The sequence below is a fragment of the Microbacterium sp. Z12_35 genome, from assembly GCF_058310475.1.
The window spans coordinates 1,520,041-1,746,198 of sequence record NZ_JBZEGJ010000001.1 but is presented as its reverse complement, the minus strand read 5'-3'; the positions used below and the strand labels follow the sequence as shown (position 1 = coordinate 1,746,198).

203 protein-coding genes, 1 tRNA gene and 2 riboswitches (2 of these 206 cut by a window edge) are annotated in these 226,158 nt (G+C 69.8%); of the genes, 107 read left to right on the top strand and 97 right to left on the bottom strand.

Annotated features, from left to right (window positions below; genetic code table 11):
- Positions 1-708: the 5' end (the start) of an Hsp70 family protein gene (locus AC4FS1_RS08540; RefSeq protein WP_491154163.1), read on the bottom strand. It extends 1,296 nt beyond the left edge of the window; the window shows 708 of its 2,004 coding nt (coding positions 1-708); its start codon is at positions 706-708; its stop codon lies off the left edge, out of view.
- 335 nt (positions 709-1,043) lie between these two features.
- Between AC4FS1_RS08540 and groES the strand changes: the two genes are divergently transcribed.
- The 3 genes from groES (at position 1,044) to AC4FS1_RS08525 (ending at position 3,868) form a co-directional block, all read left to right on the top strand.
- Complete coding sequence (gene groES / locus AC4FS1_RS08535) at positions 1,044-1,340, top strand: co-chaperone GroES (RefSeq protein ID WP_135063578.1); 297 nt, start codon at positions 1,044-1,046, stop codon at positions 1,338-1,340.
- A 121-nt stretch (positions 1,341-1,461) separates the two neighbouring features.
- Entirely contained in the window at positions 1,462-2,427 is a 966-nt protein-coding gene (gene rarD / locus AC4FS1_RS08530; RefSeq protein ID WP_491154161.1) for an EamA family transporter RarD, read from the top strand.
- A gap of 160 nt (positions 2,428-2,587) precedes the next feature.
- Positions 2,588-3,868 (top strand): ABC transporter substrate-binding protein, encoded by a 1,281-nt coding sequence (locus AC4FS1_RS08525; RefSeq protein ID WP_491154159.1) that lies wholly within the window; start codon positions 2,588-2,590, stop codon positions 3,866-3,868.
- A 311-nt stretch (positions 3,869-4,179) separates the two neighbouring features.
- On the opposite strand, the gene AC4FS1_RS08520 is transcribed toward AC4FS1_RS08525, so the two are convergent.
- The 4 genes from AC4FS1_RS08520 to AC4FS1_RS08505 all read right to left on the bottom strand — a co-directional run bounded on the left by AC4FS1_RS08520 (position 4,180) and on the right by AC4FS1_RS08505 (position 8,252).
- Complete coding sequence (locus AC4FS1_RS08520) at positions 4,180-4,917, bottom strand: ABC transporter ATP-binding protein (RefSeq protein ID WP_491154157.1); 738 nt, start codon at positions 4,915-4,917, stop codon at positions 4,180-4,182.
- Positions 4,914-5,849 carry an ABC transporter ATP-binding protein gene (locus tag AC4FS1_RS08515; RefSeq protein ID WP_491155685.1) on the bottom strand — a complete coding sequence of 312 codons (936 nt, stop codon included), beginning with the start codon at positions 5,847-5,849 and terminating at the stop codon, positions 4,914-4,916. The genes AC4FS1_RS08520 and AC4FS1_RS08515 overlap by 4 nt, the downstream gene beginning before the upstream one ends.
- 91 nt (positions 5,850-5,940) lie before the next feature.
- A complete protein-coding gene (locus AC4FS1_RS08510) occupies positions 5,941-6,921 on the bottom strand; it encodes a branched-chain amino acid ABC transporter permease (protein ID WP_491154155.1) in 981 nt (326 codons plus the stop codon).
- 8 nt (positions 6,922-6,929) lie between these two features.
- Positions 6,930-8,252 (bottom strand): branched-chain amino acid ABC transporter permease, encoded by a 1,323-nt coding sequence (locus AC4FS1_RS08505; protein ID WP_491154154.1) that lies wholly within the window; start codon positions 8,250-8,252, stop codon positions 6,930-6,932.
- Positions 8,253-8,515: 263 nt separating this feature from the next.
- Between AC4FS1_RS08505 and guaB the strand changes: the two genes are divergently transcribed.
- From guaB to AC4FS1_RS08475, 6 genes are all read left to right on the top strand, one after another.
- Complete coding sequence (gene guaB / locus AC4FS1_RS08500) at positions 8,516-10,018, top strand: IMP dehydrogenase (protein ID WP_491154152.1); 1,503 nt, start codon at positions 8,516-8,518, stop codon at positions 10,016-10,018.
- Positions 10,019-10,093: 75 nt separating this feature from the next.
- A complete protein-coding gene (locus tag AC4FS1_RS08495; protein ID WP_491155684.1) occupies positions 10,094-11,209 on the top strand; it encodes a GuaB3 family IMP dehydrogenase-related protein in 1,116 nt (371 codons plus the stop codon).
- 31 nt (positions 11,210-11,240) lie between these two features.
- Positions 11,241-12,107, top strand: coding sequence for an SURF1 family protein (locus tag AC4FS1_RS08490; protein WP_491154151.1), 867 nt, complete (start codon positions 11,241-11,243; stop codon positions 12,105-12,107).
- 9 nt (positions 12,108-12,116) lie between these two features.
- A complete protein-coding gene (locus tag AC4FS1_RS08485; protein WP_491154149.1) occupies positions 12,117-12,638 on the top strand; it encodes a DUF3817 domain-containing protein in 522 nt (173 codons plus the stop codon).
- Positions 12,635-14,263, top strand: coding sequence for a glutamine-hydrolyzing GMP synthase (gene guaA, locus AC4FS1_RS08480; RefSeq protein ID WP_491154147.1), 1,629 nt, complete (start codon positions 12,635-12,637; stop codon positions 14,261-14,263). Before AC4FS1_RS08485 ends, guaA begins: the two co-directional genes overlap by 4 nt.
- Before the next feature lie 170 nt (positions 14,264-14,433).
- The gene (locus AC4FS1_RS08475) at positions 14,434-15,825 is read left to right on the top strand and encodes a glycosyltransferase (protein WP_491154145.1); all 1,392 of its coding nucleotides are present in this window, start codon (positions 14,434-14,436) and stop codon (positions 15,823-15,825) included.
- Positions 15,826-16,212: 387 nt separating this feature from the next.
- Here AC4FS1_RS08475 and AC4FS1_RS08470 read toward each other — a convergent pair whose 3' ends face one another.
- Positions 16,213-16,926, bottom strand: a complete 714-nt coding sequence (locus tag AC4FS1_RS08470; protein WP_491154143.1) for an MBL fold metallo-hydrolase — start codon at positions 16,924-16,926, stop codon at positions 16,213-16,215.
- An 81-nt stretch (positions 16,927-17,007) separates the two neighbouring features.
- Here AC4FS1_RS08470 and AC4FS1_RS08465 point away from each other — a divergent pair, with 81 nt between their 5' ends.
- Complete coding sequence (locus AC4FS1_RS08465; RefSeq protein WP_491154141.1) at positions 17,008-17,553, top strand: TetR/AcrR family transcriptional regulator; 546 nt, start codon at positions 17,008-17,010, stop codon at positions 17,551-17,553.
- Here AC4FS1_RS08465 and ligD (AC4FS1_RS08460) read toward each other — a convergent pair.
- Both ligD (AC4FS1_RS08460) and AC4FS1_RS08455 read right to left on the bottom strand, forming a co-directional pair.
- Positions 17,533-18,747 carry a non-homologous end-joining DNA ligase gene (ligD, locus tag AC4FS1_RS08460; RefSeq protein ID WP_491154140.1) on the bottom strand — a complete coding sequence of 405 codons (1,215 nt, stop codon included), beginning with the start codon at positions 18,745-18,747 and terminating at the stop codon, positions 17,533-17,535. The two genes, AC4FS1_RS08465 and ligD (AC4FS1_RS08460), sit on opposite strands and share 21 nt — an antisense overlap.
- A 646-nt stretch (positions 18,748-19,393) precedes the next feature.
- Positions 19,394-20,272 carry a Bax inhibitor-1/YccA family protein gene (locus AC4FS1_RS08455; protein ID WP_491154138.1) on the bottom strand — a complete coding sequence of 293 codons (879 nt, stop codon included), beginning with the start codon at positions 20,270-20,272 and terminating at the stop codon, positions 19,394-19,396.
- Positions 20,273-20,430: 158 nt separating this feature from the next.
- Here AC4FS1_RS08455 and AC4FS1_RS08450 point away from each other — a divergent pair, with 158 nt between their 5' ends.
- Genes AC4FS1_RS08450 through AC4FS1_RS08440 form a run of 3 tightly spaced genes read left to right on the top strand, consistent with a single transcriptional unit; the run spans position 20,431 to position 23,476 of the window.
- Positions 20,431-21,441: a glycerophosphodiester phosphodiesterase family protein gene (locus tag AC4FS1_RS08450; protein WP_491154136.1), complete on the top strand. Its 1,011-nt coding sequence runs from the start codon at positions 20,431-20,433 to the stop codon at positions 21,439-21,441.
- Positions 21,442-21,485: 44 nt separating this feature from the next.
- Positions 21,486-22,457 carry an ABC transporter ATP-binding protein gene (locus AC4FS1_RS08445; protein ID WP_491154134.1) on the top strand — a complete coding sequence of 324 codons (972 nt, stop codon included), beginning with the start codon at positions 21,486-21,488 and terminating at the stop codon, positions 22,455-22,457.
- A complete protein-coding gene (locus AC4FS1_RS08440) occupies positions 22,454-23,476 on the top strand; it encodes an ABC transporter permease (protein ID WP_491154133.1) in 1,023 nt (340 codons plus the stop codon). The genes AC4FS1_RS08445 and AC4FS1_RS08440 overlap by 4 nt, the downstream gene beginning before the upstream one ends.
- A gap of 157 nt (positions 23,477-23,633) precedes the next feature.
- Here AC4FS1_RS08440 and AC4FS1_RS08435 read toward each other — a convergent pair whose 3' ends face one another.
- The 7 genes from AC4FS1_RS08435 to AC4FS1_RS08405 form a co-directional block, all read right to left on the bottom strand.
- Positions 23,634-23,906 carry a hypothetical protein gene (locus tag AC4FS1_RS08435; RefSeq protein WP_491154131.1) on the bottom strand — a complete coding sequence of 91 codons (273 nt, stop codon included), beginning with the start codon at positions 23,904-23,906 and terminating at the stop codon, positions 23,634-23,636.
- A gap of 76 nt (positions 23,907-23,982) precedes the next feature.
- Positions 23,983-24,924: a carbohydrate ABC transporter permease gene (locus AC4FS1_RS08430; RefSeq protein WP_491154129.1), complete on the bottom strand. Its 942-nt coding sequence runs from the start codon at positions 24,922-24,924 to the stop codon at positions 23,983-23,985.
- Positions 24,921-25,874 carry a carbohydrate ABC transporter permease gene (locus AC4FS1_RS08425; RefSeq protein ID WP_491154127.1) on the bottom strand — a complete coding sequence of 318 codons (954 nt, stop codon included), beginning with the start codon at positions 25,872-25,874 and terminating at the stop codon, positions 24,921-24,923. The genes AC4FS1_RS08430 and AC4FS1_RS08425 overlap by 4 nt, the downstream gene beginning before the upstream one ends.
- A 1-nt stretch (position 25,875) precedes the next feature.
- Positions 25,876-27,186, bottom strand: coding sequence for an ABC transporter substrate-binding protein (locus AC4FS1_RS08420; RefSeq protein ID WP_491154125.1), 1,311 nt, complete (start codon positions 27,184-27,186; stop codon positions 25,876-25,878).
- Between the two features lie 218 nt (positions 27,187-27,404).
- On the bottom strand, positions 27,405-28,856 hold the full coding sequence (locus AC4FS1_RS08415; protein ID WP_491154123.1) for a phytoene desaturase family protein: 1,452 nt from the start codon (positions 28,854-28,856) through the stop codon (positions 27,405-27,407).
- The gene (locus AC4FS1_RS08410) at positions 28,853-29,353 is read right to left on the bottom strand and encodes an SRPBCC family protein (RefSeq protein ID WP_491154122.1); all 501 of its coding nucleotides are present in this window, start codon (positions 29,351-29,353) and stop codon (positions 28,853-28,855) included. The genes AC4FS1_RS08415 and AC4FS1_RS08410 overlap by 4 nt, the downstream gene beginning before the upstream one ends.
- Before the next feature lie 78 nt (positions 29,354-29,431).
- Complete coding sequence (locus AC4FS1_RS08405) at positions 29,432-29,752, bottom strand: DUF7882 family protein (RefSeq protein WP_491154120.1); 321 nt, start codon at positions 29,750-29,752, stop codon at positions 29,432-29,434.
- Positions 29,753-29,851: 99 nt separating this feature from the next.
- Here AC4FS1_RS08405 and AC4FS1_RS08400 point away from each other — a divergent pair, with 99 nt between their 5' ends.
- From AC4FS1_RS08400 to AC4FS1_RS08380, 5 genes are all read left to right on the top strand, one after another.
- Positions 29,852-30,322 (top strand): MarR family winged helix-turn-helix transcriptional regulator, encoded by a 471-nt coding sequence (locus AC4FS1_RS08400; protein WP_491154119.1) that lies wholly within the window; start codon positions 29,852-29,854, stop codon positions 30,320-30,322.
- A gap of 140 nt (positions 30,323-30,462) precedes the next feature.
- On the top strand, positions 30,463-30,600 hold the full coding sequence (locus AC4FS1_RS08395; protein ID WP_491154117.1) for a hypothetical protein: 138 nt from the start codon (positions 30,463-30,465) through the stop codon (positions 30,598-30,600).
- 27 nt (positions 30,601-30,627) lie between these two features.
- Complete coding sequence (locus AC4FS1_RS08390; protein ID WP_491154115.1) at positions 30,628-31,776, top strand: zinc-dependent alcohol dehydrogenase; 1,149 nt, start codon at positions 30,628-30,630, stop codon at positions 31,774-31,776.
- A gap of 16 nt (positions 31,777-31,792) precedes the next feature.
- Positions 31,793-32,359, top strand: a complete 567-nt coding sequence (locus AC4FS1_RS08385) for a hypothetical protein (RefSeq protein ID WP_491154113.1) — start codon at positions 31,793-31,795, stop codon at positions 32,357-32,359.
- A gap of 155 nt (positions 32,360-32,514) precedes the next feature.
- The gene (locus AC4FS1_RS08380) at positions 32,515-32,862 is read left to right on the top strand and encodes a hypothetical protein (protein WP_491154111.1); all 348 of its coding nucleotides are present in this window, start codon (positions 32,515-32,517) and stop codon (positions 32,860-32,862) included.
- Positions 32,863-32,887: 25 nt separating this feature from the next.
- Here AC4FS1_RS08380 and AC4FS1_RS08375 read toward each other — a convergent pair whose 3' ends face one another.
- From AC4FS1_RS08375 to AC4FS1_RS08365, 3 genes are all read right to left on the bottom strand, one after another.
- Complete coding sequence (locus AC4FS1_RS08375; RefSeq protein WP_491154110.1) at positions 32,888-34,225, bottom strand: winged helix-turn-helix domain-containing protein; 1,338 nt, start codon at positions 34,223-34,225, stop codon at positions 32,888-32,890.
- A 99-nt stretch (positions 34,226-34,324) separates the two neighbouring features.
- Complete coding sequence (locus tag AC4FS1_RS08370; protein WP_491154108.1) at positions 34,325-35,005, bottom strand: esterase/lipase family protein; 681 nt, start codon at positions 35,003-35,005, stop codon at positions 34,325-34,327.
- Complete coding sequence (locus AC4FS1_RS08365; protein WP_491154106.1) at positions 35,002-35,787, bottom strand: alpha/beta fold hydrolase; 786 nt, start codon at positions 35,785-35,787, stop codon at positions 35,002-35,004. Before AC4FS1_RS08365 ends, AC4FS1_RS08370 begins: the two co-directional genes overlap by 4 nt.
- A gap of 198 nt (positions 35,788-35,985) precedes the next feature.
- On the opposite strand from AC4FS1_RS08365, the gene AC4FS1_RS08360 reads away from it, so the two are divergent.
- The 11 genes from AC4FS1_RS08360 (at position 35,986) to AC4FS1_RS08310 (ending at position 48,453) form a co-directional block, all read left to right on the top strand.
- On the top strand, positions 35,986-37,035 hold the full coding sequence (locus AC4FS1_RS08360) for a LacI family DNA-binding transcriptional regulator (RefSeq protein ID WP_491154104.1): 1,050 nt from the start codon (positions 35,986-35,988) through the stop codon (positions 37,033-37,035).
- Entirely contained in the window at positions 37,032-37,976 is a 945-nt protein-coding gene (locus AC4FS1_RS08355; protein WP_491154103.1) for a carbohydrate ABC transporter permease, read from the top strand. Before AC4FS1_RS08360 ends, AC4FS1_RS08355 begins: the two co-directional genes overlap by 4 nt.
- Positions 37,973-38,812, top strand: coding sequence for a carbohydrate ABC transporter permease (locus tag AC4FS1_RS08350; RefSeq protein WP_491154101.1), 840 nt, complete (start codon positions 37,973-37,975; stop codon positions 38,810-38,812). The genes AC4FS1_RS08355 and AC4FS1_RS08350 overlap by 4 nt, the downstream gene beginning before the upstream one ends.
- A 44-nt stretch (positions 38,813-38,856) precedes the next feature.
- Positions 38,857-40,149 (top strand): ABC transporter substrate-binding protein, encoded by a 1,293-nt coding sequence (locus tag AC4FS1_RS08345; protein ID WP_491154100.1) that lies wholly within the window; start codon positions 38,857-38,859, stop codon positions 40,147-40,149.
- A gap of 69 nt (positions 40,150-40,218) precedes the next feature.
- A complete protein-coding gene (locus AC4FS1_RS08340; RefSeq protein WP_491154098.1) occupies positions 40,219-41,388 on the top strand; it encodes an ADP-ribosylglycohydrolase family protein in 1,170 nt (389 codons plus the stop codon).
- Positions 41,385-42,752, top strand: coding sequence for an ADP-ribosylglycohydrolase family protein (locus AC4FS1_RS08335; RefSeq protein WP_491154097.1), 1,368 nt, complete (start codon positions 41,385-41,387; stop codon positions 42,750-42,752). Before AC4FS1_RS08340 ends, AC4FS1_RS08335 begins: the two co-directional genes overlap by 4 nt.
- On the top strand, positions 42,749-43,681 hold the full coding sequence (locus AC4FS1_RS08330; protein WP_491154095.1) for a ribokinase: 933 nt from the start codon (positions 42,749-42,751) through the stop codon (positions 43,679-43,681). Before AC4FS1_RS08335 ends, AC4FS1_RS08330 begins: the two co-directional genes overlap by 4 nt.
- Positions 43,678-45,618, top strand: coding sequence for an SUMF1/EgtB/PvdO family nonheme iron enzyme (locus AC4FS1_RS08325; RefSeq protein WP_491154094.1), 1,941 nt, complete (start codon positions 43,678-43,680; stop codon positions 45,616-45,618). Before AC4FS1_RS08330 ends, AC4FS1_RS08325 begins: the two co-directional genes overlap by 4 nt.
- Positions 45,615-46,802: a CaiB/BaiF CoA transferase family protein gene (locus tag AC4FS1_RS08320; protein WP_491154092.1), complete on the top strand. Its 1,188-nt coding sequence runs from the start codon at positions 45,615-45,617 to the stop codon at positions 46,800-46,802. The genes AC4FS1_RS08325 and AC4FS1_RS08320 overlap by 4 nt, the downstream gene beginning before the upstream one ends.
- The gene (locus AC4FS1_RS08315; RefSeq protein ID WP_491154090.1) at positions 46,799-47,653 is read left to right on the top strand and encodes an HpcH/HpaI aldolase/citrate lyase family protein; all 855 of its coding nucleotides are present in this window, start codon (positions 46,799-46,801) and stop codon (positions 47,651-47,653) included. Before AC4FS1_RS08320 ends, AC4FS1_RS08315 begins: the two co-directional genes overlap by 4 nt.
- Positions 47,654-47,865: 212 nt before the next feature.
- A complete protein-coding gene (locus AC4FS1_RS08310; protein ID WP_491155682.1) occupies positions 47,866-48,453 on the top strand; it encodes an N-acetyltransferase in 588 nt (195 codons plus the stop codon).
- A gap of 169 nt (positions 48,454-48,622) precedes the next feature.
- On the opposite strand, the gene AC4FS1_RS08305 is transcribed toward AC4FS1_RS08310, so the two are convergent.
- Together AC4FS1_RS08305 and AC4FS1_RS08300 are read right to left on the bottom strand one after the other, a co-directional pair.
- On the bottom strand, positions 48,623-49,267 hold the full coding sequence (locus AC4FS1_RS08305; protein WP_491154088.1) for a hypothetical protein: 645 nt from the start codon (positions 49,265-49,267) through the stop codon (positions 48,623-48,625).
- A gap of 71 nt (positions 49,268-49,338) precedes the next feature.
- On the bottom strand, positions 49,339-49,734 hold the full coding sequence (locus tag AC4FS1_RS08300) for a hypothetical protein (RefSeq protein WP_491154087.1): 396 nt from the start codon (positions 49,732-49,734) through the stop codon (positions 49,339-49,341).
- A 191-nt stretch (positions 49,735-49,925) separates the two neighbouring features.
- On the opposite strand from AC4FS1_RS08300, the gene AC4FS1_RS08295 reads away from it, so the two are divergent.
- A complete protein-coding gene (locus tag AC4FS1_RS08295; protein WP_491154085.1) occupies positions 49,926-50,585 on the top strand; it encodes a response regulator transcription factor in 660 nt (219 codons plus the stop codon).
- A gap of 41 nt (positions 50,586-50,626) precedes the next feature.
- Positions 50,627-52,612: a sensor histidine kinase gene (locus AC4FS1_RS08290; protein WP_491154084.1), complete on the top strand. Its 1,986-nt coding sequence runs from the start codon at positions 50,627-50,629 to the stop codon at positions 52,610-52,612.
- 55 nt (positions 52,613-52,667) lie between these two features.
- On the opposite strand, the gene AC4FS1_RS08285 is transcribed toward AC4FS1_RS08290, so the two are convergent.
- Positions 52,668-53,336 (bottom strand): arsenate reductase/protein-tyrosine-phosphatase family protein, encoded by a 669-nt coding sequence (locus AC4FS1_RS08285; protein ID WP_491154082.1) that lies wholly within the window; start codon positions 53,334-53,336, stop codon positions 52,668-52,670.
- 50 nt (positions 53,337-53,386) lie between these two features.
- Here AC4FS1_RS08285 and AC4FS1_RS08280 point away from each other — a divergent pair, with 50 nt between their 5' ends.
- Genes AC4FS1_RS08280 through AC4FS1_RS08270 form a run of 3 tightly spaced genes read left to right on the top strand, consistent with a single transcriptional unit; the run spans position 53,387 to position 55,911 of the window.
- Positions 53,387-54,115, top strand: coding sequence for an aquaporin (locus AC4FS1_RS08280; RefSeq protein ID WP_491154081.1), 729 nt, complete (start codon positions 53,387-53,389; stop codon positions 54,113-54,115).
- 15 nt (positions 54,116-54,130) lie between these two features.
- Positions 54,131-55,516, top strand: a complete 1,386-nt coding sequence (locus AC4FS1_RS08275) for an FAD-dependent oxidoreductase (protein ID WP_491154079.1) — start codon at positions 54,131-54,133, stop codon at positions 55,514-55,516.
- Positions 55,513-55,911, top strand: coding sequence for an arsenate-mycothiol transferase ArsC (locus tag AC4FS1_RS08270; RefSeq protein WP_491154077.1), 399 nt, complete (start codon positions 55,513-55,515; stop codon positions 55,909-55,911). The genes AC4FS1_RS08275 and AC4FS1_RS08270 overlap by 4 nt, the downstream gene beginning before the upstream one ends.
- Here the strand turns inward: AC4FS1_RS08270 and AC4FS1_RS08265 are convergent.
- The 5 genes from AC4FS1_RS08265 to AC4FS1_RS08245 all read right to left on the bottom strand — a co-directional run bounded on the left by AC4FS1_RS08265 (position 55,908) and on the right by AC4FS1_RS08245 (position 58,339).
- The gene (locus AC4FS1_RS08265) at positions 55,908-56,192 is read right to left on the bottom strand and encodes a hypothetical protein (protein WP_491154076.1); all 285 of its coding nucleotides are present in this window, start codon (positions 56,190-56,192) and stop codon (positions 55,908-55,910) included. The two genes, AC4FS1_RS08270 and AC4FS1_RS08265, sit on opposite strands and share 4 nt — an antisense overlap.
- Positions 56,193-56,223: 31 nt before the next feature.
- Positions 56,224-56,367 (bottom strand): hypothetical protein, encoded by a 144-nt coding sequence (locus AC4FS1_RS08260; protein ID WP_491154073.1) that lies wholly within the window; start codon positions 56,365-56,367, stop codon positions 56,224-56,226.
- A gap of 103 nt (positions 56,368-56,470) precedes the next feature.
- Entirely contained in the window at positions 56,471-57,094 is a 624-nt protein-coding gene (locus AC4FS1_RS08255) for a hypothetical protein (protein ID WP_491154072.1), read from the bottom strand.
- Positions 57,095-57,170: 76 nt separating this feature from the next.
- Positions 57,171-57,246: transfer RNA gene (locus tag AC4FS1_RS08250), tRNA-Met, on the bottom strand.
- A gap of 106 nt (positions 57,247-57,352) precedes the next feature.
- Positions 57,353-58,339, bottom strand: a complete 987-nt coding sequence (locus AC4FS1_RS08245; RefSeq protein WP_491154070.1) for a helix-turn-helix transcriptional regulator — start codon at positions 58,337-58,339, stop codon at positions 57,353-57,355.
- Between the two features lie 61 nt (positions 58,340-58,400).
- Between AC4FS1_RS08245 and AC4FS1_RS08240 the strand changes: the two genes are divergently transcribed.
- The 7 genes from AC4FS1_RS08240 to ligD (AC4FS1_RS08210) all read left to right on the top strand — a co-directional run bounded on the left by AC4FS1_RS08240 (position 58,401) and on the right by ligD (AC4FS1_RS08210) (position 66,758).
- Positions 58,401-59,453: an ATP-binding cassette domain-containing protein gene (locus AC4FS1_RS08240; RefSeq protein WP_491154069.1), complete on the top strand. Its 1,053-nt coding sequence runs from the start codon at positions 58,401-58,403 to the stop codon at positions 59,451-59,453.
- The gene (locus AC4FS1_RS08235) at positions 59,450-60,244 is read left to right on the top strand and encodes an ABC transporter permease (protein WP_491154067.1); all 795 of its coding nucleotides are present in this window, start codon (positions 59,450-59,452) and stop codon (positions 60,242-60,244) included. The genes AC4FS1_RS08240 and AC4FS1_RS08235 overlap by 4 nt, the downstream gene beginning before the upstream one ends.
- A gap of 89 nt (positions 60,245-60,333) precedes the next feature.
- The gene (locus AC4FS1_RS08230; protein ID WP_491154066.1) at positions 60,334-61,287 is read left to right on the top strand and encodes a hypothetical protein; all 954 of its coding nucleotides are present in this window, start codon (positions 60,334-60,336) and stop codon (positions 61,285-61,287) included.
- Positions 61,288-61,321: 34 nt separating this feature from the next.
- On the top strand, positions 61,322-61,894 hold the full coding sequence (locus tag AC4FS1_RS08225) for a YflT domain-containing protein (protein ID WP_491154064.1): 573 nt from the start codon (positions 61,322-61,324) through the stop codon (positions 61,892-61,894).
- A gap of 190 nt (positions 61,895-62,084) precedes the next feature.
- Entirely contained in the window at positions 62,085-64,523 is a 2,439-nt protein-coding gene (locus AC4FS1_RS08220; RefSeq protein WP_491155680.1) for an ATP-dependent helicase, read from the top strand.
- Between the two features lie 33 nt (positions 64,524-64,556).
- Entirely contained in the window at positions 64,557-65,672 is a 1,116-nt protein-coding gene (locus AC4FS1_RS08215; RefSeq protein WP_491154062.1) for an SseB family protein, read from the top strand.
- 57 nt (positions 65,673-65,729) lie between these two features.
- Positions 65,730-66,758, top strand: coding sequence for a non-homologous end-joining DNA ligase (ligD, locus tag AC4FS1_RS08210; protein WP_491154060.1), 1,029 nt, complete (start codon positions 65,730-65,732; stop codon positions 66,756-66,758).
- Positions 66,759-66,839: 81 nt separating this feature from the next.
- Here ligD (AC4FS1_RS08210) and AC4FS1_RS08205 read toward each other — a convergent pair whose 3' ends face one another.
- From AC4FS1_RS08205 to AC4FS1_RS08185, 5 genes are all read right to left on the bottom strand, one after another.
- Positions 66,840-67,883 (bottom strand): ATP-dependent DNA ligase, encoded by a 1,044-nt coding sequence (locus AC4FS1_RS08205; RefSeq protein ID WP_491154058.1) that lies wholly within the window; start codon positions 67,881-67,883, stop codon positions 66,840-66,842.
- Between the two features lie 65 nt (positions 67,884-67,948).
- Entirely contained in the window at positions 67,949-69,100 is a 1,152-nt protein-coding gene (locus AC4FS1_RS08200; protein WP_491154057.1) for an AI-2E family transporter, read from the bottom strand.
- A gap of 93 nt (positions 69,101-69,193) precedes the next feature.
- Entirely contained in the window at positions 69,194-70,453 is a 1,260-nt protein-coding gene (locus tag AC4FS1_RS08195) for an acyl-CoA dehydrogenase family protein (protein WP_491154055.1), read from the bottom strand.
- A 52-nt stretch (positions 70,454-70,505) separates the two neighbouring features.
- Positions 70,506-71,657, bottom strand: coding sequence for a carboxylate-amine ligase (locus AC4FS1_RS08190; RefSeq protein WP_491154054.1), 1,152 nt, complete (start codon positions 71,655-71,657; stop codon positions 70,506-70,508).
- 65 nt (positions 71,658-71,722) lie between these two features.
- Positions 71,723-72,391 carry a TetR family transcriptional regulator gene (locus AC4FS1_RS08185; RefSeq protein ID WP_491154053.1) on the bottom strand — a complete coding sequence of 223 codons (669 nt, stop codon included), beginning with the start codon at positions 72,389-72,391 and terminating at the stop codon, positions 71,723-71,725.
- Between the two features lie 89 nt (positions 72,392-72,480).
- Between AC4FS1_RS08185 and AC4FS1_RS08180 the strand changes: the two genes are divergently transcribed.
- From AC4FS1_RS08180 to sucD, 3 genes are all read left to right on the top strand, one after another.
- Complete coding sequence (locus AC4FS1_RS08180; RefSeq protein WP_491154051.1) at positions 72,481-73,989, top strand: FAD-dependent oxidoreductase; 1,509 nt, start codon at positions 72,481-72,483, stop codon at positions 73,987-73,989.
- A 145-nt stretch (positions 73,990-74,134) separates the two neighbouring features.
- Positions 74,135-75,298: an ADP-forming succinate--CoA ligase subunit beta gene (sucC, locus tag AC4FS1_RS08175; RefSeq protein WP_491154049.1), complete on the top strand. Its 1,164-nt coding sequence runs from the start codon at positions 74,135-74,137 to the stop codon at positions 75,296-75,298.
- A 25-nt stretch (positions 75,299-75,323) separates the two neighbouring features.
- On the top strand, positions 75,324-76,226 hold the full coding sequence (gene sucD, locus AC4FS1_RS08170; protein WP_491154047.1) for a succinate--CoA ligase subunit alpha: 903 nt from the start codon (positions 75,324-75,326) through the stop codon (positions 76,224-76,226).
- Positions 76,227-76,386: 160 nt separating this feature from the next.
- Here sucD and AC4FS1_RS08165 read toward each other — a convergent pair whose 3' ends face one another.
- Positions 76,387-77,841: an NCS2 family permease gene (locus tag AC4FS1_RS08165; RefSeq protein ID WP_491154045.1), complete on the bottom strand. Its 1,455-nt coding sequence runs from the start codon at positions 77,839-77,841 to the stop codon at positions 76,387-76,389.
- 55 nt (positions 77,842-77,896) lie between these two features.
- Between AC4FS1_RS08165 and AC4FS1_RS08160 the strand changes: the two genes are divergently transcribed.
- From AC4FS1_RS08160 to AC4FS1_RS08140, 5 genes are all read left to right on the top strand, one after another.
- The gene (locus AC4FS1_RS08160; protein WP_491154043.1) at positions 77,897-78,337 is read left to right on the top strand and encodes a nitroreductase family deazaflavin-dependent oxidoreductase; all 441 of its coding nucleotides are present in this window, start codon (positions 77,897-77,899) and stop codon (positions 78,335-78,337) included.
- A gap of 88 nt (positions 78,338-78,425) precedes the next feature.
- Positions 78,426-79,841 (top strand): cell division protein PerM, encoded by a 1,416-nt coding sequence (locus AC4FS1_RS08155; RefSeq protein WP_491154041.1) that lies wholly within the window; start codon positions 78,426-78,428, stop codon positions 79,839-79,841.
- Positions 79,842-79,850: 9 nt separating this feature from the next.
- Positions 79,851-80,456 carry a phosphoribosylglycinamide formyltransferase gene (purN, locus tag AC4FS1_RS08150; protein ID WP_491154040.1) on the top strand — a complete coding sequence of 202 codons (606 nt, stop codon included), beginning with the start codon at positions 79,851-79,853 and terminating at the stop codon, positions 80,454-80,456.
- Between the two features lie 10 nt (positions 80,457-80,466).
- Positions 80,467-82,071, top strand: coding sequence for a bifunctional phosphoribosylaminoimidazolecarboxamide formyltransferase/IMP cyclohydrolase (purH, locus tag AC4FS1_RS08145; protein WP_491154038.1), 1,605 nt, complete (start codon positions 80,467-80,469; stop codon positions 82,069-82,071).
- A 24-nt stretch (positions 82,072-82,095) separates the two neighbouring features.
- Positions 82,096-82,428, top strand: coding sequence for a hypothetical protein (locus AC4FS1_RS08140; RefSeq protein ID WP_491154037.1), 333 nt, complete (start codon positions 82,096-82,098; stop codon positions 82,426-82,428).
- Between the two features lie 189 nt (positions 82,429-82,617).
- On the opposite strand, the gene AC4FS1_RS08135 is transcribed toward AC4FS1_RS08140, so the two are convergent.
- Positions 82,618-83,316, bottom strand: a complete 699-nt coding sequence (locus AC4FS1_RS08135; RefSeq protein WP_491154036.1) for a hypothetical protein — start codon at positions 83,314-83,316, stop codon at positions 82,618-82,620.
- A complete protein-coding gene (locus AC4FS1_RS08130) occupies positions 83,309-84,070 on the bottom strand; it encodes a hypothetical protein (protein ID WP_491154034.1) in 762 nt (253 codons plus the stop codon). Before AC4FS1_RS08130 ends, AC4FS1_RS08135 begins: the two co-directional genes overlap by 8 nt.
- 79 nt (positions 84,071-84,149) lie before the next feature.
- Here AC4FS1_RS08130 and AC4FS1_RS08125 point away from each other — a divergent pair, with 79 nt between their 5' ends.
- The 11 genes from AC4FS1_RS08125 (at position 84,150) to AC4FS1_RS08075 (ending at position 95,953) form a co-directional block, all read left to right on the top strand.
- Positions 84,150-85,160 (top strand): hypothetical protein, encoded by a 1,011-nt coding sequence (locus AC4FS1_RS08125; protein WP_491154033.1) that lies wholly within the window; start codon positions 84,150-84,152, stop codon positions 85,158-85,160.
- Complete coding sequence (locus AC4FS1_RS08120; RefSeq protein ID WP_491154031.1) at positions 85,157-89,497, top strand: type VII secretion EssC family protein; 4,341 nt, start codon at positions 85,157-85,159, stop codon at positions 89,495-89,497. Before AC4FS1_RS08125 ends, AC4FS1_RS08120 begins: the two co-directional genes overlap by 4 nt.
- 90 nt (positions 89,498-89,587) lie before the next feature.
- A complete protein-coding gene (locus tag AC4FS1_RS08115; protein ID WP_491154030.1) occupies positions 89,588-90,196 on the top strand; it encodes an FHA domain-containing protein in 609 nt (202 codons plus the stop codon).
- 10 nt (positions 90,197-90,206) lie between these two features.
- Positions 90,207-90,935, top strand: a complete 729-nt coding sequence (locus AC4FS1_RS08110) for a hypothetical protein (protein ID WP_491154028.1) — start codon at positions 90,207-90,209, stop codon at positions 90,933-90,935.
- 129 nt (positions 90,936-91,064) lie between these two features.
- Positions 91,065-91,358: a WXG100 family type VII secretion target gene (locus AC4FS1_RS08105; RefSeq protein WP_135063853.1), complete on the top strand. Its 294-nt coding sequence runs from the start codon at positions 91,065-91,067 to the stop codon at positions 91,356-91,358.
- A gap of 80 nt (positions 91,359-91,438) precedes the next feature.
- The gene (locus tag AC4FS1_RS08100; RefSeq protein ID WP_491154026.1) at positions 91,439-91,771 is read left to right on the top strand and encodes a WXG100 family type VII secretion target; all 333 of its coding nucleotides are present in this window, start codon (positions 91,439-91,441) and stop codon (positions 91,769-91,771) included.
- The gene (locus AC4FS1_RS08095; protein ID WP_491154024.1) at positions 91,768-92,061 is read left to right on the top strand and encodes a hypothetical protein; all 294 of its coding nucleotides are present in this window, start codon (positions 91,768-91,770) and stop codon (positions 92,059-92,061) included. Before AC4FS1_RS08100 ends, AC4FS1_RS08095 begins: the two co-directional genes overlap by 4 nt.
- Complete coding sequence (locus tag AC4FS1_RS08090) at positions 92,058-94,829, top strand: WXG100-like domain-containing protein (protein WP_491154022.1); 2,772 nt, start codon at positions 92,058-92,060, stop codon at positions 94,827-94,829. Before AC4FS1_RS08095 ends, AC4FS1_RS08090 begins: the two co-directional genes overlap by 4 nt.
- Positions 94,826-95,317 (top strand): Imm61 family immunity protein, encoded by a 492-nt coding sequence (locus tag AC4FS1_RS08085; protein WP_491154020.1) that lies wholly within the window; start codon positions 94,826-94,828, stop codon positions 95,315-95,317. The genes AC4FS1_RS08090 and AC4FS1_RS08085 overlap by 4 nt, the downstream gene beginning before the upstream one ends.
- Before the next feature lie 35 nt (positions 95,318-95,352).
- Positions 95,353-95,679 carry a hypothetical protein gene (locus AC4FS1_RS08080; RefSeq protein WP_491154019.1) on the top strand — a complete coding sequence of 109 codons (327 nt, stop codon included), beginning with the start codon at positions 95,353-95,355 and terminating at the stop codon, positions 95,677-95,679.
- The gene (locus AC4FS1_RS08075; RefSeq protein ID WP_491154017.1) at positions 95,672-95,953 is read left to right on the top strand and encodes a hypothetical protein; all 282 of its coding nucleotides are present in this window, start codon (positions 95,672-95,674) and stop codon (positions 95,951-95,953) included. Before AC4FS1_RS08080 ends, AC4FS1_RS08075 begins: the two co-directional genes overlap by 8 nt.
- 95 nt (positions 95,954-96,048) lie before the next feature.
- Here AC4FS1_RS08075 and AC4FS1_RS08070 read toward each other — a convergent pair whose 3' ends face one another.
- Positions 96,049-97,482, bottom strand: coding sequence for a dihydrolipoyl dehydrogenase family protein (locus tag AC4FS1_RS08070; RefSeq protein WP_491154016.1), 1,434 nt, complete (start codon positions 97,480-97,482; stop codon positions 96,049-96,051).
- 180 nt (positions 97,483-97,662) lie between these two features.
- On the opposite strand from AC4FS1_RS08070, the gene AC4FS1_RS08065 reads away from it, so the two are divergent.
- From AC4FS1_RS08065 to AC4FS1_RS08050, 4 genes are all read left to right on the top strand, one after another.
- Positions 97,663-99,255, top strand: a complete 1,593-nt coding sequence (locus AC4FS1_RS08065) for an AlkA N-terminal domain-containing protein (RefSeq protein WP_491154015.1) — start codon at positions 97,663-97,665, stop codon at positions 99,253-99,255.
- On the top strand, positions 99,252-99,755 hold the full coding sequence (locus tag AC4FS1_RS08060) for a methylated-DNA--[protein]-cysteine S-methyltransferase (protein ID WP_491154013.1): 504 nt from the start codon (positions 99,252-99,254) through the stop codon (positions 99,753-99,755). Before AC4FS1_RS08065 ends, AC4FS1_RS08060 begins: the two co-directional genes overlap by 4 nt.
- 327 nt (positions 99,756-100,082) lie before the next feature.
- Complete coding sequence (locus AC4FS1_RS08055) at positions 100,083-101,942, top strand: ABC transporter ATP-binding protein (RefSeq protein WP_491154012.1); 1,860 nt, start codon at positions 100,083-100,085, stop codon at positions 101,940-101,942.
- Complete coding sequence (locus tag AC4FS1_RS08050) at positions 101,939-103,756, top strand: ABC transporter ATP-binding protein (protein WP_491154010.1); 1,818 nt, start codon at positions 101,939-101,941, stop codon at positions 103,754-103,756. The genes AC4FS1_RS08055 and AC4FS1_RS08050 overlap by 4 nt, the downstream gene beginning before the upstream one ends.
- Before the next feature lie 101 nt (positions 103,757-103,857).
- On the opposite strand, the gene AC4FS1_RS08045 is transcribed toward AC4FS1_RS08050, so the two are convergent.
- Together AC4FS1_RS08045 and AC4FS1_RS08040 are read right to left on the bottom strand one after the other, a co-directional pair.
- Positions 103,858-104,697, bottom strand: coding sequence for an endonuclease domain-containing protein (locus tag AC4FS1_RS08045; RefSeq protein ID WP_491154008.1), 840 nt, complete (start codon positions 104,695-104,697; stop codon positions 103,858-103,860).
- Between the two features lie 266 nt (positions 104,698-104,963).
- Positions 104,964-105,416 carry a GNAT family N-acetyltransferase gene (locus AC4FS1_RS08040; RefSeq protein ID WP_491154006.1) on the bottom strand — a complete coding sequence of 151 codons (453 nt, stop codon included), beginning with the start codon at positions 105,414-105,416 and terminating at the stop codon, positions 104,964-104,966.
- Positions 105,417-105,554: 138 nt separating this feature from the next.
- Between AC4FS1_RS08040 and AC4FS1_RS08035 the strand changes: the two genes are divergently transcribed.
- Positions 105,555-107,774, top strand: a complete 2,220-nt coding sequence (locus AC4FS1_RS08035) for an NADP-dependent isocitrate dehydrogenase (protein WP_491154004.1) — start codon at positions 105,555-105,557, stop codon at positions 107,772-107,774.
- Between the two features lie 56 nt (positions 107,775-107,830).
- Here AC4FS1_RS08035 and AC4FS1_RS08030 read toward each other — a convergent pair whose 3' ends face one another.
- The 3 genes from AC4FS1_RS08030 to AC4FS1_RS08020 form a co-directional block, all read right to left on the bottom strand.
- A complete protein-coding gene (locus AC4FS1_RS08030) occupies positions 107,831-108,799 on the bottom strand; it encodes an acetylxylan esterase (RefSeq protein WP_491154002.1) in 969 nt (322 codons plus the stop codon).
- Between the two features lie 27 nt (positions 108,800-108,826).
- Positions 108,827-110,275 (bottom strand): L,D-transpeptidase family protein, encoded by a 1,449-nt coding sequence (locus AC4FS1_RS08025; protein ID WP_491154001.1) that lies wholly within the window; start codon positions 110,273-110,275, stop codon positions 108,827-108,829.
- A 72-nt stretch (positions 110,276-110,347) separates the two neighbouring features.
- Positions 110,348-110,812: a hypothetical protein gene (locus tag AC4FS1_RS08020; protein ID WP_491154000.1), complete on the bottom strand. Its 465-nt coding sequence runs from the start codon at positions 110,810-110,812 to the stop codon at positions 110,348-110,350.
- Between the two features lie 162 nt (positions 110,813-110,974).
- Between AC4FS1_RS08020 and AC4FS1_RS08015 the strand changes: the two genes are divergently transcribed.
- From AC4FS1_RS08015 to AC4FS1_RS07995, 5 genes are all read left to right on the top strand, one after another.
- Positions 110,975-112,114, top strand: coding sequence for an ROK family transcriptional regulator (locus tag AC4FS1_RS08015; RefSeq protein WP_491153999.1), 1,140 nt, complete (start codon positions 110,975-110,977; stop codon positions 112,112-112,114).
- A gap of 62 nt (positions 112,115-112,176) precedes the next feature.
- Positions 112,177-113,415, top strand: a complete 1,239-nt coding sequence (locus AC4FS1_RS08010) for an extracellular solute-binding protein (protein ID WP_491153998.1) — start codon at positions 112,177-112,179, stop codon at positions 113,413-113,415.
- Between the two features lie 92 nt (positions 113,416-113,507).
- On the top strand, positions 113,508-114,497 hold the full coding sequence (locus AC4FS1_RS08005) for a carbohydrate ABC transporter permease (RefSeq protein ID WP_491153997.1): 990 nt from the start codon (positions 113,508-113,510) through the stop codon (positions 114,495-114,497).
- Positions 114,494-115,345: a carbohydrate ABC transporter permease gene (locus tag AC4FS1_RS08000; protein ID WP_491153996.1), complete on the top strand. Its 852-nt coding sequence runs from the start codon at positions 114,494-114,496 to the stop codon at positions 115,343-115,345. The genes AC4FS1_RS08005 and AC4FS1_RS08000 overlap by 4 nt, the downstream gene beginning before the upstream one ends.
- Positions 115,345-116,304: an ROK family protein gene (locus AC4FS1_RS07995; RefSeq protein ID WP_491153995.1), complete on the top strand. Its 960-nt coding sequence runs from the start codon at positions 115,345-115,347 to the stop codon at positions 116,302-116,304. The genes AC4FS1_RS08000 and AC4FS1_RS07995 overlap by 1 nt, the downstream gene beginning before the upstream one ends.
- Before the next feature lie 681 nt (positions 116,305-116,985).
- On the opposite strand, the gene AC4FS1_RS07990 is transcribed toward AC4FS1_RS07995, so the two are convergent.
- From AC4FS1_RS07990 to AC4FS1_RS07975, 4 genes are all read right to left on the bottom strand, one after another.
- On the bottom strand, positions 116,986-118,356 hold the full coding sequence (locus tag AC4FS1_RS07990; protein ID WP_491153994.1) for an FAD-binding oxidoreductase: 1,371 nt from the start codon (positions 118,354-118,356) through the stop codon (positions 116,986-116,988).
- A complete protein-coding gene (locus AC4FS1_RS07985; protein ID WP_491153993.1) occupies positions 118,353-118,739 on the bottom strand; it encodes a YrdB family protein in 387 nt (128 codons plus the stop codon). Before AC4FS1_RS07985 ends, AC4FS1_RS07990 begins: the two co-directional genes overlap by 4 nt.
- Positions 118,740-118,815: 76 nt before the next feature.
- Positions 118,816-119,967: an N-acetylglucosamine-6-phosphate deacetylase gene (nagA, locus tag AC4FS1_RS07980; protein WP_491153991.1), complete on the bottom strand. Its 1,152-nt coding sequence runs from the start codon at positions 119,965-119,967 to the stop codon at positions 118,816-118,818.
- Complete coding sequence (locus tag AC4FS1_RS07975; RefSeq protein ID WP_491153989.1) at positions 119,964-121,457, bottom strand: beta-N-acetylhexosaminidase; 1,494 nt, start codon at positions 121,455-121,457, stop codon at positions 119,964-119,966. Before AC4FS1_RS07975 ends, nagA begins: the two co-directional genes overlap by 4 nt.
- A 117-nt stretch (positions 121,458-121,574) precedes the next feature.
- Positions 121,575-121,660, top strand: a riboswitch (ZMP/ZTP riboswitch).
- 72 nt (positions 121,661-121,732) lie between these two features.
- Here AC4FS1_RS07975 and glyA point away from each other — a divergent pair.
- Both glyA and AC4FS1_RS07965 read left to right on the top strand, forming a co-directional pair.
- Positions 121,733-123,007 carry a serine hydroxymethyltransferase gene (gene glyA / locus AC4FS1_RS07970; RefSeq protein ID WP_491153987.1) on the top strand — a complete coding sequence of 425 codons (1,275 nt, stop codon included), beginning with the start codon at positions 121,733-121,735 and terminating at the stop codon, positions 123,005-123,007.
- Positions 123,008-123,107: 100 nt separating this feature from the next.
- Positions 123,108-123,989 carry a bifunctional methylenetetrahydrofolate dehydrogenase/methenyltetrahydrofolate cyclohydrolase gene (locus tag AC4FS1_RS07965; RefSeq protein WP_491153985.1) on the top strand — a complete coding sequence of 294 codons (882 nt, stop codon included), beginning with the start codon at positions 123,108-123,110 and terminating at the stop codon, positions 123,987-123,989.
- Between the two features lie 214 nt (positions 123,990-124,203).
- Here the strand turns inward: AC4FS1_RS07965 and AC4FS1_RS07960 are convergent, their stop codons facing one another.
- From AC4FS1_RS07960 to AC4FS1_RS07925, 8 genes are all read right to left on the bottom strand, one after another.
- Positions 124,204-124,794: a hypothetical protein gene (locus AC4FS1_RS07960; RefSeq protein WP_491153983.1), complete on the bottom strand. Its 591-nt coding sequence runs from the start codon at positions 124,792-124,794 to the stop codon at positions 124,204-124,206.
- A gap of 37 nt (positions 124,795-124,831) precedes the next feature.
- Positions 124,832-125,629, bottom strand: coding sequence for a transglutaminase-like domain-containing protein (locus tag AC4FS1_RS07955; RefSeq protein ID WP_491153981.1), 798 nt, complete (start codon positions 125,627-125,629; stop codon positions 124,832-124,834).
- Positions 125,630-125,675: 46 nt separating this feature from the next.
- Complete coding sequence (locus AC4FS1_RS07950) at positions 125,676-126,479, bottom strand: HpcH/HpaI aldolase family protein (RefSeq protein ID WP_491153979.1); 804 nt, start codon at positions 126,477-126,479, stop codon at positions 125,676-125,678.
- Positions 126,464-127,249 (bottom strand): 2-oxo-hept-4-ene-1,7-dioate hydratase, encoded by a 786-nt coding sequence (gene hpaH / locus AC4FS1_RS07945; RefSeq protein ID WP_491153977.1) that lies wholly within the window; start codon positions 127,247-127,249, stop codon positions 126,464-126,466. Before hpaH ends, AC4FS1_RS07950 begins: the two co-directional genes overlap by 16 nt.
- A gap of 126 nt (positions 127,250-127,375) precedes the next feature.
- Positions 127,376-128,542 (bottom strand): 3,4-dihydroxyphenylacetate 2,3-dioxygenase, encoded by a 1,167-nt coding sequence (gene hpaD, locus AC4FS1_RS07940; RefSeq protein ID WP_491153975.1) that lies wholly within the window; start codon positions 128,540-128,542, stop codon positions 127,376-127,378.
- A gap of 26 nt (positions 128,543-128,568) precedes the next feature.
- Positions 128,569-130,098, bottom strand: coding sequence for a 5-carboxymethyl-2-hydroxymuconate semialdehyde dehydrogenase (hpaE, locus tag AC4FS1_RS07935; RefSeq protein WP_491153973.1), 1,530 nt, complete (start codon positions 130,096-130,098; stop codon positions 128,569-128,571).
- A 13-nt stretch (positions 130,099-130,111) separates the two neighbouring features.
- Positions 130,112-130,816 carry a GntR family transcriptional regulator gene (locus AC4FS1_RS07930; protein ID WP_491153971.1) on the bottom strand — a complete coding sequence of 235 codons (705 nt, stop codon included), beginning with the start codon at positions 130,814-130,816 and terminating at the stop codon, positions 130,112-130,114.
- Entirely contained in the window at positions 130,813-132,402 is a 1,590-nt protein-coding gene (locus tag AC4FS1_RS07925; RefSeq protein ID WP_491153970.1) for a fumarylacetoacetate hydrolase family protein, read from the bottom strand. The genes AC4FS1_RS07930 and AC4FS1_RS07925 overlap by 4 nt, the downstream gene beginning before the upstream one ends.
- 124 nt (positions 132,403-132,526) lie before the next feature.
- On the opposite strand from AC4FS1_RS07925, the gene AC4FS1_RS07920 reads away from it, so the two are divergent.
- Positions 132,527-133,909: an MFS transporter gene (locus AC4FS1_RS07920; RefSeq protein ID WP_491153969.1), complete on the top strand. Its 1,383-nt coding sequence runs from the start codon at positions 132,527-132,529 to the stop codon at positions 133,907-133,909.
- An 81-nt stretch (positions 133,910-133,990) separates the two neighbouring features.
- Here AC4FS1_RS07920 and AC4FS1_RS07915 read toward each other — a convergent pair whose 3' ends face one another.
- On the bottom strand, positions 133,991-135,640 hold the full coding sequence (locus AC4FS1_RS07915; RefSeq protein WP_491153967.1) for a thiamine pyrophosphate-binding protein: 1,650 nt from the start codon (positions 135,638-135,640) through the stop codon (positions 133,991-133,993).
- 280 nt (positions 135,641-135,920) lie between these two features.
- Between AC4FS1_RS07915 and AC4FS1_RS07910 the strand changes: the two genes are divergently transcribed.
- Complete coding sequence (locus AC4FS1_RS07910; protein WP_491153966.1) at positions 135,921-137,393, top strand: NAD-dependent succinate-semialdehyde dehydrogenase; 1,473 nt, start codon at positions 135,921-135,923, stop codon at positions 137,391-137,393.
- Between the two features lie 63 nt (positions 137,394-137,456).
- On the opposite strand, the gene AC4FS1_RS07905 is transcribed toward AC4FS1_RS07910, so the two are convergent.
- The gene (locus AC4FS1_RS07905; protein ID WP_491153964.1) at positions 137,457-138,176 is read right to left on the bottom strand and encodes an IclR family transcriptional regulator; all 720 of its coding nucleotides are present in this window, start codon (positions 138,174-138,176) and stop codon (positions 137,457-137,459) included.
- Between the two features lie 146 nt (positions 138,177-138,322).
- On the opposite strand from AC4FS1_RS07905, the gene AC4FS1_RS07900 reads away from it, so the two are divergent.
- Complete coding sequence (locus AC4FS1_RS07900; RefSeq protein ID WP_491153963.1) at positions 138,323-140,242, top strand: FAD-binding monooxygenase; 1,920 nt, start codon at positions 138,323-138,325, stop codon at positions 140,240-140,242.
- 53 nt (positions 140,243-140,295) lie between these two features.
- Positions 140,296-141,366: a winged helix DNA-binding domain-containing protein gene (locus AC4FS1_RS07895; protein ID WP_491153961.1), complete on the top strand. Its 1,071-nt coding sequence runs from the start codon at positions 140,296-140,298 to the stop codon at positions 141,364-141,366.
- A gap of 54 nt (positions 141,367-141,420) precedes the next feature.
- On the opposite strand, the gene AC4FS1_RS07890 is transcribed toward AC4FS1_RS07895, so the two are convergent.
- The gene (locus AC4FS1_RS07890) at positions 141,421-142,860 is read right to left on the bottom strand and encodes a helix-turn-helix domain-containing protein (protein ID WP_491153959.1); all 1,440 of its coding nucleotides are present in this window, start codon (positions 142,858-142,860) and stop codon (positions 141,421-141,423) included.
- A gap of 113 nt (positions 142,861-142,973) precedes the next feature.
- On the opposite strand from AC4FS1_RS07890, the gene AC4FS1_RS07885 reads away from it, so the two are divergent.
- Positions 142,974-144,869 carry a phosphoenolpyruvate carboxykinase (GTP) gene (locus AC4FS1_RS07885; RefSeq protein WP_491153957.1) on the top strand — a complete coding sequence of 632 codons (1,896 nt, stop codon included), beginning with the start codon at positions 142,974-142,976 and terminating at the stop codon, positions 144,867-144,869.
- 100 nt (positions 144,870-144,969) lie between these two features.
- On the opposite strand, the gene AC4FS1_RS07880 is transcribed toward AC4FS1_RS07885, so the two are convergent.
- The 4 genes from AC4FS1_RS07880 to AC4FS1_RS07865 all read right to left on the bottom strand — a co-directional run bounded on the left by AC4FS1_RS07880 (position 144,970) and on the right by AC4FS1_RS07865 (position 148,146).
- Positions 144,970-145,434: an ester cyclase gene (locus AC4FS1_RS07880; RefSeq protein ID WP_491153955.1), complete on the bottom strand. Its 465-nt coding sequence runs from the start codon at positions 145,432-145,434 to the stop codon at positions 144,970-144,972.
- Positions 145,435-145,503: 69 nt separating this feature from the next.
- The gene (locus AC4FS1_RS07875; RefSeq protein WP_491153953.1) at positions 145,504-145,992 is read right to left on the bottom strand and encodes a MerR family transcriptional regulator; all 489 of its coding nucleotides are present in this window, start codon (positions 145,990-145,992) and stop codon (positions 145,504-145,506) included.
- Between the two features lie 31 nt (positions 145,993-146,023).
- A complete protein-coding gene (locus tag AC4FS1_RS07870) occupies positions 146,024-147,907 on the bottom strand; it encodes an ABC transporter ATP-binding protein (RefSeq protein WP_491153951.1) in 1,884 nt (627 codons plus the stop codon).
- Positions 147,908-147,930: 23 nt separating this feature from the next.
- Positions 147,931-148,146 (bottom strand): AsnC family protein, encoded by a 216-nt coding sequence (locus AC4FS1_RS07865; protein ID WP_491153949.1) that lies wholly within the window; start codon positions 148,144-148,146, stop codon positions 147,931-147,933.
- Between the two features lie 125 nt (positions 148,147-148,271).
- Between AC4FS1_RS07865 and AC4FS1_RS07860 the strand changes: the two genes are divergently transcribed.
- From AC4FS1_RS07860 to AC4FS1_RS07850, 3 genes are read left to right on the top strand one after another with little or no spacing between them, the layout of a single operon-like run.
- Entirely contained in the window at positions 148,272-149,213 is a 942-nt protein-coding gene (locus AC4FS1_RS07860) for an ABC transporter ATP-binding protein (RefSeq protein ID WP_491153947.1), read from the top strand.
- Positions 149,210-150,085 carry an ABC transporter permease gene (locus AC4FS1_RS07855; protein WP_491153946.1) on the top strand — a complete coding sequence of 292 codons (876 nt, stop codon included), beginning with the start codon at positions 149,210-149,212 and terminating at the stop codon, positions 150,083-150,085. The genes AC4FS1_RS07860 and AC4FS1_RS07855 overlap by 4 nt, the downstream gene beginning before the upstream one ends.
- Positions 150,082-150,900 carry an ABC transporter permease gene (locus AC4FS1_RS07850; RefSeq protein ID WP_491153944.1) on the top strand — a complete coding sequence of 273 codons (819 nt, stop codon included), beginning with the start codon at positions 150,082-150,084 and terminating at the stop codon, positions 150,898-150,900. Before AC4FS1_RS07855 ends, AC4FS1_RS07850 begins: the two co-directional genes overlap by 4 nt.
- Positions 150,901-150,962: 62 nt before the next feature.
- Here the strand turns inward: AC4FS1_RS07850 and AC4FS1_RS07845 are convergent, their stop codons facing one another.
- The 8 genes from AC4FS1_RS07845 to AC4FS1_RS07810 all read right to left on the bottom strand — a co-directional run bounded on the left by AC4FS1_RS07845 (position 150,963) and on the right by AC4FS1_RS07810 (position 158,441).
- Positions 150,963-152,408: an MFS transporter gene (locus AC4FS1_RS07845; RefSeq protein ID WP_491153942.1), complete on the bottom strand. Its 1,446-nt coding sequence runs from the start codon at positions 152,406-152,408 to the stop codon at positions 150,963-150,965.
- An 88-nt stretch (positions 152,409-152,496) separates the two neighbouring features.
- A complete protein-coding gene (locus AC4FS1_RS07840) occupies positions 152,497-152,847 on the bottom strand; it encodes a Fe-S protein (RefSeq protein WP_491153940.1) in 351 nt (116 codons plus the stop codon).
- A gap of 460 nt (positions 152,848-153,307) precedes the next feature.
- A complete protein-coding gene (gene ribH / locus AC4FS1_RS07835) occupies positions 153,308-153,781 on the bottom strand; it encodes a 6,7-dimethyl-8-ribityllumazine synthase (RefSeq protein ID WP_491153938.1) in 474 nt (157 codons plus the stop codon).
- A complete protein-coding gene (gene ribA / locus AC4FS1_RS07830; RefSeq protein ID WP_491153937.1) occupies positions 153,778-155,058 on the bottom strand; it encodes a GTP cyclohydrolase II in 1,281 nt (426 codons plus the stop codon). The genes ribH and ribA overlap by 4 nt, the downstream gene beginning before the upstream one ends.
- The gene (locus AC4FS1_RS07825; RefSeq protein WP_491153935.1) at positions 155,055-155,684 is read right to left on the bottom strand and encodes a riboflavin synthase; all 630 of its coding nucleotides are present in this window, start codon (positions 155,682-155,684) and stop codon (positions 155,055-155,057) included. The genes ribA and AC4FS1_RS07825 overlap by 4 nt, the downstream gene beginning before the upstream one ends.
- Complete coding sequence (ribD, locus tag AC4FS1_RS07820; RefSeq protein ID WP_491153934.1) at positions 155,684-156,706, bottom strand: bifunctional diaminohydroxyphosphoribosylaminopyrimidine deaminase/5-amino-6-(5-phosphoribosylamino)uracil reductase RibD; 1,023 nt, start codon at positions 156,704-156,706, stop codon at positions 155,684-155,686. Before ribD ends, AC4FS1_RS07825 begins: the two co-directional genes overlap by 1 nt.
- Positions 156,707-156,761: 55 nt before the next feature.
- Positions 156,762-156,920, bottom strand: a riboswitch (FMN riboswitch).
- Between the two features lie 66 nt (positions 156,921-156,986).
- Entirely contained in the window at positions 156,987-157,850 is an 864-nt protein-coding gene (locus AC4FS1_RS07815) for an Fpg/Nei family DNA glycosylase (protein ID WP_491153932.1), read from the bottom strand.
- A 27-nt stretch (positions 157,851-157,877) separates the two neighbouring features.
- Complete coding sequence (locus AC4FS1_RS07810; RefSeq protein WP_491153930.1) at positions 157,878-158,441, bottom strand: GNAT family N-acetyltransferase; 564 nt, start codon at positions 158,439-158,441, stop codon at positions 157,878-157,880.
- A gap of 264 nt (positions 158,442-158,705) precedes the next feature.
- Between AC4FS1_RS07810 and AC4FS1_RS07805 the strand changes: the two genes are divergently transcribed.
- Complete coding sequence (locus AC4FS1_RS07805; RefSeq protein WP_491153929.1) at positions 158,706-159,545, top strand: endonuclease domain-containing protein; 840 nt, start codon at positions 158,706-158,708, stop codon at positions 159,543-159,545.
- Between the two features lie 389 nt (positions 159,546-159,934).
- Here the strand turns inward: AC4FS1_RS07805 and trpS are convergent, their stop codons facing one another.
- The 7 genes from trpS to sdhC all read right to left on the bottom strand — a co-directional run bounded on the left by trpS (position 159,935) and on the right by sdhC (position 167,228).
- Entirely contained in the window at positions 159,935-160,939 is a 1,005-nt protein-coding gene (gene trpS / locus AC4FS1_RS07800) for a tryptophan--tRNA ligase (RefSeq protein WP_491153927.1), read from the bottom strand.
- 388 nt (positions 160,940-161,327) lie between these two features.
- Positions 161,328-162,176 (bottom strand): exodeoxyribonuclease III, encoded by an 849-nt coding sequence (locus AC4FS1_RS07795; protein WP_491153925.1) that lies wholly within the window; start codon positions 162,174-162,176, stop codon positions 161,328-161,330.
- A 168-nt stretch (positions 162,177-162,344) separates the two neighbouring features.
- The gene (locus AC4FS1_RS07790) at positions 162,345-163,571 is read right to left on the bottom strand and encodes a YihY/virulence factor BrkB family protein (RefSeq protein ID WP_491153923.1); all 1,227 of its coding nucleotides are present in this window, start codon (positions 163,569-163,571) and stop codon (positions 162,345-162,347) included.
- Positions 163,572-163,701: 130 nt separating this feature from the next.
- The gene (locus AC4FS1_RS07785; protein WP_491153921.1) at positions 163,702-164,487 is read right to left on the bottom strand and encodes a succinate dehydrogenase iron-sulfur subunit; all 786 of its coding nucleotides are present in this window, start codon (positions 164,485-164,487) and stop codon (positions 163,702-163,704) included.
- Between the two features lies 1 nt (position 164,488).
- Positions 164,489-166,297 carry a succinate dehydrogenase flavoprotein subunit gene (sdhA, locus tag AC4FS1_RS07780; protein ID WP_491153919.1) on the bottom strand — a complete coding sequence of 603 codons (1,809 nt, stop codon included), beginning with the start codon at positions 166,295-166,297 and terminating at the stop codon, positions 164,489-164,491.
- Positions 166,298-166,329: 32 nt separating this feature from the next.
- Positions 166,330-166,794, bottom strand: a complete 465-nt coding sequence (locus tag AC4FS1_RS07775; RefSeq protein WP_491153917.1) for a succinate dehydrogenase hydrophobic membrane anchor subunit — start codon at positions 166,792-166,794, stop codon at positions 166,330-166,332.
- On the bottom strand, positions 166,794-167,228 hold the full coding sequence (gene sdhC / locus AC4FS1_RS07770) for a succinate dehydrogenase, cytochrome b556 subunit (RefSeq protein WP_491153915.1): 435 nt from the start codon (positions 167,226-167,228) through the stop codon (positions 166,794-166,796). The genes AC4FS1_RS07775 and sdhC overlap by 1 nt, the downstream gene beginning before the upstream one ends.
- A 234-nt stretch (positions 167,229-167,462) precedes the next feature.
- Here sdhC and AC4FS1_RS07765 point away from each other — a divergent pair, with 234 nt between their 5' ends.
- The 8 genes from AC4FS1_RS07765 (at position 167,463) to AC4FS1_RS07730 (ending at position 176,819) form a co-directional block, all read left to right on the top strand.
- Positions 167,463-168,581, top strand: a complete 1,119-nt coding sequence (locus AC4FS1_RS07765; protein ID WP_491153913.1) for a mannose-1-phosphate guanylyltransferase — start codon at positions 167,463-167,465, stop codon at positions 168,579-168,581.
- Between the two features lie 150 nt (positions 168,582-168,731).
- Positions 168,732-169,808, top strand: coding sequence for a BMP family lipoprotein (locus AC4FS1_RS07760; RefSeq protein WP_491153911.1), 1,077 nt, complete (start codon positions 168,732-168,734; stop codon positions 169,806-169,808).
- A gap of 108 nt (positions 169,809-169,916) precedes the next feature.
- Positions 169,917-171,413, top strand: coding sequence for an ABC transporter ATP-binding protein (locus AC4FS1_RS07755; RefSeq protein ID WP_491153909.1), 1,497 nt, complete (start codon positions 169,917-169,919; stop codon positions 171,411-171,413).
- Positions 171,410-172,672 carry an ABC transporter permease gene (locus AC4FS1_RS07750; protein WP_491153907.1) on the top strand — a complete coding sequence of 421 codons (1,263 nt, stop codon included), beginning with the start codon at positions 171,410-171,412 and terminating at the stop codon, positions 172,670-172,672. Before AC4FS1_RS07755 ends, AC4FS1_RS07750 begins: the two co-directional genes overlap by 4 nt.
- Positions 172,672-173,949, top strand: a complete 1,278-nt coding sequence (locus tag AC4FS1_RS07745) for an ABC transporter permease (RefSeq protein WP_491153906.1) — start codon at positions 172,672-172,674, stop codon at positions 173,947-173,949. Before AC4FS1_RS07750 ends, AC4FS1_RS07745 begins: the two co-directional genes overlap by 1 nt.
- A 1-nt stretch (position 173,950) precedes the next feature.
- The gene (locus AC4FS1_RS07740) at positions 173,951-174,370 is read left to right on the top strand and encodes a cytidine deaminase (RefSeq protein ID WP_491153904.1); all 420 of its coding nucleotides are present in this window, start codon (positions 173,951-173,953) and stop codon (positions 174,368-174,370) included.
- A complete protein-coding gene (locus AC4FS1_RS07735; RefSeq protein ID WP_491153902.1) occupies positions 174,367-175,680 on the top strand; it encodes a thymidine phosphorylase in 1,314 nt (437 codons plus the stop codon). The genes AC4FS1_RS07740 and AC4FS1_RS07735 overlap by 4 nt, the downstream gene beginning before the upstream one ends.
- Positions 175,681-175,703: 23 nt before the next feature.
- Positions 175,704-176,819, top strand: a complete 1,116-nt coding sequence (locus AC4FS1_RS07730; protein WP_491153900.1) for an adenosine deaminase — start codon at positions 175,704-175,706, stop codon at positions 176,817-176,819.
- 1,164 nt (positions 176,820-177,983) lie between these two features.
- Here the strand turns inward: AC4FS1_RS07730 and AC4FS1_RS07725 are convergent.
- From AC4FS1_RS07725 to AC4FS1_RS07700, 6 genes are all read right to left on the bottom strand, one after another.
- Positions 177,984-179,138 carry a mannitol-1-phosphate 5-dehydrogenase gene (locus tag AC4FS1_RS07725; protein ID WP_491153899.1) on the bottom strand — a complete coding sequence of 385 codons (1,155 nt, stop codon included), beginning with the start codon at positions 179,136-179,138 and terminating at the stop codon, positions 177,984-177,986.
- Positions 179,135-179,572, bottom strand: coding sequence for a PTS mannitol transporter subunit IIA (locus tag AC4FS1_RS07720; RefSeq protein WP_491153897.1), 438 nt, complete (start codon positions 179,570-179,572; stop codon positions 179,135-179,137). Before AC4FS1_RS07720 ends, AC4FS1_RS07725 begins: the two co-directional genes overlap by 4 nt.
- A gap of 107 nt (positions 179,573-179,679) precedes the next feature.
- Positions 179,680-181,287 carry a PTS mannitol transporter subunit IIBC gene (locus tag AC4FS1_RS07715; RefSeq protein WP_491153895.1) on the bottom strand — a complete coding sequence of 536 codons (1,608 nt, stop codon included), beginning with the start codon at positions 181,285-181,287 and terminating at the stop codon, positions 179,680-179,682.
- Entirely contained in the window at positions 181,284-183,011 is a 1,728-nt protein-coding gene (gene ptsP / locus AC4FS1_RS07710; protein ID WP_491155678.1) for a phosphoenolpyruvate--protein phosphotransferase, read from the bottom strand. Before ptsP ends, AC4FS1_RS07715 begins: the two co-directional genes overlap by 4 nt.
- A gap of 16 nt (positions 183,012-183,027) precedes the next feature.
- Complete coding sequence (locus tag AC4FS1_RS07705; RefSeq protein ID WP_491153893.1) at positions 183,028-183,303, bottom strand: HPr family phosphocarrier protein; 276 nt, start codon at positions 183,301-183,303, stop codon at positions 183,028-183,030.
- Between the two features lie 19 nt (positions 183,304-183,322).
- Positions 183,323-183,667: a PTS sugar transporter subunit IIB gene (locus tag AC4FS1_RS07700; RefSeq protein ID WP_491153891.1), complete on the bottom strand. Its 345-nt coding sequence runs from the start codon at positions 183,665-183,667 to the stop codon at positions 183,323-183,325.
- Between the two features lie 277 nt (positions 183,668-183,944).
- Here AC4FS1_RS07700 and AC4FS1_RS07695 point away from each other — a divergent pair, with 277 nt between their 5' ends.
- Positions 183,945-185,870 (top strand): BglG family transcription antiterminator, encoded by a 1,926-nt coding sequence (locus tag AC4FS1_RS07695; RefSeq protein WP_491155677.1) that lies wholly within the window; start codon positions 183,945-183,947, stop codon positions 185,868-185,870.
- Between the two features lie 60 nt (positions 185,871-185,930).
- Here AC4FS1_RS07695 and AC4FS1_RS07690 read toward each other — a convergent pair whose 3' ends face one another.
- The 3 genes from AC4FS1_RS07690 to AC4FS1_RS07680 all read right to left on the bottom strand — a co-directional run bounded on the left by AC4FS1_RS07690 (position 185,931) and on the right by AC4FS1_RS07680 (position 189,671).
- The gene (locus AC4FS1_RS07690) at positions 185,931-186,512 is read right to left on the bottom strand and encodes a GNAT family N-acetyltransferase (RefSeq protein ID WP_491153889.1); all 582 of its coding nucleotides are present in this window, start codon (positions 186,510-186,512) and stop codon (positions 185,931-185,933) included.
- A 640-nt stretch (positions 186,513-187,152) separates the two neighbouring features.
- Positions 187,153-188,841, bottom strand: coding sequence for a phospho-sugar mutase (locus tag AC4FS1_RS07685; RefSeq protein WP_491153888.1), 1,689 nt, complete (start codon positions 188,839-188,841; stop codon positions 187,153-187,155).
- Entirely contained in the window at positions 188,838-189,671 is an 834-nt protein-coding gene (locus AC4FS1_RS07680) for a purine-nucleoside phosphorylase (protein WP_491153886.1), read from the bottom strand. The genes AC4FS1_RS07685 and AC4FS1_RS07680 overlap by 4 nt, the downstream gene beginning before the upstream one ends.
- Before the next feature lie 76 nt (positions 189,672-189,747).
- Between AC4FS1_RS07680 and AC4FS1_RS07675 the strand changes: the two genes are divergently transcribed.
- The gene (locus AC4FS1_RS07675) at positions 189,748-191,202 is read left to right on the top strand and encodes an NAD(P)H-quinone dehydrogenase (protein ID WP_491153884.1); all 1,455 of its coding nucleotides are present in this window, start codon (positions 189,748-189,750) and stop codon (positions 191,200-191,202) included.
- 374 nt (positions 191,203-191,576) lie between these two features.
- Here AC4FS1_RS07675 and AC4FS1_RS07670 read toward each other — a convergent pair whose 3' ends face one another.
- Together AC4FS1_RS07670 and AC4FS1_RS07665 are read right to left on the bottom strand one after the other, a co-directional pair.
- Positions 191,577-193,343: an acetyl-CoA carboxylase biotin carboxylase subunit gene (locus AC4FS1_RS07670; RefSeq protein WP_491153882.1), complete on the bottom strand. Its 1,767-nt coding sequence runs from the start codon at positions 193,341-193,343 to the stop codon at positions 191,577-191,579.
- Between the two features lie 78 nt (positions 193,344-193,421).
- Positions 193,422-194,078 carry a Maf family protein gene (locus AC4FS1_RS07665; RefSeq protein ID WP_491153880.1) on the bottom strand — a complete coding sequence of 219 codons (657 nt, stop codon included), beginning with the start codon at positions 194,076-194,078 and terminating at the stop codon, positions 193,422-193,424.
- Between the two features lie 36 nt (positions 194,079-194,114).
- Between AC4FS1_RS07665 and AC4FS1_RS07660 the strand changes: the two genes are divergently transcribed.
- From AC4FS1_RS07660 to AC4FS1_RS07645, 4 genes are read left to right on the top strand one after another with little or no spacing between them, the layout of a single operon-like run.
- The gene (locus AC4FS1_RS07660) at positions 194,115-195,404 is read left to right on the top strand and encodes a class I SAM-dependent RNA methyltransferase (RefSeq protein WP_491153879.1); all 1,290 of its coding nucleotides are present in this window, start codon (positions 194,115-194,117) and stop codon (positions 195,402-195,404) included.
- Between the two features lie 19 nt (positions 195,405-195,423).
- On the top strand, positions 195,424-196,086 hold the full coding sequence (locus AC4FS1_RS07655) for a response regulator (RefSeq protein WP_491153878.1): 663 nt from the start codon (positions 195,424-195,426) through the stop codon (positions 196,084-196,086).
- Positions 196,079-197,335 carry a sensor histidine kinase gene (locus tag AC4FS1_RS07650; protein WP_491153876.1) on the top strand — a complete coding sequence of 419 codons (1,257 nt, stop codon included), beginning with the start codon at positions 196,079-196,081 and terminating at the stop codon, positions 197,333-197,335. Before AC4FS1_RS07655 ends, AC4FS1_RS07650 begins: the two co-directional genes overlap by 8 nt.
- Entirely contained in the window at positions 197,332-198,369 is a 1,038-nt protein-coding gene (locus AC4FS1_RS07645; RefSeq protein ID WP_491153875.1) for an MFS transporter, read from the top strand. The genes AC4FS1_RS07650 and AC4FS1_RS07645 overlap by 4 nt, the downstream gene beginning before the upstream one ends.
- A 340-nt stretch (positions 198,370-198,709) precedes the next feature.
- Here the strand turns inward: AC4FS1_RS07645 and AC4FS1_RS07640 are convergent, their stop codons facing one another.
- On the bottom strand, positions 198,710-198,940 hold the full coding sequence (locus tag AC4FS1_RS07640) for an acyl-CoA carboxylase epsilon subunit (protein WP_491153873.1): 231 nt from the start codon (positions 198,938-198,940) through the stop codon (positions 198,710-198,712).
- On the bottom strand, positions 198,937-200,526 hold the full coding sequence (locus AC4FS1_RS07635; protein ID WP_484509895.1) for an acyl-CoA carboxylase subunit beta: 1,590 nt from the start codon (positions 200,524-200,526) through the stop codon (positions 198,937-198,939). Before AC4FS1_RS07635 ends, AC4FS1_RS07640 begins: the two co-directional genes overlap by 4 nt.
- 235 nt (positions 200,527-200,761) lie before the next feature.
- Between AC4FS1_RS07635 and AC4FS1_RS07630 the strand changes: the two genes are divergently transcribed.
- From AC4FS1_RS07630 to AC4FS1_RS07580, 11 genes are all read left to right on the top strand, one after another.
- Positions 200,762-201,556: a biotin--[acetyl-CoA-carboxylase] ligase gene (locus AC4FS1_RS07630; RefSeq protein ID WP_491153870.1), complete on the top strand. Its 795-nt coding sequence runs from the start codon at positions 200,762-200,764 to the stop codon at positions 201,554-201,556.
- Positions 201,557-201,604: 48 nt separating this feature from the next.
- Positions 201,605-202,165 carry a PH domain-containing protein gene (locus tag AC4FS1_RS07625; protein ID WP_491153868.1) on the top strand — a complete coding sequence of 187 codons (561 nt, stop codon included), beginning with the start codon at positions 201,605-201,607 and terminating at the stop codon, positions 202,163-202,165.
- A 100-nt stretch (positions 202,166-202,265) separates the two neighbouring features.
- Positions 202,266-203,402 carry a 5-(carboxyamino)imidazole ribonucleotide synthase gene (locus tag AC4FS1_RS07620; protein ID WP_491153866.1) on the top strand — a complete coding sequence of 379 codons (1,137 nt, stop codon included), beginning with the start codon at positions 202,266-202,268 and terminating at the stop codon, positions 203,400-203,402.
- Between the two features lie 98 nt (positions 203,403-203,500).
- The gene (gene purE / locus AC4FS1_RS07615; RefSeq protein ID WP_491155675.1) at positions 203,501-203,968 is read left to right on the top strand and encodes a 5-(carboxyamino)imidazole ribonucleotide mutase; all 468 of its coding nucleotides are present in this window, start codon (positions 203,501-203,503) and stop codon (positions 203,966-203,968) included.
- Positions 203,969-204,054: 86 nt separating this feature from the next.
- Positions 204,055-205,428, top strand: a complete 1,374-nt coding sequence (locus AC4FS1_RS07610) for an LCP family protein (RefSeq protein ID WP_491155673.1) — start codon at positions 204,055-204,057, stop codon at positions 205,426-205,428.
- Positions 205,425-206,516, top strand: coding sequence for a glycosyltransferase (locus tag AC4FS1_RS07605; protein WP_491153865.1), 1,092 nt, complete (start codon positions 205,425-205,427; stop codon positions 206,514-206,516). The genes AC4FS1_RS07610 and AC4FS1_RS07605 overlap by 4 nt, the downstream gene beginning before the upstream one ends.
- A gap of 110 nt (positions 206,517-206,626) precedes the next feature.
- Complete coding sequence (locus tag AC4FS1_RS07600; protein ID WP_491153863.1) at positions 206,627-209,470, top strand: hypothetical protein; 2,844 nt, start codon at positions 206,627-206,629, stop codon at positions 209,468-209,470.
- Between the two features lie 106 nt (positions 209,471-209,576).
- Positions 209,577-210,440, top strand: coding sequence for an ABC transporter permease (locus AC4FS1_RS07595; protein WP_491153861.1), 864 nt, complete (start codon positions 209,577-209,579; stop codon positions 210,438-210,440).
- On the top strand, positions 210,440-211,192 hold the full coding sequence (locus AC4FS1_RS07590) for an ABC transporter ATP-binding protein (protein WP_491153859.1): 753 nt from the start codon (positions 210,440-210,442) through the stop codon (positions 211,190-211,192). Before AC4FS1_RS07595 ends, AC4FS1_RS07590 begins: the two co-directional genes overlap by 1 nt.
- Complete coding sequence (locus AC4FS1_RS07585) at positions 211,189-212,739, top strand: LicD family protein (RefSeq protein WP_491153857.1); 1,551 nt, start codon at positions 211,189-211,191, stop codon at positions 212,737-212,739. The genes AC4FS1_RS07590 and AC4FS1_RS07585 overlap by 4 nt, the downstream gene beginning before the upstream one ends.
- The gene (locus tag AC4FS1_RS07580; RefSeq protein ID WP_491153855.1) at positions 212,739-212,981 is read left to right on the top strand and encodes a DUF6752 domain-containing protein; all 243 of its coding nucleotides are present in this window, start codon (positions 212,739-212,741) and stop codon (positions 212,979-212,981) included. Before AC4FS1_RS07585 ends, AC4FS1_RS07580 begins: the two co-directional genes overlap by 1 nt.
- A gap of 23 nt (positions 212,982-213,004) precedes the next feature.
- On the opposite strand, the gene AC4FS1_RS07575 is transcribed toward AC4FS1_RS07580, so the two are convergent.
- Genes AC4FS1_RS07575 through rfbA form a run of 7 tightly spaced genes read right to left on the bottom strand, consistent with a single transcriptional unit; the run spans position 213,005 to position 221,225 of the window.
- Positions 213,005-214,933, bottom strand: coding sequence for a glycosyltransferase family 2 protein (locus tag AC4FS1_RS07575; RefSeq protein ID WP_491153854.1), 1,929 nt, complete (start codon positions 214,931-214,933; stop codon positions 213,005-213,007).
- Entirely contained in the window at positions 214,930-215,634 is a 705-nt protein-coding gene (locus tag AC4FS1_RS07570; RefSeq protein WP_491153853.1) for an IspD/TarI family cytidylyltransferase, read from the bottom strand. The genes AC4FS1_RS07575 and AC4FS1_RS07570 overlap by 4 nt, the downstream gene beginning before the upstream one ends.
- A 22-nt stretch (positions 215,635-215,656) precedes the next feature.
- Complete coding sequence (locus AC4FS1_RS07565; protein WP_491153851.1) at positions 215,657-216,433, bottom strand: NAD-dependent epimerase/dehydratase family protein; 777 nt, start codon at positions 216,431-216,433, stop codon at positions 215,657-215,659.
- Positions 216,433-217,962 (bottom strand): DUF2142 domain-containing protein, encoded by a 1,530-nt coding sequence (locus AC4FS1_RS07560; protein WP_491153849.1) that lies wholly within the window; start codon positions 217,960-217,962, stop codon positions 216,433-216,435. The genes AC4FS1_RS07565 and AC4FS1_RS07560 overlap by 1 nt, the downstream gene beginning before the upstream one ends.
- Complete coding sequence (locus tag AC4FS1_RS07555; protein ID WP_491153847.1) at positions 217,946-219,358, bottom strand: sugar nucleotide-binding protein; 1,413 nt, start codon at positions 219,356-219,358, stop codon at positions 217,946-217,948. The genes AC4FS1_RS07560 and AC4FS1_RS07555 overlap by 17 nt, the downstream gene beginning before the upstream one ends.
- The gene (gene rfbB, locus AC4FS1_RS07550; RefSeq protein WP_491153845.1) at positions 219,358-220,356 is read right to left on the bottom strand and encodes a dTDP-glucose 4,6-dehydratase; all 999 of its coding nucleotides are present in this window, start codon (positions 220,354-220,356) and stop codon (positions 219,358-219,360) included. The genes AC4FS1_RS07555 and rfbB overlap by 1 nt, the downstream gene beginning before the upstream one ends.
- Positions 220,356-221,225: a glucose-1-phosphate thymidylyltransferase RfbA gene (rfbA, locus tag AC4FS1_RS07545; protein ID WP_491153843.1), complete on the bottom strand. Its 870-nt coding sequence runs from the start codon at positions 221,223-221,225 to the stop codon at positions 220,356-220,358. The genes rfbB and rfbA overlap by 1 nt, the downstream gene beginning before the upstream one ends.
- Positions 221,226-221,372: 147 nt before the next feature.
- Here rfbA and AC4FS1_RS07540 point away from each other — a divergent pair, with 147 nt between their 5' ends.
- Positions 221,373-223,589, top strand: a complete 2,217-nt coding sequence (locus AC4FS1_RS07540) for a hypothetical protein (RefSeq protein ID WP_491153841.1) — start codon at positions 221,373-221,375, stop codon at positions 223,587-223,589.
- On the opposite strand, the gene AC4FS1_RS07535 is transcribed toward AC4FS1_RS07540, so the two are convergent.
- The 3 genes in view from AC4FS1_RS07535 to AC4FS1_RS07525 are tightly spaced (each overlapping or abutting the next) and all read right to left on the bottom strand, a layout consistent with a single transcriptional unit that may run on beyond the window.
- On the bottom strand, positions 223,540-224,463 hold the full coding sequence (locus tag AC4FS1_RS07535) for an NAD-dependent epimerase/dehydratase family protein (protein WP_491153839.1): 924 nt from the start codon (positions 224,461-224,463) through the stop codon (positions 223,540-223,542). The two genes, AC4FS1_RS07540 and AC4FS1_RS07535, sit on opposite strands and share 50 nt — an antisense overlap.
- Complete coding sequence (locus AC4FS1_RS07530) at positions 224,460-225,515, bottom strand: glycosyltransferase (protein ID WP_491153837.1); 1,056 nt, start codon at positions 225,513-225,515, stop codon at positions 224,460-224,462. Before AC4FS1_RS07530 ends, AC4FS1_RS07535 begins: the two co-directional genes overlap by 4 nt.
- Positions 225,512-226,158 carry the 3' portion of a glycosyltransferase family 2 protein gene (locus tag AC4FS1_RS07525; protein WP_491153835.1) on the bottom strand. The gene runs 181 nt beyond the window's last position, so 647 of the gene's 828 nt are visible here — the last part of the coding sequence; the start codon falls outside the window, past its right edge; the stop codon is at positions 225,512-225,514. Before AC4FS1_RS07525 ends, AC4FS1_RS07530 begins: the two co-directional genes overlap by 4 nt.

The window sequence follows — 226,158 nt, the reverse complement described above, 5'->3', positions numbered from 1 at the left end:
GGCGGTTCCCGAGAGAGTCGTCGCGTCGACCTGTGCGGTCCGCACGACGTGGCGCACGACCGCGTCATCGAAGTCGGCACCCCCGAGGTCGGGGATCCCGGACGGTGCACCGACGATGCGAACCTCGCCGTGCGCGTCCTTCTTCAGCGCGACCGCGTCGAACGTCCCCCCGCCGAAGTCGTACACGGCGAGCACCCGTCCTGCGTCCAGCGGATTGGTCGACTCGTAGTGCCGTGCGGCAGCTTCGGGTTCGGAGATCACGACGACATCGCGCCATCCCTGGGCCGCCAGGGCCGCCCGGACGAGACCGCTGCGATAGTCGCCCCAGGCCGCCGGCACGGTGATCGCCAGCTGGGCCGGCGTATCTCCCTCGCGCTCCACGACGACCCGCGCGGCCCAGTCCACCGTGAGGGCGTACAGCTCCTCCGGCGCGAACGCGCGGTCGCCCGCGAGGATCGGCACGTCGTCGCCGATCCTGCGCTTGTACTCGCGGATCAGGCGGTCGGGCTGCGTATGACCGCGCCGTTCGGCGGCGTCGCCGAACAGCAGTTCGCCGTCGGCGGCGAAGGCCACGGTCGGTGCATTGTCACCGCTGCGCCCCAGAGGCACCGGTGTCGCCAGCAGACTGCCGTCTGGAGCAGACCTCGCGATAGCCGCCGAAGTGCGGCTCGTTCCGATGTCGATCGCCAGAAAGTACGCAGCATTCATATTGTTTTCCCCCGGACGAAGGTGCGCCGAAACACACCCGCTCGTCTCCACACCATCGGTATGGAATGCCTTGCGACATCCCCACTGATGTCCCAATTCGTCGGCCCGTGCCCCCTACGTGCCGACCTGTGATCGGGATTCTTACACACGCATCAACCGATAGGAAGAGAGGTCGGAACACGCCCGCCGTGCTCGTGCGCCCACGTCCGGAGTGCAGGGATTGGCACTCGCGTTGCATGAGTGCCAACTCTTTCCGTAGACTGGCGTTAGCACTCTCCATGGGTGGGTGCTAACGAGTCTTCCGTACCGAAGCGTCAAGAAAGAAGAGGTAGACCGTGTCGGTTTCCATCAAGCCGCTCGAGGACCGCATCGTCATCCAGCAGGTCGAGGCAGAGCAGACCACCTCCAGTGGTCTCGTCATCCCTGACACTGCCAAGGAGAAGCCCCAGGAGGGCGAGGTCGTGGCCGTCGGGCCGGGCCGCATCGACGACAACGGCAACCGCGTCCCGCTGGACGTCGCCGTCGGCGACCGCGTCATCTACAGCAAGTACGGCGGCACCGAGGTGAAGTTCGGGGCCGACGAGTACCTCGTGCTCTCGGCGCGCGACGTGCTCGCAGTCGTCGTCCGCTGACGCACACGTTCTGACGAAGGCCCCGGATGCTGCGGCATCCGGGGCCTTCTGCATCCCCGCGCGGTTCCCTCCGGCGCCTAGGGCGGCGCGCCTAGGGCGGGGCGCCCGTAGGCTTGATCGAGTGACCCGGACGACCGACCACCTCCCGTCCGCACCTCGCCGGTCCGAGGGCCGCGAAACGTTGCTCGGCGGGGGGTACGCCTTCGTGGCGTACCTCATGTGGGGGGTCCTGCCGTTGTACTTCGTCTCGCTGGCGCCGACCGGGCCGTGGGAACTCGTCGCATGGCGGATCGTGCTGTCGCTGGTGTTCTGCGTCGCCCTGCTCGCCGTCACGCGGGCGTGGCGCCCGCTCCTGGCAATCCTCCGCCAGCCGCGTCTGCTCGGCTGGACCGCCTTGGCGGGGGCGCTCATCTACGTCAACTGGCAGATCTACGTGCTCGCCACCCTCACCGGCCACGTCATCGAGACGAGCCTCGGGTACTTCATCAATCCGCTCGTGACCGTGATGCTCGGCGTTTTCCTCCTCCGCGAGCGCCTTCGCATCACGCAGTGGGTCGCGCTGGGGATCGCTGCCGTCGCGGTGATCGTGATCGTCGTCGGGTATGGCGCCTTCCCGTGGATCGCGCTCGGGCTCGCGTTCTCCTTCGGCCTGTACGGACTGGTGAAGAAGCGCATCGGCAGGGCCGTCGACGCCGTCAGCGGACTGACGCTCGAATCGGCCTGGCTCACTCCTGTCGCTCTCGTCCAGCTCGCCATCGTCGGCGCCACCTCGGGCCTCACGCTCTTCACGGCCGGCGCCGGACACGCCATCCTTCTGCTCCTCGCGGGCGTCGTGACGGCCACTCCGCTGCTGTTCTTCGCCGCCGGTGCCCGCCGCACGCCGCTGACGGTCATGGGGATGCTGCAGTTCGTGGCGCCCATCCTGCAGTTCTCGATCGGGGTGTGGGTGCTGGGCGAGCCGATGCCCCTGGAACGCTGGATCGGATTCGGGCTCGTCTGGGTGGCCCTGATCCTGCTCACCGCGGACTCGGTCCGAGGTGCACGGCGCGGGCGCGGGGCCACCGCGGATGTGGCGGAACTGGCCTGACGCGCGGCCCGAGGGCCGCAGCATCCGCGCCAGGTAACGATTGGGTCCCGTTACACATCGTTAACGAACGGCAATACTCGCGAGATGCCCCGCGCATTAGGTTTAGCTCACTGGTGGCGCCCGAGTTGGCCCGCCTTCATACACAGCAGCAAGGAGCAACATGAGCGTCTTCACACGTTCGCGCGCCGGTAAGGTCATCGGCGGCATCGCCGTGGTCGGTGCCAGCGCGCTCATTCTCGCCGGGTGCGCCGGCGGCGGCGGCGAAGCCGCCGAGAGCGGCGACTCGTCGTCCGAGGTCGGCGGCGAGCTCGACCTCAAGATCGGCACCGCGCTTCCTCAGACCGGAAACCTGGCCTTCCTCGGCCCGCCGGAAGAGGCCGGCGTCGGCTACGCCGCCTCACAGATCAACGAGATCTCCGATGAGACCGGCCTGTCCATCGAGGTGGCGTTCGGTGACTCCGGCGACACCGACAACAAAGCATACGAGACCGAGATCCCCCGCCTGCTGGGCGAGGACGTCTCCGCGATCATCGGTGCTGCCTCGTCCGGCACATCGCTTCAGTTCATCGACCAGGTCGTCGGCGCGGGCGTCATCCAGTTCTCGCCGGCCAACACGTCGGACGCCTTCACCACCTACGAGGACAACGGGCTGTACTTCCGCACCGCACCCTCCGACGTGCTGCAGGGCGAGGTGCTCGGTAACCTCATCGCCGAGGACGGCAACCAGACCCTCGGCCTGATCGTGCTGAACGACTCGTACGGTACCGGCCTGGCCAAGTACGTCTCGGAGGCCTTCGAGGCCGCCGGTGGTGAGGTCGTCGCGGAGACCACCTACAACACCGGTGACACCACGTTCGACACGCAGATCAGCGAGGTCCTCGCGGCCGACCCCGACGCGATCGCCCTGATCACGTTCGACGAGGTTGCCACGATCCTGCCGAGCCTGTTCGGTCAGTACCCCGCCGAAGACCTGTACTTCGTCGACGGTAACCTGAAGAACTTCGGTGACACGTTCCCGGCCGGCTCCCTCACGGACGCCAAGGGCACGCTGCCCGGTCTGTCGATCGACTCGATCGCCGACTTCACCTCCGAGCTCGACGCCTTCGTCGAGGCCGAGGGTGACCCGGCTCTGGAGGACTACAGCTACGCGGCCGAGTCCTACGACGCCACGGTCCTGCTCGCGCTCGCCTCGCTGGCAGCCGGTTCGACCGACCCCGCCGACATCGCCGAGAAGCTCGTCGAGGTCTCCGGTGGTTCCGGCGACGGTGAGACCTGCTCGACGTACGCGGACTGCGCCCAGATCATCCTGGACGGTGGCACCGCGGACTACGACGGCATCTCGGGTCCGATCACGTTCGACGAGGTCGGCGACCCGACCGAGGCGTCGATCGGCATCTACCAGTTCGGCGAAGACAACAACTACGCCGCATACGAGGGCTGATCACCGCATTCACGCGGAAGGCCCCGGTCGCAAGACCGGGGCCTTTCCCGTTCCCGGGGCGCGCCGCTCGGGGGGAGCGGTTCGCGAGTGCACGAGTTCTTCGCGAGTGCACGGGTTGTTTGCGTGATGAGGTCGTGCGCTCGGCAGCATCCCGTGCACTCGGGGCACCAGCACCCCGCCGCGCGGGCGCGGGGACGGCAGAGGGGGGATGCCGCGGGGCATCCCCCCTCGAAGAACCCGGGTTACCGGCCTCGAAGAGCCCGGGTTACTGGCCTCGAAGAGCCCGGGTTACTGGCCTCGAAGAATCCGGGTTACTGGCCCAGCGTGCCGAGGTACAACTCGGTGACCTTGGGGTCGTTCAGCAGCTCGCGCCCGGTGCCGGTGTAGGCGTCGCGACCCTGGTCGAGGACGTAGCCGCGGTCGCAGATCTGCAAGCACCGGCGAGCGTTCTGCTCGACCATGATGCACGTCACGCCGGCCTTGTTGATCTCCGAGACGCGGATGAACGCCTCATCCTGACGCACCGGCGACAAACCCGCTGACGGCTCGTCCAGCAGCAGCACCTTGGGGTCCATCATGAGCGCTCGGCTCATGGCGACCATCTGGCGCTCACCGCCGGAGAGCGACCCGGCGCGCTGCTTGAGGCGTTTGCCCAGTTCGGCGAAGATCCCGGTGACGAACTCGAGGCGCTCCTTGTAGATCTTGGGGTTCTGGTAGAGCCCCATCTGCAGGTTCTCTTCGATCGTGAGACTCGGGAAGACGTTGTTGGTCTGCGGGATGAAACCGACCCCGCGCCCGACCAGCTTGTTGGCCCTGAGTCCCGTGATCTCTTCACCTTCCAGGAGCACGCGGCCGCTGCGCACGTTCACCTGCCCGAAGATCGCCTTCAGCAGCGTCGACTTGCCGGCGCCGTTGGGCCCGATGATGCCGATGAGCTCACCCTGGTGGGCGGTGAGGGAGCAGCCGTTGAGGATGTTCACACCGGGCAGGTACCCGGCGTGGACGTCGTCGACGAAGACGACCGCGGTGTCGGTGGCAACGGCGCTCATGAGCGGTTCTCCTCGTCTTCGGCGACGCCCTGGTCTACGAGGAGGGCGGCGCTGGCGCTCTGGGATGCTGCGGCATCCGTCGTGGGATCGGCTGCGACCACGGGGATGCGCCCGGTGACGACGCCGAGGTCGAGCTCTTGGTGCGCGCCGAGGTACGCGTCGATGACGGCCGGGTTCTTCATGACCGAGGTCGGATCGCCCTCGGCGACGATACGGCCCTCGGCCATGACGATGACCCAGTCGGCGATGTGGCGGACCATGTGCATGTCGTGCTCGACGAACAGCACCGTCATCCCGAGATCCTTGAGGTCGAGGATGTGGTCCAGCAGTGACTGGGTCAGGGCCGGGTTCACGCCCGCCATCGGCTCGTCCAGCATCACGAGCGTGGGCTGGGTCATGAGCGACCGCGCCATCTCCAGGAGCTTTCGCTGACCGCCGGAGAGGGACGCGGCGAAGTCGTCGGCCTTCGTGTCCAGCTTGAACTTCTCCAGCAGGACCTCGGCGCGTTCTTCGATCTCCGCGTCCTGCCCGCGCCAGGCAGCGGGGATGAGGCTCGAGAAGAAGCGCTCGCCGCGCTGCCCCGTGGCGCCGAGCTTCATGTTCTCCATGACCGTGAGCAGGCCGAGGGCCTTCGTCAGCTGGAACGTGCGCACCAGCCCCAAGCGCGCGACTTTGTAGGCCGGAACGCCGGAGAGCGACTTGCCGTCGAACGTCCACGACCCCGTGTTGGGCTTGTCGAACCCGGTGAGGAGGTTGAACAGTGTCGTCTTGCCGGCGCCGTTCGGTCCGATCAAGGCGGTGATCGCGCCGCGGGGGACCTCGAGGTGCTCGACGTCGACGGCGTTCACGCCGCCGAACGAGCGGGTGATGTTGTCGGCCACGATGATCGGGTCGACCTTCTTCACACCCGGGGCCGCCTCACCCACGTGCAGGCCCGTGGCTTTCGGGCGGGGCGTGGGGGAGGTCGTCGCGGGGACGACCGACGCGTCCACACCCTCGGAATCGGCACCGCTCGGAATGCTGTTACCGGACAAAGGTCAGCTCCTTCTTGTTGCCGAGGATGCCCTGCGGCATGAAGATCACCAGCAGCATCAGCGCGATGCCGACCAGGATGAAGCGAAGCGTACCCGCCTGAATCTGTGACATGAAGGGGAGGACGCCGGCCTCCACGAGCGCGGGCAGCACGTTCGAGAGGAAGGTCTGCAGCGCCCAGAAGATGAGGGAACCCAGGAGCGGTCCGAACACCGTCGCGGCGCCGCCGAGGAGCAGAGCGGTCCACACGAAGAACGTCAGGGACGTGACGTACACGCCGGGGCTGACCGCGGAGGGCAGGGCGTACACGATCCCACCGGCCGCGGCGAGCATGCCGCCGAGCACGAGCGACTGCAGCTTGTACGAGAAGACGTTCTTCCCGAGCGAGCGCACAGCGTCCTCGTCTTCGCGGATGCCCTTCAGGACGCGCCCCCACGGGCTGCGCATCAGCATCCACACCACCAGCACCGCGATGCCGAGGGTGACCAGGCCCATGATGCGCACCCACCAGCCGTTCTCGTTATACGTCCACGGGCCGAGGCCGTAGGTGCCGTCGGGGAGTGGATTCGAGGCGCGGAAGCTCGCGTGGTAGCCGCTGAGCCCGTCGGCCGAACCCGTGAACTCGTCGAATGCGGTGGTGAGGAAGAGGAGGCGCACCACTTCGGCTGCGGCGATGGTCACGATGGCGAGGTAGTCGCCGCGCAGCCGCAGGGTCGGGATGCCCAGGATGAGGGCGAACACGGCGGCGGCGGCCAGTCCGACCAACGCCCCGGCCCACCAGGGGAGGCCGAAGGAGAGGATCGAGATCGCGTAGCCGTACGCGCCGATGGCCATGAAGCCGGCGATGCCCATGTTGATCAGGCCCGCGTAGCCGAAGTGCACGGCCAGTCCGAGGGCCGCCAGCGCGTAGCCGATCGTGGCCGGGCTCAGGATCGACGAAGCCGTGTTGGAGAGGATGGGAAGCCATTCCATTTGCGCGCCTAACCTATTCTCTCGCGGCGGCCGAGGATGCCCTGCGGTCGGAACAGCAGGATCACGATGAGGATGAACAGAGCAACGGCGTACTTGAGGTCGGACGGGATCCCGAAGAGGGTGGATACCTCGACGAGGAGCCCGACGATGATCGACCCGATGAGGGCGCCATAGGCGGTGCCGAGACCGCCGAGGGTGACCGCGGCGAACATGAGCAGGAGCACCTGCGCGCCCATGTCCCACTTGATGCCCGGGCGGTAGTAGGCGTAGAGGATGCCCGCGAGGGCGGCCATCGCGCCGGAGACGACCCAGATGATCCGGACCACGAAGTCGACATCGATACCGGATGCCGCCGCCAGCGACGGGTTGTCGGAGATCGCCCGGGTCGCCTTGCCCAGGCGCGACCGGGTCAGCCACAGCGCGAAGACCACGATCACGATGACGGAGATGCCGATCGAGACCAGGTCGATGACGCTGAGCTGAACGGAGCCGAACAGCGGGATCTTCGGTGCGGAGGAGAACGGAAGCTGGCTCGTGCCGCCGCCGATGAAGAACTGGTAGACGTACCGGAGCGTCAGCGACAGGCCGATGCTCACGATCATGAGTTGCACGACGCCGACCCGGCGCCGCCGGAGCGGGCGCCACAGCACCATGTCCATCACGAGCCCCAATGCCGCCCCCAGCAGCACGGCAAGGGGGAAGCCGAGCCACCAGGGCAACGCGAGGGTGGCGGGGCCGACGAGGAACAGCGCCGCCACCGCTCCGAAAGTGACCATCTCGCCGTGGGCGAAGTTGGAGATACCCGTCGTGCCGAAGACCAGGGAGAGTCCCACGGCCGCCAGCGCCAGCATCAGACCGAAGCTGAGGCCCTGCACGACCCGCTGGACCAGCTGATCGACGAAGCTGGTGACGTTGCGCTCACCTTCGCCGATGAAGAAGTTCACGGTGACGCGGCCGCCCGCACCCACCTCGACCTCTTTGACGTTGGGGGTGTCGTCCTCGGCCTCCACGACCGCGATGCCCTCCGGCAGGGTGTCCTCGTCGAGTTCGACGGTGTATTCCTCGCCGCGCTCGGGAACCCCGACGCGCCACTGACCCTCGGCATCCGTCTCGGCTTCCTGCTCACCGCCGGGGCCGTCGATCACGAGGACGACTCCCTCCAGCGGCTCGCCGTCGAGTTGGACGTTTCCGCTGATGCGGTACGGGTCGTCCTCGGCCGCGACGGCGGGTGCCGCCCCGGCGAAGACGCCCAGCAGCGTGAGCAGGAGCGTGAAGACAGCGGGAAGGGTTCTCGCGCGGCTTCGACGCGGCCCATTGGTCGTGGGACTCACAAATCCTCCAGTCGGCGGTGGCCGAGGTCGGGTGTCTCGCATCGGCGGTGACGCACGACGCTACGAGCGTAATGTGTCGGCAGTGTTTCACCCACTCGACGGGAGTGGTGCGTGATCGGATCGGAATACTTCGGACACCTGAGCCGTTCCTGTCCTTTGTCGGGTATTTCCCCGCCGCCCCGACCTAGAATCGAAAGAGCGCGGGCTTCCGCGCACCGGCCGTCGTCGTCCCTCGAGCAACGCGCCGCGCGCGCAGGAGAACCATGGAGAACCACGACCCCTTCGGCTTTGTCGGCCTGACGTACGACGATGTCCTGCTGCTGCCCGGACACACCGATGTCATCCCGAGCGAAGCCGACACGTCTTCGCGCGTGACGCGACGGATCACCGTGGCAACGCCGCTGTTGTCGGCGGCCATGGACACCGTCACGGAGGCGCGTCTGGCGATCGCCATCGCCCGCGAAGGGGGCCTGGGCATCCTGCACCGCAACGCCTCCATCCAGGAGCAGGCCGCGATGGTCGACCGCGTGAAGCGGAGCGAGTCCGGCATGATCACCGATCCGATCACCACCACCCCCGACGCCTCGATCGAAGAGGTCGACGGGCTGTGCGCGAAGTACCGCATCTCGGGTCTGCCGGTCATCGATGACGACGGTCGCCTGGTGGGCATCATCACCAACCGCGACATGCGGTTCGTCTCCGGATTCGAGCGCCAGACCACCAAGGTGCGCGACGTCATGACGAGCGACGGGCTCATCACGGGTCGAGTCGGCATCGGAGCGAACGAGGTCATCGCGCTGTTCGCGCAGCACCGCGTGGAGAAGCTGCCGCTTCTGGACGACGACGGCAAGCTCGCCGGCCTCATCACGATCAAAGACTTCGACAAGAGCGAGAAGTATCCGCTTGCCACGAAGGACGAGCACGGCCGGCTGCGGGTCGGTGCCGCGATCGGCTTCTTCGGGGATGCCTGGGAGAGGGCTGAAGCCCTCCGCGATGCGGGCGTGGACGTGCTCGTCGTCGACACGGCGAACGGACAGTCCGCGGGCGTCATCGACATGGTTCGCCGGCTGAAGACCGACCCGACCTTCGCGCACATCGACGTCATCGGGGGCAATGTGGCCACCCGCGAGGGCGCCCAGGCGCTCGTGGATGCCGGGGCGGATGCGGTCAAGGTCGGCGTCGGGCCGGGCTCGATCTGCACGACGCGCATCGTCGCGGGCGTGGGCGTCCCCCAGGTCACCGCGATCTGGGAGGCCTTCCAGGCGACGCGGGAGGCCGGCATCCCGGTCATCGCCGACGGCGGTCTGCAGTACTCCGGTGACATCGCCAAGGCGCTGGTCGCGGGAGCCGACACCGTCATGCTCGGGTCGCTCCTCGCCGGCACCGACGAATCGCCCGGCGAGATCGTCTTCCAGGGTGGCAAGCAGTTCAAGCAGTACCGCGGCATGGGATCGCTCGGTGCCCTGCAGACGCGTGGCAAGAAGACGTCCTACTCCAAGGACCGCTACTTCCAGGCCGACGTCCCCAGCGACGACAAGCTCATCCCGGAGGGTATCGAGGGTCAGGTCGCCTACCGCGGTCCGCTCTCCGCTGTCGCGTACCAGCTGGTCGGCGGTCTCCGGCAGTCGATGTTCTACGTCGGTGCCCGCACGATCGAGGAGCTGAAGGCCAAGGGCCGCTTCGTTCGGATCACCTCCGCGGGCCTGAAGGAGTCGCACCCGCACGACGTGCAGATCGTCGTCGAGGCCCCCAACTACAAGCGGTAACCGGTCGACGCGCCATCACGCGTCCGACCAGCCCCGACCGCCGGCGGAAGCCCCGGGTAGGCTGGACCGGTGACCATGGAGATCGACCTCGGCCGTGCCAAGCGTGCGCGCCGCGCCTATACGTTCGACGACATCGCAGTCGTGCCGTCCCGGCGCACCCGCAACCCCGAAGACGTCTCGACGGCGTGGACGATCGACGCCTTCCCGTTCCAGATCCCGGTCCTCGGCGCCCCGATGGACTCCGTCGTCAGCCCGCGTACGGCCATCATGCTCGGTCAGCTGGGCGGCCTGGGCGTGCTGGACCTCGAAGGGCTGTGGACGCGCTACGACGACCCCGAGCCGCTCCTGGATGAGATCGCGAGGCTGGATGATGCGGATGCCACGCGCCGCATGCAGGAGATGTACTCCCAGCCCATCCGGCCCGAACTCGTGCGCGATCGGCTCGCCGAGATCCGCGCCGCCGGGGTGACTGTGGCCGGTGCTCTGACGCCGCAGCGGACGCAGGAGCTGTACGAGACCGTGGTCGCCGCCGGTGTCGACCTGTTCGTCATCCGCGGCACCACGGTGTCGGCCGAGCACGTGTCGAGCGTCGCCGCGCCCCTGAACCTGAAGAAGTTCATCTACGACCTCGACGTGCCCGTCATCGTCGGTGGCGCCGGAACGTACACCGCCGCACTCCACCTCATGCGGACAGGCGCCGCCGGAGTGCTCGTCGGATTCGGCGGGGGCGCAGCATCCACGACCCGTGCCACCCTCGGCATCCATGCCCCCATGGCCACCGCCGTCGCCGACGTCGCCGGCGCCCGCCGCGATTACCTCGACGAGTCGGGCGGCCGTTACGTGCACGTCATCGCGGACGGCGGCGTGGGAACCTCCGGCGACATCGTCAAGGCGCTCGCGATGGGCGCGGATGCGGTGATGCTCGGCGTCGCGCTGGCCCGGGCCACCGACGCCCCCGGCCGGGGATTCCACTGGGGTCCGGAGGCCCACCACCCGCAGCTGCCGCGCGGACGCCGCGTGCGCGTCGATCAGACCGGCCCCCTCGAAGAAGTGCTGTACGGACCCGCACCGGTGTCCAACGGCACGGCGAACCTCATCGGAGCGCTCCGGAAGTCCCTGGCAACCACGGGGTACTCCGATCTCAAGGAGTTCCAGCGCGTCGAGGTCGTCGTTGCCCCCTACGGCAGCTGATGCAGCCCTCCCTCCCTCGCCGGGGCGGGCGATGAGCGACGCCCCCGACACACTGCCCGAGGTCTTCCCGCCTACCCTGCGGGAGGTGCTCCTCCGACCGCAGTGGCTCGCGATGCTGGCGCTCTGCCTGGTCGTGGCCGGGGTCTTCGCGTGGCTCGGCCAGTGGCAGCTCGGCCGCGCGATCGATACGTCGCCGCCCCCTCCGGGCATGACGGAAGAGCTCCGGCCGCTCGCCGACGTCGCGCAGCCGGGGGAGTACCTGCCCGAGCCGCTCGTCGGCCAGCAGGTCGAGACCGTCGGACGCTGGATCCCGGATGACTTCCTGGTGGTCTCGGCGCGGGTGAACGACGGCGTGGAGGGATTCTGGGTCACCGGACAGTTGCGCCTCGCCGACACGGACGTCCCCACCTCCCTGGCCGTGGCCGTGGGGTGGGCACCGGACCGCGCGTCGGCCGAATCCGCCGCATCCGCCCTGTCGGAGGAGGCGAGGGAGAATCCGGATGCGCTGGTGGAAGTGACCGGCCGTCTCATCTCGGACGAGGGGCCGGCGCTTCCTCCCGCCTCAGATCCGCAGGAGATCACCCGCATGTCGCCGCCCGCGCTGCTCTCGCGGTGGCACGACATCGAAGGCATCGACGTGTATCGCCCGTACCTGGTCTCCTTCGAGGCGCTCGGCGGGCTCGAGGAGATCTCGTCACCGGCCCCCGAAGAGGGGAGCAACGTCAACTGGCTGAACATCTTCTACGCCGTGGAGTGGGCCGTGTTCGCCGGCTTCGCCTTCTACCTCTGGTACCGGCTCGCGCGCGACGCGTGGGAGAGAGAACTCGAAGACCTCGAGGACGCTGCAGCGGAGGCCGCGAGCACTCCGGGGGACGGCGGCTCAGGGGCGCGCGGGTAGACTGGAGACATGCCTGCTGCCCCGAAGCTCGCCTCTTTTCCGGCGATCCGTGGAGCGCTGAAGTTCTACCAGGTCGCCTCGATCATCACCGGTGTCGGCCTGCTCCTTCTGCTGACGGAGATGATCTTCAAGTACACGCCCCTGCACCTCGAGCTGTTCGCGGGCGGGAGCGGTGGGGCGCTGTGGTTCGCGACGGTGATCGCCGGCCCCGGATGCGAGTGGTGGTCGCTGCTCCTCCCCGGGACCAACAGCTGCGAGATGATCTCCACCGGCGACGGCTTCAACATTTCGCTCTTCATCCTCGTCGCCCACGGCTGGTTCTACGTCGTGTACTTGTTCGCCTGCTTCCGCCTGTGGAGTCTCATGCGCTGGCGTCTGCCGCGCTTCCTGCTCCTCGCCCTCGGCGGCGTGGTGCCGCTGTCGTCCTTCTTCCTCGAGGCGGCCACCGCCCGGCAGGTGCGCACGTACCTCGCCGAGCGCGAAGCCGCTGAGGCACCCGCATTGGTCCCCGCTCCGGAAGGCATCCGTTGACCGAACAGCCCGACAGCGCAGCATCCGTTGCCGACGCCAGCGCCACCGACAGCGCCACCGGCACCGAGCAGCGCCCCGTCCTCGTCGTCGACTTCGGCGCGCAGTACGCCCAGCTGATCGCCCGCCGCGTCCGTGAGGCGGGGGTCTACAGCGAGATCGTGCCGCACACCGCGACGGCTGCGGAGATCGCCGCGAAGAGCCCCGTGGGCATCATCCTCTCCGGCGGCCCGTCGTCGGTGTACGAGGAGGGCGCCCCGTCGGTGGACGCGGGCGTCTTCGACCTCGGCGTGCCCACCCTCGGCATCTGCTACGGGTTCCAGGTCATGGCGCAGGCGCTCGGAGGTGAGGTCGCCCACACGGGGCTCCGCGAATACGGTGCGACCGACGCGACGATCGTGACCGAGGGGACGCTCCTGCAGGGCCAGCCCCCGGCGCAGAACGTCTGGATGAGCCACGGCGACCAGGTGTCGCGGGCTCCCGACGGATTCGAGGTGCTCGCTCGTACGGCGGCGACGCCCGTTGCCGCGTTCGGCAACGACGCACGGCGCATGTATGGGGTCCAGTGGCACCCCGAGGTCAAGCACACCGACCACGGCCAGGCCGTGCTGGAGAACTTCCTGCACCGCGCGGCAGGTCTTGCCGCCGACTGGAACAGCGGCAACGTCATCGCCGAGCAGGTGGAGAAGATCCGCGCGCAGGTGGGCGATGCCCGGGTGATCTGCGGCCTGTCGGGTGGGGTCGATTCCGCCGTCGCGGCCGCTCTCGTGCACAAGGCCGTCGGCGACCAGCTCGTCTGCGTGTTCGTGGACCATGGCCTCCTCCGCAAGGGCGAACGCGAGCAGGTCGAGAACGACTACGTCGCGTCCACGGGCGTGCGCCTGGTCACCGTCGACGCGCGGCAGCAGTTCCTCGACGCGCTCGCCGGGGTGAGCGACCCCGAGCAGAAGCGCAAGATCATCGGCCGCGAGTTCATCCGCGTCTTCGAAGCCGCCGAGGCCGAGCTCGTTGCCGAAGCCGCCGCCGACGGTGAGCCGATCCGGTTCCTCGTGCAGGGGACGCTGTACCCCGATGTGGTCGAGTCCGGCGGCGGCAGCGGAACGGCCAACATCAAGAGCCACCACAACGTCGGCGGCCTCCCGGAAGACCTCCAGTTCGAGCTCGTCGAGCCGCTGCGCACCCTCTTCAAAGACGAGGTGCGGGCGATCGGCCGCGAGCTGGGCCTGCCCGAGGTGATCGTCGGACGCCAGCCGTTTCCGGGCCCCGGCCTCGGCATCCGGATCGTCGGTGAGGTCACCGCTGACCGTCTCGAGATTCTGCGTGACGCCGACGCGATCGTCCGCGCCGAGCTGACCAAGGCGGGTCTGGACGCGGAGATCTGGCAGTGCCCCGTGGTGCTCCTCGCCGACGTGCGCTCCGTGGGGGTGCAGGGTGACGGACGCACATACGGTCACCCGATCGTGCTGCGCCCGGTCTCCAGTGAAGATGCGATGACCGCGGACTGGACGCGCCTGCCGTACGACGTTCTCTCCCGCATCTCGAACCGCATCACCAACGAGGTGCGCGAGGTCAACCGGGTCGTGCTCGATGTGACGTCGAAGCCGCCGGGGACCATCGAATGGGAGTGAGCTCCCATGTCCTCCCTCGGCTGTCTTGTGGGCGGCTCCGCGCTCCGTGACGTCCTGTCCCGACCAGGAGCGGGGGCCCCTACCCCGATTGGCCGGGACAGGACATCACTGCGCACTCCGTCGCTCGGTAGCCGGACCGAAACTGAACCCGGTGGGCAGTGGGGGACGGGATGACGGAGTTTCCGGACGCGTGGTACCTCGTGCTGTCGAGCCGGCTCATCCCTGATCTCGACGGCGGATACACGATCGCGACGCTCGCACGCGCTCGGCAGATGGCCGAAGCCGGCGTCGAGGGCGGCCGAGGTCCGCTGCTGCTCACGGTGGATCCGGGCGCCGTCGCCGACCACGCCGCGCACCGGGCGGAGTTCGCGCGGCGGGGCGCCGTCATCGCGGCCGACCGGATGCGGAACCTCTTCGACGAGGCGGCCGATCCGCGCGGCGGCGCGGCGGCGTGGCTCCAGGGCGCCGCGCATCCCGGAGAGGCCGATCCGGCGCTCGCCTACCGATCGATCGCGGATGCGGCGGGCCGGCCTGTCGTGGACCTGCCGGTGATCGCGGGTGACCCCGACTGGCACATCAGCACCGCTCCGGTCGTCGTGCGCGACCGCCACGGCGGAGCGGTAGGGATGATCGACGGGTTCGGTGCGCTCTATCGCGCGTGGCTGGCGTTCGTCGTGGCAGAGCTGCGGTCGATCGCGGACAAGCCGGTGGTCGTCGTGTGCGAGTCCCGGCAGCTCGGCGAGCTGCTCGCCGGATGGGACGACCCGGGCGTGCGCCTCGTCCACGCCATCCACACGATCCACCTCGAGCCGCCGTACACGCCGGACGCGGAGCTGAACCCCCTGTGGACCCGATGGTTCACGCTCGCTGAGCGTTTCGACGCCGTGTTGTGGCCCACCGCGACGCAGCGCATCGACGTGCAGGACCGGTTCGGAGTATCCGACGTGCACGTTCTCGCGCCGCACGGCGTCCCGGCGGCCGAAGCGGTCGTGCCGGTTGCCGACCGGGTGCCCGGGCGGGTGGTGATGCTCGGGCGGCTGGCGCCCGGCAAGCGCATCGATGCAGCGATTCGCACGTTCGCACGGGTCGTCGCGGCGGTGCCGCACGCGCGGCTCGACATCTACGGCGAGGGCTCGGAGCAGGCGCGACTGCAGGGTCTCATCGATGAGCGGGGGCTTTCCGCAATCGTCGCGCTACGCGGAGCCACCGGCGATCCCGGCCGGGTGCTGGACGAGGCGGCGGTGTATCTGCAGACTTCCGCGTTCGAGGGACAGGGTCTCGCGCTGGCCGAGGCGCTCGTCCACGGGTGCCCGGCCGTTGTCTTCGACGTCCGCTACGGCCCGCGTGATCAGCTCTCCTCCGGCGGCGGGATTCTGGTGCCCGACGGCGACGAGGAGAGCCTCGCAGCGGCGGTGGTGGACGTGCTCACCGACACCGCCCTGCGGGAGCGTCTCGCGGTCGAAGCGGTCGCCGCATCCCGGGCGCTGGACCCCGATCGCGCCATGTCGGCGCTCGCATCCGCGGTGACGGACGTGCTTGCCCGGCCCTCCCGGCGCGTCTGACCCGCGACGGCGTCTCCGGCCGGCCGGCCACCACGGCGCGGCGCGCGCGGCGACGTCTCCGGCTGGCGCCAGGCGCGCGTGATGACGTCGCCGCCCGGCGCCCGGCGCGCGTGACTCCGCGTATCGCGGGTCGTGCGGCCACCGCGGTACGGGGCCAACTCCCCGCCGGCCGCTCTCGCGCTCCGGCATCCCGCCCGCTCTCGCGCTCCGGCATCCCGCCCGCGTTCCCGGGGCCGGGGCGGTGGGCATCCTCCGCGCCTAACTCAGGCTGAGTGTGAACGCGTCTGGCCGCGCGCCGCGGAAATCCGCGGGTGTGCGGAACCGACCGCCGCATCCATCCTGAGTTGGGGCGGAGCGGGGCCGCCGCCGCACTCCGCGCCTGGGGTCTCAGGCCGCCACCGCCCGCACGGCCGCCGCCGCCTCCGCCGGCGATCCGCGGAACGGGGCGCCGTGCCCGGGGAGGACCCAGGATGCCTCGAGCGGGGCCAGGCGGTCGAGCGACGCCAGGGCCTCGGCCGGCTCGTCGGTGAAGGGTGCCGGCTGCATCCCGAGCCGGCCCGTGAGCACGTTGCGTGAGGTGAGCGCATCGCCGACGAACACCGCATCCGCGACGGGGGAGTACACCGCGATGCTGCCCGGGGAGTGACCGGGCATGCCGATGATCTGCGGGGCGCCCGGGAGATCCAGCACGTCACCGTCGTGCACCTCGACGACCTCGGTCAGATAGTGCGTCCGCATCCCGCCCTTGCGCAGGCTGTACGCGAAGAAGCCGAGGGTCGGCGCCAGCCGCAGCGCACCCATGGGCGTCTTCGGCTTCTTCCCGGTGCGTGCGCGGACGGCATCGGCCGTGTGGACGAACACCGGCACGCCGTGGTCGCGTCGCAGGCGCTCGGCGAAACCGATGTGGTCGCTGTCGCCGTGCGTGAGGATGACGCCCTTGATGTCGTCGATCGAGCGGCCGAGGGAGCGCAGTTCGGCTTGCAGATCGCGCCAGTGGCCGGGGAGTGCCGTGTCGACCACGGTGATGCCGTCGGGGGTGTCAATGAGATGGGCCGCCACGATGTCGTTCCCGAGGCGGGAGAGGTGGGGTGCGAGTCGCATGAGAGGACAATCCTGTCTGTGGTTAGTATGGCTATGGTACATAGCTATGATAGCTTATGTCAATAGCCATGAGGAGGGCGCATGCCGACACCCGAGCGCACGTCGTTGGACCAGATCGTCGCGGCTGCCCGTGAGCTGCTCGAGGCAGGCGGCCCGGCACGCGTGACAATGCAGGCGGTGGCCGAGAGAGTCGGCGTGCGCGCGCCGTCGCTGTACAAACGCGTGCGCGACCGTGAAGGTCTCCTCGCCCTCGTCGCCACCGCGATCGCGGAGGATCTGCGAGCCGACCTCGAGGCGACGGACTCGATCGAGGGCCTCGCGCGCGCGTTCCGCGCGTTCGCGCGCCAGCAGCCCGAGGGATTCCGGTTTCTGGTGGGCGGTCATGCCGATCCGGAGGTCCTCGCCCGCGTGAGCGAACCCGTCCTGAGGGCAGCTCGCGCCGCGGTCGGGGAGGAGCATGCGCTGGATGCCGCGCGACTCATCACGGCCTGGGCGCTGGGGTTCATCACGATGGAGCTCGCCGGCGCCTTCCGGCTCGGCGGCGACGTCGATGCCGCATTCGAGTACGGGCTCGCCCGCTTGTCCGCGTCCCTCCGTGTCCGGGATTCAGGCCCAGGGGTCGTATGACGCGAGCAGCTCGCCCTGCGGCGGGCGTTCCGGCTCGGGTACGTGCTGGAGGTTCACGCGCACGCGGTACCAGAGCGAGCTCGACCCGCGCATGCCGTCCACGAGGACATCGGCAGGATGCAGCATCCCCGCGACCTTCGGATGCTGCGTCTTCCACGATTCGAGAAGCTCGAGCGCCTCGGGCTTCGTCTTGGTGCGGGCGATCTCGATGAGCGGCATCGTGGATGCCCGTCGTCCGGAGCCGTCGGAGTCGCGCGGCGGCTTCTCGGCGGGTCCGAGATCTTCGGCGAGCTGGAGCAGGCCTTCGAGCGATCCGACCGCGTCGTCGATGCCGCGGTGCGGGTCACCGATGTCGGCGTAACGGTCGCGCACGCTGCGGATGGTGAACTCCTCGGGACGCCTGGTGCGGACCTCCTCCCAGGTCAGCGGCGTCGAGACGCGCGCGTCGGGGAGGGGACGGATGGAGTAGGCCGACGCGACCGTGCGGTCCTTGGCGTTCTGATTGAAGTCGACGAAGACGCTCTCGCCGCGCTCCTCCTTCCACCAGCGCGCCGTCGCCAGCCCCGGCGCCCGGTTCTCCACCTCCCGCGCGAGCGTCTCGGCGGCGAGGCGTACCTGACGAAAGTCCCAGTCCGGGGCGATGCGGACGAGGATGTGAAGGCCCCGCGAGCCGCTCGTCTTGGGCCATCCGACCAGGCCGTAATCCGTCAGAACGTCCCGTGCGATGAACGCGACATCGACGATCTGCGACCAGTCGACACCGGGCATCGGATCCAGGTCCACGCGCAGCTCGTCGGGATGGTCGAGGTCTTCGGCGCGCACGGGGTGCGGGTTCAGGTCGAGGCAGCCGAGGTTCGCGATCCACGCGAGCCCCGCAGCATCCCGCACCACCGTCTCCTCAGCCGACGTGCCGCGCGCGTAATGCAGCGTCGCGGTGTCGATGAAGTCGGGGTGGTTCTCCGGCACGCGCTTCTGGAAGAACGCCTCCTGATCGATGCCCTTCACGAACCGTTTGAGCACCATCGGCCGGCCGCCCGCACCGCGCAGCGCACCGTCGGCTACGGCGAGGTAGTACCGGACGATGTCGAGCTTCGTGATCCCCGGCTCGGGGAACACCACACGGTCGGGGCTCGTCACGCGGACCTCATGCCCGTCCACCTCGAGGATCTCGGCGGGGGTCTTTGACGGACTCATGCCGCCGAGGGTATCCGTGCAGTGGATGCGGCGGCCAGGCCTTGCGCGGTGATGCGGCCACGCCACGGTGCCGGTGGCGTGCGCTGATGCGCTTCGCTTCGTTCCGGGGGAGCGTGGTGCCGCGCCGTGGGGGGTGCGTGTGGGGAGGGGCCTGCTGCGACGCCGGGGTGCGGACGTGTGGGGAGGGGATGTGCGCTGGGGAGGGCGTTCTTGCCCGGATGGTTCCTCCGTTGTGCACTTCTCCTCCCGGGGCGGTCGCCGCTCGGCGGACGCCGCCGACGGGGTGGGTGGCTCATGGGGCTGGGGTGTGCCTCTTCGGAGGAGATGTCCGTTCGGGAGGGCGTTTTTGCCTGGATGGTTCCTCCCTTGTGCACTTCTCCTCCCGGGGCGCTCGCTCGGCGGGCTGAGTGGGGCTGGGTGGGGCTGGGGTGGGTGCGTGTGGGGAGGAGATGTCCGCTGGGGAGGGCCCTTTCGCCTGGAGGGGTCCTCCCTTGTGCACTTCTCCTCCCGCCGCGACCCCTACCGCACCGGCGCGACGACACCGAAGCGCCGCGACCGCTACCGAAGCGGCGCGACTAGGCCGAAGCGCCGCGGGGACGACGAAGGGGGCCGCCCGGATGGGCGACCCCCTTCGGGAAGCGGTGGATCAGTTGTTGCCGCGCAAGAGGGCGAGGATGCGGAGGATCTCGACGTACAGCCACACGACGGTGACCATGATGCCGAAGGCCCCGACCCACGCGAACTTGCGGGGGGCGCCGGCGCGGACGCCGCGCTGGATCTGATCGAAGTCGAGCACCAGCGAGTAGGCGGCCATCACGACCACCAGGAGGCCGATGATGACACCCAGCGGGATGCCGAAGACCTCGATCGAGCGGAGACCGAAAGCGCCTCCGGCGACCGGGACGTTGAAGAGCATCAGGCCGACGTTGACAAGGCTGAACACGAGGTAGCCGACCATCGCGATGAGGAAGATCTTCGTCGCCTTGGCGGACGCGCGGATCTTGCCGCTCGCGAACAGCGCGAGCGTCACTCCCACGACCGAAAGGGTCGCGAGGGTCGCCTGGAAGACGATGCCCGGGTAGATGAACTCGAAGTAGGCCGAGATGCCACCGACGAACAGCCCCTCGAAAGCGGCGTAGGCCACGATCAGCGGCACCGACGGCTGCTTCTTGAAGATGTTGACCAGCGCCAGCACGAAACCGCCGAGCGCACCGATCAGCCACGGAGCAACCGAGGGGTTCGGGTTCGCGGCGGTGACGCCCGACATCGTCCAGACCCAGCCGACGACCGCGGTCACCAGCAGCACGCCGAAGAGGGCGAGGGTCTTGTGGACGGTGTCTTCGACCGTCATGCGGCCGGTCTCGCGCGCGCCCGCCGGGGGCGAGGCGTACATGCCGTCCAGCTGTGCGGCTTCGGCGGCCGGCGGCGGCGCGTACTGCGTCCCGGCGGGACCGCCCCGGTACGTCGAAGAGGCACGGGAGTCCTGGAACGCCGGGTTGTTGAAGGCCGGGTTGTTGAGGGCCACTTGCTCTCACACTCCAAAGAATGTTCGGGATCACAGCACTGTGCTGTGCAATAACGATAGCGGACCGCGTGTGGACGCCGGCTGAACGGCGCTGAGGGTTCGCTATGAGCGATGCAACCCCCGGTGGCGCCCCGATGTCGCCCGGGTAGCGTGGGGCCGTGAGTCGCCCCCGCCCGCTCGTGATCGGACACCGTGGCGCCCCGGGGTACCGTCCCGAGCACAGCCGCTCGTCCTATGATCTGGCGCTGGCTATGGGGGTGGATGCGGTCGAGCCCGACATCGTCGTCTCGCGCGACGGCGTGCTCGTGGTCCGTCACGAGAACGAGATCGGCTCCACGACGGATGTGGCGCAGCATCCCGAGTTCGCCGACCGCCGCACGACGAAGACGATCGATGAGGCCCAGGTGACCGGCTGGTTCACGGAGGACTTCACCTGGGACGAGCTGGCAACGCTCCACGCCCGCGAACGGCTGCCGAAGATCCGCCCGTCCAGCGCAACGTTCGACGGGACGCAGCCTCTGCTGCGCCTCCGCGACGTGCTCGACCTCGTGCGCGAAGCCTCTTTCGAGCAGGGGCGCGAGATCGGCGTCGTCTTGGAGATCAAGCACGCCACGTACTTCGGGGGGCTCGGCTTCGACATCGCCGCGCTCATCGCGGCCGAGCTGGAGGCTGCCGGCTGGGCGCGCGGAGAACTGCCGCTCGTGCTCGAATCGTTCGAGTCGACCGTGCTCGCCCGGCTCCGGGAACGCGACATCCCCGCCACGTACATCTACCTGCTGGAGGCGGCCGGTCGTCCGTACGACCTCATGGCAGAGCACGGCGCATCCGCGCCGACCTACGCCGCGACCGCCGCACCCGCGGGGCTGGATCGGCTGGTCGGCTCCGTCGACGGCATCAGCGTCGACAAGCGCATGATCCTCGCTCCCGACCGGCGCGGCCGCACCGCAGGCGCGAGCCCGGTCGTACGGGATGCGCACGACCGCGGGCTGCAGGTCTTCACCTGGACCTGCCGGCCCGAGAATGCCTTCCTTCTTCCGCAATTCCGCGGGCGCGGGGGTGCCGGTGCCTTCGGCGACTACGCCGGTGAGTGGTCGGTGATCCGCGATTCCGGCGTGGATGGCGTGTTCGTCGACCATCCGGACCTCGGCCTGAGCTTTTTCCACAGTTGACCGCGCTGTGCTCCGCCCACGTCGGCACCCCCTAGGCTGACCGCATGCCCGCGCCCGGAATCGCCGTCGACGGCGTCCGGCGGTCGTTCGGTTCGGTGGAGGCGGTGCGCGACGTCACCCTCCGGGCGGAGACCGGACGCGTCACCGGTCTCGTCGGCCCGAACGGCTCCGGGAAGACCACCCTGCTGCTCATGCTCGCGTCGCTGCTGCAACCGGATGCGGGGGAGATCCGCCTGAACGGCGTCGATCCGGTGTCCGATCCCGCCGCGGCACGTGCGCAGCTCGGCTGGATGCCCGACACCCTGGGCGGCTGGCCGACGCTGACCGCCCGGGAGACGCTCGTGGTCACCGGCCGCCTGTACGACCTGTCCCGGGCGGACGCCGCGTACCGAGCCGACCTGCTGCTGGAAGAGGTCGGGCTGACCGAGCTGGCCGGGTCCGCCACCCGGGTGCTGTCGCGGGGGCAGAAGCAGCGACTCGCCCTGGCGCGGGCGCTCGTCCACGACCCCCGCATCCTGCTGCTGGACGAGCCCGCGTCGGGGCTCGACCCGCAGGCGCGGATCGACCTGCGCGTGCTGCTGCGCCGGCTCGCGGCCGATGGGCGCACCATCCTCCTCTCCAGCCACGTGCTGAGCGAACTCGAAGAGGTCATCGACGACGCGGTCTTCCTCGTCGCCGGAGCGACTGTTTCGGCCGACCGGGTCGCGCAGGCGGCTGGACGGACGCGGGCGTGGCGCATCCGGCTGCTCCTCGCCGCCGCGCCCGGGGATGCGCCCGGGGATGCGGCGCAGGCGGCGCCGTCCGATGCCCTCGAGCGGGTCGCCGCCGCCCTCGGCCGTCGGCCCGACGAACTCGCCGTCGACCGCCGGGATGTGCTTGCCCCGTTCGGCTCCGAGGTCGAAGCCGCCCGGGCCCTCAGCGCCCTCGTGGCCGCCGGCGTGGCGGTCACGGAGTTCGCGCCCGCCACCGGCGACCTCGAGCACACGTTCCTCGACCTTCGCGGCGGAAACGCATGAACCCCGCACGGCTCGGCACCGTCATCCGTCTCGAACTGACGCAGCGCCTGCGCTCGGTCGCCTGGTACGTGCTCTTGGGCATCTTCGCCCTGGTGCTGCTGGTCGTCACGGTGCTGGCGCTCGCCGCCTCGGCGATGACCGCCGACAGCGGCGCGTGGCTGTTCTCGCTGCTCATCTTCCTCGTGCTCCTGCTGGCGCTGCTGGTTTCGCCGACACTGAGCGGGAACAGCATCAACGGCGATCGGGATGCGGCGACCCTCGCTCCGATGCAGGTGACCCTCACGACGACCGGGGAGATCCTGATCGGGAAGTTCCTCGCGGCGTGGATCGCCGGGCTCGCGTTCCTCGTCGTCGCCCTGCCGTTCCTCGTGGTCGCGACGCTGGCCGGCCGTCTCGCGCCCGCCACGATCGTGACGTCGCTCCTCATCCTCGTCGTCGAAGTCGGGGTCGTCGCGGGGATCGGCGTGGGCCTCAGCGCGATCATCGCCCGCCCCCTCTTCTCGGTCGCGGCGACGTACCTGGTCGTCGCCGCGCTCACGGTCGGGACGGTGATCGCCTTCGGCCTCGGCGCCGCCACGGCACGCGTGGAGGTGACCAGCGTCGAGCGGAGCTACATCGACGAGGGCGAATGCAGCGAGTGGCAGGAGTACACCTACGAGGTGCCGCGGACCGACCACGTGTGGTGGGTCCTCGCCGCGAATCCGTTCGTCATCCTGGCCGATGCCACTCCGACGACGTACTCGCCGCAGGGGTATCCCGAGGATCTGTTCGGTCAGATCGCCTGGGGCGTGCGTGCAGCGCAGATCGCGCCGGAAACCGAGGTGCGCAACGACTACTGCGACACCGGGCCATGGCAGAACGGCGGCCCTGTTCCGCAGGAGCAGATCGGGGGCACGGCGCCGAGCTGGTTCGTCGGACTGGCCGTGCAGCTGATTCTCACCGCAGGGCTTCTCGTCTGGGGATGGCAGCGCACGCGCACCCCGGCGCGCCGGCTCCCACCGGGCACGCGCATCGCCTGACGCCGGAGCCCGAGGCCGGAGCCTGGGGCGGGAGCCGGCGGCCGGAGCCTGGGGCGGGAGCCGGCTCCTCCAGGTCCCGCTCAATGGAAACGCCGCATCCGGATTTCGGATGCGGCGCGGGTGGATGCTGTGCGGCCAGACGTCCCGTCAGAGTGGGCTATCCGGCGACCGCTCGCGCAGCCGCATCCAGAGCGTCCGAGAGCCGTGCGAAGTGCGCCGGCAGTCCTCGACCGCGCAGCCAGAGCACGTCGACGTGGTCGAGGCCGCGCTCGCGGACACACGCCACCACGCGGCGGGCGTCGTTGTCGGGGAAGCGGGTGTCGTGGATGAGCCAGTCCTCGGTGCCGATGGGGAGCAGGACGAGTCGGCCACCCCCGGCGAATGACACGTCGCGGTCGCCAGGGGCCATGCAGTTGTCAGCGATCGCCATACTTGGATCCTTTCGGTGGGAGCTTGTCACCGTAAGTCGAACTTCCGACAGTCCGATCGGGGCTTGACTTCCGAAGTCACCCCTTGAGACCGGAGGTGGCGATCCCCTGAATGATCTGCTTCTGGGCGAGGAAGAACACGATGATCATCGGGACGGTCGCGATGACACTCGCCGTCACGATGAGCTCCCAGTGCCACTCGCCCCCGAACCCGAACGCGTCGACGAGCGACTTGAGTCCCCGCGGGATGGTGAAGGTCGACGAGTCGCGGAGATAGATCAACGCGCGCATGAGGTCGGTCCACACCGCCTGCACCTCGAAGACGAGCGTCACCGCCAGGGCGGGCTTCAGCAGCGGCAGCGCGATCCGCCAGAACACCCCCCACTGCGTGGCGCCATCCACGCGCGCGGCGTCGAACAACTCGCGGGGCAGGCCCATCATGAACTGACGCAGCAGGAAGACGTAGAACGCGCTCGCGAACAGATTGCCCGCCCACAGCGGGACGAGCGTTCCCACGAAGCCCAGCGAGTTCCAGATGAGGAACGTGGGGATCATCGTGACGGCGCCGGGAAGCATCATCGAGGCGAGCACCAGCCCGAACAGCGCGGTCCGACCGCGGAAGCGGAAGTACGCGAAGCCCCACGCGACCATGGCGCTGGAGATCGTCACCGTTCCGGCGGCGAGGACGGTGACGATCAGCGTGTTGAGCAGCCACAGCGCCAGCGGCGCCTCCTGCCAGACCTGCACGTAATTATCGAAGGTGAAGGTCTGCGGGATGAGGCGGTTGTCGAACACCTCGCCGCGCGGCTTGAACGAGGCCGACACGAGCCACACGAAGGGGTAGGCGAACGCGACGGTCACCACCACCAGGAGCGCGATGACCACCACGCGGCCGGGAGTGAAGCGACGCTTACGATTCCGCGGGGGGTCGGCCGGGACAGGCGGCGCGACGGGGCCGTTCGGACGAACGGCGTCGTTTCCCGCCTGCTCCGCGGCACCGGGGGAGAGCAGGCCGGTCATTGCGGTGCGTCCCCTTCGTAGTAGACGACGCGGCGGGAGACGAGGAGCTGAACGGCGGTGACGGCCATGATGAGGAAGAACAGGATCCACGCCATCGCGGAGGCGTACCCCATGTGCAGGAACTGGAAGGCCTGCTGGAAGAGGTAGATGACGTAGAACAGGGCGGCGTCGTTGCTGTACGTCGTGTTCCCGGCTCCGAAGAAGGCGGTGTACGCCTCGTCGAAGGTCTGTAGACCCGCGATCGTGTTCACGACGATGATGAAGAACAGCGCCGGACTGATCAGCGGCAGCGTGACGCTGATCAGTTGCCGCCAGCGCCCGGCGCCGTCGATACGAGCCGATTCGTACAGTTCCTCGGGCACCCCCTGGAGGGCTGCGAGCAGGATGATCACCGACGACCCGATCGTCCAGAGGCTCATGATGACCAGTCCGGGCTTCACCCACGCCGGGTCGGTGGTCCAGGCCGGCCCCGTGATGCCGAGCAGCCCGAGTCCTTCGTTGATGACGCCGTTCTGGCCGTTGAACAGCAGCAGGAACAGGATGCCGATGGCCACCGGGGGCGTCATCTTGGGGAGGAACACCATGGTGCGGAAGAATCCCGACGCCCGCCCGGCCCGGGCGAGCAGCACCGCCAGGGCAAGCGCCACGACGACATAGACCGGCACCTGCACGAGCGTGTAGAAGAAGGTGTTGCCCAGGGCGAGCGCGATCTTCGGATCCTCGAACAGTCGGATGTAGTTCTCCCACCCGACGAACGAGGGGTCGTTGATCACGTCATAGTCGGTGAACGACAGGTAGGCGCTGTACAGGAGCGGCCATGCCGTGAACACCGTGAAGCCGATGAGCCACGGGGAGAGAAAGAGCAGTGCCGAGGCGGTGTTGCGCCGCCGCGCCCGCCGACGCGACCGTTGCCGGTCGACATCGGCGGGCGCTGCGGAGAGGGCGGTCATGTCAGTCGTCGCTGTCGAGCTTGGCCCACGCCTCATCCAGAGCGTCCTGCGCCGTCTCCTGAGCGGCGGCCATCGCCTCGGCCGGTTCGGCCTGTCCGTTGAGCACGCTGTTCACGGCATCCTGCATCGCCGTCGTGAACTCCGCATCGGCGGGGTTGGCCGGAAGCGTGAACGACGCGTCGTTGGCCTCGTACATCGCCGTCACGGCAGAGTCCCATGGCTCTCCGCCGGCGGTGACCATCCCGCGGAGCAGCTCATCGGCTTCGGTGTTGGCGGTGAGCAGGCCGGTGAACGGCTTTCCCTCCTCCGAACGGGCTTCCAGGCGGGCGATTCCGGCCGCCTCCCAGGCGTCGACGGAGGTCATCGCGCGCGCCCAGCGGCAGGCGGCCTCGGGATTGGGGCTTCCCGAAGGGATCGCCCACGCCGAGCCGGAGGCATACGCCAGCGGCGCACCGTCGCGCCCGCGCACCGTGTCGAAGGCCATGGGCGCATCGGGTGACACATCGCTGAGGACGTTGACGTACCACTGCTCCATCGGCATCGCGCCGAGCGCGCCGGTGGCGAACTGGTTGTCTTCGCCGAAGAAGTCCGCCGAATCGCGGAACGCCTTCACCGCGCTGAACCCGCCCTGCTGGTCGTAGATCGACACGGCCCATTCGAGCGCTTCGATGACCGCGGGGTCGTCGAGTTGCGCGGTACGGCCGTCTTCGGAGATCAGGTCGGCACCGTTGGCCTGGGCCCACAGGGGAAGGAACTCGGGCAGCTTGCTGTCGTACCCGATGACGGTGAGCTTCCCGCCCTCGGTCTTCGTGAGGGCGGCGTTGGCGGCGCTCACGGCCTCCCAGCTCGAGCCGTTGACGTCGTCGATGGTCAGGCCTGCACCGGCGAGGAGATCGGCGTTGGCCATGGTCATCTGGATCGAGTTGAACTCGGGGATCCCGTAGACGGAATCGTCGAAGGTCACCTGCTCCAGCGCCTCCGGCACGTACATGTCGGTGTCGATGTCTTCGCCCTCGATGCAGCGATCGAGGGGAAGGATCGCGCCACGTGCGGCAAGCGACCCGATCTGATTGCGGTTGGCGTAGACGACCGCGGGGGGTTCGCCCGAGGCTACGGCGGACAGGAACTGCTGAAGGTCCAGTTCGCCTTCGATGAGACTCACCTCGACATCGCCGAGCTCCTGCTCGGCCAGATCGATGCGCGCTGTCGCGATCTCGTCCACGCCGGAGAATCCCATGACCGACATCGAGCCGCTGAGATCGGTGTCGGAGTCGTAGTCCACCTCGGAGTCATCCGCGCCGCCCGTGCCCACGGCGCACCCTGCCAGAGCCACACTCGCTATTCCCAGAGCGGCGATCCCCGCCGCAACATGACGCAGTCCACGCATCTCCAACCTCCATGTCGCACCCGGTCGAGAAGTGGGCGGTGGGGAGAACGTAAGAACCGCTTCCCCCGTTCACCCAGGGGCTTGACGGAAACCGGTTCGGGATCTAGCCCGACAGGCACCTAGCGGGTGCAGTGCGACAGCGCCTAGCGAGGCGACAGATCGGGCATCGCGCGCGTGCCGAACTCGTGCCGGAGGGCGCTGAGCGCGGCGCGCCAGCCGGCCAGGCCGTGCACCCCCGGCCCCGGGCTGGTTGACGCGGAGCAGAGGTACACCCCTGCCGCCGGCGTGCGCCACGGGTCGGGCGACAGCGTGGGGCGCCGGACGAGCTGAAGCATCGTGGCGGCCCCCGCCGCGATATCGCCGCCGGGGTAGTTCGGGTTCTCCTCGGCGACGTCCACCGCGGTGCGAGAACGGGACGCGAGGATCGTGTCACGGAATCCGGGGGCGAACCGCTCGATCTGCGCGGTGATGGCCTCTTCACGGTCGGCGGCGCTGCCGGCCGGCACGTGGGTGTAGGTCCACAGCGTGTGCTGCCCGGCGGGGGCGCGGCTGGCATCGAACCGCGACGGTTGCGAGACCAGCACATACGGCCGGTCGCTCATCCTCCCGCGCCGGACGAGATTTTCGGATGCGGCGATCTCCGCCCGCGTTCCGCCGACGTGGACCGTGCCGGCCTCGCGGACCGCGGGATCCGACCACGGCACCGGCGCGGACAGCGCGAAGTCCACCTTCGCGACCGCCGCTCCGTACCGGAACGCGGCGAGGGCCGCGCGGTAGTGCGCGGGAAGCGCGTCGCCGGCGATGCGGAGCAGGGCGTCGGGGGTGACATCCAGCAGCACCGCACGCGCCCGCGGCAGTTCCGCAAGCGACCGGACATCGGTGTCGAGGATGATCTCGCCGCCGAAGGCGCGCAGATCGGCGGCCATCGCATCCACGATCGCCTGGCTGCCCCCGATCGGGATCGGCCACCCGCGCGCGTGCGCGTAGGTGCCCAGCGCCAGACCCGCGCCGGCCGCAGCAAGGCTCGGCTGAGGCAGGATCGTGTGCGCGGCGACGCCGGTGATCAGAGCGGGGGCGGCTTCTTCGGAGAACCGCGCATTCCACACGGGCGTCCCCTGCTCGAGGGCTCGCAGACCGAACGCGATCGCCGTCGCCGGATGCCGCGGCATCCGCAGCAGAGTGTCGCCGGTGAACTCGGCCACTTCGCTCGCATGCTCCACGAGCGGCCGCATCAAGCGCTGGTAGGTTGCGCCGTCGCGACCGAGGGTCTCGGCCGTCCGGTCGAGGTCCCGATAGGCCACGGCGGCGGGACGACCGTCCAGCGGGTGGGCGTACGAGGCGTCGGGCACAGCGAAATCCACGCGCCGCGAAAGCCCGAACTCGCGGAAGAAACGCGACTCGAACGCCAGCGGGTGCACGGCTGAGCAGACGTCGTGCACGAACCCCGGCAGGGTCAGCTCCGCACTGCTCGCGCCCCCGCCGATTCGCGACGACCGTTCGTACACCCGCACCGACAGGCCGGCGCGGGCGAGGGTCACCGCGGCGGCCAGGCCGTTCGGGCCCGAGCCGACGACGATCGCATCCCGTTCGGTCATCGCGTGTCGTCGGTGCCGCGGGTGGACGGGTCCTCGTCCTGTGCGGTGGTGCGCGCGGCGGTATCCGCCATACCTTCGGCCAGATACGCCAGCCGATGAAGCGTCTCGGCGTTGCGCAGCAGCAGCGGGATGTCGAGGATCGGCCCGGGAATCAGCGTGGCCGGGCCGTCGACCGCTTCCTCCTGGATGCGGACGATCGAGCCGTCGGCGTGCGGCTTGACGTGAATGGTCACCCGGGCGGCCCCGATCGGCCATCCTCGTGCCTTCAGTACGAGCCGGCGCGGGGGCTCGTAGTCGAGCACTTCTGTCGAGTCGTCGATCAGCAACGGCCAGGTGCCGAACGAGTGGTGCAGCTGAGTGCCGGTGTGCGGCCAATCCTCGGCGACGCTCCGCATCCGTGAGGCTCCGACGACCCACGAAGGGAAGAGCCAGCCGTTCTCCAGCACCCGGAACACGTCCTCGGGTGTGCAGCGCAGGACACGTGTGTTTCGCGACATCCGTCAGCCTCCTCGTGCCCACGCTAACCGGAGGAGCCGGTCACGTTCCACGGGGTTGCGCGACGGAGGTGTGCGGTGTCAGCGCCGAAGGGACGCGGGGGCGGGGGAGTCGGTCGACGTGCTGGTCAGATCGAGTGTCATTCCGGCGGCGGTCGCCGCCTCGTTCGCGAGCTGCTGCAGGAGCGCGGGGTCGAGGGTCTCGGACTCAGCGGAGGAGAACACGAATCTGAGTTCGATCGCGGGCTGCAGCCAGATGGTCGAGCGGTTCTCGTCGCGCCACGACATCGTGAAGCTCTCGCCCCGGCGCAGCTTGGTGGCGATGACGACCTTTACGTGCGCGAGAAGCCGATCGGGGACCTCGATGGGGTTCGTTGTGGCGCCGTAATAAAGATGACCCATGGCGAGCTCCTTCGTTTGTCCCCAAGAAGGGAGCCTACCAGGTATCTAGAATAGTTAAATAAATTTCTGTAGTAACGCGTCCTTGGGTAACCTGCGGGAATGGCCGAAAGCGCGGGGGACCAGCCGACGAGTTTCACGCTTCCGCACAGCTCCGTGCTCTCGATGGCGCTGCGACATTACCTGGATTCCCGTCAGGCATCGATTCTCGAGGCTCGCCGCAGCCTCGAGATCAACGAGCTCGATGCCCGTGCGCTGCTGTTGATCGCCGCCGAGCCCGGATCGCGGCCCACCTCCCTTCGTGACTTCCTCGGGATCACCTCGGCCGGCGTCACCGCCCTGGTCGACCGGCTCGAGCAGCGCGGCGCCGTACGGCGCGTCGTCGACGACCACGACCGTCGGGTGACGCGGCTGGAAGCGACCGTTGATCTCTCTGCCGACCCCTGGTCGGCGCTCACTCGATTCGATGTGGCTTTCGAGAAGGCGCTGGCGTCGGTGGATGCTGACGATCTGGCGCGCTTCGCCGCCCTCCTGCACACACTCACCGACGCCGCCACCGACCAGTCGAGCTGACGCGGCGGAGGATCCGCGCGACCGCGCATGTTGTGCATCGGAACGCCGCAGGTCAACCCCCTCCATGGATCGGCGCCGACCGGGTGAGGTGGGAGGCCGAGGACGCCGCATCCGCCGGCGCGCGACACGAGGAGTTCGAGATGAGCGATTCCCTTCCCGACAAGCCCAGCCAGGCCGAGGGCGACGTAGGCGACGACGAGGTCACGGAGGGGCAGGAGTCGGGCACGCTCGACGCGCACGACGACTCCGACGAGGGCACCCTCGACAAAGACGCCTGAGCCGACGACGCACACGGAGGAGAACCCATGAAGGCGATGGTCTACCGGGGCCCGTACAAGATGCGCGTCGAGGAGAAGCCCGATCCGAAGATCGTGCATCCCAACGATGCGATCGTGCGGGTGGAGCTGGCAGCGATCTGCGGCTCCGATCTGCACCTGTACCACGGCTTGATGCCCGACACCCGGATCGGCCACACGTTCGGCCACGAGTTCATCGGACGCGTCGAGGAGGTCGGGCCGTCGGTGCAGAACCTGAAGCGCGGTGACCGCGTCATGGTGCCGTTCAACATCTTCTGCGGCACCTGTTTCTTCTGCGCGCGCGGGCTCTACTCCAACTGCCACAACGTCAACCCGAACGCGACGGCCGTCGGCGGGATCTACGGCTACTCGCACACCACCGGCGGGTACGACGGCGGACAGGCCGAGTTGGTGCGGGTGCCGTTCGCCGACGTCGGGCCGACCATCATCCCGGAGTGGATGGATGACGACGATGCGCTCATGCTCACCGACGCGTTCACGACCGGGTACTTCGGCGCGCAACTCGGTGACATCGCCGAGGGCGACACCGTGGTTGTCTTCGGGGCAGGACCCGTCGGGCTCGCCGCGGCGCGCTCGTCATGGCTCATGGGTGCCGGCCGCGTGATCGTCATCGACCACCTCGACTACCGGTTGGAGAAGGCCCGCGAATTCGCGTTCGCCGAGACCCACAACTTCACGCACCATCGTGACGTGGTCGTGCTCCTGAAGAAGCTCACCGGCTACCTCGGCGCGGATGTCGTGATCGACGCCGTGGGTGCCGAGGCCGATGGGAACCTCACGCAACACATCACCTCCGTCAAGTTCAAGCTCCAGGGCGGCTCGCCCATCGCGCTGAACTGGGCGATCGATGCGGTGCGCAAGGGCGGCAACGTTTCCGTGGTGGGCGCCTACGGGCCGCTGTTCAGCGCGGTGAAGTTCGGCGACGCGCTCAACAAGGGTCTGACCCTCCGGATGAACCAGGCACCGGTCAAGCGCCAGTGGCCGCGGCTGTTCGAACACATCCAGGCCGGCCACATCAAGCCGGGCGACATGATCAGCCATCGCGTGCCGCTCGAGCACATCGCGGAGGCGTACCACATGTTCTCGTCCAAGCTCGATGACTGCATCAAGCCGGTCATCGTCCCCTCGGCCGCGTAATCGCAACGGAGGAGCCATGCCTTACACCCCAGACAAGCCCGTGACCCCGCCGACCGCCGAGGAGCTGCGCGCGCGCATCCCCGGGTGGGGAGTCGACCTCGACCCGGCCGACCGCCCGTCGTTTCCGAAGGAGCGCTTCGACCTCGGCGCGACCGGCGCCCACTGGGTCGAGCCCGAACGCCAGCGCGACGATCCGCGCCGGGAACGCTCGATCGAGCACGCGCACCTCACCGCGGCGTACGGGACGGCGCAGCCGTTGCACGGGGTGTCCGGCGCCATCCGTCGCTTCGCGTATGCCCGCTTCAGCGAAGGCCGAGCCGCGCACTGGTTGCTGCTGATCCTGGGTGACCGCGTCGACGCGACGGGGGCGCACGTGCGTTCCTTGTTCACCCTGCGGCCGGACAACCCGATCACCGAGACCGGCATTCTGGCCGAGCCGCGCCTGCGGCCGATCTCGTCGCGTCGCGGGCGCGTCGATCTCCGCCACATGTGGATGGACCCTCTCATCGTGGCCGGGCCGTGGCTGCTCGGCGGATGGGCCGTGCTGCGTGTCGGGCGCCGTCTGCTCCGGCGGCGCAGCTAGCGCCCAGGCCGTCCACGATCGCGCGCTCGAAACCGTCGGGGTCGTGGTGCGAAAGCTTCGACTTTGAGGTGTCAGCGGAGAGCCCTGCCGCATGAGAAAATAGGTGATCGGACTTGCCTAACGGGGTGGGCGAGCCGTCGAGAAAGGCGCATCTCATGCCCTACCGCACACAGGCCGTGCTGCAGGACTGGCTGGACGAGTTCCGCAGCGAAGGGCACGAGGTCCGCGGGCATGTGGCCCTTCAGGATGGCAGCGACGGCCGGGACACCGGGTTGGTGATCCTGCGGCTCGTCAATGCGACGACAGAGATGTTCATGCAGCCTGTCGCGCCGGGCGAACAGCACTGGGAGATCACCCTGCAGGCGCGTCCCAACGATCTGGTGATGAGCCCCGAGCAGCTCGACGACCTCAGCGGCGAGCTTCAGCGGGCCGCGGCTCTGTGCCGGTTCATGGAGGAGAAGTCGGTCCAGCACGACAGGGAAGCCCAAGAGGCTTCGGCCTGACCCACGCCCCGAGCGGCCTGCCGCTTCAGCCGGATACCCGGTGTGCGGCCGATTGGATCGCGGCCAGTAGCGCGCGGTCCTCGGGCGGGGCAGAGCGGAGCGGAGCGCGGGCTCCGTACGCGGCGAGCCCCCGATACGCCGCAGCGCGCAGCGGGTCGGCGCCGCGCGCGTCCCAGAGGATCGCCAGCAGCATGCACGGCAACGGTTGCGCGCGGAGGCTCAGCGGCGACACCGTCCGGAACAGTTCCCGCACCTCGCCGGCGTTGCGGAACAGGTCATCCCAGTGCACACGGACGACGTCGGTGACGAGATCCCAGTCGCGAGAGCGCACGGCCGACTGAAGAGCGGGAAACGCGTGTGCGCGGCTGAGGTTCCATCGCGCTATCCGCGCGTCCAACTCCCGTGTCACGCGACCGGGCAATCGCCGACGAAGGGATGCGCCGAGGATGCGGCGGAAAACGGGGGAGGGAATGAACAGCGTGCCCTGGCGATCGTCAGGCGGGGGAGATCTCCAGTACCCGAGCCCTTCCGCCTCCGCCCGCTCCAGCAGTGCGCCGGGGGCGGGGTCTCCGGTCAGCTGCCGGGCCAGCTCCGCGTCGACGGCCTCGGAAAGCGCGATGCGCTCCAGGAACGAGCGGAAGCGCTCGTCCCGCGACGAGGAGCGCAGCCGGAACAGCGACGCGACCGCCGTCTCCACCGCATCCCCGGCCGCCTCCGGCGGCGTGCGACCGGTGAGTCCGACGATGCGGGCGAGGGCGGGGCTCCCGCCGTGCTCGAGCACGTGCGTCACGGTGCCGGCAGAACCGGCACGGCCGAGCACCTCGACCGCTTCGGTCTCCGTCAGAGCCAGCTCGTCGGGGCCGACGCGCTCGAGAGCCACGCCGAGGTCGAGCCCGTGTTCGGTCAATCGGTGGGGGCCGCGGGTCGCGACACGCAAGGACAGGCCGGGGTGCTCCTCGACGGTGCGCAGAATGCCGGCGATCGTGGCGTCGTCGAGGTGCTCGGCCTCATCGAGGACGAGCGTGAACGCGCCGCGGATGCGCTGCAGACGGCCGCGCAGCAGGCTCCACGGGTCGCCCAACGGGGCGAGGCTCTCCGCAGCTGTGCGGTGCGGGTCGGCCTCATCCAGGACGCCGGCTTCGGCGAGCTCCGCCGACAGGTCATGGACGAAGGCGGCCGGTTCGCTCATCCCGTCGCGGACGCGGAACCACAGGCCCGACCGGGTGGTGCTGGTCGCCCACTGGGTCAGGGCGGTGGTCTTTCCGTAGCCTGCCGGTGCGTGCAGAACCACGACGGGCGCGTCGCTGTCGAGCCGGGCCGTGACACGAGGGCGCGCGGCGAGCCCTGGTGGGAGGCGGGGCACGGCGTGGATGCTCATCGGTGAGGGGCGGGGCGGCAGATTCGGATTCTGATCTCCCCAGCGACTTACATTAGGGCGTCGGAGGCGCAGAGCGCGGAACGCTCACGCCGACGGGCCGTCGGAGGACATCCGCTCGACCTCGGCGAGCACGCGGGGGTGGGCCAGGATCCGGAAGTGGCCGCCCGTGTCCAGCAGCACGTTGCGTGCGCCGGGCAGGGTGCTCCCCTCGGGGATGTGCGGGTCGAACAGGCCGTACACGGATGTGATCCGCGCGTTCACATCCTGCTGCTCGGCGAGGGCGAGGATGGTGCTATCGCGCGGCGAGAAGCTCCGCAGCCAGGGCGTGAGCATCATCCGGGCGTACCGCGAGCCGCCGAACGGCGTCGCGACCGCGACCATCCCCCGCACCCTGGATGCAGCCGGTCCGATCATCACCTGTTTGCCGATGAGGCCGCCCTTGCTGTGAGCGACCAGGATCACATCTCCCAAGTCCCGAGCCTCGAGGTAGCGGCTGACGACAGCGGCCATCTCGACGACCGGACGCAGATTGCGGTGCAGCAGGTCGATGACGTGGATCGGGTGACCGCGCGCGTGCAGGTGCTCGACGAGGGGCTGCAGGAATTTCCAGGTCTCGTACACGCCCGGGAGGATGATCACCGGCACTCCCGGCCCGGACCGGAACGACTCCGGCCGCGTGCGGTTCGCGAACGCACGGACTTGCCACGTGGTGGCGTAGGCGTAGTCCGCCAGCCACCACGCCGCGACCCGAAGCGCGTTCCTCATGGACGGGCGTGGACGGCCGCCGCGGTCGTGGTGTGGAAAACGATGGCGTCCGCCACCGCGCGCGGTGACGAGAACTGCGCGACGTGGTACCGACCGGGAATCGTCACGAGCGCCGCCGACGGGGCTCGGCCGCGGAGCCGCCGGCACCACTCCACGCCCGCGACGGGATCATTCTCGCCGCGGATCAGGAGCAGCGGCATCCTGAGCTCGGCGACGCGATCTTCGATCGGGTAGACGATCATGTGGCGCACCTGGGTGAGGTACCACGGGATGCCGCAGCGGATGTAGTCGGTGAAGACGATGGCGTTGATCCGCGGGGTTTCGCCGAGGGTGTCCTTCCCCAGTGCGATGGCTTGTGCGAGGACGCTGCGGTGCTCGTCGTCGGTGACCGGTCCGACGGCGACCAGGTGAGTGACGAGGTCCGGACGTTGCGCGGCGAGCTCCACCACCCACTGGGCGCCCATCGAGTGCCCGACGAGGATGACGGGGCCGACGTCGAGGGATTCGATCACCTCGCCGAGGGCCTCAGCCATGGCGGCGACGTCCACATCGAAACCGGGCTTCGGGAGCCCCGCGAATCCCGGAAGGTCGATCGAGAACACGGTGTGGTCTTCGCTGAGGACATCCTGCAGGCGCGACAGGTAGCGGTGCGACATGCCGATGCCGTGCACGAGCACGACCGGGGTGCGACCGGAGTCCTGCTGCGCCGTCGTCGCGAACACCTGGAACGCGAGCGGGCCACGGTCGAATCGGCGCACAGTGCGGTTCGGGGGCGGCGTCATGCGGCGTCGGGGAAGAAGTCGATCATGGCGCAACGCTAACCCGCGCGGCGTGCGGTACCCCAGCCCTGGACGGAAGCAGTCCTTCCCGCTAGCTCTCACCCGCCGGCGGAAAATGGTGCGCTCTTGACAACCGCAACGAACCAGTGAGAACGTTTACAGGAGGGAGCTGGAATCGTTTACACCGCTCGAAGGGGAGCCATGGCACGCGTCACGATCACGCAGGTCGCCGCCCGCGCGGGTGTCTCCGTCGCGAGCGCGTCGCGGGCCTTGAACGGGCTGATTGCCAGCGCCGAGACGGTGTCGAAGGTGCGGGGCGCCGCGCGTGAGCTCGGCTATGTCGCCGACGCGACCGCGCAGTCGCTCAAGCGGGGACGCACCCTGCAGCTGGGGTACGCCGTCGCCGACATCGGCAACCCGGTGTACGTCGAGATGATGGCCGCGATCGAGCAGGTCGTCTCGGCCTCCGGATATCGGCTCCTGCTGTCGTCGACCGGCACCGCCTCGTCGTCCGTCGACGTCGTCCGCGATCTCGGCCGCGGCTACGTCGACGGCATGATCCTCTCGCCCCTCCGCGTCACCGACGAACTGCTCGCCGCGCTCGCGGCGGCTCCTATTCCGCTCGTGGTGCTCGGGCGCATCCCCGACTCCGCCGGTTTCGACACCGTGCGGGCCGACTCCCGCACGGCGATGCGCCTTGTCGTCGACCACCTCGTCGCGCAAGGACGGCGCACGATCGCGTTCATCAACGGCCCGGCCGACACGACGCCCGGTGGCATGCGCCGGGAGGGTTTCATCGCGGCGGCGGCGAACCACCGCGACCTGCGCACCCAGCACATCGACGCATCCGACTTCACCATCGCGGCGGGGTACGACGCGGCGGTTCCGCTCCTGGACCGCTACGACCGGCCCGCGGCGGTGGTCGCTGCGAACGACCTCATCGGCGTCGGCGTCCTCCGCGCCGCCGAAGACCTCGGCCTGACCGTTCCCACCGATCTCGCCGTCACCGGGGTGGACGACACCGAACTCGCCGAGGTCGTGCGGCCGGGACTCACGAGCGTTGATCTGGGCGCGAAAGAGCGCGGGCGCGTGGCCGCCGAGATGCTGCTCGCGCGCATCGCCGAACCGGCTCGGCCGGCGCACACGGTCACCGTGCCCCCATCGCTGGTCGTCCGCGGTTCGTCGTCGGCGTCCGCACCCTCCGCGTTACGCCGACCTGAGCTCATCGATGAAGAGAAGGCCCACGGATGACCACGCTTGAGAAGACGAAGAAGTCCTCGCCGCCGCCACGCGTCCGGCAGATCGGGCCGCGCGCCCGCGCCCAGCGCAAAGAGGCCATCGCCCTGGTGGCGCCCGCACTCCTGCCGATCATCATCTTCTCCGTGATCCCGCTCGTCAGCGGTGTCGCCCTCGGATTCACGGATGCGACGCTCGCGCGCAACGCCGAGATCAACTTCATCGGCCTGGGCAACTTCATCGACCTCGCGGGCAACCGGCGCTTCTGGGAGTCCTTCGGCATCGGCATCGTGTGGGCAGGGTCCGTGGCGCTCCTCACCCTGGCCAGCGCAATGGGGCTTGCCCTGCTGCTCAACACCAACCTGCGACTGAAGGGTCTCACCCGGGTGCTCGCGCTCATCCCGTGGGCGATGCCGCCGGTGGTCATCGCGATCGTCTGGCGCATGATCTACAACCCCAATTCCGGACCCCTCAACGGCGTGCTCAGCTGGCTCGGCATCCCCGGTATCAACTGGCTCGGCGACTTCTCGACGGCGCTGCCGGCGGTCATCGTCGTGGGCGTGTGGGCCGGCATCCCGCAGACCACCGTGCTGCTCCTGGCCGGAATGCAGTCCATCGCGCCTGAGCAGCACGAGGCGGCCGCCGTCGACGGCGCCGGTGCCGTGCGCCGCTTCTGGCACGTCACGCTGCCGGCCCTGCGGCCCGTCATCATCGCGGTCACGGCGCTCGATTTCATCTGGCAGTTCAACTCGTTCGGCCTCATCTACGTGCTCACCGAGGGCGGTCCGGGCGGTCGCACGATGATCCCGCCGCTGTTCACTTACCTCGAGGCGTTCCGCAACCGCGAGATCGGGTACGCCTCCGCGATGGGCAACGTCTTGGTCGTGGCGATCCTGGTGATCCTCTCGCTCTATCTGATCAATCAGTTCCGGCAGAACAAGGCGGTCAGCAAATGACCACGAAACGCCCCCTCTACGCCACCGTGCTGATGTACCTCGCGCTGGCGGGGTACCTGATCTTCCTCGGCTTCCCGCTGCTGTGGCTGCTGTCGGCATCGTTCAAGTCGACGCAGGAGCTCAACTCCCTCGCGGTGAACCTCATCCCGCAGCAGTGGGACTTCAGCAACTACGCCTCGGCGCTGGAGCGGCAGAACCTCCTCACCGCCGCGGGCAACTCCATCATCGTCGCGGTCGTGACGATGATCATCTCGGTGCTGCTCTCGATGCCGATGGCATATGCCCTCGCGCGGCTGAAGGGAAAGCTGCGCGCCGCCGGCACGGTGTGGATCCTCGTCAGCCAGGTGTTCCCGACGATCCTCATCATCATTCCGCTCTTCCTGGTGCTCCGGAGCCTGCAGCTGAACGACACCCTGTTCGGCCTCATCCTCGTCTACGTCACCTTCACGATGCCGTTCACGCTGTGGATGCTGCAGGGCTATGTCGCCGCGATCCCGCCCGACCTCGAGGAAGCCGCCGAGATGGATGGCGCGGGGCGTTTCACGATCCTCCGCACCGTCATCCTGCCGCTGCTTGCCCCGGGCCTCGTTGCCACCGCGATGTTCACGTTCGTCTCGGCCTGGAACGAGTTCTTCCTCGCGCTCGTCCTCATCCAGAGCCCGGAGCTGTACACCCTGCCGATCGCGCTGCGCTCGTTCCTCGGCGCCGAGGGGCAGACGCAACTGGGACCCCTGGCGGCCGGCGCGATCCTCGCGACGATCCCGTCGCTCATCATCTTCGGGATCCTGCAGAAGAAACTCACCGGCGGCATGCTCGCCGGTGCCGTCAAGGGCTGACCCTCCCGAGACGAAGAACCAAGAGAAAGAGAAAGGCGATCATCATGAGAAGAATCCGGGGCATCGGCGCCGTCGCATTCGCGGGCGTCGCAGCCATCGCGCTGGCGGGCTGCCAGCAGGGCAGCGCCAACAACGACGGCGGGGGAGACGGCGACGCCGTCACGCTGCAGTTCCAGTCGCTGTCGGACCAGCCGGCGACCCAGGCGGCGATCAAGGAGATCGTCGACGCCTGGAACGCCGAGAACGACGACGTTCAGGTCAAGATCGTCCAGGCCGGGTGGGACGGCATCTACGACAAGCTCATCACCCAGTTCACCGGCGGCACGGCCCCCGACATCATCCACTTCGACGCGAGCTCGATCGTCTCGTTCGCGGCGGACGGGTACCTGGCGGACCTCAGCGACCTCATCGACCCGGAGTTGAAGTCCGATGTCTCCGAGAGCATCTGGGATTCCGTGACCCACGACGACCAGATCGTCGCGTACCCCTCGACGCTGCAGTCGTACATGGCGTTCGCGAACACCGACCTGCTCACGGCGGCGGGCGTGGAGGTCCCGACCGGCGACACGATGACGTGGGATGAGCTGCAGGAGATCGCCCAGGCGACCACCACCGGTGACCAGTACGGTCTCGGCTGGGGCCTCGGTTCCCCGACCGCCACGATCATGAGCCTGTCGCTCGGTTTCGACGGCGGGTACTTCCAGGGCGAAGGCGACGAGGCCACGATCGAGGTGGGCGACGATGAGCTCGCGGTGGCCGAACGCATCCATGAGATGGCATACACCGACAAGTCGATAGAGCCGACCTCGCTGACCCAGTCCGGCTCGGACGTGCTGCCGTCTTTCTACGGCGGCAAGGTCGCCATGACTGTGCAGGGTTCCTTCCAGGCGACGAACATCGCCAACGACGCCCCCGAGGGCTTCAACTGGGTCGCCCTGCCGCCGCTCGAGGGCTCGGCCGGTGCGCTCCAGGCCGGACCCCCGCAGACGTATTCGGTGAACGTCGACTCGGAGTACGTGGAGGAGTCGGCAGACTTCCTCAACTACTTCATGAGCGGTGAGAACCTGGGGAAGATCGCCTTCGCCGACGCGCTGATCCCGTCGTCGGGTGCGGCGCGCGCCGAGGTCGAGACGCTCGCCGGTGACGACCAGGCGTGGAAGCAGGTGCTCGCCTCCGGTGAGGGTCTGGTCGGTCCGCCGTTTCTGAAGGTGTCGAAGTACGCCGAATGGAAGGACACGATCGCGACGCCCGCCTTCCAGCAGTACCTGGCCGACCAGATCAGCAGCGAGGAGCTCGCACAGCAGCTCACCGACGGCTGGGCTGACGTCGCCGGTTGATGACCTCACGGGGGTGGATCGATCGATCCACCCCCGTGACACCGACGCTTGAACGAAATGAGGGAATGCATGGACGTGTTGCACGATCGGGTGTCGGCGGTGCTGGCGGGTGCCGCCGTGGGCGATGCGCTCGGCGGGGCGACCGAGGGCTGGACGCCCGAACAGATCGAGGAGCGGCACGGCGGACGTGTCGAGGGGATCGTCGGTCCGTTCCTGCCCGACTGGCGCACGGCGAGGCCCATCGCGCCGTACCACAAGGGCGATGGGCACGTGACGGATGACACCCTCATGACGCACGCGCTCATCGAGGTGTACGCGAAGCAGCGGCGCCACCTCGACGCCTACGACGTCGCGAGCGACCTCGTCCCCCTCATGATCGGCGAACGCCGCTGGATCCCCGAGCTGGAGGACGAGGCGCTCATCCTCCAGCGCGTCTTCCTGGCCGAGAAGTGGCTCGTCATGAAGCTGCACTACGGCCACGCCGACCCGCGCGAAGCGGGCGTCGGCAACGTCGTGAACTGCGGCGCCACGATGTACATGGCACCCGTCGGGCTCGTCCACATCGGCGACCCGCGTGGCGCTTACGCCGAGGCGATCGACATCACCGGCGCGCACCAGTGGTCGTACGGTCGCGAGGCGGCAGGCGTGTTCGCCGCCGCGGTCGCCGCGTCCGCCGCCCCCGGCGCCACCGTCGCCGACGTGCGCCGCGCGGTGCTCGATGTCGCCCACGACGGCACTGCCGCCGCCATCCGCGCCGTCTTCGACGCCGTCGACGCTTTCCTCGCAGCCGGCGGGTCGGACGACCCGCGCGAGCTCGGCCGCATCATCCGGCGGGCGGTCGCACCCTTCGACACGGTGGGGGAGCAGTACCGGTCGCCGGCGATGGACGCTCGGCTTCCGTCACGTACGAAGGCGATCGAGGAGCTTCCCGTCGCCCTCGGCTTCGTGGTGGCGCACGACGGCGACTTCCGCGCCGCGGTGCTGGATGCGGTCAACTACGGCCGCGACGCCGACTCGATCGCGACGATGGCCGGCGCCATCTGCGGTGGCCTGCGCGGCAGCGCCGCCGTCCCGAGCGAGTGGGTGAGCGGGGTCACCACCGCGAGCCGCCTCGACCTCGACGGCGTCGTCACGGCGATGGTCGACGTGGTCCGTGACGTCGCGCGCGCCGACGCGGAGCGCGCGGCCGCGCGCTCCGCGGCGCTGTCGACCCTGCTGGCGCCGGAGGCCGTGGCGTGAGGCTGACGTGGGCACAGCCGGAAGACCTCGTTCCCGCCGAGTTCGCGGCGTTGCGGGAACAGGGTGTGAGCGAGGACGAGCTCCTGCCGATCGAACGCCGGTGGGCCGCGGCCGGTGGCGCCACCCGGCTAGCCCCGTCGGGCGCAAGCGCAACGCCGGCGCCCGCGGCGCAGCGCGAACTGGCGCGGAACATCCTCGACGAACTGGAGGGGCTGCAGCGCCCGAGCGCGGATGAACCCGACGGGTGGGACGCGATCGAAGCGCTCCTGCCGCCCGCGCCGGGCGCGGCCGCCGGCGGAGCCACGTTCGAGCGCGTCCACGGGGCGTGGCTCGGGCGGGCGGCGGGGTGCCTGCTCGGCAAACCCGTCGAGAAGATCCCGCGCGAGGGGATCGAGGAGATCGCCCGCGCGACCGGTAACTGGCCGATCCACGGCTACTTCACCGCCCGGGGTCTGCCCGCCGAGGTCGCCGAGCGGTGGCCCTGGAACCGGCGCTCCGCGCCGACCTCCCTCGTCGAGAACATCGCCGGGATGCCGGAGGACGACGACCTGAACTTCCCGATCCTGGCCCTCGAACTGCTCGAGCAGCACGGCGCGGGCCTGCAGACCGACCACGTCGCCGAGGCGTGGCTCGCCGCCCTGCCCGCGGGCCGGGTCTTCACGGCCGAGCGCGCCGCGTACCGCAACATCCTCGACGCGCGCCCCGTGCCCGAGACCGCGACCCACCACAACCCCTTCCGGGAGTGGATCGGCGCGGTCATCCGCGCCGACGTGCACGGGTGGGCCCACCCCGGCGACGTGCGGGGCGCTGCCCGCTCGGCGTGGATCGACGCACGGCTGAGTCACACGCGAAACGGCCTCTACGGCGAGATGTGGGCCGCCGCCCTGTGCGCGGCATCCCTCGTCGCAGACACCCCCGACGCCGTCCTGGATGCCGCGGACGCGGTCGTCCCGCCCGCCTCGCGCCTTGCGCACGCCGTGCGGTTCGGGCGCGAGACCGGTCGTGCGCTCGCCGACGGCCGTCTGAGCACGGCGGATGCGCTCGACGCCCTGCACGCCGAATACGCCGGCATGCACTGGGTGCACACCCTCAACAACGCCGCCCTCATCGCGTGCGCGCTGCAGGCCCACGGCCGCGACTTCGGCGCCGCCGTCGCGCTCGCCGTTTCCGGGGGCTGGGACACCGACTCGGGCGGCGCGACCGTCGGCTCGGTCGTCGGCGGCCTGGTCGGCGCGAACGGCATCGGCGCCGCGTGGACGTCGCCCCTGCAGGACCGGATCGCCACCTCCCTGCCCGGCGGTGCACACCGCTCCATTCGTGAGCTCGCCGAGCGCACGCGCGGGCTGTGGGAGGTGTCGTCGTGAGCGTCGTCGTCGTCGGCAGCATCAACCAGGACGTCGTCGCCCGCGTCGCCCGCATCCCGGCGCCGGGCGAGACGCTGCTGGCCTCGTCGCTCGTGCGCACCGGCGGTGGCAAGGGGGCCAACCAGGCCGTCGGCGCCCGTCGCGCCGGTGGCGCCGCGGTCGCGTTCGTCGGAGCGGTGGGCACCGACGCCGAGGGGGAGACGCTGCGGGCTGCGCTCGTGGCCGACGGCATCGACGTCTCCGGCCTGGTCCGGGTCGAGGACGTGACCGGCACCGCGCTCATCTCCGTCGACGCCTCCGGCGAGAACGCCATCGTCGTCGCCGCCGGTGCCAACGCGGCCCGAGAGACGCTGACCGACGTGCAGCGCGAGGTCGTCGCGGGGGCCACGGTCCTCCTGACCCAGCTGGAGATCCCGGTGCCGCTCGTCCAGGATGCGGCGGCGTCCCGTGCCGCCGGTGCGTGGCACGTCCTGAACGCGGCTCCTTCGGCGCCCTTCGCGTCGGCGCGCGACGCACTGCTGGCCGCGACCGACGTGCTCGTGGTGAACGAGCACGAAGCCCTCGAGGTGGCAGGAACCCACGAACTGGACGCGGCCATCGCCGCACTCGCACCGGCCGTGCGCGCGCTCGTGATCACCCTCGGCCGCCGCGGGTGCCTCGTCGTCTGCGGCGACGAGCAGGCGGAGGTTCCCGCGCACGTGGTGACGGCCGTGGACACCACCGGCGCCGGCGACACCTTCTGCGGAGTCTTGGCCGCGGCCCTCGCCGCGTCCGGACGGCGCCCCGACACCGTCGACGTCGCTCTACTCGTCGACGCCGCGCGGGCCGGGGCCGCCGCATCCGCCCTCGCCGTCACGCGCCCCGGTGCGCAGGACGCGGTGCCGACCACCGGCGAGGTCGCCGCCTTCCTGAAGGAGAACCTGACGTGAGCGGTGGATTCGACCCCCTCGTCCCCCGCGAGATCGACCGGCCGACGCCGGTTCCGCTCGACGTCGACGTCACCGCGGGCGATGCGGCGACCCACCTCGACGACGCGAAGATCTTCATCGCCCCGACCGATCCCGCCGACCTCGACGCGTGGCGCGCGCAGCTGACCGCGTGGCGCGAGGGCGCCCGTGCCCGCCACGGCGCGCCGACCCGGTACGACGACCCCGCATCCGCATGGGCGAGCCGCTGCTTCACGGTGGCGCAGGTGTGGCTGTGGGACGAGCTCTTCTTCGACTTCGAGGCGCAGCGGTTCACACCCGAACGCTTCCTCGACGACGCGCAGCGCCGGTTCGGTGGCCTGGACGGCATCGTGCTGTGGCACGCCTATCCCGTCATCGGCATCGACGACCGCAACCAGTGGGACTTCTACGCCGTCCCGGGGCTGGCCGAAGCCGCCGACGCGCTGCACGGCGCGGGAGTCGCGGTGTTCGTGGACTACAACCCGTGGGACGTCGGCACGCGCCGGGACGGCGACGACGCCACCGAGCTCGCCGCGACCGTCCGGCGGCTCGGCGCGGACGGCGTCTTCCTCGACACGCTGAGGAAAGCCGACCCCGACCTCGTCGCCGCGCTCGACGTCGCGCGCCCGGGCATCGGGCTCGAGGGGGAATCGAAGCTCGCCACCGAGCGGATCGCCGACCACACGCTGTCGTGGGCGCAGTGGTTCGCCGATTCCGAGGTGCCGGGCGTCCTCCGGGCCCGCTGGTTCGAGCGCCGCCACATGCAGCACCACATCCGCCGCTGGCACCGCGACCACGCCGAGGAGCTGCGCTCGGCGTGGCTGAACGGCGTCGGCATCATGGTGTGGGAGGTCGTCTTCGGCGCGTGGGTCGGGTGGAACGACCGCGACGCGGCGACGCTCCGCCGCATGCTGCCCGTGCAACGGGGCATGCACCGCTGGCTCGTCGAGGGGGAGTGGACGCCTCTCGCGGTGCACGACGCGCCCGTCTTCGGGTCGGCCTTCGAGCTCGACGGTGTGACCCTGCTGTGCCTGGTCAACACCTCTGACGCCGACGTCGTGCACGAGCTTCCCGGCGACGGGCGGTACATCCCGCTGCACGAAACCGGCGACGGGGTCTCGTCGGTGACGGTGCCGGCCGGCGGCATCGGGGCCGTCATGAGGCTTCCGGCGGATGCCGCGGTCCCGGCGCTCGTCGACGAGGTGAGCGCCGCGCTCCTCGCCGAGCCTCCCGTGGCGGACGCGTCTTTCCCGCACCGCCGGGCGCGACGACTGCCCGCGCCCGCGTGGACGGCACCTGTCGGGGGCGAGGCCGAGGCGGCCCCCACCGTGACCGTCGCCGCCGGCACGCATGTGCTGACGGTGCGGTTCCGCGCCCGCGAGACCGGCATGTACGAGGGTGCGCCGTACGTCGACGAGTGGAAGCCGTTGCCCCCGCGCCTGCACGACCAGCGCACGCTTGAGCGCGTCGCCGAGCTGCCGCATCCCGTCCGGGTCGCCGCCGCCGAAGTGAGCGAGGCGGAGTACGCCCGCTTCCTCGACTCGCTCGGCGAACACACCGACGCGCGCGATCCTCAGCTCCCCGCAACCGGCATGACCTTCGCCCGCGCCCGCGAGTACGCGGCATGGGTCGGCGGTCGGCTTCCGATGGAGGACGAGTGGCAGCTCGCCGCGTCCGACCCCTCCTTCCGGCGCCGGGAACCGGAGGTGTGGAACTGGACCGAGTCGGAGCACTCCGACGGTCGCACCCGGTTCGTCATGCTCAAGGGCGGCAGCGCGCACCGCAGCGACGGATCCGACTGGTACTTCGACGGCGGCGTGCAGACGCCGGAGTTCGCCGCCAAGCTGCTGCTGCCGGGGCTGGGACAGGACGCGTCGCCCTCGATCGGATTGCGGGTCTGCTGGGAGGACCGCACATGACCCCCCTCGACGGGCTCCGCGTGATCGACGCATCCACTCTGTTCGCCGGCCCCATGGCGGCCATGCACCTCGGCGACATGGGTGCCGAGGTCATCAAGGTGGAGCATCCGACCCGCCCCGACCCGGCCCGCGGGCACGGCCCGAGCAAGAACGGTCAGAACCTCTGGTGGAAGACGCTCGGGCGCAACAAACGCACCGTCGCGATCGACCTGCACACCGACGACGGGCGTGACGCGTTCCTCCGCCTCGCCCGCACCGCCGACGTCGTCATCGAGAACTTCCGCCCCGGGACGCTCGAGCGGTGGGGCCTCGGGTACGAGGAGCTGTCGGCCGAGAACCCCGGTCTGGTGCTGGCCCGCGTGACCGGCTTCGGGCAGATCGGGCCGTACCGCAGCCGGCCGGGCTTCGGCACGCTCGCCGAGGCGATGAGCGGGTTCGCCGCCGCCACGGGCGAGCCCGACGGACCGCCGACCCTCCCGCCCTTCGGACTCGCTGACGGCATCGCGTCGCTCGCGACCGCCTACGCGATCATGACCGCGCTGCACGCCCGTGGACGCGACGGCCGCGGGCAGGTGGTCGACGTGGCGATCATCGAGCCGATCCTCGCGATGCTCGGCCCGCAGATCACGCGGTGGGATCAGCTCGGCTCTGTTCAGCCGCGCACCGGCAACCGCTCCACCAACAACGCGCCCCGCAACACCTACCGCACGGCCGACGGCTCCTGGGTCGCCGTCTCCACCAGTGCGCAGTCGATCGCCGAGCGCGTGATGGCCCTCGTAGGCCGCCCCGACCTCGCGGCCGAGCCGTGGTTCGCCAGCGGGGCGAGCCGGGCCGAGCACGCCGACGAGCTCGACGACGCGGTCGGCGGCTGGATCGCGCAGCACACGCGCGACGAGGTGGTGTCCGCGTTCGAACAGGCGCAGGCCGCCGTCGCGCCCGTGTACGACCCGTCCGACATCGTCGCCGACCCGCAGTTCCAGGCACTCGGGACGATCCACCGCATCCACGACCCCGACCTCGGCGACATGGCCATGCAGGGACCGCTGTTCCGCCTGTCGCGCGATGAGGCGACGATCGCATTCTCCGGACGCGCGCACGCCGCCGACACCGACGAGGTGCTGGAGTCGCTCGGCTACACCGCGGACGACATCACGCGCATGCGTGCGGAAGGATCGATCGCATGACCCGCCGCATCCTCGTCGCCCTCTATGCGCCCGCCGACCGTCCGGAGCGCTTCGGCAAGGCCCTCGAGGCGGGGGCGGATGCGGTCATCGTCGACCTCGAGGACGCGGTGACGCTCTCGCGCAAGGCGCAGGCGCGAGCCGCGCTCGCCGACTTCGCCGCCGCCTGGACCGAACGCGGGGAGCACGCCCCCGCCGTGCAGGTGCGCATCAACGCACGAGGCGCTGCCGCCCACGAGGAGGATCTCGCCGCCGTCACGGACCTGCCCGCATCCTTCGGCATCCGGCTCCCGAAGACCGAGTCGGCCGACGACGTCGCCGCGATCCGCTCCGCCCTGCCGGGCCGTGAGGTGCACGCGCTGCTCGAATCCGCGCTATCCATCGAGCGGGCGTTCGACATCGCGGGAGCCGGGGTGTCTTCCATCGCGGCGGGAGAGGCCGACCTGCGCGCCGAGCTCGGCGTTCCCGCGGGGCCGGCCGGCGAACCGGGCCTCGCCTGGTCGCGGGGGCGCATCGTCAACGCCGCCGCGGCAGCGGGCCTGCCGCTGCCCCTCATGGCCGTGTGGGCAGACGTCGCCGACCTCGACGGCCTCGAGCAGAGCTGTCGCGCCGGACGCGCGCTCGGGTACGCCGGGCGCACCGCCGTCCACCCCCGTCAGATCGAGGTCATCCGCCGGGTCTTCACGCCGGATGCCGACGAGGTCGCTCGCGCCCAGCGCATCGTCGACCGCGTGGCGGCGGCCGCCGCCGACGGCACCGGCGCGTTCGTGCTCGAGGACGGCACGTTCATCGATGTGGCGATGGTGAAAGCGGCCGAACGCGTGCTCGCCGCATCCGATCACCCTCGCGTCTGAGCCCTTCGCAGGATCGGGTGACGGCACCCCTGGGGCGCCGCTTGCTCGCAGCCATGGCGGGTCCACCGAGCAACGTCGAGTTCGTTCGGCGCGGGGATCCGCGGGATCCGCGGGGATCCCCCACAACGGGGCCGCCCTGAGCCGCGGTGCCGCGACCGCGCGGGGAGCCCCTGTCCGGCGTCCCCCGCAGTCGGCACACTAAGAGCGTGACCATGACGACGTCGCACGTGATCAAGCCGCTCACGCCGGAAACCTTCCCGGCGTGGCTCGCGCTCGCCGAGAAGCACAACGGGGTGTGGGGCGGGTGCTACTGCTCGTATTTCCACGGCGACACGGAGGAGACCATCAAGAGCGAGTACGACGGGCCGACGTTCAAGCAGCGACTCGTCGCGGAGGGCGTCGCGCACGCCGCGCTGGTCTTCGACGGCGACGCCGCGATCGCGTGGTGCCAATACGGCAGTCCGGCCGAGCTGCCGGGAATCTACCACCGCAAGCAATATGACGCCGGCGAGACGAATCCGGCACCGTGGCGCATCACCTGCTTCTTCGTCGACCGCGACCACAGGCGGTCGGGAGTGGCACGGGAGGCGCTGGATGGTGCGCTCGAGCTGATCGCGCGAGCCGGCGGCGGGGAGGTGGTCTCGTTCCCCAACGAGCTGGCCCCGGGAAAGAGGACGTCATCGTCGTTCCTGCACAACGGCACGAGGGCGATGTTCGAGAAGGCCGGCTTCACCTTCGAGCGTCACATCGGCAAGAGCAAGACCGTGATGCGCAAGACGGTGCATCCCGCCACCGGCTGACACGCCTCCATCCGATTCGCCCCCGGCGACGACGAGCCGGTACCCCGGCGGCACGCGTAGGTCGTCATCGTCCCAGCGGCGTTGAGCATGTGGAGCTTCCCGTGGGCGATGCGCCGGAGATCCGTCCCGAAGCGCAGTACGCGCTCGTGCACCGCCAGGCGCGGAACAGTCAGCGCCGGACGACGTCGGCTGCTCGATCGCTCGGTCGGGCGGTCAGGGGCGGGAGGTCCCATTCCTCGTCTGGCGTGCGGAGAACGCGAAGCGCGAGGAACGCCATCCCCGCGGCCGTCAGCGACCACGCCACCAGATCCAGCCAGTTGTTCGCGAGCATGACCGCGGTCAGGTGCAGCGGTTGCGACACCGCCAGGAGCAGGGCCATGGTCCTCGGCATCAGCCGAGAGCGGAAGCAGAGAACGCCCAGGAGGACGGTGCCCAGGATGTGCCCGACGAGGAACGCGACGAAGAAGACGGTGGGGGGCGTGAGCGCGCCGACGCCATCGTAGATCGCCGAGACCGTGGCGGGGTCGATAGCGAGGCGGGCTCCGGCGATCGCGATGGCGTCGAGGGCGGCCAGCCCCGCGAGGCCCAGATAGCCCGGGATCAGGAGGGCCCCGACCCAGGTGGCGAGCACCGGCTGATAACGCCGCACGAGATGCACCGCGGCATACGCCCCGGGGACCAGGGTGAAGGTCGCGACAGCGCCGAGCGCGAGGATCACATCGAACCGGACGGGATCTGCGGCCGCCGCGGCTGCTGCCGGGTCGAACGGGATGATGAATCGAAGCAGCGCGACCGCGAGCGGTCCGACCGGCATCAATACGGCGGCTGCAATCCGGCCGAACCGTCGCGTGTCCCGTGGCGCACGCCTGGCGCCTACCGTGGCGCTCACGAGCGCTGCCCCCTCAGGAGGAGCAGGACGATCGCGGCCACCGTGACGATGACGGTGGCCGCTGCCGCGAGAACAGCCGCCGTCGGAACATCCGGCACGAAGAAGGCGGGGACTGCCGTCAGCGCCGACAGCGCCCGTAGCGCAGCGATCACCCAGATCGACCACCGTGAACCGCGCCAGGCGAACGGGACGAGCACCGCGGTGCCGACTCCGAGCACGAGCACACTGACGGCGACCTCGGGCGGAAGGAAGGAGCCCGGAGCGAGTTGGACCACACCGCCGACGATGTCGACGAGGGCCAACGCGGCCGAGATCGCGACGCCCACACGCGTCACGGCGGGGGCGGTCTTTCGAGCGGTGTGTGACGCCGGTGCGTCGAGGTTCCTGGTCATGGTCGTGCTTCCTTACCGTCGTGGCCGATACCGGCGGCGGTGTGCGCCGGTCGCGATCGACTCTCCTCTGCGCCGTGCCGGGCCGGATGGGGCGGCACCCGTCATTCGCTCGGTGGCGACCGGGAAAATGTCCCGGTCAGGTTGGGGGTCTGCCCCTAACGCCGCCGCCGCGCCGCCGCGATACTCGACTCATGGCGGCTGGGGAGACGGACGGCACAACGATCGGGGTACTGATCGCCGATGATCACCCGATGGTGCGTCGCGGGCTCCAGTCGTTGCTCGCCACGCTCCCCGGGATCGATGTCGTCGGCGAGGCGGGCAACGGACACGAGGTGATGCGGCAGGCAGCGCTGTCCAGACCCGATGTCGTCGTGATGGATCTGCGGATGCCGGATCTGGACGGCGTCGAGACGACGCGACGGCTCATCCGCGATCATCCGTCTGTCGCCGTCCTGGTCCTCACGATGTTCGACGAGGACGCGCTCATCTCGGAGGCTCTGAACGCCGGCGCGCGCGGGTACCTGTTGAAAGGCGCCGAACAGAACGAGATCGAGCGGGCCATCCGGGCCGTCGCGGCAGGCGACGCGATCTTCAGCTCAACCGTCGCCGACCGCGTTCTAGGGAGGATCGCGGCGCCGCCGGTGTCCGCGCTTCCCCCGCTGACTCCGCGGGAAGGCCAGGTTCTGGAGCTGATCGCCGCGGGCTTGGCGAACGACGTGATCGCCGATCGCCTCCACCTCGCGCCCAAGACCGTCGGCAACCACATCTCGGCGATCTTCTTGAAGCTCGGAGTGGCCACCCGGAGTGAGGCGATCGTCCTCGCGCGAGATGCCGGTTTGGGCCGGCAGTGACGGCGCCCGCGGCTCCGGGCAGGGCGGCGTCTGGCGGCCGGATGCTCCACAGGCCGATCCTGATCGCAATATTGGCGCTGTGGGCGTGTCTCACCGTCGCCGTCGTCGTCCTTGCCGTCATGGTGCGGGCGACATGGGCCGACGTCGTCTCCAGCTACATGCTCACCAACCTCAGCTTCAGTGTCGGTTTCGTCTTGTCGGGAGCGGCGATCGCGTGGTTTCGACCAGGGAACGCGGTGGGCTGGATCTTCCTCGTGTGCGGCTTGGGTCACCTACTGACGCCGGCATGCGGTCTCGGCGCCATCTTCGGCGCGGACGCGGGCTGGTCGGTGTGGTTCACCAGGTCGCTGGGCACCTGCTCCACTGCTGGCTGGTTGGTCGGGATAGTGGGGCTCTTCCCACTCGCCCTGCTGCTGTTTCCCGACGGTCGGTTGCCCTCGCCTCGGTGGGCGCCGCTGGCGTGGCTGATCGTGGTCTACACGGTCTTCCAGGTCGTCACGTGGGTGCTCGGCGACGAGGGCCCGTCGCCGGCGCGCGCCACGACATCCATCCTCTCGATCGGTCTCGTTCAGCCTGAGCCGCTCATCATCACCGCCAGTATCGTGGGCCTGGGTGTCCTCGTCGCGGCGGTTGCGTCACTGATCGTGCGCTACGTCCGCGGCGATGAGACCATCCGCCGGCAACTGCTCTGGGTCATCCTCGCGGTCGTGATCATGGTGGTCATCAACTCGCAGCGCTGGCTCACCGGCGACGGGCCGGTACTGCTGTTGCTGACGTTCGGCCTCGTTCCCGTTTCCATCGCAATCGCGATCGTGCGATACGGGCTGCTCGACATCCGTCTGGTGGTGTCGCGCACGCTCCTCTACGTCGTTGCCGTCGGTGCCCTGATCGCCGTATACGCAGGTATCGTCGCGGCGCTTTCCGCGGTGGTACCCACAGACGCGGACCGCACGGTCTCCGTCGTCGCCGCCATCGTGGTGGCGCTCGGGTTCAACCCGCTCCGCCTTGCGCTTCGCCGGATCATCGACCGCGCCTTCTACGGCACGCGCTCGGATCCTGCGAGCACCGCGGGGCGTGTCGGGGAGGGGCTGGGTAACGCGGAGAATCTCGGCGACGTGATCGAGCGTGCGCGGATCGCCCTGCGCCTTCCTTACCTCGCGTTGACAACGGTCGACGGTGAGCGTCGAGCCGCGTCGGGCGAGCTGGACGGGGGAGAGCAGGCGGAGGTCGCGTTGCGCTATCGCGGATCCGAGGTCGGCCACCTCGTTGCCGGACTGCGTCGGGGTGAACGCGTGCTGCACGACGATGATCGCCTCTCGCTGGAGCTCATCGCCTCCCCGCTCGCGGTGGCCGTACACGCCTCGACGTTGGCGGAGCAGGTGCAGGCATCCAGAACCGCGGTCATCGAGGCGCGCGAGGAGGAGCGGGTGCGTCTTCAGCGGGAGCTGCACGACGGCCTCGGCCCGATTCTGACGAGCGCCGCTCTGCAGGCGGACGCGACATCGAACGTGCTGCTCTCGGATCCTCCCGCCGCCGAGCAGCTACTGGCGGACGTCCGCTCCGATATCCGTCAGGCGCTGAACGACGTCCGCCGCGTGGTGTACGGCCTGCGTCCGATCGAGCTGGACGAACTCGGACTGATCGGAGCTCTCGAGCAGCGCACGCGACAGCCCATCGCGGTCGGCGATCGCACCGTGCGGTTCTCCGTCGAGGGTGGGGAGCTCCCGCCCCTCAGCCCCGCCGTGGAGCTCGCCGCCTTCCGTATCGCGATGGAAGGGGTATCGAACGTGCTTCGGCACTCGGATGCCACGCGCTGCATCATCTCCGTCGGCACGGTCGGCGACACCCTCGAGCTCGCCGTCGCGGACAATGGCTCACAGAGCGCCGGCTGGATAGCGGGGGTGGGCCTGCGGTCGATCGTCGATCGCGCAGAGGAGCTGGGTGGATCAGCAACCGGCGGCCCCACGCCCGAAGGCTGGCGGATCCGCACGACGGTGCCGCTGGCGGTGCCTCCGTCGGATCGATGAACTGAAGCCAGTTTCGCGATCCCGTCTCCACCGAGGACCACCCGCCTTCGGCGTGCTAAGCGGCGGAGATCTGCGGGGCGAGGGTGTCGATGCGTCGGCGCAGATCGGCGTACGCCACCTCGAACGCCGCGAGGTCGCCAGCCGCGGCGGGGTCGGGGACGGACCAGTGCAGGTCGCTGGTGCCGAGGTGTTCGTGGGCGTTGTCGCAGACCGTGATTCGAAGATCCCCCTCCGCCTCGATCTCAGACAGCAGACGTGGGCGCGCATCGGAGAGGTCGAGGCCATGCTTCGCGGCGACCTTCACCGCGCCGCGTGCGACCGAGGGAGCGGGAACGGTTCCGCCCGATGCTGCGGGAATGGAGCTCCTTTCCCGCCACATGTGTTCGGCGAGCTGCGAGCGCGCGGAGTTGGCGGTGCAGACGAAAACCACTCGGGATGCCGCCAGGTGCGCGTGCGTCCCGAGGTCGGTCAGCTCGCCGGCGTTCAGCTGCACGTAGCTGCGCCGTCGGTCACCCTCAGATCGCGATCGCGTGATCAGCGTCACTGACTCGAGAACCTTGAGGTGATGCGCGAGCAGGTTGGACTCCACCTCGAGCCGGAGCCGCAACTCCCGCGGTGACAGATCGCCGTGCGTGAGCAGGTCGACGATCCGAAGACGCGTGGGGTCGGCGAGCGCCGCGTGGCGCGCGGCGCGGGCCTCGAGGAATGTTCGCTCACTGTTCATTGACTCAATGCTGATTGAGCTAGGGTGTCGCTGTCAAGCTCTGGAGGACCATGAATCACTCGCACCTGATCCGACGCGTCGTCGCTGAGGCGCTCGGCGCGGGTTTCCTCGTCGCGGTCGTCGTCGGCTCCGGCATCGCTGCCTCCCACCTGTCGACGGATCCGGGTATCCAGCTGCTGGCGAACAGCGTGGCGACGGCGATGGGCCTCACGGTGCTGATCCTCGTCCTCGGTCCGCTGTCGGGCGCTCACGTGAATCCGTTGGTCTCGTTCGTTGACGCCGCGCTTGGTCGCCGTGCACGCACCGGGCTGACGACCGCCGAGGCGATCCTGTACGCCGCGGCGCAGCTGACCGGCGCCATCGGGGGAGCGGTGCTCGCGAACCTCATGTTCGAGGTGCCGACTGCGTGGTCGACAACGGAACGCGCCGGTGCGGGTGTCCTGCTCGGTGAGGTCGTCGCCACCGGCGGGCTGATCCTGTTGGTGGTCGGCCTGGCCCGCGGCGGCGCCGGGCTGATTGCCGCGCCGGCGGTCGGCGCGTACATCGGGGCGGCGTACTGGTTCACCAGCTCGACCTCGTTCGCCAACCCGGCCGTCACCGTCGGGCGCATGTTCACCGACACCTTCGCGGGCATCGCCCCGGGTTCCGTTCTCCCGTTCCTCGCCGCCCAGCTGCTCGGCGCCGCCGTTGGTGCGCTGCTCGCCGCCTTCCTGTTTCCCCGCACCCTCGCGGGCCTGCCCGTCGCCGACGACGTCGTCGTTGCGCAGACCCTCTCCTGACCCGAAGGACACCTCATGCACATCGTCGCCATCGGCGGCAGCGACGCCGGAATCTCTGCCGCGCTGCGAGCACGCGAGCTCGACCCGACCGTGGATGTCACGGTGGTCGTCGCCGACGCGTACCCGAACTACTCCATCTGCGGCATCCCGTACTTCTTCTCCGGCGAGGTGCAGCCGTGGCAGTCGCTCGCCCATCGCACCCACGCCGACCTCGAAGCGACCGGCATGCGCCTGCGGCTCAACACCCTCGCCACGGGGATCGACGTCACCGGTCGGCAGCTCACCGTTCGCGACGAACAGGGGGTCGAGTCGACCATCGGCTATGACGCACTCGTCGTCGGCACCGGCGCGCTGCCTACTCACGCCGGGATCGCCGGTCTCGACGAGCTCGGCCCCGACGACGGCGTGCACGTCATCCACTCAATGGGCGACACCTTCGCGCTGAACGCGCACCTCACCGAGCGGACGCCGCGCTCGGCGATCATCATCGGTGCCGGCTACGTGGGCCTCGAAATGGCCGAGGCGTTCACCGCCCGCGGCATCGCCGTCACGCAGCTGCAGCGCGGTGCCGAAGTGCTTTCCACCCTGGATGACGAGCTGGGCGCGCTCGTGCACGCGGAACTCGCCAGCCACGGTGTCGTCGTGCATACCGGCACCACCGTCCGCAGCGTCGAGAAGACCGACCGCGGCCTGGTCGTGTACGCCAACCGCGCCGGCGGAGACGTCACCCACACCGCGGATCTTGTCCTCGCCGTGGTCGGAGTCCGCCCGAACACACAGCTGCTCGAGCACGCCGGCGCGGCCCTCGGTGCGGGGAACGCTGTCATGGTGGACGAGCAGATGCGCACGGGCCTGCCAGGTGTGTTCGCCGCCGGCGACGGGGTCACCACTCACCACCGCCTCCTCGGCGTCACCTACCTCCCCCTCGGAACCACCGCACACAAGCAGGGCCGCATCGCCGGTGAGAACGCCTTGGGCGGAGCTGCCCGTTTCGCCGGTTCGGTCGGTACCCAGGTCGTCAAGGTCTTCGACCTCGTCGCCGCACGCACCGGACTCCGCCAGCACGAAGCGCTCGCCGCAGGATTCCCCGCGGCCACCACGCAGGCCGTCGCCGACGACCACAAGCGGTACTACCCGGGCGCTCAGCCCATCAGCATCCGCATCACCGGCGACACCGGCACCGGTCGCCTCCTCGGCGCACAACTCGTCGGGCGACTCGGCACCGAGACCGCCAAACGCGTCGACACCTACGCCACCGCCCTGTTCGCCGGACTCACCGTCGAGCAGGTCAGCGACCTCGACCTCTCGTACACCCCGCCGCTCGGGTCGCCATGGGACGCCGTGCAGGTCGCGACCCAGTCCTGGTCGCGCGACACTCGACTGACGGGATCCCGCGCATGACCACCCCGCCGACCGTGTTGTTCCTCTGCACACACAACGCCGGGCGCTCCCAGCTCGGCGCGCACCTTCTCACCCATGTCGCCGGCGATCGTGTCTCATCGACCAGCGGGGGGATCGCCCCCGCCGACGTCATCAACCCCGCCATCGCACGCACCCTCGCCGAGCTGGGCATCGACACCTCCGCCGCCACGCCGCGCGCGGTCACCGCCGAGGACCTCGCCACCGCAGACATCGTCGTCACCATGAAGCCCGGCCTGGCGCTTCCCGGCCCGATCGCGGGAGAGCACGTCGAATGGGAGTTCCCCGACCCCGCTACGTGGGAGGCCGACGGCGCGCGCGACCTCCGCGATGCCGTCCGCACCGCGGTCACCGCGCTCGCGGAACGGTTCGCCTAGACCTCGCGGCCGTCGCGCCGAGAGGCGAGAACTTCCCTGCCCTCCGGAGTGAGCGCGTACGTGTCGCCATCGCGCGCCACCCAGCCGAGGTTGAGAAGCCGCCAGACCGTCTCGTCCAGCATCCGGGGGAGCCGCTCCCGGTGCGCCGTGGTCAACTCCGGGCGACGAGCCTCCCACGCGGCCACCATCTCGGCCTTCGAGAGGCGCCCGCCGACCGCCAGGATGTCGAGGACCAGTGCGCGCACCGCGGTGAGGTGGCGCCGCGCGATCGGATCGGTCATCGGGCGCCGCTCCCCGGGCGCCGATGCTCGATCATGACGTCTCCCGCCACGGGCCCGCCACCGGGTGATCGCCCAGGCGGTGGTCCGCGTCCGGACGCCCGGTCACGTCGATCACGGTCACGGCATCCTCCGCAGATATCGATGTGCGTCGATAACCCAGTATCGAATCATCCATCGATCGTCGCCGCCTCCGGGGGATGGCCACGTTGCTCGCCCCCGCGTGAGCGACGTTCGGGTGGACCGTCGCTCGGCGATCGCTCGTGGGCGAGTTTGCTGACTCAGCTGAGGAACTCCGGTCGTACCTCTGCGACGCCGCCCAGCTCGCCTTGGAGTCGGCGGACCAAGAGCCGACCTTGCTCCACCCAGCCGGCAGGGAGTGGATCGTCCACCTGTCGCGTCAGCCAGGCCTCGTTCCAGTCGTACAGGTCGGCGCTGAGCTCCGACGTGAGTCCGAGCTGCGGACCGGTGAGGCGGTAGTCGTCGGTGAAGTCCTCCCACAGCGGCCACCCGCTGATCCATTCCGGAAACACCCGAACAACCCGCAACCCATTCGGCAACACGGTCGGCCGCGCGTGCCGGCTCCTGGCCATCAGGTAGCGATCCTGCATCTGCCGACGGCGCTGCCACTCCCGCGCCGAGCCCGGCGGGTCGTTGTAATCCATCCCCGAGAGCCAGATCAGACCGCGCATGCCGCGTGAGTCGTTTTCCACGAGAGCAAGGGACCAGAGGCGCTCATCTCCGTTGGACATCGCCAGCGCAGTCTCCAGAGCTTCCTCGACCGTCGCCTCGACGATGTCGAGGGTGGTGACCGCGTTGGCGGGGCCCTCGAAGACGTAGACGCGATAGCGTGCGTCGTCTCTCTCCCAGGTCGAATCCCGTTCATCCACGTAGAAGCCGTGCATCACATCAACCTACGGTCGCGGTTGTCGTGATGGCGACCGAGGTCCCGTGGTCGGCTGATCTCACCGAGGAGAGACGTGGACGCGGCGGCGGGAGTCGAACCCGCAACGCACTCGGGTATGAACCGATGCCCGGGACCGCCCGGACCGCCGCGATGATGCCTCGACGCTACCCATGCCGGGCCGTTTCGGTCGACTGTGTGACGCCGCATGTCCAGGCCGAGAATCCCGCGCTCCGGGGCGGATGCGGCACGCCGCGGGTCAGGGGCGCGGAGGAGGAGGCGGAGCATCGAGGGCCTGCAGCATCCGGGTCAGGGCTTCGCGCATCTCGGCGCGGTGCGGCTCGGCGAGGTCGGTGCGGTACGCCACCCCCTCCGGCACCCACGACATGCCGTACATGGTCTCGCGCCAGTCGCTGCCGCCGACGGGCCAGCGCGTGCGGGTCTCGTTCTCCGCGGTCGCGCCCTGGCCCCATTGCCCGAACACATCCCGCATGACGTCCCAGGGGAGATCCATGACGACATCGGTCTCCACCGGCTGACGCACCCAGGAACGCGCGACGAGGATGAACTCGTCGATCTCCTCCTCGGTGAGCGGGCGGGGGCCGAACAGCACGCGCGCGTGCTCGACGTCCGACAGGCGATCGACCCGGAACGTGCGCCAGTCGTCGCGGTCGAGGTCCCAGCAGAGCACATACCAATGCCGGTCGGCGGGCGCGAGATAGTGCGGTTCGACCCGTCGCCTCGTCACATCGCCGGCCGCTGACGTGTAGGTGAAGCGCACACGCTCGCCGTCCCGGCACGCCAGCGCGAGTTCGCCCAGCACCTCGGTGGATGCTGCTTCCCCGACCGCGACGCCCACCGGATGCACAGCGTCGGCGAGCGCCGTCACGCGCCTGCGGAGGGCCGCCGGCAGCACCTGCTCGAGCTTCGCCAGTGCCGTCAGCGCCGTCTCGGCGCCGCCGACCAGGCGCTGGGATGCGGCGATCCGCAACCCGATCGCCATCGCCACAGCCTCCTCGTCGTTGAGGAGAAGGGGAGGAACGGCGCTCCCGGCCTCGAGGCGGTACCCCCCGGCCGCCCCGGGCGTCGACTCGATGCGGTACCCCAGCTCGCGGAGCCGCTCGACATCGCGGCGCACGGTGCGCTCGGTGACACCGAGGCGCCCGGCGAGCTCGGACCCGGGCCAATGCCGATGCGTCTGCAGCAGATTGAGGAGCGACAGGGCGCGCGTGGTGGTATCCGACATGACGGAAGTCTGCCCTACTATGCGGACCGAATCTGTCCGCATTGCTTCCTACGCTCGCGGCATGGCGAATGAACCGATCCTCGAAGCGCAGGGTCTCACGAAGCGCTTCACCGTCAAGAAGAAGGTCGTCGAGGCGGTCACCGACCTCACCTTCCAGGTCGCCGCGGGCGAGCTTGTCGCATTCCTCGGTCCCAATGGGGCCGGCAAATCCACGAGCCTGCGGATGCTCACCACGCTGCTGCCGCCGACTGCCGGCACCGCTCGCGTCGTGGGTCACGACATCCTCCGCGACCCCGCCGGGGTGCGCGCCCGCATCGGATACGTGGGGCAGCTCACCAGCGGCAGCTTCTCGCAGCGCGTGCGGGACGAGCTGCTCAGCCAGGGCGCGTTCTACGGCATGTCCCGCGCTGCGTCGGCGGTACGTGCGGACGAACTCGTCGAATCTCTCGACCTCGCCCCGTTCGCGACGCGGTCGGTGCAGCAGCTCTCCGGCGGGCAGAAGCGGCGGCTCGACATCGCGCTCGGTCTCATGCACGCGCCGCCCCTGCTCTTCCTGGACGAGCCGTCGACGGGGCTCGACCCGCAGAGCCGCGCGAACCTGTGGCAGCACATCCTCGAGCTGCGTGCCTCCCATGGGACCACGGTGTTCCTGACGACGCATTACCTCGAGGAGGCCGACCGCTACGCCGAACGGGTGATGGTGATGGACCGGGGCCGGGTGATCGCCGACGACACCGCCGTGCGGCTGAAAGCCGAGCTCGCCGGCGACGTCCTCACTCTCGGCTTCGCCCGCCCTGCGGATGTCGAGGCCGCACTTCCCGTCGTGGCGCGGCTGACCGACCGCACCGTGCGGCGGCATGATGCCGCATCCCTCACCCTCACGGCACCCGACGGCGACAGGCTGCTGCCCGCAGCGATCCGGGCGCTGGATGCCGCGGGACTGGCCGTCACGGAGGCGACCGGTGTGCCGCCGACTCTCGACGACGTCTTCCTCGCCCTCACCGGTCGGACGCTGCGGGAGGCCGGAGAGGGCGAGGGTCAGCCCGCCGGCGAGCCGGAACTCTCCGACGCGGCGCCGGCCGCATCCGCCTCGACGACAGGAGCATCCCGATGACCACCGCATCCGACGCCCGCCCGCAGACCGCGGTGGGTGGCAACGCCGCTCGTGACACATGGCACGTTCTGACCCGCGAACTGAAGCCGGTTGTCCGCGACCCGTTCACTCTCATCTTCAGCCTCGTGCAGCCGCTGGTCTTCCTCGGCTTGTTCGCTCCGCTCCTCATCGGCTCGTCCGGTGTGCCGGCGGCGGAGACGCTGCAATGGTTCGTACCCGGCGTCCTCGTCATGATCGTGCTGTTCGGTACCGGAGCAACCGGGTCGAATCTGCAGTACGAGATGATGACCGGGTCGCACGAACGCACCCTCGTCGCTCCGCTGGTTCGCTCGTCGCTCCTGGTGGGCCGGGCGCTGAAGGAGGTCGCGCCGATCCTCGTGCAGTCGCTGATCATCGTGCTGATCGCGTGGCCGTTCGGATTCTCTGTCAACCCCGTCGGACTCCTTGTCGGACTCCCCCTGCTCGCGGTGTTCGGGGTGGGCCTCGGATCGCTCTCGTATGCCCTCGCCCTGGCCACACGAGACCGCGAGTGGCTGTTCTGGGGTGTGCAGCAGACACTGATCTTCCCCCTCCTGATCCTGTCGGGGATGCTGCTGCCGCTGGATGCCGCGCCGGCCTGGATGCGCGCGGTCGCGACGGTGAACCCCATCAACTGGGTCGTACAGGCAGAGCGTGCCGTCTTCGCCGGAGACCTCGGCGCCGCCGCGGTGCTGTGGGGCTGGGTCGCTGCGGTCGCCCTCGCCGCCGTCGGCCTGCTCGTCGGCATCCGCGCCATGCGCCGGGCGCACTGACCCGTCCGTGCGGGATCCGGGCGATCGTGACCGACGGGCGGGCGGGCGGAGGAGCAATCGGTTCTCGCCGAGGGCAGTACCGTTAGAGGATGGCGAGGACGGCGAGGAACGGGCTGCTGGCCCTGGTCGCCGTCGTCGTGCTCTTGCTCGTGGGCGTGCTCGCGGCGGTCCTCGCGGGCATGTGGCTCGATGCCCCGCGCGGGGACGCCGCGCGCCCCGAGGAACCCGGCGAGACGGCGCTGACCTGGGTGGCCCGGGCGCTGCTGCTGCTCTCGGTCGCGTGGCTGGTCATCGGCATGCTCGCTGCCCGGACGCGTCTGGTTCGCCGCCCGGGCGCGGCAGGTGCTCGCGCGGCGTGGCTGGCCTCCACCCGGCCGTGGCGGGCAGAGGAATCCACGCTGGGGATGCTGCCGCTGGACCGCTGGCTCATGATCCTCGTGCCGGGTGGCCTGCTGGTCGCCACCCGCGGCGTGCAGACCGCGCTGCTGGGATGGATCGAGCTCGCCGCCGTCCTGGGCGGATGGTTCGTCTTCGCCGTCGTGGTGCGCATCCTGGTCGGACGGCGATCGCCGTGGCCGGTGATCGCCGCCGTGGGCGGGGTGATCGTCCTGCGCTGCGCGCTCGCGCTCGTGGCCGTCTCGATCGCCGGCCCGACAGCGTTCTGGGAAGCGTTCTGGTCGCATCCCCTCGTCCGGTTCTTCTATATCGTTCCCGCAGTCGCCCTGGCGCTGTGGGCATTCGTCGCCGCCGGCGGGGCGCTGGCCGCCCAGTTCGGCAGCCGGCGCGGCTGGGGGATCGTGCTCGCCGGCATGGGTGCCGGGCTCGCCCTCCCGGCCGCGGTGATCGCCCTGGCCGGCTTCGGCCTCGTGACGGAGGCGTGGACCGGCCAGTTGCCGGGCACGCGTCCCGGACTCGATGCGCTCATCGGGATGGAAGGTGCGACGGGCACATGGGGCGCGGTCGTCGCGGGTGTGGTGCTCACGGCCATTGGTCTGGTCCTGCGGTTCTTGCCCTCGCGAAACGCCGAGCGAGCAATACACTGACCTCGGGTGGGGGACCCCGACCGATGGGAGCATCATGACCGATGTCACGAACGCGGTGCCCGAGCGCCGCCTGCTGTCCAGCTTCACGGAGTATCTCGACGCGCAGTCCGCTGTGGACAGACTCTCCGACGGCGGGTTCCCCGTCGAGAACGTCGCGATCGTCGGGCACAACGTCCGAATCGTCGAGCAGGTCACCGGTCGCATGACCAACGGCCGTGCCGCCGGGTACGGTGCGGCAAGCGGTGCGTGGTTCGGTCTTCTCATCGGACTGCTGTTCGGCCTCCTCGCGCCCGGGGTCGTCTGGCTGTGGCTGCTCCTGTGGGGGCTCGTGCTCGGCGCCCTGTGGGGGGCAGTGTTCGGTTTCGTCGGTCACTGGGTCACCCGTGGTCGCCGCGATTTCAACTCGGTGCAGAAGCTGGAAGCCGAGCGATGGGACGTGATGGTGAACGCCGACCAGCTGCTGCGCGCACAGTCCGTGCTCGGCACGACCGCGCCTGCGACGCCCGCGGCTGCTCCGGCCGCGCCCGCTCCGGCCGCCTCAGCTCCGCCCGCTCCGCCGGCCGCCCCTCCGGCACCCCCTGCGCCGGGCGGCCCCGCGGGCTCCTGACCCGGTCCGGCGCTTCCGGTCTGGGGTCGGCGCGCATCGCCGAAACGGCGATGGCGCGCGGCACGGACGACCTCTCCGGCAGTCGGTGGCCGGGGGCGGTGTCGGTGCGCGCGCCTAGACTGGTAGGGACATGACCGACGCATCCACGCCCTCGCCCACGCGCTCGGAGGCTCCACGCAGCGCGTCAGCGATGCGTGGGGGAAGCGGGGGGATCATCGTCGGCGGCGACCGCGGTCCGCAGTCCGGTACGGGCGCTCCCCGCCCCGACGATGACCTGCTCGAGGGCTTGAACCCGCCGCAGCGCGAAGCCGTCACCTATCGCGGTCCGGCGCTGCTCATCGTCGCGGGCGCCGGTTCGGGGAAGACGCGCGTGCTCACGCACCGCATCGCGTCGCTGCTGCGGACCGGCGAGGCGTGGCCGAGCCAGATCCTCGCGATCACCTTCACGAACAAGGCCGCCGGTGAGATGCGCGAGCGCGTGCGGCAGCTGATCGGCGATCGCGCCGAAGGCATGTGGATCTCCACCTTCCACTCCGCGTGCGTGCGGATCCTCCGTCGCGAAGCGCAGCAGTTCGGCTTCACCAAGGCCTTCACCATCTATGACTCCGGCGACTCCCGTGCGCTCATCAAGCGCCTCGTCAAGGAGCACGAGGGGGATGCGTTCGGCCTCACCCCGGCCGGCACGCAGAGTCGCATCTCCAAACTCAAGAACGAGCTCGCCGACGCAGAGTCGTACGCGCGGCAGGCGAACATGAGCGATCCCGCCGAGCGCGTGTTCGTGGAGATCTTCGGCGCATACCAGAGTGCGCTCCAGCGGGCGAACGCCTTCGACTTCGACGATCTCATCGCCCAGACGGTCTACCTGTTCCGTGCGTTCCCGCACGTGGCCGACGTCTATCGACGCCGGTTCCGCCACATCCTCGTCGACGAGTACCAGGACACGAACCACGCGCAGTACGCGCTCATCCACGAACTCACCCGGCCGATCGGCTCCGACGCCGGACCGATCGCGTCCTCCGGCGGCATGATGATCTTCGACGCGGATCCGGCCGACGACCCCGACAAGGCACCCGCGTCGCTCACCGTCGTCGGTGACTCCGACCAGTCGATCTACGCGTTCCGCGGCGCCGACATCCGCAACATCAGCGAGTTCGAGCGCGACTATCCCGGCGCGAAGGTCGTCCTGCTGGAACAGAACTACCGCTCGACCCAGAACATCCTGTCGGCTGCGAACGCGGTCATCAGCAACAACTTCGATCGCAAAGACAAGCGGTTGTGGACGGACGTGGGCGCGGGCGAACCGATCGTCGGCTTCACCGGCTACTCCCAGCACGACGAGGCGCAGTTCGTGGCCGACGAGATCGAGGCACTGCGCAAGGGCGGCATCGGCTACAACCAGATGGCGGTGTTCTACCGCACGAACTCGCAGTCGCGTGCGCTGGAGGAGATCTTCATCCGCTCCGCCATCCCGTACAAGATCATGGGCGGCACCAAGTTCTACGAGCGGGCCGAGATCAAAGACGCCATCGCCTACCTCGTGGCGGTCGCCAATCCGGCCGATGAGATGGCGATCCGCCGCATCCTGAACAAACCGCGCCGCGGCATCGGCGATGTCACCGAGACGGCGATCGCGCGGTACGCCGCCGACCAGCAGATCACCTTCCGCGACGCGCTCGCGAATGCGTCGGCGCTCGGGGTCGGGCCCAAGCTCCAGCAGGCCATCGCGCACCTGGATGCGGTGCTCGCCGAGGCGACCGAGATCATGCTGCCCGCGTCGGGAGAACTCGCGCCGCCCACCGCGGTCACCGAGGGCCTCACGCTGCTGTTGAACAAGAGCGGCTACTTCGATGCGCTGCGGGCCAGCCGCGACCCGCAGGACGAGGCGCGCCTGGAAAACCTCGACGAGCTCGTGGCCGTGACCCGGGAGTTCGCCCGCAACAACCCCGAGGGCACCCTGATCGACTTCCTCACCGAGGTCGCGCTCGTCTCCGACGCCGATGACCTGGTGGATGCCTCGGGCTCGGTGTCGCTCATGACCCTGCACACGGCGAAAGGCCTCGAGTACGACGCCGTCTTCCTCACGGGGGTCGAGGAAGACCTCATCCCGCACCGCATCTCCGCGGGGGAGCCCGGCGGCCCGCAGGAGGAGCGCCGGCTGTTCTACGTCGGCATCACGCGCGCCCGGAAGCGCCTGCACCTCTCCCTCGCGATGACCCGTGCGCAGTTCGGTGAAGTGTCCGTGGCGATGCCCAGCCGCTTCCTGCAGGAGATCCCCGCCGACCTCATCGACTGGCGCCAGTCTCCCGGCGATGTCAACTCGCGCGGGGGTGCGCAGTCGCGTGCGCTCAACGCCCGCCCGCGACGGCCCGGCGCGGGAGGCCGCTACGGCGACGACCTCGTCCCGAAGTCTTCGGCGATCGACAAGTTCCCGAACCGGATCCCGGCGAAGGTGCGCGACAACGGCGACATGGAACTCGCCGCGGGCGACCGCATCCGCCACGACGATTTCGGCGAGGGTCGCGTGGATGCGATCACCGGCGAGGGCGCCAAGCGCGTCGCGCACGTGCGTTTCGATTCGGTGGGCGCCAAGAAGCTCCTCGTGAAGATCGCGCCGATCGTCAAGCTGTGACCCGCGCGCGCTCCGGTCGTTAGGCTGGCCCGGATGGCTCTGTTCTCGCGCCGCAAGTCCGCCCCGCCCGCCGGCCCTCCGCCCGAGGGGGTCGAACCGGGCGAGCAGCCCGTCGACCCCGCGAGCGAGGGGAGTGCCGCCCCTGCGACGCCACCGGAGTCCCCGGAGCCTGCGCCCGAGGTGACGATCTCCGTCTCCGCGTTCCGCGGCGTGGGCGCTGCGACGTCACCGCCCGCGGCGGGCGCACCACCGGAGGATGCCGCATCTGCGGGCCCGCCCGGAAGCCCCGCATCCGCGGCCCCGCAGGAGGGCGCTGCGCCGCTGCCGACGCGACGCGCCGCACCCGCCGAGGCCCCGCCTCCGACGTCGACGCTGCCCGGCCTCCGCGACAACGTGCTGCTGACCCAGGCCCTTGCGGCGTTACCGGAGAAACCCGGCGGCATCGACCTGATGAACGTCGCGCGCCAGCTCCTGCAAGGACACCTGTTCCTCCGCGTGCAGGGCGATGCCCGCGCGCTGTTGTCGCAGGGCAAGCCGCTTCCGCTGTCGATCGCGACCCTCGGCGACAAACGCTTCGTGCTGGCCTACAGCGGCGGCGCCGCCATTCAGGCGAGTGTCCGGGCCGACGGCAACACCAAGACGTCGGCGATGGGCCAGCCCGTGCTGGCCGTGTTGCGCCACGCCGTTGCCGGTGGCTACGACGGCCTGATCCTCGACAACAACTCCGCGCCGGGGCGCGCCGTGCTGCCGAGGGAGATCCTCCAGCGCGCCGTCGACGACGCGGACGAGGGTCTGCGGATCAAGACCCTACTCGCCGAGCAGCGGACCGACGCCACGGCGACGGAGGTTGCCCTCGCGCTGATCGAGGCGCCCCTGTGGATCGCCGTCAAGCGCGCGGAGGCCGGCGGCCCGGTGGGCGTGGCCGAGACCCGCACCGCCGAGGGGGAGCGTTTCCTCGAGGTGTTCTCGCACCCGCTGGAGTCGGTGGCTCTGGCCCGCGGCGACGCCGCCGCGCCGATCACGGCGGCGCAGCTGGCGACGGCGCTGGCTCGCGACGAAGCACTGACGGGGGTGCTGGTGAACCCCGCCGGTCCCTGGATCCGGCTGACGCGCAGCGACCTGGCACCGCTCCTCGCCCTCGCCGGGTAGCGCGGGGGGCAGCATCCCGGGGATGACGGGAGCGTGGCCCCCCGATACGGTCGGTGCATGGCCTCCCCTCGCATCACGCTGTCCGTGCCGGGCCCGTCGGGTGATCGGGAGGTGGGTATCTCCAACCCCGATCGCGTGCTGTGGCCGGAGGCGGGCATCACCAAGCGCGAGCTCGCCGAGTACTTCATCGCCGTCGCCGACCCGTTCCTCGCTGCCAACGGCAACCGGCCGGTGTCGCTCGAGCGGTTCCCCGACGGCGTGGACGGCGAGAGCTTCTTCTCGAAGAACCCGCCCAAGGGTGCGCCCGACTACGTCGAGGCCGTCACCGTGACGTACAACAGTGGGCGGAAGCATCCGCAGCTCGTGCTCACCGAGATCGCGTCGGCGGTGTGGGCGGCGCAGATGAACACGGTCGTCTTCCACCCGTGGGCATCCCTCGCCTCGAACCCCGACAACCCCGTGGAGCTGCGGATCGACCTCGACCCGCAGCCGGGCACGGGATTCGCCGAGGCCGTCGTCGCAGCCCACGGGCTCCGCGAGGTGCTGCGCGAGGCCGAGCTGGAGCCGTGGATCAAGACGAGTGGCAACCGCGGGCTCCACGTGTTCTGTCCCATCGAGCCGACGCACGAGTTCCTCGATGTCCGCCACGCCGTGATCGCCGCGGCCCGCGAACTGGAGCGCCGCATGCCCGATCGGGTCACCACGGCGTGGTGGAAGGAGGAGCGCGGCGAGCGGATCTTCGTCGACTTCAACCAGGCCAACCGCGACCGCACGATGGCCGGTGCATACTCGCCGCGCCAGCTGGCAGCGGCGACGGTGTCCACGCCGGTGTCGTGGGACGAGCTGGACGGGGTGGATCCGCTTGCCTTCACGGTGCGCAGCATCCCTCATCGACTGGCCGACGTCGGCGACCCCTGGGCGGGGCTCCTGGATCGCCCGGGGCGGATCGACACGCTGCTCGGCTGGTGGGAGCGCGACCTGGAGAACGGACTCGGCGAGCTGCCGTTCCCCCCGGACTTCCCGAAGATGCCGGGCGAGCCCCCGCGCGTGCAGCCCAGCCGCCTCAACCCGAAGAACTGGTCCTAACCCCGTCGAGTCGCCACAAACTGTCGTGTTTCGCGCGGAAACCGGACGTTTTGTGGCGAGTCGACGGGGGTGTGAGGGGTCTCAGTCCAGGACGGCGGCGAGGTCGTACGCCGTGACGGACTCGAGCTGCTCGAACGTGCAGGAGCGGGCGTCGCGGTCGGGTCGCCACCGTTCGAACTGCACGGTGTGCCGGAAGCGCCACCCCTCGAGCTGGTCATAACGCACTTCCAGCACGCGCTCGGGGCGCAGCCGCACGAACGAGACGTCCTTCGACGCCGAGAAGCGGGAGCGGTCGGTCTCACCCGTGACGGCATCGCCGCCGGCATCCCGCTCGACGAGAGGCTCGAGTTCGTCGACGAGTTCCAGCCGGCGCTTGTCGCTCCACGCCGCGACGCCGCCGACGTTCAGCAGCCGCCCTTCGTCGTTGTACAGGCCGACCAGGAGCGACCCGACCCCGCGACCGGACTTGTGGATGCGGTAGCCCAGCGCGACGACATCCGCGGTGCGCGCGTGCTTGATCTTGAACATCGTCCGCTTGTTCGGGGCATAGGGCTGCGCCAGCGGCTTCGCGACGACGCCGTCCAGCCCCGCCCCTTCGAACTCCGCCAGCCACCGCCGGGCCACTGCGGGGTCGTCGGAGGTACGAGTCACGTGCACCGGATGCGGCACGCCCGACAGCAGATCGGTCAGCTGCGCGCGGCGTTCGGCGAACGGCTCGGCCTGCAGGTCGCGATCGCCCCGGGCGAGCAGGTCGAACGCGATGAACATGGCCGGAGTCTGCTCCGCCAGCATGTTGACGCGGGATGCGGCGGGGTGGATGCGCTGCGACAGCGCCTCCCAGTCCAACCGCTGGGCGCCGGGTTCCCCCGTGGCGACGACGACCTCGCCGTCCAGGAGACACGGTTCGGGGAGGAGGCGAGCAAACGCCTCGACGAGCTCGGGGAAGTAGCGGGTCAGCGGCTTCGCACCACGGCTGCCGATCTCCACCTCCGTGCCGTCCCAGGACACGAGCGCCCGGAATCCGTCCCACTTCGGCTCGTAGCTCAGCCCGCCGGCAACGCGGTCGGGCGCGGGGATCTCCGGGACGGACTTCGCGAGCATGGGCGCGGGGATCTCGTACGGCATGCATTCATCCTGCCCGGCGGGCCCGACGCGCGGTAGCGCGCGAGCGTGGTCGGCGGGGAGGAGGGTCAGGCCTCGAGAGTCTTCGGGCGCGCCCAGCGAGCCGGAAGATTGGGACCGTCCCATACCTGGACGACGCCCCATGCCGCGGCCGCGACCGGGACCGCGAGCACGGCGCCCACGATGCCGCCGACGACGGTGCCGACGACCAAGGCGACCAGGATGACGAACGCGTGCAGCTTCATCGACCGGCCCATGAGCACGGGCTGCAGGAAGTTGCCCTCGAGCTGGTTGACCAGCACGACCACACCCACCACGATGAGGGCGACGATCGGTCCGTTCGCGACCAGGGCCACCAGCGCGGCGAGGATGCCCGCGACCGTCGCCCCGACGATCGGGATGAAGGCGAGCAGGAACACCAGTACCCCCAGCGGGATCGCCAACGGCACCTGGAGGATGAGCAGACCGATGAGGATGCCGGCGGCATCCACCGCTGCCACCGTCGCGGTGCCCCGCACATACGACCCCAGGACGGTGACCGTCTTGTCGCCGATGCGGCGGGCGCGCGCGTAGTTCTCACCGCGGAAGGGACGGAGCAGGAACTCCCACATCTGCGGCCCGTCCTTGAGGAAGAAGAACAGGATCGTGACGAGGAGGACGAAGCCGGTGACGAAGTTGGCCACCGCTCCGACTCCTGCCAGCGCACCCGATCCGAACTGGGCGCTCGTGACGAAGTCGGTGACGGTGTTGACCAGCTCGTCGAGCTGGTCGGGCTGCACGAAGTCGAACGGGAGCGTCTGGACCCACGAGATGAGTGCCCGGAGCCCGTCCTCGGCCTGGGCGTAGAGCTCGTTCCACTGATCCCGCACCGCCCAGACGATCAGCCAGCCCAGCGCCGACAGGATGATCACGATCGTGAGGAGGGTGATGATCGTCGCCAGCAGCGAAGGCACGCCGTGCCGCCGCATCCAGCTCATCACCGGGTGGAACGCGCACGCGATGATCAGCGCGATGACCAGCGGGATGGTCACGAGGGTCAGCGACTGGATCGCGAAGATGATCGCGGCGGCCACGATCACCACGACGATGATCTGGATCGCCCGGACGCCGAGCCTGCCGAACGCATCGGCCCACAAACTCCACGGGGCACCGGCCGCTCTCAGTTCGACGTCCTTCGACTCCAGCTGCACCCGTTGCGGGTCGTTGCGGAACAATGCCATGGGGTGAGGCTAAACCCGACGGGGGGAGGCGACAGGAGGTTGCAGGCACCCACTCATCCGGGTATGCGCTCCGCAGGGACGCCGCCGTCCCGGTCAGGCGAAGGCGCTCATGCCGGTGATGTCGCGGCCGAGCAGCAGCGCCTGGACGCTCTCGGTGCCCTCGTACGTGTGGATGGCCTCGATGTCGGCCATGTGCTGCATGACGCCGTTCTCCAGCAGGATGCCGTTGCCGCCGAGGAGGTCGCGCGCCGTCGCGGCGACCCGCCGCGCGGCGCGGGTGTTGTGGTACTTCGCCAGCGAGGCCTGCGTGGGGCGCAGCCCGCCGGATTCCTCGAGGTCGGCCAGGCGGCGGCAGTACAGCTGCATCGCGGTGAGCTCGTCCAGCATCTGCGCGAGCCGTTCCTGCACCATCTGGAACTTCGCGAGTGGCTTGCCGAACTGCACCCGCTCGGTCGCGTATGCCAGCGCGGCTTCGTAGCAGGCCGTCGCGTGGCCCAGCGCCGACCAGGCGACGCCCGACCGCGTCGAGTACAGCACGGTCGAGGCATCCTTGAAGCTCTTGGTTCCCGGCAGGACCGCGTCCGCGGGCACGCGCACGTCGTCCAGGGCGATGTGGGCCTGGTGGATGCCGCGCAGCGACGCCTTGCCGGTGATCACCGTGCCGGTGTACCCCGGGGTTTCCTGCTCGACGAGGAAGCAGCGCACGGAGCCGTGCTCCGGGGCGCCCGGGTCATCGACCCGTGCCCACACGAACGTGACGCCGCCGGACGCGCCGTTGCCGATCCACTTCTTCGTGCCGCGGAGCACCCATTCCCCGGTCCCGTCGCCCGCGGAAGGGTCGTGTCGGGCGACGGTTTCCAGCGACACCGAGTCGGAGCCGTGATCGGGCTCGGTGAGCGCGAACGAGCCGAGCACCTCCCCCCGGGCGAGCGGCTGCAGCCAGCGACCCTGCTGCTCGGCACTGCCGAAGAGCGCGAGCGTGCGCAGCGCGAGTCCGCCCTGCACCGCGATCACGGTGCCGAGCGACCCATCGCCCCGCGAGATCTCCATGTTCACCAAGCCCGCGGCAAGGGGCGAGGACGCCGGCAACTCGGGGTGGTCGATGCCGTCGGTGTAGAGCCCGAGTTCGCCCATGCGCCGGACGAGGTCGAGCGGGTAGGTCGCGGCATCCCACTCCGACTGCATGCGCGGACCGACCTCGTCGACGAACGACTTCGCGCGGTCCCATGCCGCCCGGTCGGTGTCGGGGATGTCGGCGAACACGGCGTAGTAGTCGGTTCCGCGGCGCGCAGTGACGTCGTACCGCGCGACGCGCTCGCCCGGCAGGCCGTCGGGGGTGGGGGCTGCAGTCATGTACTCAGTATCACCCAGACCGAAACCCAGTCTCAACGGCCGCGAGCGGGGCTCAGGCGGAGCCGCTGAGCACGGGAAGATGCGAGCCGCCGGCCTCCGCCGCGCCGAGGTCGGCGGCGGCGAGCGTCATCGCACGCAGGCCGCCTCCCGCCGAGGCGGTGCGGCGCTGCCACGCGGCACCGTTCCCCTCCGCGAGGATCCGCTCGACCCCGTCCCACACCTCCGCCATGTCCCCATGCGCAGCCAGGCCGGGCTCGGCGAATTCCACCATCGCGCGGATGACCTCGGCGGCGGGCGCCGCGCGATGGGTCCGCGGATCCAGGAGCGTCGCGCGGAGCCCGCGCAGCGACGCATCCCAGCCCGCCAGCCGGAGGGCGTTCGCCGAGATGCGCGGCGGAGCCTCGCCACTGTGCGCGGCCTCGGCGGATGTCGCCACCAGGCCTCGCACGAGCCCGGCGAGTGTCGCGGTCACGTCTGCGGTGAGCGGAACGTCGCACACCCGCACCTCGACGGTGGGGAATCGGCTCGACAGGCGCACGTCGGAGTACAGCATCCCCTCATCCAGCAGCGCGCCGGTGGAGAGCATGTCAGCGATGTCCTGGTGGTAGGCCGCGATGTCGCCGAAGACCTCGGCGGGTCCGCTGGAGGGCCAGAGGCTCCACAGTTCGAAGCGGTAGCTGTCGTACCCGGAGTCCGCACCGCCCGTGAAGGGCGAGTTCGCGGCGAGCGCCCGCAGAGCCGGCAGCCACACTCGGATGCGGTCGAGAACGGCCACACCTTCTGCCGGAGACGTGATCGAGACGTGCACGTGCAGACCGCAGGTCATGCACTGGGTCGGCGTGATGCCGTACCGGGCGGAGATCTGCCCGTGCCGACCCCCCGGTGACGGGTGCGGGATCGCCGGCAGCGGCGACGTCGCGAGCGGAACCGCGCGGGCACCGACCCTGCGGGCGAGGCGGTCGGCGACAGCGCGTGCGTGCGCCGATTGTGCCTGCAGCTCCGCCATCGACTGATGCGGCGGCCCGACGATCTCGATCATCTCCTGGTGCATCTCCGGCACGATCGCGGAGCGAAGACCTTCGAAAGGAACCCGGGAGATGACCGCCGACGCGGCCGGCACGGGTACGGCCGTGGCCGCGTCGACGAGCAGCAGCTCTTCTTCCACGCCGAACGTGCGGCGGCCCAGGTTCGACCGGTGACGCATGGACAGCCCCCTCCACTCTGAGGACAGATTCGCCGGGCGGGCCGGCGAGCCCCAGGGGCTTGACATCAGCGCGGCAGCGAGGCTCGCAGCCGCCGTGCGACCTCGGCGGCCGGCATCCGCCGCGGGAAGATCGCGACCGCGACGTCGTCGTCGGCGGGGTCGTCGCCGTCCGGGTGCACGCCGAACCGCCGCAGCACGTCGTCCAGCGCTCGCCGGAGCGTCGCCTGCGGCACGCGCTCGCCGCGGAGGAGCCGCCGGAGGACGTGGTTGTGCACGGCGGTGACGAGCGCGGCGAACCCGACGGCGTCCAACGGGTCGAGCCCCGGCAGCGCGGATCGCAGGTACTCGTCGAAGAGACGCTCGTACCGGAAGACGGTGAGGATCTCGCGTTCGCGCAGCACGGGCACCTCGCGCACGATCGTGTACCGGCGGCGCGCGAGCTCGGGGTCGGCGGCGAAGTGGCGGAAGACCTGGAGGGAGGCGTCGCAGACGGCGGTCCACGGGTTCTCGTGCGGCCGGGCGAGGTAGGCCTCGAGCGAGCGGAGCACCTCTTCGTGATCGGCGAAAACCACATCTTCCTTGCCTCCGAACTGGCGGAAGAAGGTCGAGCGCGACACGCCGGCGGCCTGCGCGATCTGCTCGACCGAGGTCGAGTCGAACCCGTGCTCGGCGAACAGCTCGATCGCGGCGGCGACCACGGTCGTGGTCGTGCTCGGCGGGAGCGCGTCGGTCATGGCCGGAAGCCTACCGGCCGCGTGTGCACCGGTCGGGCGGCGATGTCAAGCGCTGGGCCGACAGCGCCGGCGGGGGATTGACTGCCGGAATGACTCCCCTCTGGAAGCAGGACTCCACACCGGTTCCCGGGTCGCCGTTCGAATCGGGACGATCGCATGACGTCGTCGTCGTCGGTGCCGGGATCACCGGTCTCGCCACGGCCTACGCGCTGGCGCAGGCTGGTGTCGACGTCGCGATCATCGAGGCCGGCGAGGTCGGGCAACTCGCCACCGGCGGGAACACCGGGAAGGTGTCGCTCCTGCAGGGAACCGTGCTGTCCACGCTCCGGGGCGGGCATCCTGCGGGGCTCGTGCGCGCGTACGTGGAAGCGAACCGCGCGGGTCAGGAATGGCTGGCGCGCACCGCCGACGAACTGGGCGTGCCGTATCGCCGGCGAACCGCTTTCACCTATGCCCAGGCCGATGAGGGCCTGTCGTCCGTGGAAGCGGAGAAGGATGCTGCGCGCGAAGCCGGACTCGCGGTGCGCCGCGCCACCAAGGACGAGCTGGCCGCGGTGCCCTTCCCGGTGGCTTCCGCGATCGCTCTCGACGACCAGATCGCGATCGATCCGCAGACCTTCGCGACGGCCCTGGCCCGGGCGGCGGTCGAGGCCGGCGCGGTGCTCCACACCGGTGTGACGGTCCGCGGGGCGAAGGTGCTCCCACGCGCGCACGTGCGCACCGATGACGGCCCGCTGTACGCCGACAGCATCGTCCTCGCCACCGGCGCGCCCATCCTCGACCGGGGCGGGTACTTCGCGAAGACGCACGGCACGCGGTCGTACTGCGTCGCGTTCCGGACCGATGGGCCGGTGCCCGACGGGATGTATCTCTCGGCGGACTCGCCGTCGCGCTCGGTGCGCGCCGTCTCGGACGGCGACGGCCCCTCGGGATACGCGGGCATCATCGTGGGCGGAGCGGGCCATCCCGTCGGCCGCGGCGGGTCCGAGCGCGAACGGGTGGAGGAACTGGTCGCGTGGGCGCGGCGTCACCTCCCGGTGACGGAGGAGACGCACCGCTGGAGCGCGCAGGACTACCAGTCGCACAACCTCATCCCCTTCATCGGCGCGATGCCGCGGTCACTGGGCCGCATCCGCTTCGCCACCGGATACGGCAAGTGGGGCCTCACGAACGGACCCGCGGCCGCCCAGCGCATCGTGGCCGAGATCCTGGGTGCGGACGACAAGCCGCGGTGGATGACCGCGCTCGGAACGCGCATGACCATGCCCGCTGACCTCTCTCGCGGCCTCACCGAGAACGCGAAGGTCGGCCGGGCCGCGGTGCAGGGATGGATCGAGGCTGAACGCACGCCGGTGCCCGTGCCGCAACCTGCCGAGGGCGCCGGCGTCGTCGCGCAGCGGGGCGGTCGCCCGGTCGGGATCTCGACCGTCGACGGGGTCACCCGGGCGGTGGATGCCGTGTGCCCGCACCTGGGCGGAGTGCTGGCCTGGAACGACGAAGCGTGCACGTGGGATTGCCCGCTGCACGCCAGCCGATTCGAGGCGAACGGCGCCCGCATCGAAGGCCCGGCGCTCACGGACCTCGAGCGGCTCTCCTGACCGGTTACGGACGGTTTTCGTCGCTTCGGCTCCGGTCAGAGGGACAAAAGCCGTCCGTAACGATCCGATAGGGTGGGGTGACTGGATATCTTGACGTCAAGATTTCTCCGGCCCCACCCACTGACCGTCCAGCGGAGGATTCCCTGTGGATCTGTACGAGTACCAGGCACGCGATCTATTCGAGAAGTACGAGGTGCCGGTGCTCGCCGGCATCATCGCCGACACCCCCGACGAGGCGCGGGCCGCAGCTGAAAAGCTCGGCGGCGTGGTCGTCGTGAAGGCCCAGGTGAAGACCGGTGGCCGCGGTAAGGCGGGCGGCGTCAAGGTCGCCAAGAACCCGGACGAGGCATTCGAGGCGGCCCAGGCCATCCTCGGCCTCGACATCAAGGGCCACGTCGTCCAGCGCGTCATGGTCGCCGCCGGTGCCCGCATCGCCAAGGAGTACTACTTCTCGGTGCTCCTGGACCGCGCCAACCGCTCGTACCTGAGCCTCGCGAGCGTCGAGGGCGGGATGGAGATCGAGGAGCTCGCCGTCGAGCGTCCCGAAGCGCTGGCGCGCGTCGAGGTGAACCCGCTCGAGGGGATCACGCCGGAGAAGGCGCTCGAGATCGCTCAGGCAGGTGGCTTCGACGACGAGCTCGCCCCCAAGGTGGCCGACGTGTTCGTCAAGCTCTTCAACGTCTACAAGGGCGAGGACGCGACGCTCGTCGAGGTGAACCCGCTGATCCTGTCCGAGGACGGCGACATCATCGCCCTGGACGGCAAGGTATCGCTCGATGAGAACGCCGCGTTCCGTCACCCCGAGCACGAAGCACTCGAAGACACCGAGGCCGCTGACCCGCTCGAGGCTCAGGCCAAGGCGCACGACCTGAACTACGTCAAGCTCGACGGCCAGGTCGGCATCATCGGCAACGGCGCCGGGCTCGTCATGTCCACGCTGGATGTCGTCGCGTACGCCGGCGAGAACCACGGCGGCGTGAAGCCCGCCAACTTCCTCGACATCGGCGGCGGCGCATCCGCCACCGTCATGGCCGCGGGTCTGGACGTCATCCTCGGTGACGAGCAGGTGAAGAGCGTGTTCGTCAACGTGTTCGGCGGCATCACGTCGTGCGTCGCGGTCGCGGAGGGCATCGTGAAAGCCCTCGAGATCCTCGGTGACACGGCCTCGAAGCCGCTGGTCGTCCGCCTCGACGGCAACCAGGTCGAGGAGGGTCGCGCCATCCTCGCCGGCGCCAACCACCCGCTCGTGACCCTCGCCGCCAGCATGGACGAGGGCGCCGACAAGGCAGCCGAACTGGCCAACGCCTGATCTTCGGGACGAAAAGGACTCAGCAATGTCGATCTATCTCAACAAGGACTCCAAGGTCATCGTCCAGGGCATCACGGGCGGCGAAGGAACGAAGCACACCGCACTGATGCTGAAGGCGGGCACGCAGGTGGTCGGGGGCGTCAACGCCCGTAAGGCCGGGACGACCGTGTCGCATGAGGATGCCGACGGCAACACCGTCGAGCTTCCCGTGTACGCATCGGTGGCCGAGGCCATCGAGAAGACCGGCGCCGACGTATCGATCGCGTTCGTGCCGCCGGCGTTCACGAAGGACGCGATGGTCGAGGCCATCGACGCCGAGATCCCGCTCCTCGTCGTGATCACCGAGGGTGTTCCCGTCGGTGACACCGCCGAGGCATGGGCCTACGCGCAGTCCAAGGGCAACACGACCCGCATCATCGGACCGAACTGCCCCGGCATCATCACCCCCGGCGAGTCGCTCGTGGGCATCACCCCCGCGAACATCACCGGCAAGGGTCCGATCGGTCTCGTGTCGAAGTCGGGCACCCTGACGTACCAGATGATGTTCGAACTGCGGGACCTGGGCTTCTCCACGGCCATCGGCATCGGCGGCGACCCCGTCATCGGCACGACGCACATCGATGCGCTCGCCGCGTTCGAAGCAGACCCCGAGACGAAGGCGATCGTCATGATCGGTGAGATCGGCGGCGACGCCGAGGAGCGCGCGGCCGACTTCATCCGCGCCAACGTCACGAAGCCCGTTGTCGGCTACGTCGCGGGCTTCACCGCCCCCGAGGGCAAGACCATGGGCCACGCCGGGGCGATCGTGTCCGGCTCGGCCGGCACCGCCCAGGCGAAGAAGGAAGCCCTCGAGGCCGCAGGCGTCAAGGTCGGCAAGACCCCGTCCGAGGCCGCCGCCCTGATGCGCGAGATCATCGAGTCCCTGTAACCCGGGTTCTCACGAGGGGCCCGGATGCACCGCATCCGGGCCCCTCGTCTGTCCCGCCCGCTCCCGCCCCCCGAGTCCGCGAGACTCCATCTCCGCCACGAGACGCCGGGCGACGGCTGCGGTCTCGTGGCGGAGATGGAGTCTCGGCGGGGGCCCGGGGTCAGGTCAGGAGAAGCTCGAGGGGGCCGCGGGCGAAGAACACCACGAAGCCGGCGGCCACCACCCACAGGAGCGGGCTGATCTCCCGTGCGCGGCCGGAGAGCGAGCGGATGACCACCCAGCTGATGAAGCCCGCGCCGATGCCGTTGGCGATCGAGTAGGTCAGCGGCATCACGGTGATCGTGAGGAACACCGGGATGAGGGCGGACAGGTCGCTGAGGTCCACATGGCGGATCTGCGACATCATCAGCGCGCCCACGATGACCAGTGCCGCACCGGCGATCTCCGTCGGGACGATCGTCGTCAGCGGCGTGAAGAACATCGCCAGCACGAACAGGGCCCCGGTCACGACGTTGGCGAGGCCGGTGCGGGCGCCCTCCCCGATCCCGGATCCCGACTCGATGAACACGGTGTTCGAGGACGACGAGGTCGCGCCGCCGGCGACCGCGCCGATGCCTTCCACGATCAGCGCCGAGCGCAGGCGCGGGAAGTTGCCCTTGTCGTCGGCCAGGCCCGCCTCCCGGGAGAGCCCGGTCATGGTTCCCATCGCGTCGAAGAAGTTCGTGAACACGAGAGTGAACACCAGCATGGTCGCCGCGAGGATGCCGATGCGCTCAAAGGAGCCGATCAGGTCGACCTGGCCGACCAGCGACAGATCCGGCAGGCTCACCAGCTGGGCGGGAAGTTCCGGCACCGACAGGCTCCATCCGCCGGGGTTGTCTTCGGAGCGTGGTCCGAGATTCCAGATCGCTTCGACGATCAGCGCGACGACGGTGCCGCTGAGAAGACCGATGAGCAGGCCGGCCTTGATCTTCCGAGCCATCAGGATGCCGGTGATCACGAGCGTGAAGACGAACAGCAGCGTCGGAACCGTCGCGATCGACCCGCCGACGCCCAGACCCACCGGGGGCGATCCGACACCGGTCGCCGTGACGAAGCCGCTGTCGACGAACCCGATGAAGGCGATGAACAGCCCGATGCCGACCGTGATCGCCGTCTTCAGCGCCATCGGCACCGCATCGAAGATCAGGCGGCGGAGCCCTGTGGCGGCCAGCAGCACGATGATCAGGCCGTTGATGACGACCAGGCCCATGGCTTCGGGCCACGTCACCTGTCCCACCACGCTCACCGCGAGGAACGAGTTGATGCCGAGCCCCGCAGCGAAGGCGAACGGCAGGCGTGTGACGAGGCCGAACAGGATCGTCATCACGCCGGCCGTGAGCGCGGTGACGGCGGCGACGGGGGCGAAACCGAGGTTGTCGCCGGCGACATCGGTGCCGCCGGACAGGATGATGGGGTTCAGGATGACGATGTAGGCCATGGTGACGAAGGTGACGACGCCGCCGCGCACCTCGGTGCCGACGGTGGACCCGCGGGCGGTGATCTCGAAGAATCGGTCGAAGCCGTTCTTGGCGGTGGGCATGGCGGAAGACGTTTCGGTCGCGTTGGTGCTCATGGGACCTCAGAGGAAGGGGCGGGTGGGGGGCTCGGCTGCGATCTAGGCTGGATAGATGCCGCTCACAGGAGAATATCTGCCCGGAACAGACGAATGGGCCCGCACTCAAGCCGAGACCTTCGAAGCCTCGGGCGGCGCTGAGGCCAGCGAGATGCGCGGCAAGCCGATCATCGTTCTGACCACGGTCGGCGCGAAGACGGGCGGATTGCGCAAGACGGCGCTGATGCGCGTGGAGCACGAAGGGCGATACGCGGTCGTCGCGTCCGATGGCGGTGCGCCCCGTCCGCCTGCCTGGTACTGGAACCTCGTCAAGAACCCCCACGTGCAGCTGCAGGATGGCGACAGCCTCCGGGACTACACCGCCCACCGCGCCGAAGGCGCCGAGCACGACGAATGGTGGGCACGGGCCGTTGAGGCGTGGCCCGACTACGCCGAGTACCAGAAGAAAACCGACCGGCGGATCGCCCTCTTCGTGCTGGATCCCGTCGAGGGCTGAGCACACGCTGCCCGCCTGGGCTGCACGTGCCCGCGGTGCGGGGTGCCGTCCCGCGGGGGGTCGCGGCCCCGGGTAGGGTCGTTCGCGCATGAATCGCCTTCTCGTCGCCCTTCTCGCGGCCTTCGACGCCCTCGTGGCGGCCGCGGGCGGTGTGGCGATCGCGCTCGCGCCCCTGACCCTCTTGTGGGTGCTGGCCCTGGGCGGCGGGGCGGATTGGTCCGCGCTGTGGCCCGCCAGCGCCGCGGTGTGGCAGTTCGGCCACCTCGTGCCCCTCAGCATCCACCTGCCCGGTACGTACATCGCCGCGGCAGGGATCGATCCCGCCGCGGCGGACTTCGCCCTCTCTCTGGCACCGCTCGGATTCGCCGCCTTCACGGCGCTGTTCGCCGCCCGCTCCGGCGGCCGGGCAGCGCGCGCCGGCGAGCCGCTCACCGGCACCGTCGCCGGCACGCTCGTTTTCGCGGTGGCAACTGCGGCGGTGGCGCTCACCGGCGCCACACCGTTCGCGACGGTGACGTTGTGGCAGGCGCTTCTCTTTCCCGTGCTGGTGTTCTCGGTGCCGTGCGCTCTCGGCGCCGCCATCGGTGCGTGGGTGTCCCGGATCGGAGCGGCCGGGCGCCTGCGTGAGCGCGTGGAGGCGGTCGGTGGCGGATGGGGCACCGTGCCGGGCCTTCTCGTGCGCGGTACCGCGATCGCCGTCACCGGCCTTGTCGGCGTCGGCGCCCTCGTGGTCGGTGTGGCGGTGTTCGCCCGCGGCGGCCAGGTGGTCGCGCTTTTCGAGGCGGGAAACGTCGACGTGGTGGGCGCGACCGTGATCGCCCTCGCGCAGCTGGCCTATCTCCCCACCCTGGTGATCTGGGGTGCCTCGTTCGTCGCCGGTCCCGGGTTCGCCCTCGGAATCGGCAGCGCCGTGTCGCCCTCCGGCACGCAACTCGGAGTGATCCCCGGCATCCCGGTCCTCGGCGCCGTCCCCGACTCGACCTCACCGTGGCTGTTGCTGCTGGCCCTGCTTCCGGTGGGCCTGGGAGCGCTCGCGGGGTGGATGCTGCGCTCGCGGCTGGTCGCGGAGCATCCCGGAGCCGAACCGTACGGCCCACGGATCGTCCTCGCCGCGGGGGTCAGCCTGCTCACCGGAGCCGTCTTCGCCCTGCTCGCCGTCTGCGCACGGGGCTCGATCGGACCGGGGCAGCTCGCCGAGACCGGCCCCGAGCCCGGGCCCGTGGCGCTCGCCGTCGCGTTGGAGGTCGGGGTGGGGGCAGCGATCCTGCTGCTGTCGCCGCGTCGCGCGCCGGATGCGACGGACTCGGCGTCCGCGCCCACCGGCACGGCCTACGACACGGCGCCGATGGGCGGCGCACCCTTCGGCGCGATCGATCCGGTCGCCCGTCGCGAGCCCGTCCCCTTCCCGACGCTTCCGGTGGGCGCGTTCTCGTCCGACCCCCTCCCACGGCCGCGGGACGACGATGGGGATGAGCCGTCCGAGCCGCGCCCCGGTGCTGGCTAGACTGACCGGGTGCTCACGGTCGCCGTTCTCATCTCCGGCACGGGCTCCAACCTCCGCGCACTGCTGGATGCCGCCGCGGCACCCGACTTTCCCGCCCGGGTCATCGTGGTGGGGGCCGACCGGGAAGCCGACGGCTTCGCGCACGCCGAGGCCTACGGCATCCCGACCTTCCTCGTTCCCTGGAGCGGGTTCGACTCTCGGGAAGCGTGGGGCGCCGAACTCGATGCCCAGCTCGACGCCTGGAAGCCCGACCTCGTGGTGCTGAGCGGTTTCATGCGTCTCCTGCCGGGGGCCGTGGTGGAGAAGTGGATGCCCCGCATCATCAACACCCACCCGGCGTATCTTCCCGAGTTCCCCGGCGCCCATGCCGTGCGCGACGCGCTCGCCGCGGGCGCTACGGAAACCGGAGCGAGCGTCATCATCGTCGACGCCGGGATCGACACCGGACCGATCCTCGCCCGCGAACGGGTTTCGGTGGTCGCCGGCGACGATGAGCGCTCCCTGCACGAGCGGATCAAGCCGGTCGAGCGTCGTCTGCTCATCGACGTCATCCGCCGCGTCGCCACCGGCGAGCTCGACCTCGCCGCGGCATCCGATTCCGCCCCCCAACCCTAGGAGCACACGTATGGCCGGCCCTCGCCACGATCCGACGCTCTACCGCGAACGCGACGTCGTTCCCATCCGACGTGCGCTCGTCTCGGTCAGCGACAAGACCGACCTTCTGCGCCTGGCCGAAGCGCTCATCGCCGCCGACGTGGAGATCGTCTCCACCGGTTCGACGGCGTCGAAGATCCGCGAGGCAGGGCACCCGGTCACGGACGTGTCCACCGTCACCGGCTTTCCCGAGTCCCTCGACGGTCGTGTGAAGACGCTGCATCCCGGAGTGCACGCGGGGTTGCTCGCCGATCTCCGTCTCGCCGACCACGAGCGTCAGCTCGACCAGCTCGGCATCGCCCCGTTCGAACTCGTCGTGGTGAATCTGTACCCGTTCGTGGAGACCGTGGCATCCGGTGCCACCGGCGACGACGTGGTCGAGCAGATCGACATCGGCGGCCCCGCGATGGTGCGCGCTGCGGCGAAGAACTACGCCAATGTGGCGATCGTCGTCTCGCCCGAGTCGTACCCCGCGCTCATCGAGGCGATCGGGGAGGGCGGCACGACGCTCACCCAGCGGAAAGAGCTCGCCGCGCGCGCGTTCTCCCACACCGCCGCGTACGACACCGCGGTCGCGGCCTGGTTCACCGAGGGCACGCTCGTCGAAGACGGCCTGCCCGCGCACCTCACGATCAAGGCGGAGCGCCTCACCACCCTGCGCTACGGCGAGAACTCCCACCAGCGCGCCGCGATCTACACGCGCGCGGGCGGACACGGCATCGCCCAGGCGACGCAGCTGCAGGGCAAGGAGATGTCGTACAACAACTACGTCGACGCGGATGCTGCCCTCCGCGCCGCGTTCGACATGGTCAAGCCGGCCGTCGCGATCATCAAACACGCCAACCCGTGCGGCATCGCGGTGGCGGCGCCCAACGCGCTCGACGAGATCGCCAGCGCGCACCTCCGGGCGCACGAGTGCGACCCGGTGTCGGCGTTCGGCGGCGTGATCGCGGCGAACCGCACGGTCACCCTCAAGATGGCGGAGAATCTCCGCGACATCTTCACCGAGGTCATCGTGGCGCCCGATTTCGAGCCTGCGGCGCTGGAGGTCTTCCGGCTCAAGCAGAACCTGCGCGTGCTGTGCCTTCCCACGGACTGGCAGCAGGAGCGGATGGACGTGCGGCTGGTATCCGGCGGGCTGCTGCTGCAGGACGCCGACCGGTTCCCCGCCGACATCGAATCGGTCGCGCGGAACTGGGAACTCGTGTCGGGGGAGCGTCCTGCCGAGGAAGAGATGACGAACCTCATCTTCGCGTGGAAGGCATGCCGAGCCGTGAAGTCGAACGCGATCGTGCTGGCGAAGGGTTCGGCCACGGTCGGCATCGGCATGGGCCAGGTCAATCGGGTGGACTCGTGCCGGCTCGCGGTCGAGCGCGCCGGGGACCGGGCGGCCGGGTCGGTCGCCGCATCCGACGCGTTCTTCCCGTTCGCCGACGGCCCCCAGGTGCTCATCGATGCCGGTGTGTCGGCGATCATCCAGCCGGGCGGCTCGGTGCGCGATCAGGAGGTCATCGACGCGGCCCGCGCGGCGGGTGTCACGATGTTCTTCACGCGCGAGCGTCACTTCTTCCACTGATCCACACGAAAGAAAGGGACACGGATGTCCGAAATCCTCGCGGAGCGCTGCGCCGCTCTCGCTCAGCCCGTGGTCGACCTCATGGCGGCCTCGATCGAGTGTCAGACCAAGAGCCCGGAGTCGTTCGCCAAGGTGATCGCCCTGGCCGGGCAGGTGCGCGCGATCGCCGAGCAGGGGTCTGCGGGCGTTTCGCAGCCCGACTACGCCGCGTGGTCGGCCGGGGCACCGGCGGTGCTCACCGCCATGGAGCAGGCGGCCGAGCGGCGCGACCCCGAGGGCGTGTGGGCGGCGTTCGCCGACCCCCAGGTCGGGCTGCACCGTGTGGGCACCGCCTGCCAGGGCCAGCCCCGCTGGTGACCTGACGCCCCGCCCCGCCCCGTCCGCATCCCCGCACCTCACCCGGGGGTTTGGGGCGACATATGTGCCTTGGGGCGTGCCCGAGCGCGCCCCAAGGCACGAAAAGCGCCCCAAACCCGGGAGTGTGCGTGCGGGCGGGGTCCAGTGGGCGCGCGGGAGTGGGACCGGGAGCGGGCGCGCGGGAGGGGTTCAGCAGGGGATCGGTGCGGTGACGTCGGCCTCGGAGCCCCAGGCGGTGAACGCCACATCCACCGCGCCGGTCTCGTCGGCGCGCACGAGGCGTGTGGGGAGAGGCGCCCCGGAGGTCGCGACCGTCAGCACGCCGGTGGCTCCCTCCTCGCCGAGGAGGAGGTCGATGGTGCCGTCGCCGGGCGCGCTCAGCCCCGACGCGTCGGCGGTGAGCTGCGCGACGAGGTCGACGGGCTGCACGAGCGGCATCCAGCGCTGCACGGCGGGATCCTCCGGTGAGACGCACGCCCACTGCCCTGCCGGAACCGCGAGAAGTGTGGCGACGGCGGGGGAGGGGTTCACCCACGCCGTGCCCGCATCCACCACGATCGACGTCGCCGCACCGTCGAGGGTGATCTCGGCGGTCCAGGCCTGCTCGCTGCCGGTGCGTCGCACCTGCATCTCGCGCCCGGTCGCTCCGTCGCGGTAACTGCCGACGAGCTCCGCGCCGCCCGCCGCGCGCATCGCGGCCAGCACGCTGTCGCGGACGGCGGCCGGCGGCAGAAGCCCCACGCCGTTGCCGTGATCGGCCGGGTCGTACGTCGACAGGTCGGCGGCGGTGGGGGTGGGGATCGGCTCCGTCGCCGTCGCGGAGCATCCTGCCAAGAGCACTGCCGACACCGCGACGACGGTCAGGGCGCGGATGCGGCGGTCAGCCATCCGCCACGCACGCCGAAGCGCCGCCCTGGCCGGAGACGGTGGCGGCGTCCAGCTCCACCGGAGCCGTCTCGTTTCCGGCGGCGGGCCGGACGAGAACGCACGAGCGGTCGTCGATGAATCCCATGCCCGACGGAATCCAGGCCTCGGTTCCGGTGACCAGCTGCGACACGTCCAGCTCGTTCCCGGCGGGTCCGCCGACGACGATCACCTGGTACGCGACATCCGGACCCGACCACGACACGCGGATGTTGTCGTCGCCGGGGGTGAGGGTCAGCCCGCTCGCTGCCGGCCGCGGGTTGAGCAGGCCGAGCACCACGAAAACGGCCAGGACGACGAGGGCCACGAACGTCATGCCGGCGGAGAGGAGGAACGCGGGATGCCGCCACATCGGGCGGGGCGCGACCTGAGCCTCCTCGAGCTCGGGGAGCACATCGGCCGCGGTCTCCAGGCGGCGGATGTCCCCGGTCGTCGCCGTCAGGCTCGCGCGGGCGGTGTCCCACCCGATGCGTGCGGCTTCCACGCCGGCGGGTGGCCGCTCGATGCGGGTCGGGGCGAACACCGGCGTGCCGGTGATCGGTGCGCCGGAGCGGCGCGGTGCGGCCGCCACGGTCGCGGCGGGAATGCCCTCGGCGGGACGCCACTCGGTGTGGCCGAACTCACGCTCGGGCTCCGCCACTGTCGTGGACAATCCCGTCGGGCCGTATCCGTCGACCGCCTCGCGCTGCGCACGGCGGGTCGGGATGCTGTCGTTCATTCCACGCTCCCGGGCTCCGGTCCGGCGCCGGGCACCCGCCTATCATAGACGGGATCGTCCCCCCGCCCTGGAGGCGCCCATGCCCCGCTCGTCCGTGCGCGTCGTCAGCGCCCTCGCGGCGTTCTTCGTGTGCGCGACGTTCGGGGCGATTCCGGCGGCCGCGTCCGCCGCGGGCGACTCACCCGCCGACAGCGGGATCGTCGAGATCCCTTACGGCGAGCCCGTCGACGTGCGCCCGAGCGCGGGGTGGACCATCGACTGCGCCGGTGTCGGCACGCTCGAGGGAGCCGAGCTCGTGTGCACCGAGGAGGGGATCACCCTCACCGCCCCGTTCGATGCGGAGGCGGGGGAGCGGATTCTTCCCGTCCCCTTGCGGGCGGGTGCGGCAAGCGCCGAGGTGCGTTACCGCGTGCGGCTCGAGCCTCCTGCCCCGCCGGAGATCGCGGCATCCTCGATCGACATCCCCCTGCCGGTAGGCCGTCAAAGCCTCGTGCCGCTGTCGCTGCTCGAGCTCACCTGCGTCCTCTGCACCGATGCTCGGATCGAGGTCCGGGAGGTCGTACCCGCGTCGACGGTCGTGGGGATCGGTTCCGCGCACCTCGCCGTGCGGCCCACCGCACCTGGCCCCATCTCGGTCAAGCTCACCGTCACCGACGACGCCGGGCAATCCGTCGACGCCGAACTCGCGCTGTTCGCGACCGCGGCTGCCCCCGGGGCGCCCCTCGCGCTGCATGTGCGCGGTCCCGAGCCGGTGGCCCTGTCCGAGCTGACCGCGGGGGACGACGTCACGATCTCGTGCCTGGCGGTGGATGTCGCGCTCACCTGCGGCACAGACGGCCAGATCACCCGCACCGCCGAGTCGGCGATCCCCGTCCAGGTCGCCTTCCGCGTGGTGGATGCCACCGGTCGGCAGTCGCTGGGCAGCCTGACCGTCGATCCCGCATCGGCGCCCCCGCTTCCGGTCGCGCCGTCCTGGGCCCAGACCGCCGTTCTCGGCATCGCCGTTCCCGTCCCGTCCGAAGACGAAGCGGAAGCGCCGTCGCTTCTCGCTCCCCTCGCCCGCATGCTCCAGGAGGTACCCGCGTCATGACGCTCCGGCTCACGATCGACCGCACCCACGACGCCGCGCCCGCCGAGTCATGGGTGGTGAAGGTGGATGCTGCCACCACCGTCTCCGAACTCGCGGAGTCGCTGAGGGTCGACCCCGAGGTCCTGGCGCCCGGTGCTGACACCGCGGAGAACTTCGCCGAGTCCGGGGTGCGCAGCGGCGTGCGCGTTCCCGCCGCATCCCCGGTCGTGATCTCCCCGGGCCGTCTTCGGCTCGAGTTCGTCGCGGGGCCGTTCGCGGGGGAGGTCGTGCCGCTCGAGCCCGGTCGCGAGGTCACGATCGGCCGGTCGAACGACGCCGGGATCTGCGTCGCCGACCCGCACCTGGCCGGTCGCCACGCCACGCTCACCGCCGTGGGCGGGCCGTCGCCCGACGGCACCTACGCGCCGCTGACGGCGACCGTGGCGCTCGCCGACCCGGACGGGAGCCTCGTCGTCAACGGTTCCGAGACCGCGGCGCCCGTGCAGATCGTCCCCGCCGACCTGGTTCAGCTGGGAAGCAGCATCGTGCGGCTGGGCATGTCGCCGGCCCCCGACGCCGATCTGACGGTCGACGAGGTCGGCACGCGCGCCTTCAACCGCCCCTCGCGGATCCGGCCGGCCCGCCAGATGCCCGTGGTCGCGCTCCCCGGCGACAAGCCCGACGAAGCCGACGCATCGCCCCTGCCGTGGCTGTCGGCGATCATCCCCATCGTCCTCGGTGTGACCCTGGCCGTGGTGTTCCAGCGGCCCATCATGCTGCTCATGGCGGCGGCGTCGCCGGTGATGGTGGTCGGCTCGTTCATGATGAACAAGCGGCTGGCCGAGCGGAAGGGCCAGCGCACCGAGGCCGAGTGGGTGCAGGACATCGCCGACGCGCGCGTCCGGATCGCGGAACTGACCCGCGAGCAGCGCCTGGACGCGTGGTACCGCCACCTCGATCCCGTGGTGATCCGCGACATCGCCACCCGCCCGCTCGCCCGCCTCTGGGAGCGGCGCCGGTCGGACCAGGATGCGCTGCGCGTGCGCGTCGGCGTGGCGGAGATTCCCCTGGACGTGCGCTTCGAGGGCGGGCCGCAGAAGGAGCGCACACTCGAACGCCGCGTCGGGGTCTCGCCCGCGCCCGTGTCGGTGGACCTCGCGTCCGGCCCGGTCGGCATCTCCGGTCCGGAGGATGTGACCGCGGGCCTGGCCAGGGCGATGATCACCGACCTTGCGACGCTGCGCTCGCCGCGCGACCTGCAATTCGTCGTGCTCTGCGACCGGGAGCAGGAGGCGGCCTGGTCGTGGGTGCAGTGGCTCCCCCACCTGAACGCCGGAGCCGGCCCGGTCGCCCTGATCGGTAACACCGACCACACCCGGCGCGAGCGCCTCCGCGAGATCGGGGCCCTGCTGGACGCCCGGATGCGGGTGGCCGGTGAACGCCGCGGCGGTTCGTCGGACGCGCATCTCGTGCTGGTCATCGACGGGGCACGGCGCTACCGCATGCTGCCCGGCATGGTCACGATTCTCGAGAAGGGCGCCCAGTTCGGCATCCACGTCATCGCGATCGACAGCGACCGGTCACGGCTGCCCGAAGAGGCAGCATCCGTCGTGGCCGTCGACGGCGTCGACCCGCTCCTGGGTCGCGTGGAATCGGCCGAGGAGTACTACGCGCCCGTGCTCTTGGACCAGGTGAGCCTCGCTTACGCCGAAGACATCGCCCGCGCGCTGTGCCCGATCGAGCACGTCCGCGGCGTGGGGGACGACGCGACCCTGCCCTCCAGCGTCCGGTACAGCGAGCTGATGGGCATCGACCTCGACGACGCCCGCCCGATCGCCGAGCAGTGGCAACTGGTGCCGCGGCAGTCCTACGTCGTCGTCGGCGCGGGCACGGAGGGCGAGTTCGCGATCGACATCGCCTCCGACGGTCCGCACGCCCTGGTGGCCGGCACGACCGGCTCGGGGAAATCGGAGTTCCTGCAGACCCTTGTCATCTCGCTCGCCCTGGCCAACCGGCCGGATGCGCTGAACTTCGTGCTGATCGATTACAAGGGCGGCTCGGCCTTCGCCGACTGCAGCCGCCTGCCGCACACCGTCGGCATGGTCACCAACCTCGACGCACGCGAAACGGAGCGCGCCCTGGCGTCGCTGGACGCCGAGCTGAAGCGTCGCGAACGGGTGCTCCGCGACGACATCGGTGCGAAGGACGTCGATGCGGCGTGGGAGAAGGACCCGGATGCCGCCGCCCGGCTGGGCCTGGCGCGGCTCATGATCGTCGTCGACGAGTTCGCCGAGCTGAAGACCGAGCTGCCCGACTTCATCAACGGCCTCGTCCGCATCGCCCGTGTCGGCCGGTCGCTCGGGGTGAACCTCGTCCTCGCGACGCAGCGTCCGTCGGGTGTCATCACGCCGGAGATGCAGTCCAACATCAACCTGCGGGTAGCCCTCCGCGTCACGGACCGTGGGGACTCGGGCGATGTGATCGGAACCCCCGACGCCGCACTCATCCCGGCGGGCTCACCCGGTCGTGGGTACGTGCGGGCGGGGCTGGATGCGGCGCCCACTCCCTTCCAGACGGCGCGGGTCGCGGCGCTCCGGCTGGGGCACCAGCGAGCCGCGCGCGTGCTCCCGCCGGCGGCCCGCGTGGAGTGGCAGACCCTGGGGCTTCCGCCGCGCTATCCCGTCGCCACCGAGCAGACGACGCACCGGCCCGACCAGGACGACACCGACCTGCGGGCACTCGTGCAGCTGGCCGGCCAGGCCGCGCAGCTGCTCGGGGTCCCGAAGAGCCCGTCGCCGTGGCTGATGCCGCTGCCCGACGTGCTGCCGCTCGACCGCTTCGATGATGACGCCGTCCCCGAGGGCGCCGCCATCCTCGGCCTCGAGGACGTCCCCAGCGAGCAGACCCAGCGACCGTTGGTGTGGAGCATCCTCGACGACTCGCACCTGCTGCTGTTCGGGGGAAGCCGGTCGGGCCGCACCACGGCACTGCGGACGATCCTGTCGCAGGTGGTGCTCCGCTTCACCCCGGCCGACTTGCACCTGTACGTCGTGGACTGGGGCAACGGCGCGCTTCTGCCGCTGGCCGGCGCGCCGCACACGGGAGCCGTCGTCACCCCGCAGGACGCCGAACGCCTCCCTCGCCTGCTCGGGAGTCTCGCTGCAGAGTTGTCGCGGCGCCAGGGCGTCCTCGCCCAGGCCGCCGTCGGCAGCATCGCCGAGCAGCGACGCACCGCCGACCCGCGGGAGGCGCTTGCCTACGCGATCGTCGTCATCGACGGATGGGAGCGGCTGTCGGCATCCCTCAGCCCCGACGAGATGGTCGCGCTGCGGGACCAGATGCTGCGGCTGCTGCGTGAGGGCCCCGCGGTGGGTCTCCGGGTCGTCGTGACGGCCGACCGCACCGTGCCGTCCGACCGCATCGCCAGCTTCATCGACACGCAGTACGCGCTGCCCATGCGCGACGTCAACGACTACCGGGGTGCGGGGATCATGGTGCGGGAGATCCCGTCCGACATGCCCGCCGGTCGCGTGCTGTTCGGTACCGACGGTACGGAAGGTCAGATCGCCGTCGTCACGGCCGACACCTCGGGGGAGGCGCAGGGAGCAACGCTTCGGGGCACGGTCGAGCACGCCGCCGCGCACTTCGCTCGGTTCCCCCAGCTGGCCGAGCTGCCCGCGGCGCTGCGCGTCGACCCGCTCCCCTCGCACATCGGCCTGTCCGACGCCGCCCTCCTGCCGCTCGCCGAGCCGGACGCGCCCGAGACGCCTGTGGTGGGTGTCGGCGGTGACACGCTGTCGCGGTTCACCATCGACTGGCCCGAGCTCGGCGGATTCGTGGTGGTCGGCGATCGGCGCAGCGGCAAGACCGACGCGCTCGCCCTCATCGCGCACCAGCTCGGCTGGGCGGGCACCCGCATGGTCGTCGCCGCGGCGAACGGTTCCGTCCTCGCCGAGGTCGCTGCCGCGCACAACGCTCCGCTGCTGGGAACGTCCTCCACCGCCGAGCAGATCGAGGCGGCGATTGCGGCGGATGATCTGCTGACCGTGATCGTCGACGATGCCGAGGCCATCCGGGACTCGGTCCTGGAACGCACGCTCGCCGCGGCGCGGGGCCGCCTGCGCTTCATCGTCTCGCTCGGTGCGGACTCTGCAGGGACGGCCGTCAGCGGGGTCGTCACCGACGCCAAACGCGGGCGCACCGGCCTGGTGCTGTCGCCGACATCGACGATCCTGGGAACGCAGCTGTTCAGCACGCAGATCCCTCGCCCGTTCGTCGGGCGCGGCGCCCCCGGCTCGGGAGTGCTCTTCGCCGCCGGAGGGTACACGGCGGTGCAGGTGCCCGATCTTCGTGCCTGAATGCCGGAACGCACGCCCCTCTCGCCCGCGTAAGCTGAGAGCGTTGTGTGCGGTCCGGGGGCCGCACGTCCCTGTCGCGAGGATCCGCCCATGACTACGCAGTGCCGCTTCTGCGGTGCGGCCGTCCGGCCGAACACGATGTTTTGCCCGTCCTGCGGGCAGATCGTCGTCGCCGATGCGCCCGCCGCCGGCGGGAGCGCGCTCCCTCCGCCCTTCCGCACCACGGGCGGCGGCAGCCGCGAGCCGAAGGCCGAGGCGGCGCCGGTCGCCCCACCCGAGCCGGTGGCACCCGTACCCCTGCCCGACGTGAACCCCCGCTCGCTGGGCCGATCGACATCGGTGGCTCCTCCTGCCCCCGTCGCTCCGGCCGCGCTCGCGTTGCGCCTGCCGCAGGGCGCCGAGGTCGCCCTCGACCGGGTGCTCGTTCTGGGGCGGAACCCCGCCGGTCGGGCCGCCGACCATGGCGGCGAGCCCGTCGAGGTGGCCGACCCGACGCGATCGGTTTCGCGCGTGCACTTGATCATCCGGCCGGGCGCTCCCGGTGAGGCGACCGCGGAGGATGCCGGCTCGGGCAACGGCAGCTCCGTGGAGCGGGCGGGTGTGCGCCAGCCGCTGCGTCCCCGCGACCCGTACGCCATTCAGGCCGGCGACCGGCTGCTGCTGGGTGACGTGATCGTCGAGGTCGGAACAGCCCGATGAGGTCGATGCGGTGACCGACGTGACGCCCACCGACGGCCGCCCGATCCCTGCCGTTGCGCTCGACGCCGATCGGGAGCGGCTGGGTGCCGCCCTTCGGCGCAACACGGGCTACGTCGCGGCGTATGCGAGCTTCACGGCGGTGGTGGTCGCGGGGATCGTCGCGCTCGCCGTCACCGACGTCGGTCGGCTCGCCACCTACTTCCTTCTCGGTCTCCTCCTGGTCATCCTGCTGGCGAGCCTCGTGCTGGGGCTGCGCCTGCGCGGCCGGATCCGCGGTTTCCTGCGTGCTGCCGACCCGCTTCTGCTGCTGACGCCCGAGGCGATCGTCTTCTCAGGGGTTCCGCCCATCCCGTGGGCGGACGTGCTGGGCGTGGTCTATTGCGATGAGCGCGCCAACCTGGCTCTCGGGGGCGGGTTCGCGCGGTGGATGAAGCGACTCGTCTACGGATCAGGCGGCTCCCAGGTCACGTTGCACGTCGGCGTCAATCGCCCCAAGCGATTCCGCGACGCGTCGACCGGAGGACTGGCGCGTTACCTCAGTGCGGCATTCGACCTCGGCGCGCTGACGCTGCCGATCGACACCGCCCTCAGCGACGCGCAGCTGTCGCACCTGACCGGAGCGCTGCGCGTCCTGGCCCGAAATGGTTCGGTCCGGTATCTGGAGACCGACGATCCCCGTAGAGTCGGGCGGGCGGCCGCAAGCATGGCAACGGGGCGGCCGATGCGGCGCGACGCGTAGGTGCGTGCGATTTATTCCATACTTCGCCCGGTCAGCACAATCCCTCGATTCCACATCGCGTATATGTGCTACAAACAGAGCGGAACCTAGACCCGGGCGGATTCCACGCCCTGAATCACGGAGGATCACATGGCGGACATCAAGGTCACCTCGGAGTCGCTGTCGGGCGTCGCGAACCAGCTCTCATCGGGCGCTGCATCCATCGAGTCCCAGCTGAGCAACCTCAAGTCGCTCGTGCAGGGGCTCATCGCCGGCGACTGGGGCGGCGCCGCCTCGCAGTCCTTCAACGAGCTGTACGAGCAGTGGGATGCTGCCGGGCTCCAGCTCAAGGAATCCCTCACGGGCATCAGCGACCAGCTCTCCAAGGCGGCTCTGGCCTACGAGGAGTCCGAGAACAACATCAGCAACAGCTTCCGCGCCTGAGCGTGAGCATCGGGGGCGCCGTGTGACGGTGCCCCCGATGCGCCGCGGGTGGACGGCAAGATCGAGCAAGGGAGCAGCAGATGGGGCAATTCTCGGTATCGACCCCGGCACTGGGTTATTCGGCGGCAGCCATGAGCGCGGCCGTCGCCCAGTTCGACGGGCACGTGTCGCAGATCTCGGGCGTCGTGTCCTCCGTGGTCGGCGCGTCCTGGAGCGGTGACGCCGCGGAGGCGTTCGGCGAGAGCTGGACCGAATGGCAGAAGAATTCCGGCCTCGTGCGTGACGCACTCACCGACATCGTCGCGCGCCTGCAGGGCGCCGAGACCGGTTACGTCTCGACCGAGATGCAGGTGACCGCCGCATCCCGCTCGTCCACCGTCGGCACGCGCCGGCAGGGCGGGGGAGTCGCGTGAGTCTGCACACCTTCGACCTCGCGCAGCTCCGCGAACTCGAAACCGCGCTGAACCAGCTCATCGGCTACTGCACCGATCTGGAGACCCACGCCGCCGGCGCCACCGCCGCCGCGAGCTCCCAGTGGGCCGGCGTGGCAAGCGTCGAGTTCCTCGGCCTCGTGGGCACCTGGCAGGTCGGCGCGACCGCCCTTCGCACGCACGCGGAAGACCTGAAGAAGTGGGTCGGTGAGGCCGCTACGGTCTACGAAGCCGCCCAGAACGACAACAACACGATGTGGGCCAGCGCATGACGATGAGGCGGATCGACCCCACCCTCTACACCCAGGCGGCCGACGCGTTCGACGCTGTCGCCTCCTCAGCCGACTCCGTCGGCAGCTCCGCTCGAGGCTCCGCCGGCGGCTATGGCAGCATGGCCGGCTCTGACCCCGGCGGCGAGCAGTTCGCCAGCGCGTACGACGAAGTCGCCGGGTACGCACTGCAGAACATCTTCGACATCGGCATCCGTGCCAACAGCCTCGACCGCCTGTTCATGGCCAGCGGTGCGAACGCCGCCTCGGCGGAGGCCACCGCGTCGGGGCAACCGTTCGACTCCGGCACATTCACCCTGCGCCCGGCGCGGCAGTCGCAGAGCGTCGCATCGCCGCCCTCGGCCTTCGGCGGCAACGCCGGGGAGCCGAAGGGCTGGGAGATCGTCACCGACGTCGTCGGGATGATGTGGCCCAACGCGGACACCGACCAGCTCGATGAGGCCGCCCAGACGTGGAAGGACATCGCCCGCGACGTCCGCCGCCTCGCGACCGAAGTGCGTCAAGCCGACAACGCCGTGGCTTCCCTGGACAGCATCGAGCTCGCCAAGGCGCGCACCGAGGTGAACGACTTCGCCAGCGACATCGGCGAAGTGGCCCAGCTCATCGAAGACATGGGTACGCAGTGTGCCGAGTACGCCGATGACGTGCGCGAGGCGCACAAGGAAGTCATCGAGATGCTCGTGCAGCTCGCCGTGGAGATCGCCGCGACCGTCGCCATCAGCGCCGCGCTCAGCGCCTTCACGTTCGGAGCGAGCGCCGCCGCGGGCGCCGCCGCCATGACCGCGCGGATCGCCGTGATCGGCGGCCGCATCATCACGATCCTGACCCGCGTCGGCGGCACCGCTGCGCGCGTGGCCGTGCGCATCCGCGCCATCCGGGCCAGCCTCATCCCGTTCGCCCTGCGTCACCAGCGGTCCGTTCGCGCCGTGATCAACATCGCGTCCGGCACGGCGGCAGCCGTCACGGCAGAGGTCATCGTCAAGCGCGGCGATGCCAACCTCCTCGTCGCGTTCGGTTCCGGTCTCGTTGGCGGTGGCGTCACCGAAGCGATCGTCGCCCCGTTCGGCCGGTACGGCCAGCGCGTCCTCGTCCAGACCCTGGCCGGGGGCGGCGGCGGGGCAGCCGGCGGCGTGACCGACGGACTGATCAGCGACGGCAGCGTCGACATCCGCCAGGTCGTCATCTCCGGTATCGGCGGCGCAGGCTTCAGTGGCTGGGGGGCACGTGGCGGCTCGGGCCGGGGCGGTTCGGCGTCTGCCGCTGACCCCGGTGCAGGCGACGTCCGCGTCGACGAGCCGGTTCCCGTCATCACCGGTGGCAACAACGCCGAGGCCGGCGGTCCCGACGGCGGCCGCACCGGCAACAACGATTACGAAGGCCCCGTCGTCAGCGGCGGCAACGACGTCAGCAGCGGCGGCGGCGACGGCGGACCGGCCGGCAGCACCGATTACGACGGCCCCAACGTCACGGGCGGCAACGACGTCAGCGGCAGCGGCGGCGACAGCGGACCCGCACCGCAGGTTCCGCAGGGCGAGGCGCCCAACGCGACCGGCGGCAACGACGCCGGTGGGGGTTCGGGTTCGGGTTCGGGGAATGGCTCCGGCCCGCGCACGCCCGACCCGGTGGACATCCCCACCCCTCCCGTGCACACGGGTGGGGGCGACGGCACCACGCCGACGCACGGTGGCGACGACACGCCGATCTTCCACGACACCGAGGGCGACCTCGGGGTGGACGCCGACGGCGACGGCCACGCGGGCTTGCCTCCCGCGCCCCACGGCGCGGGCACGACACCGCAGGGTGCTGACACGACGCCGCAGGGTCCTGACACGACCCCGCAGGGCCCGGAAAGCACGCCGCCCCCCGGTGATGACGCCGTGCCGCCCGTCGGCGCGGACGGAGACGGTGCCGATGCCGATGCGCCTGTCGGCGCGGACGGAGACGGCGCCGATGCGCCTGTCGGGCAGCCCGAAGCGGGCGACTCGGGAACGTCACCTGCCGACCCGGCAGAAGCCGATCCCGCCACGGATCCGGCCTCACCGGCTGCACCGCACCAGCCCCAGCCCGACCACACCGGTCCGATGTACTCGAACGAGGCGTCCGGTGATGGATGGAACCGTTATGGAGACACCGGTCAGAATGACCCGCACTACGGCGAGCCTCGCCCGGACCACGGTACGGTGCCGGCGCACTACCAGGCTCCGGAGTCGCCCAACCCCGACATTGCTCCGATGATCGGCGACCCCGACGCCCCGTTCGGACGCGACGCAGACGGCACACCGCTTCCCGACCAGGACGCGTGGAACGAGCGATACGCCCTGCCGGACAACGCCGATGGCTCTCCCGGCGGGCCCCGCTGGCCCACCAACGACGGAGCGGTGCCGGGAAGTCGCGTGCACTACCACGGCGTCGACGCCCTCCTGCGGGATTACCCGCAGTTCGCGAACCTCGACCGCATCGGTCGTACGTCCGGCGACTACCTCACCGTGGCGAACACGCCCTTCGAACAGCGCGGGCTCACGCCCGGACATCAGGGCATGGATCTGCTGCATCGGCAGCTCGCTCCTGACCTGCCGCCGGGCATCCGCATCGAGGTGTCGGTGATCGACGACGCTCTCGGCTACCCTGGCGGTGGCTGGCAGATCCGCTTCTTCCGCGCCGGCCCCGACGGCCGACCGCGGGTCGGCGAGAACGGCCGGGACGAGTTCCTGTCCGTGAACGAACTGGACCTGTTGGGGGTGTTCCTGTGAGTGTTGCCACGCCGGATGACCTCGCGCGCTGGCTGGCCGGCGAAGGTCTGGAGCTTCTTCCGTCCACAGACGCGCTGTTGCTCGTCGACGACGGGGAGGCGCGGTTCCGTATCGATCGGTCGGGCGATGGATGGACCGTGAGCAAGAGTCTGCGGTCCGGCCCGTTCGGCGCCCGGATGTCCTCATCCCGCTGGGAGGACATCGAACGCTACGTGGTGATGCTCTACCTCGGATCGGTTCGAGAGGCAAAGGGACTGAGCCGGTTGAGGCCCCTCGTGGAACTCGACGCCGACGGCGGCGCCATCGCCGCGGAGGGCTGGAGCCTGCAGAACGGTGCCGAGGGCGGGTCGATTCTCGGAGCTCCGGACGGGAGGGCCCTCTGGTTCGCCAGTGACATAGACGCCGCCGCCTTCTCGCGGTACGCCGCGTATTCCCCTGCCGAGTTGCGCGCCCAGGCCGCCGCTGCGGACGCGCCGCTGGCGCGCTGAGGGCGGAGATGCCTGGGCTTCCCTGAGGAGGCGCGATGAAGGGGCGCTCTGCGGCGGCTCTTTCGGAACTCGAGTCGGTACTGGCCGACGAAGCGCTGGAGCGATACTTCCACTACGGGCCGCCGACGGGAACGACGGCCAACCGCGTGTGCCTGTATCAGCGGGATGGCTTCTGGGAACTCATCATCACCGACGAGCGCGCGGTGCCCCAGGAAGGCTCCCGGCGGACGATATCCGGAGAGGCAGCGGCCTTGGCGGTTGCGCTGCGCACGGTGCGTCTGTTCGCGGAGGCTGACCTCCATCCGTTCGGCGGCGGGGGAGCGGGAGACACCCCCCGCGGAGCGCGAGGCGCGGATGATTGACGATGCCCTCAGTTCCGCGGTCGTGGCCTTCGTCGGCTACGACGGCGGTGGTGCGGTACCCGGGCGGTGGCCGGCGCGTATCGCCGACCCCCTTTCCCGCCGGACTGTGCGGGAGCTCATGGCGGAAGTGGACGGTTACGCGGACCCGAGGGGTGCGGACAACATCTCCGGGTGGGGGGATGCTCTCGTGGCGCGGGTGCGTGCGCGGCACCCCGAGTTGTCCGGTGAGGCCTTGGCCGCGATCAAAGCGCTGCTGACCTTCGAGTACCGCTGAGAAAGCGGGCGTGCTGCGGCGGGTCTCCTCCACGCCGGCCGGGGCGCGCGGCGTGACCGTCTGGTCGCGGACGCTCTCGACTCCCGCGCGCCGGGTCAGTGCGACGCGCTGGAGCGCCCGTAGGTTTCGAGAAAGCGGAGCCAGACTTCGCTGACCGTCGGGTACGACGGCACGGCGTGCCAGAGGCGGTGCAGCGGGACCTCTCCGACGACGGCGATCGTCGCGGCGTGGAGCATCTCTCCCACACCGGGTCCGACGAACGTCACCCCGACCAGGACGCCGCGGTCCTCGTCCACGATGGCGCGCGCTTGGCCGCGATAGTCGTCCGAGAGTTCGCTGGCGCCCGCCACCCACGAGAGGTCGTAATCGACCACGCGCGTGCGCAGACCCGCCTTCTCGGCCGCAGCGGCGGTCAGCCCGACCGACGCGACCTCGGGGTCGGTGAAGGTGACCTGCGGAACCGCGGAGTGGTCGGCGGTCGCGACGTGGGCACCCCACGGAGCATCCTGCACGGGCTCGCCCTTCGCCCGCGCTGCGATGACGTCGCCCGCCGCGCGGGCCTGGTACTTCCCTTGGTGGGTCAGGAGCGCGCGGTGGTTCACGTCGCCGACCGCGTACAGCCAATCGGTCCCCTTCACGAGCATGGTGTCGTCGACCTCGAGCCACGCACCGGGCTCCAGTCCGACAGCATCCACGCCCAGGTCGCCGGTGCGGGGCACCCGGCCGGTGGCGACGAGCACCTCCTCGGCCTCGAGCGTCGTGCCGTCGGAGAGCTCGAGCACGGCGGGGCCCTCACCGTCGCGCGAAGCCGACACCAGTTCGACGCCCGTCCGTACGTCCGCGCCGAGATCGCGGAGAGAAGCCGCCACGAGGTCGCCGGCGAAGGGTTCCTCGTTCGTCAGGAGCCCCGACCGGGCCAGGAGAGTGACGCGGGTGCCGAAGCTCGCGTATGCGGTGGCCATCTCGGCCGCCACCACGCCGCCCCCGAGAATGGCCAGCGACTGCGGTGCCGACTGGGCCGCGGAGGCCTCGCGGCTCGTCCACGGGGTGATGTCGCGCAGACCCGGGATGTCCGGGAGGAGAGCAGCGGTTCCTGTGCAGACGGCGACGGCATGGCGGGCGACGAGGTCTATGGTCGACCCGTCATCGGCCGTCACCCGCACCCGCTTTGCGCCGGTCAGTGCCCCGTGGCCGCGTACCAGGTCTATTCCGGCACCGTCCAGCCACTTCACCTGCGAGCTGTCGTCCCAGTCATGCACGATGCCGTTTCGGCGGCGCAGCACGGCGCCCACGTCGAGGCCTCCGGTGACCGCCTGCTTCGCCCCATCCACGGCCAGGGCCGCGCGAAGTGCCGCCCCGCTGCGCAGAAGTGCCTTCGACGGCATGCATGCCCAGTAGGAGCATTCGCCTCCGACGAGCTCAGCCTCCACGATGACGGCGGACAGGCCGCCCTGCACGGCCCGGTCGGCGACGTTCTCGCCCACCGGCCCTGCCCCGATCACGATCACGTCGTACTCGCGCGCGCTCATGTCGCCACGCTACCGGGGCTGGGGGGAGGGACGGGCGAACTGACGTGTATCGACGAGGGCGAGGGATTCAAGTGACCGGGCGGCCGCCGGCCCCCCGCGCGCCATGCTCTTGCGCCGCGGTCAAACGGCCGTGTCCGATTTCCGCCAGCCGGCGAGGAGGGGCCGTGGCAGGCTAGGGGCATGACCAGCCCGGGGATGACGTTCGACGAGAGGTACCGCGTCATCCATTCTCGGGACCGCCGCTTCGACGGGCAGTTCGTCACCGCCGTGCGCACGACGGGGATCTACTGCCGTCCGAGCTGCCCGGCGCGGACGCCGAAGCCGGCGAACGTGACGTTCTACGCCACGTCGGCGGCGGCGCACGAGGCCGGGTATCGCGCCTGCCGGCGTTGTCTGCCCGAGGCGGCGCCCGGCTCGCCGGAATGGAACGTCCGCGGCGACGTCACCGCCCGCGCCATGCGCCTGATCGCCGAGGGCGTCGTCGATCGTGAGGGTGTTTCCGGCCTCGCCCGCCGCCTCGGGTACTCGCCACGCCACCTCACGCGGCTCCTGACGGCCGAGCTCGGCGCCGGCCCGCTCGCCCTCAGTCGTGCGCACCGCGCGCACACGGCGCGGATGCTGCTGGTGGGCACGGACCTGCCGGCCGCCGACGTGGCATTCTCGGCCGGCTTCTCCAGCGTCCGCCAGTTCAACGACACCGTCGGTGAGGTGTTCGGGATGCCGCCGCTGCAGCTGCGCGCGCGCCGTCGTGCCACCGAATCCACGGGCGGTGCCATCGACCTCGTCCTTCCGCACCGCGGCCCCCTCGATTCCGCGGGTCTCTTCGCGTGGATGGCAGCGCGCGCCCTCCCCGGCGTTGAGACGGCGGATGCCACGCGCTTCGCCCGCGCGATCCGGCTCCCCGGCGGCCCGGGATGGTTCGAGTTACGCGTCGACGAAGCGGGCCGCGTGCGCCTGCGGGCACGCCTCGCGCGGCTCTCCGACCTATCGACGCTCGTCACGCGTGCGCGGCGCCTGTTCGACCTCGACGCCGACCCGGTCGCCATCGACGAGGCTCTAGCGCAGCATCCGGAGCTGGCTCCGCTGGTGGCTGCCACGCCGGGCATCCGCGTCCCCGGCGCCGCCGATCCGCACGAGATGCTCATCCGCGCGATGGTGGGGCAGCAGATCACCGTCGCCGCCGCGCGCACCGCGCTCACCGGGCTCGCGGACGCGCTGGGGGAGCGGGTGGCGGCGGTCGAGGGGACCGCCGTGCTGTTCCCGACGATGAGCGCGATCGCCGAGCGCGGCTCGGAGGTGCTCCGCGGTCCCGCGGCGCGCATCCGGGCGATCACCGGCGCCGCGGCGGCACTCGCATCGGGCGATCTCGTCCTCACCAGCGGTGACGACCGGCTCGAGCAACGCGCTGCGCTCCTCGCCCTCCCCGGGGTCGGACCGTGGACGGCGGATTACGTGCGCATGCGGGTGCTCGCCGACCCCGACGTGCTGCTCCCCGGCGACGTGGCCGCCCGCGCCGGGGCCGCCGCCGCCGGCATCCCCGCCGATCCCGCCGCACTCACGGCATGGTCTACGCGCCTCGCTCCGTGGCGCAGCTACCTGACCGCACACCTGTGGCGGGCGGCGCCGGTCCGTGCCCCGCGCGCGCCGAACTCAGGAAGAAACGCCGTGCAGGGGGCCATTCCGGCCCGAAAGGCAGCGATTGGCCTGAGTTACGGCCGGTCATCCGTCCGCGACCCGTCTGCTGCCGGCCGCACCGAGGAGGTTCCCGCATGACCGCGACCGCCACCATCCAGACCCTCGAGACCCCGGATGGCCCCTTCACGATCCTCAGCGACACCGACGGCCGTGTCCTCGCCTCCGGGTGGACCGCGGATGCGGCCACCATCGTCGCCCGCCTGCCCGAGCAGCGCCGTCCGGTCGCCGTCACCGCGGGCGAGACGGATGCTGCCGCCGCGGTCCAGGCGTACTACGCCGGCGATGTCTCCGCCATCGACGCCGTTGAGGTGCGCCAATTCGGTACCGACCTCCAGCACGCGGGCTGGGGTGCGCTCCGCCGCATCCCACCGGGACAGGCGCTGACCTACACCGGATTCGCCGCGGCGCTCGGGCAGCCGAGCGCCGTGCGCGCCGCCGCATCCATCTGTGCCCGCAATGCGCCCGCGTTGTTCGTCCCGTGCCATCGGGTGCTCCGCACCGACGGCACCCTGGGCGGATTCGCGTGGGGGCTCGACGTGAAGCGAAGCCTCCTGGCGCGGGAGGCTGCCGCGGCCTGACGCGCCCGCGGTCCGGTTGCGCTCAGGAAACGCCCAGGATAGGCTGGAGGGCTGTCGCGCCGAGGGGTGTGGCGGTTCGCCCCACCTGAGGAGGATGTCATGGACACGACCGTTTCCGCTGTTCAGCCGGTCGTCGTGCGCATCCACGCCGCTCGCGGGCGAGTGGGTCGTCCGGCCGGTTCGGCGCTTTCCGCGGCAATCGCGGCATAACGCCACCCGCCCCTTCGTTTCCCCTTTCGAGCGGCTGACGGCTGAGCCGTCGCTCGCCACGCTCGGCAATCCATTCCGCGCCCGATCCCGGCGCAGAGCTCCGACCCTCTGAGGATCATGACCCGCGATACTGCTCCCTCCCCGTCCACGCTCCGCTCGCTGGCGAGGCTTCTCCCGTTCGCCAAGCCCGTCGCAGGGCGGCTCACCCTGGGTGCCGTCAGCGCGCTCGTGGCGAGCCTGCTCGCGCTCGGAATCCCGCTCATCCTCGAGGTCATCGTCGGCGAGGGGGGCCCGATCGACTCCGGCAGCCCCGGACTCGTGGCCGTGGGCGCCGGCGCCATCCTCGTCCTCGGCCTTCTCGAGGCGCTCATGGTCTGGGCGCGCCGATGGTTCGTGCTGGGCCCCGCTACGTCGGTGGAATACGATCTGCGCACGCAGTTCTACTCCCGGCTGCAGCGGCTCCCCGTCGCGTTCCACGACCGCTGGCAGTCGGGCCAGCTGCTCAGCCGGATGATGCAGGACATCAGCCTCATCCGCCGCTGGCTCGCCTTCGGCCTCATCCTGCTGGTGGTGAATCTGCTCACCATCGTCGCGGGTTCGGCGATCCTGTTCACGTGGCATTGGGCGCTCGGTCTCATCTTCGTCGTCTGCGCCCTCCCGCTGTGGATCTCGGGATTCGTCTTCGAAAAGCGCTACGGGATGCTGTCGCGCCAGAGTCAGGACCAGGCCGGCGACCTCGCCACCTCCGTTGAAGAGAGCGTGCACGGCATCCGCGTGCTGAAGGCGTTCGGCCGCGGGAAGCACGCGCTGCAGAAGTTCGCCCGTCAAGCGGAGACGCTGCGCGAAACGGAGCTCGCCAAGGCGCGCGCCGTGGGCTGGATCTGGTTCTGGCTCGTGCTGCTCCCCGACATCGCGTTCGCGCTGTGCCTGGGCGCCGGCATCGTGCTGGTGCAGATGGGGCAGCTCGAGGTGGCCCAGCTCATCGCCTTCTTCGCGATGGCGACGATTCTGCGGTGGCCCGTGGAGTCGATCGGCTTCCTCTTCTCCTTCCTCGTGGACGCCCGCACCGCGACCGACCGCATCTTCGAGGTCTTCGACGAGCAGAACACGATCACCGATCCCGCGGAGCCGCGCACCATTCCCGATGTCCGCGGGCAGCTGGCGTTCGAGAACACGCACTTCCGGTATCAGGATGCGCCGTCCTCGACGCGCGACCTCCTCGATGGCATCGACCTCGTGCTCCGGCCGGGCGAGACCATGGCGCTGGTCGGGCTCACCGGCTCCGGCAAGACGACGCTCACGGCCCTTCCCGGCCGGCTCTACGACGTCACCGGTGGTCGGGTGACCCTGGACGGCGTGGATGTGCGCGACCTCGAGCTGCGCGAGCTGCGCCGCCACGTCGGCATGGCCTTCGAAGACGCCACCCTGTTCTCCGCATCCGTGCGCGACAACGTGCTCCTCGGACGGGAAGAACTCGAGCCCGGCTCCGCGGAGGCGGAGGAGGTGCTGCGCGAGGCGCTCCAGGTCGCCCAGGCCGGCTTCGTCTACGAGCTGCCGAAGGGTCTCGACACCGTCATCGGCGAGGAGGGGCTGAGCCTCTCTGGCGGTCAGCGACAGCGTCTGGCGCTTGCTCGCGCCGTGGCTGCCCGCCCCGCCGTGCTCGTGCTCGACGACCCCTTGTCGGCGCTCGACGTCGACACGGAGGCGCTCGTGGAGGAGGCGCTTCGCCGGGTGTTGGCCGAGACGACGGCCCTGATCGTCGCGCACCGTCCGTCGACGGTGACGCTGGCCGATCGGGTGGCGCTGCTCGAGGCCGGCCGCGTGACCGCGGTGGGGACGCACTCCGAGCTGCTGCGCGACAACGAGCACTACCGGTATGTGATCTCCAGCCTCGAGGCTGAAGAGATCCGCCGGCAGGAACGCTCCGCGAACGAGAGATCCGACCGCTCGGAGACAGAGAAGGAGGTGGCCCGATGAGTACCGCTACTGTCACGGGAACCACCGGCGAAGACCGCTCCGACTACACGCGCGACGAGAGCCGCGTCATCCGTCGACGTTCGCTGCGACTGCTCGGCTCGCTCGTCTCGCCGCTGCGGTGGCAGCTCGTCCTCGCCGCTGTCGTCCTGATCGTGTCGACCGCCCTCCGCGTCGCCGGCCCCGCCCTCGTCGGCTACGGCATCACCACGGCCCTGCCGGCAGTGGTGGACGACATGGACTGGATGCCCGCCATCCTCATCGTGATCGTCTACCTCATCACCGGCATCGCCGGTGCCGCCCTGATCGGCTGGTACGCGGTCGTGGCTGCGCGCCTCACGCAGGCGATCATGTTCGATCTGCGCAAGCGCATCTTCCTGCACACGCAGCGTCTGAGCCTGGAGTTCCACGAGTCCTACACGTCGGGACGGATCATCTCGCGTCAGACGAGCGACCTCGACACGATCCGCGAGCTGCTGGACGGTGGCCTGAACGAGCTCGTCTCCGGCCTCCTCTACGGTGGGTTCACGCTCATCGCGCTGCTGCTCCTGGACTGGCAGTCCGGCCTCATCCTGTTCGTGATGGGCCTGCCGCTGTTCTTCCTCATGCGTTGGTTCTACCTGCGCTCGCAGGTGGTGTACCGGGAATCCCGCGTCATCAGCGCGCAGGTCATCGTGAAGTTCGTCGAGACGATGACCGGCATCAGGGCGGTCAAGGCGTTCCGCAAGGAGCCGCGGAACGACGAGGAGTTCGGCCGGCTCGCGAGCGACTACCGCGACATCAACATGCGCAGCATCCGCCTATTCGGCACCTTCGAACCGGGCCTCATGGCGGTCGCCTCCGTGACGCTGGGCGTCGTGGTGCTGTGGGGCGGGCTGCGTGTGCTCGACGGCACCTTCCAGCTCGGATTGCTGCTGGCCGCGGTGCTGTACGTGCGGAACTTCTTCGCGCCCATGCAGGAGGTGGCGTTCTTCCTGAACTCCTACCAGTCGGCCACGGCAGCGCTGGAGAAGGTGTCGGGGGTGCTGGAAGAACAGCCGACCGTCCCCGACCCCACGTCGCCGATCGACCTGTGGAAGGCCCGCGGACACGTCCGGTTCGAGGACGTCGTCTTCGGCTATTCCGGAGACCGCGTCATCCTGCCCGACTTCTCGCTCGACATCCCGGCGGGCCAGACGATCGCGCTGGTCGGAACCACCGGCGCCGGGAAGTCCACACTCGCGAAGCTCGTCGCCCGGTTCTACGACCCCACCTCGGGCCGCGTGAACCTGGATGGCGTCGACCTGCGGTCGCTGCATCCGAAGGATCTGCGCCGGGCCATCGTGATGGTGACGCAGGAGGCGTACCTCTTCAGCGGCACCGTTGCGGACAACATCGCGCTCGGAAAGCCGGACGCGACACTGGATGAGATCAAGGCGGCGGCGCGCGCCGTCGGCGCGCACGAGTTCATCGAGGCCCTGCCGGATGGCTACGGCACCGACGTCAACAAGCGCGGTGGGCGGGTATCGGCCGGGCAGCGACAGCTGATCTCGTTCGCTCGGGCGTTCCTCGCCGACCCGGCGGTGCTCATTCTTGATGAGGCGACGGCGTCGCTCGACATCCCCAGCGAGCGGCTCATCCAGGAGGCGCTGCAGACGCTGCTGGCCGACCGCACCGCGATCATCATCGCGCACCGCCTCTCCACCGTGGCGATCGCCGATCGGGTGCTCGTCATGGAGCACGGCCGCATCATCGAGGACGACGAGCCCGACACCCTCATCGCCGGCACCGGCCGCTTCGCTCAGCTGCACGCCGCCTGGCGGGAGTCCCTCGTCTGACACGTGCCGTTACGTCGGAGGATTGCGCCTTCGTCGGGCGATCTCCCCATGATCGTCCGACGTTGGTGTGATCTTCCGACGTTGGTGCGGCCGTCCGACGGTCAGCGCGCAATGTGAGCGCCGGAGGCGATGGCGCGCGCGACGGTGCGTGCCACCGCCGGCCAATCATGGAGGACCTGCGCGTAGGTGAAGCGCAGCACGGTGTAGCCGCGGAGGCGGAGTTCGGCGTCGTGTGCGACATCCCGCGTCCGGTCTGCCGAGCTCGAGTGGTAGGCGTAGCCGTCGACCTGGATGACGAGACGGTCGCCGATGAGGACATCCACCGGCCGACCGGCGAGGACCACCTGCTGGCGGAGCAGCACGCCCCACCCGCTCAGCCGGTACCGGAAGATCGTCTCCAGCCCCGAGTCCGAGAGACCCGTAGCGTTCTGAGCGCACCATGTGGCGTCAGTGGTGGTCCACTCCACCTGACGCAGGGCGAGGGCGTTGAGCCCTTCCTTCCGCATCGCCGACTCCCACACGACGAGGGCCTGTTCGCGCGGAAGACACACGGCGACGTGAGCGAGGGCATCCTCCACCGACTCCTCGAGCGCCCACGGCGAGACGGGCGCGAGAGCCTCCGTCCAGTGCACGACGCCCGGGAAACCCGAGACCCCGTCGGAGCGGCCGCGGGCTCGGAGAGCGAGATGCACGCGTCCATCTCCTTCGTCTGGCATCCACCACCCACGGCGTTGCGCGATCGACACGCACGCGATCCTTCCGCCCGCGCGAGCGGCGATGACCTCGTGCTCGGGCGCGTCCGGCAGCGCGAGCCACGCTCGGCGGATGCGGCGCACGCCGCCGGCCCGACGAAGCGCGGCGGGCGAGAACCCGGCATCCAGCGCGGCCTGCCGATGCGCGATGCCGCCTTGCCCGCGCAGCCACTTCTCCAGATCCCGCATGCCGTCATCCTGCGCGAGGCCGTCTGCCCGCAGCATCCGCTTGCCGCGCCCGGTGGAGAACCGCTCGACCGCCGTGCCTGGGGAGGAGGGGCCGCCGCCCTGGCCGGGGCCACGCCTACGTCGGAGAATCGCGCCTACGTCGGAGGGTTTGGCCCGAAATGCTCCGACTTTGCCGCAATCATCCGACGCTCGTGCACTGCGCCGACTGCGGGCGGGCGCCGGGGCGCGCGGGCGCCGGGCGCCGCGGGCGCCGGGCGGACCAGGGGCTAGAGGCGGATCTCGGCGATGACCTCGCCGTACTCGGTCTCGCCCGTGGGCGTGAAGCCCACAGCCTGGAAGAAGGCCTCGGGCCCTTCCTCGCCGGGCTCGTAGATGACGTCGACGTGGTCCATGCCGCGCTCCCGCGCTTCGGCGAGGAGGCTCTCCAGGGCGAAGCGACCGATGCCGCGGCCCTGATCGTCCGCGTCGACGTTGATGCGCCACAGCACCGAGCGGAAGTGTTCCTGCGGTGCGTCGGGATCGAAGTTGGCGCTGACGTACCCGACGACCTCGTCGTCGTCGAGGATGACGCGTTGCCACGACGTCTGCGGGTTCACGACGGTCGCGGCGATGCCGTAGCTGAGCGGGGCGAGGAATTGCTCCTGGCCCGGTTTCAGGGACAGCGTGTTCACGGCGACGATGGTCGCGGCGGACAGTGCTTCGAGGCGGAGGGCAGCCATGTGCACAGGCTAGCCGGGATGCGGCGGGTTCGGAACGCGCGTTACCTGTTGTTCCACAGATATCTCGACGTCAAGATATCTACCGCTGTGCGATAGGCTGAATCGACCCCGCGAACGGCCATTTTGGAGAGACGACACGTGCCCGACTCCACCATCATCTACACCCACACCGACGAGGCTCCGGCCCTGGCGACCGCCTCCTTCCTGCCCATCGTGCAGGCCGTCACCCGGCAGGCCGGGGTGGACGTGGAAACCCGCGACATCTCCCTCGCCGGCCGCGTCCTCGCGGCCTTCCCGCAGCGCCTCACCCCCGAGCAGCAGGTGGGCGACGCCCTCGCGGAGCTCGGTGGTCTCGCGACGCTGCCCGAGGCGAACATCATCAAGCTGCCGAACATCTCCGCCTCGATCCCGCAGTTGAAGGCGGCCATCGCCGAGCTGCAGGGACAGGGCTACGACATCCCCGACTACCCGGATGAGCCGGTCTCCCTCGAGGAGAAGGACATCCGCGCCCGCTACGACCGCATCAAGGGCTCCGCCGTGAACCCCGTGCTGCGCGAGGGCAACAGCGACCGCCGCGCGCCGCTGTCGGTGAAGAACTACGCCCGCAAGCACCCCCACCGCAACAAGGCGTTCCCCGAGGGCTCGAAGACCCGCGTGGCCACCCTCGGTCATGACGACTTCCGCTCGAACGAGAAGTCGGTCGTCATCGCTGACGACGACGTGCTCCGCATCCAGCATGTCGCCGCCGACGGCACGGTGACCTCGCTCAAGGAGGGCATCAAGGTACTCCCGGGCGAGATCGTGGATGCCACGTTCCTCTCCGCGAAGGCGCTGGACGCGTTCCTGGCCGACACGCTCGAGGCGGCTCAGGCGGAGGATGTCCTGTACTCGGTGCACCTCAAGGCGACGATGATGAAGGTCAGCGACCCGATCATCTTCGGGCACGTCGTCCGGGCCTACTTCGCCGACGTGTTCGAGCGGTACGGCGATGCGATCGCCGCCGCCGGCCTGACCCCTAACGACGGACTCGGCGCGATTCTCGACGGGCTGTCCTCCGTCGAAGGCGGCGAGGAGATCGCCGCAGCGATCGCAGCCGACATCGAACGCGGACCGCGGCTGTCGTACACGAACTCCGACAAGGGCATCACCAACCTCCACGTGCCCTCCGACGTCATCGTGGACGCCTCCATGCCGGCCCTCATCCGCAACGGCGGCAAGCTGTGGGGTGCCGACGGCAGCGAGGATGACACCCTCGCGGTCATCCCCGACTCGTCCTACGCCGGCGTCTATCAGGCGGTTCTCGACGACGTCAACGCGCACGGACCGCTCGACCCTGCGACCATCGGCACCGTCCCCAACGTCGGCCTGATGGCCCAGGCGGCGGAAGAGTACGGCAGCCACGACAAGACGTTCGAGATCTCGGCGCCGGGTGTCGTGCAGGTCCTGAACTCCGCCGGCGACGTGCTCCTGGAGCACGACGTCGAGCCGGGTGACATCTGGCGCGCGACGCAGACCAAGGATGTGCCGGTGCGCGACTGGGTCAAGCTCGCCGTCTCGCGCGCACGTGCCACCGGGTCGCCCGCGGTCTTCTGGCTCGATGCCTCGCGCGCCCACGATGCGCGGCTGATCCAGAAGGTGCAGACCTACCTGGCCGATCACGACACCGAAGACCTCACGATCGAGGTCTTGCCGCCGGTGGAGGCGACGAGGTATTCCCTCGAGCGCATCCGTCGCGGCGAGGACACGATCTCGGTCACCGGCAACGTGCTGCGCGACTACCTCACCGACCTCTTCCCGATCCTCGAGGTCGGCACGAGCGCCAAGATGCTCTCCATCGTTCCGCTCCTCGCCGGCGGAGGACTCTTCGAGACGGGCGCGGGTGGCTCGGCGCCCAAGCACGTGCAGCAGTTGCTGACCGAGAACTACCTGCGGTGGGACTCGCTGGGGGAGTTCTTCGCTCTCGCCGCCTCGCTCGAGCACCTCGCGCAGACCACCGGGAACGCGCGAGCGCAGGTTCTGGCCGACACGCTGGATGCGGCGACCGGCACATTCCTCGAGAACGACAAGTCGCCCGGCCGCGCGCTCGGCATGATCGACAACCGCGGCAGCCACTTCTACCTCGCGCTGTACTGGACGCAGGAGCTGGCCAGGCAGACCGCGGATGCGGACCTCGCCGCTGTGTTCGCGCCGATCGCCGAGGCCCTTGCCGCCAACGAGCAGCAGATCGTCGACGAGCTGCTCGCCGTGCAGGGCTCGCCCGTTGACATCGGAGGGTATTACCACCCCGACGAGGAGAAGGTGCGCGAGGTCATGCGCTCTTCGCCGACGCTCAACGGAATCGTCGACGCGATCGGCTGAATCGCCTCACGAAAGCGGATGCCCCGGCGCGTGCCGGGGCATCCGCTTTTCGCGTCTCAGGAAAGGCGCTCGGCCAGCCAGGCGACTTGACGTGTGAGCTGGTAGGACTGGCCGCCCTCGTGGTCGTTGTGCGGGAAGACGTCGATCTCGCGCGGACCGGCATAGGCGTTGTAGGCGGCGAAAACCGTCGACGGCGGGCAGGTGAGGTCCATGAGCGCCGTGGAGAAGAGCGCCGCCGCCTCCGCGCGTTTGGCGAAGTTCACGCCGTCGAAGTAGGACAGCGTGTGGAAGACCCGCTCCTCCGCGCCGCGGTGGACGGAGAGGTACCGCACGATCTCGTGGTACGGGTCGCGGTCGGTGAGGCCCACGGCGCGCTCGAAATGGCAGAGGAACGGCACGTCCGGCATCACACCGACCAACCCCGAACACAGGCCCGCTGCAGCCAGCGCGATGCCGCCGCCCTGGCTGCCTCCGGCGACCGCGATCCGGTCGGGGTCGGCGCCGGGGAGCAGGCGCGCAGCATCCACCGCCCGCACGGCATCGGTGAAGACCCGCCGGTAGTAATGGTCGACGGGGTCGTCGATGCCGCGGGTCATGAACCCGGCGGAGGCGGGACCCGCCCCGTGCGGGTCGGCCGTGTCACCGCCCGAACCCCAGCCCGAACCCTGGCCGCGGGTGTCCATGATGAGGTGCCCGTAGCCGGCGGCCGACCACGCCAGGCGGTCGACGGGGAGTCCGCGTCCGCCGCCGTACCCGACGAATTCGACGACCACGGGGAGTGGCTCGTCGCGCCCTACCGGCCTGAGATACCAGGCCTTGATCGGGTCGCCGGCGAAACCGGGGAAGGTGACATCCCACACGTCCACCGTGCGCAGCATGGTCGCGGCGCGCGCGACGACGAGGTCAGCACCGGCCGCTCGTGACTGGGCGAGGGTGCGACCCCAGAATGCGTCGAAGTCGTCGGGCTCGGCCACGTCGGGCCGGTACTGCTCGAGCTCGGTCAGGGGCAGATCGAAACGCGGCACCCCGTCACGATATCGCGACGGCGTCGCTCAGTAGTGCACCGAGACCTGCGTGCCCTTCGGAGCCCAGTCGTAGAGGAACTTCGCAGCGCTCACGGGCAGGTTCACGCACCCGTGGCTCATGGGGTTGCCGAAGTTGTTGTGCCAGTACGCGCCGTGGAAGGCCTGGTCGCCGTTGAAGTACGACACCCACGGCACGTTCTCGGTGCAGTAGGGCGCGCCGGGGAAGCACCCCATGTCCTGCATGGGCGTCTTCCACCCGATGCGGAAGTTGCCCGGCTGAGTCGCCGAGCCCGGGAGCCCCGACGAGGCGGCCCAGGACTGGACGAGCTGGTCGTTCTCGTACAGGTAGACCCGCTGGGTGCTCAGGTTCGCCTCGATGCGGCGGACGAGGGCTGTTGTTGTGAACGGGGTCTCGGCGACGGTGAGAGGGAAGGCGGACTGTCCGTCGCCGAGCAGGCCGGCGAACTGGTTGGCGATGCCGTCGGTGTTCTCCAGCACGCGGCCGGTGACGCCCGCGGTCTGCTCGCGCAGAACGGATCCGGCGGAGTCGGTGATGACCGTGGCGTTGATGGGATCACGGTTCACCGCGGCGGGGAGCCCGTCGACGACGGGCTGGATGGCAGCGGGATCGGCGGTGACGTGGAAGGCTCCCGCTTCGACGCCGACCGTCAGCCAGGATGCTGCGACCGTGCGATCGACGGGGACGACGCGCTCTTCGCCCACGTAGAAGCCGACGGAGTCGAGCATGCCGTTGAGGCCGGCCGCCGTCGTCGCTGCCTCTTCGGTGGTGGCGGCCGCCTCGACCGAGACGACGGCGACGTCGAGCGGCATGGTCGTCGCCCCGGAGTCGAACGCGTCCTGCAGGGCGGCGCGCACCGTTTCCAGGTCGACGCCCTCGCCGGGGATGGCGTCGGTCACGATGTAGGTCGCCGAAGCCGGGTCGAACGACACGGCGGCGTCGACGGGGTCGACGAACAGCTCACCGGCGACGGAGCGCAGCGTCTCGGTCGCGCGTGTCTCGTCGAGGGACACGGGCGCGTCGATTCCGCTGGGGAACCAACCGGCCGGGCTCCACATGGGATGCTCGGCGAATGCCGCCTCGGCTGCGGCGGTCGCATCGACGGAGGCGCCGAGGTCGGCGCCGGTGACGGTGAACTCGCCGTCGGGACCCTCGAGGACGAGCGTCGTCTCGGCCAGGCGCGACGCGACGGCGTCCGCTGCTGCACCGGGGGTGAGTCCACCGACAGACACTCCTGCGACGGCGGTCCCGGGGGCGATCAGCACGATCGACGCGGCCACGAGCGCGATGACCGTCGCTCCGGCCGGGATGCCGATCCAGAGGAGCGCGTGCTTCCTCTTGGCGGGTGCGGGCTCCCCAGGCGCCCAGGCGTACGCAGGACCGTCACCGTCGAGGCCCGAGACCGCGTCGTGCGCGTTCTCTTCGCCGGCTTCGGGTCTCGTAACGAGATCCGTCATGTCGTGGCACCCCTTCTTCTGGTTCTATGCTAAGCGCGGGACTGGATGTCCGGGGCAACGTTCCGATCACGGTCAGCCGATTGCGCACAATTCCTGATAAGCGCTCGCGGCCTCCTGGAACGCCCCGCTGAGGCGCGAGACGTCGGCCACGCGCGTGAGGTCCCCGTCTGCGACAGCCTTCATGGCCTCGGATGCTTCGCCGAACATGTCGCGGAGGGGCGGGAGCAGCGCCGCCACGTCGTCGTTGGTGACGCGCTCGGAGACGGTGACCAGTTCCCTGGATGCGGCCTGCAGGGCAGAGATCACGGCTGCGGGGTCGTCGGGGGAGGCGGAGGCGAACGCCGCTATGGCGCTGTCCACCGACTCGGCGACGATGGCGCAGGCGTCAGCGGTGGACTGCCCGCCGTCCCCCGTTTCATCCGCGGGGGCGGCGGTCGCGGGCGACGTCGTGATGGCCGGCGCGGGGGAGGCGGTGCAGCCCGTAACAACGAGCGCTGCGAGGAGGGCGAGCGTACCCAGGGCGTGGCGGGCGTTCATATGACGTGCTCCTTCGAGGGGGTCTCCACCCTAGACGCGGAGGGTTATCGCCCCCGTCTCTGCGCGGATAACGAGTGGGTAAAGACCCGAGTAGTCACAGATTCGGTCTTGCGGCGAGTTAGTTCGTAAGGTCTACTAACAAATGTGAGCACCCCAGGATCGATGACCTCCGCCCGAGCCTTCGGCGGAGGCCGGGCGCTGCGCCCGCACGGGAAGGTCCTCCCCGAGCAGGCGCGGACCCACAATCGGTCCCTCGTCCTGCAGACCTTGTACTCCGGGGGGGCGATGAGCCGGGCCGACCTGGCGCGCGAGACGGGGCTCACCCGCGTGACCATCTCCGACCTCGTGGCGGCGCTGATCACCGAGGGTTACGTGACCGAGAAGGGGATGCGGGAGAGCTCCGGTCCGGGCAAGCCCGCCATGCTCGTCGACCTCGATCGTTCCGGACACCGCATCGTCGGGATCGACCTGTCGGGGAGCGACGTCATTCTCGGCGCCGTGCTGACGATGGACGGCGAGATCGTCGCGCGTCGGCAGGTGCCTGTTCCCCCGGCGGATGCCGACGTGGTGCGCATCGTGGCCGACCTGGCCGCGGCGCTCGTCGCGGATTCGCACGCCCCGGTGCTCGGTGTCGGGGTCGGGTCACCGGGTGTGGTCGATGACGCCGGCGTGGTGCTGACCGCGCCGAACTTCGGATGGGAACGGCTGGACCTGCAATCGCTGTTGTCCGAGGCGCTCGACCTGCCGGTGCTGGTCGCGAACGACGCCAACGCCGCCGTTCTGGCGGAGTACACCTTCGGCGGATCGCGGGACGACGTCCTGCTCGTGAAGGTCGGCCGGGGCGTGGGCTCGGGGCTTCTCGCCGACGGGCGCCCGATGCGCGGGGGGCGATTCGCCGCGGGCGAGATCGGTCACGTGACCGTCGGCACCGACGGGGGGCCGCGGTGCGTCTGCGGAAAGGTCGGATGCCTGGAGGCCTGGCTGTCCGTTCCGGCATTGTCCGCACGACTCGACGCCGCGCCTGCTGCCGACCGCGACGGGATCCTCCGCGACGCCGGGGAGCGGCTGGGTATCGCGCTGGCGCCCGTGGTCGGCGCTCTGGACCTGTCGGAGATCGTGCTCTCCGGCCCTCCCGAACTCCTCGGCGGCCCCCTCGCGGACTCCACCGCCGAGACCCTTCGTGCCCGCACGCTCGCTGAGTTCCACGACGGCGTGCGCGTACGGATGACGGAGCACGGCCAGGACATCGTCCTGCGCGGGGCGGCCGTCATGGTCCTGTCCGGACGCCTCGGAGTGTCGTAGGCATCCGAGACCCCGCGAGCCTCGGCTCATCCCGCACCAGAGAAACCATGAAGGAAGGCACCATGAACAGAAAGCTCGCTTCCCTCGCGCTCGTCGGCGCGTCGGCTGTGGCACTCGCCGGTTGCGCCGGGAGTGGCAGTGCCGGCGGAGACGGCGACGGCGCCGAGATCCGCGTGTGGCTCGCCGGAACCGACACGCCACAGGATGCCCGGGACTACCTCGTCGAGACCTTCGAGGAGGAGAACCCCGGGTCGACGCTCGTGATCGAGGAACAGACCTGGGACGGTCTCGTGGACAAGCTCACCACGAGCCTGTCCAGCTCCGACAGCCCCGACATCGTCGAGTTCGGCAACACGCAGGCGCCCGCGTTCACTTCGGTCGGGGCACTGCTGGACATCACCGACATCTACGAAGACCTCGGGGGCGATGACCTGCTCCCGGGCTTCGTCGAGGCGGGTTCCTACGACGGGGCGTTCTACGCCGCGCCGTTGTACTCGGGCGCCCGTGTCGTCTTCGCCGACCCGGCCTTCGTATCGGCGGCGCCCGCGACCCTCGACGAGTACGTCGCCCAGGCGACCGAGCTCGCCGCAGCCAACCCCGATAAGTCCGGCATCTACTTCGCCGGCCAGGACTGGTACAACGCCCTCCCCTTCATGTGGGAGAACGGCGGGGAGATCGCGGTGCAGGACGGCGAGGAGTGGGATGCCCAGTTCTCCTCGCCGGAGTCGCTCGCCGGTCTCGCGCAGGTGCAGGACCTGATGACGAACGCCTCGCTGGCGCCCAAGGACGGCGACAACGCCGAACCGTGGACGCCGTACTGCGAAGGCGCCGCCATCCAGTTCTCTGCGCCGAACTGGGCGCTGGGCCTGGCCAGCGAGTGCGAGACGGACGCTCCACCGACCGCGCCCTTCGTCTATGCGCTTCCCGGGATCGACGGCGGAGTCGCACAGGCGTTCGCGGGTGGATCGAACATCGGCATCTCGGCCCGCTCGGCCAACCCCGAGCTCGCCAAGAGCGCGCTGGAGATCATCCTGAGCGACGGGTTCCAGACGATCTACGGCGAGAACGGCCTCATCCCCGCCAAGCAGTCGCTCGCCTCGACCCTCGGCGACACGCCGGATGCGGAGGCGTTCACGGCTGCGGCCGCGAACGCGAAGCTGACCCCGGCGGCTCCGAACTGGGCCGAGGTCGAAGCATCCCGCGTTCTGGAGGACTTCTTCGTGCAGGTCGCCCAGGGTGGTGACCTCCCGACACTTGCTGCGGAGGTCGACACCAAGATCGAAGACATCCTGAACGGCTGACCCCCTCCTCCTCCTGCTCGAGAACGGCCCGAGCGTCGGACCCGACGTTCGCTCCGTCTCGCGCAGGAGGGGGATGAACCGCTGGAGATCACATGACACCTCTCCCGAGCGATGTCGCGCCGGCTGTGAGCGGCGTGGACGGAGAGCGGCTCGTCGCGCCCGCCCCGCCGGCCGCATCGGGTCGCCGGCGAAGGCGGCGTGGCGGCTTCATGCCGTATGCGCTTCTGCTGCCGGCTCTGGTCGTGCTGGCGCTGCTGTCGGCCTGGCCGCTGATCCAGCTGCTGGTGATGTCGTTCCAGGAGTTCGGTCGCGCGCAGGTGTTCGGGCGGCCGCCGGAGTTCATCGCCTTCGGTAACTACATCGCCGTTCTGACGGACCCCGAGTTCTGGCAGGTGCTCTCACGCTCGGTCGTGTTCGCGGCAGTGTGCGTCGTGCTCACGATGCTCCTCGGCATCCTCATCGCCCTGCTCATGCGGCGACTGGGGATGGCGCTGCGCACCCTGGTGTCGACCGGGCTGCTGCTCCCGTGGGCGATGCCTCCGCTGTCGGCGACGATCGTCTGGGGATGGATCTTCGACACGCAGTACGGCGTTCTCAATCACATCCTCAGTCGCGGGTTCGGACTGCCCTTCGAGGGGCACTCGTGGCTTCTCGCGCCGGAGAGCTTCTTCCTCGTCGCGACCGTGATCATCGTGTGGGGAGCAGTGCCGTTCGTCGCCTTCACGGTCTACGCGGGCCTCACCCAGGTGCCGGATGAGGTGATGGAGGCGGCGCAGCTGGATGGTGCGGGAGGTGCGAAGCGGTTCTTCCTCGTCGTGATGCCCTACCTCCGCCCCATCCTCACGGTCGTCACGATCTTGCAGGTCATCTGGGATCTCCGGGTGTTCACGCAGATCTACTCGCTGCAGTCCATCGGCGGTATCGCCGAACAGACCAACACGCTCGGCGTCTACATCTACCGGGTCTCGCTCGGCTCGGGTGACTTCGGGGCGGGCGGGGCGATCTCGGTGCTGGTGGTGCTGCTGCTCGTGGCGTTGTCGGCCTTCTATGTACGCCGCACGGTGAAGGAGGACACGCTGTGAACGGCCGCACCCGGCGCCGCACCGGATCGGTGCTGGCCGGCATCGCCGCGGTCGTGGTGTTCGTCTTCTCGGCGTTCCCGGTGTACTGGATGGTGAACACCTCGCTGCAGCCGAATTCGCAGGTGCGCGGCAGCGACCTGCACTTCTGGCCCGAGAACGCCACGATCGAGAACTACCTCGGCGTCATCTTCCGCTCCGATCGCGCCCCCTTCCTCCCCGCCCTCGGCAACTCCCTTGCCGTGACCTTGCTGACCGTGGTCGTCGCACTCGTGTTCGCGTTCCTCGCCGCGCTGGCGGTAGCGCGCTTCCGGTTCCGCTCTCGCGGAGCGTTTCTCGTGACGATCCTGATCATCCAGATGATCCCGGCGGAGGCGATGATCATCTCGATCTTCCGGCTCATGGACGGGTGGCAGCTGCTGAACACCATCGCCGGGTTGACGGCGGTCTACGTCGCCACGGTGCTGCCGTTCACGATCTGGACTCTCCGTGGCTTCGTGCAGGGCATCCCCGTGGAACTCGAGGAGGCCGCGATGATCGACGGGCTGAGCCGCGCGCAGGCGTTCTGGCGCGTCACCTTCCCTCTGCTCGCCCCGGGCCTCGTCGCCACGGGCGTGTTCGGTTTCATCCAGGCCTGGAACGAGTTCATTTTCGCCCTCGTTCTCAACCCCCGCCCCGAGGCGATGACTCTGCCCGTGTGGCTGCGGACCTTCCTCGACCCCAACGGGGGAATCAACTGGGCCGAGCTCATGGCCGGCTCCACCCTCGTGGCCATCCCGGTCGTGGGATTCTTCCTCATCGTGCAGCACCGAATGACAAGCGGCCTGGTCTCCGGGGCGGTCAAAGGCTGATGGCATCCAGTTCTCCCGCGGATGCGGCGCCGGCCCGCATCCGTGTCGGCCTCGACGTGGGCGGGACGAAGACCGACGCGGTCGCGCTCGGCGCAGACGACTCGGTGCTCGCCCGGGTGCGCCGGGCCACGGGGTGGGGACCGGATGCCGTGGTCCGGAGCATCCTCGCCGCTGTGGAAGATCTCGCCGCCCAACCGGGCGTCGACGGCCGCGGACTGGCTTCGGTCGGTGTGGGGATGCCCGGTCAGGTCGAGCCCGGTGGATCGCGGGTGGTGCACGCGGTCAACCTCGGCATCGAGCGGCTTGACGTCGCCGACGCACTCGAACCCCTCCTCGGCGTGCCGGTGCGGGCGGAGAACGACGTGAAAGCCGCCGCCGCCGGCGCGTACGCCCTCCGCGGCGGGTCGGGCTCGATGGCGTACCTGAACCTGGGCACCGGCATAGCGGCGGGCCTGGTGACCGACGGTTCCCTGTGGCGGGGATCGCGCGGGACCGCCGGGGAGGTGGGGCACATCTCCGTCGACCCCGCGGGTCCGCCGTGCCGGTGCGGGCAGCGCGGATGCATCGAGGCGCTCGTCGGCGGCGCCTCGCTGGCCGAGCGGTGGGGAAGACCCGGCCGGCTGCCGGTACAGGACATCTTCGACGCCGCCGACGCCGGAGATCCGCACGCCGGGATGCTGCGAGCCGGCCTCGCCCGCGGCGTCGCCGCGGCGGTCCGAATCCTGGTCCTCACGACCGACGCGGATACCGTCGTCCTGGGCGGTGGGCTCACCGCCCTCGCGCCGCGCCTGACGGCTGACGTGGATGCTGCGCTCGCTGACAGCGCCGCGGCATCCCCGTTCCTTCGCTCGCTGCGCGTGGCGGAACGCGTGGAACTGCTCCCGGCCGGCTCCCCGGCGGCGGCGCTGGGTGCTGCGCTGATCGGCGCGACGCCGGAGGAGACGCTGAGCCGTCGGTGAAGGGGCGGTTTTCGTCCTCCGTAGTGCACTTCTCCTCCCGCGGTGAACGGGTGGGCGGGTCTGACGGTGGCGGCTGGGCGGGCGGGTGGGCGTCGGCGTGCCGCGGGGGAGGAGAAGTGCGTTGGGGAGGGTGGATGTGGGGGTTTTGGCCCTCCGTAGTGCACTTCTCCTCCCGAGGTGCCCGGGTGGAGTGGACCGGCGTGGCGGCTCTAGGCCCGGAGTGTGCCGTTGGGGAGGAGATGTGCGTTGGGGAGGGTGGATGTGGGTGTTTTGGCCCTCCGTAGTGCACTTCTCCTCCCGGGCTGCACGGGTGGGTGGAGGCGTGGCGCCTCTAGGCCCGGAGTGTGCCGTTGGGGAGGAGATGTGCGTTGGGGAGGGCGGGTGTGGGGGTTTTGGTCCTCCGTGGTGCACTTCTCCTCCCGAGGTGTACGGGTGGAGGGGGGTCGCGGTGGCGGCTGGGCGGGTGGGGCGTCGGTGTGCCGTTGGGGAGGAGATGTGCGTTGGGGAGGGTGGATGTAAGGGTTTTGGCCCTCCGGAGTGCACTTCTCCTCCTGAGGTGCACGCCTCCCGTGCTGCAACGGCTTCCGCGACCCGCTCCCGCTAGGGGCCACCCGCTACAGCGACCAGCCACAGCGACCCGCTACAGCGACCCATCACGGCGACCGGGCTAAGAGCGACGGGCTACAGGGCGGGAGCGAAGACCTTGCCGGGATTGAGGATGCCGGCGGGGTCGAACACCCGGGCGATCTGCCGCTGCAGCTGCCACTGGTCGTCCCCCAGCTCGTCGGCGAGCCAGCGACGCTTGAGGATGCCCACTCCGTGCTCGCCGGTCAGCGTCCCACCGAGGGCGAGGGCGGCTTGGAAGAGTTCGCCCGCCGCTACCCAGATCTCGTCCGGCACGTCGGGTCCGGGGAAGACGAAGTTCGGATGCAGGTTGCCGTCGCCCGCGTGGGCGACCGTCGGGATCGCGAGGCCGAAGCGCTGCTCGATGTCGGCGATGGCGTCGAACATGGCGGGCAGCGCGCTCCGGGGAACCGACACGTCCTCGATGAGCGTCGTGCCGGCCGCTTCCCAGGCGGGATGCATCGACCGGCGCACGGACAGCAGGTGCTCGGCTTCGGCGGTGTCCGCCGCGATCACGACGGTCCCGCCGACGGAGGCGAGGACGGCCGCGATGGCGTCGGCCTCCGCTGCCGCCGCAGGACCGTCGGTCTGGATCAGCAACTGTGCGGCACCGACGGCCGGTGCGGGGAGACCGAGGTAGGCGTGCGTGCGGGCGAGGCTCGCCGCATCCATCAGTTCCATGATCGCCGGCTGTACTCCGGACGCGGTCACGGCGGCGGATGCGACGGCAGCGGCCCGCACGTCGGGGAAGGTCGCCGACAGCGTCTGCACCTCCCCGGGGACGAGCCGGCGGAGCTTGAGGGTGGCGGCCACGACGACGCCGAGGACGCCCTCCGACCCGATCACCAGCGAGGTGAGGTCAAGGCCCGTGACGCCCTTGACGCTGCGATGCCCGAGGTGCAGGAGACGTCCGTCGGCGAGCACGAGGTCGAGGCCGAGAACCGCATCGCGCACCACACCGTACTTGGCACACAGCAGGCCGCCGGCGCCGGTGGCGATGTTGCCGCCCACGGTCGAGATCGCCCGGCTGGCGGGGTCGGGCGCCCACCAGAGCCCCTCTTCGGCCAGCACCGCGTTGAGGTCGCCGTTGAGGATGCCGGGTTCCACGACGGCGAGCAGATCGTCACGGCGCACCTCGAGGATGCGGTCCATGCGCCGCAGCGACAGCGAGATCTCGCCCGCCCCGGTGTTGGCGGCTCCGGCCAGGCCCGTTCCGGCGCCGCGGGGTACGACCGGTGTGCCGGTCTCGGACGCGATGCGCATGACAGCCTGCACGTCGGCGACGGACTGGGCGTGCACGACGGCGAGCGGCATTCCTTCGGCGGTGTGACCGGACTTGTCCGCGCGCGCGGCGTTGCGGGCTTCGGAAGAGACGTCCACGCGCTCACCGAGGGCGTCGACGAGCCGCGCGACGACGTCGGCGGTCATCCGAGGCGCCGCCGACCGACCACGAGGCCGAAGGCGACAGCGACGACGGCGTAGCCGAGGCCGATCCACGGCTGGCCCATGCTCCACCACGCGATGGTCGCCGACAGGTACACGAGCAGCTCGACGACGGCGCGGACGAACGGGTGCACGGCGAGAACGGCGCGGGGGGAGACGAACAGAGCCCACACCAACACCGCCACGACCGGCGCGCCGATGCCGAAGACGATGTTCCAGGGGAACGCCCACGCCGTGAAACCCCACAGGGCGAGAGTTCCGAAAGCGAGCACGCCGCACAGCACGGAAACGACATCGACGACCGACAGGGCGGGGCGGGTCCCGGGTGCCGGCGGTGCTTCCGCGCGCACGCGAGGGGTATCGGTCATGATTTCCAGTCTACGACCGGCCGCCGGGCAGCTCCTGCCCCGGCGAACGCACCGCCCGACCCGCCGACGCAGCCCCTCAACGCACGGGTGCCCCGCCGGCCCACACCGCCCGGACGCGGAGATCGGCGTCGAGCAGCACGGCATCGGCGCGGCTGCCCTCGCGGAGGTGGCCGACCTCTCCGGCGAGCCCGATCGCCCGCGCCGGTGTGGCGGTAACGGCGCGGAGCGCCTCCCGCACGTCGACGCCCGCCGCCACGGCGATCCGGACGGCCTCATCCTGGGTGAGCGTCGACCCCGCGATCGAGCCGCCGTCGGCCAAGCGCGCCACGCCGTCCGCGACGATGACGTCGAGACCGCCCAGCGAATACCGCCCGTCGCCGGCGTCGGTGGCCGACATCGCGTCGGTGACGAGCGCGATGCGACCCGGGGCGGCCGCGAACGCGATCCGCACGATGTCGGGGTGCAGGTGCACGCCGTCGGCGATCAGCTCGAGAACGACCCGTTCGTCGGCGAGCGCCGCCCCGACCGGCCCGGGCGCTCGGTGGTGAAGCCCCGGCATCCCGTTGAAGGCGTGGGTGAGGATGCGGGCGCCGGCGTCGAAAGCGGCTGCCGCCAAGGCCGCATCCGCCCCGGTGTGACCGACCGCCGCGGTCGAGCCCGCCGCCGTGAGCGCCCGGATGCCCTCGAAGGCGCCCGGCAGTTCGGGGGCGAGCGTCACCTGGCGGATGGTTCCGGCGCCGGCCTCGAGCAGCGATTCCACGGCGACCGGCCAGACCAGCGCGGTGGGGTCGTGTGCACCCCGATGTCCCGGGTCGAGGAAGGGTCCCTCGAGGTGCGAGCCGAGGATGTCGGAGTCGGTGCGGGTCAACTCCGCGACGACCGCCGCCCTCCGGGCGAGTGCGTCCAGAGGGGCGGTGACGAGGGAGATCACGGCGCTGGTGGTGCCGTGCCGCCGGTGGACGGCGCGGGCAGCGCGGATCGCATCGGCTCCATCGTCGAAGGCGTATCCGCCGCCGCCGTGGCCGTGGATGTCGACGAACCCGGGGGAGAGCACCGCGGCGTGGCCCGCGAGCGCACGAGCGTCGACGACGTCGTCGCCGACGGCGAGGTCGCGCCAGGTGTCGCCGACCCCGGATGCGACGACCCGGCCGTCCGCAAAACGCACCCACGCCGCATCCGTCGCCACGCCGTCGTCGATGAGGCGTGCGGAGTGCACAACGAGGCTCACGACGCGCGCCAGGGGATTTCGGGCGAGCGGGTGAAGCCCACACCGAGCGCCGTCCACAGGGCGCCGAGCCCGCCGACGCGCTCGCGGAAGGAGCCCCAGGTGCGTTCGGCGCTCGCGCCGGCGGCGGGCGACCATGCGATCTCTGCGGCCGCGGCCAGGCGGGGGAAGGCGAGCGCGTCGATGTCGGCGAGCGTGCGCACCGTCTCGGTCCACAGCGGTGCCTCCACGCCCAGGATGTGCTCGGCATCCACGCCCGGAAGGAGGCCGTCCGGCTCCCAGGAATAGGCACGCTCGACGCTCGTGGGGCCGTTCGCCCACGTGAGGCCCAGGGGGAACCCCGCCTCGGGCTTCATATCGAGGTACACCGCGTCGGCGGGGGAGAGGATGACCGAGTCGGCTGAACCGGTCGTGACGGGTCGGTCGGGCGCCACGTATCCCCAGTACTGTGCGACCACATCGGCCGGCAGGTCGGGGACGGTGCTGGCCTCATGCCAGGCGATCGGCCGCTTGCCGGCGGCCGCGACGATGCCCACCGCGCGGGTGATGATCGTGGCGTAGTCCTCGGCGCTCGTCCCCAGGGCCTCGTCACCGCCGAGGTGGAGGTACGGGCCGGGCGTCATCCCGGCGAGCTCGCCCAGCACGTCGGCGAGGAACTCGTACGTGCGCTCGTCGTCGATGCGCAGCGATGAGAAACCCACAGCGATCCCGGTGTACGGGCGGCCGGTCTCGGGGAGTCCGCCACCGAACTCCGCTGCGGTGGTGCGAACCTGGTCGGTGATGACCGGATCCGCGGCGAGCTCGGGATAGGCCAGGCCCACGGCGTGCGTGTGACCGGGAATGTCGACCTCCGGCACCACCGTCATGTGCCGGGATGCCGCGTACGAGACGATCTCCGCGTAATCCTCCCGCGTGTAGAAGCCGCCGGCATCCCCACCCACCGCGGTGCCGGACGCGCGGGCCGTGAGCTCGGGGCGTGAGCGCAGCTGCAGACGCCAGCCCTGATCGTCCGTGAGGTGCAGGTGCAGGTGGTTGCACTTGAGCGCCGACGCGCGGTCGATGAGCGCCTTCACGTCGTCCACGCCGAAGAAGTGCCGCGCCACGTCGAGCATCATCCCGCGATAGGCGAATCGCGGCGCATCCTCGATCTGCATCGCCGGCACGATCCAGGAATCCCCGCGCTGCTGGATGAGCTGCGCCAGTGTCTGCACGCCGTAGAAGAGTCCCGCAGCATCCGCGCCGGTGAGCACGATGGATGCCCCGTCGACGGTGAGCGTGTACGACTCTGCGGCCCCGCCCGCAGCGATGCGGAGCCGGATCGACCCATCGGGCGCCGGGGCGGGTTCGGCGCCTGTGCGCGCACGGAGGAGCGCTGCGAGTTCGGCGGACGCGTCGGTGTCGCCCGCGATGCCGGCACCCGCGAGGACGAACGGCTCGGCATCGGGACGCTCGCGGACGGACAGGGGGAACGGCACCAGTGGGGGTGTGGGCACGGATGCTCCTTCCTGGCGGCCTGGGTGGCCCGAGGAGGGACGAGCCGCAGCCGGACGCTCTGTCAGGACGCCTTGCAAACAGCGACGTTGCCTCACCTTATCGCCGACCCGCTAGGGTGGACACGTCGCGACTGGCGTTGAGGTGGGCCACCACCGGGGAGCGACCGTACGACGGCATTCGACCGCACGCCTGGGCCGATGTAGGTGTTCCGTCAGCCCGCCACGCGTGCTGCCCAACAACCGCAGATATTCTGCCGACGTCCGAGGAGATCGCCGTGTCCGACCAGTATTTCAACGCCCCGCTCGCCGAGGTCGACCCTGAGATCGCCCAGGTGCTGGAGCGCGAGCTCGAGCGTCAGCGCGGATATCTCGAGATGATCGCATCCGAGAACTTCGTTCCGGTGTCGGTGCTGCAGTCGCAGGGCTCCGTGCTGACCAACAAGTACGCCGAGGGCTACCCTGGACGCCGCTATTACGGCGGGTGCGAAGAGGTCGACGTCGCCGAGGAGCTCGCGATCGCGCGCGCCAAGTCGCTGTTCGGTGCCGAGTTCGCCAACGTCCAGCCGCACTCGGGTGCCACCGCCAACGCCGCCGTGCTCCACGCGATCGCGCGCCCGGGCGACACGCTCCTCGGGCTCTCGCTCGACCAGGGTGGTCACCTCACGCACGGCATGAAGATCAACTTCTCCGGCCGGCTGTACAACATCGTGGCGTACGGCGTCGATCCGCAGACATCCATCATCGACATGGACGAGGTGCATCGCCTCGCCGTGGAGCACCAGCCCAAGGTGATCATCGCGGGCTGGTCGGCCTACCCCCGCCAGCTCGACTTCGCCCGGTTCCGCGAGATCGCCGACGAGGTCGGAGCCCTGCTGTGGGTCGATATGGCGCACTTCGCCGGGCTCGTCGCGGCAGGGCTGCATCCGAACCCGGTGCCGTACGCGCACGTGGTGTCGTCCACCGTGCACAAGACGATCGGCGGGCCGCGCTCCGGCTTCATCCTCACCAACGACGCCGACATCGCGAAGAAGATCAACTCCGCTGTCTTCCCGGGGCAGCAGGGCGGGCCGCTCATGCACGTGATCGCCGCGAAGGCGACCGCGTTCAAGCTCGCCGCGACGAAGGAGTTCCGTGAGCGCCAGGAGCGCACCCTCCGCGGCGCCGCGATGATCGCGGAGCGCCTGACGCAGCCGGATGTGGCCGCCGCCGGTATCGCGGTGCGCTCGGGCGGCACCGACGTGCACCTCGTTCTCGTCGACCTGAGGGACGCAGCCATCGACGGAAAGCAGGCCGAGGATCTGCTGCACGAGATCCACATCACCGTCAACCGCAACGCGGTGCCCAACGACCCGCGCCCGCCCATGGTGACCTCGGGCCTGCGCATCGGCACGCCGGCGCTCGCGACCCGGGGATTCGGCGACGCCGAGTTCACCGAGGTGGCCGATGTGATCGCGCTGGCGCTGCAGCCCGGCGCCGACCTCGAGGCGCTGCGCCTACGGGTCTCGGCCCTGACCGCCGCGTTCCCCCTGTACCCCGGCTTGCAGCAGTAACCCGACCAGCGAGACAGCATCTCCGCCACGACACTGCATCCATCGGCGGGAGTCTCGTGGCGGAGATGCAGTTTCGCGGGATGGACGGAAGGAGAGACGGATGACGGCGATCAGGCTCGATGGGAAGGCCGCGGCGGCAGAGATCAAGGCGGAGCTCGCCGAGCGCGTCGCGGCGCTCAAGGAGCGCGGGATCACCCCGGGCATTGCGACGGTGCTCGTCGGCGCCGACCCGGCGTCGCAGCTGTACGTGGGGATGAAGCACCGCGACTCCGAGGCGATCGGCATGAACTCCATCCAGGTGGAGCTCCCCGCCGAGTCGACGCAGGCCGACGTGGAGGCCGCGATCGACGCCCTCAACGCCGATCCCGCGTGCCACGGCTACATCGTGCAACTGCCGTTGCCCAAGCACCTCGACACCGACGCGATCCTCGAGCGGATCGACCCGGCGAAGGATGCCGACGGCCTGCACCCCACCAACCTCGGCCGACTCGTGCTCAACGTCAGCGCCCCGATCACCACGCCCCTTCCGTGCACGCCGCGGGGGGTCATCGAGCTGCTGCAGCGGAACGGCTACGACCTCGCCGGTAAGGACGTCGTCGTCGTCGGGCGCGGCGTCACGATCGGCCGCTCGATCGGGCTTCTCCTCACTCGGCGCGAGATCAACGCGACGGTGACCCTCACCCACACGGGGACGACCGACCTCTCTCACCACCTGCGCCAGGCCGACGTCATCGTCGCCGCCGCGGGTGTCAAGCACATCGTCCGGGCCGAAGACGTCAAGCCCGGCGCGGCCGTGCTCGACGTCGGGGTCACGCGCGAGACCGACCCCGAGACCGGCAAGAGTCGTGTGTACGGGGACGTCGCGCCGGACGTCGCCGAGGTCGCCGGATGGCTCTCGCCGAACCCCGGCGGGGTGGGGCCGATGACCGTGGCGCTGCTGCTGACGAACGTCGTCGAGGCCGCCGAGCGCGCCGCATCCTGACAGCCGTGCGGCGGGACACTTCGTCTCGCTGCGCTCGCTCAGTGTCCGGGACAGGTGGCGGCTCGCTCAGTGGCCGGGACAGGTGCCGCTCGCTTAGTGTCCGGACAGGTGTCGCTCGCTGCGTGTCCGCGGGCCGGGGCCTGAACGGCCAGCGCGCCCCCGGACTCTGAGCGAGCGAGCGAGACGAAGGGTCGGGGCGCAAGACCCGCCGCGGTCACAGGCCGTCGAGCATCCGGCGCTGTTCGTCGGTCAGGCCGTCGTCGCCGTGCGGCCGAGGCGTCGCCGCCGAGGGGCGACCGGGAGCGGATGCGGCGGAGCCGCCGAGGGTCGACGGAAGAGACGACGCGGAACCGCCGGCGCCCCCACCCGTCGCCCGGCGCCCGGCGGTCGCGCGGTCGTACAGCGCCCCGGTGCGGGCCTCGATGCGGTCGTCGATGAGGTCGTAGATGGCCCACGCGATCAGCAGCATCAGGGGTGGGACGAACCATCCGAACACGAAGCCTCGCACGTTCACGCCCGTGAAGATCACGAGGAGAACCCAGATGATCGCGGCGACGGCGAGAACGACCAGGTACTGCACGCCCTTCTCCGCCAGCCACGAGCGCTGCGCGGCGGAGCGAGCCGCCATGGAGCGGAACCACCGGTGGATCACCGGCTTCAACCAGATCGTGGCGGCGGCGAGCACCACGCCCGCCCACAGCGCCGACCAGCCGACGCGCACGCCCGGGACGAGCGCGCCGATCAGGAGCAGAACGACGACGTCGAAGACGTACAGCGAAGCGAAGCGGATGATCCAGGCCCTCATGCGTCCAGCCTGACACAGGATGCGGCCAGCCGACCCGTCACGTCAGCTGCACGAGCTGCGTCACGTCGTCGTCCGGCAGGGAATCGACCACCGCGGTCACGGTCAGGCGTTCGAACGTCGCGCGGCCGCCGAGGACCGTCAGGAACGCCGTGTCCGACGCATCGCGTCCGGTGGCGATGCGCACCAGCGAGGCGCGCGGCGCCAGGGTCGTCGCATCCACCACCCGCCACGCGTCGTCGACCCACGCCTCGGCGACCGCGTGGAAGTCCATCGGCGCGAGCCCCGGGGCGTACACCGACACGACGCGCGCCGGCACGTTGCGTGCGCGCAGCAGAGCGACGCACAGGTGGGCGAAGTCCCGGCACACGCCCCGCCGGTTCAGCAGCGTCTGCACCGCGCCGTCGGTCGGCATGCTCGCCCCGGAGACGTACGCGAGCTCGGTACCGACCCAGGACGACACGGCCGCGAGGAGGTCGCCGGTGTCGGAGATCCCGGAGAACTCCGCCCAGGCCGTCGGGCCCAGGGCGTCGGACTCGGCGTACCGGCTCGGGCGCGTGTACACGAGCAGATCGGTCGGCGAAGTCGGGAGGTCGTCGGCGGAATCGTCAACGGTGGCGGTGTAGGACACCTCGAGACGTCCGGTGCCGCAGCGGACGCGGTGCAATCGGGTTCCGTGCGCGTCGGGGAGCTCTTCCGCCTCCACTGCTGCACCGTCCAGCGACACCAGGAGCTCTTCGGTGACGGAGGGGTAGGCCGCCGACACCGCGATGGCGAACACGAGGTCGGCCGGTTCGGTCACGTCCAGGAGGATGGTGCTCGCCACATTCCGCTGCATGCAGCCAGCGTCGCACATCCGGCGACCCGCCCGGGCCGCGCGCGGGTCAGTACGACGCGCGACGCCCCGTCTCGGATGCCGGCACCCAGCGCGCGGCGAGCGCTTCCGACCCGCGGGCGAGCAGCGCGACGTCGGCGCCGACGAGCACGAACGCGGCGCCGGCATCCAGGTACGCCTGGGCGGCAGCCGGGTCGAACGCGTTGACGCCCACCGGCTTGCCCGCCGCGCGCACCGCGTCGAACGCCCGCTGCACCGCCGCGACGACCGCGGGGTGGGTCTGCTGCCCGAGGAGCCCCAGGGATGCGGCGAGGTCGCTGGGTCCGACGAACACGCCGTCGATGCCGTCCACCGCGGCGATGTCGCCCGCCGCATCCACGCCCTCGACGTTCTCGACCTGGACGAACAGCGAGACGTGGGAATCGCCGTCGGCGAGGTAATCGTCGATCCGGTTCCAGCGGCCCGATCGGGCCAGTGCCGATCCCACCCCGCGCACGCCCCGCGGGGGATAACGCACCGCCGAGACGAGCTCGCGGGCCTGCTCGCCCGAGGACACCATCGGAACGAGGATGTTCTGCGCGCCGACGTCGAGCACCTGCTTGAGCGTCACGACGTCGCCGATCGGCACCCGCACGACGGGCGTGGACGGGTAAGCCGCCACCGCCTGCAGCTGCGCGAGCACGCTCTCCAGGCCATTGGGGGAGTGCTCCATGTCGATGAGCAGCCAGTCGAGCCCGGCCCCGGCGCAGATCTCGGCGACCAGCGGGCTGCCCGAGCACACCCACATCCCCGCAAGGGGACGGGATGCTGCGCCCAGGCGGTCGCGGAAGGTCGGGGTCAGATGAAGCGGCATGCGATCGTCCCCATGGGTCCGTAGTCGGCCAGGACGGTGTCGCCCGGGTGCACCCACATCGGACGCGTGAACGAGCCGGCGAGGATGATCTCCCCGGCTTCGAGCCGGTCGCCGTGCTGGGCGAGCTTGTTCGCGAGCCACGCGACCCCGGCGGCCGGGTGGTTCAGCACCGCCGCGGCGACCCCGGACTCCTCGATCGTCTCGTTGCGGTACAGGAGCGCCGAGACCCACCGCAGGTCGATGGCATCCGGCGCCGTGGGGTTGCCCCCGAGAACCATCCCGCCGTATGCGGCGTTGTCGGAGATGGTGTCCACGATCGTGCGCCCTTCGAGCTCGATGTGCGAGTTGAGCACCTCGAGGGCGGGGACGACATACTCGGTGGCGCGCAGCACGTCAAAGAGTGTGCAGTTCGGACCCTCGAGCGGCTCGGCGAGCACGAAGGCCAGCTCCACCTCGATGCGGACGTTCGAGAAGTCCGCGTGCGGGATCACGGCGCCGTTGTCCCACACGGTGTCGTCGAACATGACGCCGTAGTCGGGCTCGGTGATGCCGGTCGCGGCCTGCATCACCTTCGACGTCAGCCCGATCTTGCGGCCGACCAGACGCCGTCCGTCGGCGATGCGCGCGTCGCGCCAGAGGCGCTGAATCGCGTACGCGTCCTCGACGGCAGCATCCGGGTACCGCGCGGTGATGCGCGGAATCACCCCGTGCGTGCGGTCGGCCTCGGCCAGCTCCGCGGCGATGGCGGCGAGTGTCTCGTCATCCAGCATGGGTGTCTCCTTCGTTGTCAGACTAGCCAGTCGCCGATACCCGAACTCCTCAAGACCGGGCCCGGAACGCGGGGCCGCTCGCCCCGAACGGCCGGATCTTGAGGAGTTAGGGCGCCGGGCGGCCCGTTACAGCTGGTGGCCGAGCTTGTACTCGCCCTGCTTGTACTCGGGCATCGACTCTTCGCCCTCGTCGCGGCGCGTGTACGAGAACCCGTCGGCGCCGATGGTCACGGCCATCTCAGACGTGTCGGTGCGTGCCACGACCTCCTTGGGGTTGCCGTCGAGGTCGAGCACGAGCGAGGCCTCGGTGTACCAGGACGGCACGACGGGGTTGCCCCACCAGTCGCGACGCTGGTTGTCATGCACGTCCCACGTGATGACGGGGTTGTCGGGATCGCCGGTGTAGTAGTCCTGCGTGTAGATCTCCACGCGGTGCCCGTCGGGGTCGCGCAGGTAGAGGTAGAACGCGTTGGACACGCCGTGACGGCCGGGGCCGCGCTCGATCGCGTCGGACCGGCGGAGCGCGCCGAGCTTGTCGCAGATGGCGAGGATGTTGTGCTTCTCGTGCGTGGCGAACGCGACGTGGTGCATCCGCGGGCCGTCGCCGCCGGTCATGGCGGTGTCGTGCACCGTGGGCTTCCGGCGCATCCACGCGGCGTAGACGGTGCCGGATTCGTCCTGGATGTCTTCGGTGACGCGGAATCCGAGGTCCTGCATGAACTTCACGCCGCGCGGCACGTCGGGGGTGACCTGATTGAAGTGGTCCAGACGGACCAGTTCGCCCGGCGTGTGCAGGTCGTACCGCCACGCGAGCCGCTCGACGTGGTCGGTCTGGTAGAAGAACTCGTAGGGGAAGCCCAGCGGATCTTCCACGCGCACCGAGTCGCCGATGCCGCGGGTGAAGCCGCCGTGACGACGCTCGACGCGGCAGCCCAGCTCCGAGTAGAACGCGACCGCCTTGTCGAGGTCTTCGGGCGTGCGCACGCGGTAGGAGAAGGCAGCGACGGCGGCCACCGGTCCCTGGCGCAGCACAAGGTTGTGGTGGATGAACTCCTCGGTCGACCGCAGGTAGATCGCCTGCTCGTCCTCTTCCGTCACGTAGAGCCCGAGCACGTCGACGTAGAAGGTACGGGATGCGGCGAGGTGGGTGACCACGAGCTCCATGTACGCGCAGCGCAGGATGTCGGGGGCCGGCGCCGTGGGTGTCGGGACCGGGTTGCCCGTGACGATGGGCGCCTCCTGCGAGACGTAGAAGCCGGAGGAGGTGAGGGTCATGTCGTCGCGGTTGCTCATGTCAGCGTCCTTGCGTCAGTGGCGGGTCAGTGGGATGCGGCGGGGTCGGACTTGCCGAAGGTGGGGTTGTGGACCTTGCCCAGGGTGATGTGCACCGCCTGCTGGTCGGTGTAGAAATCGATCGAGCGGTAGCCGCCCTCGTGCCCGAGGCCGGACGCCTTCACGCCGCCGAACGGGGTGCGGAGGTCGCGGACGTTGTTGGAGTTGAGCCACACCATGCCGGCTTCGATGGCCTGCGCGAAGTTGTGCGATCGCTTCAGATCGTTCGTCCAGACGTAGGCGGCCAGGCCGTACCGCACGCCGTTGGCCAGGGCGAGCGCCTCTTCGTCGGTGTCGAAGGGCGTGATCGCCACGACCGGTCCGAAGATCTCCTCCTGGAAGATCCGTGCGTCGGGGGCGACATCGGCGAACACCGTCGGCGCGACGTAGTTGCCGGTGTCGAAGCCGTCGGGGCGTCCGCCGCCGGCCACGAGGCGGGCCTCAGCCTTGCCGATCTCGATGTAGCTCATGACCTTGTCGTAGTGCTCCGGGTGCACGAGCGCGCCCACCTCGGTCTTCGGGTCTTGCGGGTCGCCGACGATCACGCGCTTCGCCTGCGCGGCGTAACGCTCGACGAACTCGTCGTAGACCGGCCGCTCGACGAGGATGCGGCTGCCGGCGGTGCAGCGCTCGCCGTTGAGGGAGAAGACACCGAAGATGGTCGCGTCGATCGCGGCCTCCAGGTCGGCGTCGGCGAAGACGATCGCGGGCGACTTGCCGCCCAGTTCCATAGACAGGCCCTTGAGGAAGGGCGCCGCGTTGCCGAAGATGATCTGCCCCGTGCGGCTCTCGCCGGTGAAGGAGATCAGCGGCACGTCGGGGTGCTTCACCAGCGTGTCGCCGGCGTCTTCGCCGAGGCCGTTCACGAGGTTGAACACGCCCTGGGGAAGCCCCGCCTCCTCGAAGATGCCCGCCCACAGCGATGCCGACAGCGGGGTGAACTCCGCCGGCTTCAGCACAACCGTGTTGCCGGTCGCCAGGGCCGGGCCGAGCTTCCACGACTCCAGCATGAACGGGGTGTTCCATGGCGTGATGAGCCCGGCTACGCCGATGGGCTTGCGGTTGACGTAGTTCATCTGGCGCCCGGGCACCTTGAACGCGTCGTCGGTCTGCGCCACGATCAGGTCGGCGAAGAACCGGAAGTTCTCCGCGGCACGGCGGGCCTGACCGAGGGCCTGCGTGATCGGCAGCCCCGAGTCGAAGCTCTCCAGCTCCGCCAGGCGCGTGTCGCGGGATTCGACGAGGTCGGCGATCTTGTGGAGGATGCGCGACCGCTCGCGCGGCAGCATCCGCGGCCAGGGTCCCTCGGTGAACGCGCGGCGAGCGGATGCGACGGCCCCGTCGATGTCGGCCTTCTTACCGGCCGCTGCCTGCAGGTAGGTCTCGTTCGTGACCGGGTCGAGCACGTCGAAGGTGTCACCGTCGACCGAGTCGACGAACTGCCCGTCGATGTAGTGCTGGATGCGTGTGGGCAGGTCGGCGGGGATGTGCCGGGAGGTCGTCCGTACGTCGGTCATGATGTGCTCCTGTTCAGAACGCCAGGAGGCCGAGGGCCTCGCCGGGGTGCTCGTGGGTCAGATAGGCGTCGAGGGTGGCCGATCGGTGCCGGCGCGAGGCGTGCTCGATGTCGCCGAGCGGCGCGCCGGTTTCGATCAGGGAGAGGATGTGCTCGTGCTCGCGCACCGATTCGGCGGCGCGGCCGGGCACGAAGCTGAACGTGGATTCGCGCAGGTGGCCGAGGCGCGCCCATTCGGCGTGCACGAGATCGAGCATGCGCGGGTTCGTGCAGCGCTCGAAGAGCGTCGCGTGGAACTCCTGATTGAGGGTGGTGAAGGCGCGCGGATCGAAGTGGTCGAGGGTCTCGATCATGCGCTCGTTGATGTCCCGGGCACGGCGCACGTCCTCGACGGTGAGCGCCCGCGCCGACAGCGCGGTCGCGGCTCCCTCCAGGATGCTGAGGGCCTGCATGCTGAAGCGGTACTGGGAGTCATCGACCATCGACACGCGCGCGCCGACGTTGCGCTCGAAGGTCACGAGGCCTTCGGCCTCGAGCTGTCTGATCGCTTCGCGGACAGGGACGACGCTCATGCCGAGATCGGCCGCGATCGCGCCGAGCACCAGGCGGTAGCCCGCGCTGAACTGCTGGCCCGCGATCCGCTCCTTGATCCAGGTGTAGGCCTGCTGCGACTTGCTCCGCGACGTATCCACGGTCCCCGGCTCCTGGCGGAGGGTCATCGCGCGCCCTGCTCGTCCTCGTATCGCGCGCGCCACTGCGCGTTCATCGGGAAGAGACCATCCACCGGGTGCCCTGCCGCGACCTGTCCGGCCACCCAGGCGTCTTCGTCCTCCTGGGCGAGCGCGGCATCGACGACCTCTTCGACGAGCCCCGGGGGGATCACGATCACTCCATCGCTGTCGCCCACGATGACGTCGCCCGGCTCGACCGTGGTTCCGCCGCATCCGACGGCCACGTCATGCTCCCACGGCACGTGCTTGCGGCCGAGGACTGCGGGATGGGCGCCGTTCGAGAACACCGGAAGTCCGATCGCGGCGACGGCGACGTAGTCGCGGACGCCCCCGTCGGTCACGATGCCGGCGGCTCCGCGGGCGTGAGCGCGCAGGGCGAGGATGTCGCCGAGCGTGCCGGAGCCGGTTTCGCCGCGGGCCTCGATGACGATCACTTCGCCCTCGCCGACCGCGTCGAACGCGCGCTTCTGCGCGTTGTAGCCGCCGCCATGTGAGGCGAACAGGTCTTCGCGGTTCGGCACGAACCGGAGTGTCCGCGCCCGTCCGACGACTTTGGTTCCGGGATGCATCGGGCGGACGCCGTCGATCGTGACGTTGTTGAGTCCGCGCTTGCGCAGTTGGGCCGAGAGCCCGGCGACGGGGACGCGCTCGAGCTTTTCGCGGAGCTCGGCGGAGAGGCCCTTCGTCTCGGTCGCTGCGCTCCCTCGCTCAGGGACCGGGAGAGTTTCGGTCGCTGCGCTCCCTTGCTCAGGGACCGGGAGAGTTCCGGTCGCTGCGCTCCCTCGCTCAGGGACCGGGGGAGTCTCGGGCGGGAGTCCCGCTGCCTCGCGCGACCCCCAGGCCTCGGCGCGCTGTGTGTCGTCGGCCGCGGGCAGCGAACCGACGGAGGCGTCGAACGCGTGCGCACCCTGCACGACGGTGGTCACGAGGCGCCCCGTCGAGGCGTCGCCCGCGTCGACCTGCACCTCGACCCGATCGCCGGGCACGACCACGCGCGACCCGGCCGGTGTGCCGGTGAGGATCACGTCTCCGGTCTCCAGGGTGAAGTGCTGGGACAGGTCGGCGACGATCTGAGACAGGGAGAAGATGAGCCCGGCCGTCGTGTCGTCCTGGGCGAGCTCGCCGTTGACCCAGGTACGCAGGCGGATCGCGGCCGGGTCGATCGAGCGCGCGTCGATCAGCGCCGGGCCCACGGGCGTATAACCGTCGCCGCCCTTGGAGCGGACGTTGGAGCCCTTGTCGTTTGCGCGGAGGTCGTACAGGCCGAAGTCGTTCGCCGCCGTGATCGCCCCCACATGCGCCCAGGCCTCGTCCACGGCCACGCGGCGCGCGGGTCGGCCGATGATCAGGGCGATCTCGCCCTCGAAGGCGAGGAGCTCCGTACCGTGCGGTCGCTCGATGCTCGCGCCGGTGGGCGCGAGAGAGCTCGATGGCTTGAAGAAGTAGGAGGGATGAGCGGGTCGTCTCCCGCGCTGGTCAGCACGGGATGCGTAGGCCAGATGCACCGCGACGATCTTGCCGGGGCGGCCGCCCAGCGCCGCGAAACGGGGGTCTGTGGTCTCCGTCGGGGTCATCCGAGCTCCTTCGCTCTTGCGTCGTATTCGAAATCGTATATCATCCTTACCACGCGGGCAACATCGCGGATCGCATTCGACAGAGACGTCGCAGCCCAGACAGCGGCGTCACCAGGGAGCCCCCATGAGCACACCATCCCCCCGAGGGCCGGAAGGCTTCACGCCGACCGGCACCATCTCCTCTTCCACCGACCGGCGACGGGTGGTCTTCGCGACCGTGGTCGGCACCACAGTCGAGTGGTACGACTTCTTCCTCTACGCCTCGGCCGCCGGCCTCATCTTCGGGCAGCTGTTCTTCGCGCCCGCGGGCGAGGAATTCGCGCAGATCCTGTCCTTCATCACGGTCGGCATCAGCTTCCTCTTCCGACCGCTCGGCGCGTTCCTGGCCGGACATCTCGGTGACAAATACGGTCGTCGCCTCGTCCTGATGCTGACGCTCATCCTCATGGGCGCCGCGACGACGCTGGTCGGTCTCCTGCCGACCTACGCCGTGATCGGCGTCGCAGCCCCCATCCTCCTGGTGGTGCTGCGCATTCTGCAGGGCATCTCCGCCGGCGGGGAGTGGGGCGGAGCGGTCCTCATGGCCGTGGAGCACGCCCCGAAGAAGCGCCGGAGCCTGTTCGGTGCATCCCCGCAGCTCGGCGTTCCGCTCGGACTGCTGTTGGCCAGCGGCATGCTCGGTCTCATGGCGGTGATCGCCCCCGGCGACGCCTTCCTCGAGTGGGGCTGGCGCATCCCGTTCCTGCTGTCCTTCGTCCTCATCCTCATCGGGTACTACGTGCGCCGGCGCGTCGAGGAGAGCCCGGTCTTCCTGGAACTCGCCCAGCGCAAAGAGAAGTCGCGGATGCCGATCGTTCAGCTCTTCCGCAAGCACGCCCTGCTCGTCGTCATCGCCGCGTTCGTCTTCGCCGGCAACAACGCCGTCGGATACATGACCACCGGTGGGTACATCCAGCGGTACGCGACCGACCCCGAGGGCCCCATCGGCCTGCCCACCGCCGAGGTCCTGGGCGCCGTGACCATCTCGGCCGTCTCGTGGCTGCTGTTCACATGGATCGCGGGTTGGGCGGGCGATCGCCTCGGCCGCCGGAACACCTACCTCATTGGCTGGGTCAGCCTGCTCGTGGGCGTCCTCCTGCTGTTCCCGCTCGTGAACACCGGCAGCGTCGTCCTGCTGACGCTGGGGTTGGTGATCCTCACGGTCGGACTCGGCTTCACCTACGGACCGCAGGCCGCCCTGTACGCCGAGCTGTTCCCCGCATCCATCCGGTTCTCCGGAGTGTCGATCTCCTACGCGCTGGGGGCGATCCTCGGTGGCGCGTTCGCCCCGACCATCGCCCAGGCGCTCGTGCAGGCGACCGGTTCCACCGACTCGGTCACGTGGTACCTGGCCGGCATGGTGGTGCTCGGTTTCATCGCGACGCTCCTGCTGCGCGACCGCAGCGGGATCCCCCTCGGTCCCGATAACGAGGAGGAGCAGGCAAGGAGCCCCATCTACGGCATGTGACCCCGCACCCCCGGACGGTCGAGTCGCCAGAAAACGTCGGATTTCGAGCGAGAATCCGACGTTTTCTGGCGAGTCGACGGGTCAGCCCGCGTGGACGATCTCCTGCCAGTACGGAGCGATCACGTCGCCGCTCACGCGCAGGTCCAGGAGCAGGAAGGGGCGCTCCTCAGCAGCCCGCGCCGTCCACGCGGCCAACGCGTCGAGGTCGGCCACGGTCCGGACCACGACGCCCTCGGCACCGAAGCCGGCGGCCACGGCCGCGAAGTCGACCTCGGGGATCAGCATCGGCTCGCGTGCGAGGCCCTTGAGCCCGTAGTTGTTGACCTCCGCGCCGTACTGCGCGTCGTTCCACACCACCGCGACGCCTCGGCCGCCGGCCACGCGGATGGCCGTCTCGAGGTCGGCGAGGGCCATGAGGCCGCCCCCGTCACCCGTGGTGAGCACGATCGTCGAGTCGGGTCGGGCGACAGCGGCGCCAGGGACGCTCGGGAACCCCAGCCCGATGGACTGGTAGGCGGTGCCGACCATGATCATCCGGTCGGGGGATGCCACCGGCCAGTACATGTTCGACCAGCCCAGGAAATGCCCGCCGTCCGAGACGATCACGCGGTCTTCGGGCAGGAGTTCGGCGATGCGTGCGGCCGCGGCGCGCGGGTCCATCCGCCCGTCAGGACCGACCGTGCCACCGCTCTCCTGCTTCCGGGCCGCCGCGACATCCACGCTCTCGCGCCAGCTCGACGGGCGGACGCCTCGGTCGCGCATCCGCCGGAGGATCTCGCCGGCGACCTCGGAGGCGTCGCCGCGGACGAAGCCGCCGACATTCGGATGCGTCGCCGTCGGGGCGAGATCGATCTGGAAGACGCGCGTGCCCGGGCCGAACAGGTCGCCGAACCGCATCGTGAACTGGTTCAGCGCGGCCCCGAAAACAACGACGACATCCGCCTCCCGGACGAGGGACATCGCCCCCGGCGCGCCGAATCCGCCGGCCACCCCCAGGTCGAACCGGTCATCGGGGAAGAGGCCGCGCCCGAGCGCCGTCGTGGTGGTGAGCGCCCCGGACGCCTCCGCCAGTTCGCCCAGCACGGCGCCCGCACCGGCCAGCCACGCGCCGCGGCCACCCAGCAACACCGGCCGCTCGGCCGCGGCCAGAGCGTCCGCGATCGCGTCGATGACCGAGTCGGCGAACGCCGTCCGAGGCGGGACGAACGCCGCCGGTTCCGGTTCGATGTCCGTGGGAACAGGACCGGCGTCGCGCGTTGCGAGGTCGTAGGGGATCGCCAGCACGACGGGCACGCGGTAGGAGTAGGCGTGCTCGAGCGCGATCGTCACGGTGGCCGCCGCATCCCGGTGCCCGACGCTGTAGGTGCGTGCGCCGACGCCGTCGGCCAGCGCGATCTGGTCGACGCCCCACGGGCGCGGGCCGGAAGTCGGTTCGTCACCGACGAGCAGCACGAGAGGCGTGCGGGCCTGCACCGCTTCGGCGAGAGCCGTGAGGGTGTTGGTGAACCCGGCGCCGTAGGTGGCCGTCGCCGCGGCGATGCGACCGGATGCGCGGTAGTACGCGTCCGCGGCTGCGACGCCTGCGGCCTCATGCCGGACGGCGACGAAGCTCGCGGGGGTGTCGCGCTCGAGCGCGTCGAGGAAGTACGCATTGCCGTTTCCCATGACGCCGAACACGGCGTCGATGCGGCGGGCGAGGGTGGCGGCGACGTGGGCGGAGACGGAGGGCATGGCGAAGCCTTTCGAGACAGGGACGGATCGGGCCGTATGTGTCTCGCGCACTCCTGCCGGAGCGGGCTGCGTGCCCCTTTTTCGGGCACCGGCGGCAACTCGGCGCCGGACGGTCGCCAGTATAAGGCGGACGGGTTACGCCGCCCCACCCCTCGCGAGCGAGCGCGCCTGCGCTCGCCCTGCGGGCTACCTCGGCGCTGGATCCTGTACGCGGCGTATATCGGCGCACCGGCCGGGCCGCAGGAGAATGGTGAGGAACTTTCGATCCAGGAGGACGAACATGAGCGAGTCACGCGAGGAAGTACTGCTGGCGACCGTGCCGGACGGCCTGTTCATCGGCGGGCAGTGGCGGGCGGCCGAGGGCGGCAAGACGTTGAACGTCTCCGACCCGTCGACGGGCAACGTCATCCGCTCGATCGCCGACGCGTCAGTAGCCGACGGCCAGGCTGCGATGGATGCTGCCGCCGACGCCTTCCCCGCCTGGGCGGCCACGCCGGTGCGCGAGCGCGCCGACATCCTCCGGCGGGCCTTCGACCTGCTGCAGGCCCGCAAGGAGGACGTCGCCCTGGTCATGACGCTGGAGATGGGCAAGCCCCTCGCGGAGGCGCGCGGGGAGATCGCGTACGGCGGCGAGTTCCTGCGGTGGTTCAGCGAAGAGGCAGCCCACGTGTCCGGCCGCTACGGCGCGAACCCCGAGGGCACCGGTCGCATGATCGTGACGCAGCATCCCGTCGGACCGGCGTTCCTCATCACACCGTGGAACTTCCCGCTCGCGATGGCGACCCGCAAGATCGCTCCGGCGCTCGCCGCCGGCTGCACCGTCGTCATCAAGCCCGCCTCGCTGACGCCGCTGACGACGCTGTTCTTCGTGAAGCTGCTGGAGGAGGCCGGGGTTCCCGCCGGTGTCGTCAACGTGGTGACCACGACCTCGTCGGGCGCCGTGTCCGAGCGCATCATCCGCGACCCGCGCCTGCGCAAGCTCTCCTTCACCGGCTCCACGCCCGTGGGACAGGGTCTGCTCAAGCAGGCGTCGGAGAACGTGCTGCGCACCTCGATGGAGCTCGGCGGCAACGCGCCGTTCGTCGTCTTCGACGACGCCGACCTCGACAAGGCGGTGGATGGCGCCATGCTCGCGAAGTTCCGCAACATCGGCCAGGCGTGCACCGCCGCCAATCGCTTCATCGTGCACCGCTCGGTCGTGGAGGAATTCACCCGCCGTGTCACCGAGCGGGTCAAGGATCTGCGGATCGGCCGCGGCACGGAGGAGGGCGTGGCGATCGGCCCGCTCATCGACGACCGTGCGGTGGCGAAGGCCACGCAGCTGGTCGGCGACGCCGTCGAGCGCGGCGCGACCGTGACGATCGGCGGCTCGGCGGTCGACGGTCCCGGCACGTTCTACGAACCCACCGTGGTCGCGGACGTGCAGCCGGGCAGCGAAATCCTGCGCGAGGAGATCTTCGGGCCCGTTCTCGCCATCGTGCCGTTCGACACCGAAGACGATGCCGTCCGCATCGCGAACGACACGGAGTACGGCCTGGTCTCCTACGTGTTCACCGAGAACCTCGCCCGTGGCCAGCGCATGATCGAGCGGCTGGAGACGGGGATGATGGGCCTCAATGTGGGTGTGGTGTCCAACGCCGCGGCGCCTTTCGGCGGCTGGAAGCTCTCCGGCCTCGGCCGCGAGGGCGGAGCCGAGGGCATCCACGAGTACCTCCAGACGAAGTACACCCTCACGGCGAACCCGTTCGCCTGAGCGCAGCACCGCGCCCACGCCGCACGGCGGATGTCACAGCATCCGCCGTGCGGCGTTTCGGTGTCATCCCTCTACGGCATCTCGCACCGTGACGGCCGCCCGGCGCAGTCGCTCGGCGAGGGCTGCCGGGTCGGCCCCATCACCGACGTAGATGACCGCGATGGCCGCGGGAGCGTGTCCGCGGAGGGGGAGCGGGACGGCCACGGCCCGCACCGTGGGGATCACTTCGTCGGAGCTGACGGCGAATCCGCGCCCGCGGATCGCCCCGACGTCGGCGGTGAGCTTCGGCGTTCGCTCGACCGGCCACTGCTCATCCGGCAGCATGGCGAGGAGCGCCTTTCCGGTCGCGCCCACGGAGACCGGATGCTGGGTTCCCGGGCGTCGCGCCATGGACGCGATCACCCCGCGCGGCTCGACGGACGTCAGCGTGACGCATTGGCTGCCGTCGAGGACACCGAGGAAGGCCGTCATGCCGAGCTCGTTGGCCACCGCGGTCAGCTCCGGCAGAGCGGCGGACTGCACGTCGGGCGAGACGCCGGCCGCCAGGGCCGCCAGGCGCACGCCCAGTGCCACCCGGCCGGCGTCATCGCGGGTGACCAGGCCGTGGTCCTCGAGCGTGCGCACGAGGCGGTAGGCGATCGAGCGGTGCACGTCGATCGCCCGCGCGATCTCGTCCGTGGTGAGGGGCGCCGGCGCCTCGGCCAGCGCCTCCAGGATGCGGATCCCACGACTCAGCGTCTGGGACGGCGGAGCGGTCCGGCTCTCCACGGCGGGTGCGGGCATGGCGGGTCCTTCGGTCGAGGCGGGCTATACGCATCCCGCACGAGGGGGTAACCTCAACTGATCCATAATCGAATCACACGTTCGATAATAGGACAAGCTTCCTCGGGGTGCAGCCTCGACAATGCCGTCAGGGAAGGAAATCAACGATGCAGTTCCACCACCACGGGTACGTTTCCGGTGACCCACGTCTGCTCGCAGCGGCGGGTACGGGCGTGGATCGGCCGGACGATCTTCCCGACACGACGGATGTGCTCATCGTCGGTTCGGGTCCTGCGGGGATGCTGCTGGCCGCGCAGCTGTCGATGTTCCCGAGCATCACCACCCGCCTGGTCGAGCGGCGGCCGGGGCGGCTGGAGATCGGCCAGGCCGACGGCATCCAGGCGCGCAGCGTCGAGACGTTCCAGGCCTTCGGGTTCGCCGAGCGCATCGTGGCTGAGGCGTACTGGCTCACGGCGATGAACTTCTGGGCACCCGACCCGAGCAACCCTTCGCACATCATGCGCGCTCAGCGCACGAAAGACGACGAGCACGGCATCAGCGAGTTCAAGCACCTCATCGTCAACCAGGCCCGCGTCCTGGACTACTTCGCGGAGTTCGCGGCGAACGGCCCGGCGCGTGTGCGCCCCGACTACGGGTGGGAGTTCGTCTCACTCGAGGTCGGCAGCGAGGGTGACCACCCGGTGGCCGTGACGCTCCGCCGCTCCGACGGAACGCACGAGGGTGAGGAGCGCGTCGTGCACGCGAAGTACGTCGTCGGGTGCGACGGCGCCCGCAGCCGCGTGCGCGAGGCCATCGGCCGCAAGCACATCGGCGAGCACGCGAAGCACGCCTGGGGCGTCATGGACGTGCTCGCTACGACCGATTTCCCCGATATCCGCACGAAGTGCGCGATCCAGTCGGCGGGCGATGGCAGCATCCTGCTCATTCCGCGGGAAGGCGGCTTCCTGTTCCGGATGTACGTCGACCTCGGTGAGGTACCCGAGGGTGACAACGGCGCCGTGCGCAGGACGAGCCTCGAGCAGATCGTCGCCAAGGCGAACCGCATCATGAGCCCGTACACGCTGGAAGTGCGCGACGTCGCGTGGCACAGCGTCTACGAGGTCGGACACCGGGTCACCGACAAGTTCGACGACGTGCCGGTCGAGCTGACAGGGCAGCGCGACCCGCGCGTGTTCATCTGCGGGGACGCGTGCCACACGCACAGCGCGAAGGCCGGCCAGGGGATGAACGTCTCCATGCAGGACGGGTTCAACCTCGGGTGGAAGCTCGCGCAGGTGCTCGAAGGGCGGAGCCCCGCATCCCTGCTCGGGACCTACTCGAACGAGCGGCAGGTCATCGCGCAGAACCTCATCGACTTCGACCGCGAGTGGTCGTCGATGATGGCCCGGAAGCCCGAGGACTTCGACAGCCCCGATGCACTGGCGAAGTTCTACGTCGACACCGCGGAGTTCCCCGCCGGCTTCATGACACAGTACGCGCCGTCCATCCTCGTCGCCACTGACGAGCACCAGTCGCTCGCGACCGGATTTCCGATCGGCAAGCGCTTCAAGTCGGCCCCTGCGATGCGGATCGGCGACGCCAATCCCGTGCATCTCGGCCATCACCACCGCGCCGACGGTCGCTGGCGCGTGTACGCCTTCGGGGACGCTGCCGCCCCCGGCGAGGCCTCGCCCCTCGGTGAGTGGGCCGAGTGGCTGGCGACGTCCCCCGAGTCACCGGTGGTGCGATTCACTCCGGCCGGCGCGGATGTCGACGGCGTCTTCGACGTGAAGGTGATCTACCAGCAGGCCCTCGACGGGGTGGAGATGGGCGACGTCCCCGAGATCTTCCTCCCGCGCGTCGGCCCTTTCGGCGTGATCGACTACGAGAAGGTCTATGCCGTCGATCCCGACAGCGGTGACATCTTCGACGAGCGGGGCATTGATCGCGGCGGGTGCGTCGTGGTGGTGCGCCCCGACCAGTACGTCGCTGCGGTCCTGCCGCTGACCGCCCGCGACGAACTCACGCGGTTCTTCGCGGGGAACATGCTCGTGCAGAGCCCCGCGCCCGTCGCTGCGGCGGGCTGAGCCTCCGGACATTCCGGACCGCTCGTGTCCGCGGGACACGGCACACTGTGCCTATGAGTTCTGCGGTCCTCGAGCGCCGGCTCCGCTCGCACCGCCTGTCGGCACCGACGGCGTCGGTGGTGGAAGCGGCGGATCATATGCTCGCCGTGCAGGCCCAGGAGTTCTGGGGTGGCCGGTGGGCGCTCGGGGTCCGCGCGCGCGGCACCCCGACGATCCGCGCCGTCGACGCGGCGTTCGAGCGGGGCGACGTCGTGCGCGCGTGGCCGATGCGCGGCACGCTGCACATCGTCCCCGCGCGCGATCTGGCGTGGATGCTGTCGATCACGGGTGAGCGGCAGCTACGACAGGCCGCTCCCCGGCACCGCGACCTCGGGCTTGATGCGGGCGACTTCACGCGAGCCGAAGCTCTGGCACGCAGGGCCCTCGCCGGCGGCGGCAGGCTCACCCGGGCGGACTTCACCGCGATGCTGGCCACCGGAGGCATCGATCCCGCCGGTCAGCGCGGCATCCATGTGCTGCACGTGCTCGCACTCCGGGGGGTGATCGTGTCGGGGCCGGTGGTGCCCCGCGCCGGCGGACCGTCCCGCGAGCAGTACGTCGTGCTGGCCGACGAGTGGATCCGTGATCCCCGGACACCCGCAGACCCGCTCGCCGAGCTGGCGGCGCGTTTCGTCGCCTCGCACGGTCCGGCCGGCGCGCGTGACCTCGCGTGGTGGACCGGGCTACCTGTCGGCATCGCCCGCACGGCGATGGCGCGGGCGGCGGGACGCATCGTCGCTCTCGAGGACGGCCCGGATGCGCCCCACGTCACGGTCGGATCGGCACCGCGGCGGGCAGCATCCGCGCCTCGCGTGCTGGCACTTCCGCCGTTCGAGGAGTACTACCTCTCCTACGCCGACCGCACCGTGCCGTGCGCCCCGGAGTTCCTCGACGCCGTCGGGCCGAGCAAGAACGGCATCGTCCGGCCGATCCTGGTCGACGAGGGGCGGGTCGTGGGTGTGTGGACGCACTCCCTCGCGGTCGGCCGCCACGACGAGGACCCGCTGCCGGAGCTCTTCGCCCCGACCGATCCGGATCAGGTCGCGGCGGCGCTCGCCCGCTATGCCGCATTCGTCACCGGGTGAGCATCACCCGCTGAGCACCACCGGCACGCAGGGTGCGTGAATGCGGTTGGCTCGTCAGCCGGCGTGGCGTTCCAGGAACTCGAAGACCTCGTTGTCGTCGACGCCGGGGAAGTCGCCCCGGGGGAGCGGGGAGAACATGTGCATGTGCACCCGGGCGCTCGGCCAGGCCTTGCCGCCCCACCGTGCGGCCACCTCGGCCGGTGGCCGGCGGCAGCATGACTCGTCCGGGCAGTGGGACTCCGCCCGCTGCTGGGTCTCACGTCCGCGGAACCACTTCGCATCGTCGAAGGGCACGCCCACGGTGATCGAGAAATCACCGTCCGACGTCGACCCCGTCTGCGTCGAGCACCAGAACGTGCCCGCGGGGGTATCGGTGTACTGGTAATGCTCGGTGGTGCGGTTCTGCTCCGAGAATGCCCGGCGGGCGGAGAACCGGCGGCACGCGACCTGGCCCTCCACCGAACCGGTGACATCGGTGGGAAGCGGCAGGTCGTCGTTCTCGTAGACGCGGGAAATGGCGCCCGACCCGTCCACGCGCAGGAAGTGGAGCCGGATCCCCAGGTGCTCGGTCGCGAGGTTGGTGAGCCGCATCCCCGCCGCCTCGTGGGTGACGCCGAACGCGTCGCGGAAGTCCTCCACGGCGAGGTTCCGGTCTTTCTTGGCCTGTTGGAGGAAGGCGACCGCGTTCGTCTCGGGCATGAGGCAGCACGCGGCGAAGTAGTTGATCTCCAGTCGCTGCTGAAGGAAATCGGCGTAGTCGTTGGGGCGTTCGTGGCCCAGGATGCGGTGGGCCATCGCCTGCAGCGCCATCGAGCGCAGGCCGTGGCCACCGGGGATCGAGGCGGGGGGCAGGTAGATGCGGCCGTTCTCGAGGTCGGTGACCGAGCGTGCGGAGTGCGGCAGGTCGTTGACGTAGATGAGCTCGAAGCCCAGCTGCTCGGCCATGATGCCGACCGTCCGGTGGGTGAGGGCGCCCGACACATGCCCCGCCGCCTTCAGCTGCTTCTCGGCGAGACGCTCGATCTCGGGCAGGTAGTTCGCGCTCTCGCGCATGCGCAGTCGCAGCTCGGTGTTCGCCCGGCGGGCTTCCTCGGGAGTCGCGATGGCCTCCCGCTCCCGTCGCTGCAGCTCGCGATGCAGACCGAGGATCGACTCGAGGGTTTCGTCGCTCACACCCTTGGTCACCTTGATAGGCGGAATCCCCAGCTGACGGAACACGGAGCCCGCCTGAGCGCGCTCCAGCTCGATCTCCAGGGCGGCGCGACGGTTCGGCGGCTCCGTGGAGAGGAGATCGGAAACTTCGGTGCCGGTGGCGCGCGCGATCTCCTGCAGCAGGGAGAGCTTCGGCTCGCGCTTCCCGTTCTCGATGAGGCTCAGCTGACTGCCCGCCACGCCGACGAGGGCACCGAGCTCATCGAGGGTGAGCCCGGAGGCAAGGCGGTGATGGCGGATGCGGTGACCGAGGGTGGTCAGCTCGATCGCGGGAGGGGCCATTCCTTGATGTTAGCGAAAGAATCGCGACTCTTGATGCCACCTTCCCGGGTAAAAGGAGTCCCCAGCGCGCCAAAGTGGAACAAGACACCCGTTCTGAACATGAAGGAGCGTCCATGGCTCTCGCCGAAATCCACACCAGCCGTCCGACCGCGGTCCGCGCATCCGACGGAGCACTGCGTCGCTTCGGAAAGCGCCCCGACGTGCGCGGCGCCGGCATGGACGCCCTCGTGGCGTGGGTGGACGAGATCGCCGCGCTCACTCAGCCCGACCGCATCCACTGGGTCGATGGGTCGCGTGCGGAGAACGAGGCCCTGCTGCGCCAGATGGTGGACGAAGGCAAGCTGCTCAAGCTCAACCCGGAATGGCGGCCGGGCTCGTACCTGGCGCGCTCGCACCCCGGCGACGTGGCGCGACTGGAGTCGCGGACCTACATCGCCTCCGAGCTCGAAGAAGATGCCGGCCCGACCAACAACTGGATCGCGCCCAAGACGATCCGCGGCACCCTCGATGAGGTTTTCGAGGGGTCGATGCGCGGACGCACGATGTACGTCGTGCCGTTCTCGATGGGCGCCGTGGGCGGCCCCCTCTCGCACATCGGCGTGCAGGTCACCGACAGCGCGTACGCGGTCACCTCGATCGGCGTCATGACCCGCGTCGGACCCGACGTGCTGCGTCGCATCGCGGAGGGCGACCCGTGGGTGAAGACCGTGCACTCGGTCGGCGCTCCGCTGGCGCCGGGCGAGACCGACGTCTCGTGGCCGTGCAACGACGAGAAGTACATCGTCCACTTCCCCGACACTCTCGAGGTCTGGTCGTTCGGCTCCGGATACGGCGGCAACGCGATCCTCGCCAAGAAGTGTTTCGCACTGCGCATCGCGTCGGTGATCGGCCGCGACGAGGGATGGCTCGCCGAGCACATGCTGCTCATCCGCGTCATCGACCCCGCCGGTCGTGCGTACCATGTCGCCGCAGCGTTCCCGTCGGCGTGCGGCAAGACCAACCTCGCGATGCTCCGCCCCACCATCCCCGGCTGGCGCGTCGAGACGCTCGGCGACGACATCGCCTGGATCCGTCCAGGACAGGATGGACGCCTCTGGGCGATCAACCCCGAGGCCGGGTTCTTCGGTGTGGCGCCCGGCACGGGCGAGTCGACCAACGTGACCGCGGTGGAGACGCTGTGGGGCAACACCATCTTCACCAACGTCGCGTTGCGCCCCGACGGCGACGTGTGGTGGGAGGGTCTGACCGACGACGTCCCGCCGCACCTGACCGACTGGGAGGGCAACGCGTGGACGCCCGACAGTGGTCGCCCCGCCGCGCACCCCAACTCCCGGTTCACCGTGGCTGCCGCGCAGTGCCCGCAGATCGCGACCGACTGGGATTCTCCGGAGGGCGTGCCGCTGGATGTCATCTTGTTCGGCGGCCGTCGGGCCACCAACGTCCCGCTCGTGGTGGAGGCCACGGACTGGACGCACGGCGTCTTCCTGGGCTCGACGATCTCGTCCGAGAAGACCGCTGCCGCCGAGGGAACCGTCGGCGAGCTGCGTCGTGACCCGTTCGCGATGCTGCCGTTCTGCGGCTACAACATGGCCGACTACTTCGGCCACTGGCTGAAGGTCGGGCAGCAGCTGCGGTTCGACCGCGCCCCGCGGATCTTCCAGGTGAACTGGTTCCGCAAGGGCGCCGACGGCCGGTTCCTGTGGCCCGGATTCGGGGAGAACTCTCGCGTGATCGACTGGATCATCCGACGCATCGACGGAGGCGCCGGCGCGGTGGAGACACCGATCGGCCGCATCCCGCGCGTGCAGGACCTGAACCTTCATGGCCTGGACATCCCGCAGGCCGACCTCGATGAGCTCTTCGCGGTCGACCCGGATTCGTGGCTGCAGGAGGCCGACCTCACCGAGGAGTTCTACGCGACCTTCGGCACCCGCATCCCCGCCCCGCTCAAGGCCGAGCTGGCGTCGCTGCGCTACCGCCTGAAGGCCGCGAAGGCCGCGCAAGCCTGAGGCTCGCCGCATCCGCCGAGAAACAACATCCCGGCCGAGAAACAACGCATCGCGTGCTGTCTCGGCCGGGATGTTGTTTCTCGCGCCGGGGGGACGCGGTCTAGGACTGCGTGGGGGCGAGCTCGAGGCCGAGTTGGCGCATCCACTCGACGTTGTCGTACGCCACCCACTCCTCGGCCAGCTTGCCGTCGGCGTCATAGCGGAACATGTTGATCAGCGACAGCGTGACCGTCTTGCCGTGCGGCTGGACGGTGCCGAACGGGGTGGCGAACGGCGCGGTGAATGTGCCTCCCATCTCGGTGCGGCAGCCGATGAAGTCGCCGGCGGAGACGATCTCGTAGCGCTCGCAGTAGTAGCCGCTGAAAGATTGGCGCATCTGAGCGAAGGAGGCCTCCAGTTCCGCGAACTCCGCGTCGCCGTCCGGGCCGTGGAACTGGAAGTCCGAGCTGAAGTAGGCCCGCAGCGCTTCAGGGTTCTCCTGGGCGATGGCTTTCCGGCCGACGTTGACGAGGGCGCGGGAGCGCTCGTCGTAGCGCGTGTCGTCGGGCTCGATGAACTGGGACATGGTGGCATCCTCCGAATCACTCGTCGGCGGGTCTGGTGACCGACACGGTCATAACCTAGAAGCTGGAGTTCACTCCAGGTCAAGGCGTCCGCGCCGTGCGCCGCGCCGACTCGTCGACGGGGCAGGATGCGAGACGCCGAGGAAGGCGTCGTCCCTCCGATCGCTGACGAACAGCTCGCACGCGGTTCCCCGCTGGAGCGCTTCGCTGTAGACCTGGACCTTGAAGGAGATCAGATCGAGCGCGTCCTGCAACTCGGCCATCTTCCGGCGGACATCGGCTTCGTGCCGCCGGAGCATCTCCAGCCGCTCCGCCTCGTTGCCGGATCCGGCGCGTACGAGCGCGGCGTACTCGGCGACGCGGGCCAGCGGCATCCCGGAATCGCGCAACCGACGACACACGCCGATCCACTCCACGTCCTCCTCGGTGAACATCCGGCGTCCTGCGGAGCTCCGCTCCACGGTGGGCAGGAGATTCTCCCGCTCGTAGAAGCGGAGAGTGTCGGCGCTGAGCCCGGTTCGGCGGCTGACCTCGCCAATGCTCAGAAGATGCTGGGTCACGGTGACGTGCTCCTCTCGGGCCTGCGTCGGGTCACACCAGCAGCTGGTGCCGGGCGAGGTCGCGGTACAGGGGGGTGGATGCGACGAGCTCCGAGTGCGTCCCCGCACCCACGACCTGCCCGGAGTCCAGCACCACGATGAGGTCGCTGTCGACCACCGTCGACAGCCGGTGCGCGATCACCAGGAGCGTGCGCCCGGTCGCGACCGCATCGATCGCGTCCCGCATGCGCTGTTCGTTGAGCCCGTCGAGCGATGACGTGGACTCGTCCAGCAGCAGCACCGGGGGAGCGGCGAGCAGGGCGCGGGCGATCGCCAGGCGCTGGCGCTCCCCGCCGGAGAGCATGACGCCGTCTTCGCCGACGGGCGCATCCACCCCGAGCGGACTGCGTTCGAGCACGTCGCCGAGGTTCACCGCACGCAGCACGCTCTCGCATTCCGCGTCGGTCGCGTCCGGGGAGGCGAGCCGCAGGTTGTCCGCGATGGAGCCGGCCAGGGTCGGCGCGTCCTGCTCGACGTATCCGAAGCGCGCGCGCAGCGCGTCACGCTCCAGCTGCCGCGCGTCGACGCCGTCGACGAGGATCTCGCCGCCGGTCGGGTCGTAGAAGCGCTCCACGAGGGAGAGGATCGTGCTCTTGCCGGCTCCGGAGGGCCCGACCAGCGCCACCCGCGCGCCGCGCGGGACGGCGAAGGACACCCCGCGGAGGACGTCGCGATCGGCGTCGTCCGCGGCGGCGACCTCGTCGGCGGCACGTTCCAGGTGCGCCTGCTCCAACACTGCTCGTGCCTCTTTCGCGGCGGCTTCGCGGGCCTGGACCACGTGCGCGGGGTAGTGGAAACGCACGTCGCGGAACTCGATCGCCGGAGCGCCCGGATCCGGACGCGCGGCGGCGTCGGGCCGGTCATCGTCGGTCTCGGTGGGCAGGTCGAGGATCTCCTGGATGCGGCCGAGTGCGCCGAGCGCCTGGCTCACCGACGTGATGGCGCCCAGGGTCGAGCCCAGGGGAGCGATCAGGAGGAAGAGGAACATGATGAACGTGATGAGTCCGGCGATCTCCAGCGCGCCGGACGCGACGCGGAATCCGCCCACCCCCAGCACGACCAGGAGCGACACCTGCAGCGCGATGCCGGCGACCGGCACGACGAGCGCCGACACCTTCGCGATGCGCACGCCCACCCCGTAAGCCTCGGTCGCCAGTTCCGTCACCGAGGTCGTCTCGCGCTCCGTCGCGCCCGCCGCCCGCACGGTGCGGATGGAACCGACCGCGCGCTCGACGGCAGAGGCCAGCTCGCCGACCTTGACCTGCTGCTCGGTCGACGCCGTGCGGATGCGGCCGCTGAGGAGCACGACGGTGAGCACGGAGAGCCCGAGAACGAGCACGATGAGCGCCAGCAGCACGGGGTCTATCAGCGCCATGGCAATGAGCGCGCCGAGGAAGATGAGCACGTTACCCACCGCATCCGCGAGCCCCTGCGTGAGTACCGCATACAGCAGGGTCGTATCGGTGCCGACGCGGGAGACGAGGTCGCCGGTGCGGCGCGCGTCGAACTCGCTGATCGGGAGGTGCAGGATGCGGCCGATGAGTCGCCGCCGGCTGGAGTAGACGACGGCCGTGCCGGTGCGCTGGAGCAGGTAGTGCTGGTAGCCCGAGATCACCGATGACAGCACCACGAGCCCCACGACGAGCCAGATGAGCGCACCGAGGTCGAGCCCCTCCTGCACCCGCGCGATCACCTGACCGACCAAGAGCGGCTGCGCGAGCGTGGCGCCCGCGCCCAGAACGCTGAGGATCGCCACGACGACGAGCACACGACGGTGTTCGAGGAGGAACGGCAGGAGCTGCCGCAGGGTCGCGCGCGGACCCTCGGGCTGCGCGCGGCGGCCGCGGCGCGCGCGGGCGGGGGTTGAGGTCGACATAGGTGGTTCCTCATTCGGGTGGGTTACTTTCGACCGTACTTCTTGTGCACGGCCTGTTTGGTCACGCCGAGGGCTGCGGCGATGGCCTGCCAGGAGAATCCCTGGTGGCGGGCGCGGCGCACCTGCACTTCTTCTGCCCGTGCGAGCTCGCGGCGCACCTCGGCGAGGCGGTGCAGCTCGGCGATCGGCTCGGGGTCGGGCAGCGCCCCCAGTGCGGTGCGGATCTCGTTCCCGGTCATGGATTCCTCCTGCTCGCGGTCAACCGTAGTTGACGGCCAGGGCAAAGTCAATCAAGGTTGACAGTCTCGCCCCTCAGCCCACGACGACGATCATCGGTGTCGACGGCGGTGGATAGGGTGGTCCGGTGCCAGAAGCGGTGATCCACGCCAGCAACCTCGTCAAGGCGTACAAGGTGAAGGGCAAACCCGATTTCCTCGCGGTCGATGGGTTGTCCTTCGACGTCGCCCCGGGCGAGTCGTTCGGGCTGCTCGGACCCAACGGTGCCGGCAAGTCGACGACCATGAAGATGATCGGCGCTGTCTCCACGCGCACCAGCGGAGACCTCAGCATCCTCGGTCTCGATCCCGATCGCCATGGCCCGGAGATCCGCTCGCGGCTGGGGGTCGTGCCGCAGCAGGACAACCTCGACGGGGAACTGAACGCCCGGGAGAACCTCTACATCTACGGGCGCTACTTCGGCCTCCCCGGCAAGGTGTGCGCACAGAAGGCGGATGAGCTCCTCGCCTTCGCGCAGCTCGAAGACAAGGCCAAGAGCAAGGTCGACCAGCTCTCCGGCGGAATGAAGCGGCGGCTGACGATCGCGCGCGGTCTGATCAACGATCCGCGCATCCTGCTGCTGGACGAACCCACCACGGGACTCGACCCGCAGGCGCGCCATGTGCTGTGGGACCGACTGTTCCGCTTGAAGGAGCAGGGCACCACCCTCGTGCTGACGACGCACTACATGGATGAGGCGGAGCAGCTGTGCGATCGGCTCGTCGTCGTCGACAAGGGCCGCATCATGGCCGAAGGCACCCCGGCATCCCTCATCCGCGAGCACTCCAGCCGTGAGGTGCTCGAGGTGCGTTTCGGCTCGGAGCGCAATGAGCAGGCCGCCGCGGAGGTCCAGGGCATCGGCGACCGTGTCGAGGTGCTCCCCGACCGCGTGCTGATCTACGCGTCCGACGGTGAGGCCGCCCTCGAGCGCGTCACCGCCCTCGGCCTCCAGCCGATCACCTCGCTCGTCCGTCGATCGAGCCTGGAGGATGTGTTCCTGCGACTCACGGGAAGGTCGCTGATCGAATGACCCTGAGCCAGGCGCCCGGCGCGGGGGACGCGCGCCTCCACCCCTCGCTCGACGAGCTACGCGCCGAAGCCCTCGAGTGGGGGCGCAAGCCGCGTGCTCGGGGCTCGTGGTACGTCACCGAGCACATGGTGCGCGCGATGCGCGCGTACGGCTGGACGATCATCTTCGGCGCGCTGGGGCAGCCCATCCTCTACCTGCTGGGCCTCGGCGTGGGCCTTGCCGCCCTCATCCAGAGCGACATCGACGACGGCGGACAGCCGGTGCCCTATCTCGTCTTCATCGCACCCGCGCTGCTCATGACGGCTGCGATCGGCGTGGCGTCCGAGGAGTTCACCTACCCCGTCATGGCGGGGTTCAAGTGGCGCCGGTACTTCTACGGATTCAACGCGTCGCCGCTGTCGTCACCGCAGATCGCCAACGGGGTCATTCTCGGCGCCTCGGCCCGGATGTTCATCGCCGTCGCTGCGTACTACATCTTCATCTGGGTCTTCGGTGCGGTGCCGAACCCGGCCACGGGGTGGATCTCCATCGCGGTCGGCGTGCTGGCCGGCGTGAGCTTCGGCATCCCGCTCATGGCCTACGCCGCGTCGATCGAAGACGACAAGGGTCAGTTCGCGCTGGTCCAGCGCTTCATCTTCGTCCCGATGTTCCTCTTCTCCGGAACGTTCTATCCGCTGGCGAGCCTGCCGGATTGGCTGCAGTGGATCGGCTGGATCTCACCCCTGTGGCACGCGACCGAGTTCGGCCGGATGCTCACGTACGGCCCTCTCGAGCCGGCTGTAGCCACCCTCCATGTGGCGTACCTGCTGATCCTCGCCGTCGTCGGCTACGTGCTCGGCCGTCGCATCTTCGAACGGAGGCTGGCGAAGTGACGGCGGTTCTCGCGCCCGAAACCGGACGCCGCGGCGTCCGCGCCCTGTGGGCCGGCAATCCCCAGGCGGTCGTGCAGCGAGGGCTGCTCGCCGCCCGCTCGTCGAGCTGGATCGTCGTGCTCTCCGGCTTCTTCGAGCCGGTCTTCTACCTCGCGTCGATGGGCATCGGTCTCGGCTCCCTCGTCGGCGACGTGCAGACTTCCGCGGGTGTCGACGTACCCTACGCCGCGTTCATCGCGCCGGCGCTGCTGGCCGTGTCGGCGATGAACGGCGCCATCTACGACTCCACGTGGAACGTCTTCTTCAAGCTCAACTACGGCAAGCTCTACGAGGGGATGCTGTCTACTTCGCTCGGCCCTCTGGACGTCGCGCTCGGGGAGATCCTCTACGCGCTGCTGCGGGGGCTCCTCTACGCGACCGGCTTCATGATCATCATGCAAATCCTGGGCCTGAACCTCGCGCCGACCGCGATCCTGGCCCTGCCCGCGGTGCTGCTCATCGCCTTCGGGTTCGCGAGCGTCGGTATGGCGATCACCAGCTACATGAAGACGTTCCAGCACATGGACTGGATCACCTTCGTGCTGTTGCCCATGTTCCTCTTCTCGGCGACGTTCTACCCGATCACGGTGTACCCGCAGGTCGTGCAGTGGATCGTGCAGGCCCTGCCGCTGTGGCACGGGGTCGAGCTCATCCGCGGATTCACGACCGGAGCTCTCAATGCCGGGATGCTCTGGCACGTCCTCTATTACGTCGTGATGATCGCGGTCGGCCTGGTCTTCACGACCAAGCGGCTGCGCGCTCTCTTCCTGGACTGAACCCCCTACGACGACGGATGCCGCGGAGCCGAAGCCCCGCGGCATCCGCATGTCTGCCGAGGTCAGAGGGAGCCGGTCGCGCCCATTCCGATGTTCTCGCCGTAGTCGACGTCCTTCGTCTCCTTGGACAACGCCAGCGCCACGAAGGTCAGCACGGCGGCGCCGGTGAGGTAGACCCCGACCAGCCACGGCTGTCCGTCGGCCACCGCCCACAGCCAGACGGCGATGAGCGGCGCCACCGCCGCACCCAGGATCGACGACACGTTGTAGGAGATCGCGGATCCGGTGTACCGGACGTTGGTCGGGAACAGCTCGGGCAGCACCGCGCCCATGGGGCCGAACGTCGCGCCCATCAGCAGGAACCCGAGAATGAGGAACGCCTGCGTGAGAGCCCCGGTGAACTTGGGGTCGATCTGCGGGGAGAGGAAGACGTTGAACGTCAGGCCGAAGACGGCGATCGCGGCCGTGACCCACAACAGCAGGCGACGACGCCCGATCGCGTCGGCGATCGGCCCGGACAGGAGCGTGAAGATTCCGAAGAAGACCACCCCGATGATCTGCATGAGCACGAAGTCGGTGTAGCCGAACCCGAGGCCCGCGACGTAGGTCGCCGCGTCGAAGGGCTGCCCCGCCGCATCCGCCGCGGCCTGGGCAGCATCCGCCGTCGCCTTCGTCCCGTAAGAGAGCGTGAAGCTCGTCATCAGGTAGAAGAGCACGTAGGTGGCGAGCATGATGAAGGTCCCGAGGATCAGCTGCCGCCAGTGCCGGCGCAGCACCTCCCCGAGGGGGAATCGGCGCAGGGCGCCCTTCTTCTCCGCCTTCTCGAACGTCTCGGACTCGACCAGCTTCAGACGTACCCACAGGCCGATGATGACCATGACCGCCGAGAACAGGAACGGCACGCGCCATCCCCATGCCAGGAAGGCCTCCGAACGCTGGGCCGGGCCGTCGGGGTGGGGGAGCGCGAAATTGATGATGAGGAAGATTGTGTTGGCGATGATGAAGCCGATCGGCGCACCCAACTGCGGGAACGTGCCGTACCAGGCGCGCTTGCCGGGCGGAGCGTTCTCGGTGGCGACGAGGGCCGCGCCCGACCATTCGCCGCCGAGGGCGAATCCCTGGGCCAGGCGCAGGAACAGCAACAGGAGCGCTGCCCACCAGCCGATCTCGTTGTACGTCGGCAGCAGACCGATGATGAAGGTCGCGATGCCCATGGTCAGCAGCGACGCGACCAGCGTGGCCTTGCGGCCGAAGCGGTCACCGAAGTGGCCGAAGATCACCGCGCCCACGGGGCGGGCGACCATGGCGGCACCGAAGACCGCGAACGACGACAGCAGCGCCGTGGTGTCATCGCCGGTGGGGAAGAAGAGGACCGGGAAGACGAGAACGGCTGCCGTCGCGTAGACGTAGAAGTCGTAGAACTCGATGGTCGTTCCCACGAGGCTGGCCGTGATGACGCGGGAGCGCGGGTTGGCGGGGGCGGCGGTGACGGGGGCTGATGATGTCATGAGATGCCTGTCAGTGAGCGCGGTGAAGGGTGGGTGTGGGATGCGGGGCGGCGGGCGGGCATGAGGACGGGAGTGGGTGTGGTCGGTCTCACCACAGCACCGCGATGGCGGCGTTGGTGAGGGTGAGGATGCCGACGAGCCAGAACATGACCGGCGGCAGGGCGTTCGTGCGCCGTTGACGCGCCGACCCGATGCCCAGGAGCGCTCCGATCACGACGAGGATGACGAGCTTCACGCCGATCTTGACGTAGTTCAGGTCGCCGTCGATACCCCACGGCGCGGCCAGGATGAGACCGGCGACGCCGGCGATGGCGAGGCCCCAGTCCATGACGCGCGTGAACCGGACGCGGCGAGCTACCGCTTCGACGACCCATGACCCGAACAGCGTGGCGAACCCGACGAGGTGGATGAGGACGACGACGTGGCGCAGGATCTCCATGGCTATCACCGTAGGGGGAGCCCCGGCTCCGGCGCCAGGAAGGCACGCCTCAACCGCAACGGGGTGACGCTTCGTCTCGCTGCGCTCGCTCAGCGTCCGGGGTGCTGATCCGGGGTACCGGACCCTGAGCGAGGAGCGCAGCGACGAGACGAGGGGGCGACGCCGTGCGGGCGTGACGCTTCGTCTCGCTGCGCTCGCTCAGCGTCCGGGGCGCGGGCCCGGGGTACCGGACCCTGAGCGAGGAGCGCAGCGACGAGACGAGGGGTCGACGCCGTGCGGGCGTGACGCTTCGTCTCGCTGCGCTCGCTCAGCGTCCGCGGGTTCCGCTGCGCTCGCTCAGCGTCCGGGGGTTCCGCTGCGCTCGCTCCGCGGCCGGGGTGCGCCGCGGGGCGCGGTTCGGGGTACCGGGCCCTGAGCGAGGAGCGGAGCGACGAGACGAAGGGTCGGCGCCGTCCCGGCGTCAGGCGCGGAGGGCGCGGAGGGTCAGCGCCGTGCGGAGCGCCGCATCCGCCGCCTCGGCGCCCTTGTCCTCTTTCGAATCCGGCAGGCCGGCGCGATCGAGGCCCTGCCGTTCGTCGTCGAGGGTCAAGAGTCCGAAGCCGACCGGCTTGCCGGTGTCGAGCGCGACGCGCGTCAGGCCGTCGGTGGCGGCGGAGGAGACGTACTCGAAGTGCGGGGTGCCGCCGCGGATGATGACACCCAGCGCCACGACGGCGTCGGCCCCGGCGTCGAGCGCCGCCTTTGCGGCGACGGGAAGCTCGAACGACCCCGGCACGCGAACGAGCTCCCACGAGGCTCCCGATGCGTCGAGCACCCGGCGAGCACCCGCGATCAGCCCGTCGGTGATGACGTCATGCCAGGTCCCGGCCACGACGACCACGCGCAGGTCCTTCGCGTCGATCTGTTGCGCCTCCGGCGCACCCTTGCCGCTCATGCCTCGGCACCTTCCTTCATCTCTTTCAACGCCTCGGTCAGGTCGGCCTCCGCGATGAGGTGTCCCATGCGGTCGCGCTTGGTCTCCAGGTACTGGTGATTGTTGGGACCGACTCCGACCAGCAGCGGCACCTGCTCGGCGACATCCAACCCCAGTTCGCGCAGCTGCGCGACCTTGTCCGTGTTGTTCGTCATCAGACGCACCCGACTGACGCCCAGGTCGGCGAGGATGCCGGCGGCCGCGGCGTAGTCGCGCGCGTCGGCAGGAAGCCCCAGCGCGAGATTCGCGTCGACGGTGTCGAGCCCCTGCTCCTGCAGGCTGTACGCCCGGAGCTTGTTGATGAGCCCGATGCCGCGACCTTCGTGTCCGCGCATGTACACCACGACGCCGCCGTGCTCGTCGATCGCGTCCAGGGCGGCCCCCAGTTGCGGGCCGCACTCGCATTTCAGCGAGCCGAATGCCTCACCGGTCAGGCACTCGGAGTGCACCCGCACGAGGGGTGCGTCATCGCTCAGGTCTCCCGACACCACGGCCAGGTGGTCGGTGCCGGTCGCGCGATCCTTGTAGGCCAGGAAGCGGAACTCCCCGTGCGTCGTAGGCACCCGCGCTTCGGCGCGAAGGCTCACGCGGCGCGTGTGTCGCTCCCGCGCGGCGGTGGCCGAGCTCGGCTCATCCTCGTCGAGGTAGGCGATGAGCTGCTCGATCGTGATGACCGGGATGTCGTTGCGCTCGCCGAGCTCGAGAAGCCCGGGCATCCGCATCATCGACCCGTCTTCGGCCACGACCTCCGCGATCGCTCCGACCGGCTGCAGGCCGGCGAGCTTCATCAATTCCACTGCCGCCTCGGTGTGGCCGCTGCGCTCGCGCACGCCACCGTCGACCGCGCGCAGCGGCAGGACGTGCCCGGGGCGGATGAGGCTGGCCGGCCCGGAGGCAGGCGTGGCCAGGACGTTCAGGGTGTGGGCGCGGTCAGAGGCACTGATGCCGGTGCTGTCGCGGTCGGACGCATCGACACTGACGGTGTACGCCGTCCCCCGGGCGTCTTCGTTGACCGCGACCATCGGCGGAAGCTCGAGACGGTCAGCCCAGTCGGCCGGCATCGGGGCGCAGAGGAACCCGCTGGACCACCGGACGGTCCAGGCGATCCACTCCGGCGTCGCGAGCTCCGCCGACAGGATGACGTCGCCTTCGTTCTCGCGATCTTCATCGTCGGCGACGATGACGGGGCGTCCGGCGCGGAGAGACTCCAGCGCCTGCGGGATGGTGGAAAGGCTCATCGTGAGCCTCCTTCGGGGGATGCGGGAAATGCCAGGAGCCGCTGCACATGGCGGGCGAGGATGTCGGTTTCGAGGTTGACGGGGTCACCGATGGCGGCGGTGCCGAGCGTGGTGGCCTCGAGCGTCTCGGGGATGAGCGAGACCTCGAGCCATGGTTCGGCGTCGTCGGCATCGCTCACCGCGCTGATGGTGAGCGAGACGCCGTCGATGGCGATGGAACCCTTGTCGACCACGAGAGGGGCGAGATGGACGGGGACCCCGATCCGCACGACCTGCCAGCGGTCGCCGGGTCGCACGTCGAGCACCGTTCCGGTGCCGTCGATGTGACCCTGGACGATGTGTCCGCCCAGCCGGCCGTGGGCAGCGGTCGCCCGCTCGATGTTGACCGAGCGGCCGGGTTCCGCGCCGCCGAGGGTCGACATGTCGAGCGTCTGCTTCATGACGTCGGCCGTGAACCAGTCCGGGCCCTGCTCAACGACGGTGAGGCACACGCCGCTGACGGAGATGGAGTCTCCGTGGCCAGCATCCGTCACGGCCAGGGGCGCTCGGACGGTCAGTCGCACGCCGTCGCCGGATGGTTCGACGGCGGTGAGCGTGCCGAGTTCTTCGACGATTCCGGTGAACATCACCGGTCTCCTTTCACCGGGGTGGCGACGACGAGGAAGTCGTCGCCCAGGGGTTGGAAGGACGACACGGCGAGCCGCCGCGCGTCGGGGAGTGTGGCGACGCCGACATCGCCGAGGGCGAGTCTGCGGCCGCCGAGGAGCAGGGGCGCCAGGTAGATGAGGACTTCGTCGACCAGACCGGCCGCCAGGAACGCGCTGGCGAGGGTGGGCCCGCCCTCGACGAAGACCCGCTGCATCCCGCGCTCGCGGAGATCGGCGAGCACGGCAGGCAGATCGTGCGTCGGATAGAACAGTGCGGCGGCGGGATGGCGACGCAGGGCGGCACCCTCGGGGACCGAGGACGCGCCGATCACGACCGGGACCGGCTGCTTCGCGTAGAGCGTGCCGTCGTCGCGCCGGGCGGTGAGCGAGGGGTCATCGCTGAGGGCGGTGCCGGTACCGACGAGGATGGCATCGGCCTGGGCGCGGCGCTCGTGCACGTCGGCGCGGGCGGCGGGACCGCTGATCCACTGGCTGGTGCCGTCGTCCGCGGCGGCGCGCCCGTCGAGGCTCTGCGCCCACTTCACCGTCACGAACGGACGCCCCAGGCGCTGGACCGTGAGCCAGCCATCGAGAAGCTGGCGTGCGTCGTCCGCTCCGACGCCGCCCTCGACGGAGACGCCGCCCGCACGCAGGTGCTCGGCCCCGCCGGATGCGGCGGGGTTCGGGTCATCCAGGGCGTAGACCACGCGCGCCACACCGGCCTCGAGGAGCGCGACGGCACACGGGCCGGTGCGCCCCGTGTGGTTGCACGGCTCGAGAGTGACGACCGCGGTCGTCCCGCGGGCCTGCCCGGGGGCGAGCTTGGACAGGGCGTCGACCTCGGCGTGGGCGGTGCCGGCGCCGTGGTGCCATCCCTCGGCGATCACGTCGCCGTCGGGGGAGAGGATGACGGCGCCCACCTGCGGATTCACACCGACAGGTCCGCGTGCGGCGAGGTCGAGCGCATGCCGCATCGCCTCGCGTTCCGCTGCATCCGCCATATCGATCCTCCGGTCCGGTCCCGGGGTCGCTGCGGCAGGGCGGCGCGTTACGCCGACCGTGCTGCCTCCCATCCGGACTCGCGACGGCTGACCGTCGCATCACCGTCGGTCCCGGATTTCCACCGGATCGGCCCTCGTTTCCGCCCTGGGGCGGATACTCGGACTCGCGGACTGTCACCGCCGGTTCGGATTCTCACCGACCCCGGAGCACGTTGATGTATCTGATACTAGTCAACACGCGACGGCGCGACGCATTCCCGCCGCGGCGGCGGCATCCCGCTTACTTCAGCAGGCGCGAGAGCCGCCGGTCGGCGAGGATCTTGCCGCCGGTCTGGCACGTGGCGCAGTACTCGAGGGAGTTGTCGGCGAAGAAGACGCTGCGCACTTCGTCGCCGCACACGGGGCATGTCTCGCCACGACGGCCGTGCACGCGCATGCCGCGGCGCTTGGCATCCTTCAGGTCGGCGGGCGGCTTCCCGGATGCTTCCTGCAACGCCTCGGCGAGGGTGGAGGTCATCGCGGCGAACAGGCGATCGATCTCGGCTTCGTCGAGGGTCGACGCGAGGGCGTAGGGCGACATCTTCGCCGCGTGGAGGATCTCGTCGGAGTAGGCGTTGCCGACACCGGCGATGATGGACTGGTCGCGCAGGACTCCCTTGATCTGTGTGCGCCGACCGGTGAGGAGGCCGGCCAGGGTGTCGCGGGTGAAGCCCCGGTCGAGGGGATCGGGGCCGAGGCGGGCGATCCCGGGAACGTCGGCAGGGTCGCGGACGACGTAGACCGCGAGGGACTTCTTCGTGCCCGCCTCGGTGAGGTCGAAGCCCGAGCCGTCGTCGAACGCGATGCGGAGGGCGATCGGCGACTTTCCCGGGCGGATCACGGTCGCGGGGAGCGCGTCGTACCACCGCAGCCAGCCGGCCTTGGCGAGGTGGAACACGAGGTGGGCCTCGCCGTCGGTGGCGAGGTCGAGGAACTTCCCGTGCCGCTCGACGCCGGTGACCGCCGCATCCTGCAGCGCGGTGATCGGCGGGTCGTAGGTCTTCAGGGCCGAGATCGCCGACACCGTGGCGCGCGTGATGGTGAGACCGACCACTCGCCCGCGCAGGAAGTCGACGAGCCCCTGGACTTCGGGCATCTCCGGCATACGGTCATCCTGCCACGGATCGGCGGCTCAGTCGCCGAGGACGGCCCACCGCCGGGGTGTGCGGTCATCGGCGGGGAGGAGGCCGGCGAGCCACGCGTCGTCGCGCCCGAACGAGTTCGACAGTGCCTGGCGCATCGTCCCCTCGTACTGGAATCCGAGGGCCTGTGCCACACGCGCGGATGCCCGGTTGCCGACGACGGCGCGCCACTCGATGCGCGCCGCCCGTAGCCCGTCCGAGGCGAACGCCCAGTCGATGACCGCGCGGGCCGCCTCGGTGAGGAGGCCTCGCCCCCGGGAGGGCCGCGCCATCCAGTAGCCGATCTCGGGCGTGCCGCTCGTGAGGCGGTGAAGGCCGAGCATCCCCGCGAGCGTGCCGCCATCGCGGATGGCCCAGGTCGCCTCGATCCCGTCCGCCCAGCGGCCGGGCACGGCCTCGACGAAGCTCTCGGCGTGCTCGCGAAGATACGGGGAGGGGACCGTCGTGTAGCGCTGGATGTCCGCATCCTGGCACGCGGCGAAGATCGCGTCGGTGTCGCGCCGTGTCGGTGTCGTCAGCACTGTGCGCGGCGTGCGTAGTTCGACCGGCTCCATGCCGCCACCCTACGGCCCGCCGCTTCGCCCGTGGCCCGCGCACGTGGCGTCCCCGTCTCGCCTCCGCTCCGAACCGTACTCAGGCTGGCACGCATCGCATGGATGACGAGGGGCGGAATTCCGGCTGGCGTGCGGCCACGCGCTCAGCCGAGCCTGATTTAGTGCGCCCGAGAGTCTCCTCCCCAGCCGCGTCGCGTCGCCGCTTATCCACCGTCCGCCCGTTCGAGATGCCTGCGCCGGCCTCGTGCCCGCACTCTCGATCCCATGACCGTCGAAATCATGAGCCGCGGGGAGCTCTTTCTGCAAGGCCTGAATCGCAGGGAGGTCGATGATGCTGTCGCGCTGGGACACCTGGTCCGCGCACGTCGGGACCACTACCTCCCCGGCGGCACTCCGGACGCCGTCATCCGTGCGGTGCGGGTGGGCGGACGCCTGACCTGCCTGTCGCTCTTGGCGATGCTCGGCATTTTCGTGCTGAGGAACGACGCGCTCCATGTACATATGAAAGGCAACGCCAGTCGGATGCGGTCACCGCACGACCGCCGGCGTCGCTTGGAGCACCGATCCTCGCGTGGGGTGCGCCTGCACTGGCTCCCCCTGGGGGATGATCCGGGGCAGTCAGCCACGGTTTCGATCATCGATGCCCTGGTGCACAGCGTGCTGTGCCAGCCTCCCCGTGCGGCGGTCGCAAGTCTCGACAGTGCGTTGCATAGCGGGCTGCTATCGCTCGTCGAACTGGCCGAGGTCTTTCGGCGGCTTCCGGGCCGGTATCGAGTGCTGCAGGCGTTAGTCAATGGCTGTGCTGAGTCGGGGCCGGAGACACTGATGCGCCTCATGCTGCGTGGCTTGGGCTGTCACATCGAGGTGCAAGTCAGCATCGAGGGTGTGGGCAGGGTCGACCTCCTGGTCGATGGATGGCTGGTCATCGAGTGTGACAGCGAGGAATTCCATGGGGGCTGGGAAGCCCAGGCCCGCGATCGGAGGCGCGACCTCCTCCTCGCAGCGCGGAACTTCACGCCGCTGCGGCCCACCGCGAAGATGATCTACGAGGAGCCGGAGCTCGTACTGAACGCCGTGCGCGGCCTTCTCGACACACGCCCGTAGGGCCCCACCCGCACCGGTGGTCCCGCTGAGGTCCCCACCGAAGCACCCGGGCCGGGCCGGACCCAGGACCGCATCGCGGTGCTGCGTACGGTCTGCACTAACTCAGGCTGAATGTGAACTGCGGGCGGAATCGCGGTGCATTCGTCCGACATTCACGCACTCAGCCTGAGCTCGGTTCCGACCCACTCCGCGGCGCGGCGCCCGGCTGTGCGGGCAGCCGACGCGCCTCCACCCGGAAACACGTTCTTCCCCCGCCGCGCGCACGAACTCAGGCTCGATCGGGTGGGGCGATTGGCCAGGGGCGGAATTCCGCCGCCGCGGAGGCGCGCCGACGCATCGAGCCTGAGTTAGGTTCCGGCGGGAGCCACCCGAGTGTGTCGGAGCGCGGGTCAGACGCGGCGGAGGAGGCCCATCCGGTCGTACACGTCGGAGAGGGTGCGGTCAGCGACGGATGCGGCGCGCCCGGCGTTGTCCGCCAGCACGCGGTCGAGTTCAGCCGGGTCGTCGAGCATCGCCAGTGCCCGCTCGCGGACCGGCGCGAACTCGTTCACGACAACCTCGGCGAGGCCCTTCTTGAAGTCGCCGTAACCGCGGCCGGCGTACTCGTCCTCGATCGCGGGAATCTGCCGGCCGGTGAGGGCGGCGTAGATCACGAGGAGGTTCGACACGCCCGGCTTCGCCTCGCGATCGAAGCGCACGCTGCCTTCGCTGTCGGTCACGGCGCGCATGATCTTCTTGGCGGTCGCCGACGGATCGTCCAGCAGCCACAGGACTCCCGCGTCCGACTCGGCGGACTTCGACATCTTCGCCGTCGGGTTCTGCAGGTCGAAGATCCGGGCGGTGTCACGCTGGATCACGGGCATCGGAACCGTGAAGGTCTCGCCGTACCGTGCGTTGAACCGCTCGGCCAGGTCGCGGGTGAGCTCGATGTGCTGCTTCTGGTCATCGCCGACGGGCACCACATCGGTCTGGTACAGCAGGATGTCGGCGGCCATCAGCACGGGGTAGGTGAAGAGCCCCACGTTGGTGGCATCCACGCCGTAGCGGGCGGATTTGTCTTTGAACTGCGTCATCCGCCCGGCCTCACCGAATCCGGTGATGGTCGAAAGCACCCACGCCAGCTCGGCGTGCGCCGGTACGTGCGATTGCACGTACAGCGTCGAGCGTGCGGGCTCGATACCCGCGGCGATGTACTGCGCGGCAGTACGGCGCGTCTTCTCGCGCAACTCCGACGGGTCGTTCGGCTGCGTCAGCGCATGCAGGTCGACGACCGAGAAGAACGCGTCGTACGAGTCCTGCAACTCCCGCCACTGCATGAGAGCCCCGATGTAGTTGCCGATCTGAAGCGAGTCGGCCGAGGGCTGCATGCCGGAGTAGAGACGGGGTTTGGTCACTGACCGATTCTACCGGCGGTGGATGCGGCGGCCGCCCGTGGCGCCGCCCGGACCGCTTCGCCGGTGCGACATGAGCGGGCGGGGGCCTCGGGGTGCCGGGCAGGATATGCGTCCCCGGGGCGTCCGGCGGTGGCTGACGTGCGCCCGGGGCGCGTGGCGGTGGCGCGGCTGTTGCAGATTCGGACGACGTCCGTGAATTGGGGTTGGCGTGTGCCGAAATGTCCGAATCTGGCGACGAGCTCCGAATCCGGCGGCGGCAACAGCGGAACCACGGCCCAGCGCGGCACCCGCGCCCCCGGCCCACGCGCCCCCGGCCCACCGCGGCACCCGCGCCCCCGGCACCCGCGGCGCCGAAACCTACCGGAGGCCGAGGGAGGCCGGCGGCGGGTCAGTGTCCGAGCGTGTAATCCGCGATGACGGGCGCGTGGTCGCTCCACCGCGTGTCCCACGACGGAGCGCGCTCCACGCGGTAGTCCGCCACGCGCTCGGCCAGAGCGGGGGTGGCCAGGTGGTAGTCGATGCGCCACCCGGTGTCGGTGTCGAAGGCGCGGCCGCGCATCGACCACCACGTGTAGGGCCCGTCGATGTCACCGGCGAACCGCCGGCCGACGTCGACCCAGCCGAGCCCGGTCCCGGTCGTGCCGTCGCTGGCGGTGACCTCCGCGCCGGCCGGACCGAGGAAGCGGTCGAAGTAGGCGCGCTCGCGGGGGAGAAAGCCGGCCTTCTTGACGTTGCCCTTCCAATTGCGGATGTCGAACTCGCGGTGCCCGACGTTGAGGTCGCCCATGATGAGGGCCAGGGGATGCTCCGCCTCCAGCTGCGGCATCCGTCGTTCCATCGCGTCGAGGAAGGCCCACTTGGCATCCTGCCGAGGAGTCTCGGCCTCACCCGTATGCACGTAGGCGCTCACGATGGCGATGCTCTCGCCGTCGATGTCGAAGTCGGCCTCGATCCACCGGCCGGCCGAATCCAGCGGTTCCGGCCCGAGGACGGTCCGCATCTCGACGGAGGGCAGCCGGCTCGCGATGGCGACGCCGGCGCGGCCCTTGGCCAGTGCTTCGTCGTTGACCACCTCCCATCCGGGGAGCGCGGAACGCAGCTCGTCCTGGGTGGCGCGCACCTCCTGGATCGCGAGGATGTCGGCGTCGGCCTCGGCGAGCCACTCGCTCATGCCCTTGCGGGCGGCGGCGCGGATGCCGTTGACGTTGATGGAGACGATGCGAACGCGGCGGGGCACCTCCCGAGCTTAACGGCGGCCTCCGACCCCGGTCCGCGGCGGCCCGACGCCGGCCCGACTCCGGCTCGCCGGCGCCCGAAGTCGAGCCGGTGTCGCGGCCTTCGCGGAGGAGAGCGGCCACATCCGCCCCGCCTGGGCCGCGCCGTCGACCGATTCGTAGCCCCGGGCTCAGTCCCAGGGGAGCGCTGAGCCGGGAAGCGGCGTGACGTTGCGCTCGGCCTCGGCCACGGCCGCTTCGGCTTCGGCCACGCGGCGGCGAGCAGCGCGCCGTGCGTACCACGGAGCATCCGCGGCGTCGCGCAGCGCCCGCTCCAGCGCAACGCCGGCGGCGGCCAATACGGCGGCCCGCTCGGCAGCTTCGGCATCCGCGCCGCTCTCCAGAGTCTCCCCGTGGTCCCGTGCGGAGACGGCGATCCACGCGGCGGCGACGAGGATGACGATCCCGTTCAACCGGGACCACAGGAGGAAGCCGACGAGGACCGCGAAGGTGGCCAGCAGCGGATTCGACGGCGTGTAGACGAAGAGGAAGCCCGCGCCGATCTGCAGCACCACCGTCGCTGCGCCGCCCAGGAGTGCACCCGGCCAGATCCGTTGCCAGGGGAGCGATGTGTCGGTGAGGAAGCGGAACAGCCCCCCGAGTGCCAGGGAATTGATCGCGAATGCGACGAGAAGCGACACGGCTCGGGTGGCCACCTGGACGGCTGCGGAGTCGCCCTGCCACCCGAGCAGCCCGAAGACCAGGTCGACGGCGCCGGTGGTGACGGCGCTCAGCGCGGCGCCGACGAGGAGCGCCAGACCGAACAGAGCGGCAGCGAAGAGGTCGCGCGCCTTGAGGATCACGTAGTTGCGCCGGTCGAACGGGAGCCCGAACGTGTCTCGCACAGCGCGGCGGGCATACGTGACGAATCCGATCGCCGTCCAGATCACCACGATGGCCGCGACGGATCCAGTGATCGTGAGGAGCCCGCTGCTGCTGGATGCCACGGCATGCACCTGCGCGGGTTTGACCAGGCCGCTCTCGCTGATGAGGTCGGGGATATACCGGTTGATGACGCTGATGAGGAGGCTCACCGCGCGTTCGCTGTCGCCGAGCCATACGCCGACGGCGGCGAACGCCAGATAGATGCCCGCGAAGATCGCGAACAGCGACTGGTAGGAGATGCCGGCGGCGAGAAGGAAGCCGTTGTGCTGCAGGAAATGCCGCCACACGCGGATGGGGAACCACTCCAGGGTGCGTCGCGTGATCTCCGTTGCACGCTCGATCGGTTGGTCCAGGCGTTCCCGCAGGCGAGCGGTGCGCCGCGGGTCCGACGGGGATGCCTCGGCCGCGCCGATCGGCCCCGGCAGGGGAGCGGGGTCGGACGGGCGGCGGCGCGACGGAGGCGTGTCGGTCACGCGAACAGGCTACCCATGCTCCTCGGGCCGCATACCCGCCGGTGACCGCGACGGTCGGCGAAGCGCCCGGGCCCCCGCAGTGGGAGCTGAGCGCACCGGGTGCTCCGGCGCGGGGGCGATCCGGTCGGGGTCAGCGCCTGCCGCTCAGGACCGCCTGCTTGACCTCGGCGATGGCCTTGGTCACCTCGATGCCGCGCGGGCATGCCTCGGTGCAGTTGAAGGTCGTCCGGCAGCGCCAGACGCCCTCCTTGTCGTTGAGGATGTCGAGTCGCACGTCGGCGGCGTCGTCACGGGAGTCGAAGATGAACCGGTGCGCGTTGACGATCGCGGCCGGCCCGAAGTACTGCCCGTCGGTCCAGAAGACGGGGCACGACGACGTGCACGCGGCGCAGAGGATGCACTTGGTGGTGTCGTCGAAGACCTCGCGGTCGACGATCGACTGGATCCGCTCCTTGCCGGGCTCGGGCTTCGAGCTGGCGATGAGGAACGGCTGCACGTCGCGGTACGACGCGAAGAACGGCTCCATGTCGACGATCAGGTCCTTCTCCAGCGGAAGGCCCTTGATCGCCTCGACGTAGATCGGCTGCGAGATGTCGAGGTCTTTGATGAGCGTCTTGCATGCGAGCCGGTTGCGCCCGTTGATGCGCATCGCGTCGGAACCGCAGATGCCGTGCGCACAGGAGCGGCGGAACGCGAGCGACCCGTCCACCTCCCACTTGATCTTGTGCAGGGCGTCCAGCACACGGTCGGTGGGGTAGAGCTCGACGTCGTAGTCGACCCAGCGCGGTTCCGCGTCGACCTCCGGGTCGAAGCGACGGATGTTGAAGGTCACCAGGAACGACTGGATGCCGGTGGCAGCGGGCGCCTGCTCGACGCTCTGCGAATCGTTGACGGTGTCGATGGTGGCGATGGCCATCTCAGTACTTCCTCTCCATCGGCTGGTACCGCGTGATGACGACGGGCTTCCAGCCGAGTTCGATGTGGTCGGCCGGATGCGACGAGTGGGGGTCGCCCGTCAGGTAGGCCATGGTGTGCTGCATGTAGTTCTCGTCGTCCCGCTTGGGGTAGTCGTCGCGCATGTGTCCGCCACGGCTCTCCTTGCGGTTCTGCGCGGCGTAGACCACGACCTCGGCGAGATCGAGGAGGAACCCGAGTTCCACAGCCTCGAGCAGGTCGGTGTTGTAGCGCTTGCCCTTGTCGTCGACGTGCACGTTGAGGTAGCGCTCACGGAGGTCGGCGATGACGTCGAGCACGTGGGCGAGGGATTCTTCGGTGCGGAACACCTGAGCACCCTTGTCCATCTCGTCCTGGAGGGTCTTGCGCAGCACCGCGATGCGCTCGGTGCCGGGGTTGACCCGGAGGCGCTCGATCATCTCGCGGATCTCCCGGGTGGGGTCGTCCGGGATCGCCACGAAGTCGGCGGTCTGCACGTACTGGACCGCGTTGCGGCCGGCGCGCTTGCCGAAGACGTTGATGTCCAGCAGCGAGTTCGTGCCGAGGCGGTTCGAGCCATGCACCGAGACGCACGCGCACTCGCCGGCGGCGTACAGGCCGGGGACCACGGTGGTGTTGTTGCTGAGCACCTCGGCGTTGTTGTTGGTGGGGATGCCGCCCATGGCGTAGTGCGCCGTGGGCATCACCGGCACCGGCTCGACCACCGGGTCTACGCCCAGATAGGTACGGGCGAACTCGGTGATGTCGGGGAGCTTGGTCTCGAGCACCTCGGCGCCCAGGTGCGTGCAGTCCAGCAGCACGTAGTCGCGGTGAGGACCGGCACCGCGGCCCTCCGCGACCTCCTGCACCATGCAGCGCGCGACGATGTCACGCGGGGCGAGGTCTTTGATCGTGGGTGCGTAGCGCTCCATGAAGCGTTCGCCGGACGCGTTGCGCAGGATCGCGCCCTCACCGCGGGCGCCCTCGGTCAGCAGGATGCCGAGACCGGCCAGACCGGTGGGGTGGAACTGGAAGAACTCCATGTCTTCCAGCGGCAGGCCCTTCCGCCAGACGATTCCGACGCCGTCACCGGTGAGGGTGTGCGCGTTGGACGTGGTCTTGAAGATCTTGCCGAAGCCGCCGGTGGCGAAGATGACGGCCTTGGACTGGAAGACGTGGAGATCGCCGGTGGCCAGCTCGTACGCGACGACACCCGCGACCTGCGTGTCGCCGGCAGCATCCTTCACCGTGATCAGGTCGAGCACGTAGAACTCGTTGAAGAAGTTGATGCCGAGCTTGACGCAGTTCTGGAAGAGCGTCTGCAAGATCATGTGACCGGTGCGGTCCGCGGCGTAGCACGCGCGACGCACGGGGGTCTTGCCGTGGTCGGCGGTGTGTCCGCCGAAGCGGCGCTGGTCGATCTTTCCCTCGGGCGTGCGGTTGAAGGGCAGGCCCATGTTCTCGAGGTCGATGACCGCGTCGATGGCTTCCTTGGCGAGGATCTCCGCCGCATCCTGGTCGACGAGGTAGTCGCCGCCCTTGACGGTGTCGAAGGTGTGCCACTCCCACGAGTCCTCTTCGACGTTCGCCAGCGCCGCGGCCATGCCGCCCTGCGCCGCGCCGGTGTGCGACCGGGTGGGGTACAGCTTGGAGATGACCGCGGTCTTCGCACCCGGGCCCGCCTCGATCGCCGCGCGCATCCCGGCGCCGCCGGCGCCGACGATGACGATATCGAACTGGTGGTAGTGCACGCCGTCGCGGACGACGGAATCAGCGTTGGTCTGGGTGCTCACGGAATGATGCCTCTACTGGTTCGGTCGGAAGGTCAGGCGGCCTGGCACATGTCCCAGAGGGAACTGGACTCGGTCACGCCGATGCACGGGTCGAAGGTGAAGACCACGAGCGTGCCCAGCAGGATCAGGAAACCGGCCGACAGCCACAGCGCCCACACCAGCACGCGACGCACGGTGGGGGAGGCGACGTAGTCGTTCACGATCGTGCGCATGCCATTCGCGCCGTGGATGAGCGCCAGCCAGAGCATCAGCACGTCCCACCACTGCCAGAACGGCGAGGCGAACTTGCCGACGACGAAGGCGAAGTCGATCTGGTGGATGCCGTCGCCCGTCATGAGGTTGACGAACAGGTGCCCGAAGATGAGGACGACCAGGAGCACGCCGGAGGCGCGCATGTACACCCAGCCCCACTTCTCCCAGTTCGAGCCCTTGTTGCGGGTGCGCGGCGGGACGATCATCGAGACGTCGGCCGCTCCCTGAGCCTGTCGAAGGGACATCAGTGACCGCCTCCCATCGACGAGAAGACATTGATGAGGTGGCGGGGCGTGAAGCCGAGCATGGTGACGACCCATACGCCCAGGACGATCCACCACAGCTGACGCTGGTGGCGGGTGGCCCAACCCCAGAAGTCCACGAGGATGATCCGCAGCCCGTTGAACGCGTGGTACGCGATCGCGCCGACGAGCGCGACCTCACCGAGGCCCATGATCGGATTCTTGTACGTGCCGATGACGGCGTCGTATGCCTCGGGGGAGACGCGGATGAGCGCGGTGTCCAGGACGTGGACGAGCAGGAAGAAGAAGATGGCGACGCCGGTGATCCGGTGCAGAACCCACGACCACATGCCTTCACGGCCGCGGTACAGAGTCCCGCGCGGGACCTTGGAGGTGGTCTCGGCCACCGTCGGCGTGACGCGCGCTGGTGCAGACACGATCGTCCTCCCTGATCGAACACGGCTGGGCGGGGCTTTCTTTGCCCCAAGAAGCACAAGGCTCCTGCGTCACACGGGCGCTGGTTCATCCTACGTCGGGGGGCGTAATCCCGGGGATTAGGGCGGCCTTAGTGTCTCGATATCGAGATAGTCCCGGCGGGCGGCGGATGCCCCGTCCCACAACGGTCACACGAGCGACATGCCCCGCGATCCCCGCCCGGATAGCCTGATCCCATGCCCAACGACCCGATCGAGAACTTCTACGCCGTTATCCCCGCCGGCGGCATCGGCAGCCGGCTGTGGCCGCTCTCTCGCGCTGAGGCGCCCAAATTCCTGCACGACCTGACCGGCTCGGGTCAGACGTTGCTGCGTGACACGTGGGATCGGCTGGAGCCACTGGCAGGGCACGACCGCATCGCCGTCGTCACCGGGCGAGCGCACCGCGCGGCCGTCGAGAGGGAACTTCCGGCCGTCCCCGACCACAACGTCTTCCTCGAGTCCGAGCCGCGCGACTCGTCTGCGGCGATCGGGCTGGCCGCGGCCATCCTGCACCGCCGACACCCCGACGTGATCATCGGCTCCTTCGCCGCGGACCACGTCATCCGGGGCACTCGCACGTTCGAGTTCGCCGTGCATCAGGCGGTCGCGGTCGCCCGCGCCGGGTACATCTGCACGATCGGCATCCAGCCGAGCGAGCCCTCGGTCGGCTTCGGGTACATCCGTAAGGACGGAGAGCTCGACGTCGACGGCGCTCCCGAGGCGGCGATGGTCGAGCGGTTCGTGGAGAAACCCGACCTGGAGACCGCGCGCACCTACTTCGCCGACCGCAACTACCTGTGGAACGCCGGCATGTTCATCAGTCGGGCCGATGTGCTGCTGGCCGAACTGGCCGCCAACGAGCCCGAGTTGCACGCGGGGCTCTTGGAACTGGCCGAGGCCTGGGACGACCGCGAGCGGCGCGGTCCCGTCGTTGATCGGGTGTGGCCGACTCTGAAGAAGATCGCCATCGACTACGCCGTCGCGGAGCCTGCTGCCGAGAAGGGCCGCCTCGCGGTCATCCCCGGACACTTCGACTGGGACGACGTGGGCGACTTCGCGAGTCTGGCCAAGCTCAACTCCCACGGGGGCAAGAACGAGCTGGCGATCCTCGGCGGCTCGGCGCGGGTTCTCGCGGACGCCTCCAGCGGGATCGTGGTGTCGCAGACCGACCGCATCATCAGCCTCATCGGTGTGCAGGACATCGTCGTCGTCGACACCGCCGACGCACTGCTGGTGACCACGAGCGAACACGCCCAGCGCGTGAAGGGCGTTGTGGATGCTCTGAAGCTCACCGGTCGCGGCGACGTGCTCTGAGCGACCCGGAAGCATCGCAACTTGGTAACTCTTCGGGCCTGAGGGCTTACCAGAGTGGGTGGTTGTGCGCCATCCGACGTAACGTTCAGAAATATCCCGGCTGGGCGCTGCGGTTTCTCCGCGCCCGGAACCTGTTCAGAGAGGACTGCAGTGACTGCACCCACCCGTAAGCGGACTTTCGCCACCATGGCGTTCATCGGAGCCGCCGGCCTGCTGCTGTCGGCGTGCGCACCGGCTCCCGAGGAGGGTGGCGGCTCCGCAGAGGACAGCGACTTCCTCGCCTGCGCCGTGTCCGACGAGGGCAGCTGGAACGACAAGAGCTTCAACGAGTCGGCCTACCAGGGCCTGCTCGACGCGGAGTCCGACCTCGGCATCGAGATCGCCGACGCCGAGTCCAACAGCGAAGAGGACTTCACCCCGAACCTCACGCAGATGGTCGACGCCGGTTGCGACGTGACCTTCGCGGTCGGCTTCAACTTCTCCATCAACGACGTCATCTTCGACTTCGCCGACGCCAACCCCGAAGCCCGCCTCGTGTGGATCGACGGGTGGAACCAGGGCCAGGAGAACCTCAAGCCGATCACCTACGCGATGCAGGAGTCGAGCTTCCTCGCCGGCTACCTCGCCGCGGCGTACTCCACCAGCAAGATCATCGGCACCTACGGTGGCGACCAGATCGACTCCGTCACCTCCTTCATGACCGGCTACTACAACGGTGCGAAGTACTACGAGGAGGAGACCGGTACGCCGATCACCATCGTCGGCTGGGACCCGGCAGCGAACACCGGTGACTTCGTGGGCGACTTCGCGAACACCGGTGTGGCCAAGACCATCTCGCAGGGGCAGCTCGCCGCCGGCGCGGATGTCATCTTCCCCGTCGCGGGCAGCCTCTTCACCGCGACCGCTGAGGCGATCCGCGAGGCCGGCTCGGGCGTCATGCTCGGTGTCGACAAGGACATCGCCGTCACCCAGCCCGAGCTCGCCGACATCACGCTCACCTCGGTGGAGAAGCGCATGACGCAGGCCGTGCTCGAGGTCATCACGTCGATCATCGACAGTGACGAGTTCACCGCTGAGCCGTACGTCGGCACGCTCGCGAACGACGGCACCGCACTGAGCGGGTTCGGCGACTTCGACAGCGAGATCCCGCAGGACGTGAAGGACAAGCTCGAAGAGCTCAAGGCAGGCATCATCGACGGCTCGATCGACCCGCTCGCCGGCGTCTGATCCTTCGTCCCCTCACTGGCACAGTCACACCCCTGGCACACGCCGGGGCGGCAGAGTCCGCCTCGGCGTGTGCCGTTTCGAGCCGGTTCCGGCAGGATGGGTCGCACCATGAAACTCGAACTCCGTGGGATCACGAAGCGGTTCGGACCGCTCGTGGCCAACGATGCCATCGACCTCGTGGTGGAAACCGGCGAAATCCACGCCCTCCTCGGGGAGAACGGCGCCGGGAAGTCCACCCTCATGAATGTGCTTTTCGGGCTCTACCAGCCCGACGAGGGTGAGATCCTTCTCGACGACGTCCCGCAGCGCTTCTCCGGACCGGGGCAGGCCATGGCCGCCGGCATCGGAATGGTGCACCAGCACTTCATGCTCATCCCCGTCTTCACCGTCGCCGAGAACGTGATCCTCGGCCACGAGCCCAGCCGGGGCGGGGTGCTCGACCTCGCCGAGGCCCGCCGCCGCGTCCGCGAGATCTCCGACCGCTTCGGCTTCGAACTCGACCCGGACGCCGTCGTGGGCGACCTCCCCGTGGGCGCGCAGCAGCGCGTCGAGATCATCAAAGCGCTGGCGCGGGATGCCCGCGTGCTCATCCTCGACGAGCCCACCGCGGTGCTCACCCCCCAGGAGACCGACGAGCTGATGGCGACGATGCGTCGCCTCGCCGACGGCGGCACCTCCATCGTCTTCATCACGCACAAGCTCCGTGAGGTGCGCGCGGTCGCCGACACCATCACGGTCATCCGGCTCGGCAAGGTCGTCGGATCAGCCGCCCCCAGTGCATCCACCGACGAACTGGCCGCCCTCATGGTGGGGCGCGCGGTCGAACTGACCGTCCACAAGGATCCGCCGAAGCTCGGCGCGGAAGCGCTGGTCGTGGAGAACCTCACCCTGTTCGGGCCCGCCGGCGAGCGACTCCTGGATGACATCTCCTTCACCATCCGCGCCGGCGAAGTGCTCGCCGTGGCCGGTGTGCAGGGAAACGGGCAGACCGAACTCACCGAGGCCCTCGTCGGACTCCGCGACAAGGTGCAGGGCAGCATCCGCCTGGACGGGGAGGAGCTCTCCTCCGCTCACGTGCGACACGTGCTCGACAGCGGCGTCGGGTTCGTGCCGGAAGACCGGAAAGTGGACGGGCTGGTCGCGGAGTTCTCCGTGGCGGAGAACCTGATGCTCGACCGATCGTTCTCCGGCCCCTTCACGAAAGGCCCCGCGATCGACTTCGCCGAACGCGACCGCTTCGCCGACGAGGCGATCGAGGAGTTCGACATCCGCACCCCGCACCGCGGCGTCCTGGTCGGACGCCTCTCCGGCGGCAACCAGCAGAAGGTGGTGCTCGCCCGCGAGCTCGGACGCGACCTCAAACTCTTCGTGGCGTCGCAGCCGACGCGTGGCGTGGACGTGGGGTCGATCGAGTTCATCCACGAGCGGATCGTGGAGATCCGCGACTCGGGCATTCCCGTCCTCATCATCTCGACCGAGCTCGACGAGGTCGTCGCCCTCGCCGACCGCATCGCCGTGATGTACCGGGGCGCCATCATCGACATCGTCCCCGCCGACACGCCTCGCGAGCGGCTCGGCCGCCTCATGGCAGGAGTGCACGAATGACCCAGCCGCAGACCGACGTCATCACGCCGGACCCGGCTCCGGGGAGCCGCCCGACGCTCGGCGACGTGCTTCGTGACATCGCCTCCGGCGGCATCGTCCGCACCCTCGCCGCGATCGTGCTCTCGCTCATCGTGGCATCGGTGCTCATCATCTTCACGAACGAAGACGTCGGTCGCACGCTGCCGTACTTCTTCTCCCGCCCGACGGACTTCCTCGGGGAAGCCGCGCGCGCGGTCGGGAATGCCTACGCGGCGCTCTTCCGGGGATCGATCTACAACTTCTCCGCCGATTCCCCCGACCGCGCGATCCGGCCCCTCCTGGAGTCGCTCCGCTTCGCCGGCCCCCTCATCGCCGCCGGCCTCGGTGTCGCGCTGACCTTCCGCGCCGGTCTGTTCAACATCGGTGGCCAGGGCCAGATGGTCATGGCCGCGATCTGGTCGGCATGGGCCTCGTTCCAGCTGCACCTGCCCTATGGCATCCACCTCGTCGTCGCGGTGCTGTTCGGGCTCGTCGGCGCCGCGATCTGGGCAGGCATCGCGGGGCTGCTCAAGGCGACCACCGGCGCCCACGAAGTGATCGTCACGATCATGATGAATTACATCGCGGTGTCGTTCGCGACGTTCCTCATGCGCACCCCGGTGCTGCACGACATGGAGTCGGGGAACAACCCGACGACGCGGGCGCCCGACCCGACCGCGGTGTTCTCCCGCATCTTCGGTCCGGGCTTCGATCTCCGCTGGAGCTTCGTCCTCTGCATCCTGGCCGTCGGCGTCTACTGGTGGCTCATGGAGCGCTCGTCGCTGGGCTTCCGGCTGCGCATGGTCGGGTTGAACCCCGACGCCGCGCGCACGGCGGGCATCGACGTGAAGCGGATGTACATCGTCGCGATGGTGCTGTCCGGCCTGTTCATCGGTCTGGCGGGCATCAACCAGTCGCTGGGGCGCGACGGCAACTTCGGCCCCTCGATCGACTCCGGCATCGGATTCGACGCGATCACCGTGGCTCTGCTCGGCGGCTCGCGGGCGGGCGGCGTGCTGCTGGCCGGGATCCTGTTCGGGATGCTGCGTGCCGCCGGCCCCACGATGCAGCTGGCCGATGTCGCACCGGAGATCCTCGGTGTCGTGCAGGGCCTCATCGTGCTGTTCATCGCCGCGCCGCCGCTGGTGCGCGCCATCTTCCGGTTCCTGCCGACTCCGCGCGAAGTGACCGAGCTGAACACCGGTCGAAAGCCGCAGCTCGAGGCGAAGGGAGACGAGTGATGACCGCCGTCGCCGTTCCCGAAACGCGCGCTCCCGCCGGCGCCCTCCCGCCCCGCGCCTGGCGCACCCCGATCCTCCTCGGCGCGCTCGCCGCGATCACGCTCGTGGCGTTCGGTCTGCTGGGCAATGACGAGACGGTGGCGTTCCAGCTTTCCGGGCGCGACGACGCGATCCAGCTCGCCCCGTTCGTCACCACCGCGCGTGCGGCCGGTCTCGTGTCCGGCGTCATCGCGGTCGCCGCGGCCGCCGGCGCGTTCGCGCTGGCCGCCCGCCGACGCCGGGTGAGCGTCTGGCTCCCGCTCGTCGTCGGCCTCGGATTCCTCGTGGCCCTCGTCGCCTGGGTCGGCGCCGGGGGATCGGTGCCGGTGGTCTTCCTCCTCACCGGCGCGATCGCGCTGTCCACCCCCATCGTGTTCGGCGCGCTCTCCGGGGTCATCGGCGAGCGCGTCGGCATCGTGAACATCGCCATCGAAGGGCAGCTGCTCGCCGGTGCCTGCACGGCCGCGATGGTGGCATCCGTCACCGGAAACCAGATCCTCGCCCTCGGTGCCGCCATGATCTCCGGCGCGCTGATCGCCATGGTGCTGGCATGGTTCTCCATCAGCTACCTCGTCGACCAGGTGGTGGTCGGTGTCGTGCTGATCGGCCTGGTCACCGCCATCACGAACTTCCTCTACTCGGCGGTGATCGGCGCCAATTCCGCGGCGCTCAACGACCCGGGCACCCTCCCGCGGATCAAGATCCCGCTGCTCTCGGACATCCCTGTTCTCGGCCCGGTGTTGTTCGACCAGCGGCTGACGACCTACATCATGTTCCTGCTGGTGCCCCTGACCTGGTTCCTGCTGTTCCGCACGACCTGGGGGCTGCGCATCCGTGCCCTCGGCGAGCATCCGCTGGCCGCCGACACCGTCGGCATCAAGGTCAACGTGTGGCGGTTCTGGACCGTCAGCGTCGCCGGTCTCATCGCCGGTCTCGGCGGCGCGTCGCTGACCATCGGCTCGGTCGGCGCGTTCGTCCGAGAGATGAGCGCGGGACAGGGATTCATCGCCCTGGCTGCGGTCATCCTCGGCCGGTGGAACCCGTGGGGGGCCGCGATCGCGGCACTCCTGTTCGGCTTCGCCAGCAACTTCCGCATCTGGGCCGGCCAAGCCGGATCGCAGATTCCGACCGACCTCATCGAGATGACCCCGTACGTGGTCACCCTCATCGCCGTGGCGATCGTGGCCGGCCGAGTCATCGGCCCCAAGGCCGCCGGCAAACCCTATGTCAAGGAGTGAAGTGACGGACATCGACTGGGACGTTCTCCGCGTCGCCGCCACCGAGGCCATGCAACGCGCCTACGCACCGTACTCGCGGTTCAAGGTGGGCGCTGCGGCCCTCGTCAGCGACGGGCGCATCGTCGCGGGATGCAACGTGGAGAACGCCTCCTATGGCGTGACGCTGTGCGCAGAGTGCGGCCTCGTGTCGGAGCTGCACATGTCCGGCGGTGGGCAGCTCGTGGCCTTCGTCTGCGTGGACGGGGAAGGCCGCACCCTCATGCCCTGCGGACGCTGCCGTCAGCTGCTGTTCGAGCACTCGATTCCCGGGATGCTGCTGGAGACGGTGTCGGGCATCCGCACGATCGACGAGGTTCTGCCCGACGCCTTCGGTCCGCGCGACCTCGCCACCCGACAGCAACAGGGATCGGTCAATCGATGACCGTCTCATCTTCCGAGTTCGCGTCGATCGAGTCGCATGACGCGATCGATGTCATCCGCGCCAAGCGCGATGGCGGCAGCATCCCGGAGCCGGCGCTGCGCTGGATGATCGACGCCTACACCCGCGGGTACGTCACCGACCCCCAGATGTCGGCGTTCGCGATGGCCGTGCTCCTCAACGGCATGGAGCGCGATGAGATCCGCGTGATGACCGACGCGATGATCGACTCGGGTGAGCGCATGGACTTCTCCTCGCTCGGCAAGCCCACCGTCGACAAGCACTCCACCGGTGGGGTCGGCGACAAGATCACACTGCCCCTCGCCCCGCTGGTGGCGAGCTTCGGCGTCGCGGTCCCGCAGCTGTCCGGTCGCGGACTCGGCCACACCGGCGGAACACTCGACAAGCTCGAGTCCATCCCGGGCTGGCGCGCCGCCCTGTCGAACGACGAGATCCTCGCGCAGCTCGAAGGGGTCGGCGCCGTCATCTGCGCGGCCGGCATCGGCCTGGCTCCGGCCGACAAGAAGCTCTACGCGCTCCGGGATGTCACCGGCACCGTCGAGGCGATCCCGCTCATCGCGTCCAGCATCATGTCCAAGAAGATCGCCGAGGGGACGGATTCGCTCGTGCTGGACGTGAAGTTCGGCTCCGGAGCCTTCATGCAGGACCTCGACCGCGCACGGGAGCTGGCGCGCACCATGGTTGCGCTGGGGACCGACTCGGGTGTGGCCACGACGGCGCTCCTGACCGACATGAACACGCCTCTCGGGCGTGCGATCGGCAACGCCAACGAGGTGCGCGAATCGGTGGAGGTGCTCGCCGGCGGCGGCCCTGCCGACATCGTCGAGCTCACCGTGGCCCTGGCGCGCGAGATGCTCGCGCTCGCGGGCCAGCCCGACGCCGACGTCGAGCGGGCGCTCGCGGACGGCCGCGCCATGGACGTCTGGCGGCGCATGATCCGCGCGCAGGACGGAGACCCGGATGGGGCGCTGCCGCAGCCGCGCGAGACCCACACGGTCACCGCCGACCGCGCCGGGGTGGTGGCGCGCGTCGAGGCTCTGCCGTTCGGGATCGCCGCGTGGCGCCTGGGTGCCGGCCGGGCGCGCGCGCAGGATCCGATCATCCACGCCGCCGGCGTCGACCTGCACGTGAAACCCGGCGATTCCGTCTCTGCCGGTCAGCCGCTGTTCACCCTGCTGGCCGATGATGGGGAGCGGTTCTCGCGCGCCCTGGATGCGGTGGCGGGCGCGTGGGAGATCGGCGACGAGGCTCCACCGGCCGCACCGCTGGTCCGCGAACGCATCACCGCCTGACGATCGAAGCTCCGGGAGGAACCATGGCCATCGAACCCGACGGCGACGTCCGCATCGAAGGGCGGTCGCTGCGCGCGCTGCCCAAGGTGTCGCTGCACGACCATCTCGACGGCGCGGTGCGTCCCGCCACGGTGATCGAGCTCGCCGACGCTGCCGGCGTGGACCTCCCGGAAGCAGACCCCGACGACCTCGCTGACTGGTTTGCGGAAAGCGCCGAGGGTGGCACGCTCGTGGACTACCTGAAGACCTTCGACCTGACCGTGGCGGTCATGCAGACCCGTGAGGGACTGGCGCGCGTCGCCCGCGAGTTCGTCGAGGATCTCGCCACCGACGGCGTCGTCTACGGCGAAGTGCGCTGGGCACCCGAGCAGCACCTCACGCAGGGCCTCACGCTCGAGGAGGCCGTGGCAGCCGTGCAGGAGGGCATCGAAGAGGGTGAGGATGCCGCGCAGGCGGCCGGCCAGGACATCCGGGTCGGGCAGCTGTTGACGGCGCTGCGCCACAATGACCGCTCGCTCGACATCGCCCGGCTCGCCGTGCAGTGGCGGGGGAGGGGCGTGGTCGGGTTCGACATCGCCGGCCCCGAGGACGGGTTCTTACCCGCCCTCCACCGGGAGGCCTTCGACTACCTCGCGGGGGAGTTCTTCCCGGTGACCGTGCACGCCGGCGAAGCGGCCGGGTTGGACTCCATCCGTTCGGCTCTGCTGGACGGGCGCGCCGTGCGGCTCGGCCATGGCGTTCGGGTCGCGGAAGACCTCGATGTCGTTTCGCGTGCGGGCGACGAGGTGCGCGTGCACCTCGGTGACCTCGCCCGATGGGTGCGGGATCGAGAGATCGCTCTGGAGCTTGCCCCCTCATCCAATCTGCAGACCGGCGCCGTTGCGGCGTGGGGGACCAACCTCGAGGACCACCCGTTCGACCTGCTCTACCAGCTGGGTTTCTCCGTGACGGTGAACGTCGACAACCGGACGATGAGCCGCACCTCGCTGACCCGCGAGCTGGCTCTGCTCGTCGAGGCGTTCGAGTACGGTCTGGACGACCTGGAAGCGTTCCAGCTCAATGCGGCGGCGGCCGCGTTCCTCCCCATCGAGGAGCGCGAGGAGCTCATCGACCTCATCGCCGACGGCTTCGCCTCCTGACCTCTCTGCCAGAACCTCACGGCCGGTCGTGTCTCAGTTCTGCAGCTTCTGACGTGCCAGAAGCTGCACAACTGAGACACGACGGGCTTTGACCCGTCCTCCACAGGGGCGGTCGGGTCCGCGGGGCGAAGGGGCGGCTGTGGATGGCGCGGCTCGGGGCGCGCTGGGGGTGTCTCCTGGGGGAGTGACCACGCGGAACTCGCCTTTCGACGACCGACCGTTCTCGGTGGCCGCCGGCGAGGCGGCCGGAATCGGGCGCGGAGCGCTGGCCGGCCCGAGGTTCACTGCGCCGTTTCGCGGCGTTCGCCAGTGGAAGGGCGCCCCGCAGCCCGACACCGAGCGCTCTCGGCTGCTCATCCGCTGCCGCCAGTACGCGCAGCGGATGGCCGCGAACGAGTTCTTCAGCCACGACACCGCCCTGGTGATGTACGGCGCTCCTACCCCCTACGGGTGGCGGCTGGGTGACCTCCATGTCGCCGTGCACCGGCCGCACCAGGCGCCACGGATCCGCGGCATCCGCGGTCACCGTCTGCAACAACGCGTTCCGGCGGTTCGAGAGGTGGAGGGACTGCGGTTCGAAGACCCCTGTCGCGCGTGGGTGCAGCTCGCCCACGAGTGGCCGTTCGACGCGATGGTGGCCGCGGGCGACTTCCTCGTCGCACGGCGGCGGCCTCTCGCGACGATGGAGGAGCTTCGTGCGGAGGCGGCATGGGCACGCCGCGGACGGACGCTCGCCGGTGTGCTCGCGGCCGTCCGCGTCGGGTCCGAGTCGCCCGAAGAGACGCGGCTGCGGCTCGTGTTGCTGCGCGGTGGGCTGCCGGAACCCGAGCTGAACATCGACCTCTTCGACGATGAGGGCCGCTTCCTCGGCCGCGGCGACCTGGTGTTCCCCCGCTGGCGGGTGCTCGTGGAGTACGACGGTCGTCAGCACGCGAGCGACCCGTGCAGTTCGCCCGTGACGCCGACCGCTGGCACGGGTTGGCCGAAAGCGGGTGGACGCTCGTCCGGGTGCTCCACCATCATCTCCCGGGCGACGGGTCCGTCGCTCTCGATCGCACCCGGGCTGCCCTCATCCGCGCCGGGTGGCGCCCCGGCCCTGTCTGATGTCCCACCTTCGCAGCAAACTCAGCCCGGAAAGCTGCTTCACCGGGACATGAACCGGCGTCAGGACAGGGCGGCCTGCCGGGAGGCCACGATCCGCTCGATCCGGGGGAAGAGCGGATGCTCCGCCTCCAGGCCGGTCACCGCTGAGGTGAACTCCGCAGCCGACTGCTCCCGCAGCATCCGCTGCAGGTCCACGGACTGCGCATCCTCGGGGTCATCGAAGGCCAGTGCGGCGCTCATCGCGTCCACGAGCCCGTCGACCGGCAGCCCACGCTCGATCGCCTCCGCGGCCGGGCCCACGAAGCGCTCGTGCCGCGAGAGCTTGCGCAGCGGCTGCCGGCCCACCCGCCACACCGTGTCGGGGAGGGCGGGGTTGCGGAAGCGCCGCAGGATCGTCTCGCGGTACGCGTGCTGCGCCGCGGGTTCGAGATCGTGCTTCTGGATGAGGAGGTCCGAGGTCTCCCGCAGGGCCTTCTCGACCTTCGCGGCGATGGCGGGGTCGGCGAGGGCGTCGGAGATGCGCTCGATGCCCGCGGCGGCCCCGAAGTACGCCGTCGTCGCGTGCCCGGTGTTGACCGTGAACAGCTTCCGTTCGATGTACGGGGTCAGGTCGTCGACGAAGTGTGCGCCGGGGATGTGCGGCGGGGCGTCACCGAACGGTCCACGCTCGATCGCCCACTCGTAGAACGGCTCCACCGTCACGTCGATCCCGCCACCCGGGGCCTGCGCGGGAACGATGCGGTCGACGGCGGTGTTCGCGAACACCGCTCGCCCCGACACCGCGTCCCACGCGTCGCCGGCGGCGGCGGCCATCTCGTCGCGGAGGGTGTCGGTCGCGCCGATGGCGTTCTCGCATGCCATCACTTGCAGGGGAGCGGCGGCCGGATCGCGCAGTCCGAGACCCGCGACGATGTGCGGGGCGACGAACTTCAGGATGGTCGGCCCGACCGCGGTCGTGACCACGTCGGCCGTGGCGATCTCGTCCACCAGGGCGGACGCGTCGGTCGCGCTGTTGATCGCGCGGAATCCGGTGACGACGGTGTCGACGCCCCCCTCGCCGACCTCGTGGACCGTGTATTCGGACGCGGCGTTGATCGCATCGACGAGCGCCTCGGCGACGTCCGAGAACACCAGCTCGTACCCGCCCTCGTGCAGGAGCAGCCCGACGAACCCCCGGCCGATGTTGCCGGCGCCGAAGTGGACGGCTTTGCTCACTGGTTGACCGCCGATAGCGCCGCGAAGAGCTCTTCGGGCGACTCCACCGTCTTCAGCCGCGCCACCTCGTCCTCGTCGGAGAACAGGATCGCGATCTGCGACAGGATCTCGAGGTGCTCGTCGCCCTTGCCCGCGATGCCGACGACGAAGGTGACGGGCTCCCCGCCCCAATCCACGCCTCCGTCGTACCGGACCACCGACAGGCCGGAGTCGAGGATCGTCTGCTTCGTCTCGTTCGTGCCATGGGGGATCGCAAGCTCGTTGCCCATGTAGGTGGAGACCGTCTCCTCGCGCTGTTGCATCGCGTCGAAGTACGCGCCGGTGACGGCGCCGGCGGCTTGGAGGATGTCTGCGGCCTCCTTCATCGCCTCCTCGCGCGTCGCGCTCCCAGAGTGGATGCGCACCTGTCCGATGCTGAGGACATCACGTGCCATGGTCTCGCCTTTCGTTCGATGTATTCAGCCTGGCAAATGCTCAGCCGAACGGAAAGGCCGCGAGGCCGGGGGCATCACGCCGGCCCGGCCCCGCAGCGGTCGTTCTGTTACGCGCCGTCGTTCTGGTCGCGCACGATCTCCACGACCTCGTCGTACTTCGGCGAGTTCATGAAGTTGTCCACCGACACGTGGATCGCACCCGGGGACTGCCGGCGCGCGCGATCGGTGAGCTGGTTCTGCGTGATCACCAGATCGGCCGAGTCGTCGAGGTTCGCGATGGCCTTGTTGGTGACCGTGACCCCCTCGTAGCCGGCCTTCTTGATCTTGTTGCGCAGGACGCTCGCGCCCATCGCCGACGATCCCATACCCGCGTCGCAGGCGAACACGATGTTGCGTACCGGCTTGGTCGCGACGATGCCGCCGTCCAGCCGGCCGCCGGTCTCAGCCTCGGTCTCGAGTCGGTCCACGGCATCCTCGGCCTCGCGCACGGACTCGCGGTCCCGGTTGTCGGAGGCGCGCAGCCCATCCAGGGCCGAGGACGACTTGCCCTTGTTCGCCGCCGTCTTCGAAACCGCAGCGGAGAACTGGTCGCCCTCCGCGAGGAGGTCACGTTTGCGAGAGGCGCGCAGGATGACCGCCGCGACGAGGAACGTCACCGCCGCCGACAGCACGACGGAGAGGATGACCGCGAAGTACGCACCCGATGCCGTTTGCGCGAGCACCGCGAAGATGCTTCCCGGGGCGGCAGGGGCTCGCAGCGCTCCGCCGAGCAGCATGTTCGTGGTGACGCCGGTCGCACCACCCGCGATCAGCGCGACGATGAGCACCGGCTTCATGAGGGCGAACGGGAAGTAGACCTCGTGGATGCCACCGAAGAACTGGATGACCGCCGCGCCCGGTGCCGACGCGCGGGCCGCGCCGATGCCGAAGAACGTGAACGCGAGGAGCAGACCCAGACCGGGGCCGGGGTTGGCCTCGAGGAGGAACAGGATCGAGGAGCCGTTCTCCGACGCCTGTGCGATGCCGAGGGGCGTGAGCACGCCGTGGTTGATGGCGTTGTTGAGGAAGAACACCTTCGCCGGCTCGATGATGATGCTGGTCAGCGGAAGCAGGTTCGTCTCCACCAGCCAGTTCACCGCGATGCTGAGCACGTTCATCAGGCCGTTGACCAGCCACGCGACGGGGTAGAACCCGACGATGGCCATCACGAAGCCCCAGATGCCCGCAGAGAACATGTTCACGAGCATCTCGAAGCCGGCCCGGATCTTGCCGTCCCACAGCTTGTCGAGCCACTTCATGGTGTAGGCCGCGAGCGGTGCCATGATCATGGCACCGATGAACTGGTGGATCTGACCCAGCGGCTCCTCGCCCGCGGGCAGCGTGGCGTTGAACTGGGCGATCAGCAGGTCGGAGCCTGCGATGACGCCCATCGTGGCGATGGCGCCGACGACGGCACCGCGCACCCCGTAGACCATGTGGCCGGCGGTGTAGGCGATGATGATCGGCAGCAGGTAGTGGATGAACGGCCCGACGATCGTGGCGAGATCCGCGTTCGGCGTCCATCCCACGTCGATGAAGAAGGCCGTGAAGATACCCCACGCGATCAGCGCGGGGATGTTCGGCATGATCATGCCGGACAGGAACGTGCCGAATCGCTGAACGGCGACGCGGGCGCCCCCTCTCTTGGGGGTCACCTCTGGTGACGTCGTTGTCATGGCTGTGTCACTTTCTGTGATGCGGAGGCCGCACGTGCCGCCTCCGGTGCTGGTTCCAGCGAAGCGGCTCGTGCCGCATCGCGGGCGGAGGCCGCGTCATCCGCGGCCAGGGCTGCTTCGGCGACGCGTCGGGCGTCGTCGAGCGTGTGGGTAAGGAGGGAAGCGCGCACGTCCGCCAGCGCGGTGGGGGCCATGGACAAGGTCGTCGCGCCCAACCCCACGAGCACCACCGCCAGGAGGGGGTCGGCCGCTGCTTCGCCGCAGATTCCCACCGGCTTACCCGCGGCGGCTCCTGCCGCGCCCACCTCACGGATGAGGCGGAGCACCGCGGGATGCCACGGGTCCTGGAACGATGCGACCGAACCGAGCAGACGGTCCGCGGCGAGCGTGTACTGCGTGAGGTCGTTCGTGCCGATGGAGGCGAAGTCGGCCCGGGCGAGGATGCGGTCGGCCAGGAGCGCGGAGGAGGGCACCTCGACCATGACCCCGGCCGTTTTCAGTCCGTAGTCATGGGCCAGGGCGACGAAGTACTCCGTCTCCTCGACCGTCGAGACCATCGGCGCCATGACCCACAGGTCGGCCGGGCCTTCCGACGTCGCGCGGGTCGCTGCATCCGCCTCGGCCAGCGCGGTCAGCTGCTCGCGGAGGATGTCTTCGCTCGCGCGGAGCGCGCGCAGGCCTCGCAGCCCGAGCGCCGGGTTCTCCTCGTGCGCGTCGTTGAGGAAGGGCAGCGGCTTGTCGGCACCGGCATCCAGCACCCGCACGACGACCTTCTTTCCCGGGAAGGTCGAGAGGAGCTCGGTGTACGCCGTGCGCTGCTCCTCGACCGTCGGCGCGGAGTTCGCGCTGAGGAAGAGGAACTCGGTGCGGAACAGCCCGACGCCCTCGGCGCCCAGTTCGACCGCCTCCGCGGCGCCTCCTGGTTTGCCCAGGTTGGCGAGCAGCGGAACCGCGGTACCGTCGGCGAGCGCTCCGGGGGTGATGGGCGCCGAGGACGCGGACGCCCGCTCGGCGGCCCGGTTCTGCGCGCGGTCGAGGTCGTCTTGGCTCGGGTCGACGGTCACGACGCCGGCGGCGGCATCCACGATCACGACCGTGCCGTCGGCGAGGTCCTTGGCCTGCGCCGCGCCGACCACGGCGACGATGGACTTCTCGCGGGCGAGGATCGCGGTGTGGGACGTCGGGCCACCCTCGGTGGTGACGAGCGCGAGCACCTTGTCGAGGTCGAGCAGGGCGGTGTCGGCGGGGGCGAGGTCTTTCGCGACGAGCACGAACGGATGCCCCGGATCGGGCACGCCCGGCGCCGGTACTCCGCGCAGGTGCGCCAGCACGCGCTGGGCCACGTCGTCGAGATCCGCGGCGCGCTCGCCGAGGTAACCCCCGAGCGCGGTGAGCTGGTCACGGAACGAGGCGAAGGCATCCCACACGGCCCATTCGCCGGTCTTCCCTGCCGTGAGGCGGGTGTCGATCTCAGCCTCGAGTGAGGGATCTTCCGCCATCATCGCCTGGGCCTCGAGAACGTCTCGGGCGGCGCCGCCGGCCTGCGATCCACGCTGCTCCAGCTCGCGGGCCACCGCGGCCACCGCATCCCGCACCCGCGCGGTCTCCTCTTCGGGCGACATCGTGCTCGGGGCATCGGCGGGTGCCGGAAGCGGCTCGGCCATGCGCGCGATCGGCCCTTGGGCCACGCCCAGGCCGATCCCGACTCCGCGGACCTCGCTCATCGTGGCTGTCCCGTCCTCATTCGGCGTCATGGTCGGTGCTCAACAGGTCGGCGAGCGTATCCAGGGTCGCTTCGCTTCCCTCGCCGTCCGCGGTCAGCGTGACGTAGTCGCCCTGGTCGATTCCGAGTGCGATGACGCCGAGGATGCTGGCGGCGTTGACCGGCGCTCCGGATCCCTTCGCGATCGTGATCGGGATGCCGGCTTCCTTCGCCGCCTGGGCGAAGAGCTTCGCCGGGCGCGCGTGCAGCCCGTGGCTGGACCCGATCCGTACCGTGCGGGTGAGGGGAGGCATGGTTCCTGCTTTCTCGCGTCTACGCGTTCGTCGTGTGAGAGTCAAGACCTGCCGGGGGTGCATCCGGCAGAGTCGTTCGTACCAGGTCGAGCGTGCGCTCCCCGGTCAGGTCCGTGAAGACATCGTCGGGGAGGAACGCCACGGCCACGCCATGTCCGGCGGCGCTGCGCTCTATCCATTCGCGCTCGGATACGAGGTGGGGCCCCACCAGCACGATGTCGGCGGAGTCGAGGTCGACCACGAGGGATCCGGCTGTTCCCGCCACCGCTGTGTATGCCAGGCCGCGCGCGTGCGCGGCGCGCCGGACGCGCTGAGCCACGAACGTGCTGGACGCGCCCGCGCCGCACACCACAAGGATCCTCATCGACCCGCCTCCTTCCCTGCCATTCTTGTGAGTCTCCTGGGAGCGGACAACCAGGTCTGTTTCCCACCCCCCGGAACGTCATCACGGCCGGCGCTGCCGCATCCGGGCGTCTCGCCGTGTGGGCGACCGGTGCAGGTCTGCGCCGCGGCGAGGTGCGAGCCGGACGCCCAGGGCCCGGCGCCACCGGCGCACCTCGGAGCCGGGCAGGAAGGGGCGTGATTGACTGGGACAGCGGCAAGGAACGCACCTCCCGCGGAAACGATCGTGACGGCACATGATGACGAGGGCTCGCCAAGACCGGCTCCTCGGCCTGCTGACCCGCAATGGTGAATGGGCGACAGCCGCTTCGCTCGCCGATGTGCTCGGGGTCACCCCCCGCAGCATCCGGTCGTATGTCACCTCGCTGAATGCCCGGGTGCCCGGCGGTGCGGCGGTGGAGTCGGGTCCGCTCGGTTACCGGGCAGGTCCGGATGCGGCGGCAGCACTCCGCGCGGCCCCGGCCACCGATGGCGGCACGCCGCGCGATCGCCTCCACATCCTGGTGCGGACGCTCCTGGACAGCGAAGACGGCATCGACGTCTTCGTCACCGCTGACACGCTGCACGTCAGCCCCGCGACGCTCGAGGCCGACCTTGCCCGCGTGCGGGGACTTCTCGGCGGCACGGAGCTGACGCTGGAGCGTTCTGCGTCGACGGCCCGGTTGCGCGGCACGGAGATGGCCCAGCGGCGTCTCCTCAGCCGCCTCGCCCACGACGAGATGGATGCGGGATCCTTCGATCTCGAGGCGCTTCGACGCACGCTCGGCCAGGGGTCGGTGGGTGCGGAGGCGTTCGGACCCTTCAAGGCCGAACTCGCGGCGGAGCTGGGTGCCCTCGGGTATTTCGTCAACGAGTACGGCATCGGGGACGTCGTCATGCACATCGCGATCGCCGCCGACCGGATCGCGCGCGACCGGGCACTGGAGCGGACGGCGGGGGACTCTTCCCCGGCGCACCGCGATGTCGCCGCGCTGCTGGACCGCCTCGCAGACACCCATCTCGGCGTACGCCTGGGCGCCGGAGACCAGCAGCACTTAGCCACTCTCGTCCTCACGCGGGTGGTCGCGCCCGGCGCTCCTGCCGCCGATGATGCGCGCTCCCGGCTCGAGCCCGACGTGGATCGGGCGGTGCGGGCGGTCGTCGAGCGGGCCGCATCCGAATTCCTCGTCGATATCGCCGACGAGGACTTCATCCTGCGCCTTGCCTTGCATGTGCAGAACCTGCTGCACCGCTCGAAGGAGCAGGCGTGGTCGCGCAACCCGCTGACGCGTTCGCTGAAGTCGTCGTACCCGATGATCTTCGAAGTCGCCGTGTTCATCGCCAGCGGGCTGCACGAGAGCCTCGGCATCCCGATCCTGGATGACGAGATCGCCTACATCGCGATGCACGTCGGCGGACGGCTCGAGCGCAGCCGCCGCGCCGACCAGCTCCTGACGGCGACGATCGTGTGCCCCGGATACTACGAGCTGCACGAGCTGCTGCGTTCGAGCGTCGACCGCTCCCTCGGGCAGGCGATCGAGGTCGTCGGAGTCGAAACGCGCGTCGACCCCGACTGGCCCTCCATCGACACCGACCTCGTGCTGACCACGATCGACCCGCCCGTCGCAGGAGACCGGATCGTCCGCATCCAGCCGTTCCTCACCGATGCCGACGTCGACCGCGTGCAGGCGGCCGCCGCCCGCATCCGCCGTGGCCGGCGGCTGCAGCGCCTCCGGGCAGAGCTGGAGCGGTATTTCGACTCGTCCGCGTTCGTCCGAGGCATCGACAGCGCGCAGGGCGAGGAGGGCGTCATCCGTCACCTCGGGGGGCTCCTCGTGCGGCAGGGTGTGATCGACGACCACTACGTCGAGCGGGCGATCGAGCGCGAGCGCCTGTCGTCCACGGCCTTCACCGACGCGCTCGCGGTGCCGCATGCGATCGGAATGACCGCGACGCGCACGCAGATCGCCATCGGCATTGCGGATCCCTCGATCCCGTGGGGGGACGGGCGCGTGCAGGTGGTGGCGCTCGTGGCGTTCTCGGAGGCGGACCGCGAGGCCTTCCAGACGGTCTTCGAGCAGTTCGTGGAGGTCTTCTCCGAGCGCGAGAGCGTGCAGCGCATCGTGCGGCGCGTGGCGGACTTCCCCGGATTCCTCGACGAGCTCGTCGCCGTCATCGACGGCTGATCCGCCCGGCGGGACCGGGCGCCGGGGCGGGGTGCGCCGGGCGGGGCCGGGGTGGCCCGATCAGCGGTGGTGGCCGAGGCGCGCCTCCAGCCCGCGGCGTACCGCCGGCCACTCGCCCGGGAGGATGGAGTAGACGACGGTGTCGCGGAGGATGCCGTCGGGCCCGAGGCGGTGGTTGCGCAGCACCCCGTCCTGCTTTGCGCCGAGTCGCTCGATCGCCGCCCGGGACTGCCGGTTGTGCCAGTGGGTGCGGAACTCCACGGCGATCGCGTCGCACGCGTCGAAGGCGTGGCTGAGGAGCAAGAGTTTCGCGGCGGTGTTGACGGCGGTTCGCTGGGCGGCGGGTGCCAGCCAGGTGTGACCGATCTCGACGCGCCGGTTCGTCTGGTCGATGTTGCAGAAGGTGGTCTCACCCACCACGGCCCCGCTACGGATCACGGCCCACGGGTTCATGGCACCCTCGTCGCGCCACCGGAGGCGCTGCGCGATGTCGTCGGCGACAGCATCCGGCGCGGGCACCGATGTGTACCAGACGTGTTCGAGCCCTCCGGCGGCTTCGGCGAGGCCCGTCGCGTGCTCGCCGGTCAGCGGCTCGAGGCGCACGTACGCGTTTTCCAGCACGACCGGCTCGGCGAACTCCATGCCGCAGAGCCTACGGCCGGCTGAGCCCGCATGCTGGTGCGGAGCCGCCTGGTGCCGATCGGTGCCGCGGTGGCGCGGCTGGTGCCCTGTCGGCCGATGCTGTCGGGCGTCGCTTGGGTGTGCGCCCCTGGGGAGGAGATGTGCCGTTCGGAGGCGGGATTCGGTGGGATCGCCCCTCCCGAAGTGCCATCTCCTCCCGAGCTGCACGTCCCCCAGAGCCGGTGGCGGGCTCGCGGATGCTGCGGGCTGACCGCTGGTGTGCCCGTGCGGAGGAGATGTGCCGTAGGGAGGCGGGATTCGGCGGGATCGACACTCCGGAAGCACCATCTCCTCCCGAGCTGCACGTCCCCCAGAGCCGGTGGCGGGCTCGCGGATGCTGCGGGCTGACCGCTGGTGTGCACGTGGGGAGGAGATGTGCCGTTCGGAGGAAGAATTCGGCTGGATCGCGCCTCCCAAGGCGCCATCTCCTCCCGAGCTGCACGTACCCCAGAGCGGGTGGCGGGGTCCTGGATGCTGTCGGTCGACCGCTGGTGCGCACGTGCGGAGGAGATGTGCCGTAGGGAGGCGGGATTCGGCGGGATCGGCCCTCCCGAGGCGCCATCTCCTCCCGAGCTGCACGTACCCCGGAGCCGGACGCGGGTCAGCGGATGCTGTCGAGCAGCGCCCGCGCGCCCGCGGCGAGAGCGGCCAGGCGCGCGCGGGCTTCCGCATCCGAGTCGCCGTGCACGTCGAGGTACATCTTGAGCTTCGGCTCGGTCCCGCTGGGTCGCACGATGAGGCGCGAGCCGTCGTCGAGCCAGATGCGCAGCACATCGCCGGGCGGCAGATCCTCGAACCCGGTGAGGAGATCGTCGATGCGGGCGACCGGGCAGTCGCCGATCCGGGTGGGCGGCTGGGAGCGCAGCGCCTGCATGATCCGCCCGATCTCCGAGACATCCGCGACCCGGATCGAGATCTGGTCGCTCGCGAACGCCCCGAACGTCTCGAGCATCTCGTCGAGCAGTCCGCGCAGGTCCGTTCCGCGACCACGCGCTTCGGAGACGAGCCCGAGGAGGGCGATCGCCGCCGACACGCCGTCCTTGTCACGCACCGTCTCCGGGTTGACGAGGTACCCGAGGGCCTCCTCGAACCCGTACACGATCCCGGGCGCGCGGGAGATCCACTTGAAGCCCGTGAGAGTCGCGGTGAATCCGAGACCGTAGTGCTCGGCGATCGCCTGCAGTCCGGGGGAGGAGACGAGGGAGCAGGCCAGGGTGGCACCTTCGGTGCCGGCTTCGGACGCTCTGCGTGCGGCACGCCAGCCGAGAAGCAGGCCGACCTCGTTGCCGCTGAGGCGCCGCCATCCGCCTTCGGCGTCAGCATCCGGGATCGCGACGGCCAGGCGGTCGGCGTCCGGATCGTTGGCGATCACGAGCTCCGCGCCGACGCGCCGGGCGGTTTCGAGCGAGAGATCCATCGCGCCCGGTTCCTCCGGATTGGGGAACGCGACCGTCGGGAATGCCCCGTCGGGTTCGATCTGCTCGGCCACCACCGTGGGCTCGCGGTAGCCGGCGGTGGCCAGGATGCTGCGGAGGGTCTCCCACCCGACGCCGTGCATCGCGGTGTACACCCAGTTGAGCCCTTCGGCGGATGCGGGCGCCGGGGCGACGGCCGCGGTCGCGGCGACGTACGCCTCGACCAGCTCCTCGGGGGCATTCGCGTAGCCGACCGACCGCGGGATGGTGCCGATGTCGCCGCGGTCGGCGACCGCCTGGATGTGCGCGGCGATCTCCGCATCCGCGGGGGAGACGATCTGCGCGCCGTCGTCCTCGCCGCCGAGGTACACCTTGTACCCGTTGTCATTGGGCGGATTGTGGCTGGCCGTGACCATGACGCCCGCCGCCGCGCCGAGGTGCCGAACGGCGAACGCGAGAACCGGGGTCGGCAGCATCCGCGGCAGGAGGACGGCGTGCAGCCCCGCCCCGGCGAAGATCTCCGCCGACTCACGGGCGAAGACGTCGGAGTTGCGTCGGCCGTCGTACCCGACGACCACGAGAGGCGTCGCATCGGCCGCCGCACGCTCGGCGACGTACGCGGCGAGTCCGGCAGCCGCCTGCGCGACGAGAACGCGGTTCATCCGGTTCGGGCCCGCCCCGAGTGCCCCGCGGAGACCTGCCGTGCCGAAGGCGAGGCGGTGGGTGAAGCGATCGAGAAGGTCGGCGGTCGCTTCGGCGTCTCCGGCCTCGGTCCGGTCGATCAGTTCGCGCAGCTCGCTGCGGGTCTGCGCATCCGGGTCCTGGGCGAGCCACGCGCGCGCGGCCCCCAGCACCTCCTCAGGCGCGGCACTCACAGCGCCTCGATGATCCGCGCCAGCAGCGACGAGATCACCGGTTCCGCCTCGCGACCGGCTTCGAGTACCTCTTGGTGGCTCAAGGGCGTTTTTTGGATGCCCGCGGCGAGGTTGGTGATCAGCGACATCCCCAGAACTTCCATCCCGCCCTCACGCGCGGCGATCGCCTCGAGCGCGGTCGACATCCCCACGATGTGCCCCCCGATCGCCTTCGCCATCTGGACCTCGGCCGGAGTCTCGTAGTGCGGCCCGCGGAACTGGCAGTAGACGCCCTCATCCAGCTCCGGCTCGATCGTCCGGGCGACCGCCCGCAGCCGCGCCGAATAAAGGTCGGTCAGGTCGATGAACGTCGCACCCTCCAACGGCGAGGCGGCCGTGAGGTTGATGTGGTCGCTGATGAGCACGGGCTGCCCGGGACGCCACGTCTCGCGGATGCCTCCGGCGCCGTTGGTGAGGATCATCGTGGATGCCCCGGTCGCCGCCGCCGTCCGGACGCTGTGCACGACGCGGCGCACGCCGTGCCCTTCGTAGAAGTGGGTGCGCGCACCGATGACGAGCACGTACCGACCGGCGGGCGTGCGGACGCTGCGCAGGGTGCCGACATGGCCTTCGAGCGCGGGCTTGCTGAAGCCGGCCACGTCCGGCGCGGGAACAGTCGCCACAGTTTCGCCGATCAGCTCGGCAGCGCGCCCCCATCCGCTTCCCAGAGTCACGGCGATGTCATGACGCTCGACGCCGGTGAGCCTCGCGATGTCGGCCGCGGCGCGCGCGGCGATCTCGAACGGGTCGGCGGAGGGGTCGTCGAGGGGGTTCCCAGCAGTGTGTGGCATTCCCCCACTCTACGAACGCGCGCACTTCGGTGCCACGCGGGCGGAACTGGTCCCGGCACGCGACAGAATGGATGCCATGTCCCTCAGCTTCGAGCGCACCCAGAGCGTCGCCATCCTCGGTGGCGGGCCCGGCGGTTACGAGGCGGCGCTGGCCGCCGCCCAGCTCGGGGCGGAGGTGACCGTCATCGAACGCCAGGGAATCGGCGGGGCGGCCGTCATCACCGATGTGGTTCCCTCCAAAACGCTGATCGCCACGGCCGACGCCGCGGTGGCGATCCAGGGCGCCAGCGACCTGGGCGTGCAGCTGTTCGCGAAGGGCGGCGACGGTCGCCCCCTCGCCGCCGAGGTCGCCGTGAACATGGCCGCCGTCAACCGCCGCGTGCTCGCGCTGGCCCGCCAGCAGTCCGACGACATGCGCGCGTCGCTGGTCGAAGCGGGGGTCCGGATCATCGCGGGCCAGGGGCGCCTGGACGGCGACTCCGCCGTCATCGTCTCCACCGAGGCGGGTGGCACGGACTTCGACCGCGTCGAGGCCGACACCCTCGTGGTGGCGGTGGGATCCTCCCCGCGAGAGCTGCCCGCGGCGCGGCCCGACGGGGAACGCATCCTCACCTGGACGCAGCTGTACGACATGAAGGCCCTCCCGAAGCACCTCATCGTGGTGGGGTCGGGGGTCACCGGCGCGGAGTTCGCATCGGCGTACATGAACCTCGGGTCGCAGGTGACGCTCATCTCCAGCCGCGATCAGGTGCTCCCTGGGGAAGACACGGATGCGGCGGCCGTGCTGGAGAAGGTCTTCAAGCGGGGCGGCATGACGCTGCTGTCGAAGTCGCGGGCGCAGAGCGTGGTGAACACCGGCGACGGTGTCGTCGTGACCCTCTCGGATGGCCGCACCATCGAGGGGAGCCACTGCCTCATGGCCGTCGGCGCGGTGCCGAACACCACCGGCATCGGGCTGGAGGAGGCCGGCGTGCAATGCGCCGACTCCGGGCACATCCGCGTGAACCGCGTGGCGCGCACCTCGGTGCCGAACGTCTACGCCGTGGGCGACTGCACCAACTTCGTGCCGCTGGCGTCGGTCGCGTCGATGCAGGGGCGCACGGCGATCTTCCACGCGCTCGGAGACACCGTGATCCCGCTCGAGCGGCGCCGCATCACCGCCAACATCTTCACCGCCCCGGAGATCGCGTCGGTGGGGTTCTCGGAGCAGGACGCCATCGACGGGCGCGTGGACGGGGTGGTCCGGCGGCTCCCCCTGTCGGCGAACCCGCGCGCGAAGATGCAGGGCATCCGCGACGGTTTCGTGAAGATCATCGCGCGGCAGGGGAGCGGCACCGTCATCGGCGGGGTCATCGTCGGGCCCCGCGCGTCGGAGCTCATCTACCCGCTCGCCATCGCGGTGGAGCGGCGCTTGACGGTGGATCAGGTCTCCCGCGTGTTCGCGGTCTACCCGTCGCTGTCGGGGAGCATCACCGACGCCACGCGCGCGATGCACATCGTCGAGCGCAACGACGCCCCCGAGGACCTCTGACTCGCGTCGTCCGTGGCTGACGCTTCGTCTCGCTGCGCTCGCTCAGCGTCCGGGAGCCGGACTCCGGGCCCTGAGCGAGGAGCGCAGCGATGAGACGAAGGGTCGCCTCCGCGCGGCCTTGACGCTTCGTCTCGCTGCGCTCGCTCAGCGTCCGGGAGCCGGACTCCGGGCCCTGAGCGAGGAGCGCAGCGACGCGACGAAGGGTCGCCCAAGCGCGGCCTCGACGCTTCGTCTCGCTGCGCTCGCTCAGCGTCCGGGAGCCGGGCCCTGAGCGAGGAGCGCAGCGACGAGACGAAGGGTCGCCTGCCGGACTCCGGACCCTGAGCGAGGAGCGCAGCGACGGGACGAAGGGTCAACGCCCGCGCGGGTCGACCTCAGCTGATGATGAGGAGCTGGTGGCCCGCGGCCACCGTCGTGCCGGCCGTGGCATCCAGCCCGCCGATCACGCCGTCCTTGTGCGCGGGGATCGGCTGCTCCATCTTCATAGCCTCGAGCACGACGACCAGGTCGCCCTTGACGACGATCTGGCCGTTCTCGACGGCGACCTTGACGATGGTCGCCTGCATCGGCGCCTTCACGGCGTCGCCGGTCGCGCCTGCGACGGCGGATGCGGCGTGCGAGCGGCGTGACGGCGGAGCCGCAGCCGGGCGGCCGGGGCCGCCGCCGGCGGAGGCGATGCGCTCGGGGAGGTTCACCTCGAGGCGCTTGCCGCCGACCTCGACGACGACGGTGTGCCGGGCTGCCGGAGCGGCCGGGGGCTCGAGCTCCCCGTCCCACGGCGGGATGTCACCGGCGAACTCGGTCTCGATCCAGCGGGTGAAGACCCCGAACCGGCCGTCTTCGGCCGTGAAGGCGGGGTCGCGTACGACGAGGCGGTGGAACGGGAGGACGGTGGGAAGGCCCGCCACCTCGAACTCGTCGAGCGCGCGCCGCGCGCGCTGCAGGGCTTCGGCGCGGTCCCGGCCGGTCACGATGATCTTCGCCAGCAGCGAGTCGAACGAGCCGGAGACGCTGTCGCCTGCCGTGACACCGGAGTCGAGGCGGATGCCGGGGCCCCCGAAGGTCTTGAACACGTGGATGGGACCGGGCTGCGGAAGGAAGCCGCGGCCCGGGTCTTCGCCGTTGATGCGGAACTCGATCGAGTGCCCGGTGGGCGCCGGGTCGTCATAGCCGAGTTCCTCGCCCTCGGCGAGGCGGAACTGCTCGCGCACGAGGTCGATACCGGTGACCTCCTCAGAGACCGGGTGCTCCACCTGCAGGCGGGTGTTGACCTCGAGGAAGGAGATCGTGCCGTCGGCGCCGATGAGGAACTCGCACGTTCCCGCGCCGACGTACCCGACGTCGCGGAGGATCGCCTTCGAGGAGGTGTAGAGGATCTCGTTCTGCTCGTCGGTGAGGAACGGGGCCGGAGCTTCTTCGACGAGTTTCTGGTGGCGCCGCTGGAGGGAGCAGTCGCGGGTGGAGATGACGACGACGTTGCCCGCCGCATCCGCCAGGCACTGCGTCTCGACGTGCCGCGGGCGGTCGAGGTACTTCTCCACGAAGCACTCGCCCCGCCCGAAGGCGGTGACGGCCTCGCGTGTGGCGGATTCGAACATCTCGGGTATTTCGTCGATCGTCCGGGCGACCTTGAGCCCTCGGCCACCGCCGCCGTAGGCCGCTTTGATCGCGATCGGCAGGCCGACGCTCTCGGCGAAGGCTATGACCTCATCGGCTCCCGACACCGGACCAGGCGTGCCGGGGGCCAGCGGTGCGCCGACCTTATCGGCGACGTGGCGGGCGGTGACCTTGTCGCCGAGGGCCTCGATGGCTTCCGGCGAGGGACCGATCCAGACCAGTCCGGCGCCGATGACGGCCCGGGCGAAGTCGGCGTTCTCGGCGAGGAAACCGTAGCCGGGATGGACGGCGTCGGCGCCGGAGCGGCGGGCGACGGACAGGATCTTCTCGATCGAGAGGTAGGTCTCGGCGCTCGTGGCGCCCTCGAGGGCGTACGCCTCGTCGGCGAGGCGGGTATGGAGGGCGTCGCGATCGGAGTCTGCGTAGACCGCCACGCTCGCGCGACCGGAGTCGCGGGCGGCGCGGATGACTCGGACGGCGATCTCGCCGCGGTTAGCGATCAACACCTTGGCGATTTTCGGCATGCGTGCCAGCCTACTCACGCCCAGGGGTCCGTTTTTGAGCAACCTGCACAAGAAACGCCGCGGAACGTGTGGGGGAGTCTACGAACCGTTCGCGCGGTTCCAGAGGGCTGTCCACTCGCCGCCGAGTTCCCGGATCAGGCTGCGCACGGTGGACAGCGACATCCCCACCACCGTGGACGGGTCGCCTTCGACCCGTTCGATGAAAGCTCCGCCCAGGCTGTCGACCGTGAATGCGCCGGCCACCTGCAGCGGTTCACCGGTGGCGACGTAGGCGGCGATCTCGTCGTCGGTGACGTCGGCGCGGAAGGTGACGGATGCTTCGGCCGTGGCGTACGCCTCCCGGGCGGGCAGCCCGGGCGAGACGCGAAGGACGCTGTGCCCGGAGTGCAGCACCCCGGTGCGGCCCCGCATCGCCCGCCAGCGCTCGGTCGCAGCCTCCGGGGTATACGGCTTGCCGAGGATCTCCCCGCCCAGCTCGAACATGGAGTCGCCGCCGAGCACGAAACCGTCGAAGGCCGGATCGGCCGCCGCGAGCTGCGCGGCGACGTCGGCGGCCTTCCGCCGTGCCAGCAGCAGGACGTGTTCCTCGGAGGGAAGGCGTCGCCCCTCGGCCCGCTCCACCCCGTCGACGACGGCTTCTTCATCGACGTCCGGCGCGAGCGTCAGCGGTTCGATGCCGGCCTGGCGCAGAAGCATGAGCCGAGCAGGGGAGGTGGACGCCAGGCAGACACGCATCCCCTCACGCTAGCTCCCGCGTGGGAGGCTGGAGGAATGGATGCCGGAAACCTCGTCGAACTCGAGATCACCGACGTCGCCCACGGCGGTGTCTTCGTTGCGCGACTGGACGGACGAGTGGTTTTCGTGGCTGACACGATTCCCGGCGAGACCGTGCGCGCACGCCTCACCGACACGCGTAAGAAGTCGTTCTGGCGGGCCGAGACCGTCGAGGTGCTGACCGCGTCGCCGCACCGGCAGCCCCACGTGTGGTCGGCGGCGGACGTCTCGGTGGAGCCGGACGCACGGCCGGGTGGCGCGGACTTCGGGCACATCGTGCTGGCGCACCAGCGCGACCTCAAGCTGCACGTCTTCCAGGACGCTCTCCAGCGAATCGGCAAGGTGGACGTGCCCGTCCGCATGGAAACCCCTGCGCCGATCGTGGACGCCGAAGGATCCGTGGTTGCTCAGGAGAGCGCGGACGGGACGGGGTGGCGCACTCGCGTGAGCCTGCACGTCGATGACGACGGCCGCGTCGGTCCGTATGCCGCGCGCAGTCATCGGGTCATCGAGACCGACGACCTGCCGCTCGCGACCGAGGCTGTCGCCCGCGCGGCCGCGACCGTGCGCGGTCAGGCCCCCGGCCGAGTGGATCTGGTGCAGCCCGCCGACGGGCGGGTCCGCATCCTGCCGCGGCCGGATGCGCCCTCGCGCACGGCGGCTGCCCCCGAGGTCATCGTCGAGCAGGTCGGCGACCGGCAGTTCCGCCTGGACGCCGGCGGATTCTGGCAGGTGCACCGGCTCGCCGCGCACAGCCTCACGACGATCGTGGCCGAGGAGCTCCGCGCGGCGGCATCCGACGGGGCCGCGGTTGATCCGGAGGCGGCGCACCTCGACCTGTACGGCGGGGTGGGGTTGTTCGCTGCAACGCTCGGCGACCTGGGCGGAGCATCCACTCGCGTCACTTCCGTCGAGTCCGACCCGCGCGCGACGGAGCACGCCGGGGAGAACCTCGCGGAGTGGGTGGGGGCTCGGGCGGTGACCGCGCGGGTGGACCGATTCGTCCGGCAGCTCGCGGCCGAAGCCTCGCCCCGCGAGCGGGAGCGGCTGGCGCGGGGCGTCGTGCTGCTCGACCCGCCGCGCGCCGGAGCGGGTCGCGAGGTCGTCGAGGGGATCCTCGCGCTCGCCCCTGCGCGCGTCGTCTACGTGGCCTGCGATCCCGTCGCACTGGCGCGGGATCTCGGTACGTTCCGCGACGCCGGATACGAAGCGCGGCAGGGTATCCGCGCCGTCGATCTGTTCCCGCACTCGCATCACGTCGAGGCGGTAACGGTGTTGACCCCGTGACACCGATACCATGACCACTATGACCCGCGTCGCACTCATCGACGACCACGAGTCGGTGCGCCTCGGACTCGAGGCCGCGATCGCTCGAGACGAGAGTCTGATGGTCGCATTCTCCGGTAGTACCGTCACCGAATACCTGGTGTGGCGCACCGGCGAATCGGAGTCCCCGGCCGACGTGGTCGTGCTCGATCTCACACTCGGCGACGGGACGACGGTGTCCGAGAATGTGCACCGTCTGGTGGCGGACGGCTCGAGTGTCATCATCCACAGCGTCGCCGACCGGCCTGCCGCCGTGCGCGAGGCTCTGTCTGCCGGCGCCGCGGGCATCGTGAGTAAGGCGTCGCCGATCCACGAGGTGCTCGCCGCCATCCGCACCGTCGCCCAAGGCGAATTGCTCAACAACGTCGAATGGGCCAGCGCCGTCGAGGCCGACCGCGAATTCGCCGACGCGCAGCTGTCGACGCGCGAACGTGAGGTGCTGCGCCTGTACGCGGCCGGGCTCCCCCTGAAGGCGGTCGCCGACCGGCTCGGAGTGGCGTACTCGACCGCGAAAGAGAACATCACGCGCGTCCGCGTGAAGTACGTCGAGGTGGGCCGGCCCGCCCCGACCAAGATCGACCTGTTGCGCCGTGCGATGGAGGACGGCATTCTGCAACGCCCCGAGGGCGACACCGATGGCTGAGGCCGACCGGTCCGTTCTCGACGCGGCCTGGGGCCGACTGCCGAGTTCACGGGAGGCCACCGAAAACCTCGGATCCTTCACGCGTGCACGCATCGAGCGGGTCATCACCCTGCTCGTGGGTCCGGGATCGCTGGTCTTCGGTGCGCAGGCCGTCCTCGCCTCCTTCGGGCCCGGAGACGAGCGACCCGGATGGCACCTGCCCATGGTCCTGGCGGTGTTCGTTCCGCTCGCGGCCATGGTCATCGCGTGCCTGGTGGGAAGATTCTCCCGGGTGTTCAGCGGCCTCTTCGCCGTCATCTACGTCGTTGCGCTGGCGGTGTGGCCCATCGCGACGGTGGGCGGGGCTGAGCCCGTCCCCACCGAGGAACCCTGGATCTTCTACCTCGTCAACGTCGCGACCGTGGCTACCGTGGTGGCCTTCCCGCTTCCGCTGCAGATCGTCTGGACGATCGTCACCCCGCTGCTGTTCGGCTTCGTACGCCTCGTCCAGGCCGGCTTCGCCGAGGAGTTCTTCGTTCCGGTGGGCCTGGACGTCTCGTTCACCTTGATCCTCGGCGGCGTCGTGGTCGTGCTGGGCTGGACCTATCGGTCAGTGGCGGCGAACGTCGACGAAACCCGGGCCCGCGCGGTGGCCAGCTACGCTGCGGCCGCTGCGGCCGCTGCGACCGAAGGGGAGCGGGTGGCCGTGGCCGCGCTGATGCACGACAGCGTTCTCGGTGCGCTGCTGGCTGCCGAGCGGGCCTCCACCCCTCGCGAGCGGACGCTTGCGGTGAGCATGGCGCGCGAGGCCCTGACCCGTCTGGCCAATGCGGAGAAAGACCCGTGGGAGGGCAGCGACGAGCCGGTGGATGCGGCGCACCTCGCCGACGATCTGGAAAGCGGCGCGCGCGAAATGGGCGTGCGTCTGGAGGTCGCTCGGGCGTTCGAGCCCGACACCCCGCGTGTGCCGGGGCGGGTGGCTCGCGCCATCGTTCTCGCAGCGCTGCAGGCCGTGGCCAACGCGGTTCAGCACGCCAACGCCCAGGGGCTCACGGTGCAGCTGCGCGGGCGGGCGGACCCCGGCGGGGTGCTGGTTCGCGTGAGCGACGCCGGTGGGGGCTTCGACGTGGACAGCATCCCCGATGACCGACTCGGCATCCGCGGCTCGATCCTCGCTCGGGTGACCGCCGTGGGCGGACGTACCGAGATCGAGTCGGGCCCGCACGGAACCACGATCACTCTCGAGTGGGACAGCGGGGACCGCTGGTGAGCGTTCGCGCAATCGTCTCCGCGCTGGCTGTCGCGTTCACGGCCTACCTCGCCGCACGCGGATTCTGGTGGGTGGACGGCGAGGTGGATTCGCCCTGGATGATCTTCGTCGCCCTTCCCCTCTACCTTCTGGTGACGTGGCTGACGATCTTCTGGGGCGTGCACCGCCGCACTCCCGACGCCGCCAGTGTCATCCCCTCGCGCCGGGGGATGCTGCCGGTGTGGGTGTGCGTGATCGCTCTGGCCGTCGCCGTGCTCGTCCCGAACGCGGTTTTCTCCGCTGTGGCGCCGGAATCGCGCACTCAGCCCTTCGCGACATGGGTGATCGGCGGAATCGGTGCCCTGATGACGATCGTCATGGTGCGCCGCCGGCCGTGGTTCGCCTGGGCCGGCCTCGTCCTCGCCGCCGTGTCGGTCTCGCTGTGGATCGGCCCTCTCGCCGCGTTGGCGCTCGGCCTCGTGGGATCGATCGTGTGGGTCGGAGCGGCGCAGCTGCTCATGTTCGCCCTCGACAGCGCGGCGGACGACACCGTGCGCCTCGCCGAGCTCCAGCAGGCGGCATCCGCCTGGCAGGCCTCGCAGTCCGGTCGGCAACGGGAGCGACGCGTCCAGGTGCAACGCGCCCTGCAGACGGCAGGTCCGATCCTTGGTCGCACGATCGAGACCGGCGGAAACCTCCGCCCCGCCGAGCGGCTCGAGGCGCGTCTGGCGGAGGGACGGTTGCGCGACGAGTTGCGTGGTCCGCGTCTGCTCGATGACGAGGTGCGGGCCGAGCTGGAGTCCGCACGTCGGCGCGGCATCTCCGTCACGATGCTGGATGAGGGCGGTCTCGAAGACATCGCTGAGCCCGACCTCGTCGGGATTCGGGCAGAGCTCGCCGATCTGTTGCGATCCGCGTCATCCACGCGCCTGATCATCCGCACGTCGCCGCACGATCGGACGGCCGTGACCATCGTCGGGCGATCCGGAGACGGCGACAGTTTCTCCGATGAGGACAGCGTCGAGCTCTGGCACGAGATCCCGCGCGCCCGCTGAACGCGACGCAGCCCGTGCTGCGGAATACTCGCCGGCTAGGCGGCCGTCATCGCCACACCCGACTCACCGGTCCGGCGGGGGAGGGTACCGGACCGGTGAGACGATTGGGAGGCGAGGGGCGGCGAAGCCGCGCGCCCCTCGCCTGGCGGACAGTTACCCGAAAACCGTCCGCGAGACCGGGACTGGCTGAAGAAGCAGCCCCGGCCGAACGCAGGAAATGCGTTCCAGCTCCTCCAGTATGCGATGGGTTCCCGTCCCCGTCTGTAGGTATTTCGGGGGACAGAGCGCGGGGAATTCCGGGCGGCGTAGATCCTCGCAGGAATGGTCCGGCGATCGGGGGTCAGGCGGAGAACCCGCCCCATCCCTGCTCCCGCGACAGCGTGGAGCGCGAGCTGCGCGTCGACACCCGCCAGCGCGCCCGTGGCCGCGAGCCGGCCGCGACCGGCGCGGCCGCTTCCTCGGCATACGCCTCGGCGACGACGGCCATGAGAGCCGCGAGCTCCTCCTCCGTGGGGTTGCCGCGGCGGACGTCGAAGGAGACGACGGGCTCCGGCTCGGGCGCGGGGCTCACAGCGGGATGTTCCCGTGCTTCTTCGCCGGGAGGCTCGCGCGCTTACCGCGCAGCGCCCGCAGCGCCTTCGCGATCGCGACGCGCGTCTGCGCGGGCTCGATGATTCCGTCGAGCTCGCCGCGTTCGGCGGCGAGGAACGGGGACGCGACGTTGTACGTGTACTCGTTCGCGAGGCGTGTACGTACCGCTGCGACGTCCTCCCCGGCGGCTTCGGCGCGCTTGATCTCGCCGCGGTAGAGGATGTTCACGGCCCCCTGGCCACCCATCACGGCGATCTCGGCGGTCGGCCAGGCGAGGTTGATGTCGGCGCCCAGCTGCTTCGAGCCCATCACGATGTACGCGCCGCCGTAGGCCTTGCGCAGGATCACCGTGACCAGCGGGACGGTGGCCTCGGCGTACGCGTACAGCAGCTTGGCGCCGCGGCGGATGACGCCGGTCCACTCCTGGTCGGTGCCGGGGAGATAGCCCGGGACATCCACCAGCGTGACGATCGGGATCGAGAACGCGTCGCAGAACCGCACGAAGCGGCTCGCCTTCTCGCCCGCGTCGATGTTGAGGGTTCCGGCCATCTGGGACGGCTGGTTCGCGATGATGCCGACGGTGCGGCCTTCGATCCGGCCGAAGCCGATGACGATGTTCGGGGCGAACAGCGGCTGCACCTCGAGGAAGTCGCCGCCGTCCACGATCCGCGAAATCACGGTGTGTATGTCGTACGGCTGATTCGCCGAGTCGGGGATGACCGTGTTCAGCGAGCGGTCCGCATCCGTCGTCTCGAACTCGAACGGGGTGTCGTACACCTGGATCTCGTCGAGGTTGTTGTCGGGGAGGAAGCTGAGCAGGGTGCGGGCGTAGTCGAGCGCGTCGTCTTCGTCTTCGGCGAGGTAGTGCGCGACGCCCGAACGGGTGTTGTGCGTGTACGCGCCGCCGAGCTCCTCCATCCCGACGTCTTCGCCGGTGACGGTCTTGATGACGTCGGGACCGGTGACGAACATCTGGCTGGTCTTGTCGACCATGATGACGAAGTCGGTGAGGGCGGGGGAGTACACGGCGCCGCCGGCGGCCGGGCCCATGATGATCGAGATCTGCGGGATGACGCCGGAGGCGGCGGTGTTCAAGCGGAAGATCTCGCCGTACTTGCCGAGGGCGACGACGCCCTCCTGGATGCGGGCACCGCCGGAATCGAGGATGCCGATGATCGGGATGCCGCCGCGAAGGGCGAACTCCATGACCTTGATGATCTTGTCTCCGGCCACCTCGCCGAGTGATCCTCCGAACGCGGAGAAGTCCTGCGCGTACACCGCGACGGTGCGCCCGTGGATGGTGCCGGTGCCGGTGACGACGGAGTCGCCGTAGGGGCGCGACTTGTCCATGCCGAACGCTGTCGTGCGGTGACGGACGTACTCGTCCAGCTCGACGAACGATCCCGGATCGACGAGCAGTTCGATGCGCTCGCGCGCTGTCAGCTTGCCCTTCGCGTGCTGCTTGACGCGAGCGGCCTCCTCCGCGTCGACCACCGCCTCCTGGTACCTGCTGCGGAGGTCGGCGATCTTGCCCGCGGTCGTAAAGGGATCGTGCTGCTCTGTCACGCGTTCCACCCTATCGGCGGGCCTCACCCGTTCCTTGGATGGTGCGTACAACGCCTCCCGGATTCCTCTGTGCGTTCCGGCCGCACCGGTCGGCGCCGTGCCGAATTCAGGAGATGTGCCGCAGCCGGGCGAACGGCCAGAACTCGGCGTTTCTCCTGATCCCAGGCGCCGACATCGGGCGGCTTCGGCTGTCAAGAGCCGACGCGCGCCGGGGAGTCGGCTCTAGGGTGAGGGCATGCCGATCCGTGAAGAGGGCTATCCCCGCGCCGCCGAGGTGAGCCCGCGTCTCCAGGTCGTCGAGACCACCGATTCCACGAACGCCGACGTGCTCGCCGCCGTCGCCGACGACCCGGCCGGCTGGCCGCACCTCTCCGCGCTCGTCACCACGGATCAGCGTGCCGGTCGTGGCCGCCTCGACCGGACGTGGACCGCACCCCCGGGCACCGCGCTGGCGGTGTCGGTGCTGGTGCGCGTCGGCGGGCTTCCCGCGCATGCCCGCGGCTGGATTCCGCTCGCCGCCGGCGCCGCGATGACGCGCGCCATCTCGGCACAGCTCACCGGGACGGGCAACACCACCGGGCTGAAATGGCCGAACGACGTCCTCGTCGACGGCGGCAAGATCTGCGGCATCCTCGCCGAGGTCGTGCCCGGCCATCCCGACGCAGTCGTGATCGGCGCCGGTGTCAACACGACCATGACGCGAGCCGACCTGCCGGTCTCGACAGCGGTCTCGTTCGCCGCGCTCGGGATGGAGTGCGACGACGACCGGCTGCTCGCCGATTATCTCCGGGCACTCGACGAGCAGCTGCAGGCTCTGCTGTCCGCGCACGGCGACGCCGGAGCATCCGGAGTCCTGGGCGAAGTCGAAGCGCTCTGCACCACCCTCGGTCACGACGTGCGGGTGGCTCTGCCGGACGGCACATCGGTGGTCGGCCGCGCCCAGCGCATCGACGCGGACGGCCGACTCGTCATCGTGACCGGGGTGGACGAGGTCGCCGTTTCGGCCGGCGACGTCACGCACGTGCGCTGACCCGCGTGGGATCGCCGTGATGTCGGTGCCGGCGGACACAATAGAGACGTGACCTCTCCGACGACGTACGGAGGGCGGCCCCTGACCCCCGCCCCGGGCGTTCCCACGCCCGAGTTGCGTGTCGCGCGCATCCGTCCGCACGCCCGGCGCCTGTTCTGGTCGTCCCTCGTCCTCATCGCCGTCGCCGGCGCCGTCGGATACTTCTACGGAAACCTCCCCGCTCCGTTCGAGAATTGGATGCTGCTGACCGCTGCCGCGGTCGTCGTGCTCCTCGTCGTCGTCCTGCCGTGGGCGGCGTGGTGGTCGCACACGTACACCATCACCACCCGACGCGTGATCGAACGCAGCGGGCTTGTGCGCACTCGGCGCACCGAGCTGACGCACATGCGCGGGTACACGATCCAGGTGCGTCGCGGTCCGCTGCAGCGGTTGTGGGGTGCGGGAACCCTCGTGCTCTCCAATGGCGTGGATGCTCCGCTGCGCCTCCGCAACATCCCCAGCGCTGAGCTCGTCCATGAAGTGCTGGTCGACCAGGTCGAGGTGAATCAGATCCTCGCGCACCGCGACGCTCAGCCGCCGAACGTCCCGACGACGACTCCGCAATTCTGATCCCCGCGCCCGCCGCATGGCCGCCCGCGCAGCCGCCCGGCCGCCCCTCTCCACGCACACCTCGCGTCTGCGGAAGAATGGGACTGACGGAAGGGGAGCCATGGCGCTGCGAGTGGGGATCATCGGTGGCGGGCAGCTCGCGAGGATGATGATCGCGCCGGCTGTCGAGCTGGGCCTGGACGTCCGAGTGCTCGCCGAGGAACCGGGGATGTCCGCATCCCTCGCTGCCACGGCCACGGGCGACTACCGCGATGCCGACACCGTCCTCGCCTTCGCGCGGGATGTCGACGTGATCACGTTCGACCACGAGCACGTGCCTCAGGACGTGCTCGCCGCCCTCGTCGACGCCGGCGTGCAGGTGCATCCCGGGCCGGGCGCGCTCGCCGTGGCGCAGGACAAGCTCGTCATGCGCCGGCGGATGCAGGAGCTCGGTGCACCGCAGCCCGACTGGGCGGCGGTGTCGGATGAGACCGAACTGCAGGAGTTCCTCGACGCCCACGGCGGGCGGGCCGTGGTGAAGACGCCGCGCGGCGGCTACGACGGCAAGGGCGTGCGGGTCGTCTCCGCCGGCTCCGAGGCGCAGGACTGGTTCGCCACCCTCGCCGAAGACGCTCGTGGCGGGCAGCTGCTGGTCGAGGAGCTCGTCGACTTCACTCGCGAGCTCGCGCAGCAGATCGCGCGCCGGCCCTCCGGCGAGTTCGCCGTGTATCCGCTCGTGGAGACCGTGCAGCGCGGCGGCGTGTGCGCCGAGGTGCTCGCGCCCGCGCCCCGCTCCGACGGACGGCTCGCCCGCACCTCTGCAGACCTGGGCGTCGCCATCGCGGAGGGACTGGACGTCACCGGGATGCTGGCGGTCGAACTCTTCGAGACCACGGATGGCCGCATCCTCGTCAACGAGCTCGCGATGCGTCCGCATAACAGCGGGCACTGGACCCAGGACGGCGCCGTGACGAGCCAGTTCGAGCAGCACCTGCGGGCGGTCCTCGACCTCCCGCTCGGGGCGGTCGACCCCATCGCGCCGTGGTCGGTGATGATCAACATCCTCGGCGGTCCGGCGGAGGCGTCGCTGGACGAGCGGTTCGCGGCAGCCATGGCGGAGCATCCGAGCGCCAAAATCCACACGTACGGCAAGGCGCCGCGCCCCGGTCGCAAGGTCGGTCACATCAACGTGGCCGGCTTCGACCTCGACGATGTCGCGTACGAGGCGCGGGCCGCCGCAGCCTTCTTCCTCGACTGACGGCCGCGCCGTTGCGGCGATCTTCCAGACAATCGCCCTAGCCTGGTCGGGTGACCCGGCCCCTGCACTCCTCCGAGACGCCCGTGGTCGGCGTCGTCATGGGCTCCGACTCCGACTGGAGGGTCATGAGCGACGCGTCACAGGTGCTCACTGAGCTCGGTGTCCCGCACGAGGTCGAGGTCGTCTCGGCGCATCGCACCCCCGACAAGCTCATCCGCTACGGCCGCGAAGCCCGCGGCCGCGGGCTGCAGGCGATCATCGCCGGCGCCGGTGGTGCCGCGCATCTGCCCGGGATGCTGGCATCCGTCACGGCACTCCCGGTCATCGGCGTGCCCGTGCAGCTGTCCGCCCTCGACGGGCTCGACTCGCTCCTCAGCATCGTGCAGATGCCCGCCGGGATCCCCGTCGCCACCGTCTCGATCAACGGCGCGAAGAACGCCGGACTCCTCGCCGCGCGCATTCTGGGGACAGGGGATGCAGCGCTCGCGGACAGTATCGAAGAGTACGCGCGCGACCTCGAAGCCCAGGTCGAAGACAAGAACCGCCGGCTGAAGGACTCTCTGTGAGCGTTACCGCCGCCGCGCGCCCCGGAGCGCGGGCGGTCGTCGAGCCCCGACCGTTGCGGAATCCCGACGCCGGGTCGCGTCAGGTGATGACGCGGCGGGGTTGGTGGCTCGTTCTCCTCAACTTCCTGCTGCCCGGGTCAGCGCAGGTGCTCGCGGGCAGCCGTAAGCTCGGGCGCTTCGGTCTCGGCGCGACGCTGGTCATGTGGGTCGGGCTGATTCTCACGGGTCTGTTCGCGCTCCTGTGGCCGACCGCGCTCGTTTCCATCGTCTCGGGGGCGTGGATTCCGGAGTGGTTCGGATGGCTCCGGTGGGTGCCGCTCACGGTCGTGCAGATCCTCCTCCTCGGGTATGCCCTGCTGTGGATCGTGCTCACCGTGGACACGCTGCGGCTTGTGCGCCTGGTCCGGACGGGGCGCGGGGCGCGGTTCGGGATCGCCGCCGCGTCGGTGTTGCTCCTTGTCGGAGCGAGCAGCGGCGCGGTTTGGGCTGCGCAGGCCGCCGGTACGGCACGTGATGCTCTCGGCGCTCTCTTCGGCCAGTCCGCACCGGTCGTTCCGCCGTCGGACGGGTACTACAACATCCTGCTGCTGGGCGCCGACAGCGGCGAGGGCCGCGACTCGATGCGGTTCGACAGCATCTCCGTCGTCTCGGTCAACGCGGCGAGCGGCGCCGTCACGATCACCGGCATCCCGCGCGACATGCCGCACTTCCCCTTCTCCGCCGGACCGATGCAGGACAAATACCCCAACGGGCATGAAGGCCAGGCCGACTCGACGTGCGGGTGGGGGAGCGGCGTCAACCAGCTCCGCACCGAGGTCGAGGTCTGCCAGGACGGCAGCGAGCTCTACCCGGATGCGGAGGCCAACGGCTCCGCGCCCGGCGTAGAGGCGACGAAGGACGCCGCCGAAGGCATCCTCGGCATCGAGATCCCGTACTACGTCTTCATCGACATGCACGGCTTCGCCGCCCTGGTCGATGCCTTGGGCGGCGTGGACATCACGGTCGAGGAGCGCCTACCCAAGGGCGGCGGTCCCGCCTACGCCGGTCAGCCGGCCGAGGACTGGGCGATCGGCTGGATCGAGGTCGGCCCGCAGCACATGGACGGCGACACCGCCCAGTGGTACGCCCGCTCCCGGTACACCACGAGCGACTTCGACCGCATGAAGCGCCAGCGTCAACTGCAGGAGGCGATCCTCGCGCAGGCGAGCCCGCAGAACGTGCTCACCCGGTTCCAGGATGTCGCCACCGCAGGCACCGCCATCGTGCAGACAGACCTGCCGCAGCCGTTGCTGCCGGCCCTGGCCGACCTGGCGTTGAAGGCGAAGGAACAGCCCGTCAGCACCATCGAGCTGACGCCCGATGGCGGCATCGACGAGTTCGAGCCCGATTACGCCTACATCCAGGAGCTGGTCCGCACGACGCTGCACCCCCCGACCCCCACGGCGGAGCCGACGCAGTGACCGCGACACTCCGAGTCGTGCTCGACCAGCTGGTCGCGCCCACATCGCGGGACCTCGCCGAGGCGTCCCAGTCGCTCACCCGGGCGCTCATCGACACGGCGCCGCGCGGGGCAGACGTCGCCGGGATCGTGCCGCGTGGGGGAGAACCCGATCTTGACGGTCTCGTCGACCTCACCCGGCTCGCGTTGCCGCGGCGCGAGCTCGCCGCATCCTGGCAGTTCGGCATCGCTCCCGGCGTAGGGAAGGGCATGATCCATTCGCCTACGCTCCTCGCGCCCCTCGTGCGCCACGACCGTGTGCACGAGACGCACCAGCTCGTCGTCACGCTGTGGGACCTCCGCGCGTGGGAGGCGCCCGAGACCCTGTCGCGGGGCGAGGTGATGTGGCAGAAGGCGATGCTCAAACGTGCGGAGAAGCACGCCGATGCCGTCGTGGTCCCCACGCACGCGATGGCCGCAGCGCTCTCGGAGGTCGCCCCTCGGCTGGCCGACCGCATCCGCGTCATCGCCGGCGCGGCGCCGGAGGGATTCCGCGTTCCGACGGATATCGCCGGGCGCCTGCGGTCGCTCGACCTCCCTGCGACGTTCGTGTCGACGGCGGGAGGCACGTCCGAATCGGATGGACTCGCGGCCGCGCTCGCCGGAATCGTCGGCGCCGCGTCGGATGGGGACGTAGTCGTGCTCGACTGCCCCGAGGGTCAGGAGCCCGACGTGCTCGAGCTCGCAGCCGCAGTGGGTCTCGCCGAGGCGCGCGTGCACGTCCGGGGCTCGCTCGAGCCGTTCGACCGTGCCGCGGTACTCGGCAGTGCGTCGGTCTTCGTCGCGCCGTCTACGCGCTTGGACTGGCCGTGGCGGGCCGTCGAGGCGATCACGACCGGCACAGCCGTCGTCGCGGCGGACTCGCCCGTGCACCGCGAGGTCCTCGCCGACGCGGGTCCGATCGGGTCGTCCGTCGGACTGGGTGACGCTGCCCGTGCGGCCATGGGGGAGAACGGCGAGAAGCTGCGAGTGCTGGCATCGGATCGCGCGCGCGCATTCTCCTGGGCGGAGGGCGCGGAGCGTGTCTGGCAGCTGCACGCCGAACTGTAGCGCGCCGCGCGCTGCTGAAGTCGGGTGAGGGTACACGGATCAGAGTCCCGGAGACGCCCCCCTGTACCTGGACGCTGGTACTCAGCAGCAACATAGGTCACACTGTTCACATGACGTGGGGTGCAATGATGCGCGTGGCGCAAGTCCGCAGGGTCGCGGTCCTCGCCGTGGTCGCGCTCGTGATGGGTTTGAGCCTCACAGCCGTGACCACGGCAAGTCCCCTCGCCCCGGCCGCGCCGGCCGCGGCGGCCGACCTGTCGAAGTTCCAGCCCGGCAACATCGTCAGCGACCCGGTGTTCTTCAACAGCGGGACGATGACCGAGGGGCAGATTCAGTCTTTCCTCGAGCAGCGCGTGCCGCGTTGTGAGGGGGGATACACGTGCTTGAAGGACTGGTACGACACCTCGCGGTCCACCGCCGCCGACGCGATGTGCGGCGCATACTCCGGAGGCGTGCGCGAGCGAGCGTCCCGCATTATCTACAAGGTTGCGCAGGCGTGTGGGATCAACCCCCAGGTCATCCTCGTGATGCTCGAGAAGGAGCAGAGCCTCGTCACGCACGTCTGGCCCAGTGAATGGCGCTACACGATCGCGATGGGTCAGGGCTGTCCCGACACCGCCGAGTGCGACAAGCGGTATCACGGGTTCTTCAATCAGGTCCACGGCGCCGCGTGGCAGATGAAGCGCTACGCGAACCCTCCCGGTACGAGCCAGTTCTTCACGTGGTACGCGCCGGGGAAGACCTGGAACATCCTGTACAACCCCAACCGCGCATGCGGGTCATCCCCGGTGTATGTGCAGAACCAGGCGACGGCGAACCTCTACTACTACACCCCCTACCAGCCGAACGCCGCAGCGATCCGGGCGCGGTACGGCGTGGGCGACGACTGCTCGGCCCACGGCAACCGCAACTTCTATCACTTCTTCACCGACTGGTTTGGATCCACGCAAAGCGGGGGCGCCGCCCTGGTGAAAGCCGGCGCGGAAGTGTCCATCGTCTCGGGGGATCGACGCTACGGCATCACGGCGGAGGCGTATCCGGAGTACAAGCGCGTGTTCGGTGCCCCTGCGGCCGTGGACGCGAACTACCTCGCCCTCTACCGTGATGCGGGCATCGCCACGTTCTACGTGAGAAATGTGCGCACTGGTGAAGTCGCTATGCTCCAGGACGGGCAGGCTCACCCCTTCCCCTCCTGCGCCCTTGTGGGCGCCTGGGGCGGCTCCTGTGGGGCTGGCCTCGTCCAGCTCGAGCCCAAAGAGTACGACGCTTTCGGGAAAGGTCCGATCGTGACGACCTTCGCCCGTACGGCGGCGGGCGGGAAGATCCACCAGATCGTGAACGGCATCCTCCAGCCGTACTTCGACGCGCCTGCAGCCGCCGCTGCGAATGGCGGCACCATTCCGTTCGCGGCGATCCTGCGAGCGAGCGTAGCGGCGGGGTACCAGGTCGCACCGCGTCAACTGTTCACTCCCGCCCGGTGGATCCTCCGCGCGGGTGATCCGACGGTATGGCTACCGACGGCAGACGGGCGATTGCTCGGCCTGCCAGCGTGGAGCATGGCCGCCGAGTTCGGTCTGCCGTCGAGCGTGTCTAGCAGGGTCTCTGCCGCGGACACGAGCGGTTACTCGTCGGCGGAGATCCTCTCCCAGTACGTGTCCTGTGGCGGCAAGACCTACTTCGCCGCCTCCCGCGGCCTACACGAGCTGAAGTCGGGAGCGCCGGCCGGATTCTCCGCCGTGACACTTGACGCGTCCACGTGCGAGCGGCTCGACCTGTCGCGGGCGGCCTTCACCTCCGTACCGTTCGTCAAGACCCCCTCCTCCGGGACGGTGTACCGAGCGGACGCCGGGGCATACCGCCCCATCCCCTCGGGCGCGAAGATGATCGAGCTGAACGGCGGCACCCGCCCCGCGGTTGCCGTCGTCTCGGACGCGACGCTGTCCCGCTACACGATCGGCGCTCTGTACCTGGAGACGGGCCGGTTCGTGCGAGCAGACGGCGACGCGAGCGTTTACTTCGTCGACGGCGACCGCCTGATCGGGCTGCCCAGCTGGGGCCTGGCGCGCGCATGGGGTCTCTCCTCGAACGTCCGGATCATCGCACCCGACGATCTCGCACAGGCGGAGGTGGTGGGTCTCATGACCCACTTCCTGCGGTGTAAGGGCACGCTCTACGCGGGCGGAGGCGACGTCCTGTCGAAGGTCGTCTCGGGCGATCCCGCGGGCAACCCGGTCACCGAGCTGTCCGAGCCTACGTGCGCGACGCTTCGCCTCTCCGGCGCCGTCATCGAGGGGCCTGCATTCGTGACGGACGGGTCACGGACGGCGGTAGCCACATCGGGCGGGTTCCTACGCCTGCCCGACCGGGCCAGCGTACTGCGGGCCAACAGCGGGAAAGCCCCCGAGTCGAAGTGGGTGACGTCGGCATACTTCTCATCGCTGCCCGAGCCGACCCAGCTGCCCGCCGCGGGCGACCTGGTGCGGGCCTCCGACTCGGCGGCGGTGACGCTCGTGGACGCGGGGCGCCGCCTCGGGATCCCCAATTGGGGCGTGGCGGCAGATCTCGGGGTGCAGTCCCGCTACAAGATCGTGGCTCCCCCCGCCGTCGCGATGCTCCCCGCCTCCGAGCAGAGTCTCGGGGTGTTCGTGCGCTGCGGCACCACCGATCTCGTCGCTGCCGGGGGCGTGCTGTCGCCAGTGACCGCTTCCGGTCTCGGCGGCATCCATACCACGCCGTTGGACGCCGCCACATGCGCCACTCTGGCGCTGACGGGTCAGCCCATCGCTGGGCGCGTCTTCGTGCAGGCGGTGGGCTCGCCCCAGGTCTATGTCACCGAGCGTGGCGGCCTCCGCCCCCTCGCGGCCAGTGAGTCCGCCACAACGCTCAATGGGGGGACGGCTCCGCGGATCCTCACGCTGGATTCCCGCACGGTCGCCGGAATCGCCAAGGTCTGATGCACAGCCCGTGCTCAGGTCATCCTGGGCCGTTCGGATAGGATCTTCCAGGACCCGAACCCACGGTCCCGGATCACTCGAGGAAGTCATCGCCTTGTCAGTCGGCTTGCCTATCGATCTCACGGCGTACGACGTACCAGGTCGCGGGCGAGGCATCCTCGACGTGTTCCGCTGGTCGTATCTGCTCAAACTGCTCGTGCAGAAGGGCACCGCCACCCGCTACCGCAACTCGGTCCTGGGGTGGCTGTGGTCCTATGTGAAGCCCGCCGCGCAGTTCGTCATTTACTACTTCGTCATGGGGATCATCCTCCAGGCCCACCGTGACGTCGACAACTTCGCGATCTATCTCTTCTCGGGCGTCGTGATCATCAACCTCTTCAATGAGGCCTTCGGCAACGCCACGAACTCGATTGTGGACAATCGCGCGCTCGTGAAGAAGATCTACCTCCCGCGCGAGCTCTTCCCGATCGCGTCGATCATCGGAGCGCTCATTCATTTCCTCCCGCAGCTGATCATCCTCCTGCTGGTATGTGTCCTGGTCGGATGGGTGCCCTCCTTTGCGGCGATGGCTGCGGTGCTCCTCGGAGTGGTCATCGTCCTTTCCTTCGCCCTCGGGCTCGGGCTGTTCTTCAGCGGGCTGAACGTGCGCTACCGCGACGCTCAGAACTTCGTCGACCTGATCAAGATGTTCTCGACGTGGACGTCTCCCGTCCTGTACACATGGCTGCTCGTCGCGGAGGCGCTCAAGGACTTTCCTGGGCTGTTCTTCGTGTACATGTCGAACCCCCTGACGATCGCTGTGGAACTCTTCCACATCGGGTTCTGGGCGCCCACGGCTGAGTCGACCCACGGGCTGCCCTCTGATCTGTGGATCTCCGGACTGGTAGCAGCCGCTGTGTGTATCTTCATGCTGGTCGTCGGCCAATACACCTTCCGTCACTTCGAGCGCTCTTTCGCCCAGGACCTGTGATGTCTCAGATCGTCGCCCAGACCACTACGCCCCCCAGCATCATCCTCGACGGCGTCTCCAAGTGGTTCCTCAAGCGCAACTCGCACTCGTTCAAGGAAGCTTTCGTCGGGTGGATCAAGGGCAAGAAGGTGCGAGCCGACACCTTCACAGCCCTTGACGACCTCTCCTTTCAGGTGGGTGAGGGCGAGTCTGTCGCGGTGCTCGGGCTGAACGGCTCCGGGAAATCGACCACGCTGAAGCTGGTGTCCGGAGTACTGGAGCCCGACGCCGGGCGAGTGTTCACGCGCGGGCGGGTCGCCGGTCTCATCGAGGTCGGAGCGGGCTTCCACCCCGAACTGAGTGGCCGGGAGAACGTCTATCTCAACGGGGCGATCCTGGGTATGTCCAAGAAGCAGATCGACGAGCGGTTCGACGACATCGTCGCCTTCTCGGAGATCGGGGAATTCATCGACCAGGAGGTCAAGCACTACTCCTCCGGGATGTTCATGCGACTGGCCTTTTCCGTTGCCATCCATGTGGAGCTCGACATCCTGCTGGTGGACGAGGTGCTGTCGGTGGGCGATGCGCCCTTCCGTGCGAAATGCGCCGACAAGATCAAGGAGCTCACGGCCCGGGGCATCACCATGCTCGTCGTCAGCCACAACATGGCGATGGTGAAGGACCTGTGCGAGCGTGGCATTGTCATCCGCAAGGGCAAGAAGATCTTCGACGGTCCCATCGACGAAGCGGTGGAGCTGCTGGCCATCAAATGAAGGTCACCAGTGAGCGGATCGAACTCGACCCCTACGTCATCCGGGACGCCACGGTCGCGGACGTGCGGTTGGACGGTCACCGCGTGTGGTCGGCCGAGATACCCTACTCCGAGGACGGCGTCATCGTGCTCGAATGGCCGGCGGCGCTGCGCGCGCGGCTGGACGGTTTCGCGCACGTGACGGTGCACGACAGCGCCACGAACCGCACGCTGGGCGCCTCAGACGCCCACTTCGGCCGCTCGCGCTCGCGCGTGGAGATCGTCGACGCCCGGGGGCGCTGGCTCGCGATGACGAAGTGGGACCGCCTCGGACCCGTGCTGGAGGGACGTGACGAGGCCGTCGTGAGCCGCCTTCTGCACAGCGCGCGCGCGCTCGTGGACGATCTTCAGGGGGATGGGCACGACGTCTACATCGTCGGAGGGACCCTGCTGGGGATCGTGCGCGACGGCGGGATGCTGCCCCACGACGACGACGTCGACCTGGCCTTCCTCTGCCGTGCCGACAATCCTGCCGATATCGCTCTGGCCAGTTACGACATGGAGCGCGCCCTCGCCCGGCGCGGCTACACCGTCGTGCGGCACGGCCTAGCGCACCTGGAAATCGAGTTCTTCAACGAGCACGGCGAACCCGACCACTACGTGGACATCTTCACCGGCTTCTTCCGCGACGGTCTGTACTGTCAGCCGTTCGCCCTTCGCGGCCCCGAGGTCGCAGAGGCCGACCTGGTCCCCGTTCGTCCGCGGGACATCGAGGGCGTCACGCTTCCCGAGCCGGCCCACGCCGAGGCGTGGCTAGCATACGCCTACGGTCCTGGATGGCGCGTTCCGGACCCCACGTTCAAGTTCGAGACCCCCAGCTGGACCCGACACCGATTCGAGAGCTGGTTCGGCGTATTCAACAGCGGACGGGTCTTCTGGGACAAGCACTATATGGAGCAGCATTCTTCCGTCGGCTACGCTGACGCGCAGCCGGCGATGTCCCGGTTCCTGACTGATATCCCCGCCGGTGCCCGCATACTCGATCTCGGCTGCGGCGACGGGCGCTGGTCGACGGAGATGGCACGCAGAGGCCACCGCGTCACGGCGGTGGACTACAGCCACGAGGCGCTGAGGCTGGCGCGGGCACACGACGCCCGGGGGAGCGTGGACTTCCGCTTCCTCAACGTCAACGATCGCGCCGCGCTCTTCCAGTTTGGGGCGTGGATGCTCGAGACCGGTGATGAATGGTGCATCTTTGCCCACCACACGGCGCAGTCGATGACGAAGGCGAACCGGCATGGACTGTACCTGTTCTTCGAGCTGGTGCTGCGCGGCAGGGGATTCGCGGAGCTGATCGACTACACCACGATGTCACCGGCCTATGAGCACGCGCAGCCATCGACATGGCACCTGCCGACGGACTGGATCGTCGAGGAGACGCAGGAGCATGCTCTGGACGTGCGGGTCGTCCGCGCGGCGCGCAAGACCGATGAAGGTCGTCGGCGCGGCATCGCGCAGACGAGGATCACACATGCGCCGGAGGCGGTCGCACCACGGAGGGATAGCTGATGAGAGAAATCCTGCGCAAGCTGGCGCGGCGCGTCGCACCCACGGCGTACGCCAAGCTGGAGCGTCTCGAACTCGCCGAGGGGGGAGCCGTCGCGGCCGCGGATTCAACCGCCGAACTGGAGCGCCGCGTCGCCGAGCTCGAAGCCGCGCTGAACGAGCTTCGTCGGGACAATCGTCGCGTCACCGAGATGTACGATCTCATTTTCGCCCGTTTGCGCGAGGCCAACCCCCTCAAGGGCTGACAGCGGACAAGGCGGCGGCGCCCTCAGCTCAGCAGGGCGCCGAGCCGCCCCCGATAACCCTTCGCCCGGCCGTGGCCTGGTTCGGCCCGGAACACGCGCGGTCCCTCCGCGGTCCGGTCGCCGATTCGGACGAGGAAGGAATCGGACGTCGGCAGCTCGATGTCGATCGTCGCTTGGCCGCCCGCGATGCGCAGGACCGCCGGAACGGATCGCCATCCCCGCGGTCCGGGGTCGCGCCGGCGGAGCCGGTCCAGGAGCCGCCGCGGAACGCGTCTGACTCGCCGGGCGACCGATTCGGTGTTTACGTCGACGGTCGTGGGCAACTCGCTGTCTCGGGCTGTGGGGGCCCCGGAGACGCTCAGCGAGGTCGTCGATCCCTTCCGCTGGACGCTGCCGGTGAAGCGGACGACGGCCGCCAGAGGAGTCTCGGACTGGTCGAAATCCATCACGATGGTTCCGTCCGGGCGGGAGTACACGGCGATAACGCCGTCCCCGTCGATGTGCACGGCGGGGCGGATGGGGGGCTGACGGATGAGTCGGTGCTGCGTCGTACCGGCCAGGGTGCACCGCCCGTTCAGTGCCCATACGCCGCGTTCGAGGGGACGGCCAAGGGCTCCCGTGGCCGGATCCACGACCGCGGTCCCGGTCAGATGCCATGCGACGCGTCCGTCGCGGTCGGCCGTGTGGACCTGGGACTCGGAGGGCGCCATCCACGTGACCCGCGACGTGTGTGAACGTACACCGATCTCCACGGAGGCACCTCGCACGTCATCCGTCACGTCGAGCAACTCGGACGCGAGCTCGTCGCGATACGCGTCGGGCAGATCCTTGAGGATGCGGCCGTTCCTCTGGATGAGGCGATGGCGACGTCCGTGCGCGTCCGCCCATGTGGCGGCGGTCGCCAGCTGCAGGACGCCCTCTTTCCAGCGGACGGCGGTGATCTCCGCCGTCCCGGGTATGTTCGGGTCATCGACGGTGAGGCGCTCCAGCAGGTGCCGGTATCCCTTGCGCAGCAGTTTCGCCCTCATGCGCGCCGTGTGGTTGAGGTACTGATCGTCAGACTCGGGGAAGTGCCGCTGCTGGAGGGCGTGTGCCTTGTCGAAGATGAGCTTGCGCTCGGCCGCCGGGCGCGTGGCGTACAGGTTGTTGAACGCGTCCATGAGGCGGGACCGATACTGGTGCACGCGGAGCAGGCGCCGCTGCGTGTCGAACCGAACGCCTTCGAGGTCCCGCTCGATCGCCGTGACGACCTCGTCCAGCCAGTGCCACCACTCCGGGCTCGAACGCACGAAGGTGCTCGAGCCGCTGCCAGGCGTGGTGAACCAGTGGTAGTACGGGGTGCTGGCCATCGTGGAGATCACTGAGGCATGCCGTGCGACGAGGACGTTGAAGAAGATATCCTCCCACAGCACCCGACCGCCTTCACGGAAGCGGATGCCGTGCTCGTTCAGGAGCGCCCGCCGATACAGCTTGTGCGGGTTGGTGGGGATGAGGGGATGGAAATCCATCCGGCCGATGACCTGGCCGCTGTCAGCCCGGTACTGGTCGATCGCCCACCCGCTGTCATGCGTGCGGGCCTCCTTGCCGTTGAGCACATCCGCGCCGTGCGCCTTGGCGAACTCGTAGCCGGCTCGCAGTGCGTCGGGGTAGAGCTCGTCGTCGTGGTCCATGTAGGCGACGTACTCGCCCTGGGCCAGATCCGTGCCGATGTTCCTCGGGCGGCAGGGCCACCCGGAGTTCTCTATGCGCTCGACGCGCACGTGCGGCCGCGAGGCCTGGACGGCGAGGAGTCGGTCGTGCGTGTCATCGGGGGAGCCGTCGTCGACGAAGATGACCTCCCACTCCGCGGTGGGAAGCGTCTGAGCGTCGAGTGATGCCACGAGTCGGTCCAGCCCGGCACCGGACCGGTAGGTGGCGACGATCACGCTGACTTTGAGCTCATCCGTCGTCACGGGCGCTCGGCCTCCTCGATGAGGTGCTCCTCGATCAGACGTGCGGTGCCGAGGTCCTGGGGTGTGGTGATCTTGATGTTGTTGACGTGGCCGGGCAGGATCCGAGCGGGAGTGCCGGTGTACTCCTGCACCAGGTCGGCGTCGTCGCTGACGCGCGCATAACCAGCGGCGGCGGCGGCCGCGTACGCACGCTCGAGGAGGGGGCGATGGAAGCCTTGCGGCGTCTGGCCAAGCCACGAATGAGCGCGATCCAGGGATCCCTCGATGAAGCCTTCGTCCGTGACGAGCTTGACCTGCACCGTGCTCGGCGTGCCGATCATGGCCGCTCCGTGTTCGATGGCGGCGTCGAGCACGCGCATGACGAGCTCCTCGGTGACGAACGGTCGCACACCGTCGTGGACGAGCACGATGTCGCCGGTCGTCGCCTCCAGGCCTCGCTGGGCGCTGATATGGCGCTCCGCACCGCCGATCACCAGACGTACCGGCAGGCCTGCCTCTTCGATGAGGATGCGACGGTACTCCGCCTCGTTTTCGGCGCTGATCGTCACGATCAGCTCGTCGACGGCGGGCACCAGCATCGCACGCACCGTCTTCTCCAGGATGGTCAGACCGCCGAGCTCGACCAGCAGCTTGTTGGATCCGAAACGTGCGGCTCGGCCGGCACAGGTCACGATCGCCGACACTCGGTGTCCCTGGTGCATCTGACTCTCCTTTCGCTGACGACTATGCGTCTCGCACGAACGCGCGAAGCCCCGCCACGACGTCGTCGCGCGAGAGGAGGTACCCTCGCGGCCCGTGGAAGAGGTCCGAGTGCGTGGTGGTCATGTTCCGGGTGTACATCTGCGCGAAGGGGGATTCCGGCGAGGCGGGTATCTGCTCGGAGATGTCGCGGTCGAAGACCTCGCGAGCGAGCTCGGCATTGGACAGGGGCGGAGTGGCGACGTTGAGAGAGGACAGACCCGCCGCCAGCGAGGTCTGGATGTCCTCCCATAACCGTCGCACGTCATAGTGCTGGTACTGCGTCTGCGGGTGGATGTAGCCCACGCGGTAGTCGTTCAGCAGATCGTAGACGACGCCCTTCTTCAAACCGCCGCCGTAGAGCTGCGGGAGCCGGACGATCGTGGTGTCGACCTCCTGGGAGAGCCGGCGCTCCTGATGGAGCCGATTCATCCCGTACGGTGTGAGTCCGCTCTCGCTCCGGGGGGCGTCCTCGTCAGGTGATCCGCCGGCCGGATACACGCATACGGTCGAGATGAGCACGAGCTTGCGTATGCGGGCCCGCAGGAGGAGGTTCACCAGAGCATCGATCTCGCGCCGGTCCTCGTCGCCGTGCGCATTGATGCGGTGCGAGTCCGCGCGGTTGCCCGCTGAGACGACGAGGTCGTACTCGCGTCCGGCGATCTGGTCAATGTTCGCGGTGTTGTAGCGGTCGTCGAAGTCGTGCGCAGCCAGAAGATTCGATCCCACGAACCCGGTGTAGCCGATCAGAGCGGAGGCCATTACGACGTTTCCTTTACACGGTCTGGATGAGCGGTGGTGCTTTCCGGTAGGCGCTGCCGGGTGAGGTGGAAGACGAAGGCGCCGATGGACAGAGTCAGCAGTGCGAGCCAGAAGGGCGCACCCAGCGGCGGGGACCAGAGCGGTTCCTTGAACAGCATCCAGATCGTGCCGTTGGCTCCCCGCGCATAGCGAGTCTGCATGGTTACGAATGTGTAGACCTGGGCGGCCCAGACGAGGGTCCCGAGAACCCACGTGAGACGGGTGGCGCTCGGCAGGGCGCGCTCCCCCCAGCCGAGATGCGCCGCGACCGCGGCCAGGATGAGGAGCCCCACGTATATGACCATCGTGTATCGCGCCTGCCAGATCATGCCCGCGCTGCGGACGTAGGACAGCTGGACCAGCGCAGGTAGGAGAAGCCACGCGCCGCCGGCAAGAACCGTGGCGGTCAGCATCCGCCGATTTCCGAGCCACAGCGCTGCCGCGACCATGAGGATGCCGAGGCCGCCGATGCATACGACGGCGATCAGCGGAGCCGCCGTATCGGTCCAGCCGAACAGTCCGACGTACCCCACCTCGAACAGCGTGCGCCGCACCATGTTCTCCAGCACCTGTCCCGCCGTCCAGTTCTTGTCGGCGAAGTCGCCCTCCAGGACGAATGCGCCGGCGCTGACGCCCCATGCCACGGCCAGGATCACTCCGAGCGCGAGGAGGGCGGCGGTGATCCAAGCCGCCGGTGTGCGGAGGACGTCCCTGAGGGCAGGCCAGGGCAGGGCGATGAGACCGAGAACCCCGAGCACAGCCACCCACAGGGGCGAGATGCCCCGCAGGTTGCAGACCAGGACGCCGATGATTCCCACGACCAGGAGCGCCGGGACGGGGGAGGCCTGTTCACGCCGGTATCCCAGCGAAACGACGGCCGAGAGGATCGCCATCCCCCCGGTGATCTCCCACGCATTGGGGTTCACGGATCCGGCGAGGAACAGGATCATCGGTGTGATGGTCGCGGCCATGACGACGCCGGACCGGCGAGCGCCCATGATCGTCGCCAGGAAGTGGAAGGCGGTGGCGGCGAGGAGGGCCGTGACGAGTGCGGTGAGCAGCCGCATGGAGTACACCATGGCGTGCGGGTCATCGGTCAGGAGAGAAGGCCATCCCACCATCGCGTAGTAGAGGGGGTTGTAGAAGCTGGCGGTCGTCGATATGCGCACCTCGCCCGCTGCAGCCCCCGAAATCACCTGGCACGACGCGTCCTGCAGCGGCTTGTGCGCGATGCAGTCCTCCCACGACCGTGAGTCCGCGAGCGAGGCGGGTACCTCGAAGTACCCGCGGCCAACCTCGTCGGTGCCGTCGGGGTACCACTGCCCATGGGCCACACCTGCGGCGCGGATGATGTGGGCGGGCTCATCCGGAGCGCCAGCCAGGGGAGTGGCGAACGTCCAGGCCGTGCAGGCCAGAAGCAGGAGGACGAAGGGGATCCACAACGTCTGGAGCAGACCCCCCGCGCGGAGCCGATCAGGACTCGCGTACATAGCGAATCAGCTCCTCCATCGGCTCGGCTGCGACGAACCCCGTCAACTCGAGCTTCGCCATGTCCAGGACGCTGTTGCGAGGTCGCGGTGCGGTTGGTCCAGCCGCCGTCGAGAAGTACTGTTCCGTCGTCACCGGTGTAACTTCGTCGGCACTGCGCCCCCGGATCTCGAACACTCTCTTCGCGATGTCGGCCCACGTAGTGGGTTCGCCGCCGCCCGTGAGGTTGTACGTGCCGAACTCGGCGCTGGTGTCCAGCAGATGACGAATGCCCCGGGCAATCTCACGCGTGGACGTGAGACGTCCGACCTGATCGTCGACGACCGACGGACGGATCCCGCGCTCGGCGAGAGACGCCATCGTGCGGAGGAAGTTCTTCCCGTCACCGATAACCCAGGAGGTCCGCACGATGTAGTGACGTGGGACGGTGGCGACCGCAGCATCTCCGGCCGCCTTGGTCTGCCCGTACACCCCGAGCGGACAGAACGGATCGTCTTCGCGGTACGGGCGGTCCAGCGATCCGTCAAAGACGTAATCGCTGGAGACGTGCACGAGGGTGATGCCGTTCTCCGTGGCTACGCGTGCAAGCGCCGCCGTACCGGAGACGTTCGCTGCCCACGCGTCCCGGCGTCCCTCTGGCGTTTCGGCCAGGTCCACCGCCGTGAAGGCGGCGGCGTTGATGATGGTGCCGAAGTCGCGCCAGCGGCGCGCGCCGAGGAGATCGGGCGACGACAGGTCGAGCTGGCTCCGCGTGGCGTACTCGACGTGCGGGGATTCCCCGAACTCGGCACGCAATGCGCGACCAAGCTGCCCGTCGGCGCCGGTCACCAGGACTCGACGAGGCGCCATCGGCTCGACGCCGGACAGGCGCGGATGGCCGAGGTCCTTCGCCGAGATCTCCACCTGGTCCAGGGGTATCGGCCATTCGATCGCCGCAGTCTCATCAGCGAGGTTGAGGAACGTGTACTCGGTCCCCTCGGACCAGTGGTCGTTGACCAGGTAGACGTACGCCGTGTCCGGCGCGAGCGTCTGGTACGCGTTGCCGACCCCGCGCGGCACAAAGATCGCACGCGACGGGTCGATCTCCGTCGTGAACACCGTGCCGAAGGTCGCGCCCTCGCGCAGATCCACCCACGCACCGAAGATCCTGCCCGTCGCGACAGATACGAACTTGTCCCACGGTTCGGCATGGATGCCCCGCGTGGTGCCCACGGCGTCGTTGAAGGAGATGTTGTTCTGCACGGGGCCGAAATCAGGGAGTCCGGCCGCGACCATCTTTTCACGCTGCCAGTTCTCCTTGAACCAGCCTCGGCTGTCCCCGTGCACGGGCAGCTCCCACACGGTCAGGCCAGGAATCGGGGTCTCACGGCCGACGAGACTCTTGCCGAAATCGGTCACTACTGCCCCTTCGAGGCGTAGAAGGCCTCCGTCGTATCCTTCGCGGGAGCCCACCACGCTTCGTTCGCGCGATACCAGTCGATCGTGGCGGCCAGGCCAGCCTCGAAGTCCCGGTATCTCGGTTGCCAGCCCAGCTCGGTGCGCAGCTTCGTCCAGTCGATCGCGTAGCGCAGGTCGTGGCCGGCCCGGTCCGTGACGTGCTCGTACGCGTCGGCGGGCTGCCCCATGATGCCCAGCACCAGTTCCACGACCTCGCGGTTGCTCTTCTCGCCGTCCGCGCCGATGAGGTATGTCTCTCCGATGACGCCCTTCTCGAGGATGGTGAGCACCGCCGAGGAATGGTCGTCGGCGTGGATCCAGTCGCGCACATTCTCGCCCTTGCCGTAGAGCTTCGGGCGGATGCCTCGCAGCACATTGGTGATCTGGCGCGGGATGAACTTCTCCACGTGCTGGAAGGGCCCGTAGTTGTTGGAGCAGTTGGAAATCGTCGCCTGTACGCCGAACGAGCGCACCCACGCGCGGACGAGAAGATCCGACCCGGCCTTCGTTGACGAGTACGGGCTCGAGGGGTTGTACGGTGTCGACTCGGTGAAGCGGGCGGGATCGTCCAACTCGAGATCGCCGTACACCTCGTCCGTGGAGATGTGGTGGAACCGTCGCTCGTGCCGGCGCGCGGCCTCCAGGAGCGTGTAGGTGCCGACGATGTTCGTGTCGAGGAACGGTCGAGGGTCGTGGAGGGAGTTGTCGTTGTGCGACTCGGCGGCATAGTGGACGACGGCGTCCGTTGCCGCGAAGAGCTCGTCGACGAGGACGGCGTCTGCGATGTCCCCCTGGACGAAGGTCACCCGATCCTCCGGGAGGCCCGCCAGCGAGCGCATGTTCCCCGCATACGTGAGCTTGTCCAGCACGGTGATGTGATGGTCGGTGTTGTCGATGACGTGGTGGACGAAGTTGGAGCCGATGAATCCGGCGCCCCCCGTCACGAGCAGCCGGGCCATCAGTGTCCTCTCTCCAGAACCTCGAGGAGATACGTCCCGTAGCCCGACTTCACGAGCTTCTCGGCCCGCTCGCGCAGCGCGTCGTCCCCTAGGAATCCCTGTCGCCAGGCGACCTCTTCGGGCACGCCGATGGACAGCCCGGTCCGGCGCTGCACCGTTCGCACGTACTCCGCGGCGTCCGTCATCTGGTCGAAGGTGCCCGTGTCCAGCCAAGCCGTTCCCCGGGGGAGCACCTCGACCTGGAGCCGCCCCCGTTCGAGGTAGGCGCTGTTGACGTCGGTGATCTCGTATTCGCCTCTGGGGCTGGGCGCGAGCGAGCGCGCGATCTCGACGACCTCGTTGTCGTAGAAATACAGGCCAGGGACGGCGTAATTGCTCTTGGGCTCGGCCGGTTTCTCCTCGAGGGAGACGGCGCGCCCCCGCGCGTCGAATTCGACGACACCGTAGGCCCTCGGCTCGGCGACCCAGTATGCGAAGATCGCCCCGCCCTCGATGTCGGAGTAGCGCTTGAGCTGTGTGCCCAGCCCTGGCCCGTAGAGAAGGTTGTCGCCCAACACGAGTGCGACATTGTCGTCCGCGATGAAGTCCGCGCCGATGGTGAAGGCCTGTGCCAGACCGTCGGGCGACTGCTGCTGCGCGAATGTCAGCGACACGCCGAATTGGGAGCCGTCACCGAGCAGGCGCTCGAAGAACGGCGCATCGTGCGGCGTCGTGATCACGAGGATGTCCTGGATCCCGGCGAGCATCAGAGTGGACAGCGGGTAATACACCATCGGCTTGTCGTACACGGGGATGAGCTGCTTGGAGACCCCGAGCGTGATGGGGTGCAGGCGCGTGCCGGAGCCGCCCGCCAGAATGATGCCTTTCACGCGTCAATCGTTCCACATCCGCCTCCGAGATCGCTCCGCGCCCGCCGTGGAGACGTGGCGCGACCGCAAATGGGGGGCTGGGGAAGGTCGGGGGAGCGCGTTGCTAACATGTCAATGCCCTCTCCCTGATTGCCGATTGGCGTGATCTTGACCCCCTCTGAGTCTCTCCCGATCGATAGGACGAAGCGCACCGGGGCGATCTGGGCATTGGCGGCCATCGCCATGACCGCGCTCATCGCGACTACTCGTCTCATCGTCACGCCGCGCTTCTACTTCGCCGACGACACGCAAGTCGGGGCTTTCGGGCAATGGTGGCAGCTGGGAGACCGGCTGCTCCACGGGCGCCTTCCGATCCTGGACCCGCAGGCGTGGCAGGCCGGCAATTACTTCGCTGAGGGACAATGGGGGTTGCTGAACCCGGTGACGTGGGCGATCGCGATCACGGCACGGCTGAGTGAGAACCCGGTGATCCACGTTACGGTCGTCAAGATCCTCTTCCTGATGTTGATGGCCGCCGGAGTATTCCTGCTCGCTCGCTCTTTCGGCGCGGGCGCGGAATGGGCGGCGCTCGCCGCAGTCCTCGTCCCGGCCGCGGGTTTCACGGTGTACATGGATGCTCCGTCCTGGGCGACGGGCTTGTTCAACGCGGCCGTGCTGCCGTGGGTGTGGTGGGGTCTGCGCCGGGCTGTGGACGGGCGAAGTGGGCCGCTCGCCTACCTCGTCGCGAGTTACGTGCTCATCACGTTCGGATACGTCTTCGGGGTCCTGATCCTGGTCGTCATCCTTGTGGAGACGCTCGCGCGGGCTCTGATCGAACGAGATCGCCCGCGGGTCCTGCGCGCCCTCCTCGCCTCGTGCTGGGGGGCCCTGCTTACGGTGGCGGTCTACCTCCCGGGGATACTGACCGCGCCCGTGACCGAGCGCGCGAGCATGGAGATCGTCAACAACTGGTTCCTGAGCGCGGATCTCAGCGACATCGCCGCAGTGGGCGCGCCGACCGCGACGGCATCCATCGGCTCGTGGTGGGGACCGGTGACGGACGCGCCCCTGGTCTACATCGCCTGGCTGCTTCCGCTTCTGCCGTTCGTGCTACCGATGCCGCGTGATCTGGTGCGTCGCTGCATCCCGCTCCTCGTGCTGGCCGGTGTCACGCTCGTCGCAGTGATCGGCCCGAGCGATGTCGGTCCGCTCCGCTGGCCGGTCCGGTTCATGCCCTACCTCGCGCTGGCGGTCATCGTCCTGTTCGCCGTGACTGCGACGAGGGCGTTCCCGGGACGTTCTGTCCGACGTCCGGTTATGTGGTCCCTCGTGATCCTGGCCGCGACGACGGTGATCACCTATTCGAACACTCCGTACGGCCGGACCATCGCGGCTGTTGCGCTCCTGCAGGCCGCCGCCATCGCTGCGGCAGGCATCCTATCCCGCAGCGAACGGCTGGGACGTCCCGCCCGTAGGAGCGTTCTCGCTGCGGGAGGCGCCATCGCGGTCACGGGGCTGCTCGTCGCCCCGCAGATGGCGGCCTACCCGGCCACCCCTCTTCCGAAGTTCGCCGTTCCGGACAGCGTGGAGAGGATGAACTCGGTACTGGGTGAGGCGCCGGGCGACGGCATCGTGGTCGGCGACATCTATGCGGACGGGCGCGTCCGAGCCAGCTTCCGCGAGCGCCTCATGGGAAACCTGTGGTACCTCAGCGACACGCCGGTGAGCAGCCTCTACACGGTTCTGCCCTACTCCGCGTTCTCCTCGGATCTGTGCATGGATCTACGCGGCTCGACGTGTGCGGACGCGATCACGACCCTGTGGGGCGGGGACGCGGAGACCGGACGGACGGTGGCGGATCTCATGGGAGTGAGCACGATCGTCGTGATCAAGGACACCGTCGACGAGCTTCCCGCCGCTCCGTCCGGGTGGCGCCTAGCCACCGACGGGGAGTACACATGGGTCTTCGAGCGGGAAGAGGCCGTGCCTGCGGCGGGCGGCATTGCCTGGACGGGGGCGGGGACCGAGGTGGAGGTCCTCGCTCAGTCCGAGACGTCGTTGGCGTTCCGCGTCGGGTCGGTGGGCTCCGATCCCCGCGTGGCGCTAAGCCGCCTGGACTATCCGGGGTATGTGGTGGACCGCGCTCGACTGACCGAGCCCGTCCGCGGGTGGCTCCTCACGCTGGACACCTCCGGGATGGAGCCGGGGGACGTCGTGACGGTGACGTTCCGCCCGCCGGGGTTCGCCCTGATCGTGATCTGCTTGGTGGCGGCCGGGCTGATCCTGGTCAGCTGGCCGTCGCTGCACTGGCGAGCACGACGGCGCGCTGCCGCGCTCAACGAGGGTGCAGTCGACCCGTCAGCTGCGCCTGGTACACGCGGCTGAGCCCTTCGGGAAGTGTCGTCTTGACGAATCCGTCGAGATCGGGCCACACCTCAGAACGCACGCGCAGATCCTGGGCCTGCCCGCGGGCGTCGCCGCCTCCCAGTATGATGGGGCCGCGTTTGCGTCGCAGGCGCGTCAATTCTGACAGCAGCGCACCGATCGAGACCGCCCTCATCGTCCCGACGATCTTCATCACAGTGGTTCCGCGTGGTTCATGGGCGACGCGTCGCATCCCGGCATCGATCACTGCGGCGCAGTCGTCTTCGTAGATGTAGTCGCGGAGCGTGTCCAGCGGGACGTACACCGAGATGGGCTGTCCGCTGAGGTGGCCGCGCACCAGCGCAGAGATGAGCCCCTGCGCCTTCGTGAGGTCCTGTCCGGCGCCGTAGATATTCGTGATGCGTGCGACGAAGGAACGCCATCCGCCAGTGGCCGTCGCCGTCTCGAGCGCGACTTCCATGCGCAGCTTCGCTTCTCCGTAGGGCGAGACCGGCACGGGGCGAGTGGACTCGGCGTACGGTGCGGGCCCAGAGCCCGCGTAAGCCGCGCCCACCGATGACGCCAGGAAGAAGGAAAGTCGGGAGCGAACATCGTCGGGGAGTTCGAGCACGAGCGCGAGGATGCGTTCGAAGACGTCCACTTCGACCGCGAGGACGTCCGCCGGGGTCGAGGTGACCCCACGACCCGCGCACCAGTAGATCTCCAGACCTCCGTCATGTTCGGTGAACTCCGCCAGCGCCGCGCGGGCAGCGCCGACCGACGCGTCGGGATCGTCCCACGGGATGGGGACGGTGAATGCCTCGTCGCCGCGCACACGGGCGACGGCGCGGCCGAGCAAGCCCTGCCCGATGATCCAGCGCGCCGTTGCGGTCATTCGCCGTCGGAACCGGGAATCGCCGGCTCCGTGGTGGCCAGACCGCCGGGCGGCGGCGAGGGTTGGGTGTGGCCGAGCGGTCCGCTCATCGGGTCGCGCACGATCAGGTAGGCCGGCTTGCCGAGCGCGGTGCTGACGGTCACTCCGAGGTATTCGGCGATGATGCCGAGGGAGACGAGGATCACGCCGGTCCCGACCGCGGTGAGCACCATCTGAGACGTCCATCCCTCGGGGATGTCGCCAGAGACCAACCGGGCGATGATCAAATACAGGGCGAAGACGATACCGCCGATGAAGAAGAGGACTCCGGTAGCGGTGACCACGCGCAGCCCCCGGGTGCCCGAGGTCAGGACCATGCGCCAGAAGTGGCCGAAGAGACGACGGTACGAGTATCCGGAGGGCCGGTCACCCTCGGCGCGCAGGGCGACCGGAGCCGTGGTGACGCGGGCCGCGACCCACGAGAGGGCGACATCGAGGTACACGCCGGTGCCAGCGTACGCGGCGACACTGCGGCCGATCTCGCCGAGCACCAGGCGGAAGCTGTGGAAGTGCGAGGCCCGCCCGCCGCCGAGCACCGATTCAAGCAGGCGCTTGGAGGTCTTGGATGCGGTGTTGCGGACGAACCCGTGCGGCGCGCGGTTCACGGGGTCGGCGTACACGAGGTCGGCGCGCTGCACCAGCGCCGAGTCCAGGAGCGTGCCGATGGCCGCAGGGTCGTGCTGACCGTCCTCGTCCATCGTCACGATCCATTCGCCGCCGGAACTCGCCATCCCCGCGAGGGTGGCGGCATGCTGGCCGAAGTTGCGGCTGAGCCACACCGGCTTGATCCACGGTAGGGAGTCAGCCAGTCGGCGGATGACGCCCGCCGAGTCGTCCGGGCCGCGGTCGTAGGCGAGGACGACTTCGTCGACCCGCGCGGAGTGCCCGGCATCGGTGGTGAACCCCATCACGAGCGGCCGGAGCTCGTCGATGACGCCGTCCAGCGTCCGCGCGCCCTGGTAGACCGGGATCACGACGCTGATGCGGTGGACGTAGGACTCGAGTTCGGTCATGTCATCCTCCTCTTGAGCAGACGGTATGACAGGCGCCGCGCGCGGGCCATGGCGGCGGCTCGCAGATCGCCGACACGCACGTCGGCGGCGGACACGACATCGGGATGCTCCCCCCGCAGCCAGGCGTGGAACGCCCGGGCCTGCCCCGACTGCTCGCGCACCAGTGCGACGCTCCATTGGCTGTCACTCATGCGGAAGGCCGCCCCCACCTCCGGGTCGGGCGCGAAGTCGCCGCGCATCAGAACGCGCGAGTACGTGGCCTGATCGATGAGGTAGGGGAATCGGTCGAACCAGCCGCCGACTTCGGCGAGGCGGGTGCGGCGCATCATCACGGCCGCCGGCTCGCCGAACACGTTCGATCCGGCCCGCACGGCCAAGCGCACGGCCGCAGCACCCGTCATCGGCTCCGGCAGGCCGCGCAGGCCCCAACCGGCCATGACGGTGCGACCGGAAGCGTCAACGATGTCGCGGCGGGAGGCGGTGAGAACTGCCCCGGTCGTGCGGAGGATGTCGAGTTGACGTGCGAGCACGCCGGGTCGAAGCAGATCGTCGCCGCACAGCAGCTTGAGGTATTCGCCCGACGCGGCTGCACTCACGTGGTTCCAGTTGCGCCCAGCGCCACCGCCGGCGGCCGTGTCCAGGA

What these genes read in the sequence shown, in the direction of transcription:
- AC4FS1_RS08525 (WP_491154159.1), top strand. Translation starts at nt 2,588, where the DNA reads ATGAGCGTCTTCACACGTTCGCGCGCCGGTAAGGTCATCGGCGGCATC.
- AC4FS1_RS08520 (WP_491154157.1), bottom strand. Translation starts at nt 4,917, where the DNA reads ATGAGCGCCGTTGCCACCGACACCGCGGTCGTCTTCGTCGACGACGTC.
- AC4FS1_RS08510 (WP_491154155.1), bottom strand. Translation starts at nt 6,921, where the DNA reads ATGGAATGGCTTCCCATCCTCTCCAACACGGCTTCGTCGATCCTGAGC.
- guaB (WP_491154152.1), top strand. Translation starts at nt 8,516, where the DNA reads ATGGAGAACCACGACCCCTTCGGCTTTGTCGGCCTGACGTACGACGAT.
- AC4FS1_RS08495 (WP_491155684.1), top strand. Translation starts at nt 10,094, where the DNA reads ATGGAGATCGACCTCGGCCGTGCCAAGCGTGCGCGCCGCGCCTATACG.
- AC4FS1_RS08490 (WP_491154151.1), top strand. Translation starts at nt 11,241, where the DNA reads ATGAGCGACGCCCCCGACACACTGCCCGAGGTCTTCCCGCCTACCCTG.
- AC4FS1_RS08485 (WP_491154149.1), top strand. Translation starts at nt 12,117, where the DNA reads ATGCCTGCTGCCCCGAAGCTCGCCTCTTTTCCGGCGATCCGTGGAGCG.
- AC4FS1_RS08475 (WP_491154145.1), top strand. Translation starts at nt 14,434, where the DNA reads ATGACGGAGTTTCCGGACGCGTGGTACCTCGTGCTGTCGAGCCGGCTC.
- AC4FS1_RS08470 (WP_491154143.1), bottom strand. Translation starts at nt 16,926, where the DNA reads ATGCGACTCGCACCCCACCTCTCCCGCCTCGGGAACGACATCGTGGCG.
- AC4FS1_RS08465 (WP_491154141.1), top strand. Translation starts at nt 17,008, where the DNA reads ATGCCGACACCCGAGCGCACGTCGTTGGACCAGATCGTCGCGGCTGCC.
- ligD (WP_491154140.1), bottom strand. Translation starts at nt 18,747, where the DNA reads ATGAGTCCGTCAAAGACCCCCGCCGAGATCCTCGAGGTGGACGGGCAT.
- AC4FS1_RS08445 (WP_491154134.1), top strand. Translation starts at nt 21,486, where the DNA reads ATGCCCGCGCCCGGAATCGCCGTCGACGGCGTCCGGCGGTCGTTCGGT.
- AC4FS1_RS08440 (WP_491154133.1), top strand. Translation starts at nt 22,454, where the DNA reads ATGAACCCCGCACGGCTCGGCACCGTCATCCGTCTCGAACTGACGCAG.
- AC4FS1_RS08435 (WP_491154131.1), bottom strand. Translation starts at nt 23,906, where the DNA reads ATGGCGATCGCTGACAACTGCATGGCCCCTGGCGACCGCGACGTGTCA.
- AC4FS1_RS08430 (WP_491154129.1), bottom strand. Translation starts at nt 24,924, where the DNA reads ATGACCGGCCTGCTCTCCCCCGGTGCCGCGGAGCAGGCGGGAAACGAC.
- AC4FS1_RS08425 (WP_491154127.1), bottom strand. Translation starts at nt 25,874, where the DNA reads ATGACCGCCCTCTCCGCAGCGCCCGCCGATGTCGACCGGCAACGGTCG.
- AC4FS1_RS08415 (WP_491154123.1), bottom strand. Translation starts at nt 28,856, where the DNA reads ATGACCGAACGGGATGCGATCGTCGTCGGCTCGGGCCCGAACGGCCTG.
- AC4FS1_RS08410 (WP_491154122.1), bottom strand. Translation starts at nt 29,353, where the DNA reads ATGTCGCGAAACACACGTGTCCTGCGCTGCACACCCGAGGACGTGTTC.
- AC4FS1_RS08405 (WP_491154120.1), bottom strand. Translation starts at nt 29,752, where the DNA reads ATGGGTCATCTTTATTACGGCGCCACAACGAACCCCATCGAGGTCCCC.
- AC4FS1_RS08400 (WP_491154119.1), top strand. Translation starts at nt 29,852, where the DNA reads ATGGCCGAAAGCGCGGGGGACCAGCCGACGAGTTTCACGCTTCCGCAC.
- AC4FS1_RS08395 (WP_491154117.1), top strand. Translation starts at nt 30,463, where the DNA reads ATGAGCGATTCCCTTCCCGACAAGCCCAGCCAGGCCGAGGGCGACGTA.
- AC4FS1_RS08390 (WP_491154115.1), top strand. Translation starts at nt 30,628, where the DNA reads ATGAAGGCGATGGTCTACCGGGGCCCGTACAAGATGCGCGTCGAGGAG.
- AC4FS1_RS08385 (WP_491154113.1), top strand. Translation starts at nt 31,793, where the DNA reads ATGCCTTACACCCCAGACAAGCCCGTGACCCCGCCGACCGCCGAGGAG.
- AC4FS1_RS08380 (WP_491154111.1), top strand. Translation starts at nt 32,515, where the DNA reads ATGCCCTACCGCACACAGGCCGTGCTGCAGGACTGGCTGGACGAGTTC.
- AC4FS1_RS08370 (WP_491154108.1), bottom strand. Translation starts at nt 35,005, where the DNA reads ATGAGGAACGCGCTTCGGGTCGCGGCGTGGTGGCTGGCGGACTACGCC.
- AC4FS1_RS08365 (WP_491154106.1), bottom strand. Translation starts at nt 35,787, where the DNA reads ATGACGCCGCCCCCGAACCGCACTGTGCGCCGATTCGACCGTGGCCCG.
- AC4FS1_RS08360 (WP_491154104.1), top strand. Translation starts at nt 35,986, where the DNA reads ATGGCACGCGTCACGATCACGCAGGTCGCCGCCCGCGCGGGTGTCTCC.
- AC4FS1_RS08355 (WP_491154103.1), top strand. Translation starts at nt 37,032, where the DNA reads ATGACCACGCTTGAGAAGACGAAGAAGTCCTCGCCGCCGCCACGCGTC.
- AC4FS1_RS08350 (WP_491154101.1), top strand. Translation starts at nt 37,973, where the DNA reads ATGACCACGAAACGCCCCCTCTACGCCACCGTGCTGATGTACCTCGCG.
- AC4FS1_RS08345 (WP_491154100.1), top strand. Translation starts at nt 38,857, where the DNA reads ATGAGAAGAATCCGGGGCATCGGCGCCGTCGCATTCGCGGGCGTCGCA.
- AC4FS1_RS08340 (WP_491154098.1), top strand. Translation starts at nt 40,219, where the DNA reads ATGGACGTGTTGCACGATCGGGTGTCGGCGGTGCTGGCGGGTGCCGCC.
- AC4FS1_RS08320 (WP_491154092.1), top strand. Translation starts at nt 45,615, where the DNA reads ATGACCCCCCTCGACGGGCTCCGCGTGATCGACGCATCCACTCTGTTC.
- AC4FS1_RS08315 (WP_491154090.1), top strand. Translation starts at nt 46,799, where the DNA reads ATGACCCGCCGCATCCTCGTCGCCCTCTATGCGCCCGCCGACCGTCCG.
- AC4FS1_RS08310 (WP_491155682.1), top strand. Translation starts at nt 47,866, where the DNA reads ATGACGACGTCGCACGTGATCAAGCCGCTCACGCCGGAAACCTTCCCG.
- AC4FS1_RS08305 (WP_491154088.1), bottom strand. Translation starts at nt 49,267, where the DNA reads ATGCCGGTCGGACCGCTCGCGGTCGCGCTGCTTCGATTCATCATCCCG.
- AC4FS1_RS08300 (WP_491154087.1), bottom strand. Translation starts at nt 49,734, where the DNA reads ATGACCAGGAACCTCGACGCACCGGCGTCACACACCGCTCGAAAGACC.
- AC4FS1_RS08295 (WP_491154085.1), top strand. Translation starts at nt 49,926, where the DNA reads ATGGCGGCTGGGGAGACGGACGGCACAACGATCGGGGTACTGATCGCC.
- AC4FS1_RS08290 (WP_491154084.1), top strand. Translation starts at nt 50,627, where the DNA reads ATGCTCCACAGGCCGATCCTGATCGCAATATTGGCGCTGTGGGCGTGT.
- AC4FS1_RS08285 (WP_491154082.1), bottom strand. Translation starts at nt 53,336, where the DNA reads ATGAACAGTGAGCGAACATTCCTCGAGGCCCGCGCCGCGCGCCACGCG.
- AC4FS1_RS08280 (WP_491154081.1), top strand. Translation starts at nt 53,387, where the DNA reads ATGAATCACTCGCACCTGATCCGACGCGTCGTCGCTGAGGCGCTCGGC.
- AC4FS1_RS08275 (WP_491154079.1), top strand. Translation starts at nt 54,131, where the DNA reads ATGCACATCGTCGCCATCGGCGGCAGCGACGCCGGAATCTCTGCCGCG.
- AC4FS1_RS08270 (WP_491154077.1), top strand. Translation starts at nt 55,513, where the DNA reads ATGACCACCCCGCCGACCGTGTTGTTCCTCTGCACACACAACGCCGGG.
- AC4FS1_RS08265 (WP_491154076.1), bottom strand. Translation starts at nt 56,192, where the DNA reads ATGACCGATCCGATCGCGCGGCGCCACCTCACCGCGGTGCGCGCACTG.
- AC4FS1_RS08260 (WP_491154073.1), bottom strand. Translation starts at nt 56,367, where the DNA reads ATGGATGATTCGATACTGGGTTATCGACGCACATCGATATCTGCGGAG.
- AC4FS1_RS08255 (WP_491154072.1), bottom strand. Translation starts at nt 57,094, where the DNA reads ATGCACGGCTTCTACGTGGATGAACGGGATTCGACCTGGGAGAGAGAC.
- AC4FS1_RS08245 (WP_491154070.1), bottom strand. Translation starts at nt 58,339, where the DNA reads ATGTCGGATACCACCACGCGCGCCCTGTCGCTCCTCAATCTGCTGCAG.
- AC4FS1_RS08240 (WP_491154069.1), top strand. Translation starts at nt 58,401, where the DNA reads ATGGCGAATGAACCGATCCTCGAAGCGCAGGGTCTCACGAAGCGCTTC.
- AC4FS1_RS08235 (WP_491154067.1), top strand. Translation starts at nt 59,450, where the DNA reads ATGACCACCGCATCCGACGCCCGCCCGCAGACCGCGGTGGGTGGCAAC.
- AC4FS1_RS08230 (WP_491154066.1), top strand. Translation starts at nt 60,334, where the DNA reads ATGGCGAGGACGGCGAGGAACGGGCTGCTGGCCCTGGTCGCCGTCGTC.
- AC4FS1_RS08225 (WP_491154064.1), top strand. Translation starts at nt 61,322, where the DNA reads ATGACCGATGTCACGAACGCGGTGCCCGAGCGCCGCCTGCTGTCCAGC.
- AC4FS1_RS08220 (WP_491155680.1), top strand. Translation starts at nt 62,085, where the DNA reads ATGCGTGGGGGAAGCGGGGGGATCATCGTCGGCGGCGACCGCGGTCCG.
- AC4FS1_RS08215 (WP_491154062.1), top strand. Translation starts at nt 64,557, where the DNA reads ATGGCTCTGTTCTCGCGCCGCAAGTCCGCCCCGCCCGCCGGCCCTCCG.
- ligD (WP_491154060.1), top strand. Translation starts at nt 65,730, where the DNA reads ATGGCCTCCCCTCGCATCACGCTGTCCGTGCCGGGCCCGTCGGGTGAT.
- AC4FS1_RS08205 (WP_491154058.1), bottom strand. Translation starts at nt 67,883, where the DNA reads ATGCCGTACGAGATCCCCGCGCCCATGCTCGCGAAGTCCGTCCCGGAG.
- AC4FS1_RS08200 (WP_491154057.1), bottom strand. Translation starts at nt 69,100, where the DNA reads ATGGCATTGTTCCGCAACGACCCGCAACGGGTGCAGCTGGAGTCGAAG.
- AC4FS1_RS08195 (WP_491154055.1), bottom strand. Translation starts at nt 70,453, where the DNA reads ATGACTGCAGCCCCCACCCCCGACGGCCTGCCGGGCGAGCGCGTCGCG.
- AC4FS1_RS08190 (WP_491154054.1), bottom strand. Translation starts at nt 71,657, where the DNA reads ATGCGTCACCGGTCGAACCTGGGCCGCCGCACGTTCGGCGTGGAAGAA.
- AC4FS1_RS08185 (WP_491154053.1), bottom strand. Translation starts at nt 72,391, where the DNA reads ATGACCGACGCGCTCCCGCCGAGCACGACCACGACCGTGGTCGCCGCC.
- AC4FS1_RS08180 (WP_491154051.1), top strand. Translation starts at nt 72,481, where the DNA reads ATGACTCCCCTCTGGAAGCAGGACTCCACACCGGTTCCCGGGTCGCCG.
- sucD (WP_491154047.1), top strand. Translation starts at nt 75,324, where the DNA reads ATGTCGATCTATCTCAACAAGGACTCCAAGGTCATCGTCCAGGGCATC.
- AC4FS1_RS08165 (WP_491154045.1), bottom strand. Translation starts at nt 77,841, where the DNA reads ATGAGCACCAACGCGACCGAAACGTCTTCCGCCATGCCCACCGCCAAG.
- AC4FS1_RS08160 (WP_491154043.1), top strand. Translation starts at nt 77,897, where the DNA reads ATGCCGCTCACAGGAGAATATCTGCCCGGAACAGACGAATGGGCCCGC.
- AC4FS1_RS08155 (WP_491154041.1), top strand. Translation starts at nt 78,426, where the DNA reads ATGAATCGCCTTCTCGTCGCCCTTCTCGCGGCCTTCGACGCCCTCGTG.
- purH (WP_491154038.1), top strand. Translation starts at nt 80,467, where the DNA reads ATGGCCGGCCCTCGCCACGATCCGACGCTCTACCGCGAACGCGACGTC.
- AC4FS1_RS08140 (WP_491154037.1), top strand. Translation starts at nt 82,096, where the DNA reads ATGTCCGAAATCCTCGCGGAGCGCTGCGCCGCTCTCGCTCAGCCCGTG.
- AC4FS1_RS08135 (WP_491154036.1), bottom strand. Translation starts at nt 83,316, where the DNA reads ATGGCTGACCGCCGCATCCGCGCCCTGACCGTCGTCGCGGTGTCGGCA.
- AC4FS1_RS08130 (WP_491154034.1), bottom strand. Translation starts at nt 84,070, where the DNA reads ATGAACGACAGCATCCCGACCCGCCGTGCGCAGCGCGAGGCGGTCGAC.
- AC4FS1_RS08125 (WP_491154033.1), top strand. Translation starts at nt 84,150, where the DNA reads ATGCCCCGCTCGTCCGTGCGCGTCGTCAGCGCCCTCGCGGCGTTCTTC.
- AC4FS1_RS08120 (WP_491154031.1), top strand. Translation starts at nt 85,157, where the DNA reads ATGACGCTCCGGCTCACGATCGACCGCACCCACGACGCCGCGCCCGCC.
- AC4FS1_RS08115 (WP_491154030.1), top strand. Translation starts at nt 89,588, where the DNA reads ATGACTACGCAGTGCCGCTTCTGCGGTGCGGCCGTCCGGCCGAACACG.
- AC4FS1_RS08105 (WP_135063853.1), top strand. Translation starts at nt 91,065, where the DNA reads ATGGCGGACATCAAGGTCACCTCGGAGTCGCTGTCGGGCGTCGCGAAC.
- AC4FS1_RS08100 (WP_491154026.1), top strand. Translation starts at nt 91,439, where the DNA reads ATGGGGCAATTCTCGGTATCGACCCCGGCACTGGGTTATTCGGCGGCA.
- AC4FS1_RS08090 (WP_491154022.1), top strand. Translation starts at nt 92,058, where the DNA reads ATGACGATGAGGCGGATCGACCCCACCCTCTACACCCAGGCGGCCGAC.
- AC4FS1_RS08080 (WP_491154019.1), top strand. Translation starts at nt 95,353, where the DNA reads ATGAAGGGGCGCTCTGCGGCGGCTCTTTCGGAACTCGAGTCGGTACTG.
- AC4FS1_RS08075 (WP_491154017.1), top strand. Translation starts at nt 95,672, where the DNA reads ATGATTGACGATGCCCTCAGTTCCGCGGTCGTGGCCTTCGTCGGCTAC.
- AC4FS1_RS08070 (WP_491154016.1), bottom strand. Translation starts at nt 97,482, where the DNA reads ATGAGCGCGCGCGAGTACGACGTGATCGTGATCGGGGCAGGGCCGGTG.
- AC4FS1_RS08065 (WP_491154015.1), top strand. Translation starts at nt 97,663, where the DNA reads ATGACCAGCCCGGGGATGACGTTCGACGAGAGGTACCGCGTCATCCAT.
- AC4FS1_RS08060 (WP_491154013.1), top strand. Translation starts at nt 99,252, where the DNA reads ATGACCGCGACCGCCACCATCCAGACCCTCGAGACCCCGGATGGCCCC.
- AC4FS1_RS08055 (WP_491154012.1), top strand. Translation starts at nt 100,083, where the DNA reads ATGACCCGCGATACTGCTCCCTCCCCGTCCACGCTCCGCTCGCTGGCG.
- AC4FS1_RS08050 (WP_491154010.1), top strand. Translation starts at nt 101,939, where the DNA reads ATGAGTACCGCTACTGTCACGGGAACCACCGGCGAAGACCGCTCCGAC.
- AC4FS1_RS08045 (WP_491154008.1), bottom strand. Translation starts at nt 104,697, where the DNA reads ATGCGGGATCTGGAGAAGTGGCTGCGCGGGCAAGGCGGCATCGCGCAT.
- AC4FS1_RS08040 (WP_491154006.1), bottom strand. Translation starts at nt 105,416, where the DNA reads ATGGCTGCCCTCCGCCTCGAAGCACTGTCCGCCGCGACCATCGTCGCC.
- AC4FS1_RS08025 (WP_491154001.1), bottom strand. Translation starts at nt 110,275, where the DNA reads ATGACGGATCTCGTTACGAGACCCGAAGCCGGCGAAGAGAACGCGCAC.
- AC4FS1_RS08020 (WP_491154000.1), bottom strand. Translation starts at nt 110,812, where the DNA reads ATGAACGCCCGCCACGCCCTGGGTACGCTCGCCCTCCTCGCAGCGCTC.
- AC4FS1_RS08015 (WP_491153999.1), top strand. Translation starts at nt 110,975, where the DNA reads ATGACCTCCGCCCGAGCCTTCGGCGGAGGCCGGGCGCTGCGCCCGCAC.
- AC4FS1_RS08010 (WP_491153998.1), top strand. Translation starts at nt 112,177, where the DNA reads ATGAACAGAAAGCTCGCTTCCCTCGCGCTCGTCGGCGCGTCGGCTGTG.
- AC4FS1_RS08005 (WP_491153997.1), top strand. Translation starts at nt 113,508, where the DNA reads ATGACACCTCTCCCGAGCGATGTCGCGCCGGCTGTGAGCGGCGTGGAC.
- AC4FS1_RS07995 (WP_491153995.1), top strand. Translation starts at nt 115,345, where the DNA reads ATGGCATCCAGTTCTCCCGCGGATGCGGCGCCGGCCCGCATCCGTGTC.
- AC4FS1_RS07990 (WP_491153994.1), bottom strand. Translation starts at nt 118,356, where the DNA reads ATGACCGCCGACGTCGTCGCGCGGCTCGTCGACGCCCTCGGTGAGCGC.
- AC4FS1_RS07985 (WP_491153993.1), bottom strand. Translation starts at nt 118,739, where the DNA reads ATGACCGATACCCCTCGCGTGCGCGCGGAAGCACCGCCGGCACCCGGG.
- AC4FS1_RS07965 (WP_491153985.1), top strand. Translation starts at nt 123,108, where the DNA reads ATGACGGCGATCAGGCTCGATGGGAAGGCCGCGGCGGCAGAGATCAAG.
- AC4FS1_RS07960 (WP_491153983.1), bottom strand. Translation starts at nt 124,794, where the DNA reads ATGAGGGCCTGGATCATCCGCTTCGCTTCGCTGTACGTCTTCGACGTC.
- AC4FS1_RS07955 (WP_491153981.1), bottom strand. Translation starts at nt 125,629, where the DNA reads ATGCAGCGGAATGTGGCGAGCACCATCCTCCTGGACGTGACCGAACCG.
- AC4FS1_RS07950 (WP_491153979.1), bottom strand. Translation starts at nt 126,479, where the DNA reads ATGCCGCTTCATCTGACCCCGACCTTCCGCGACCGCCTGGGCGCAGCA.
- hpaH (WP_491153977.1), bottom strand. Translation starts at nt 127,249, where the DNA reads ATGCTGGATGACGAGACACTCGCCGCCATCGCCGCGGAGCTGGCCGAG.
- hpaD (WP_491153975.1), bottom strand. Translation starts at nt 128,542, where the DNA reads ATGAGCAACCGCGACGACATGACCCTCACCTCCTCCGGCTTCTACGTC.
- hpaE (WP_491153973.1), bottom strand. Translation starts at nt 130,098, where the DNA reads ATGACCGACGTACGGACGACCTCCCGGCACATCCCCGCCGACCTGCCC.
- AC4FS1_RS07930 (WP_491153971.1), bottom strand. Translation starts at nt 130,816, where the DNA reads ATGACCCTCCGCCAGGAGCCGGGGACCGTGGATACGTCGCGGAGCAAG.
- AC4FS1_RS07925 (WP_491153970.1), bottom strand. Translation starts at nt 132,402, where the DNA reads ATGACCCCGACGGAGACCACAGACCCCCGTTTCGCGGCGCTGGGCGGC.
- AC4FS1_RS07920 (WP_491153969.1), top strand. Translation starts at nt 132,527, where the DNA reads ATGAGCACACCATCCCCCCGAGGGCCGGAAGGCTTCACGCCGACCGGC.
- AC4FS1_RS07915 (WP_491153967.1), bottom strand. Translation starts at nt 135,640, where the DNA reads ATGCCCTCCGTCTCCGCCCACGTCGCCGCCACCCTCGCCCGCCGCATC.
- AC4FS1_RS07910 (WP_491153966.1), top strand. Translation starts at nt 135,921, where the DNA reads ATGAGCGAGTCACGCGAGGAAGTACTGCTGGCGACCGTGCCGGACGGC.
- AC4FS1_RS07905 (WP_491153964.1), bottom strand. Translation starts at nt 138,176, where the DNA reads ATGCCCGCACCCGCCGTGGAGAGCCGGACCGCTCCGCCGTCCCAGACG.
- AC4FS1_RS07900 (WP_491153963.1), top strand. Translation starts at nt 138,323, where the DNA reads ATGCAGTTCCACCACCACGGGTACGTTTCCGGTGACCCACGTCTGCTC.
- AC4FS1_RS07895 (WP_491153961.1), top strand. Translation starts at nt 140,296, where the DNA reads ATGAGTTCTGCGGTCCTCGAGCGCCGGCTCCGCTCGCACCGCCTGTCG.
- AC4FS1_RS07890 (WP_491153959.1), bottom strand. Translation starts at nt 142,860, where the DNA reads ATGGCCCCTCCCGCGATCGAGCTGACCACCCTCGGTCACCGCATCCGC.
- AC4FS1_RS07885 (WP_491153957.1), top strand. Translation starts at nt 142,974, where the DNA reads ATGGCTCTCGCCGAAATCCACACCAGCCGTCCGACCGCGGTCCGCGCA.
- AC4FS1_RS07880 (WP_491153955.1), bottom strand. Translation starts at nt 145,434, where the DNA reads ATGTCCCAGTTCATCGAGCCCGACGACACGCGCTACGACGAGCGCTCC.
- AC4FS1_RS07870 (WP_491153951.1), bottom strand. Translation starts at nt 147,907, where the DNA reads ATGTCGACCTCAACCCCCGCCCGCGCGCGCCGCGGCCGCCGCGCGCAG.
- AC4FS1_RS07865 (WP_491153949.1), bottom strand. Translation starts at nt 148,146, where the DNA reads ATGACCGGGAACGAGATCCGCACCGCACTGGGGGCGCTGCCCGACCCC.
- AC4FS1_RS07855 (WP_491153946.1), top strand. Translation starts at nt 149,210, where the DNA reads ATGACCCTGAGCCAGGCGCCCGGCGCGGGGGACGCGCGCCTCCACCCC.
- AC4FS1_RS07845 (WP_491153942.1), bottom strand. Translation starts at nt 152,408, where the DNA reads ATGACATCATCAGCCCCCGTCACCGCCGCCCCCGCCAACCCGCGCTCC.
- AC4FS1_RS07840 (WP_491153940.1), bottom strand. Translation starts at nt 152,847, where the DNA reads ATGGAGATCCTGCGCCACGTCGTCGTCCTCATCCACCTCGTCGGGTTC.
- ribH (WP_491153938.1), bottom strand. Translation starts at nt 153,781, where the DNA reads ATGAGCGGCAAGGGTGCGCCGGAGGCGCAACAGATCGACGCGAAGGAC.
- ribA (WP_491153937.1), bottom strand. Translation starts at nt 155,058, where the DNA reads ATGAGCCTTTCCACCATCCCGCAGGCGCTGGAGTCTCTCCGCGCCGGA.
- AC4FS1_RS07825 (WP_491153935.1), bottom strand. Translation starts at nt 155,684, where the DNA reads ATGTTCACCGGAATCGTCGAAGAACTCGGCACGCTCACCGCCGTCGAA.
- ribD (WP_491153934.1), bottom strand. Translation starts at nt 156,706, where the DNA reads ATGGCGGATGCAGCGGAACGCGAGGCGATGCGGCATGCGCTCGACCTC.
- AC4FS1_RS07815 (WP_491153932.1), bottom strand. Translation starts at nt 157,850, where the DNA reads ATGCCGGAGATGCCCGAAGTCCAGGGGCTCGTCGACTTCCTGCGCGGG.
- AC4FS1_RS07810 (WP_491153930.1), bottom strand. Translation starts at nt 158,441, where the DNA reads ATGGAGCCGGTCGAACTACGCACGCCGCGCACAGTGCTGACGACACCG.
- AC4FS1_RS07805 (WP_491153929.1), top strand. Translation starts at nt 158,706, where the DNA reads ATGACCGTCGAAATCATGAGCCGCGGGGAGCTCTTTCTGCAAGGCCTG.
- AC4FS1_RS07785 (WP_491153921.1), bottom strand. Translation starts at nt 164,487, where the DNA reads ATGGCCATCGCCACCATCGACACCGTCAACGATTCGCAGAGCGTCGAG.
- AC4FS1_RS07775 (WP_491153917.1), bottom strand. Translation starts at nt 166,794, where the DNA reads ATGTCCCTTCGACAGGCTCAGGGAGCGGCCGACGTCTCGATGATCGTC.
- AC4FS1_RS07765 (WP_491153913.1), top strand. Translation starts at nt 167,463, where the DNA reads ATGCCCAACGACCCGATCGAGAACTTCTACGCCGTTATCCCCGCCGGC.
- AC4FS1_RS07755 (WP_491153909.1), top strand. Translation starts at nt 169,917, where the DNA reads ATGAAACTCGAACTCCGTGGGATCACGAAGCGGTTCGGACCGCTCGTG.
- AC4FS1_RS07750 (WP_491153907.1), top strand. Translation starts at nt 171,410, where the DNA reads ATGACCCAGCCGCAGACCGACGTCATCACGCCGGACCCGGCTCCGGGG.
- AC4FS1_RS07745 (WP_491153906.1), top strand. Translation starts at nt 172,672, where the DNA reads ATGACCGCCGTCGCCGTTCCCGAAACGCGCGCTCCCGCCGGCGCCCTC.
- AC4FS1_RS07735 (WP_491153902.1), top strand. Translation starts at nt 174,367, where the DNA reads ATGACCGTCTCATCTTCCGAGTTCGCGTCGATCGAGTCGCATGACGCG.
- AC4FS1_RS07730 (WP_491153900.1), top strand. Translation starts at nt 175,704, where the DNA reads ATGGCCATCGAACCCGACGGCGACGTCCGCATCGAAGGGCGGTCGCTG.
- AC4FS1_RS07720 (WP_491153897.1), bottom strand. Translation starts at nt 179,572, where the DNA reads ATGGCACGTGATGTCCTCAGCATCGGACAGGTGCGCATCCACTCTGGG.
- AC4FS1_RS07715 (WP_491153895.1), bottom strand. Translation starts at nt 181,287, where the DNA reads ATGACAACGACGTCACCAGAGGTGACCCCCAAGAGAGGGGGCGCCCGC.
- ptsP (WP_491155678.1), bottom strand. Translation starts at nt 183,011, where the DNA reads ATGAGCGAGGTCCGCGGAGTCGGGATCGGCCTGGGCGTGGCCCAAGGG.
- AC4FS1_RS07705 (WP_491153893.1), bottom strand. Translation starts at nt 183,303, where the DNA reads ATGCCTCCCCTCACCCGCACGGTACGGATCGGGTCCAGCCACGGGCTG.
- AC4FS1_RS07700 (WP_491153891.1), bottom strand. Translation starts at nt 183,667, where the DNA reads ATGAGGATCCTTGTGGTGTGCGGCGCGGGCGCGTCCAGCACGTTCGTG.
- AC4FS1_RS07695 (WP_491155677.1), top strand. Translation starts at nt 183,945, where the DNA reads ATGACGAGGGCTCGCCAAGACCGGCTCCTCGGCCTGCTGACCCGCAAT.
- AC4FS1_RS07690 (WP_491153889.1), bottom strand. Translation starts at nt 186,512, where the DNA reads ATGGAGTTCGCCGAGCCGGTCGTGCTGGAAAACGCGTACGTGCGCCTC.
- AC4FS1_RS07680 (WP_491153886.1), bottom strand. Translation starts at nt 189,671, where the DNA reads ATGCCACACACTGCTGGGAACCCCCTCGACGACCCCTCCGCCGACCCG.
- AC4FS1_RS07675 (WP_491153884.1), top strand. Translation starts at nt 189,748, where the DNA reads ATGTCCCTCAGCTTCGAGCGCACCCAGAGCGTCGCCATCCTCGGTGGC.
- AC4FS1_RS07670 (WP_491153882.1), bottom strand. Translation starts at nt 193,343, where the DNA reads ATGCCGAAAATCGCCAAGGTGTTGATCGCTAACCGCGGCGAGATCGCC.
- AC4FS1_RS07665 (WP_491153880.1), bottom strand. Translation starts at nt 194,078, where the DNA reads ATGCGTGTCTGCCTGGCGTCCACCTCCCCTGCTCGGCTCATGCTTCTG.
- AC4FS1_RS07660 (WP_491153879.1), top strand. Translation starts at nt 194,115, where the DNA reads ATGGATGCCGGAAACCTCGTCGAACTCGAGATCACCGACGTCGCCCAC.
- AC4FS1_RS07655 (WP_491153878.1), top strand. Translation starts at nt 195,424, where the DNA reads ATGACCCGCGTCGCACTCATCGACGACCACGAGTCGGTGCGCCTCGGA.
- AC4FS1_RS07650 (WP_491153876.1), top strand. Translation starts at nt 196,079, where the DNA reads ATGGCTGAGGCCGACCGGTCCGTTCTCGACGCGGCCTGGGGCCGACTG.
- AC4FS1_RS07630 (WP_491153870.1), top strand. Translation starts at nt 200,762, where the DNA reads ATGCCGATCCGTGAAGAGGGCTATCCCCGCGCCGCCGAGGTGAGCCCG.
- AC4FS1_RS07620 (WP_491153866.1), top strand. Translation starts at nt 202,266, where the DNA reads ATGGCGCTGCGAGTGGGGATCATCGGTGGCGGGCAGCTCGCGAGGATG.
- purE (WP_491155675.1), top strand. Translation starts at nt 203,501, where the DNA reads ATGGGCTCCGACTCCGACTGGAGGGTCATGAGCGACGCGTCACAGGTG.
- AC4FS1_RS07610 (WP_491155673.1), top strand. Translation starts at nt 204,055, where the DNA reads ATGACGCGGCGGGGTTGGTGGCTCGTTCTCCTCAACTTCCTGCTGCCC.
- AC4FS1_RS07600 (WP_491153863.1), top strand. Translation starts at nt 206,627, where the DNA reads ATGACGTGGGGTGCAATGATGCGCGTGGCGCAAGTCCGCAGGGTCGCG.
- AC4FS1_RS07590 (WP_491153859.1), top strand. Translation starts at nt 210,440, where the DNA reads ATGTCTCAGATCGTCGCCCAGACCACTACGCCCCCCAGCATCATCCTC.
- AC4FS1_RS07585 (WP_491153857.1), top strand. Translation starts at nt 211,189, where the DNA reads ATGAAGGTCACCAGTGAGCGGATCGAACTCGACCCCTACGTCATCCGG.
- AC4FS1_RS07580 (WP_491153855.1), top strand. Translation starts at nt 212,739, where the DNA reads ATGAGAGAAATCCTGCGCAAGCTGGCGCGGCGCGTCGCACCCACGGCG.
- AC4FS1_RS07570 (WP_491153853.1), bottom strand. Translation starts at nt 215,634, where the DNA reads ATGCACCAGGGACACCGAGTGTCGGCGATCGTGACCTGTGCCGGCCGA.
- AC4FS1_RS07565 (WP_491153851.1), bottom strand. Translation starts at nt 216,433, where the DNA reads ATGGCCTCCGCTCTGATCGGCTACACCGGGTTCGTGGGATCGAATCTT.
- AC4FS1_RS07560 (WP_491153849.1), bottom strand. Translation starts at nt 217,962, where the DNA reads ATGTACGCGAGTCCTGATCGGCTCCGCGCGGGGGGTCTGCTCCAGACG.
- rfbB (WP_491153845.1), bottom strand. Translation starts at nt 220,356, where the DNA reads ATGGCCCGGCTGCTCGTGACGGGGGGCGCCGGATTCATCGGCTCCAAC.
- AC4FS1_RS07535 (WP_491153839.1), bottom strand. Translation starts at nt 224,463, where the DNA reads ATGACCGCAACGGCGCGCTGGATCATCGGGCAGGGCTTGCTCGGCCGC.
- AC4FS1_RS07530 (WP_491153837.1), bottom strand. Translation starts at nt 225,515, where the DNA reads ATGACCGAACTCGAGTCCTACGTCCACCGCATCAGCGTCGTGATCCCG.